General features: G+C 72.0%; 191 protein-coding genes and 1 riboswitch (1 of these 192 only partly in view). Of the genes, 90 read left to right on the top strand and 101 right to left on the bottom strand.

Features of this window, described 5'->3' with window-relative positions; translation table 11 throughout:
• Positions 1-197 precede the first annotated feature (197 nt).
• The 16 genes from atzF to HNQ01_RS03970 all read right to left on the bottom strand — a co-directional run bounded on the left by atzF (position 198) and on the right by HNQ01_RS03970 (position 19,057).
• Entirely contained in the window at positions 198-2,078 is a 1,881-nt protein-coding gene (atzF, locus tag HNQ01_RS04045) for an allophanate hydrolase (RefSeq protein ID WP_173804060.1), read from the bottom strand.
• A 20-nt stretch (positions 2,079-2,098) separates the two neighbouring features.
• Positions 2,099-5,779: an urea carboxylase gene (uca, locus tag HNQ01_RS04040; protein WP_173804059.1), complete on the bottom strand. Its 3,681-nt coding sequence runs from the start codon at positions 5,777-5,779 to the stop codon at positions 2,099-2,101.
• A gap of 5 nt (positions 5,780-5,784) precedes the next feature.
• Positions 5,785-6,462: an urea amidolyase associated protein UAAP2 gene (locus HNQ01_RS04035; protein ID WP_173804099.1), complete on the bottom strand. Its 678-nt coding sequence runs from the start codon at positions 6,460-6,462 to the stop codon at positions 5,785-5,787.
• A 28-nt stretch (positions 6,463-6,490) separates the two neighbouring features.
• Positions 6,491-7,303, bottom strand: a complete 813-nt coding sequence (locus HNQ01_RS04030) for an urea amidolyase associated protein UAAP1 (protein ID WP_173804058.1) — start codon at positions 7,301-7,303, stop codon at positions 6,491-6,493.
• An 89-nt stretch (positions 7,304-7,392) separates the two neighbouring features.
• Positions 7,393-8,253, bottom strand: coding sequence for an ABC transporter ATP-binding protein (locus HNQ01_RS04025; protein ID WP_173804057.1), 861 nt, complete (start codon positions 8,251-8,253; stop codon positions 7,393-7,395).
• Between the two features lie 4 nt (positions 8,254-8,257).
• Positions 8,258-9,058 (bottom strand): ABC transporter permease, encoded by an 801-nt coding sequence (locus tag HNQ01_RS04020; RefSeq protein ID WP_173804056.1) that lies wholly within the window; start codon positions 9,056-9,058, stop codon positions 8,258-8,260.
• A gap of 16 nt (positions 9,059-9,074) precedes the next feature.
• On the bottom strand, positions 9,075-10,067 hold the full coding sequence (locus tag HNQ01_RS04015) for an ABC transporter substrate-binding protein (protein ID WP_173804055.1): 993 nt from the start codon (positions 10,065-10,067) through the stop codon (positions 9,075-9,077).
• Between the two features lie 60 nt (positions 10,068-10,127).
• Positions 10,128-10,260, bottom strand: a riboswitch (guanidine-I (ykkC/yxkD leader).
• 211 nt (positions 10,261-10,471) lie between these two features.
• Positions 10,472-12,025 (bottom strand): diguanylate cyclase domain-containing protein, encoded by a 1,554-nt coding sequence (locus HNQ01_RS04010; protein ID WP_173804054.1) that lies wholly within the window; start codon positions 12,023-12,025, stop codon positions 10,472-10,474.
• A 43-nt stretch (positions 12,026-12,068) separates the two neighbouring features.
• The gene (locus HNQ01_RS22135; protein WP_217427391.1) at positions 12,069-13,499 is read right to left on the bottom strand and encodes a sensor histidine kinase; all 1,431 of its coding nucleotides are present in this window, start codon (positions 13,497-13,499) and stop codon (positions 12,069-12,071) included.
• A gap of 181 nt (positions 13,500-13,680) precedes the next feature.
• Positions 13,681-15,435: an arsenical pump-driving ATPase gene (arsA, locus tag HNQ01_RS04000; RefSeq protein WP_173804053.1), complete on the bottom strand. Its 1,755-nt coding sequence runs from the start codon at positions 15,433-15,435 to the stop codon at positions 13,681-13,683.
• 8 nt (positions 15,436-15,443) lie between these two features.
• The gene (arsD, locus tag HNQ01_RS03995; protein WP_173804052.1) at positions 15,444-15,821 is read right to left on the bottom strand and encodes an arsenite efflux transporter metallochaperone ArsD; all 378 of its coding nucleotides are present in this window, start codon (positions 15,819-15,821) and stop codon (positions 15,444-15,446) included.
• 89 nt (positions 15,822-15,910) lie between these two features.
• Positions 15,911-16,576, bottom strand: a complete 666-nt coding sequence (locus HNQ01_RS03990) for an aquaporin (protein WP_173804051.1) — start codon at positions 16,574-16,576, stop codon at positions 15,911-15,913.
• A 17-nt stretch (positions 16,577-16,593) separates the two neighbouring features.
• The gene (locus tag HNQ01_RS03985) at positions 16,594-17,082 is read right to left on the bottom strand and encodes an arsenate reductase ArsC (RefSeq protein ID WP_173804050.1); all 489 of its coding nucleotides are present in this window, start codon (positions 17,080-17,082) and stop codon (positions 16,594-16,596) included.
• The gene (locus tag HNQ01_RS03980; protein ID WP_173804048.1) at positions 17,079-17,450 is read right to left on the bottom strand and encodes an ArsR/SmtB family transcription factor; all 372 of its coding nucleotides are present in this window, start codon (positions 17,448-17,450) and stop codon (positions 17,079-17,081) included. Before HNQ01_RS03980 ends, HNQ01_RS03985 begins: the two co-directional genes overlap by 4 nt.
• A 146-nt stretch (positions 17,451-17,596) precedes the next feature.
• Complete coding sequence (locus HNQ01_RS03975; protein WP_173804046.1) at positions 17,597-18,058, bottom strand: hypothetical protein; 462 nt, start codon at positions 18,056-18,058, stop codon at positions 17,597-17,599.
• Between the two features lie 36 nt (positions 18,059-18,094).
• Positions 18,095-19,057 carry a DUF535 family protein gene (locus HNQ01_RS03970; protein ID WP_173804044.1) on the bottom strand — a complete coding sequence of 321 codons (963 nt, stop codon included), beginning with the start codon at positions 19,055-19,057 and terminating at the stop codon, positions 18,095-18,097.
• Positions 19,058-19,270: 213 nt separating this feature from the next.
• On the opposite strand from HNQ01_RS03970, the gene HNQ01_RS03965 reads away from it, so the two are divergent.
• The 10 genes from HNQ01_RS03965 to HNQ01_RS03920 all read left to right on the top strand — a co-directional run bounded on the left by HNQ01_RS03965 (position 19,271) and on the right by HNQ01_RS03920 (position 32,470).
• On the top strand, positions 19,271-21,274 hold the full coding sequence (locus HNQ01_RS03965; protein ID WP_286180443.1) for a bifunctional metallophosphatase/5'-nucleotidase: 2,004 nt from the start codon (positions 19,271-19,273) through the stop codon (positions 21,272-21,274).
• A gap of 40 nt (positions 21,275-21,314) precedes the next feature.
• On the top strand, positions 21,315-22,547 hold the full coding sequence (locus tag HNQ01_RS03960; RefSeq protein WP_173804042.1) for a tetratricopeptide repeat protein: 1,233 nt from the start codon (positions 21,315-21,317) through the stop codon (positions 22,545-22,547).
• A gap of 51 nt (positions 22,548-22,598) precedes the next feature.
• Positions 22,599-23,474: a formyltetrahydrofolate deformylase gene (gene purU / locus HNQ01_RS03955; RefSeq protein WP_173804040.1), complete on the top strand. Its 876-nt coding sequence runs from the start codon at positions 22,599-22,601 to the stop codon at positions 23,472-23,474.
• A gap of 13 nt (positions 23,475-23,487) precedes the next feature.
• A complete protein-coding gene (locus HNQ01_RS03950) occupies positions 23,488-24,864 on the top strand; it encodes an L-serine ammonia-lyase (protein ID WP_173804038.1) in 1,377 nt (458 codons plus the stop codon).
• On the top strand, positions 24,830-25,918 hold the full coding sequence (locus tag HNQ01_RS03945; RefSeq protein WP_217427390.1) for a GlxA family transcriptional regulator: 1,089 nt from the start codon (positions 24,830-24,832) through the stop codon (positions 25,916-25,918). The genes HNQ01_RS03950 and HNQ01_RS03945 overlap by 35 nt, the downstream gene beginning before the upstream one ends.
• Before the next feature lie 100 nt (positions 25,919-26,018).
• Positions 26,019-27,275 carry a sarcosine oxidase subunit beta family protein gene (locus tag HNQ01_RS03940; RefSeq protein WP_173804036.1) on the top strand — a complete coding sequence of 419 codons (1,257 nt, stop codon included), beginning with the start codon at positions 26,019-26,021 and terminating at the stop codon, positions 27,273-27,275.
• A 26-nt stretch (positions 27,276-27,301) separates the two neighbouring features.
• Positions 27,302-27,619 carry a sarcosine oxidase subunit delta gene (locus HNQ01_RS03935; protein ID WP_173804034.1) on the top strand — a complete coding sequence of 106 codons (318 nt, stop codon included), beginning with the start codon at positions 27,302-27,304 and terminating at the stop codon, positions 27,617-27,619.
• Positions 27,616-30,621 (top strand): sarcosine oxidase subunit alpha family protein, encoded by a 3,006-nt coding sequence (locus tag HNQ01_RS03930; protein WP_173804032.1) that lies wholly within the window; start codon positions 27,616-27,618, stop codon positions 30,619-30,621. Before HNQ01_RS03935 ends, HNQ01_RS03930 begins: the two co-directional genes overlap by 4 nt.
• Positions 30,614-31,276 (top strand): sarcosine oxidase subunit gamma, encoded by a 663-nt coding sequence (locus HNQ01_RS03925; RefSeq protein WP_173804030.1) that lies wholly within the window; start codon positions 30,614-30,616, stop codon positions 31,274-31,276. Before HNQ01_RS03930 ends, HNQ01_RS03925 begins: the two co-directional genes overlap by 8 nt.
• A gap of 48 nt (positions 31,277-31,324) precedes the next feature.
• Positions 31,325-32,470: a branched-chain amino acid ABC transporter substrate-binding protein gene (locus HNQ01_RS03920; RefSeq protein ID WP_173804028.1), complete on the top strand. Its 1,146-nt coding sequence runs from the start codon at positions 31,325-31,327 to the stop codon at positions 32,468-32,470.
• Between the two features lie 61 nt (positions 32,471-32,531).
• Here HNQ01_RS03920 and HNQ01_RS03915 read toward each other — a convergent pair whose 3' ends face one another.
• The 4 genes from HNQ01_RS03915 to HNQ01_RS03900 all read right to left on the bottom strand — a co-directional run bounded on the left by HNQ01_RS03915 (position 32,532) and on the right by HNQ01_RS03900 (position 36,998).
• Positions 32,532-33,425, bottom strand: a complete 894-nt coding sequence (locus HNQ01_RS03915) for a glycine betaine ABC transporter substrate-binding protein (RefSeq protein ID WP_286180442.1) — start codon at positions 33,423-33,425, stop codon at positions 32,532-32,534.
• A 150-nt stretch (positions 33,426-33,575) separates the two neighbouring features.
• Positions 33,576-33,818 carry a CBU_0592 family membrane protein gene (locus HNQ01_RS03910; RefSeq protein WP_173804026.1) on the bottom strand — a complete coding sequence of 81 codons (243 nt, stop codon included), beginning with the start codon at positions 33,816-33,818 and terminating at the stop codon, positions 33,576-33,578.
• The gene (gene betA / locus HNQ01_RS03905; RefSeq protein ID WP_173804025.1) at positions 33,815-35,512 is read right to left on the bottom strand and encodes a choline dehydrogenase; all 1,698 of its coding nucleotides are present in this window, start codon (positions 35,510-35,512) and stop codon (positions 33,815-33,817) included. Before betA ends, HNQ01_RS03910 begins: the two co-directional genes overlap by 4 nt.
• A gap of 13 nt (positions 35,513-35,525) precedes the next feature.
• On the bottom strand, positions 35,526-36,998 hold the full coding sequence (locus HNQ01_RS03900) for an aldehyde dehydrogenase family protein (protein WP_173804023.1): 1,473 nt from the start codon (positions 36,996-36,998) through the stop codon (positions 35,526-35,528).
• Positions 36,999-37,250: 252 nt separating this feature from the next.
• Between HNQ01_RS03900 and HNQ01_RS03895 the strand changes: the two genes are divergently transcribed.
• A complete protein-coding gene (locus HNQ01_RS03895) occupies positions 37,251-38,192 on the top strand; it encodes a choline ABC transporter substrate-binding protein (protein WP_173804094.1) in 942 nt (313 codons plus the stop codon).
• 42 nt (positions 38,193-38,234) lie between these two features.
• On the top strand, positions 38,235-38,576 hold the full coding sequence (locus HNQ01_RS03890; RefSeq protein ID WP_173804021.1) for a DMT family transporter: 342 nt from the start codon (positions 38,235-38,237) through the stop codon (positions 38,574-38,576).
• Positions 38,577-38,728: 152 nt separating this feature from the next.
• Here HNQ01_RS03890 and HNQ01_RS03885 read toward each other — a convergent pair whose 3' ends face one another.
• The 5 genes from HNQ01_RS03885 to HNQ01_RS03865 are packed head-to-tail and all read right to left on the bottom strand — an operon-like array spanning position 38,729 to position 44,700.
• Positions 38,729-40,303 carry an ATP-binding protein gene (locus HNQ01_RS03885; protein WP_173804019.1) on the bottom strand — a complete coding sequence of 525 codons (1,575 nt, stop codon included), beginning with the start codon at positions 40,301-40,303 and terminating at the stop codon, positions 38,729-38,731.
• Positions 40,304-40,342: 39 nt separating this feature from the next.
• Positions 40,343-41,212, bottom strand: a complete 870-nt coding sequence (locus HNQ01_RS03880) for an ABC transporter permease (protein WP_173804017.1) — start codon at positions 41,210-41,212, stop codon at positions 40,343-40,345.
• Positions 41,202-42,239, bottom strand: coding sequence for a quaternary amine ABC transporter ATP-binding protein (locus HNQ01_RS03875; protein WP_173804015.1), 1,038 nt, complete (start codon positions 42,237-42,239; stop codon positions 41,202-41,204). Before HNQ01_RS03875 ends, HNQ01_RS03880 begins: the two co-directional genes overlap by 11 nt.
• A 56-nt stretch (positions 42,240-42,295) precedes the next feature.
• A complete protein-coding gene (locus HNQ01_RS03870; RefSeq protein ID WP_173804013.1) occupies positions 42,296-43,417 on the bottom strand; it encodes an FAD-binding oxidoreductase in 1,122 nt (373 codons plus the stop codon).
• A gap of 44 nt (positions 43,418-43,461) precedes the next feature.
• Complete coding sequence (locus HNQ01_RS03865) at positions 43,462-44,700, bottom strand: aromatic ring-hydroxylating oxygenase subunit alpha (protein ID WP_173804093.1); 1,239 nt, start codon at positions 44,698-44,700, stop codon at positions 43,462-43,464.
• A 305-nt stretch (positions 44,701-45,005) separates the two neighbouring features.
• Between HNQ01_RS03865 and glyA the strand changes: the two genes are divergently transcribed.
• The 8 genes from glyA (at position 45,006) to HNQ01_RS03825 (ending at position 55,559) form a co-directional block, all read left to right on the top strand.
• Entirely contained in the window at positions 45,006-46,286 is a 1,281-nt protein-coding gene (gene glyA / locus HNQ01_RS03860) for a serine hydroxymethyltransferase (protein WP_173804011.1), read from the top strand.
• 38 nt (positions 46,287-46,324) lie between these two features.
• Positions 46,325-47,296, top strand: a complete 972-nt coding sequence (locus tag HNQ01_RS03855; protein WP_173804009.1) for a dipeptidase — start codon at positions 46,325-46,327, stop codon at positions 47,294-47,296.
• 26 nt (positions 47,297-47,322) lie between these two features.
• Positions 47,323-47,862 carry a DUF5943 domain-containing protein gene (locus tag HNQ01_RS03850; protein ID WP_173804007.1) on the top strand — a complete coding sequence of 180 codons (540 nt, stop codon included), beginning with the start codon at positions 47,323-47,325 and terminating at the stop codon, positions 47,860-47,862.
• A 55-nt stretch (positions 47,863-47,917) separates the two neighbouring features.
• On the top strand, positions 47,918-49,990 hold the full coding sequence (locus HNQ01_RS03845; RefSeq protein WP_173804005.1) for an NADH:flavin oxidoreductase: 2,073 nt from the start codon (positions 47,918-47,920) through the stop codon (positions 49,988-49,990).
• 2 nt (positions 49,991-49,992) lie between these two features.
• On the top strand, positions 49,993-51,990 hold the full coding sequence (locus tag HNQ01_RS03840; RefSeq protein WP_173804003.1) for a DUF3483 domain-containing protein: 1,998 nt from the start codon (positions 49,993-49,995) through the stop codon (positions 51,988-51,990).
• On the top strand, positions 51,987-53,180 hold the full coding sequence (locus HNQ01_RS03835; RefSeq protein WP_173804002.1) for an electron transfer flavoprotein subunit alpha/FixB family protein: 1,194 nt from the start codon (positions 51,987-51,989) through the stop codon (positions 53,178-53,180). Before HNQ01_RS03840 ends, HNQ01_RS03835 begins: the two co-directional genes overlap by 4 nt.
• A gap of 1 nt (position 53,181) precedes the next feature.
• Complete coding sequence (locus HNQ01_RS03830; protein WP_173804000.1) at positions 53,182-54,066, top strand: adenine nucleotide alpha hydrolase family protein; 885 nt, start codon at positions 53,182-53,184, stop codon at positions 54,064-54,066.
• A 488-nt stretch (positions 54,067-54,554) separates the two neighbouring features.
• On the top strand, positions 54,555-55,559 hold the full coding sequence (locus HNQ01_RS03825) for a GlxA family transcriptional regulator (protein WP_286180439.1): 1,005 nt from the start codon (positions 54,555-54,557) through the stop codon (positions 55,557-55,559).
• Between the two features lie 18 nt (positions 55,560-55,577).
• Here HNQ01_RS03825 and HNQ01_RS03820 read toward each other — a convergent pair whose 3' ends face one another.
• The 6 genes from HNQ01_RS03820 to HNQ01_RS03795 all read right to left on the bottom strand — a co-directional run bounded on the left by HNQ01_RS03820 (position 55,578) and on the right by HNQ01_RS03795 (position 61,514).
• Complete coding sequence (locus HNQ01_RS03820) at positions 55,578-56,003, bottom strand: GlcG/HbpS family heme-binding protein (protein ID WP_173804092.1); 426 nt, start codon at positions 56,001-56,003, stop codon at positions 55,578-55,580.
• A 113-nt stretch (positions 56,004-56,116) separates the two neighbouring features.
• Entirely contained in the window at positions 56,117-57,013 is an 897-nt protein-coding gene (locus HNQ01_RS03815; protein ID WP_173803997.1) for a LysR substrate-binding domain-containing protein, read from the bottom strand.
• A gap of 75 nt (positions 57,014-57,088) precedes the next feature.
• Complete coding sequence (locus HNQ01_RS03810) at positions 57,089-57,733, bottom strand: nucleotidyltransferase family protein (RefSeq protein ID WP_173803995.1); 645 nt, start codon at positions 57,731-57,733, stop codon at positions 57,089-57,091.
• A 2-nt stretch (positions 57,734-57,735) separates the two neighbouring features.
• Positions 57,736-58,788: an XdhC family protein gene (locus HNQ01_RS03805; protein ID WP_173803993.1), complete on the bottom strand. Its 1,053-nt coding sequence runs from the start codon at positions 58,786-58,788 to the stop codon at positions 57,736-57,738.
• A gap of 3 nt (positions 58,789-58,791) precedes the next feature.
• Positions 58,792-61,023 (bottom strand): xanthine dehydrogenase family protein molybdopterin-binding subunit, encoded by a 2,232-nt coding sequence (locus HNQ01_RS03800; protein ID WP_173803991.1) that lies wholly within the window; start codon positions 61,021-61,023, stop codon positions 58,792-58,794.
• A gap of 17 nt (positions 61,024-61,040) precedes the next feature.
• Positions 61,041-61,514 carry a (2Fe-2S)-binding protein gene (locus HNQ01_RS03795; RefSeq protein WP_173803990.1) on the bottom strand — a complete coding sequence of 158 codons (474 nt, stop codon included), beginning with the start codon at positions 61,512-61,514 and terminating at the stop codon, positions 61,041-61,043.
• 170 nt (positions 61,515-61,684) lie between these two features.
• Here HNQ01_RS03795 and HNQ01_RS03790 point away from each other — a divergent pair, with 170 nt between their 5' ends.
• From HNQ01_RS03790 to HNQ01_RS03775, 4 genes are all read left to right on the top strand, one after another.
• Complete coding sequence (locus HNQ01_RS03790; RefSeq protein ID WP_173803988.1) at positions 61,685-62,644, top strand: LysR family transcriptional regulator; 960 nt, start codon at positions 61,685-61,687, stop codon at positions 62,642-62,644.
• A 69-nt stretch (positions 62,645-62,713) separates the two neighbouring features.
• Positions 62,714-63,433 (top strand): dienelactone hydrolase family protein, encoded by a 720-nt coding sequence (locus HNQ01_RS03785; protein WP_173803986.1) that lies wholly within the window; start codon positions 62,714-62,716, stop codon positions 63,431-63,433.
• A gap of 67 nt (positions 63,434-63,500) precedes the next feature.
• Complete coding sequence (locus HNQ01_RS03780) at positions 63,501-64,361, top strand: fumarylacetoacetate hydrolase family protein (RefSeq protein WP_173803984.1); 861 nt, start codon at positions 63,501-63,503, stop codon at positions 64,359-64,361.
• A gap of 85 nt (positions 64,362-64,446) precedes the next feature.
• Positions 64,447-65,646 (top strand): cation:proton antiporter, encoded by a 1,200-nt coding sequence (locus HNQ01_RS03775; RefSeq protein ID WP_173803982.1) that lies wholly within the window; start codon positions 64,447-64,449, stop codon positions 65,644-65,646.
• A gap of 15 nt (positions 65,647-65,661) precedes the next feature.
• Here the strand turns inward: HNQ01_RS03775 and fghA are convergent, their stop codons facing one another.
• Positions 65,662-66,495, bottom strand: a complete 834-nt coding sequence (gene fghA / locus HNQ01_RS03770) for an S-formylglutathione hydrolase (protein WP_173803980.1) — start codon at positions 66,493-66,495, stop codon at positions 65,662-65,664.
• Positions 66,496-66,506: 11 nt separating this feature from the next.
• Positions 66,507-67,616, bottom strand: coding sequence for an S-(hydroxymethyl)glutathione dehydrogenase/class III alcohol dehydrogenase (locus HNQ01_RS03765; protein ID WP_173804091.1), 1,110 nt, complete (start codon positions 67,614-67,616; stop codon positions 66,507-66,509).
• Positions 67,617-68,041: 425 nt separating this feature from the next.
• Between HNQ01_RS03765 and hmuQ the strand changes: the two genes are divergently transcribed.
• The 10 genes from hmuQ (at position 68,042) to HNQ01_RS03715 (ending at position 83,814) form a co-directional block, all read left to right on the top strand.
• Positions 68,042-68,344 carry a heme-degrading protein HmuQ gene (gene hmuQ, locus HNQ01_RS03760; RefSeq protein ID WP_173803979.1) on the top strand — a complete coding sequence of 101 codons (303 nt, stop codon included), beginning with the start codon at positions 68,042-68,044 and terminating at the stop codon, positions 68,342-68,344.
• A 217-nt stretch (positions 68,345-68,561) separates the two neighbouring features.
• Positions 68,562-69,713, top strand: a complete 1,152-nt coding sequence (locus HNQ01_RS03755) for a ParA family protein (protein ID WP_217427387.1) — start codon at positions 68,562-68,564, stop codon at positions 69,711-69,713.
• On the top strand, positions 69,710-70,669 hold the full coding sequence (locus HNQ01_RS03750; RefSeq protein WP_173803978.1) for a ParB/RepB/Spo0J family partition protein: 960 nt from the start codon (positions 69,710-69,712) through the stop codon (positions 70,667-70,669). The genes HNQ01_RS03755 and HNQ01_RS03750 overlap by 4 nt, the downstream gene beginning before the upstream one ends.
• A gap of 122 nt (positions 70,670-70,791) precedes the next feature.
• Positions 70,792-72,255, top strand: a complete 1,464-nt coding sequence (locus HNQ01_RS03745; protein ID WP_173803977.1) for a transglutaminase domain-containing protein — start codon at positions 70,792-70,794, stop codon at positions 72,253-72,255.
• Between the two features lie 106 nt (positions 72,256-72,361).
• Positions 72,362-73,285, top strand: coding sequence for a class I SAM-dependent methyltransferase (locus HNQ01_RS03740; RefSeq protein ID WP_173803976.1), 924 nt, complete (start codon positions 72,362-72,364; stop codon positions 73,283-73,285).
• Positions 73,285-74,463 carry a 2-methylaconitate cis-trans isomerase PrpF gene (prpF, locus tag HNQ01_RS03735; protein WP_173803975.1) on the top strand — a complete coding sequence of 393 codons (1,179 nt, stop codon included), beginning with the start codon at positions 73,285-73,287 and terminating at the stop codon, positions 74,461-74,463. Before HNQ01_RS03740 ends, prpF begins: the two co-directional genes overlap by 1 nt.
• A gap of 131 nt (positions 74,464-74,594) precedes the next feature.
• The gene (locus tag HNQ01_RS03730; protein WP_173803974.1) at positions 74,595-76,715 is read left to right on the top strand and encodes a TonB-dependent receptor; all 2,121 of its coding nucleotides are present in this window, start codon (positions 74,595-74,597) and stop codon (positions 76,713-76,715) included.
• Between the two features lie 35 nt (positions 76,716-76,750).
• Positions 76,751-77,299, top strand: coding sequence for a YfiR family protein (locus HNQ01_RS03725; RefSeq protein ID WP_173803973.1), 549 nt, complete (start codon positions 76,751-76,753; stop codon positions 77,297-77,299).
• A 24-nt stretch (positions 77,300-77,323) separates the two neighbouring features.
• Positions 77,324-80,794 (top strand): response regulator, encoded by a 3,471-nt coding sequence (locus HNQ01_RS03720; protein ID WP_173803972.1) that lies wholly within the window; start codon positions 77,324-77,326, stop codon positions 80,792-80,794.
• Positions 80,791-83,814 carry an EAL domain-containing protein gene (locus tag HNQ01_RS03715; RefSeq protein ID WP_173803971.1) on the top strand — a complete coding sequence of 1,008 codons (3,024 nt, stop codon included), beginning with the start codon at positions 80,791-80,793 and terminating at the stop codon, positions 83,812-83,814. Before HNQ01_RS03720 ends, HNQ01_RS03715 begins: the two co-directional genes overlap by 4 nt.
• A 23-nt stretch (positions 83,815-83,837) precedes the next feature.
• Here HNQ01_RS03715 and HNQ01_RS03710 read toward each other — a convergent pair whose 3' ends face one another.
• The 4 genes from HNQ01_RS03710 to HNQ01_RS03695 form a co-directional block, all read right to left on the bottom strand.
• Entirely contained in the window at positions 83,838-85,757 is a 1,920-nt protein-coding gene (locus HNQ01_RS03710; protein ID WP_173803970.1) for a potassium transporter Kup, read from the bottom strand.
• 48 nt (positions 85,758-85,805) lie between these two features.
• Positions 85,806-86,570 (bottom strand): response regulator, encoded by a 765-nt coding sequence (locus HNQ01_RS03705; protein ID WP_173803969.1) that lies wholly within the window; start codon positions 86,568-86,570, stop codon positions 85,806-85,808.
• Positions 86,567-88,159 carry a sensor histidine kinase gene (locus HNQ01_RS03700; RefSeq protein WP_173803968.1) on the bottom strand — a complete coding sequence of 531 codons (1,593 nt, stop codon included), beginning with the start codon at positions 88,157-88,159 and terminating at the stop codon, positions 86,567-86,569. The genes HNQ01_RS03705 and HNQ01_RS03700 overlap by 4 nt, the downstream gene beginning before the upstream one ends.
• A gap of 72 nt (positions 88,160-88,231) precedes the next feature.
• Complete coding sequence (locus HNQ01_RS03695; RefSeq protein WP_286180438.1) at positions 88,232-88,885, bottom strand: TetR/AcrR family transcriptional regulator; 654 nt, start codon at positions 88,883-88,885, stop codon at positions 88,232-88,234.
• 125 nt (positions 88,886-89,010) lie between these two features.
• Between HNQ01_RS03695 and HNQ01_RS03690 the strand changes: the two genes are divergently transcribed.
• A complete protein-coding gene (locus HNQ01_RS03690) occupies positions 89,011-90,837 on the top strand; it encodes a feruloyl-CoA synthase (protein ID WP_286180437.1) in 1,827 nt (608 codons plus the stop codon).
• A gap of 55 nt (positions 90,838-90,892) precedes the next feature.
• Here HNQ01_RS03690 and HNQ01_RS03685 read toward each other — a convergent pair whose 3' ends face one another.
• From HNQ01_RS03685 to mnmH, 8 genes are all read right to left on the bottom strand, one after another.
• A complete protein-coding gene (locus tag HNQ01_RS03685; protein ID WP_173803965.1) occupies positions 90,893-92,941 on the bottom strand; it encodes an alkaline phosphatase in 2,049 nt (682 codons plus the stop codon).
• Between the two features lie 29 nt (positions 92,942-92,970).
• Entirely contained in the window at positions 92,971-93,492 is a 522-nt protein-coding gene (locus HNQ01_RS03680; RefSeq protein WP_173803964.1) for a hypothetical protein, read from the bottom strand.
• A 63-nt stretch (positions 93,493-93,555) separates the two neighbouring features.
• Positions 93,556-93,843, bottom strand: a complete 288-nt coding sequence (locus HNQ01_RS03675; protein ID WP_173803963.1) for a rhodanese-like domain-containing protein — start codon at positions 93,841-93,843, stop codon at positions 93,556-93,558.
• A 91-nt stretch (positions 93,844-93,934) separates the two neighbouring features.
• Positions 93,935-95,008: a selenide, water dikinase SelD gene (selD, locus tag HNQ01_RS03670; protein ID WP_173803962.1), complete on the bottom strand. Its 1,074-nt coding sequence runs from the start codon at positions 95,006-95,008 to the stop codon at positions 93,935-93,937.
• Positions 95,009-95,016: 8 nt separating this feature from the next.
• Positions 95,017-95,886 (bottom strand): putative selenate ABC transporter substrate-binding protein, encoded by an 870-nt coding sequence (locus HNQ01_RS03665; protein ID WP_173803961.1) that lies wholly within the window; start codon positions 95,884-95,886, stop codon positions 95,017-95,019.
• Positions 95,883-97,571: a PhnE/PtxC family ABC transporter permease gene (locus tag HNQ01_RS03660; RefSeq protein ID WP_173803960.1), complete on the bottom strand. Its 1,689-nt coding sequence runs from the start codon at positions 97,569-97,571 to the stop codon at positions 95,883-95,885. The genes HNQ01_RS03665 and HNQ01_RS03660 overlap by 4 nt, the downstream gene beginning before the upstream one ends.
• Complete coding sequence (locus HNQ01_RS03655; protein ID WP_173803959.1) at positions 97,558-98,313, bottom strand: phosphonate ABC transporter ATP-binding protein; 756 nt, start codon at positions 98,311-98,313, stop codon at positions 97,558-97,560. The genes HNQ01_RS03660 and HNQ01_RS03655 overlap by 14 nt, the downstream gene beginning before the upstream one ends.
• Before the next feature lie 13 nt (positions 98,314-98,326).
• Positions 98,327-99,376: a tRNA 2-selenouridine(34) synthase MnmH gene (gene mnmH / locus HNQ01_RS03650; protein ID WP_173803958.1), complete on the bottom strand. Its 1,050-nt coding sequence runs from the start codon at positions 99,374-99,376 to the stop codon at positions 98,327-98,329.
• Between the two features lie 243 nt (positions 99,377-99,619).
• Between mnmH and HNQ01_RS03645 the strand changes: the two genes are divergently transcribed.
• The 12 genes from HNQ01_RS03645 to HNQ01_RS03590 all read left to right on the top strand — a co-directional run bounded on the left by HNQ01_RS03645 (position 99,620) and on the right by HNQ01_RS03590 (position 112,586).
• Complete coding sequence (locus HNQ01_RS03645; protein ID WP_173803957.1) at positions 99,620-99,943, top strand: chaperone NapD; 324 nt, start codon at positions 99,620-99,622, stop codon at positions 99,941-99,943.
• 99 nt (positions 99,944-100,042) lie between these two features.
• A complete protein-coding gene (gene napA / locus HNQ01_RS03640) occupies positions 100,043-102,592 on the top strand; it encodes a nitrate reductase catalytic subunit NapA (protein WP_173803956.1) in 2,550 nt (849 codons plus the stop codon).
• A gap of 23 nt (positions 102,593-102,615) precedes the next feature.
• Positions 102,616-103,413 carry a ferredoxin-type protein NapG gene (gene napG / locus HNQ01_RS03635; protein ID WP_173803955.1) on the top strand — a complete coding sequence of 266 codons (798 nt, stop codon included), beginning with the start codon at positions 102,616-102,618 and terminating at the stop codon, positions 103,411-103,413.
• Positions 103,410-104,330: a quinol dehydrogenase ferredoxin subunit NapH gene (gene napH / locus HNQ01_RS03630; protein WP_173803954.1), complete on the top strand. Its 921-nt coding sequence runs from the start codon at positions 103,410-103,412 to the stop codon at positions 104,328-104,330. The genes napG and napH overlap by 4 nt, the downstream gene beginning before the upstream one ends.
• Positions 104,327-104,818, top strand: coding sequence for a nitrate reductase cytochrome c-type subunit (locus HNQ01_RS03625; RefSeq protein ID WP_173803953.1), 492 nt, complete (start codon positions 104,327-104,329; stop codon positions 104,816-104,818). The genes napH and HNQ01_RS03625 overlap by 4 nt, the downstream gene beginning before the upstream one ends.
• Positions 104,819-104,840: 22 nt before the next feature.
• Entirely contained in the window at positions 104,841-105,533 is a 693-nt protein-coding gene (locus HNQ01_RS03620; protein ID WP_173803952.1) for a NapC/NirT family cytochrome c, read from the top strand.
• A complete protein-coding gene (locus HNQ01_RS03615; RefSeq protein WP_173803951.1) occupies positions 105,533-106,780 on the top strand; it encodes an NnrS family protein in 1,248 nt (415 codons plus the stop codon). The genes HNQ01_RS03620 and HNQ01_RS03615 overlap by 1 nt, the downstream gene beginning before the upstream one ends.
• Before the next feature lie 176 nt (positions 106,781-106,956).
• On the top strand, positions 106,957-107,406 hold the full coding sequence (locus tag HNQ01_RS03610; protein ID WP_173803950.1) for a c-type cytochrome: 450 nt from the start codon (positions 106,957-106,959) through the stop codon (positions 107,404-107,406).
• A gap of 19 nt (positions 107,407-107,425) precedes the next feature.
• Complete coding sequence (locus HNQ01_RS03605; RefSeq protein WP_173803949.1) at positions 107,426-108,856, top strand: cbb3-type cytochrome c oxidase subunit I; 1,431 nt, start codon at positions 107,426-107,428, stop codon at positions 108,854-108,856.
• A gap of 11 nt (positions 108,857-108,867) precedes the next feature.
• Positions 108,868-109,689, top strand: coding sequence for a CbbQ/NirQ/NorQ/GpvN family protein (locus HNQ01_RS03600; protein ID WP_173803948.1), 822 nt, complete (start codon positions 108,868-108,870; stop codon positions 109,687-109,689).
• A 28-nt stretch (positions 109,690-109,717) separates the two neighbouring features.
• Entirely contained in the window at positions 109,718-110,695 is a 978-nt protein-coding gene (locus HNQ01_RS03595; protein ID WP_173803947.1) for a 4Fe-4S binding protein, read from the top strand.
• A gap of 1 nt (position 110,696) precedes the next feature.
• On the top strand, positions 110,697-112,586 hold the full coding sequence (locus HNQ01_RS03590) for a nitric oxide reductase activation protein NorD (protein WP_173803946.1): 1,890 nt from the start codon (positions 110,697-110,699) through the stop codon (positions 112,584-112,586).
• Positions 112,587-112,617: 31 nt separating this feature from the next.
• Here HNQ01_RS03590 and HNQ01_RS03585 read toward each other — a convergent pair whose 3' ends face one another.
• The 11 genes from HNQ01_RS03585 to HNQ01_RS03535 form a co-directional block, all read right to left on the bottom strand.
• Positions 112,618-114,219, bottom strand: coding sequence for a nitrite reductase (locus tag HNQ01_RS03585; protein ID WP_173803945.1), 1,602 nt, complete (start codon positions 114,217-114,219; stop codon positions 112,618-112,620).
• 69 nt (positions 114,220-114,288) lie between these two features.
• Positions 114,289-115,362, bottom strand: coding sequence for a helix-turn-helix domain-containing protein (locus tag HNQ01_RS03580; RefSeq protein WP_173803944.1), 1,074 nt, complete (start codon positions 115,360-115,362; stop codon positions 114,289-114,291).
• 20 nt (positions 115,363-115,382) lie between these two features.
• Entirely contained in the window at positions 115,383-116,024 is a 642-nt protein-coding gene (locus HNQ01_RS22130; RefSeq protein WP_217427386.1) for a hypothetical protein, read from the bottom strand.
• 173 nt (positions 116,025-116,197) lie between these two features.
• Positions 116,198-116,722 carry a GNAT family N-acetyltransferase gene (locus HNQ01_RS03570; protein WP_173803943.1) on the bottom strand — a complete coding sequence of 175 codons (525 nt, stop codon included), beginning with the start codon at positions 116,720-116,722 and terminating at the stop codon, positions 116,198-116,200.
• On the bottom strand, positions 116,722-117,018 hold the full coding sequence (locus HNQ01_RS03565; RefSeq protein ID WP_173803942.1) for a type II toxin-antitoxin system TacA family antitoxin: 297 nt from the start codon (positions 117,016-117,018) through the stop codon (positions 116,722-116,724). Before HNQ01_RS03565 ends, HNQ01_RS03570 begins: the two co-directional genes overlap by 1 nt.
• An 84-nt stretch (positions 117,019-117,102) precedes the next feature.
• A complete protein-coding gene (gene nirJ, locus HNQ01_RS03560) occupies positions 117,103-118,341 on the bottom strand; it encodes a heme d1 biosynthesis radical SAM protein NirJ (RefSeq protein WP_173803941.1) in 1,239 nt (412 codons plus the stop codon).
• Positions 118,342-118,345: 4 nt separating this feature from the next.
• Positions 118,346-118,855 (bottom strand): siroheme decarboxylase subunit beta, encoded by a 510-nt coding sequence (ahbB, locus tag HNQ01_RS03555; RefSeq protein WP_173803940.1) that lies wholly within the window; start codon positions 118,853-118,855, stop codon positions 118,346-118,348.
• A gap of 2 nt (positions 118,856-118,857) precedes the next feature.
• Positions 118,858-119,376 (bottom strand): Lrp/AsnC family transcriptional regulator, encoded by a 519-nt coding sequence (locus HNQ01_RS03550; protein ID WP_173803939.1) that lies wholly within the window; start codon positions 119,374-119,376, stop codon positions 118,858-118,860.
• Positions 119,363-120,451: a siroheme decarboxylase subunit beta gene (gene ahbB, locus HNQ01_RS03545; protein ID WP_286180436.1), complete on the bottom strand. Its 1,089-nt coding sequence runs from the start codon at positions 120,449-120,451 to the stop codon at positions 119,363-119,365. The genes HNQ01_RS03550 and ahbB (HNQ01_RS03545) overlap by 14 nt, the downstream gene beginning before the upstream one ends.
• A gap of 24 nt (positions 120,452-120,475) precedes the next feature.
• Positions 120,476-121,675 (bottom strand): cytochrome D1 domain-containing protein, encoded by a 1,200-nt coding sequence (locus HNQ01_RS03540; RefSeq protein WP_353621632.1) that lies wholly within the window; start codon positions 121,673-121,675, stop codon positions 120,476-120,478.
• Positions 121,676-121,698: 23 nt separating this feature from the next.
• Positions 121,699-122,067: a c-type cytochrome gene (locus tag HNQ01_RS03535; protein WP_173803936.1), complete on the bottom strand. Its 369-nt coding sequence runs from the start codon at positions 122,065-122,067 to the stop codon at positions 121,699-121,701.
• 150 nt (positions 122,068-122,217) lie between these two features.
• Here HNQ01_RS03535 and HNQ01_RS03530 point away from each other — a divergent pair, with 150 nt between their 5' ends.
• On the top strand, positions 122,218-122,421 hold the full coding sequence (locus HNQ01_RS03530) for a hypothetical protein (protein ID WP_173803935.1): 204 nt from the start codon (positions 122,218-122,220) through the stop codon (positions 122,419-122,421).
• 16 nt (positions 122,422-122,437) lie between these two features.
• On the opposite strand, the gene HNQ01_RS03525 is transcribed toward HNQ01_RS03530, so the two are convergent.
• Both HNQ01_RS03525 and HNQ01_RS03520 read right to left on the bottom strand, forming a co-directional pair.
• Positions 122,438-122,773, bottom strand: a complete 336-nt coding sequence (locus HNQ01_RS03525; RefSeq protein WP_173803934.1) for a c-type cytochrome — start codon at positions 122,771-122,773, stop codon at positions 122,438-122,440.
• A gap of 32 nt (positions 122,774-122,805) precedes the next feature.
• A complete protein-coding gene (locus HNQ01_RS03520) occupies positions 122,806-124,530 on the bottom strand; it encodes a cytochrome D1 domain-containing protein (RefSeq protein ID WP_173803933.1) in 1,725 nt (574 codons plus the stop codon).
• A gap of 332 nt (positions 124,531-124,862) precedes the next feature.
• Between HNQ01_RS03520 and HNQ01_RS03515 the strand changes: the two genes are divergently transcribed.
• From HNQ01_RS03515 to HNQ01_RS03460, 12 genes are read left to right on the top strand one after another with little or no spacing between them, the layout of a single operon-like run.
• A complete protein-coding gene (locus HNQ01_RS03515) occupies positions 124,863-125,645 on the top strand; it encodes a Crp/Fnr family transcriptional regulator (RefSeq protein WP_173803932.1) in 783 nt (260 codons plus the stop codon).
• Between the two features lie 10 nt (positions 125,646-125,655).
• On the top strand, positions 125,656-126,267 hold the full coding sequence (ccmA, locus tag HNQ01_RS03510) for a heme ABC exporter ATP-binding protein CcmA (protein ID WP_173803931.1): 612 nt from the start codon (positions 125,656-125,658) through the stop codon (positions 126,265-126,267).
• Positions 126,264-126,980: a heme exporter protein CcmB gene (locus HNQ01_RS03505; RefSeq protein ID WP_173803930.1), complete on the top strand. Its 717-nt coding sequence runs from the start codon at positions 126,264-126,266 to the stop codon at positions 126,978-126,980. The genes ccmA and HNQ01_RS03505 overlap by 4 nt, the downstream gene beginning before the upstream one ends.
• A 25-nt stretch (positions 126,981-127,005) precedes the next feature.
• Positions 127,006-127,812: a heme ABC transporter permease CcmC gene (gene ccmC, locus HNQ01_RS03500; protein ID WP_434801479.1), complete on the top strand. Its 807-nt coding sequence runs from the start codon at positions 127,006-127,008 to the stop codon at positions 127,810-127,812.
• Positions 127,809-128,018: a heme exporter protein CcmD gene (gene ccmD / locus HNQ01_RS03495; protein WP_173803929.1), complete on the top strand. Its 210-nt coding sequence runs from the start codon at positions 127,809-127,811 to the stop codon at positions 128,016-128,018. Before ccmC ends, ccmD begins: the two co-directional genes overlap by 4 nt.
• Positions 128,015-128,458 carry a cytochrome c maturation protein CcmE gene (locus HNQ01_RS03490; protein ID WP_173803928.1) on the top strand — a complete coding sequence of 148 codons (444 nt, stop codon included), beginning with the start codon at positions 128,015-128,017 and terminating at the stop codon, positions 128,456-128,458. The genes ccmD and HNQ01_RS03490 overlap by 4 nt, the downstream gene beginning before the upstream one ends.
• The gene (locus HNQ01_RS03485; protein ID WP_173803927.1) at positions 128,455-130,455 is read left to right on the top strand and encodes a heme lyase CcmF/NrfE family subunit; all 2,001 of its coding nucleotides are present in this window, start codon (positions 128,455-128,457) and stop codon (positions 130,453-130,455) included. The genes HNQ01_RS03490 and HNQ01_RS03485 overlap by 4 nt, the downstream gene beginning before the upstream one ends.
• Positions 130,452-131,039 (top strand): DsbE family thiol:disulfide interchange protein, encoded by a 588-nt coding sequence (locus tag HNQ01_RS03480; protein WP_286180435.1) that lies wholly within the window; start codon positions 130,452-130,454, stop codon positions 131,037-131,039. Before HNQ01_RS03485 ends, HNQ01_RS03480 begins: the two co-directional genes overlap by 4 nt.
• Positions 131,036-131,440: a cytochrome c-type biogenesis protein gene (locus HNQ01_RS03475; RefSeq protein ID WP_353621629.1), complete on the top strand. Its 405-nt coding sequence runs from the start codon at positions 131,036-131,038 to the stop codon at positions 131,438-131,440. Before HNQ01_RS03480 ends, HNQ01_RS03475 begins: the two co-directional genes overlap by 4 nt.
• Positions 131,441-131,445: 5 nt before the next feature.
• The gene (locus HNQ01_RS03470; protein ID WP_434801480.1) at positions 131,446-132,165 is read left to right on the top strand and encodes a tetratricopeptide repeat protein; all 720 of its coding nucleotides are present in this window, start codon (positions 131,446-131,448) and stop codon (positions 132,163-132,165) included.
• Positions 132,162-132,497 carry a 4Fe-4S dicluster domain-containing protein gene (locus tag HNQ01_RS03465; RefSeq protein WP_173803925.1) on the top strand — a complete coding sequence of 112 codons (336 nt, stop codon included), beginning with the start codon at positions 132,162-132,164 and terminating at the stop codon, positions 132,495-132,497. The genes HNQ01_RS03470 and HNQ01_RS03465 overlap by 4 nt, the downstream gene beginning before the upstream one ends.
• The gene (locus HNQ01_RS03460) at positions 132,497-133,087 is read left to right on the top strand and encodes a nitroreductase family protein (RefSeq protein WP_173803924.1); all 591 of its coding nucleotides are present in this window, start codon (positions 132,497-132,499) and stop codon (positions 133,085-133,087) included. Before HNQ01_RS03465 ends, HNQ01_RS03460 begins: the two co-directional genes overlap by 1 nt.
• 127 nt (positions 133,088-133,214) lie before the next feature.
• Here the strand turns inward: HNQ01_RS03460 and HNQ01_RS03455 are convergent, their stop codons facing one another.
• A complete protein-coding gene (locus HNQ01_RS03455; protein WP_173803923.1) occupies positions 133,215-134,351 on the bottom strand; it encodes a ParB/RepB/Spo0J family partition protein in 1,137 nt (378 codons plus the stop codon).
• Positions 134,352-134,355: 4 nt separating this feature from the next.
• The gene (locus HNQ01_RS03450) at positions 134,356-135,573 is read right to left on the bottom strand and encodes a ParA family protein (protein ID WP_217427385.1); all 1,218 of its coding nucleotides are present in this window, start codon (positions 135,571-135,573) and stop codon (positions 134,356-134,358) included.
• A gap of 696 nt (positions 135,574-136,269) precedes the next feature.
• On the opposite strand from HNQ01_RS03450, the gene HNQ01_RS03445 reads away from it, so the two are divergent.
• Positions 136,270-137,643: a replication initiation protein gene (locus tag HNQ01_RS03445; protein WP_173803922.1), complete on the top strand. Its 1,374-nt coding sequence runs from the start codon at positions 136,270-136,272 to the stop codon at positions 137,641-137,643.
• Between the two features lie 9 nt (positions 137,644-137,652).
• On the opposite strand, the gene HNQ01_RS03440 is transcribed toward HNQ01_RS03445, so the two are convergent.
• On the bottom strand, positions 137,653-138,603 hold the full coding sequence (locus HNQ01_RS03440) for a sugar-binding transcriptional regulator (protein WP_173804085.1): 951 nt from the start codon (positions 138,601-138,603) through the stop codon (positions 137,653-137,655).
• Positions 138,604-138,956: 353 nt separating this feature from the next.
• Between HNQ01_RS03440 and tkt the strand changes: the two genes are divergently transcribed.
• On the top strand, positions 138,957-142,052 hold the full coding sequence (gene tkt, locus HNQ01_RS22660) for a transketolase (protein ID WP_217427384.1): 3,096 nt from the start codon (positions 138,957-138,959) through the stop codon (positions 142,050-142,052).
• A gap of 12 nt (positions 142,053-142,064) precedes the next feature.
• Here the strand turns inward: tkt and HNQ01_RS03420 are convergent, their stop codons facing one another.
• Positions 142,065-142,781 (bottom strand): response regulator, encoded by a 717-nt coding sequence (locus HNQ01_RS03420; RefSeq protein WP_173803920.1) that lies wholly within the window; start codon positions 142,779-142,781, stop codon positions 142,065-142,067.
• 13 nt (positions 142,782-142,794) lie between these two features.
• A complete protein-coding gene (gene baeS, locus HNQ01_RS03415; RefSeq protein ID WP_173803919.1) occupies positions 142,795-144,207 on the bottom strand; it encodes a sensor histidine kinase efflux regulator BaeS in 1,413 nt (470 codons plus the stop codon).
• 150 nt (positions 144,208-144,357) lie between these two features.
• On the opposite strand from baeS, the gene HNQ01_RS03410 reads away from it, so the two are divergent.
• The gene (locus HNQ01_RS03410) at positions 144,358-145,707 is read left to right on the top strand and encodes a ferredoxin reductase family protein (RefSeq protein ID WP_173803918.1); all 1,350 of its coding nucleotides are present in this window, start codon (positions 144,358-144,360) and stop codon (positions 145,705-145,707) included.
• Between the two features lie 19 nt (positions 145,708-145,726).
• Here HNQ01_RS03410 and HNQ01_RS03405 read toward each other — a convergent pair whose 3' ends face one another.
• Positions 145,727-146,356 carry a LysE family translocator gene (locus HNQ01_RS03405; protein WP_173803917.1) on the bottom strand — a complete coding sequence of 210 codons (630 nt, stop codon included), beginning with the start codon at positions 146,354-146,356 and terminating at the stop codon, positions 145,727-145,729.
• Positions 146,357-146,861: 505 nt separating this feature from the next.
• On the opposite strand from HNQ01_RS03405, the gene hppD reads away from it, so the two are divergent.
• Positions 146,862-147,926: a 4-hydroxyphenylpyruvate dioxygenase gene (gene hppD, locus HNQ01_RS03400; RefSeq protein ID WP_286180453.1), complete on the top strand. Its 1,065-nt coding sequence runs from the start codon at positions 146,862-146,864 to the stop codon at positions 147,924-147,926.
• 24 nt (positions 147,927-147,950) lie between these two features.
• Here hppD and HNQ01_RS03395 read toward each other — a convergent pair whose 3' ends face one another.
• Complete coding sequence (locus tag HNQ01_RS03395; protein ID WP_286180434.1) at positions 147,951-149,849, bottom strand: bifunctional metallophosphatase/5'-nucleotidase; 1,899 nt, start codon at positions 149,847-149,849, stop codon at positions 147,951-147,953.
• Between the two features lie 35 nt (positions 149,850-149,884).
• Positions 149,885-150,694 carry a nickel/cobalt efflux transporter gene (locus HNQ01_RS03390; protein ID WP_173803915.1) on the bottom strand — a complete coding sequence of 270 codons (810 nt, stop codon included), beginning with the start codon at positions 150,692-150,694 and terminating at the stop codon, positions 149,885-149,887.
• Positions 150,695-150,798: 104 nt separating this feature from the next.
• Here HNQ01_RS03390 and HNQ01_RS03385 point away from each other — a divergent pair, with 104 nt between their 5' ends.
• Positions 150,799-151,074, top strand: coding sequence for a metal/formaldehyde-sensitive transcriptional repressor (locus HNQ01_RS03385; RefSeq protein WP_173803914.1), 276 nt, complete (start codon positions 150,799-150,801; stop codon positions 151,072-151,074).
• Between the two features lie 3 nt (positions 151,075-151,077).
• Here HNQ01_RS03385 and HNQ01_RS03380 read toward each other — a convergent pair whose 3' ends face one another.
• Positions 151,078-153,054 (bottom strand): phage integrase family protein, encoded by a 1,977-nt coding sequence (locus tag HNQ01_RS03380; RefSeq protein WP_173803913.1) that lies wholly within the window; start codon positions 153,052-153,054, stop codon positions 151,078-151,080.
• Between the two features lie 96 nt (positions 153,055-153,150).
• Between HNQ01_RS03380 and HNQ01_RS03375 the strand changes: the two genes are divergently transcribed.
• The 4 genes from HNQ01_RS03375 to HNQ01_RS03360 all read left to right on the top strand — a co-directional run bounded on the left by HNQ01_RS03375 (position 153,151) and on the right by HNQ01_RS03360 (position 156,169).
• Positions 153,151-153,372: a hypothetical protein gene (locus tag HNQ01_RS03375; RefSeq protein ID WP_217427383.1), complete on the top strand. Its 222-nt coding sequence runs from the start codon at positions 153,151-153,153 to the stop codon at positions 153,370-153,372.
• Between the two features lie 47 nt (positions 153,373-153,419).
• Positions 153,420-154,406: a DUF6976 family protein gene (locus HNQ01_RS03370; protein WP_173803912.1), complete on the top strand. Its 987-nt coding sequence runs from the start codon at positions 153,420-153,422 to the stop codon at positions 154,404-154,406.
• Positions 154,407-154,547: 141 nt separating this feature from the next.
• Positions 154,548-155,723 carry an iron-containing alcohol dehydrogenase gene (locus HNQ01_RS03365; protein WP_217427397.1) on the top strand — a complete coding sequence of 392 codons (1,176 nt, stop codon included), beginning with the start codon at positions 154,548-154,550 and terminating at the stop codon, positions 155,721-155,723.
• Positions 155,720-156,169, top strand: coding sequence for an acyl-CoA thioesterase (locus tag HNQ01_RS03360; protein ID WP_173803910.1), 450 nt, complete (start codon positions 155,720-155,722; stop codon positions 156,167-156,169). The genes HNQ01_RS03365 and HNQ01_RS03360 overlap by 4 nt, the downstream gene beginning before the upstream one ends.
• A 34-nt stretch (positions 156,170-156,203) precedes the next feature.
• Here the strand turns inward: HNQ01_RS03360 and HNQ01_RS03355 are convergent, their stop codons facing one another.
• From HNQ01_RS03355 to HNQ01_RS03325, 7 genes are all read right to left on the bottom strand, one after another.
• A complete protein-coding gene (locus HNQ01_RS03355) occupies positions 156,204-156,983 on the bottom strand; it encodes an amino acid ABC transporter ATP-binding protein (RefSeq protein WP_353621628.1) in 780 nt (259 codons plus the stop codon).
• Entirely contained in the window at positions 156,970-157,620 is a 651-nt protein-coding gene (locus tag HNQ01_RS03350; protein WP_173803909.1) for an amino acid ABC transporter permease, read from the bottom strand. Before HNQ01_RS03350 ends, HNQ01_RS03355 begins: the two co-directional genes overlap by 14 nt.
• Positions 157,621-157,626: 6 nt before the next feature.
• Entirely contained in the window at positions 157,627-158,304 is a 678-nt protein-coding gene (locus HNQ01_RS03345; protein WP_173803908.1) for an amino acid ABC transporter permease, read from the bottom strand.
• A gap of 11 nt (positions 158,305-158,315) precedes the next feature.
• Positions 158,316-159,104, bottom strand: coding sequence for a transporter substrate-binding domain-containing protein (locus HNQ01_RS03340; RefSeq protein ID WP_173803907.1), 789 nt, complete (start codon positions 159,102-159,104; stop codon positions 158,316-158,318).
• Positions 159,105-159,300: 196 nt separating this feature from the next.
• Positions 159,301-159,921, bottom strand: coding sequence for a LysE family translocator (locus HNQ01_RS03335; RefSeq protein WP_173803906.1), 621 nt, complete (start codon positions 159,919-159,921; stop codon positions 159,301-159,303).
• A gap of 34 nt (positions 159,922-159,955) precedes the next feature.
• Positions 159,956-160,297 carry an antibiotic biosynthesis monooxygenase family protein gene (locus tag HNQ01_RS03330; protein WP_217427382.1) on the bottom strand — a complete coding sequence of 114 codons (342 nt, stop codon included), beginning with the start codon at positions 160,295-160,297 and terminating at the stop codon, positions 159,956-159,958.
• 2 nt (positions 160,298-160,299) lie between these two features.
• On the bottom strand, positions 160,300-160,935 hold the full coding sequence (locus HNQ01_RS03325; RefSeq protein WP_173803904.1) for an FMN-binding negative transcriptional regulator: 636 nt from the start codon (positions 160,933-160,935) through the stop codon (positions 160,300-160,302).
• An 80-nt stretch (positions 160,936-161,015) separates the two neighbouring features.
• On the opposite strand from HNQ01_RS03325, the gene pdxR reads away from it, so the two are divergent.
• A complete protein-coding gene (gene pdxR, locus HNQ01_RS03320) occupies positions 161,016-162,485 on the top strand; it encodes a MocR-like pyridoxine biosynthesis transcription factor PdxR (RefSeq protein ID WP_173803903.1) in 1,470 nt (489 codons plus the stop codon).
• On the opposite strand, the gene HNQ01_RS03315 is transcribed toward pdxR, so the two are convergent.
• Positions 162,473-163,762, bottom strand: a complete 1,290-nt coding sequence (locus HNQ01_RS03315) for a PhnD/SsuA/transferrin family substrate-binding protein (protein WP_173803902.1) — start codon at positions 163,760-163,762, stop codon at positions 162,473-162,475. The two genes, pdxR and HNQ01_RS03315, sit on opposite strands and share 13 nt — an antisense overlap.
• Positions 163,759-166,518, bottom strand: coding sequence for a SpoIIE family protein phosphatase (locus HNQ01_RS03310; RefSeq protein ID WP_173803901.1), 2,760 nt, complete (start codon positions 166,516-166,518; stop codon positions 163,759-163,761). Before HNQ01_RS03310 ends, HNQ01_RS03315 begins: the two co-directional genes overlap by 4 nt.
• Before the next feature lie 254 nt (positions 166,519-166,772).
• Here HNQ01_RS03310 and HNQ01_RS03305 point away from each other — a divergent pair, with 254 nt between their 5' ends.
• Complete coding sequence (locus HNQ01_RS03305) at positions 166,773-167,600, top strand: pseudouridine synthase (RefSeq protein ID WP_286180433.1); 828 nt, start codon at positions 166,773-166,775, stop codon at positions 167,598-167,600.
• On the opposite strand, the gene HNQ01_RS03300 is transcribed toward HNQ01_RS03305, so the two are convergent.
• The 6 genes from HNQ01_RS03300 to HNQ01_RS03275 all read right to left on the bottom strand — a co-directional run bounded on the left by HNQ01_RS03300 (position 167,572) and on the right by HNQ01_RS03275 (position 176,187).
• On the bottom strand, positions 167,572-168,489 hold the full coding sequence (locus tag HNQ01_RS03300) for a sugar phosphate isomerase/epimerase family protein (protein ID WP_173803900.1): 918 nt from the start codon (positions 168,487-168,489) through the stop codon (positions 167,572-167,574). The two genes, HNQ01_RS03305 and HNQ01_RS03300, sit on opposite strands and share 29 nt — an antisense overlap.
• An 11-nt stretch (positions 168,490-168,500) precedes the next feature.
• The gene (locus HNQ01_RS03295) at positions 168,501-169,520 is read right to left on the bottom strand and encodes a Gfo/Idh/MocA family oxidoreductase (RefSeq protein ID WP_173803899.1); all 1,020 of its coding nucleotides are present in this window, start codon (positions 169,518-169,520) and stop codon (positions 168,501-168,503) included.
• Positions 169,521-169,699: 179 nt separating this feature from the next.
• On the bottom strand, positions 169,700-170,824 hold the full coding sequence (locus HNQ01_RS03290; RefSeq protein ID WP_173803898.1) for an ABC transporter permease: 1,125 nt from the start codon (positions 170,822-170,824) through the stop codon (positions 169,700-169,702).
• A gap of 46 nt (positions 170,825-170,870) precedes the next feature.
• Positions 170,871-173,657 carry a ribosome-associated ATPase/putative transporter RbbA gene (rbbA, locus tag HNQ01_RS03285; protein WP_353621627.1) on the bottom strand — a complete coding sequence of 929 codons (2,787 nt, stop codon included), beginning with the start codon at positions 173,655-173,657 and terminating at the stop codon, positions 170,871-170,873.
• On the bottom strand, positions 173,654-174,742 hold the full coding sequence (locus HNQ01_RS03280) for an HlyD family secretion protein (protein WP_173803897.1): 1,089 nt from the start codon (positions 174,740-174,742) through the stop codon (positions 173,654-173,656). Before HNQ01_RS03280 ends, rbbA begins: the two co-directional genes overlap by 4 nt.
• Positions 174,739-176,187 carry an efflux transporter outer membrane subunit gene (locus tag HNQ01_RS03275; protein WP_173803896.1) on the bottom strand — a complete coding sequence of 483 codons (1,449 nt, stop codon included), beginning with the start codon at positions 176,185-176,187 and terminating at the stop codon, positions 174,739-174,741. The genes HNQ01_RS03280 and HNQ01_RS03275 overlap by 4 nt, the downstream gene beginning before the upstream one ends.
• Before the next feature lie 141 nt (positions 176,188-176,328).
• Here HNQ01_RS03275 and HNQ01_RS03270 point away from each other — a divergent pair, with 141 nt between their 5' ends.
• Positions 176,329-176,976 carry a TetR/AcrR family transcriptional regulator gene (locus HNQ01_RS03270; RefSeq protein ID WP_173803895.1) on the top strand — a complete coding sequence of 216 codons (648 nt, stop codon included), beginning with the start codon at positions 176,329-176,331 and terminating at the stop codon, positions 176,974-176,976.
• A gap of 156 nt (positions 176,977-177,132) precedes the next feature.
• Complete coding sequence (locus tag HNQ01_RS03265) at positions 177,133-178,008, top strand: MurR/RpiR family transcriptional regulator (protein ID WP_173803894.1); 876 nt, start codon at positions 177,133-177,135, stop codon at positions 178,006-178,008.
• On the opposite strand, the gene HNQ01_RS03260 is transcribed toward HNQ01_RS03265, so the two are convergent.
• Together HNQ01_RS03260 and HNQ01_RS03255 are read right to left on the bottom strand one after the other, a co-directional pair.
• A complete protein-coding gene (locus HNQ01_RS03260; RefSeq protein WP_173803893.1) occupies positions 177,998-179,125 on the bottom strand; it encodes a LacI family DNA-binding transcriptional regulator in 1,128 nt (375 codons plus the stop codon). The genes HNQ01_RS03265 and HNQ01_RS03260 overlap by 11 nt on opposite strands.
• A gap of 19 nt (positions 179,126-179,144) precedes the next feature.
• Positions 179,145-179,984: a TIM barrel protein gene (locus HNQ01_RS03255; RefSeq protein ID WP_173803892.1), complete on the bottom strand. Its 840-nt coding sequence runs from the start codon at positions 179,982-179,984 to the stop codon at positions 179,145-179,147.
• A gap of 280 nt (positions 179,985-180,264) precedes the next feature.
• Between HNQ01_RS03255 and iolG the strand changes: the two genes are divergently transcribed.
• The 5 genes from iolG to HNQ01_RS03230 all read left to right on the top strand — a co-directional run bounded on the left by iolG (position 180,265) and on the right by HNQ01_RS03230 (position 185,773).
• Positions 180,265-181,260 carry an inositol 2-dehydrogenase gene (gene iolG, locus HNQ01_RS03250; protein WP_173803891.1) on the top strand — a complete coding sequence of 332 codons (996 nt, stop codon included), beginning with the start codon at positions 180,265-180,267 and terminating at the stop codon, positions 181,258-181,260.
• 31 nt (positions 181,261-181,291) lie between these two features.
• Positions 181,292-182,332: a Gfo/Idh/MocA family oxidoreductase gene (locus tag HNQ01_RS03245; RefSeq protein WP_173803890.1), complete on the top strand. Its 1,041-nt coding sequence runs from the start codon at positions 181,292-181,294 to the stop codon at positions 182,330-182,332.
• Positions 182,333-182,441: 109 nt separating this feature from the next.
• The gene (locus HNQ01_RS03240) at positions 182,442-183,470 is read left to right on the top strand and encodes a Bug family tripartite tricarboxylate transporter substrate binding protein (protein WP_173803889.1); all 1,029 of its coding nucleotides are present in this window, start codon (positions 182,442-182,444) and stop codon (positions 183,468-183,470) included.
• Positions 183,471-183,502: 32 nt separating this feature from the next.
• Positions 183,503-184,288 carry an SDR family oxidoreductase gene (locus HNQ01_RS03235; RefSeq protein ID WP_173803888.1) on the top strand — a complete coding sequence of 262 codons (786 nt, stop codon included), beginning with the start codon at positions 183,503-183,505 and terminating at the stop codon, positions 184,286-184,288.
• A gap of 30 nt (positions 184,289-184,318) precedes the next feature.
• On the top strand, positions 184,319-185,773 hold the full coding sequence (locus tag HNQ01_RS03230) for an FAD-binding oxidoreductase (protein WP_173803887.1): 1,455 nt from the start codon (positions 184,319-184,321) through the stop codon (positions 185,771-185,773).
• On the opposite strand, the gene HNQ01_RS03225 is transcribed toward HNQ01_RS03230, so the two are convergent.
• Complete coding sequence (locus tag HNQ01_RS03225; protein ID WP_173803886.1) at positions 185,746-186,609, bottom strand: SDR family oxidoreductase; 864 nt, start codon at positions 186,607-186,609, stop codon at positions 185,746-185,748. The genes HNQ01_RS03230 and HNQ01_RS03225 overlap by 28 nt on opposite strands.
• A gap of 100 nt (positions 186,610-186,709) precedes the next feature.
• On the opposite strand from HNQ01_RS03225, the gene HNQ01_RS03220 reads away from it, so the two are divergent.
• The 8 genes from HNQ01_RS03220 to HNQ01_RS03185 all read left to right on the top strand — a co-directional run bounded on the left by HNQ01_RS03220 (position 186,710) and on the right by HNQ01_RS03185 (position 196,121).
• Positions 186,710-187,102, top strand: a complete 393-nt coding sequence (locus HNQ01_RS03220; protein ID WP_076458838.1) for a winged helix-turn-helix transcriptional regulator — start codon at positions 186,710-186,712, stop codon at positions 187,100-187,102.
• Positions 187,103-187,115: 13 nt separating this feature from the next.
• Positions 187,116-187,613, top strand: a complete 498-nt coding sequence (locus tag HNQ01_RS03215) for a MarR family winged helix-turn-helix transcriptional regulator (protein ID WP_173803885.1) — start codon at positions 187,116-187,118, stop codon at positions 187,611-187,613.
• 100 nt (positions 187,614-187,713) lie between these two features.
• Positions 187,714-188,742, top strand: coding sequence for an aromatic ring-hydroxylating oxygenase subunit alpha (locus tag HNQ01_RS03210; protein WP_173804077.1), 1,029 nt, complete (start codon positions 187,714-187,716; stop codon positions 188,740-188,742).
• A complete protein-coding gene (locus HNQ01_RS03205) occupies positions 188,739-189,740 on the top strand; it encodes a PDR/VanB family oxidoreductase (RefSeq protein WP_286180432.1) in 1,002 nt (333 codons plus the stop codon). Before HNQ01_RS03210 ends, HNQ01_RS03205 begins: the two co-directional genes overlap by 4 nt.
• A gap of 110 nt (positions 189,741-189,850) precedes the next feature.
• The gene (locus HNQ01_RS03200; RefSeq protein WP_173803884.1) at positions 189,851-193,219 is read left to right on the top strand and encodes a hybrid sensor histidine kinase/response regulator; all 3,369 of its coding nucleotides are present in this window, start codon (positions 189,851-189,853) and stop codon (positions 193,217-193,219) included.
• Positions 193,216-194,331, top strand: a complete 1,116-nt coding sequence (locus HNQ01_RS03195) for a response regulator (RefSeq protein WP_353621626.1) — start codon at positions 193,216-193,218, stop codon at positions 194,329-194,331. The genes HNQ01_RS03200 and HNQ01_RS03195 overlap by 4 nt, the downstream gene beginning before the upstream one ends.
• A gap of 4 nt (positions 194,332-194,335) precedes the next feature.
• Positions 194,336-195,685 carry a porin family protein gene (locus HNQ01_RS03190; RefSeq protein WP_173803883.1) on the top strand — a complete coding sequence of 450 codons (1,350 nt, stop codon included), beginning with the start codon at positions 194,336-194,338 and terminating at the stop codon, positions 195,683-195,685.
• A 10-nt stretch (positions 195,686-195,695) separates the two neighbouring features.
• A complete protein-coding gene (locus HNQ01_RS03185) occupies positions 195,696-196,121 on the top strand; it encodes a type 2 periplasmic-binding domain-containing protein (RefSeq protein ID WP_286180431.1) in 426 nt (141 codons plus the stop codon).
• 31 nt (positions 196,122-196,152) lie between these two features.
• Here HNQ01_RS03185 and HNQ01_RS03180 read toward each other — a convergent pair whose 3' ends face one another.
• From HNQ01_RS03180 to HNQ01_RS03170, 3 genes are all read right to left on the bottom strand, one after another.
• Positions 196,153-196,689, bottom strand: a complete 537-nt coding sequence (locus HNQ01_RS03180; RefSeq protein WP_173803882.1) for an SRPBCC family protein — start codon at positions 196,687-196,689, stop codon at positions 196,153-196,155.
• A 111-nt stretch (positions 196,690-196,800) separates the two neighbouring features.
• Positions 196,801-198,660, bottom strand: coding sequence for a dihydroxy-acid dehydratase (gene ilvD / locus HNQ01_RS03175; RefSeq protein ID WP_173803881.1), 1,860 nt, complete (start codon positions 198,658-198,660; stop codon positions 196,801-196,803).
• Positions 198,661-198,775: 115 nt separating this feature from the next.
• Complete coding sequence (locus HNQ01_RS03170; protein WP_173803880.1) at positions 198,776-201,331, bottom strand: EAL domain-containing protein; 2,556 nt, start codon at positions 201,329-201,331, stop codon at positions 198,776-198,778.
• Positions 201,332-201,583: 252 nt separating this feature from the next.
• Here HNQ01_RS03170 and HNQ01_RS03165 point away from each other — a divergent pair, with 252 nt between their 5' ends.
• Positions 201,584-203,179, top strand: a complete 1,596-nt coding sequence (locus HNQ01_RS03165; RefSeq protein WP_173803879.1) for a methyl-accepting chemotaxis protein — start codon at positions 201,584-201,586, stop codon at positions 203,177-203,179.
• Between the two features lie 11 nt (positions 203,180-203,190).
• Here the strand turns inward: HNQ01_RS03165 and iolB are convergent, their stop codons facing one another.
• From iolB to HNQ01_RS03145, 4 genes are read right to left on the bottom strand one after another with little or no spacing between them, the layout of a single operon-like run.
• On the bottom strand, positions 203,191-204,006 hold the full coding sequence (gene iolB, locus HNQ01_RS03160) for a 5-deoxy-glucuronate isomerase (protein WP_173803878.1): 816 nt from the start codon (positions 204,004-204,006) through the stop codon (positions 203,191-203,193).
• Positions 204,007-204,029: 23 nt separating this feature from the next.
• Entirely contained in the window at positions 204,030-204,968 is a 939-nt protein-coding gene (gene iolE, locus HNQ01_RS03155; RefSeq protein ID WP_173803877.1) for a myo-inosose-2 dehydratase, read from the bottom strand.
• A gap of 52 nt (positions 204,969-205,020) precedes the next feature.
• Positions 205,021-206,910 carry a 3D-(3,5/4)-trihydroxycyclohexane-1,2-dione acylhydrolase (decyclizing) gene (gene iolD / locus HNQ01_RS03150; protein ID WP_173803876.1) on the bottom strand — a complete coding sequence of 630 codons (1,890 nt, stop codon included), beginning with the start codon at positions 206,908-206,910 and terminating at the stop codon, positions 205,021-205,023.
• Between the two features lie 58 nt (positions 206,911-206,968).
• Positions 206,969-208,924, bottom strand: coding sequence for a bifunctional 5-dehydro-2-deoxygluconokinase/5-dehydro-2-deoxyphosphogluconate aldolase (locus tag HNQ01_RS03145; RefSeq protein ID WP_173803875.1), 1,956 nt, complete (start codon positions 208,922-208,924; stop codon positions 206,969-206,971).
• Between the two features lie 297 nt (positions 208,925-209,221).
• On the opposite strand from HNQ01_RS03145, the gene HNQ01_RS03140 reads away from it, so the two are divergent.
• The 3 genes from HNQ01_RS03140 (at position 209,222) to HNQ01_RS03130 (ending at position 212,839) form a co-directional block, all read left to right on the top strand.
• Positions 209,222-210,151, top strand: a complete 930-nt coding sequence (locus tag HNQ01_RS03140) for a sugar ABC transporter substrate-binding protein (protein ID WP_173803874.1) — start codon at positions 209,222-209,224, stop codon at positions 210,149-210,151.
• A gap of 79 nt (positions 210,152-210,230) precedes the next feature.
• Complete coding sequence (locus HNQ01_RS03135) at positions 210,231-211,766, top strand: sugar ABC transporter ATP-binding protein (protein ID WP_173803873.1); 1,536 nt, start codon at positions 210,231-210,233, stop codon at positions 211,764-211,766.
• A gap of 47 nt (positions 211,767-211,813) precedes the next feature.
• The gene (locus tag HNQ01_RS03130; protein ID WP_173803872.1) at positions 211,814-212,839 is read left to right on the top strand and encodes an ABC transporter permease; all 1,026 of its coding nucleotides are present in this window, start codon (positions 211,814-211,816) and stop codon (positions 212,837-212,839) included.
• 12 nt (positions 212,840-212,851) lie between these two features.
• Here HNQ01_RS03130 and HNQ01_RS03125 read toward each other — a convergent pair whose 3' ends face one another.
• The 9 genes in view from HNQ01_RS03125 to cheB are tightly spaced (at most 48 nt apart) and all read right to left on the bottom strand, a layout consistent with a single transcriptional unit that may run on beyond the window.
• Complete coding sequence (locus HNQ01_RS03125; protein WP_173803871.1) at positions 212,852-213,241, bottom strand: response regulator; 390 nt, start codon at positions 213,239-213,241, stop codon at positions 212,852-212,854.
• 21 nt (positions 213,242-213,262) lie between these two features.
• Positions 213,263-214,525, bottom strand: a complete 1,263-nt coding sequence (locus tag HNQ01_RS03120) for a methyl-accepting chemotaxis protein (RefSeq protein WP_173803870.1) — start codon at positions 214,523-214,525, stop codon at positions 213,263-213,265.
• Between the two features lie 40 nt (positions 214,526-214,565).
• Entirely contained in the window at positions 214,566-214,931 is a 366-nt protein-coding gene (locus HNQ01_RS03115; protein ID WP_173803869.1) for a response regulator, read from the bottom strand.
• A gap of 46 nt (positions 214,932-214,977) precedes the next feature.
• Complete coding sequence (locus tag HNQ01_RS03110; RefSeq protein WP_173803868.1) at positions 214,978-215,220, bottom strand: hypothetical protein; 243 nt, start codon at positions 215,218-215,220, stop codon at positions 214,978-214,980.
• Positions 215,220-217,658, bottom strand: coding sequence for a chemotaxis protein CheA (locus tag HNQ01_RS03105; RefSeq protein WP_173803867.1), 2,439 nt, complete (start codon positions 217,656-217,658; stop codon positions 215,220-215,222). Before HNQ01_RS03105 ends, HNQ01_RS03110 begins: the two co-directional genes overlap by 1 nt.
• Entirely contained in the window at positions 217,655-218,083 is a 429-nt protein-coding gene (locus HNQ01_RS03100) for a response regulator (protein ID WP_173803866.1), read from the bottom strand. The genes HNQ01_RS03105 and HNQ01_RS03100 overlap by 4 nt, the downstream gene beginning before the upstream one ends.
• Entirely contained in the window at positions 218,080-218,955 is an 876-nt protein-coding gene (locus HNQ01_RS03095) for a CheR family methyltransferase (protein ID WP_173803865.1), read from the bottom strand. The genes HNQ01_RS03100 and HNQ01_RS03095 overlap by 4 nt, the downstream gene beginning before the upstream one ends.
• Before the next feature lie 29 nt (positions 218,956-218,984).
• Positions 218,985-219,611 (bottom strand): HEAT repeat domain-containing protein, encoded by a 627-nt coding sequence (locus HNQ01_RS03090; protein WP_286180430.1) that lies wholly within the window; start codon positions 219,609-219,611, stop codon positions 218,985-218,987.
• A gap of 48 nt (positions 219,612-219,659) precedes the next feature.
• Positions 219,660-219,828: the 3' end of a chemotaxis-specific protein-glutamate methyltransferase CheB gene (gene cheB / locus HNQ01_RS03085; protein ID WP_173803864.1), read on the bottom strand. The gene runs 965 nt beyond the window's last position; the window shows 169 of its 1,134 coding nt (coding positions 966-1,134); its start codon lies off the right edge, out of view; the stop codon is at positions 219,660-219,662.

Raw genomic sequence — 219,828 nt, 5'->3', positions numbered from 1 at the left:
CCGTCGTCGGCTTGGTGCGCCGGCGCACTCCCCTCAGCAGCGGCTCGATCTCCGCAAACCGCTCTCGGCTGATGTCACTCGCGTAGGCTTTTCTCTTCGGCATCCCCGCATTTTCAGGGCAGTCGGGATCGTGAACACGCTCTGAAGCGGCCACCCTTTTGCATGCCAAGCTGCAACACATCCCTTGCCGCGACGCTTCATCCAGCCGCTGGATCCTGACGCCCGATCCACGCCCGCCAGCCCCCGTACGCCGTGATGTCGGTCGCGCCCGCCAGCGCGCCTTCCTCGCAGATGAAGCCCGGCACCACGCTGCCATCCGCCAGCCGGGTCTTGCCAATCCCGAGCGGCGCGGGAATCGCAGCGACGAAGCTGCCGAACTCGCGCGCTGGCAGTTCCCACACCTCGACCTCGATCGCGCGGCCCAGCGGATCGCCCGGGGCGTGGACGAGCGCCGGCCGCAGCAGGCGCTGGCCGGCAGGCGTGACGATGGGCGGCAGCGCGTACAGGCGGTGATCCGGCGTGGTGGTGGTGCGGGTGACCAGGCGCGCGCCGCGGCTGGTGAGCTGGCCGTTGAGCGGCTGGCCTTCGAGGTGGGCGCCGCAGACGGCCACGCGCAGCTGGCCCGAGGGCACGGCCGGTGCCACCGCCTGCGCGGCCGGCAGCGGCTGGCCGGTGGCGCCCAGCGTGGCGGCGCGCCCCTGCAGCGCGGCCTGCCAGCGGCGGGCCAGATGCAGCAGCGGCACGTCCTGGTGGGCCGGCGCGCACAGCGTCACGCCGTGCGGCATCGGCGCGCTGGCTCCAGGCCGCGTGACGAAGCCGACCGGCACCGCCACCGCGGCCCAGTCCAGCAGGTTCATGAAGTTGGTGTACAGGCCCAGCTCGCTGTTGCGCGCGATGGGCTCGGCCAGCATGGCCTCGATCGTCGGGTGGGTGGGCGCGGTGGGCGTCAGCAGCGCGTCGACCTGACGCCAGATCTGCGCGGCCTGGCGCTGCAGCGCCTTCAGCCGGTACTGCGCGGCGAAGGCATCGGCGGCCAGCGGCCGGGCGCCGCCCAGCGTGATCTCGCGCGTGACGGGGAAGACGGCGTCCGGCTGCGCGTCGATGAAGCCGCGGATCGCCTGGTAGCGCTCGGCCACCCAGGGGCCGCCGTAGAGCAGGCGGGCGGTCTCCAGCAGCGGCGCGATGTCGAGCTCGACGAGCTTGGCGCCCAGGCCGCGCGCATGCACGACTGCATCAGCCCAGGCCTGGGCGTCGACCGCGCTGCCGCAGAAGTCGAGCTGGTCGGCGCGCGGCACGCCGATGCGCGGCGCGGCCAGGGCGCCGAGGTCGACGCCATGCGGCTCGGCCGGACGGGCATAGGCGTCCTCGGCGTCGAAGGCGGCGGCCACGGCGAACACGCGGTGGGCATCGTCGGCCGTCAGCGCGAAGATCGAGACCGTGTCCAGAGTGCGGCAGGCCGGCACCACGCCGCGCGCGCTCAGCAGGCCCAGGCTGGGCTTCAGGCCGACAAGGTGGTTGAAGAAGGCCGGCACGCGGCCGGAGCCGGCCGTGTCGGTGCCCAGCGAGAAGGCGACCTGGCCGAGCGCGACCGACACCGCCGAGCCCGAGCTGCTGCCGCCCGAGACGAAGGCCGGGTCATGCGCGTTGCGGCAGGCGCCGAAGGGCGAGCGGGTGCCGTTCAGGCCGGTGGCGAACTGGTCGAGGTTGGTCTTGCCGATCGGGATGGCACCAGCCTCGACCAGGCGCTGCACGACGAAGGCGGAAGTCTCGGGCGTGTACGCATAGGCCGGGCAGCCGGCGGTGGTGGGCACGCCGGCCAGGTCGATGTTGTCCTTGATGGCGAACGGGATGCCGTAGAGCGGCTTGCCGGCGGGACCGGCGGCCATCAGCGCGCGGGCCTCGGCGCGCAGCGTGTCGGCGTCGCGCACGCTGATCCAGGCGTGGTGCGGGTCGTCGCCGATGCGGCGCAGCGCCTCGACGACCACGTCCTCGGGCGTGGTGCGGCCGTCCTGCAGCGCCTGGCCCAGGCTCAGCAGGTCGAAGGACAGGGTGGAGAGACAGGGATCGGTCGGGCTCATGGCGGTGGCGGGCTCGTGGTTCATTGCAGGATGGCGACGGTCTGGCCGGCCTGCACCGCGCCGCCGACCTGGCAGCCCAGGCGCAGCACGGTGCCGGCGCGCGGCGCGGTGATCGGGAATTCCATCTTCATCGACTCGACCACCAGCAGCGTCTGGCCGGCCTCCACCGTGTCGCCCTCGGCCACCAGCCGCTGCCAGACGCTGCCCTGCACCGCGCTGGCCACCGCCTGGGCGCCGTCGGGCAGCTCGTCCTCGGGCGGCGGCGCGGCGGCGGCGCTGTCTTCGGCCAGGTATTCGGCCTGGCCGGCGGCGTGCCAGCGCTCGCGCTCGGCCTCGAAGGCGGCCTGCTGGCGGGTCTTGAAGGCGGCGATGCTGTCGGCCTCGCGGGCCAGGAAGGCGCGGTAGTCCTTCAGGCGGAAGGTGGTCTCCTCGATGCGCAGGCGGGTGCGGCCCAGCGGGAAGTCCTGGCGCAGGCGCATCAGCTCGTCCTCGCTGACCGGGTGGAACTGCAGCTGGTCGAAGAAGCGCAGCAGCCAGGGCTGGGCGAACTCGGGCGCCGCGCCCTCTCCGTGGCGCCAGCGGTTCCACATCTGCACCGTGCGGCCGACGAACTGGTAGCCGCCCGGGCCCTCCATGCCGTAGACGCAGAGGTAGGCGCCGCCGATGCCCACCGCGTTCTCCGGCGTCCAGGTGCGCGCCGGGTTGTACTTGGTGGTGACCAGGCGCTGGCGCGGGTCCAGCGGCGTGGCCACCGGCGCGCCGAGATAGACATCGCCCAGGCCCATCACCAGGTAGCGGGTGTCGAAGAACATGCGCTGCACCGCGTCCACGCTGTCGAGGTCGTTGATGCGGCGGATGAACTCGATGTTGCTCGGGCACCAGGGCGCGTCCGGCCGCACCGACTGCATGTACTTCTCGATCGCCAGCCGGGTCTGGCTGTCGTTCCAGGCCAGCGGCAGGTGAACGATCCGGCTGGGCACGGCCATGTCGTCGACGGCGGGCAGGCGCGCCTCCTCGTCCTGCAGCAGGGCCAGCAGCGCGTCGCGGCTCAGGCGCGCGGGGTCGAAGTGCAGCTGCAGCGAGCGGATGCCGGGCGTCAGGTCGATCAGGCCGGGCAGGGTGCCGGCGGCCTGGCGGGCCTGCAGCGCCTGCATCAGCACGTGCACGCGCAGGCGCAGCTCGATGTCCAGCACCAGCGGGCCGAACTCGACCAGCAGGTAGCGGTCGCCGGCCTGGCGGATGACCATGGCCGGCACGTCGTCGCGCGCCGGGTCGTTCAGCAGCACCGGGCTGGGGCAGGCCCGGGCGTCGTCCTGAGGCGCCGCCGGCAGGCAGGGCGCGTCGGGCCGCGGCCCGGTCTCGGGCTCGGCCAGCCAGGCCAGTGCGGCCTCCTGCTGCGCGCTGCGCGCCTCGGCCTGCGCCAGGCTCAGGCGGTGGAAGCGAACCGTGTCGCCCGGGCGCAGCTGGCCCAGCTTCCACAGCTCGGCGTCGACGACCACGCCCGGGCAGACGAAGCCACCCAGGCTGGGGCCGTCGGGGCCGAGAATGACCGGCATGTCGCCGGTGAAGTCGATGGCGCCGACCGCGTAGGCGTTGTCGTGGATGTTGGACGGATGCAGGCCGGCCTCGCCGCCGTCGTGGCGCGCCCACTGCGGCTTGGGGCCGATCAGGCGCACCCCCGTGCGGCTGGAGTTGTAGTGCACCTGCCAGTCGGTGCCGAAGACCATCGCCACGTCCTCGGGCGTGAAGAAGTCCGGCGCGCCGTGCGGCCCGTACAGCACGCCGATGTCCCAGTGGTGGCCGATGGCCGGACGCAGCGCGGGCGGCGCGGCGCGGCCGGCCCGGCCCTGGGCCCGCGCGGCGGCGGGCTCCAGCAGATGCACCATGTCGCCGACCCGCAGCGCGCGGCCGGCATGGCCGCCGAACTGGCCGAGCGTGAAGGTGCTGCGGCTGCCCAGATAACGCGGCACGTCGATGCCCCCGCTGACCGCGATGGCCAGCCGGCAGCCGGTGTCCGACAGCCGGCCCACCGCCAGCACGCCGCCGGCCGGAACCGCCAGCGCCTGCCACATCGGCACGGCCGCGCCGTCGAGCGTGACGGTTGCCGGCGCGCCGGTGACGGCCACCACCGCTGCGGTGTGGAAGCGCAGCGTGGGGCCGGCCATCGTGCATTCCAGCGCCGCCGCGTCGGCCGCATTGCCCACCAGCGCGTTGGCCACGCGGTGGGCCCAGGCGTCCATCGGGCCCGAGGGCGGCACGCCCACGTCCCAGTGGCCGGTGCGCGCAGGCCAGTCCTGCACGGTGGTCTGCACGCCGCCGTCCAGCACCTCGAAGGCCTGCGGCCGGTGGCTGAGCGTCGACAGCCAGCGCGTGGTCTGGCGGCCCGCGGCGAACACCGGGTCGGCGACGAGCTGGCGCAGATAGGCCAGATTGGTCTCCAGGCCGGCCAGCCGGGTGTCGGCCAGGGCCTGGCGCAGGCGCTCCAGCGCCTCGTCGCGCGTCGGCGCGGTGACGATGAGCTTGGCCAGCATCGGGTCGTAATGGGCGCTGACCTCGGTGCCGCGCTCGACCCAGCTGTCGATGCGCAGCGCGGCGCCGGGGCCGGCCTGGGCGCCCTCGGGCCAGCGCAGCTCGGTCAGCACGCCGGTGGCGGGCTGGAACTGGCGCGCCGGATCCTCCGCATACAGGCGCACCTGGATGGCCGCGCCCTGCGGCCGCGGCTGCAGCGTGGCCAGCGGCGGCAGGTCGCCGGCGGCCAGGCGCACCATCCACTCGACCAGATCGACGCCGCAGACCTGCTCGGTCACGCCGTGCTCGACCTGCAGCCGGGTGTTGACCTCCAGGAACCAGAACTCGCCGCTGTCGGTGTCCAGCACGAACTCCACCGTGCCGGCGTTGCGGTAGTTGACCTGGCGCGCCAGGCGCACGGCCGTCTCGCGCAGGGCCAGGCGCTGAGCGTCACTGAGGCCGGGGGCGGGCGTCTCCTCGACCACCTTCTGGTTGCGGCGCTGGGCCGAGCAGTCGCGCTCGCCCAGCGCGATCACGCCGCCGCGTCCGTCGCCGAAGATCTGCACCTCGACATGGCGGGCCTGCTCGACGAACTTCTCCAGGAACAGCCCCGCATCCTTGAAGTTGGCCTGGGCCAGGCGCTGCACCGCGCCGAAGGCCTCGGCCAGCTCGCCCGCGTTGCGCACCAGGCGCATGCCGATGCCGCCGCCGCCGGCCGTGCTCTTGAGCATCACCGGATAGCCGATGCGCGCGGCTTCGGCCGTGGCCTGCGCCAGATCGGCCAGCAGGCCCGAGCCCGGCAGCAGCGGCACGTCGCAGGCCTCGGCCAGCGCGCGGGCGCTGTGCTTGAGGCCGAAGGCGCGCATCTGCTCGGGCGTCGGGCCGATGAAGGCGATGCCCGCGTCCTCGCAGGCCTGGGCGAAGCCCGGGTTCTCCGACAGGAAGCCGTAGCCGGGGTGGATGGCCTGGGCGCCGCTGCGGCGGGCGATGTCCAGCAGCCGGTCCTGGCGCAGATAGCTGTCGGCGGCCAGCGCGGGGCCGATGCAGTGGGCCTCGTCGGCCTCGCGCACATGCAGCGAGGCGGCATCGACCTCGGAATGCACGGCCACGCTGGCGATGCCCAGGCGCCGCAGCGTGCGGATGATGCGGCAGGCAATGGCGCCGCGGTTGGCGATCAGGACCTTGGTGAACATGGACTTCAGGCTCCGTCCCAGACCAGGAACTCGACCGGCGTGGGGTCGTAGGCGTTGCAGGGGTTGTTCAGCTGCGGGCAGTTCGACACCAGCATCCAGACGTCGCGCTCGGCGCGCAGCTCGACGTACTTGCCGGGTGCGGAGACACCGTCGGCGAAGGTCAGCCCGCCCTCGGGCGTGACCGGCACGTTCATGAAGAAGTTGATGTTGGGCACCAGATCGCGCTTGCCCAGACCGACGTCGGCCTGCGCCAGCGCGAGCAGGTAGTTGTCGCGGCAGCTGTGCATGAACTTCTTCTGCAGCGCGTAGCGCACGGTGTTGCTCTCGGCGGCACAGGCGCCGCCCAGCGTGTCGTGGCGGCCGCAGGTGTCGGCGACGATCGTGAGCAGCGGCTGTCCGGTCTGGCTCATCAGCACCGAGCCGGTGCTCAGGTAGAGGCTGCCCTGGGCCAGCAGGGTCTCGGTGGCGCTGTAGTGCTCGGCCGGGTCGTGGCGGTCGTAGAAGATCACGTCGACGGCCTGGTTGCCCATCAGGTCGACGATGCGCAGGATCTGGCCGGCGCGGATCTCGGTCAGCCAGGGCTCGCCCGCGGCCTGGCGGTGGCGCCGGACGGCCCGGGCCGGGTCGAGGCGGCTCTCGACGAGGGCGGCAGGCGAGGGGGGAATGGCGGTCAGGTCGGTCATGGCGGTCATGTCGGTCTCCGGGCCGGGATCAGCACAGCGCGAACACGTCGCTGTTGTGGTGGGCCCGGGCGCATTCCGGGCGGAAGGTGCGGCAGAGGTCGTCGGCCGGTGCCGGCCCGCGGCGCCAGGCGGCGATGCCGACCTTGGCCGGCGCGTAGTCGGGGCGCGGGTCCAGCGGATGCGGCGCGGTGCTGATGGCGACGATGACGTCCATGTCCAGGCGCAGCTCGACCATCGCGCCGGCCGGGCCGTGGTCGGCGTGGAACCGGAAGCGGCCGGCCGCGTCGACGCTGACCTTGCTGAACAGGTTGACCGGCGTGATCAGGTCGCGCGCGCCCAGGCCGTGCTTGCCGATCTCGATCAGCAGGCCGTCCTGGCCGCTGCGGTGCATCGCGTTGCGCGCCGTCTCGTAGCGCCGCTCGCCGTACTTCGTCGCCATGCGACGGCTGTCGAGCAGCAGACCGAAGGGATCGTGCCAGCCGAGCGTGTCTTCGGTGAACGAGGCCATCGCGCGGCCCATGTCGCTCATCAGCACATGGCCGCGGCGGTAGTGCGCGGTGTGCTGGGCCTTCAGGCTGTCGGGCGCGTTGTAGCGCTCCAGCCGGTCGTGCGCGGCGTAGAGCAGCACCGAGCAGTTGGCGCCCGCATCGAGCGCGACGAAGCGCAGCGCCATGCCGCGGCTCAGTCGCCAGCTCCAGTGGCCGCCGCCGGGCACCAGCTCGCTGAAGACGACCCGGTCGGCCGGCAGCTCCGGCGCGAAGCGGCGCCAGTGCGCCGGCGCGTCCACCGGTGCGGCCGGCGGCGGGTTGTCCAGGGTGTGTTCGGGATGATGTGCGGACATGGCTTCTCCTTCGCAGGCGCCCGGCGGGCGGCCTCCGGCAAGTCGTTCGGGATCGGGGCGGATCAGGTCGGATCGGGTCGAATCGGCAATCAGGGGGCGGCCGCGGCCGACAGGCGCTCGAGCAGCTCGTGATCGGTGTCCATGCCGGTGGTGGCGCGGATGCGCTCGAGAATGAGGCGCTTGAGCGCGAGGAACTCCGGCGCGTGCTTCATGTCCGGCTGGCGCCGCGCCGGCAGCGGCACCTCGAAGACGGTGTCGATGCGCCCGGGGCGCGGCGCCATCAGCACCACCCGGCCGCCGAGGTAGATCGCCTCCTCGACATCGTGGGTGACGAAGACCACCGTGGTGCGCTCGAGCCGGTGCACATGCGCGATCAGCTCGTGCATCACCTCGCGGGTCTGCGCGTCGAGCGCGCCGAAGGGCTCGTCCATCAGCAGCACGCCCGGGCGGCTCATCAGCGCCCGCGCGATCGCCACCCGCTGCTGCATGCCGCCGGAGAGCTGCGCCGGCCAGGCCTCGGCCACCGCGCCCAGGCCCATCAGCCGCAGCAGCGCATCGGCGCGGCCGCTGGCGGCCTCGACCTCGGCGCTGGTGCGCTCGCCGGCGTGCACGCGCAGCTGGCGGCAGAAGCGGATGTTCTCGCGCACCGACAGCCACGGGTAGAGGCTGTAGTGCTGGAAGACCATGCCGCGCTCCGGGCCGGGGCCGTCGACCGCGCGGCCGTCGACCCGCAGCTCGCCGCCGTCGTGGCGCTCCAGGCCGCCGATGCAGCGCAGCAGCGTCGACTTGCCGCAGCCGGAGGCACCGACGAAGGTGACGAACTCGCCGGCCTCGATGCGCAGGTCGATGCCCTGCAGCACGTCGACCGCCGCGCCCTCGTAGCGCTTGCGCAGGCCGCGCGCCTCGATCTTCGGCGGCGTCCCTGGCTTTTCTGCCGGATTCGGATTCATGGCTTCAGCCCCTCAGATGCAGCCAGGGAAAGGCGCGCCGGTGCAGCCAGCGGAAGGCCTGGTCGCTCAGCAGCCCGATCAGTCCGATCAGCAGGATGCCGGCGAAGATCTTGTCGGTCTGCAGGAAGCGCTGCGCCTTCAGGATCGCGTGGCCCAGGCCGGACTGCGCCGCGACCAGCTCGGCCACCACCAGATAGGTCCAGGCCCAGCCCATCGTCACCCGCAGCGTGTCGAGCAGCGCCGGCCGCGCCGAGGGCAGGATCACCTTCTCCAGCAGCTCGACGCGGCTGGCGCCCATCGTCTGCGCCGCCTCGATCTGCGCCATCGGCACCCGGCGCACGTCCTCGGCCACCATCAGCACCATCTGGAAGAAGGTGCCGATGAAGATGATCGCGACCTTGGACGACTCCTCGATGCCGACCCACAGCATCACCAGCGGGATGAAGGCCACCGCCGGCATGTAGCGGATGAAGTCGGTCAGCGGCTCCAGCAGCGCCTGCACCGCGCGGAAGCTGCCGATCAGCAGCCCCAGCGGCAGCGCCACCAGCGCCGACAGCAGGAAGCCGGCCAGCACCCGCCCGACGCTGGCGCCGATGTCGCCGGCCAGGCCGCTGTCCCACCAGCCCGCCGCGCGGCTCCAGACCTGGCCCGGCGAGGGCAGGAAGACCGGGTCGGCGCCGGCCACGCTGCTCAGCAGCCACCAGGCCAGCAGCGGCAGCACCAGCCCGGCCAGGGCCAGCAGCGCATGCAGCCGCCCGGGCAGCGCCGCGCGCACGCTCCACAGCGACATCGTTCTCGTGCTCATGGCGTGGCCTGCCGGTTCAGCGCTTGAGCGCCTCGGCCAGCAGGCTGGCGTCGATGCCGCGCGCCGGGTCGGCGCGGCCCTCGATCAGCTTGTTCTCGGTCAGGAACTGCAGCACCGTCGGCGCCACGCCCAGCAGCGAGCGCGGCTGGCTGGCGTCGGCGAAGGCCTCCTGGTTGAGCCTGGCGTCGAAGAAGCGCGTGCCCGGCAGGAAGACCTTGTAGTCCTGCGGCTTCATCTCGACCACCTTGCCCATGATCGCCGCGGCCTCGTCCGGATTCGACTGGATGAAGGCCACCGTGTCGAACCACGCCCGGATCATGCCCACCAGATCCTTGCGCTTGCCGGCGATGGCCTTGTCCTGCGCGACCAGCAGGTCGGGAATCAGGCCCGGCAGGTCCTTCGAGGTGAACAGCGCGCGGCCCTTGCCGCTGGTCTCGATCTGGTGGATCCACGGATTCCAGACCACCGCCGCCTCGACCCGGCCGCCGAGGAAGGCCGCCGCCGCGTCGCCCGCCGACAGGTTGACGATCTTCACGTCGCTCGCCTTCAGGCCGTTCTTCGCCAGCGCGTTGACCAGCACGAAGTGCGAGACGCTGTACTGCTCCAGCGCGACCGACTTGCCCTTCAGGTCGGCGAAGGAGCGGATCTTCGGGCCGACGACCAGCGCGTCATTGCCGGCGGAGTTGTCGTTGACCAGGATGGCCTTGACCGGCACGCCCTTGGCCAGCGGGCCCATGGTGTCGGACCAGGTCTGGGCATTGGCATCGAGCTGGCCGGCCGACAGCGCCGAGATCGAGTCGGTGTAGTTCGGGAACCAGACCAGCTTCACGTCGGCGCCGTGCTTCCTGAAGAAGCCCTTCTTCTCGGCGACATACCAGGCGACCCAGCCCGGCCAGTCCGACACGCCGACCTTGACTTCGGCCCGGGCGGGCAGCGCCGCCAACAGGCCGCTGGCGGCCAGCACGCCGGCGACAAGGCCGGAGGTCACGCGGGAGAGAAAAGCAGGCATTCGGGGGCTCCAGGCTGAAAGAGGACACGATCCGGGGAGGCCACCTCGACGCAGAAGTGTTCCTCCCGGGCTTTTGTCCCGCCGTGGAGCCTGAGTGCCGTCGCGGCGGCTGCCGCGGGCCCTTGAGGCCGGTCGCTCTCGGACCAGACAGGCCTGCCGCATGGCAGGCCTCGGAACCCTAGCGACCCTTCGGTCTGACGAACCGCGCTGCGGTCGCCTCCTGGTCCGGTGAATTGCAAGCGGCGTGCCTGCATGTGCAAGGGTCGACGCGGGTCGATGCCGGTCCGCCCCTTCGTCCCGGACCCCGGCTCGCGCACCAGAGGCAGGCAGCGCGGGCGGACGGCGATCCGGCGCAGTGCGGCCGGCGCACCGTCGGGGTGCCCGAGGCCGGGCCGGCAGGCCGGTCAGGGCGCCAGCGTCGCGCCGTCCGGCGCCCCTCCGGACTGCTGATCGCCCGGCGCGGCCCGGCCGGCGCCCTTGACGGCGTACATCGACGCGTCGGCATGGTGCATCAGCGTGACCGCGTCCTGGCCGTCGTCGGGAAAGCAGGCCAGACCGATCGAGGCGCCGACCTGCAGCGCATGGCCGCACACTTCCATCGGCTGGCCGATCGCCCCCTTCAGCCGCTCGGCCAGCCGGCCCAGCGCGGCCGGGTCGTTCACCCGCTCGAGCAGCACCACGAACTCGTCGCCGCCCATGCGCGCGGCGGTGTCGTGCTGGCGCAGCTGCTCGCGCAGCCGCCGTGCCACCTGCACCAGCAGCGCGTCGCCCACGGCATGGCCGAGGGTGTCGTTGATCGGCTTGAAGCGGTCCAGGTCGATGAACATCAGCCCGATGCGCTCGCCCAGGCGGCGCGCGCCGGCCAGCGCCCGCTCGAGCCGCTCGAGCAGCAGCGCGCGGTTGGGCAGGCCAGTCAGCGCATCGTGGAAGGCGAGAAAGCGGATGCGCTCCTCGCTGCGGCGCATCTCGGTGATGTCGTTGAAGATGCCGACGAAGCGCTCGGGCTGGCCCGGCGCGGCCTGCACCCGGCTGATGTTCAGCCGTTCGCAGAAGAGCTCGCCGTCCTTGCGGCGGTTCCACAGCTCGCCCGCCCAGCGGCCCTCGCGCAGCAGCCGCTGCCACTGCTCGCGGTAGAAGCCGGGCTGCTCGTGCTCGGTGCGCAGCAGGCTGAGCCGGCGCCCGATCATTTCCTCGGGCGCGTAGCCGGTCAGCGCGGAAAAGGCCGGGTTGACCGACAGGATGGTCGAATGCGCATCGGTGACGACGATGCCGTCCATCGCGTTGTCGAACACGCAGGCCGCCAGCTGCAGCTCGGCGGCGACGCGCTGGCGCTCGGCCAGATCCTCGCGCAGCCGCAGGTTGGCCTGCTCGAGCTCGAGCGTGCGCGCGCGCACCTCGGCCTCCAGCGTGCGCGTGTGCTGCTCGACCTGGCGGCCGGCCTGCCACTTGGCGCACAGCGTCTGCGCGAGCTGGCTGACCTCGATGGCATCGAAGGGCTTCTTCAGGATCAGCAGCCGGTCGCGCACGTCCAGGCGTCCGAGCACCTCCTCCCAGGCGTAGTCGGAATAGGCGGTGCAGATGACGACCTGAAGCCCGGGATCCGCCTGCCAGAGGTGCTCGATGGTCTCGACGCCGTCCCAGCCCGGCGGCATGCGCATGTCGACGAAGGCCATCGCGTAGGGCCGCCCGGCCTGGCAGGCGCTCTGCACCCGGGCCAGCGCCTCGCGCCCCTGCAGCGCCGAATCGATCTCGAAGCGGGCCGCCGGCGGCGACGGCACGGCCGCCGACCCGCCGGCCGGCGCCGCACCGTCGCCGGCGAACAGCGCCATCTCCAGCGCATCGAGCTCGTCGGCGGCCTGCGGCGCCGCAGGCCGGCCCGCGGCCGGATCGAGGATCTTGCGGAAATCCTCGTGGATCGAGGGCATGTCGTCGACCAGCAGGATGCGTCGGTTGTCCATCGGAGGGGCTCGGCGTCGGTTCGGGGGCGGTCCAGGGACGGATTCAGATGATCCAGTCGGCGGCGGCCTGCACCGGAAGCACCAGCGTGAAGGTGGCGCCGGTGCCGACCCCGTCGCTGTGCGCCCGCAGGTCGCCTCCCATCTCGCGCGCGGCGACGATGCAGCTGTGCAGGCCGAAGCCGTGGCCGCGGGCGCGGGTGGTGAAGCCGTGCGCGAAGATGCGCTCCAGGTGCTCGGGCCGGATGCCGTCGCCCTCGTCGCTCACGCTCAGCCGCAGCTCGCCGCGCGCGTCATCCAGCTGCGCGCCGATGCGCAGACGATGCCCGAACGCGGCCTCGGCATCCATCGCCTGCTTGGCATTGCCGATCAGGTTGATGAGGATCTGCAGCACCCGGTGGCGGTCGATCGGCAGCCGCGGCAGCGGCGGCAGGTCGCGCTCGACCACCACCTGATGGCGCGACAGCGCGCCTGCATTCATGCGCAGCGCATCGTCCACCAGCTCGGACACCTCGGTGGCCACGACCATGCTGGTGCCGCCGGCATAGCTCTGCTGGGTGGCGATGATGTCCTTCAGATGGTCGATGCTCTTGCCCATCTGCTCCATCTCGTCGAGCACCGTGCGCTGCTCGGTCTCGAGCACCTGCGCGAGCTTGCCCAGATAGCCGGGCAGCAGCCGGCCCTTCGGATCCTCGGTCATGAAGCGGCCGAGATCGGCCTCGTTCTGACCGAGCAGCTCGGCGCTGCGCGCCAGGCCGGGCAGCTTGGACTGGCGCAGCTGCTGGCAGATCATGCCGGAGGAGACATTGACGCTGTTGAGCACGTTGCCGACGTTGTGCAGCACGTTGGTGGCGATCTCGGCCATGCCGGCGGCGCGTGCGGTGGCCACCAGCTCGGCCTGGGCCTGGCGCAGCTCGGCGGTGCGCTGCTCGACACGCTGCTCGAGCTCGCCGTGCAGCGCGCCGAGCCGGTCGTTGGCCTCCTGAAGCTCGGCGGTGCGACGCGCCACCCGCTCCTCGAGCTCGGCGTTGAGACGGCGGACCTCCTGCTCGACACGCTCGCGCTCGGCGACCTGGTCACGCAGGTCGCGGTGCACCGCCTCCCATTGCGCCGGACCAGGCAGCGCCACCGCCTTGGGCACCAGCGGCACCAGGGCCACCGCGGTACCGACCGAGGCCGCGGCCGTCACCGCCTTGACCAGGCCGGCGGCCAGATAGTCCGGAAACCAGAGCGTCCACAGCGACATCGCGTGGGTCGCGCCGCAGGCCAGGATGAAGACGCCGAACAGCACGAACATCCAGCTGAACTGCAGATCCTGGCGCCGGCGCACCAGCACCATCAGCGTCACCGGAATCGTCGCGTACGACAGCACCGTCAGCGTGTCGGAAACGATGTGCAGCCACATCAGCCCCGGTGCCCAGGACAGGCAGAAGCCGTGCGGCATCAGCTCGGCCAGCGAGCCGCCCCAGATCGACATGGCAGAACCTCCTTCCACGCTCGTGCTGCAGCATGCACCGACAGATGGGTGCGAAGATCCCGGGGCTCGCCCGGATCCGGCATTTCCGTCATGCATATCGGAGCGCCCCGAGGCACCTTGAGGTGCCTCGGCGATCTTCAGCGGGAAGAAGGAGCGACGGCGCGCCTGCAGGCCGCCGGCCTCAGCGTTCGGCCAGCTCGCGCAGCGCCTGCGCGCCCACCGGCGGCTGCGCCTGCCAGGCCAGCAGCGCGCAGCGCCGGGCGTCCGCCGTCATCACCTGCTGCACCCACGGGCGCTCGCAGCGGCCCCGCTCGGCCAGCACCGGGTCGGTGGTGCCGCTGGCCAGCAGGCTCTGCTCGATCACCCAGGCGAAGGGCTCGATGCCGGCGCGGCGCAGGTCGTCCTGCAGCCGCTCGGCCTCGTGCACCGGCGTGGCCTCGGCCAGCGTGACCACCAGCACCCGGGTGAAGGCGGGATCGCGCAGGCGAGGCAGCAGGTTCACCACCGCCTCGGGCAGGTCGCCGCGGGTGCGGCCGACCTCGCGGTGATAGGCCTCGGCCGCGTCCATCAGCAGCACGGTGTGGCCGGTCGGCGCGGTGTCGAGCACCACGAAGCCGTGCGCGGCCTGCGCCACCGTCGCGGCGAAGGCACGGAAGACGGCGATCTCCTCGGTGCAGGGCGAGCGCAGGTCTTCTTCGAGCATCGCGCGCGCCGACGGGTCGAGCCCGGCACCGGCGCGCGCGAGCACCTCGTCGCGGTGGCGCGCGACCTCGGCGGTCGGGTCGATGCGCTGCACCGTCAGGCCCGGCACCGCCTCGTCCAGCGACCAGGCCAGATGCGCGGCCGGGTCGGTGGTCGACAGCAGCACCCGGTGGCCGCGCGCGGCCAGCGCCACCGCCACCGCCGCCGCCACCGTGGTCTTGCCGACGCCGCCCTTGCCCATCGTCATCACCAGGCCGTGGCCGGCGCGCTCGATGTCGTCGACCAGCGGAGCCAGCCCGGGCGGCAGCGCGAGGGCCGGCAGGGCCGGCGCGGGCGCGGGGATGGCGGCGGTCGTCGGCGCCGGATGCAGCAGCGCGCGCAGCGCCTCCAGCCCGACCAGACCACGGGCGATGAAGCCGGTGCAGCTGCGCGGCAGCGCCGCGAGATCGGCGGGCATGGCCGCGAGCGCGTCCCGGTGGCGGCGCGCCATCGCCTGAGCGACCGGGTCCTCCGAAGGGGCATCGAACAGGCCGTTGATCGCCAGCACCTGGTTGGCCACGCCCAGCTCGGCCAGCTCGTGGCGGCTGCGCTCGGCCTCGCGCAGCGCCGCCACCTCGGGGCGCGCCACCAGCACGACGGTGGTCACCGCGGCATCGGTCAGCGCCGCGACCGCGGCCGCGTAGATCGAGCGGTTGTGCTCCAGCCCGGCCAGCGGCCCCAGGCAGGAGGTGCCGGTGGTGTTGGTCGACAGGAACTCGCTCCAGGCCGAGGGCAGCGTCAGCAGCCGCAGCGTGTGGCCGGTCGGCGCGGTGTCGAACACGACATGGTCGAAGTCGCCGGCCACGCCGGTGCCGGCCAGGAGCGCCGCGAAGGCGTCGAAGGCCGCGATCTCGACAGTGCAGCCGCCGGAGAACTGCTCCTCCATGCTGCGGATCGCCGCCTCGGGCAGCAGGCCGCGGTAGGGGCCGACCATGCGCTCGCGGTAGGCGGCCGCGGCCGCTTCCGGATCGATGTTCAGCGCCGACAGGCCCGGCACCCCGGCCACCGGGGTGGGCGTGTCCGACAGCCGCGTCTCCAGCACCTCGTCGAGGTTGGAGGCCGGGTCGGTGCTGACCAGCAGCACCCGCCGGCCGGCCTCGGCCAGCTGCACCGCGCAGGCCGAGGCCAGCGAGGTCTTGCCCACGCCGCCCTTGCCGGTGAAGAAGAGGTGGCGGGTGTGCAGACGCGGCAGCATGGCCGGCCTCAGCAGCACTGGCCCGGCGCGCAGCCGCAGTCGCCGCCGCTGCCGAGCTTGATGCGCGGCTTGGCCGCCAGCTCCGCGGCCCGGGCGATGCGCTGCTGCATCTGCGCCAGCGTCGGGTACAGGCCGGTCGAGAGGATCAGGCCGTCGAGCATCACCACCGGCAGCCGGTCCATGCCGGCCTCGATCTCGCGCAGCACCAGCGGCTGCGCGGCGAAGGCGGCCGCGTCATGGCTCAGGCTGTGGCGGCTCACCGTCACGCCGCTGGCCTCCAGCGCCTTCAGGTCGGCGTTGAACTGCACCAGCACCGGATCGACATCGATGCCGCACACGCCGGTGGGGCAGCACATCGCGGGTTCAAACACGTCCAGTCGGCTCATCGCACTTGTCCCTCTTTTCAGTCAGTGAGGAAATGCCCCCACGGGTTCTTCACGGCCATGGTGGCGCCGGAAGCCTCGTGGGGACTTGATCATTCGCAATCCGGCCGGCCCAGCGCGCGGTGCAGCAGCAGGCCCAGGCCGGCGCCCAGCACCTCGGCCAGCATGAAGGCCGGGGCGCTGGCCGGCGCGATGCCGGCGAAGCTGTCGCTGAACATGCGCCCGAAGGCCGCGGCCGGGTTGGCGAAGGAGGTCGAGGCGGTGAACCAGTAGGCCGCGCCGATGTAGGCCGCCACCATCGCCGCGACCCGGGCCTGCGGCGCGCGCAGGATCACCAGCAGCAGTCCGGCGGTGGCCACGGCCTCGGCGATCCACTGGCCGGTGCCGGTGCGCAGCCTGGACGAGACCTGCAGCAGCGGCAGGTCGAACATCGCATGCGCCAGCACCGCGCCCAGCGCCGCGCCCAGCAGCTGCGCCGGCACATAGCCGGCGAGCCGCGCCCAGGGCAGCTCGCCGCGCAGCGCCATCGCCAGCGAGACGGCCGGATTGAAGTGCGCGCCGCTGACCGGCCCGAAGACCTCGATCAGCACGTACAGGCCGCCGACGGTGGCCAGCGTGTTGGCCAGCAGCGCCACCGCGACATTGCCGCCGGACAGCCGCTCGGCCATCAGCCCGGAACCGATGACGACGGCCAGCAGCAGCGCGGTGCCCAGCAGCTCGCCGAACAGGCGCTGCGCATTCGAGACAGAAGCCTTCATCGCGTGCCCGCCCCGCTTCAGCTGCGCCAGATGGCGTCGAGCGCCGCCTGCAGCGCGGCGTTGTCCATCGTCTCCAGCGGCAGCTGAAGCAGCTGCAGCATCCGGTAGCCGATGGCCTGGCGGGTCAGCTCGAAGGCCTGCGCCTTCTGCTCCTCGGGCGCGTTGGACGGGTCGGGGTAGCCCCAGTGGATCCGGACCGGGCTGCCGGGCCAGTACGGGCAGGTCTCGGCGGCGGCGCTGTCGCAGACGGTGATGACGATGCGCATCTCGGGCGCCCCCGGCGCGACGAACTCGTCCCAGGACTTGCTGCGGGTGCCGGCGGTGTCGATGCCGGCGGCCTCGAGCACCTGCAGCGCGTAGGGATTGATGCGGCCGCTCGGACTGCTGCCGGCGCTGTGCGCGCGCACGTCGCGGCCGAGCTGGCGCGCCCAGTGGTTGAGCATGGCCTCGGACAGCACGCTGCGGGCCGAGTTGTGGGTGCAGAGGATGAGGACGTGGGTGGTCATGGGGCAGGATCGGCGCAGGCGCCGGCAGGGCAATCGCAGGGAAGGTCGCAGGAAAGATCGCCGGCCGGCGTCAGCCCGCAGGGCTGGCCGGCGCAGCAGTTGTCCGTCAGGAAGGCGAGCAGCGCATTCATCCGCGCGAAGTCGGCGCGGTAGATCAGGCGGCGACCGTCGCGGGTGCAGCCGATCAGCCCGGCGTGGAGCATTTCCTTCAGGTGGAAGGACAGCGTGGCCGCAGGCAGGCCGAGCTGCTCGGCCAGAACGCCCGGCGTCAGCCCCTCGGGTCCGGCGACGACCAGGGCCCGGAAGGCCCGCAGCCGGTGGGCCTGGGCCAGCGCGGCCAGCAGGCGAACGATGTCTTCATCTTTCATCTTTCCATTATCGTGGAAAGATTTGGCGGGTCAATGCTTTCCCAGCATGGCAGCCGCAGCTGCACAGGACACCAGGCCGAAGCCGATGCAGGCATCGAGCAGCCAGCCTGCGCCGGCGAGCGCACGCCGGCCCCATCCTGGCCGGTTCACGGCATCGCCTGCACCGCGTATTCCGCACCCCTGACGCACTTCTCGGCCTCGGCGCGGCTGGAGAAGTTGTCGACGGTCAGCACGCCGAAGCCCGCGCCGGTCATGCCGACCCAGACGATCGCGACCTCGCCGGCCTGGGTCTGCAGCTCGAGAACGCCGCTGTCGCCGCCGGGATTGCGCTTGATGAAGACCGAGTGCGCGCCCGGGTCGACGAGGGTGTGCGCGAAGTTGTTCGGCTTGAGCGTGCCGATCGCGCGGCTGTCGACGATGGCGGTGGTGCGGTTGCCCGCGCCGACGAACGCCGCCGCCTCGCGGCACACGTACAGGCTGGTCTTGCCGGCCACCGGCTTGAGCTCGCGCAGCCGGGCGGCGGTGTCCTGGTCGCCGTACTGGACGGTCGCGCAGCCGGAAAGGGTCGTGACGAGGAGGGCGGCGGCCGTGGCGTGGAGGAAGTTCATGAGGGCAGGTCCGTGTCGTTCGAGATGCGGCCCAGCTTAGCGATTGCCGGTTTTTCCGTCCATGGCCGCAAGGGCCTGCGCTTGATCCGGCGCAGACGGCCGCCCGGCCGCGAAGTGCCAGCAGGCGGCGTGCAGCGCCAGGCGCAGCGCGTGGCGGCGGCGCGCGGCCGAGCGCTTGCGCGAAGGAATCTGCTCCAGGTCGCAGTGCGGCTGCTCCGGCAGGCGCCAGTGGCCGGCGCCGGGCAGCGCGTCGTGCTCCTCCCAGAGCCGGTCGTAGTCGGCGAGGATGCGCCGCGACAGGCCGCGGTAGGCGGCGAAGGCATGGGTGTCGCGCCCGACGCCGGCGATCAGCGCCAGGCCCCAGCCGCTCGCCAGACCCTGCAGCGCCGCGATCAGCAGCGCCTGCGGGCGCAGCCGCTCGGCCCGCTGCGCGAGCAGGCGCGTGCCCTCGACGCTGTCGCGCAGGCCCTGCAGGTTGCCCACCACCATCGCGCGCGCCTGCGGTGGCCGGGTCGCATCGACCAGCACGGCCGGCACGACGCTGAAGGCCGCGCGCATCAGCGCCTCGCCCTGCAGGCGCAGCTCCAGCGTCAGCTCGCCCTCGCGCACCGTGCCGCGGCTGGGCATCAGCAGCAGCTCCAGCCCGTCGACCGGCAGCCCCGGCACCGCCAGCGCCCGACCCTGGTAGAGCGCGAGCAGGCCGCCGCTGCCGAAGGTGGCCGCCGCCCAGTCCAGATGCGCCAGCAGCGCCTGCGAGCGCCGGCGCCGGCACAGCGGCCGCCACAGGTAGCTGCGCCACGGCCGCAGCATCAGGCCCGGCTCGGCCTGCAGCAGCGGCTGCAGCCGGTGACGCTCGAGCAGACCGTGCACCGCCTCCATGTGCGGGCGATGGCGATGGAAGCGCAGCAGGAACTTCAGCCGGCGCTTGCAGGTCTGCAGCCAGCCGCCGGCACCGTCGTCGGTCAGCGCGAACAGGGAGCGGGCATCGAGGGTCGTCATGGTCGGAAGCGGTCCGTCAAGGCGGCGCATCCTCGGGCCGGCAGAAGTCAGGCGTGTGACGCCGCCGCGCGCGTTGTCCTGCCGCAACCGGGTGTCGGCAGCATCTCGGCCGCGTGAACTTTCATGTCGGCGTGACATGCTGCGGTCATCGCGCTGGGGAATCGTCTCGGCATCCAGATCCCGACCCCGACCGTCCCCTCGGAGATTGCCGCGATGTCCAAGCCGACCCCGTCCCGCCCGCCGATGCCCACCGCGCTGCGCCTGCGCGGCTCGCTGATGAACATGCACCTGGTGGCGGTGGCCTGCACCGCGCTGTTCGGTCTGGTCGCCTGCGGCGACGACGGCGACGCGGCCGCCGACACGCCGGCCGCCGCGCCCTTCTCGGTCAAGATCATCGGCTTCAACGACTACCACGGCACGCTGCAGTCGCCGGGCACCTTCGGCGCCAACACCGCGGTGCCGGCGGCGCAGCGCCCGGCCGTCGGCGGCGCCGACTACCTGGCCGGCTGGGTCGCCAAGCTCAGGGCCACCAACCCGAACAGCGTCGTCGTCGGCGCTGGCGACTTCATCGGCGCCTCGCCGCTGATCTCGTCGCTGTTCAGCGACGAGCCGGCCGTCGAGACGCTCAACCGCATCGGCGTGGAGTTCAACGCCGTCGGCAACCACGAGTTCGACCGCGGCGCCACCGAGCTGCTGCGCCTGCAGAACGGCGGCTGCCACACGGTGGCCGGCGCGGCCGACCCGAACTCCTGCAAGGGCGCGACGGTCGGCACGCCCGCGCCGTTCGAGGGCGCGAAGTTCAAGTGGCTGTCGGCCAACGTCGTCAGCACCGCGACCGGCCGGCCGCTGCTGCCGGCCTACGGCGTGAAGACCTTCAACGGCGTCAAGGTCGCCTTCATCGGCATGACGCTCAAGGCCACGCCGACCATCGTCACGCCCACCGGCGTGGCCGGACTCGAATTCCGCGACGAGGCGGCCACCGTCAACGCGCTGATCCCGGAGCTGCGCGCGCAGGGCATCGAGTCGATCGTCGTGCTGGTGCACCAGGGCGGCTTCCAGAGCGCCGGGCTGTCGGACATCAACGGCTGCGACGGCGACCTGGCGGGATCGGACCTCGCCGCCATCGTCGCGCAGCTCGACGACGCGGTCGACCTGGTCGTCAGCGGCCACACGCACGCGGCCTACAACTGCTCGGCCGGCACGGTCGACGTCAAGACCGCAGGCACCGGCACGACGCGCACGCCACGCCCGACCGGCTTGCCCAACGCGCGCGGCCGGCGGGTGCCGGTGACCAGCGCAAGCGCCTTCGGCCGGGTGCTCAGCGACATCGACGTGACGATCGACCCGAAGACCCGCGACATCACCGCGGTCAGCGCCACCAACCGCCTGGTCGACCGCAGCGACGCCAGCGTGAAGCCGGACGCCGCGGTGGCGGGCATCGTCGCGAAGTACAACGACCTGGTCTCGCCGATCGCCAGCCAGGTGATCGGCTCGATCAAGGCGGAGCTGCCGGCCAGCGCCACCGACGCGGCCTGCAACATGCCCGCCGGCGAGCTGATCGCCGACGCGCAGCTCGCCGCCACCGCCGCCAGCGGCTTCGGCGACGCGGTCATCGCCTTCATGAACCGCGGCGGCGTGCGCAGCCCCGGCTTCACCTTCGCGTCCGGCACCGCCGGCGAGGGCGACGGCAACGTCACCTACGGCGAGGCCTTCACCGTGCAGCCCTTCGGCAACAGCCTGGTGACGCTGACGCTGACCGCGCAGGACCTGAAGAACGTGCTGGAGCAGCAGTTCGCCGGCTGCCGCGGCCAGGCCAGCGCCGCCACCCGGATCATGATCCCGTCGAAGGGCTTCAAGTACAGCTGGGACGGCAGCAAGGCCTGCGACGCGCGCGTCAGCAGCGTGACGCTGACGCGCGGCGGCACGACCGAGACGATCGTCGATGCCGCCGGCACGGTGCTGCAGCCGACCAGGACCTACCGCGTCACCGTCAACAGCTTCATGGCCACCGGCGGCGACGGCTTCACGACCTTCCTGAACGGCAAGTCGGCGCTGGGCGGCGCGCAGGACGTCGACGCGCTGAGCGCCTTCCTGGCAGGCTACAAGGCCCCGGCCGCGCCCTACGCCCGCAACGCCTCGGCCGAGGACGGCGGCACGGTGCGCATCCGTCGCGCCGGGGGCACCACCTGCCCGAGCGGTGCGGATCTGTCGTCCTGAACGGGCCCGGCCGGCCCGCATGCCGGCCCTGGCCCCAGCCTTGGCGCTGACCCTGGCGCTGCTGCTGCCGGCCGCCGGGCCGGCGCACGCGCTCACGCCCGCGCAGGCTGCCGAGCGCGCGCAGCTGATGCACGACGGCGAGGCCGCGCTGCGGCAGGGCAGGGCGGACGACGCGGTGCCGCGCTTCGAGCGCGCGGTCGCGCTCGACCACCGCGCCGATGCCGAGATCGCGCTGGTGCGCGCGCTGATGCAGGCCGGCGAGTCGGCGCAGGCGATGACCTATGCCGCGCACGCCGCCGGCGCGCACCGCGAGGTGCCCGAGGGCGCGCTGCTCTACGCCCGGCTGCTGGTGCTGGGCGCACGGCCCGAGGCGGCACGGCGCCTGCTCGACGAGGCGGCGCAGCGCTTTCCGGGCGACGCCGGCATCGCGGCGATGCGGGCGCAGCCGGCCGACAGCCTGGCGCAGCCGGAGGCGGTGGCGGTGCGGCTGCGGCCCTTCGGCTCCGGAGCGGCGCTGCCGCGCGACGTGCGCTGGATCGGCAACGGCACGCTGCTCGGCGCGGCGGCCGACCGGGTGCTGGTGCCGCTGGCGGCGCTGGGCGCGTCGTCCGGTCCGGCGCAGCGGCTGTGGGTGCGCGACGGCCGCGGCCGCAGCGTCGCGGCGCGGCTGCTGCGCCGGCTGCCCGGGCTCGGCCTGGCGCTGCTCGCGCTCGACGCGCCGCTGCCGGTGCGCGCCCGGGCGCGGGCGCTGGGCGACACGCCGGCGGCGCAGGCGCTGCCCGAGCCGGTCGAGCGCGATCCCTTTCCCGGGCGGCCGGTCTACGCGGTGCTGTTCGCGCCCGAGCCGGAGCACGGCGCGGAGCACGGCGGCACCGAGCCCGCCTGGCCGCGGCTGCAGCCGGGCTTTCTCGGCACGGCGGCCACGCCCGAGGATCTGCCCGCGCTCGGCGTCGGCATCGACGCGGCGGCGCCCGGCGGGCCGCTGCTCGACGCCCGCGGGCGCTGGGTCGGCGTGAGCGTGCCCGGCCCGGCCGGCCAGGCGCCGCGGCGCGTGCCGATGTCGCGGCTGCGCGCCGCGCTGGGCCCGGCGCTGCTGCCGCTCGCCCCCGCGCCTGCCGCGCCGGACCCGGCGACGGCCCCCGCCACGCTGGCGGTCGAGGCGCTGCACGAGCTCGGACTGCGCCAGGCGGTGCAGGTCCTCGCCGGCGGGCGCGGCACGGCAACCCCGTGTCGGAATCGGACAAGTCCCGCAGGGCCGGACTGCCGACAGTGAGGGCCGACGGACCGCGTGGCCGGTCCGCTGTCCTTCCCGAGGTGGCTCCAGATGACCGACTCCCCTTCGCCGCGTCGCTACGCGCTGACGCTGGCCTGCCGCAGCGCCTCCGGCCAGGTGGCCGCCGTGGCGGCCTTCCTGGCCCGGCAAGACGCCTATGTCGAGCAGTTCACCGTCTACGACGACCCGCCGACCGCGCGCTTCTTCGTGCGCGCGGTCTTCCGCCGCGCCGAGGCCCGCGCACAGGACCTTGAGCTGCTGCGCGAGGAATTCGCCGTGCTGGCGCCGCAGTGCGGCGCGCTGCAGTGGCAGGTGCATGACCTGGCGCAGCCGCTGCGCGTGCTGCTGATGGTCTCCCGGCTCGACCACTGCCTGGTCGAGCTGCTGGCGGGCTGGAAGCACGGCGAGCTGCCGATGCAGCCGGTCGCCGTCGTCTCCAACCACGAGACGCTGCGCGGCCTGGCCAAGGCCCACGGCCTGCCCTTCCACTGCCTGCCGGTCACGCCCGAGACCAAGGCGGCGCAGGAAGCGCGCCTGCTCGAGCTGGTGCACGACACCGGCGCCGACCTGGTGGTGCTGGCGCGCTACATGCAGGTGCTGTCGGATGCGCTGTGCACCCGCCTGGCCGGGCGGGTCATCAACATCCACCACGGCTTCCTGCCGGCCTTCAAGGGCGCGCGGCCCTATCACCAGGCCTTCGAGCGCGGCGTGAAGCTCATCGGCGCCACCGCGCACTTCGCCACGCCCGACCTCGACGAGGGCCCGATCATCGAGCAGGCCACCGAGCGGGTCGACCATGCGCACGGTCCGGAGGACCTGCTCGCGGTGGGCCGCCAGGTCGAGTCGACGGTGCTGTCGCGCGCGCTGCGCCAGGTGCTGGAGCACCGGGTCTTCATCAACGGCCAGCGCACCGTGGTGCTGCGCTGAGCCCGGAGGCACCATGACCATCAGCGTCTTCGACCTGTTCAAGATCGGCATCGGGCCGTCGAGCTCGCACACGGTGGGGCCGATGAAGGCCGCGCGGATGTTCGTGCAGCGGCTCGACGCGGCCGGGCTGCTGGCGCGCGTGGCGCGCGTCGAGGTGCAGCTCTACGGCTCGCTGGGCGCCACCGGCCGCGGCCACGGCTCGGACAAGGCGGTCGTGCTCGGCCTGCAGGGCCATGCGCCCGACACGGTCGATGTCGACGCGGTTCCGGGCCTGCTCGAGCAGGTGCGCCTGAGCGGGCGGCTGCGCCTGGACGGCCGCCACGAGATCGCCTTCGACGAGCGGCGCGACCTGGTGCTGCACAAGCGCCGCGCGCTGCCCTTCCACGCCAACGGCATGGGCTGCGTCGCCTTCGATGCCGAGGGTCTGGAGCTGGACCGGCGCGAGTACTACTCGGTGGGCGGCGGCTTCGTCGTCAGCCACGAGGGCGGCGAGCCGGCGCTGGTCGCCGACCGCCCCGCGCTGCCGCGCCCGTTCCGCACCGGCGAGGAGCTGCTGGAGCAGACCCGCCGCCACCGCTGCAGCATCGCCGAGCTGATGCGCGCCAACGAGCGCTTCTGGCGCGACGACGCCGAGATCGACGCGGGGCTGGCGCGCATCTGGCAGGTGATGCAGGACTGCGTGGCGCGCGGCTGCCGCACCGAGGGCGTGCTGCCCGGCGGCTTCAAGGTCAAACGCCGCGCGCCCGACCTGCACCGCCACCTGCTCTCTCGCGCCGAGGCCGCGGTGGGTGACCCGCTGCTGGTCATGGACTGGGTCAACCTCTACGCCATGGCGGTCAACGAGGAGAACGCCGCCGGCGGCCGCGTCGTCACCGCGCCCACCAACGGCGCGGCCGGCATCGTGCCGGCGGTGCTGCACTACTACACGCGCTTCGTGCCCGGCGCCAGCCGTGCCGGCGTCGCCGACTTCCTGCTCACCGCCGCGGCGATCGGCATCCTCTACAAGGAGAACGCCAGCATCAGCGGCGCCGAGGTCGGCTGCCAGGGCGAGGTCGGCGTGGCGTGCTCCATGGCGGCCGGGGCCCTGTGCGCGGTGATGGGCGGCAGCCCCGAGCAGGTCGAGAACGCCGCCGAGATCGGCATGGAGCACCACCTGGGCCTGACCTGCGACCCCGTCGGCGGTCTGGTGCAGATCCCGTGCATCGAGCGCAACGCCATCGCCTCGGTCAAGGCGATCAACGCCGCGCGCATGGCGCTGCGGGGCGACGGCAACCACCATGTCAGCCTCGACAAGGTCATCAAGACCATGCGCGAGACCGGCGCCGACATGCTCACCAAGTACAAGGAGACGGCCCGTGGCGGACTGGCGGTCAACATCGTCGAGTGCTGAAGGGCGCGCCGACGCCCTGAGCGGCGAAGCGGCGCCGACGCCCCCGCGCGATCCACGACCGCTGAGCGTCGGCTTCGTGCTGATGCCCGGCTTCACGATGGTGGCCTTCTCCGGCTTCGTCGACGCGCTGCGCCTGGCCGCCGACGAGGGCGACCGCAGCCGCCCGCTGCACTGCCGCTGGAGCGTGCTGGCCGAGGAGCTGCGCCCGGTGGCCGCCAGCAACGGCATCGAGCTGATGCCGACCGAGCGCTTCCGCGATCCCGCCGGCTTCGACTATCTGGTGGTCGTCGGCGGGCTGCTGCCGGGCACGCGCCGGCTGAGCCCGGCGCTGCAGGACTTCCTGCGCCGGGCCGCCGCCTGCGCGGTGCCGCTGGTCGGGCTGTGCACCGGCTCCTTCGTGCTGGCGCGCGCCGGGCTGATGCAGGGGCGGCGCGTCTGCGTGAGCTGGTTCCACCATCAGGACTTCCTGCGCGAGTTCCCCGGCCTGCGCGCCGAGTCGCACGAGATGTTCGTGGTCGACCGCGACCGCCTGACCTGCGCCGGCGGCACCAGCGTCGTGCACCTGGCGGCCTGGCTGATCGAGCGCCACTGCGGACGCGCGGCCGCGTCGAAGGCGCTGCGCATCCTGCTCGAGGAGGGGGCGCTGCCGGCGCGCACGCCCCAGCCCCAGCCCAGCTTCGCCGAGCGCACCGACGACCCGCGCGTGCGCCAGGCGATCTGGCTGATGGAGCAGAACCTCGCCAGCCCGATGCCGCTGCAGGAGGTGGCGCAGAGCGTCAGCATGAGCCTGCGCCACCTCGAGCGCTGCTTCCGCCAGGCCATCGGCCTGGGGCCGCACGAGTTCTCGGTGCGGCTGCGGCTGCGCCATGCGCACTGGATGACGCAGCACACCCGGCTGCCGCTGTCGCAGATCGCGCTGGAGTGCGGCTTCGGCGACAGCGCCGGCTTCTCGCGGCGCTTCCGCGAGGTCTTCGGCTACCCGGCCAGCGCGCTGCGCCGCGGCAAGGTCGACGCGCTGGCGATGAGCGATCCGCTGGCCCTGCCCACGACTTGAGCCTGTCGTGATCCGACAAGAGGGTGTCGCGATGCGGCAATCGCGCCCGGGGTCGGACACGAAGAATGGACCCATCCCGATCAGCCAGGAGTCCAGACAAATGTCAGGCCAGACCTATTCATGGTGGAGCCTTTTCAAGAACGGCCTGAGCCACCACAGGACGTGGGAGCCGGCGTGGACGCGCCGGCCGCTGCAGTCCAGCTACGACGTGGTCATCATCGGCGGGGGCGGGCACGGCCTGGCCACCGCCTACTACCTCGCGAAGAACCACAAGGTGGGCCGCATCGCGGTGCTGGAGAAGGGCTACCTGGGCGGCGGCAACACCGCGCGCAACACCACCATCGTGCGCTCGAACTACCTGTGGGACGAGGCGGCGCTGCTGTACGAGCACGGCATGAAGCTGTGGGAGGGCCTCACCGAGGACCTCAACTTCAACGTGATGTTCAGCCAGCGCGGGGTGTTCAACCTGGGGCACACGCTGCAGGACATGCGCGACATCGAGCGCCGGGTCAACGCCAACCGGCTGCAGGGGGTGGACGCGCATGTGCTGACGCGCGACGAGGTGGCGGCGAAGATTCCGCAGCTCGACTGCAGCCGGCGCAGCCGCTACCCGGTGCTGGGCGCGAGCTGGCAGCCGCGGGCGGGCATCGCGCACCATGACGCGGTGGCGCGGGGCTTCGCGCGGGCCGCCAGCCGGCTGGGCGTGGACCTGATCGAGAACTGCGAGGTGACCGGCCTGGACATCCAGGGCGGGCGGGTGCAGGGCGTGCAGACCAGCCAGGGCTACGTGAAGGCGGGCCGGGTGGGCTGCGTGGCCGCGGGCCACTCGTCGGTGCTGGCGCGCATGGCCGGGATCCGGCTGCCGATCGAGAGCCACCCGCTGCAGGCCTTCGTGAGCGAGTCGATGCAGCGGGTGATCGACACCGTGATCATGAGCAACGCGGTGCACGGGTACTTGAGCCAGTCGGACAAGGGCGAGCTGGTGATCGGCGCGGGCATCGACGGCTACCTGGGCTACGGCCAGCGCGGCAGCCCGCATGTCATCGACCACACGGCGGCGGCCATCATCGAGCTGTTCCCGCAGTTCTCGCGGGTGCGCATGAACCGGCAGTGGGGCGGCATCGTGGACGTCTCGCCCGACGCCTGCCCGATCATCAGCAAGACGAAGGTGCAGGGGCTGTACTTCAACTGCGGCTGGGGCACCGGGGGCTTCAAGGCGACGCCGGGCTCGGGCAACGTGTTCGCGCACACCATCGCCCACGACCGGCCGCACCCGCTCAACGAGGCCTTCTCGATCGACCGCTTCCACAGCGGCCACCTGATCGACGAGCACGGCGCCGCGGCCGTGGCGCACTGACCCGCCTTTCTCAGGACTTGACTGCCATGCTTCGACTGCACTGTCCGCACTGCGACGAACTCCGTGACGAGGAGGAGTTCAGCTACGCCGGCGAGGCCTACATCGCCCGCCCCGAGAACCCCGCCGAGGTCGACGACGCGACCTGGGGCGACTACCTGTTCATGCGCACCAACACCAAGGGCTGGTTCTGGGAGCAGTGGCAGCACGCGGCCGCCTGCCGCAAGGTGTTCGCGGTACGCCGCAACACCGCGACCTACGAGATCTCGGGCAGCTGGACGCTGGCCGAGGGCAAGCCGCTGTTCGAGGCGGAAGTGAAGGCCCAGGGCCTGGGAGAACACGCATGACCGCCCGTCGCGTCGACATCGCCGGCACCCGCATCGACCGCCGCCGGCCGGTCCGCTTCCAGTTCGACGGCGAGCTGCTCTCGGGCTTCGCCGGCGACACGCTGGCCTCGGCGCTGCTGGCCTCGGGCAAGCTGCGCCTGGCGCGCAGCTTCAAGTACGGCCGCCCGCGCGGGCTGATCGGCGCCGGGCCCGAGGAGCCCAACGCGCTGGTGCAGATGGAGGAAGGCGCGCACACGGTGCCCAACATCAAGGCCACGCAGGCCGAGCTGTACGAGGGCCTGAAGGCGGGCTCGACCTCGGGCTGGCCGTCGCTGGACTTCGATCTGAAGGCCGTCATCGGCAGCGCCTCGCGCTTCATGCCGGCGGGCTTCTACAGCAAGACCTTCAAGTGGCCGCGCAGCTTCTGGCCGGCCTACGAGGCGGTGATCCGCAAGTTCGCCGGCTTCGGCAGCGCGCCGGTCGAGCCCGATCCGGAGCACTACGACCACCTCCACCACCATGTCGACGTGATGGTGGTGGGTGGCGGCGCGGCGGGCCTGCTGGCGGCGCTGCAGGCCGGTCGCGCCGGGCTGAAGACGATCCTGGTCGACGAGCAGTGCGAGCTGGGCGGCTGGCTGCTGTCGGAGCCGGGTGCGAACATCGACGGCCGTGACCGCGACGCCTTCCTGGCCGCGACGCTGGCCGAGCTGGCGGCGATGCCTCATGTCACCTGCCTGAGCCGCACCACCGCCTTCGGCCTCTACCAGGACAACCTGGTGCTGGCGGTCGAGCTGATGCAGGACCACCTGCCGATCGGTGCCCGCGAGGCGCACCTGCCGCGCCAGCGGCAGCACAAGATCCGCGCCCGCCACGTCGTGCTGGCCACCGGCGCCATCGAGCGCCCGCTGGTCTTCGGCAACAACGACCTGCCCGGCGTGATGACGGTCTCGGCCGGCCAGACCTTCCTGCGCCGCTACGGCGTGCGCGTGGGCGACACGGTGGTCGTCACCGGCACCAGCGACCTGATCTACGACGCGGCCAACGGCCTGGCCGCCGCCGGCGCCAAGGTCCATGTGGTCGATCCGCGGGCCAACGGCTTCGCCCGGCGCCTGGACGCCGGCATCACCGTGCACCAGGGCTTCGCGGTGGCCGAGGCGCGCGGACGCAGCCAGGTCAAGGCCGCCCGCCTGGTCAAGCTGCATCCCGACCGCGACGAGGTGGTCGGCTCGGGTCCGACGATCCGCTGCGACGCGCTGCTCAGCTCCGGGGGCCTGTCGCCCACCGTGCACCTGTTCTGCCACGACGGCCGCCGCCCGACCTGGGACGAGCGGGTCGCCGCCTTCGTCGCGCCGCGCCAGGGCCGCGAGGGCGTGGCCTGCGTCGGCGCCGTCACCGGGGCCTTCGAGCTGCAGGACTGCCTCGCCCAGACCACCGAGGCGATGCAGCAGGTGCTGCGCACGCTGGGGGCGCCGGCGCTGCTGGCCGAGCCGGTGTGCCGCAGCGCCCCGCGCCAGGGGGCGCGCCCGATGTTCCGCGTGCCCGACGGCCGCCCCGAGGGCACCGGCGCCAAGGCCTTCGTCGACTACCAGAACGACGTCACGGCCGCCGACATCGAGCTGTCCATCCGCGAGAACTGGCAGCACATCGAGCACGTCAAGCGCTTCACCGCCCTGGGCTTCGGCACCGACCAGGGCAAGCTGTCCAACGTCAACGGCTTCGTCATCGCCGCGCGGGCCCTCAAGCGCCCGGTGTCCGAGGTCAGCACCACCACCTACCGCCCCGCCTACACCCCGGTGAGCCTCGGCGCGCTGGCCGGCACGATGGAGGGCGAGACCTTCGACCCGGTGCGCACCACCGCCATCCACGCCAGCCACCTGGCCCGCCACGCCGAGCTGGAGCCGGTGGGCAACTGGATGCGCCCCTGGTACTTCCCGAAGAAGGGCGAGGACATGCACGCCGCGGTGGCCCGCGAGTGCCGCGCCGCCCGCTCCGGCGTGGCCGTCATGGACGCCTCCACGCTGGGCAAGATCCAGATCGACGGCCCCGACGCGCGCGAGTTCCTCAACCGCGTCTACTCCAACGCCTGGAGCCAGCTGGCGCCGGGCAAGTGCCGCTACGGCCTGATGCTCGACGAGAACGGCATGGTCATGGACGACGGCGTCACCGCCTGCATCCACGACCAGCAGTTCTACATGACCACCACCACCGGCGGTGCGGCCAAGGTGCTCAACTGGCTGGAGCGCTGGCACCAGACCGAGTGGCCCGAGCTGCGGGTCTGGATGAGCTCGGTCACCGACCACTGGTCCACCGTGGCCCTCGTCGGCCCGAAGTCCCGCCAGGTGCTCGCCCGCCTGTGCAAGGATATCGATCTCTCGCCGGAGAAGTTCAAGTTCATGGACTGGCGCGCCGGCACCGTCGCCGGCCTGCCCTGCCGGGTCTTCCGCATCAGCTTCTCGGGCGAGGTGAGCTACGAGCTCAACGTCGAGTCCGGCTACGGCCAGGCGCTCTGGGAAGCCGTGATGGAAGCCGGCGCCGACTTCGACATCACCCCCTACGGCACCGAGAGCATGCATGTGCTGCGCGCCGAGAAGGGCTTCATCATCGTCGGCCAGGACACCGACGGCTCCATGACCCCGCACGACCTGGCCATGGGCTGGGCGGTGAGCACCAAGAAGAAGTACAGCTTCCTGGGCCAGCGCTCGCTCTCGCGCAGCGACACCGTCCGCGCCGACCGCAAGCAGCTCGTCGGCCTCCTGCCCGAGGACCCCGCCCACGTGCTGGCCGAAGGCGCCCAGATCCTCGAGAGCACCGACATCAGCCAGACGCCGACCCCGATGCTCGGCCATGTCACCAGCAGCTACCTCAGCCCCGAGCTCGGCCGCGCCATCGCCATGGCCGTCGTGCGCGGCGGCGCCCAGCGCGAGGGCCAGCGCCTCTTCGCCATGGCCGGCGGCCGCATCACCCCGGTCAAGGTCGTCTCGCCCGTCTTCGTCGATCCCAAGGGAGAACGTCAACATGCCTGAGCTCCGCTCCCCCCTGGCCCACCTGCCCCTGGGCCCCGCCGGCGCCGGCCCCTTCGCCCTCACCGCCGCCGAGCTGCCCGACCTGGGCTACCTCGTGCTGCGCGGCCGGCAGGCCGATGCCGACTTCATGGCCGCCGCCGCGGCCGTCCTGGGCGCACCCCTGCCCACCCGGCCCCGATCGGTGCTGCGCTGCCCCGCCGGCGTCGTCCTCTGGCAGTCGCCCGACGAGTGGTGGCTGCTCTGCCCCCGCGACCAGCGCGACCGCCTGCTCGACGCCCTCCAGCTCGCCCTGGCCGGCCTCTTCGCCCAGGTCGTCGACAACAGCGGCGGCTTCACCAGCCTGCGCGTCTCCGGCCTGCCCCACCTGCAGCTGCTGCGCCACCTCACCCCCTACGACGTCGAGGCCCTGCCCGCCGGCGACTGCGTCTCCACCGTCGTCAGCAAGGCCTCGATGACCATCCTGCGCAGCGACCCCGCCGGCGTCGCCCTGGTCTTCCGCCGCAGCTTCGCCGACTACCTCTGGCGCCTCATCGAGCGCAGCGCACGCCCCTACGGCCTCCGGCTCGTCGAGGCCCGCCAGTGCCCAGACACCCTGCTCTCGCCCCTGCTCGCCGCCCGGCCGGCCCAGGCGCCGGGGCAGCGCCGGGCCGCCTGAGCTTCGCCGACCTTTTCTTCTCGCAGATCGAACAAGGACCCCGCACTCATGAAACGACGCACTGCTCTGTCCGGCCTGCGGCTCGCGCCGCTGGCCCTCTCGCTCGGTCTGGGCCTGACGCTGTCGGCGCAGGCCCAGGAGGTGGTGAAGATCGGCTTCACCGGCCCGCTCTCGGGCGGCCAGGCCGCCTACGGCACCGACAACCGCGACGGCCTGCTGCTGGCGGTCAAGGAGCTCAACGCCCGCGGCGTGCAGGTGGGCGGGCGCAAGGTCAGCTTCGAGGTGGTCGCGCAGGACGACGCGGCCGACCCGCGCCAGGGCGTGGCGGTCGCGCAGCTGCTGGCCGACGCGCATGTGCGCTATGTCATCGGACCGTACAACTCGGGCGTGGCCATTCCGGCCGGCCGGGTCTACCACGACGCCGGCATGCTGATGCTGACGGTGGCCTCCAACCCGAAGGTCACGCAGCTCGGCTATCCGCGTCTGTTCCGCGTCGGCGTCAACGACGCGCAGGTCGGCATGTCGATGGCGGTGCATGCGGCCACGAAGATGAAGGCCCGGACGGTGGCAGTGATCGACGACCGCACCGCCTACGGCCAGGGCCTGGTCGAGGAGTTCGTGGGCGAGGCCAGGCGCCAGGGCATGACGGTCGTGCGCCAGGAGTACACCACCGACAAGGCCACCGACTTCACCGCCATCCTCAGCTCGATCCGCGCTGCGCAGCCCGACGTGGTCTTCTACGGCGGCTACTCCTCGCAGGCCGGGCCGATGCTGCGCCAGATGGTCACGCAGGGCATCCGCGCGCCCCTGCTAGGGGGCGACGGCATCTGCACCACCGAGACCAGCCGGCTCGGCGGCGGCGGCCTGGCCGACGGCCGGGTGTTCTGCAGCCAGGCCGGCGTGGTGCTGGACCAGGCCGACGCGGGCCGCGCCTTCGCGGCCAAGTACCGCGCCGCCTACCAGCGCGATCCGCTGACCTACGCGGTGTCCTTCTACGACGCGGCGATGCTGCTGGCCGACGCGATGCAGAAGACCGGCTCGACCGATCCGGGCAAGCTCGCCGAGCAGCTCGCCGCCGGCCGCTACGTCGGCGTCGCGGGCGAATACGCATTCAACGCCGCGCACGACCTGAAGCAGTCGCCGGTGAGCGTCTACGGCTTTAAGGGCGGTCAGCCGCAGGCGCTGGGACGCTGAGCCGGCTCGCCGAGTCGAAAGCAGAAGGGCCGGGGCAGAACCCCGGCCCTTCCTGCGTCGCTTACTTGCCCGCTGCAGCCACCCAGCGGTCCACCTGCTCGCCGTGCGAGGCGATGTAGGCGGCGGCCTCCTTGGCGGCATTGCTGTCGCGGGCCTTGAGCATCACGCCCTCCAGGTCGGCCAGCGAGATCTTCAGGTTGCGGATGAAGGCGGCAGCCGCGGGGAAGTCGGCGCTGAAGCCCTTGCGCGCCAGCGCGTGGATCGACTCGGCGCCGCCCAGCGCCTGCTTCGGATCCTCGAGATAGCGCAGCTTGTACTGCGAGAACATCCAGTGCGGCGACCAGGTGGTGACGACGATCCACTGCTTGCGCTGGATCGCGCGGTCCAGCGCCGAGACCATCGCCGCATCCGACGCGGTCAGCAGCTTGTAGTCGAGGCCGTAGGTCTTGATCGCGGCTTCCGACAGCTTCATCAGGCCGGCGCCGGCGTCGATGCCCTGGATCTTGCCGCCGAGCTTCTCCATGACTTCGGGCTTCTTCAGGTCGTCGATGGTCTTCAGCGTCGACACCGGGATGTCGGCCGGCACCGCCCAGCCCAGCTTGGCGTCGGTGTAGAGCGCGCCCAGGTCCTCGACCGTGCCCTTGACCTTCTCGTAGTAGGCCTTGTGCGTGCCCGGCAGCCAGGCCATCAGCATCAGGTCGATCTGGCCGCGCTCCAGGCCTGCGTACTGCAGCGCCACGTCGGTCATCACCAGCTCGACCTTCTGCGCCAGGCGCTGCTCGAGGATGAGCTTGGCGATGTTCGTCACCGCCTCGGCGTCGGACCAGGCGGTCCAGCCGATGCGGATGGGCTTGGCCTGGGCCAGCACCGACAGCGGCGTGCCCGCCAGCGCCAGGGTCGTGGTCGTGCCGGCCAGGAAATGCCGGCGATTCATCAGGGCCTTGTCGTCAGTCATGGAAATGCTCCAGAAAGAGGGGTAGCGGAATGGTGTGTGACCGACTCCACGTTAAGGCCGCGATGATCGCCGGGATGATCCGGGAACGACACCAAGATGTCCTGCGGCGACAAGCGCTCCATCGGGCCCGGACGGGGCGGCGGCCGGCCCTCAGCGCCGGCTTTTCCACCAGCCGGTCAGCGTCAGCAGCAGCCACAGCGACTGGCTGAAGAAGGATGAGATGTTGAAGGCGCCCAGCAGCGACACCAGCACGCACAGCGGCCCGATCACGTTGAGCGCGACGATGCGCCCGCTGCGCGGCGACTCGTGGCGCACCTGCACCAGGAAATGCGCCACCACATAGGCGCCCACGCCGCACAGCCCGACCAGGTCGAGCAGCCCGAGCCGGATCATGCCGGCTGGGCCTGGCGCCGCGCGGGCTGGCCGTCGGCGCGGAACCAGGCCGCGCTTGAGCGCGGCAGCGCCGGGCGGCCGCGCACCGCGTCGGCCAGCTTCTCGGCGATCATGATCGTCGCCGCGTTGAGGTTGCCGGTGATGATGCGCGGCATGATCGAGGCGTCGATCACCCGCAAGCCCTGCAGGCCGTGCACCCGGCCCTCGGCGTCGACCACCGCCATCGGGTCGGCGGCGTCGCCCATGCGGCAGCTGCACGAGGGGTGCAGCGCCGTCTCGGCATGCTCGCGCACGAAGGCGTCGATCTCGGCATCGGTCTGGATCTGCATGCCCGGCTTGATCTCGCGGCCGCGGAAGGCGTCCATCGCCTGCTGGCCGATGATCTCGCGCGTCAGGCGCACGCCGGCGCGGAACTCGCGCCAGTCGACCTCATGGGCCATGTAGTTGAACTGCAGCCGCGGCGCCGCCCGCGGGTCGCGGCTGGCCAGGCGCACGAAGCCGGTGCTGGGCGAACGCATCGAGCCGACATGGCACTGGAAGCCGTGCGCCTTGACCGGATTGCTGCCGTCGTAGTTCATCGCCAGCGGGATGAAGTGGTACTGCAGGTTCGGCCAGGCGAACTCCTCGCTGCTGCGGATGAAGCCGCCGGCCTCGAAGTGGTTCGACGAGGCGATCCCGGTCCCTTTCAGGTACCACTCGATGCCGATGGCCGGCTTGTTGTGCCACAGCAGCGCCGGGTAGAGCGAGACCGGCTGCAGGCATTCGTACTGCAGGTACATCTCCAGGTGGTCCTGCAGGTTCTCGCCGACGCCGGGGCGGTCGATCACGACCGGAATGCCCAGCGCGCGCAGCGCGTCGGCCGGCCCCACGCCCGAGCGCAGCAGCAGCTGCGGCGAGGCGATCGCGCCGCTGCTGACCAGCACCTCGCGGCGCGCGCGCGCCTGCCGCATCTCGTCGCCCTGCAGCCAGGCCACGCCGACGGCGCGGCTGCCTTCGAACAGCACCCGGTCGCTCAAGGCGCGGGTGCGCACCGTCAGGTTCGGGCGCTGGCGCGCGGCATCCAGGTAGGCCAGCGAGGTGCTGCAGCGTCGCCCGTCGGCGGTGGTGGTGCGGTCCATCGGACCGAAGCCTTCCTGACGGTAGCCGTTCAGGTCGTCGGTACGGGCGTAGCCGGCCTGTTCTCCGGCGCGCACGAAGGCCTCGAACAGCGGGCTGATGTCGGCCTTCGGCGTGGTGACGTGCAGCGGGCCCTCGCCGCCGTGCCAGTCGTTGGCGCCCTGGTCGCGGGTCTCGGACTTGCGGAAGTAGGGCAGGCAGTCGGCGTAGCTCCAGCGCTCCAGGCCGGGCTGCTGCGCCCAGCCCTCGTAGTCCATCGGGTTGCCGCGGATGTAGACCATGCCGTTGATCAGCGACGAGCCGCCCAGGCCCTTGCCGCGGCCCTGCGTCATGCGCCGCCCGCCCATGTGCGGCTCGGGCTCGGTGACATAGGCCCAGTTGTAGGTGGTGCCCTGCAGCGGGTAGGCCAGTGCCGCGGGCATCTGCGTGCGCCAGTCGAGCCGCCAGTCGGGGCCGCCGGCCTCCAGCAGCAGCACCGAGACGTCGGCATCCTCGCTCAGCCGCGCGGCCAGCACGCAGCCGGCCGAGCCGGCGCCGACGACGATGTAGTCGAACTCGTCGGGCAGGGTGTCCTTCATGGCGAGCCCTCCTTCAGGCGCCGAACCAGCCCGAGGCGGCCGGCGCGAGGTTGATGTAGCTGTGCTTGAGCTCGGTGTATTCGTCCAGACCGACGCGCGCGAGCTCGCGGCCGATGCCGCTGGCCTTGAAGCCGCCCCAGGGCGCCTCCGGGAAATACGGGTGGTAGTCGTTGACCCAGACGGTGCCGAAGCGCATCGCGCGGGTCATGCGCGCCGCGCGCGCCAGGTCGCGGGTCCAGACCGCGCCGGCCAGGCCGTAGGGCGTGCCGTTGGCCAGGCGCAGCGCCTCGGTCTCGCCCGAGAAGCGCTCGACCGCCAGCACCGGGCCGAAGATCTCCTCGCGCGCGATCGTCATCGTCTCGGTGACGCCGGTGACGAGCGTCGGCGCCAGCCAGAAGCCGTGCCGGAAAAACTCGCCCTGCGGCGCGCAGCCACCCGTCAGCACCCGCGCGCCCTCGCTCACCGCCTGCTCGACCATCGCCATCAGCCGCGCGCGCTGCGCCGCCGACTGCACCGGGCCCATCTGCGTGCCGGCCTCCAGGCCGCTGCCGACGACGATGCGCGCCATGCGCGCGGCCAGCCGTTCGACGAAGGCGTCGTGCACCGTGTCCTCCACCAGCAGCCGCGAGCCGGCCGAGCAGACCTGGCCGGCGTGGAAGAAGGCGGCGTCCAGCGCGCGGTCGACCGCGATGTCCAGATCGGCGTCGGCGAAGACGATGTTGGGGTTCTTGCCGCCCAGCTCCAACGCGACGCGCTTGAAGTTGCTGTCGGCGGCGGCCTTCATGATGTGGCGACCGGCCGTGGCGCCGCCGGTGAAGGACACCAGATCCACGTCGAGGCTGGCGGCCAGCTCGGCGCCGACCTCGGCGCCGCCGGTGACCAGATTGAACACGCCCGGCGGCAGGTCCAGCTCGCCCAGCAGCCGCGCCAGGTGCAGCGTGGTCAGCGGCGTCAGTTCGCTGGGCTTGATGACGACGGTGTTGCCCGCGCCCAGCGCCGGCGCGATCTTCCAGGCCGCCTGCAGCAGCGGATAGTTCCACGGCGTGATCAGCGCGCACACGCCCACCGGCTCGCGCAGCGTGCGGCTGATGACATGGGCCGGCGCCTCGTTGACCGCGCCGGACTCGCCCGCCACCAGCGCGCCGAAGTAGCGGAAGGTCGCGGCGATGTCGCCCATGTCGGTGCGGCTCTCGGTGAGCGTCTTGCCGGTGTTGAGCGACTCCAGCCAGGCCAGATGCTCGGCGTCGCGGTCGACGAGGTCGGCGATGCGGTGCAGCAGCCGGGCGCGCTCGCGGATGCCGGTCTCGCGCCACGGGCCGTGGTCGAAGGCCGCGCGGGCGGCGGCGATGGCGCGGCGGGTGTCGGCGCGGTCGGCCTCGGCGGCCTGCGCGATCACGCGCTCGTCGATCGGGCAGACGATGTCGCGGGTGGCCTCGGCCGCGGCGGGCTGCCACTGGCCGGCGATGAGAAGCTGGGTAGGGGTCACGGGCAAATCCTGGGCTCGGGGCCGGTCGAAGACGGTCGGGGTCGGCTGATCGTGGTCCGGAAGCCCGCGGGGCGGCATCCATTTTCCGACGTCGACATGGTCGAAAACGTCACGGCCGGCGATGACCAGCGCAAGAAAGAACATGTCGCCTGCGGACAAGTCCGAGCGGGCCGACCTGCAAGAGTGCAGGCACGCTCTCTCTTTCGCTCTCTCCCCTCGACCTCACCCAACCGGACGACCGCCATGAAGTGGATGACCCCGACCCTTGTCGCGCTGGCCAGCGCGCTGACGACCCTGGCCGCCGTGCCGGTGCAGGCGCAGGAGGACGCCAGCTGCCAGAAGGTGCGCTTCGCCGACGTCGGCTGGAGCGACATCGCCGCCACCACCGGCCTGGCCTCGGTGGTGCTGAAGGCGATGGGCTACCAGCCCAGCGTGACCGTCGCCTCGGTGCCGATCACCTTCGCCGGCATCAAGAGCCGCCAGATCGACGCCTTCCTCGGCTACTGGAACCCGAGCATGACGCCGATGATGGAACCCTTCGTCAAGGCCGGGCAGATCCAGGTGTTCGAGCGCCCGAACCTGACCGGCGCCAAGTACACGCTGGCGGTGCCGGAGTATCTTTTCGATGCCGGGCTGAAATCCTTCAAGGACATCGCCCGCTTCGAGAAGGAGCTGGGCGGGCGCATTCTCGGCATCGAGCCGGGCAACGACGGCAACGCGCTGATCGCCGGCATGATCAAGCAGAACCAGCACGGCCTGCAGAAGTTCAAGCTGGTCGAGTCGTCCGAGGCCGGCATGCTCGCCGAGGTGCAGCGCGCCGCGCGCGCGAAGAAGCCGGTGGTCTTCCTGGGCTGGGAGCCGCACCCGATGAACGTGCAGGTGAAGATGAAATACCTCGAGGGCGGCGACGAGGTCTTCGGCCCGAACTACGGCGAGGCCAAGGTCTACACCGCGGTGCCGCCGGGCTACGAGGCGCGCTGCCCGAATGTCGCCACCTTCCTGCGCAACCTGCAGTTCACCACCACGATGGAGAACGAGGTCATGCTCGACATTCTCAACAAGGCCCGCCCCGAGAAGGCCGCGCAGACCTGGCTGGCCAAGCACCCCGAGGTGCTGGGCCCGTGGCTGAAGGGCGTGAAGACCGTCAAGGGCGAGGACGCCGCCCCGGTGGTGGCCAAGGCGCTGGGCGGCTGACACCGGCGCACGCCGGGCTGTTTTCCTTGCAGGAGCCTGGAGATGCTGTCCCTGTCCGCCGCCCATGTACACCTGCTGGTGGCCATCCTCGCCGAGGTGGTCGCCACCAGCAGCCTGAAAGCCTCCGACGGCCTGAGCCGCCCGCTGCCCACCGCGGTGGTCGTCATCGGCTACGCCACCGCCTTCTACTTCCTGTCGCTGGCCCTGCGCAGCGTGCCCGTCGGCCTGGCCTACGCGATCTGGTCAGGCGCCGGCATCGTGCTGGTGTCGCTGGCCGGCTGGGTGCTGTTCGGCCAGAAGATCGACCTGGCCGGCGGCATCGGCATCACGCTGATTCTGGCGGGGGTGCTGGTGTTGAATCTGTTTTCGCGGGCGGGGCATTGAGGGGCGGGCGGCTGGGAAGCAAACAGGCTCACATCGGCGCCGCCATCCGATCGGGTGTCGCGTCAACGATCGACTGCAGCAACCCTCCCCCGTCATCCTCGCGAAGGCGAGGATCCATGAGCAGCAACGACACGACATAGGAAATCTGCCGATCACCCCTGCAGCGTCTCGATCTCGAACCCGACGACATTGCGCGCCGTGCGGCTGAACTCGATGCCGATCAGGTGCACGGTGACGCCGCGGCCCAGGTATTTCTCGGCGTAGCCCCGGTCGCGGATCTGCTGCAGCGCGTGGCCTTCGGGGGCGCCGGCCACCACCTTGAATTCGAACAGGAAGACCTGTGCGCCCAGGCGCAGCGTCAGGTCGATGCGGCCGTGGCTGGTCGCGTCCTCGACCTGCAGGTCCAGTCCCAGCCCGGCCAGGTGGCTGTAGAACACGCTGGCGTAGTGGCCCTCGAAGCCCGCCAGCGGGTTCCTGCGATACCAGTCGCTCGGGATGCTGGCGAACAGCGCCCGCAGCGCCGTCTCCATGCCCAGCCCGTCGCGCTCGCGCAATGCCCTCATCAGCGCCTGGCGCTGCAGCGAGGCAGCCCGCATCGGCACGCCGTAGCCGGGCAGCAGCACCCGGTTCAGGCTCATCTCCACCTCCCGGTTCGGATAGCCCAGCGTGTAGATCAGCTCGCGCGTCTCGGTCTCCTCGGCCGCATGCACGCTCAGGTAGCCGGCCTGGAACAGCAGCGCCACCGCGCCGATCTGCTCCACCTCGAAGCTCATCAGCTCCATCTCGTCGGCCTGCAGCCGCGCCAGATCGGGCGTGAACCACGACTGCTCGGCCAGCAGCCTGACCAGGAAGGTGGGCGTGCCGGTGTCGAACCAGTGCGCCTTGAACTGCCGGCTGTCGAACAGCAGCAGCACGTCGAAGGGGTTGTAGACGCCCACGCCCAGCCAGTTGTAGCCGTTGTACCAGCGCCGGATCTCGTCGCGGTCCAGCCCGGGCAGCTCCGGCGCGAACACGGTGTCGAGGTCGGCGTCGGTGTAGCCGCACAGCGCGCCCCAGCGCGCGTCCAGCGTGATGTCGTGCAGGTTGTTCAGCCCCGAAAAGAGGCTCACCTTGCTGAACTTGGACACGCCGGTCAGGAACACGAACTTCAGGTGCGGATCCGCGCCCTTGAGCACCGAATACAGGTTGCGCAGCCCGTCGCGCATCTCGGCGGCCCGGGCCGGTTCGGTGAGGTTGTCCAGGATCGGCTTGTCGTACTCGTCGACCAGCACCGCGACCGGCGCGCCGTGGCGCTCGTGCACCCGCCGGATGAGTTCGGCAAAGCGGCCGTCGACCGTGCGGCGCTCGCATTGCACGCCCAGCGCGACCTCGTTGTCCTGCAGGATCTCGTGAATGCGCGCGTCCAGCTCGGCCCGGCTCTGCAGCATGCCGTCGGAAAAGCTGATGCGGATGACCGGATGGCGCTGCGACCAGTCCCAGCGCGATTCGGCCGCCAGCCCCTCGAACAGCGCCCGGTTGCCCTCGAACAGTTCCTTGAAGGTGTCCACCAGCAGGCTCTTGCCGAAGCGCCGGGGGCGGCTCAGGAAGAAGTACGAGCCCGACGCGATCAGGTCGATCGCCAGGCCCGACTTGTCGACGTAGTAGCAGCCTTCCTCGCGCAGCTTGGCCAGGGTCTGGATGCCGAGGGGCAGCTTCTTGCGGGGCAGTGCGGAGACGGCGTGGCTCATGGAACCAGTGTAGCCACGCCGGGATGACCGGACGGCCGCTCAGCTCTCCTGCTGCCGCGCCCCGAAGCTCTCGGTCAGGCGGTCGAGGATGATGGCCAGCAGCACCACCGACAGGCCGCTCTCGAAGCCCAGGCCGATGTCCAGGCGCTGGATGCTGGAGAGCACCTCGTTGCCCAGGCCGCCGGCGCCGACCATCGAGGCGATGATGACCATCGAGAGCGCCATCATGATGGTCTGGTTGACGCCCGCCATCAGCGTGGGCAGCGCGATCGGCAGCTGCACCTTCCACAGCAGCTGCATCGAGGTGCAGCCGAAGGCCTGGCCGGCCTCGACCTGCTCGCTGCTGACCTGGCGGATGCCCAGCGCGGTCAGGCGCACCACCGGCGGCATCGCGAACACGACGGTGGCCAGGATGCCCGGCACCCGGCCCAGGCCGAAGAGCATCGCCGCCGGGATCAGGTAGACGAAGGCGGGCATCGTCTGCATGAAGTCCAGCACCGGGCGCAGCAGCGCGTTGAAGCGGTCGCTGCGCGCGCTCAGGATGCCCAGCGGCACGCCCACGACGATGCTGATCAGCGTGGCCGAGAACACCAGGGCCAGCGTCACCGCCGTCTGGTCCCAGAAGCCGGTGATGCGGATCACCAGCAGGCTGGCCAGCGCGAACAGGCCGAAGCGCCAGTTCAGCCGCCACACGCCCAGCGCCATCACCGCGATCATCACCAGCCAGGACGGAATGGCCAGCAGCACGGCCTCGATGTGGCTGGAAAAGCCCTCGACCAGCGCGCCGATCACGTCGAAGAGGCCGCCGCCCTGCTCGAGCAGCAGCTTGACGGCGTCGTTGACCAGGGCGCCCAGCGGCAGCAGGTTCTTGCCCTCGCCGATCAGGTCTTGCAGGAAATCAGCTGGCATGTCGGGTGCTCGCGATCTTGAGGAGGAGGCTGCGGGGAGTGATGCAGCCGACAAGGCGTTCTGCGTCGTCGAAGACGCTGACGGGCTGGTCCAGGCCGAGCACGGTGTCGAGCGTCTCGGGCAGGGTGGTGGTCGCGCGCAGCCGGCCGGCGCCGCCCGCCGGGAACGGCACGACGGTGCGGTCGACCAGGTCGGCGGCGGTCAGGTAGCGCGAGGTGTCGACGCCCTTGAAGAAGCGGCGCACATAGTCGTTGGCGGGGCTGGTGACGATCTCGTGCGGCGAGCCTTCCTGGACCAGGTTGCCGCCTTCCATGATGGCGATGCGCGAGCCGATCTTCAGGGCCTCCTCCAGGTCGTGCGAGACGAAGACGATGGTGCGGCGGTGCTCGCGCTGCAGCTGCAGCATCAGGTCCTGCATCTCGGTGCGCTTGAGCGGGTCCAGCGCCGAGAAGGCCTCGTCCATCAGCAGGATGTCGGGGTCGACCGCCAGCGCGCGCGCCAGGCCGACGCGCTGCTGCATGCCGCCGGAGAGCTGGCGCGGGTACTTGCCCGCATAGGCCTTCAGGCCGACCTGCTCGAGCGCCTGCATCACCTTGTCGCGGTAGAGCTTCGGATTCTCGCCGGCGACCTCCAGGCCGAAGGCGACGTTGTCCTGCACCGTGCGGTGCGGCATCAGCGCGAAGCTCTGGAAGACCATCGCGATGCGCTTGCGCCGCCAGCGCATCAGGTCCGGCTGCGGCATGCGCGCGACATCGTCGCCGTCGACGACGATGGAGCCGGAGGTCGGCTCGACCAGGCGGTTGATCAGCCGGATCAGCGTCGACTTGCCCGAGCCCGACAGGCCCATCAGCACGTAGATGTCGCCGGCCTGCACGTCGAAGCCGACCTTGTTGACGCCGACCACCTGGCCGGTGCGCTGGAAGATCTCGTCCTTGGACAGGCCCTGGCTGAGCAGCTTCAGCGCGGCCTCCGGCTTCGGGCCGAAGATCTTCGTCAGGTCGCGGATCTGGATCTTGGGTCTGGACATGCGCGGCTCCCGGGCTGTCGTGGAGATCGTGGAGGGGGGGGAGGAGAGGGAAGAGGTCATCGGTCGAGCTCCAGGTCGCCGAGCGGACGGCTGCAGCACGGCAGCATCCAGCCCTGCGCGACCTCGCGCGGGCGCAGGCCGCCGCCCTGGCTCATCTGCACCTCGCCGGAGAGGCGCCGCGTGCGGCAGGTGCCGCAGACGCCGCTCGAGCAGCTGAAGGGCCAGCGCAGGCCGGCGCGGCGCGCCGCCTCCAGCAGCGTCTCGTCCGGACCGCACTCGAAGCGTTCGCCGCGCTTGAGCGTGACCGTGAAGCGCGGGGCGGGCTCGGCTCCGTCGGCCGCGCCCGGCGCCGCGTCGGCGACCTCGGGCACCGGCTCGGCGGTGGCCGGCGCCTCGAAGCTGAAGCTTTCCTCGTGGTAGCGGCTCATGTCGAAGCCGGCGTCCATCAGCATCGCGCGCACCGCCGCCATGAAGGGCGCCGGGCCGCAGCACCAGACCTCGCGCTCGAGCAGGTCGGGCACCTGCGAGCGCAGCAGCGGCAGCGACAGCCGCCCGGTCAGGCCGCTGTAGCCGGGCGTGCTGCCGGCGCTTTCGCAGATCACGCTGGCGCGCCAGCGCGGCAGCAGCCGCGCCAGCAGCGCGATCTCGTCGGCGAAGACGACGTCCTGCGGCGTGCGCGCGGCATGGACGAAGCGCACGTCCGCGTCCAGGCCGAGATCGGCCCAGGCCCGCGACATCGACATCAGCGGCGTGATGCCGCTGCCGCCCGACAGGTAGAGCTGGCCGCGCGCCGGGGCGCTCACCGGTCCGGACGGAAAGCAGAACTGCCCGGCCGGGCCGGTGACGGCGATCCGGTCGCCCGGGCGCAGGTGGTCGTGCAGCCAGTTCGACACCCGCCCGCCGGGCACGCGCTTGACGGTGATGGCCACCGTGCCGGGCCGCGTCGGGCTGGAGCTCAGGGTGTAGCAGCGCATCACGCGCTCGCCGTCGATGTCCAGCGCCAGGGTGACGAACTGGCCGGGACGGTAGCGGAAGCTGCGGTCGCCGTCGTTCAGGCGCAGCACGAAGGTGCGCACGTCCGGGGTCTCGTCGATCACCCGCAGGCAGACGAAGACCTCGTCGTCCGCCTCCCAGACGGGGGCGGGCGCATCGGCCAGATCGGGATAGATGGCATTCATGGGTCGGATCGTGGCATTAGCAATGAACGTGCCCAGGCAGCGCCTCAGCGCGGGCCCGACCCGAGGGCAGCGCGCATGCGATCGACGTACCAGACGCAGAAGGCTTCTACCAGACCTTCGGTGAACGGCGAATAGGGACCCGGCGCATAGGCGCTGCTGGCGACGCCGGCCTGGGAGAACTCGACCAGGCGGCGGTCCTGGTCGTTGGTGGCGTTCCAGACCGAGGTCAGGTTCTCGACGGTGTAGTCCACGCCCTCGACCGCGTCCTTGTGCACGCACCAGGTGGTGCGCACCAGCGTGCGGCCCGCGCTCAGCGGAATCACCGAGAAGCTCACCACATGGTCGCTCATGAAGTGGTGCCAGGAGTTGGGCTGCGTCCAGAACGACAGGCCGCCGAGCGACTTCTCGGTGAAGTCGGCCAGCAGCTTCTTGCAGGCGACTTCGGTGTTCATCGTCTGCGACTCGCCGGCGCGGTCCAGCGGCAGGCGCTGGGTGCGGAAGCCGGTGACGCGGGTGTCGAGCTCCTCGATGCGGGCGCTGGGCAGGCCCATCGCCTCCCAGCGGGCGTGGCTGTCCTTGACGATCTGCTCGAACTGCGCGATGCCCTCGGCGTTCTGCGGACCCGGCTGGGCGCCGAAGCCGTGCTCGTACAGCGAGATGGTCAGCTCCGGATGGTTGCCCACGCAGTGGTAGCACTCGCGGTTGTTCTCCATCGTCAGCTTCCAGTTGCCCTGCTCCAGGATCTCGACCTGGGCGGCGACCTTGCACTCGGACAGCTTGTGCGGCGCCAGGTAGGGGCGCATGCGCGCGGCCACTTCCTCGAAGTCGGCCGGCGGCTCGTCGGCCAGGCAGATGAAGATCAGGCCCTCCAGGTCGCGCAGGTGCACCTTGTGCAGATGGTGCTGCTCGCGCAGGAAGGTCTCGCCCATGTGGTCGGCGTGGATCAACCGGCCTTCCAGGTCGTAGGTCCACTGGTGATAGGGGCAGACGATGTTGCCCAGGCTGCCCTGGTGCTCGTCGCACAGCTTGGAGCCGCGGTGGCGGCAGACGTTGTGGAAGGCGCGCAGCTGCATGTCGTCGTCGCGCACGATCAGCACCGAGTCGGCACCGATGTCGACGGTGAGGTAGTCGCCCGGCTCGGGCACCTGCGGCGCCACGCCGACGAAGATCCAGTGGCGGCGGAAGATGTGCTCCAGGTCGGCCTGGAAGATCTCCTCGCTCAGGTAGAACGGGGCTTCGAGGCTGTGGCCGGGCCGGCGGCGCTCGAGCAGCGTGGCGAGCATCGCGTCGGCTCGGCCGGCGCGGGGGTGCAGGGTGACGGGGGCGGTCGTGGTCGTCATGGCGGAGGTCCTCGGAGCGCGGTCGGAACGCGGTCGTGATGCGGAAAGGCTGCAGGTCGTCGAGGCCATTGTTCGGTCAGCCGCCCCGGCGACCTTGCATGTGACGGACACGGATTTGTCTGCAGGCGACATCGGCGCGCGGGATGTCGCGATGTCGGTTTTGGGCAAATGCGTGTCCGCGGCGCACAAGCCGCACCGGCGTCGGGCTCGAAGAATGAGGCCATCCGAGACCGCCTCCCCACGACGCCATGAACACTGCCGACTTCTTCGCCGCCCCGCTGGCCCAGGCCGATGCGCAGATCGCCCGCTCGATCGACCGCGAGCTCCACCGCCAGCAGAGCCAGATCGAGCTGATCGCCTCCGAGAACATCGTCTCCCGCGCGGTGCTGCAGGCGCAAGGCTCGGTGTTCACCAACAAGTACGCCGAGGGCTATCCGGGCAAGCGCTACTACGGCGGCTGCGAGCAGGCCGACGTGGTCGAGGCGCTGGCGATCGAGCGGCTGTGCCAGCTCTTCGGCGCGCGCTTCGCCAACGTGCAGCCGCACTCCGGCGCGCAGGCCAACACCGCGGTGATGCTGGCCCTGGTCAAGCCGGGCGACACGGTGCTGGGCATGGCGCTCTCCGCCGGCGGCCACCTGACGCACGGCGCCCGGCCGGCGCTCTCGGGCAAGTGGTTCAACGCGGTGCAGTACGGCGTGCGCGAGAGCGACAGCCTGATCGACTACGACGAGGTCGCCCGCCTGGCGCGCGAGCACCGCCCCAAGCTCCTCATCGCCGGCTTCTCGGCCTATCCGCGCGTCATCGACTGGGCACGCTTCCGCGCCATCGCCGACGAGGTGGGCGCGCTGCTGATGGTGGACATGGCGCATGTGGCCGGCCTGGTGGCCGCGGGCGTCTACCCCAGCCCGGTGCCGCACGCCCATGTGACCACCAGCACCACGCACAAGACGCTGCGCGGCCCGCGCGGCGGCGTGATCCTCACCAACGACGAGGAGATCGCCAAGAAGATCAACTCGGCCGTGTTCCCTGGCGCCCAGGGCGGGCCGCTGATGCATGTGATCGCCGCCAAGGCGGTGGCCTTCGGCGAGGCGCTGCAGCCGGCCTTCCAGGACTACGCCCGCCAGGTGGTGGCCAATGCCCGCGCGCTGGGCGAGACGCTGCGCGAGGGTGGCCTGGACCTGGTCACCGGCGGCACCGACAACCACCTGCTGCTGGTCGACCTGCGCCCGCTGGGCCTGAAGGGCAACCAGACGGAAGTCGCGCTGGAGCGTGCCGGCATCACCTGCAACAAGAACGGCATTCCCTTCGACACCGAGAAGCCCACCGTCACCTCGGGCATCCGCGTCGGCACCGCCGCCATCACCACCCGCGGCCTGAAGGAGAGCGACTGCCGCGAGGTGGGCCGCCTGATCCTGGACGTGATGCAGGCGCTGCGCCGCAGCCCCGAGGGCGACGCGCAGGTCGAGATGCTGGTGCGCGAGCAGGTCCAGACGCTGATGAGCCGCTTCCCCATCTACCCCGAACTCTGAGCCCCGGCCTCTTGCCCGACTTCCGAAGGACGCACGCCATGAATCCCCTGCACGCCGAATCCATCGTCATCGACGGCCTGATCATCTCGAAGTGGAACCGCCCGGTCTTCGAGGACATGAAGAAGGGTGGCCTCACCGCCGCCAACTGCACCGTCTCGGTCTGGGACGACTTCAAGAGCACGGTGCACAACATCGCCGAGATGAAGGCGCACATCCGCGCCAACGCCGACCTGCTGACGCTGGTGCGCACCACCGACGACATCCGCCGTGCCAAGCGGGAGGGCAAGACCGGCATCATCCTGGGCTTCCAGAACGCGCACGCCTTCGAGGACCACCTGGGCCACGTCGAGGCCTTCGCCGACCTGGGCGTGCGCGTGGTGCAGCTCTGCTACAACACCCAGAACCTGATCGGCACCGGCTGCTACGAGCGCGACGGCGGCCTCTCCGGCTACGGTCACGAGGTCATCGCCGAGATGAACCGCGTCGGCATCATGGTCGACCTCTCGCACGTCGGCGCCCGCACCAGCGAGGAGGCCATCCTGGCCTCGAAGAAGCCGGTCACCTACAGCCACTGCCTGCCCGCGGGCCTGAAGGAGCACCCGCGCAACAAGAGCGACGAGCAGCTCAAGTTCATCGCCGACCGCGGCGGCTTCATCGGCGTGACCATGTTCCCGCCCTTCCTCAAGCGCGGCATCGAATCGACCGTCGACGACTACGTCGAGGCGCTGGACTACGTCATCAACCTGGTGGGCGAGGACTGCGTCGGCGTGGGCACCGACCACACCCAGGGCTACGGCCAGGACTTCTTCGACCACATCACGCACGACAAGGGCCGCGGCCGGCGCCTGACGAACTTCGGCACCGTGCTGAACCCCGAGGGCATCCGCACCATCGGCGAGATGCCCAACCTGACCGACGCCATGGAGCGCGCCGGCTGGAAGCCCGAGCGCATCGTCAAGGTCATCGGCGGCAACTGGCTGCGGGTGTTCGGCGAGGTCTGGGGCGCCTGAGCGCCGCACCACAGGAGCACACGACCATGCAACCGCAACTGCCCATCTCCGTCGACGAAACCACCGGCATCTGGACCACCGACGGTCTGCCGATGATCTACGTGCCCCGCCACTTCTTCGTCAACAACCATGTCGAGGCCGAAGCTGCCATCGGCCGCGAGACCTACGCCGCGAGCCTCTACAAGGCCGGCCACCGCTCGGCCTACTTCTGGTGCGAGCAGGAGAGCAAGACGCACGGCCTGCAGGGCCTGGCGGTCTACGAGCACTACCTCAAGCGCCTGTCGCAGCGCGGCTGGGGGCTGTTCTCGTTCGACGAGGTGGATGCCACCACAGGCCACGCCCGCATCCGGCTGGAGCACTCGGTCTTCGTGCTGGCCCAGGGCATCGCCGGCGTGCCGGTGAGCCAGGACAAGGTCTGCTACCTGTTCGCCGGCTGGTTCTCCGGCGCGATGGACTGGGTCGGCCAGGCCACCGGCCAGACCTGGAAGACCCACAGCGAGGAAACCCAGTGCGCCGCCGAAGGCCACGCGCACTGCGTGTTCACCGTCACGCCGATCGCGGACTGATCCGACCGCGCGCCGCCCCGCCGACCCTCACGCCGCCTGACCACGCCGCCCGACCATGCGCTACCCGCACCTCTTCGAACCCATCCAGCTCAACCAGCTGAAGATCCGCAACCGCATCGTCAGCACCGCGCACGCCGAGGTCTACGCCGACGACGGCATGCCCGGCGAGCGCTACATCCGCTACTACGAGGAAAAGGCCAAGGGCGGCGTCGGCCTGGCGATCTGCGGCGGCTCCAGCCCCGTGTCGCGCGACAGCCCGAGCAGCTGGTGGAGCTCGGTCAACCTCTCGCGCGACGAGACGATGGAAGGCCTGTCCCGGCTGGCCGACACCATGCACAGGCATGGCGCCAAGATCATGATCCAGGCCACCCACATGGGCCGGCGCAACGCCTGGCACGGCTTCGACTGGCCGCACCTGGTCAGCCCCTCGGGCGTGCGCGAACCGGTGCACCGCGGCAATGCCAAGACGATCGAGATCGAGGAGATCCGCCGCATCATCCAGGACTACGCCCGCGCCGCGCGCCGCGTGAAGGCCTCGGGGCTGGACGGCATCGAGATCTCGGCGGCGCACCAGCACCTGATCGACCAGTTCTGGAGCCCGCGCAGCAACTTCCGCACCGACGAGTGGGGCGGCAGCCTGCAGAACCGCCTGCGCTTCGGCATCGAGGTGCTGCAGGCGGTGCGCGCCGAGGTCGGCAAGGACTTCGTCGTCGGCCTGCGCATGTGCGGCGACGAGTTCCACGAGGACGGCCTGAACCACGAGATGCTCAAGGAAATCGCGCAGGCCATGAGCGAGACCGGCCTGATCGACTACCTGAGCGTGATCGGCTCCGGCGCCGACACCCACAACACCCTGGCCAACTGCATGCCGCCGATGGCGCTGCCCCCGGAGCCCTTCGTGCATCTGGCCGGCGGCATCAAGAGCGTGGTGAAGATCCCGGTGATGCACGCGCAGAGCATCCGCGACGCGCAGCAGGCCGAGCGCCTGCTGGCCAGCGGCACGGTCGACATGGTGGGCATGACGCGTGCGCAGATCGCCGACCCGCACATGGTCATCAAGATCCGCGACGGCCGCGAAGACCAGATCAAGCAGTGCGTCGGCGCCAACTACTGCATCGACCGCCAGTACAACGGCCTGGACGTGCTCTGCGTGCAGAACGCCGCCACCAGCCGCGAGCGCACCATGCCGCACACCATCGCCAAGACCACCGGCCCGAAGCGCCGCGTGGTGGTGGTCGGCGCCGGCCCGGCCGGGCTGGAGGCCGCCCGCGTGGCGCGCGAGCGCGGCCACGACGTGGTGCTGTTCGAGAAGGCGCCGCAGGTCGGCGGCCAGGTGAATCTGGCGGCCAAGGCGCCGAAGCGCGAGCAGATGGCCGGCATCATCCGCTGGTTCGATCTGGAAACCACCCGCCTGGGCGTGGACCGCCGCCTGGGCACCGAGGCCGACGTGTCGATGATCCTCGACGAGCGGCCGGACATCGTCGTGCTGGCCACCGGCGGGCTGCCGCACACCGGCCAGACGCCTGAGTGGGGCGTGGCCGAGGGCCTGGCCGTGTCGGGCTGGGACATCCTCAGCGGCAAGGTGGCGCCGAAGGGCAATGTGCTGGTCTATGACGCGATCAGCGCGCATGCCGGCTCCGGCGTGGCCGACTTCATCGCCAGCCGCGGCCACCTGGTCGAGATGGTCACGCCCGACGTGAAGATCGCCGACGACACCGGCGGCACCACCTTCCCGATCATCTACCGCCAGCTCTGCGCGCAGGGCGTGATCCTGACGCCGAACCACTGGCTCGACCGCGTCTACCGCGAGAGCACGCCCGACGGCGACAAGCTGGTCGCGGTGCTGCGCCACGAGTACACCGAGGTGCAGGAGGAGCGCGTGGTCGACCAGGTCGTGATCGAGAACGGCATCCGCCCGAACGAGGCGCTGTACTGGCAGCTCAAGGACCGCTCGGTCAACCACGGCCAGACCGACATCGACGCGCTCTACGACAACCAGCCGCAGCCGGCGCTCTCCGAGCCGCTGGGCAACGGCAAGTTCGCGCTGTTCCGCATCGGCGACGGCGTGTCGATGCACAACATCCACGGCGCGATCTACGACGCGCTGCGTCTCTGCAAGGACTTCTGAGCATGGATGCCGTCCTGTCTCCCCTGATCTGGCGCGACGCCGTCACCGCGGTGTTCTGGCTGGCGGTGGCCGCGCTGGCGATCGGCACCGCGCGCCGTGCGGTGCTCTGGCGCACCGGCCTGGCCGCGCCGGTGGCCTGGAGCGGCCTGCTGGCCATCCCCAAGCGCTACTTCGTCGACCTGCACCATGTGGTCGCCCACGAGCCGGCGGTGGCGCGCGCGCACGTCGCGGTGGCCGGCGGCGCGCTGGCCTGCCTGGCGCTGGTGGCGATCAACGACGGCCTGCGGCTGCGCATCGCCGCGCTGGACATCGCGCTGGTGGCCTTCGCGCTGGTGATGCTGGCCGGCGCGCTGATGATGGCGCTGCGCCGACGCCAGCCGGCGGTGGCCGCGCGGGTCTCGCGCGGGCCGTGGCAGCGCCTGCCGTGGACGCTGGGCGCGGGCGCCCTGGGCCTGGCGGCCCTGTCGGCCGGCGCGCTGTGGCACGAGAGCCTGGCGCCGTGGTGGGCGGCGCTGTGCGTGCTGGCCCTGGGCGCCGGCGCGGCCGAGCTTGCGCTGGGCGTCGGTCTGGCCGGGCCGATGAAGCATGCGGTGGCCGGCCTGCTGCACCTGGGCCTGCATCCGCGCCCCGAGCGCTTCGGCCCGCAGCCGGTGGGCCCGGCCGCGCAGCGCCAGGCCAGCGCGCTGAAGCCCGTCAATCTGGTGCGCGACCTACCCGGCGCCGCCCGGCCGGCCGATCTGCCGTGGAACCGCCTGCTCTCGTTCGACGCCTGCGTGCAGTGCGGCAAGTGCGAGGCGGCCTGCCCGGCCTTCGCCGCCGGCCAGCCGCTCAACCCGAAGAAGCTGGTGCAGGATCTGGTGAGCGGCATGTCCGGCACCGGCGACGCGCACTACGCCGGCAACCCCTATCCGGGCAAGGAGATCGGCCGCCATGCCGGTGCGCCCGACCAGGCGGTGGTGCCCGGCCTGATCGACGCCGAGACGCTGTGGAGCTGCACCACCTGCCGCGCCTGCGTGCAGGCCTGCCCGATGCTGATCGAGCATGTCGATCTGGTGGTCGACCTGCGCCGCAGCCTGACGCTGGTCGGCGGCACCGTGCCGAACAAGGGCGACGAGGTGCTGGCCGCGCTGCGCGAGACCGACACCCAGGGCCGCCATCCGCTCGCCGCCCGGCACCACTGGGCCAGCGACCTGGGCCTGCCGGTGCTGGCCGACGCGCCGGCCACGCAGCGCACCGAGTGGCTGCTGCTCGCCGGCGAGGCCGGCTTCGACCTGCGCGGCCAGAAGACGCTGCGCGCGCTGGTGACGACGCTGCGCTCGGCCGGCGTGGTGCCGGCGCTGCTGGGCGCGCTGGAGACCGACTGCGGCGACGTGGCGCGCCGCCTCGGCGACGAAGCCGGCTACCAGCGCCTGGCGCGCCAGCTCATCGACACGCTGCAGGCGCATCCGGCCGCCAACCTGGTCACCGCCGACCCGCACCTGCTGCATGCGCTGCGCAACGAATACCCGGTGCTCGACGCCGCCTGGGCCGAGCGGCTCGCGCAAGGGCGCACCCGCGTCTGGCACCACACCGAGCTGCTGGCCGATCTGCTCGAGCGCGGCCAGCTGCGCCCCAAGGCGAACGCCGCGGCCCGCGCGCCCAGCGTCACGCTGCACGACCCCTGCTACCTCGGCCGCTACAACGGCCAGATCGAGGCCCCGCGCCGCGCGCTCAAGGCCATCGGCATCCAGGTGGTCGAGATGGAGCGCTGCGGCCTGAACGCCCGCTGCTGCGGCGGCGGGGGCGGCGCGCCGACCACCGACATTCCCGGCCAGCGACGCATTCCCGACATGCGCATGGACGACGCCCGCGCCACCGGCGCCGAGATCGTCGCGGTGGCCTGCCCGCAGTGCACCGCGATGCTCGAAGGCGTGACCGGCAAGCGCCCCGAGGTGCTGGACGTGGCCGAGCTGGTCGCCCGCGCCGTCGAGACCCGCCCCGCCCAGGAGACCCGAGCATGATCCGACGAGTCGATCCGCGCCGACCGGCGCTCATCACCCCGCAGGGCCTGCGCCGCATCGTGCTGGGCGGCACCGAGGGCGAGCGCGGCCTGCGCCTGGCGGCGGTGTCGCACGCCGCGGTGCGCCGCCCGCGCCTGGCCCTGCCGAGCGAGCGCGCCGCCGGCTGCCTGCTGGTGCTGGTCCACCCCGACAGCGGCAGCCTGGACGAGCACGCCCGCGAGGCGATCGCCGCCGCCGCGCTGCTGGCCCGCCCCGACGAGGCGGTGGTCGTGCTGATGCCCTGGCCGCAGGCCCCGGGCGCCGCCGGTGCGCAGGACCCGCAGGCCGACGCACTGGACGCCGCCGCGCTGGGCATCGACCGGCTGGAGCTGCTGCCGGTGAGCGAGGCGCTCTCGCCCGAGGCGCTGGCCGAGGCCGTCGCCGCGCGCTGGCAGGCCCTGTCCCCGCGCCTGACGCTGGCCCCGGACCGCGGCGACGACGGCGATCTGGGCCGGCGCCTGGCGGTGCGCCAGCGCCTGGCCTGCGCAGCCGGCGTGGTCGAGATCGCCGACGGCCGGGCGCGGGTGCGCGACCTCGGGGGCGTCCAGCGCGCCGCGGCCGACGCCACCGCGGCGCTCGACGGGCTGGATCTGCTGCTGCTGGCGCGCCAGGTCGCCCGCACCGAGCTGCCCTTCACCGGCCTGGGCGAGCGCCGGGTGCTGCCGGCGCCCGCGCCCCGCGCGCAGCCGGGCCTGGTCGATCTCGGCGTGGTCGCCGGCCAGGCGCAGCAGGTCGCGCTCGAGGAGGCCGACTTCATCCTGGCCGCCGGCAACGGCGTGACCGACGTGAAGCTGTTCCTGGAGCTGGCCGAGGCGCTGGGCGCGGCGGTCGGCGCCTCGCGGGTGGCGGTCGACGACGGACGCTTCGCGCGCAGCCAGCAGATCGGCGCCACCGGCCGCACGGTGCAGGCGCGCGGCTACCTGGCGATGGGCATCTCCGGCGCGGTCCAGCACCTGCAGGGCATCCGCGAATGCCGCCATGTGCTGGCGGTCAACACCGACGTGTCCGCGCCGATGGTGCAGCGCGCCGAGCTGACGGTGGTCGAGGACGTGCAGGCGCTGATGCGCGAGCTGCTCGCGCTGCTGCAGGCCGAGCGCGCGGCGCCGCCGGCGGCCTCGTCCCTTCCGGTTCCTTCCCTCAAGGCGGCCTGACATGAGTTCCTCTTCCCCGAACGTGAATGCCTCGCCGGTGGCGGTGCTGGTCAGCGTGCGCATCGATCCGGTCAGCGGACGCGCCACCCGCAGCCGTGCCGACGCCGCCGGCGCCGCGCTGGCCCTGCAGGCGCTGCAGGCCCGGGCCACGCTGCAGGGCCGATCGCACGCGCCCCAGCCGCGGCTGCTGCACGCCGCCAGCCGCCAGACCGCGATGCCCGAGGCGGTCGCGCGCGACTACCTGGCGCTGGGCATCGACCGGCTCGAGCGGCTGGAGCTGGCCGTCGCCGATCCGGAGCACATCACCGCCGCGCTGGCCGCGGCCTGCCACGACACGCCGCTGGTGATCGCCGGCGCGCGCGGCGAGTCCGGTCAGGCCAGCGGCCTGCTGCCGCACCGGCTGGCGCAGCGGCTGCAGCGGCCGCTGATCGCCGAGGTGATCGACCTGCAGCCCGAGGCCGACGGCGGCTGGCGGGTGGTGCAGGCGCTGCCGCGCGGCGCGCGGCGCAGCTGGCGGCTCGAACGCGGCGCCGCCGCGGTGCTGGTCGGCAGCGAGCGCCTGGCACGGCGCGAGGATCTGCGCGTGCGCCACGCCTGGCTGGCCGCGCAGCAGGGCCGCATCGAGGACCGCCGCGCCGCGTCCGACCCGAGTGCAGGCCCGGTGGCAGCGGCCCCGGCCTGGACGCCCGAGCCGGCGCGGCGCCAGCGCCGGCCGCTCGCGCCCGTCTCGACCGAGAGCGGCGCGGCGCGCATGGCGCGCGCCACCGGCACTGCCGCCCCGGCGCGACAGGGCGGCGCGGTGCTGAACCAGGGTTCGGCGCAGGACAAGGCCCGGCAACTGCTCGAGCATCTGCGCAGGCTGGCCCTGGTGCCTCCGGCCGGGTGAACCGCGCGGCGCCTGCCCGCATCCGCCCGGCCCCGATTCCTGCCGGAACAGCGCTGCGAAGCGCTGTTCCGGCTTGCCTTTTGCGCGTCTCGAAAATCCACGTCCCGTTTTCGTGCAGATATTGGTGCAATCACCTGTTCTGCATCAAGTCGCATTCCTGTGGAATACGGTATGCGCGCGGCACCGCGATGGTGCCGCATGCACCGTCCGAAACATCGGTCGATTCCGGTTCGGGTGCGTCGCGGGAAAAGCCGTTCCATTTTTTCGCCATGCACCGCCGACAAAACGGCAGTAACACGGGCACGACCTTTGCTATTTGATCTGTATCCACAAGACAGCGATTTCAGGTTCCTGCGTCCCGCAGCCCGCCGCGAATCGGATGTCGCACCACAGCTCACCGAACGCGAAGGTTTCAAGCGATGGTTTCCTCCTCGAGTTCCGATCCCCGCTCACGGCATTTCGGATTCCTGCTGCTCGAGAATTACTCGATGATCGCCTTCGCCAATGCGGTGGAGGTGCTGCGCATGGCCAACCTCACCAGCCGGCAGCCGCTCTACACCTGGAGCGTCTGCGCGGTCGGGGGCGGCTCGGCGCAGGCCAGCAACGGCCTGGGCGTCAGCGGCGCCTGCGCGCCCGAGGAGCTGGACCGCTGCGACGCGGTCTTCGTCTGCGGTGGCGTCGAGGTGCAGAAGGCGATCTCCGACTGCCTGGTCAAGGACCTGCGCCGCCGCGCCGCACGCGGGCAGACGCTGGGCGCGCTGTGCACCGGCACGCACGCGCTGGCCGCGGCCGGCGTGCTCGACGGCTACCGCTGCGCGGTGCACTGGGAGAATCTGGTCGCGCTGCGCGAGTCCTGCCCGAAGGTCGACTTCGCGCTCGAGGTCTTCGTCATCGACCGCGAGCGCATCACCGCCTCGGGCGGCATCGCGCCGCTGCACCTGATGCTGCATCTGGTGCGCAGCCACCATGGCAACAAGCTGGCGATGGCGATCTCCGAGCAGTTCATCGTCGACCGGGTGCGCGACCAGAGCGACCAGCAGAAGCTGCCGCAGCCGGAATTCGTCGGCCCCGGCTACGAGCATCTGGCCGAGGCGGCCGAGCTGATGGCCGCCAACATCGAGGAGCCGCTGCCGCTGTCGGAGATCGCCGACGCCGCCGGCATCTCGCTGCGCCAGCTCGAGCGGCTGTTCCACCGCTACTACAAGGTCACGCCGGCGCAGCACTACCTGACGCTGCGCCTGCGCCGCGCGCGCGAACTGCTCTCGCACACCAGCGCGCCGATCATGCAGATCACGGTGGCCTGCGGCTTCCAGACCGCCTCGCACTTCTGCAAGGCCTACCGCGCGCTGTTCGGGCACTCGCCCAGCGAGCACCGCCGCCAGGGCGGCAGCCAGGGTCTGGTGCATGTGGTGGCGGCCGCACCGGCCGCCATGCCGGCCCACCGCCGCGGCCGGGCCGAGCGGGGCAGCGGCATGCCGGTCTACGTGTCCTGAGCGGCGCCGCAGGACGGATCAGACCGGCGGCTGCGACGGCGACAGCAGCGCCGCGATGCCGGCCCGCGCGATCTGCGCGTCCTCGGCCGACTTCACGCCGCTGACGCCGACCGCGCCGACGCACTGGCCGTCCACCATCACCGGCACGCCGCCCTCGAGCAGACCGTCCAGGCCCGGCACCGACAGGAAGGCGGTGCGGCCCTGGTTGATCATCTGCTCGACGCCGAGCGTCTCGCGGCGCATCAGCGCGGCGGTGCGGGCCTTGGCCTGGGCAATCTGGGCGGAAGCCGGCGTGGCGCCGGCGCGGCGCACGAAGGCCATCAGGTGGCCGCCGTCGTCGCAGACCGCCAGCGACACCGCCCAGTCGTGGCGGGCGGCTTCGGCCTCGGCGGCCAGCAGCAGGGTCATGGCGTCGTCGCGGGTGAGGGCAGGGCGCTGGATCATCGAGGGCATCTCGTCAGGTTCAGGAAAGAGTGGACACACTCTAGGCCCGGGCGCACCGCAGCGGTTTGACGTTTCTTGGTCGCCGACTTGAAGGATTCGATCAGCCTTGCCGTTCAGCCCTGCAATTGCTGCACCAGCCAGTCGGCGAAGGCGGCGCATTCCCATCGCTGCATCGCGCCCGGCGACCAGCACAGGTGGTAGCCATGCGCGGAGGGCACCGACTGCGGCGACAGCCGCACCAGCCGGCCCGATTCCAGCCAGGAGGCGCCGATGCGCAGCCGCAGCAGCACCACGCCGAAGCCGCTGGCCGCGGCGTCGTAGGCCAGGCCGATGTCGTTGAACTGCGAGCCCTCCTGCGGCTCGGCCAGATCGACGCCGCAGTGCCGGAACCACGGCCCCCAGGGCTCCAGCGGCGTGCGGATCAGCCGCGTCTGCGCCAGCGCCTCGCGGGTGCCGAAGCCCTGGAAGGGGCCGAACTCGTTGAGGAAGCCCGGGCTGCAGGCCGGCGCCAGGTCGTCGGCCTGCAGCAGGCGGTGCTCGCAGTCGCTGTAGCCGCCGGGGCCATAGCGCACCTCCAGGTCGGTGGCCTCGGCCTTGACGTCGAGCAGCGGGATCGAGACCTGCAGCACCAGGTCGATGTCGGGAAAGGCGGTGCGGAACAGCTCCAGCCGCGGCATCAGCAGCTGGCGGCAGAAGGTCGGCGGCGCAGCCACCCGCACCCGCAGCCGCGGGCGCTGCGTCTCGGGGCCGGTCATCTGCTGCAGCGAGGCCAGCCCGGCGCGCACATGGCCCAGGCAGGCGGCGCCGTCGGCTGTCAGCGTGAAGTCGCCGCGGGCGAAGAGCTTCATGCCCAGGTGGTCCTCGAGCTGGCGGATGCGGTGGCTCACTGCGCTCACGGTCACGCACAGCTCCTCGGCCACGCGGCTGGCACTGCGCAGCCGCGCCAGCGCCTCGAAGGTGACCAGGCACTGGATCGGCGGGATGCGGGGGGGCAGGCGGGGCGGGGTCATCGGACACAGGACGGGCAGGACCGGATTATCGGCTCCTGCGCTCAGGCCGACGTCGTGACGACCCGATCTGCACGATCACGCCGATCCCGTCGCTGGCGCGCGCCAGTCCACCCGCGCGGGCGCCAGCGCCTGGCGCAGCCGCGCCAGATCCTCCGGCGTGTCCAGATCGTCGACCGGCCCGCGCGTGGTGCCGGGCCAGGGCTGCGCTCGCATGCCCAGCGCCGCCAGACCCTCGCGCACGCCGGCGCCCGTGGCGGCCAGCCGCGCGGCCAGCGGCGCCGCCAGCAGCAGCGGGTGGCCGACCGTGCCGTCCACCACAGGGCGCATCGCCTCGACCCCGGGCACACGCTGCCGCCAGGCGGCCAGCAGACCGGACAGATCGGCGGCGCTCAGCCCCGGCAGGTCGGCCACCGTCAGCATCAGGTCGACACAGGGCGCCTGCGCCTGGTGATGCGCGAGCGCCAGGCGCTGGGAATCGATCAGGTCGGGCGCGGCCAGTCGGTGCGCGACGACACCGGCGCCGCTTCGCGCGGCCAGCGCGGTCAGCACGGCCTGGTGCGGCCCGCCGACGACGACCTCCACCCGGTCCACGCCGGCCGCGCGCAGCGCCGCCACCAGGCGCTCGAGCAGGCTCACGCCGTCGATCTCCAGCGCCGCCTTGGCCCGACCGCCCAGGCGGCGACCCAGACCGGCGGCCAGCACGGTGGCGTGGACCGGCACGCTCAGAGACCGCAGACCGGCGCGGTCAGCCCGTCAGGCGTCGACCGCCCGGCCTCGGCCTGCGCCTTGCCGCCGGCGACATCCGCGCCGCGCTGCAGCGCCACGCCGTTCTTCGCCGCGACCACCTCGGCCAGGATGGACAGCGCGATCTCGGCCGGCGTGCGGCTGCCGATGTAGAGGCCGGCCGGTCCGTGCAGGCGGTCCAGCTCGGCGTCGCCCAGGTCGAAATGCTCGCGCAGGCGCGCGCGCCGGGTCTCGCTGTTGCGCCGCGAGCCGATCGCGCCGACGTAGAAGGCCTCGGACTGCAATGCGTCGATCAGCGCCAGGTCATCGAGCTTGGGGTCGTGGCTGAGCGCCACCACGGCGGTGCGGCGGTCCGGCCGCAGGCGCAGGATCAGGTCGTCGGGCATCTCGGCGCTGACCGGCACGTCCGGCAGCACCCAGGCGGCGCGGCGCTCCTCGCGCGGATCGCACACCAGCACCTCGAAACCCAGCGCCGGCGCCATGCGGGCCAGGAAGTCGGCGATGTCGCCGGCGCCGATCAGCAGCAGCCGCGCGTGCGGGCCGTGCCAGGTGGTCAGCATCGCTTCGCCCAGCACCGGCACGCCGTCGCGCCGGCCCTCGTGCAGCGAGACCTCGCCGCGGGCGAGGTCGAGGCGGCGCTCGACGCTGCGGCGCGCGTCCAGCGCCTCCAGCAGCTCGGCCAGCCGGCTGCGCGGGCCGACCGGCTCGAGCACCAGCTCGATCGTGCCGCCGCAGGGCAGGCCGAAGCGGTGTGCCTCCTCGGCCGAGATGCCGTAGCGCTGCACCTCGGGCAGGCCGCGGGCGCAGACGGCGGCCAGGCCGCCTTCGCGCACGCGAGCCACCAGATCGTCCTCGATGCAGCCGCCCGAGACCGAGCCCCAGGTGCGCCCGCGCCGGTCGATCACCATCAGCGAACCCGGCGGGCGCGGCGCCGAGCCCCAGGTGCGCGCCACCGTCACCAGCACCGGCGCGTCGCCGGCGGCGTGCCAGGCCAGCGCGGTGCGCAGCACCTGGGTGTCGAGGTCGTCCATCGGTCAACCCAGCGCGAAGGGCAGCGCGCGCACCGGCCGGCCGGTCAGCTGCGCCACGGCGTTGGCGAAGGCCGGGGCGATCGGCGGCAGGCCCGGCTCGCCGATGCCGGTGGGCGGCTCGGCGCTGGGCACGATGTGCACCGCGAACTCAGGCGCATCGGTGAGGCGCGGCACCACGAAGTCGCCGAAGTTGCTCTGCTCGACCACGCCGTCCTTGAGCGTGATGGCCGCCCCCGGCAGGCACATCGACAGGCCCATGACGCCCGCGCCCTGGATCTGGGCCTCGATGCTGCGCGGGTTGACCGCCAGATTGCAGTGCACGCCGGCCGTGGCCTGGTGCAGCACGGCGCGGCCGTCCTTCACCGAGGCCTCGACCACCCAGGCCACCACGGTCGAGAAGGACTCGTGCACCGCCACGCCCCAGGCGTGGCCGGCCGGCAGGGCGCGCTTGCCATAGCCGCTGCGCTCGACCGCGAGCTTCAGGGCATCGCGGTGACGCGGATGCTGGTCGCCGAACAGCGCCAGGCGGTAGGCCACCGGATCCTGCTTCGTGGCGCGGGCGATCTCGTCGACCAGCGTCTCCATGACGAAGGCGGTGTGGGTCGAGCCCACGCTGCGCCACCACAGCACCGGCACGTTGACCTTGGGGTGGTGCACCGTCAGCCGCATCGGGAAGGGATAGGGCGCGCCCATGCCTTCGGTGGCGGTCGGGTCGATGCCGTTCTTCATCATGCCTTCGAAGAAGGTGCCCGACACGATGGACTGGCCGACCAGCACATGGTCCCAGGCCAGCACGCGGCCCTGGTCGTCGAAGCCGATGCGGGCGCGGTGCAGGTGCATCGGGCGGTACTGGCCGCCCTTGATGTCGTCCTCGCGGCTCCAGACGGTGCGGATCGGCGCGGCCAGGCCGGCGGCGCGCGCCGCCCGGGCGATCGCGCAGGCCTGCACCACGAAGTCGCTGGAGGGCACGCCGCGCCGGCCGAAGCCGCCGCCGGCCATCTGCACGTTCATGCGGATCTGCTCGGGCTTCAGGCCCAGCACCTGGGCGGCGGCCCTCGCGTCGCCGCCGGGGAACTGGGTGCCGGTCCAGATCTCGGCCTGCGCGTCGCCGAGCTGCACGGTGCAGTTCAGCGGCTCCATCGGCGCATGCGCCAGGTAGGGGAAGTGGAACTCGGCCTCGATGCGGCGGGGCGCGGTCGCCAGCGGCGCCAGGTCGGCGTCGACGGCGCGCGGGCCCGGCTGGTCGAGCAGCGCGCGGTACTGCGCGAGCTGGCGGGTGCTGTCGACCCGCTCGACCGCGCTCACGGCCCATTCGGCCTTGAGCGCATCACGGCCCTGCTTTGCGGCCCAGTAGCCGTCGGCCACCACCGCGACGCCCTCGCCGCCGACGGCCACCGGCACGCGCAGCACCGCGCGCACGCCGCGCACCGCCCGCGCCGCGGTGTCGTCCAGCGAGGCCAGGCGCGCGCCGAACACCGGCGGATGCGCCACCACCGCGGTCAGCTGGCCCGGGCGCTTCACGTCGATGCCGAAGTCCTGCTGGCCGCTGCTCTTGGCGCGGGCGTCCAGCCGGCCGGTGGCGCGGCCGATCAGGCGGAAGTCCTTCGGGTCCTTCAGCGTGACGGTGGCGGGCACCGGCTGCACCATCGCGGCCTCGGCCAGCTCGCCGTAGCCGGCGCGGCGGCCGTCCGGCGCGATGACCTGGCCGGCGGCGGTGCGCAGCCGCGCCGGGTCGAGCTTCCAGCGCGCGGCGGCCGTGGCCACCAGCATCGCGCGCGCCCGGGCGCCGAGCTCGCGGTACTGCGGGTAGCTGTGCTTCATCGCGGTCGAGCCGCCGGTCAGGTGCATGCCGTAGAGCGGATCGGCGTAGGCCGGATCGCTGTTGCCGTGGCGCATCTGCACCCGCGCCCAGTCGGCATCGAGCTCCTCGGCCAGCACCATGGCCAGGCCGGTGCCGATGCCCTGGCCGAATTCCAGCCGGTTGAGGGTCACGGTCACGCCGCCGTCGGGCGCGATCTGCACGAAGGAGGCGGGCTGCTGCGTGGGCTTGAGGCCGGCGGCCGGAGCGGCCTGCGCCAGGGCCTCGGCGGTGCCCAGCGGGCCCAGGCCCAGCGCGAAGCCGCCCAGGCCGGCAAGTTTCAGGAAGCCGCGCCGAGGCAGGGCGGCCGGAGGGGTGTCGCGCTCGGCCAGGTGCTGCAGCGCGCGGGGCAGTTCGGGGAGGTGCTCGATCAGCATGTGGGGCGTCCTGCGGGTCAGGCCAGGGAGCGGGCGGCGTCGGCCACCGCGGCGCGGATGCGGGCATAGGTGCCGCAGCGACAGAGGTTGCCGGCCATCGCGGCGTCGATCTCGGCGGCGGTGGGCGGCTTGCCCTTGGGCCGAGACTTCAGGAAGGCGGTGGCGCTCATGATCTGGCCGGACTGGCAGTAGCCGCACTGCGCGACGTCGTGCCTGACCCAGGCCTCGCGCACCGCGCGGCCGACCGGGTCGCTGCCGTCGGTGACCTTCTCGATCGTGGTGATGCGCCGGCCCTCGACCGCGGCGACCGGCGTCACGCAGGAGCGCGTGGCCTGGCCATCGACATGCACGGTGCAGGCGCCGCACAGCGCCGCGCCGCAGCCGAACTTGGTGCCGGTCAGGCCCAGCGCGTCGCGCAGGGTCCAGAGCACCGGCGTCGACGGATCGACATCGACCGTGCGGTCCTGTCCGTTGATGTTCAGACGTGTCATGGCGGAGAGGGGAAAGAGGAGACGGGCGGACCGCGGACGGTCCGGGCGGGCGCTGGCGACTCTAGGCGGTCACGGCAGCAGGCACTAGAACAGGGCGGCTTGCCGGATCCACAAGAGAAACTTGATACTCGACCCTGTCACCCGCCACTGCAACCCTGCCGCCGCCGTCCATGCCGATCAACGAGCTTCGCGCCATCTCCACCTTCACCCGGGCCGTCGAGCTCGGCAGCATCCGCCGCGCGGCGCAGTCGCTGGGCGTGACGCCGCAGGCCGCCAGCCAGGCCCTCGCGCAGCTTGAAGCCCATCTGGGCGTGCGGCTGCTGCACCGCACCACGCGCCGCCTGGCGCTGACCGAGGAGGGCCAGCATTTCCTCGAGCGCACCCGCCCGGCGCTGGCCACGCTGGAGCGCGCGCTGCAGAGCACCCGCGAGGCCAAGGACGAGATCGCCGGCCCCCTGCGCATCGTCGGGCCGCGCTCGTCGTTCGCGACGCTGCTGATGCCGCTGCTCGACGCCTTCTGCCGCGCCCACCCGGACATCCAGCCCGACGTGCAGCTCGACGACGGCCTGGGCGACTGGGTGCGCGACCGGGTCGACGTGGGCTTTCGCATGGGCCGCTCGGCCGAAGAGGGCGTCATCGCACGGCTGCTCTTCCCGGTGCAGCTGGTGATGGTGGCCTCGCCCGACTACCTGGCCCGCCACGGCGTTCCGCGCACGGTCGAGGATCTGCAGCAGCACCGCTGCAGCGTCTTCCGCCACCCCTCGACCGGCCGCACCATCCCGTGGTTCCTCAGCTCCGGCGGCGAGCCGGAGACACGCGAGATGGTGCCGGCGCTGGCCACCAACGACAGCGAGCTGGAAATCCAGGCGGTGCTGGCCGGCCAGGTGATCGCGCAGGTCGCCAGCTTCGCCGCCGCGCCGCTGATCCGCAGCGGCCGCATGGTGCCGGTGCTGCTCGACCAGGTCTGCGCGCCGATCGGCCTGCATGTCTACTACGGCAGCCGCACCGCGCTGCCGCGGCGGGTGCGCGCCTTCGTCGATCTGGCGGTCGAGCAGCTCACGAACAACCCGGCCCATGTGCTGGACGCGCAGGAACTGGCGGCGCTGGCGGCGCCATCTCGGCTAGCCTAGCCGTCCCGTGGCGCTGGCAGCCGCAGCCGGGCCTCCCGATCCATGCCCCTCCGAAAGGACACCTTCCCGATGAATTCCTGCACCTCCCGCTGGACGAGCCTGCCCCTCGAGGACGGCTCGCTCGACGCCTTCGTCGCGCTGCCGCCGGCCGGCCGCGGCCCCGGTCTGCTGCTGCTGCAGGAGATCTTCGGCGTCAACGCGCACATCCGCGGCGTGGCCGAGCAGTACGCGCTGGCCGGCTTCGTGGTGATCGCGCCCGACCTGTTCCGGCGCCAGGCGACGCGGGTCGAGCTGGGCTATGTCGGCGAGGACCGCGAGCGCGCACTGACGCTGATGCGCGACCTGAGCCGCGACCAGGCGGAGGCCGACATGGGTGTCGCGCTGGCGGCGCTGCGCGCCATGCCCGAGTGCACCGGCCGGGTCGGCGCCCTCGGCTACTGCATGGGCGGGCGGCTGGCCTTCGCGGCGGCGGCGCTGTGCGGAGTGGACGCGGCGGTCTGCTACTACGGCGGCGGCATCGCCGCGCAGCCCGATCTGGCCGCGCTGGCCGAGCGCATCACCGTGCCGGTGCAGTTCCACCACGCCGGCCACGACCCGAGCATCCCGCCCGAGGCGGTGGCCGCGGTGCGTGGGGCCATGACCCGCGCACCCGCCGTCGCGCAGGCCGAGTTCCACGACTACCCGCAGGCGCAGCACGGCTTCAACTGCTGGGCCCGCGCCGCGCACGACCCGGCCAGCGCGGTGCTGGCGCAGGGGCGCAGTCTGGTGTTCCTGTCGACACTGTTCTGAGCACTGAACGCTGGACACCTGCGCCCGGCCAGGGCACCCGCATCGCCCCCCAGCAGAGGAGACCCCCATGAAACTGCTCCGCCACGGCCCGAAGGGCCGGGAACGGCCCGCGCTGATGCAGGCCGACGGCACGGTCCGCGACCTCGGCGGCGTCATCGCCGACCTCGGCCCCGACCAGCTCGCGCCCGAGGCGCTGGCGGCGCTGGCCCGCCTGGATGCCGGCACGCTGCCGGTGGTCGAGCTGCAGCGCCTGGCGGTGCCCTGGCGCGGCCCGGGCAAGTTCATCGCCATCGGCCTGAACTACGCCGACCATGCCGCCGAGGCCGGCATGGCCCTGCCGGCCGAGCCGGTCGTCTTCACCAAGGCCAGCAGCTGCGCGGTGGGCTGCAACCACCCGGTGGTGCTGCCGCAGGGCTCGGTCAAGACCGACTGGGAAGTCGAGCTGGGCGTGGTGATCGGCCGCCGCGCGCGCTGCGTGTCCGAGGCCGAGGCGCTGGCGCATGTGGCCGGCTACTGCGTGGTCAACGACCTGTCCGAGCGCGAGTACCAGCTCGAGCGCGGCGGCACCTGGGACAAGGGCAAGGGCTGCGACACCTTCGGCCCGATCGGGCCGTGGCTGGTCACCGCCGACGAGGTCGGCGACCCGCAGGATCTGTCGATGTGGCTGGACGTGAACGGCGTGCGCAAGCAGACCGGCAGCACCCGCACGATGATCTTCCCGGTGGCGCATCTGGTCAGCTACCTGAGCCGCTTCATGACGCTGGAGCCGGGCGACATCATCACCACCGGCACGCCGCCGGGCGTGGGCATGGGCCGCAAGCCGCCGGAGTTCCTGCGGCCGGGCGACGTCGTCACGCTGGGCATCGAGCGGCTGGGCGAGCAGCGCCAGACGGTGCACGCCTGGGATCCGGCGCTGATCGACGGCTGAACCGCGCACCCGGGTCGCCCGGCTGTCGGGCACGTGACAGGATCCACGGTCTACCATCGGCGCCTCTCCACCCTCGACCGAATCCATGTCCCTGCCCGAACGCTTCCTGGTGGCGATGCTGCTGGTGTTCTCCGTGCCCTGGCTGGTGTGGCGCCTGGGCCGCACCGATCACTGGGCGCCGCTGGTGGTGGTGCAGATCGTCGCCGGCATCCTGCTCGGCCCCGGCGTGCTGGGCGCGCTGCAGCCGGCCGTCCATGCCGCGATCTTCACGCCGGAGGTCATCACGATGCTCGGCGGCGTGGCGCTGTGGGCGGTGACGCTGTTCGTCTTCATCGCCGGCATCGAGCTCGACCTCGGCCAGGCCTGGCAGCACCGGCGCGAGAGCAGCATCACCGCCGGGCTGGCGATGGGCGTGCCGCTGCTGGCGGGCTGCGGCGCGGCCTGGGCGATGATGGGCCTGTCCTCCGGCTGGATCGGCCCGCAGGGCCGCACCTGGCAGTTCGTCGCCGGCGTGGGCATGTCCTGCGCGGTGACGGCGCTGCCGATCCTGATCCTGTTCCTGGAAAAGCTTTCGCTGCTGCGCCAGCCGCTGGGCCAGCGCATCCTGCGCTACGCCAGCCTGGACGACCTGGCGATCTGGGGCGTGCTGGCCCTGATCCTGATGGACTGGCACCGGGTCGGCCGCCAGCTGGTCTTCCTGCTGGTCTACATGCTGCTGGCGGCCGGACTGCGCCGGCTCATGCCTCGCCTGACGGAGCGCGACCGCTGGCCGCTGGCCCTGGTCTGGCTGATCGCCTGCGCGCTGGGGGCCGACTGGTGCGGGCTGCACTTCATGGTCGGCGCCTTCCTGGCCGGCGCGTCGATCGAGGCGCGCTGGTTCGACCAGGAGCAGCTCGACCGCATGCGCCACCAGGTGCTGTTCCTGCTGATGCCGGTGTTCTTCCTCAGCACCGGGCTGAAGACGCAGTGGGGCGTGGGCGGCTCGGCGGTGTTCGCCGCCGCGGCATGGATGCTGCTGGCCAGCGTCGGCGGCAAGCTCGCCGGCGTGGCGCTCGCCGGGCGCCTGCTGGGCTGGGCGCCGGGCGAGGCGCGGCTGATCGGCTGGCTGCTGCAGACCAAGGCGCTGATCATGATCATCTTCGCCAACGTGCTGCTGGACAAGCGCATCATCACGCCCGACACCTTCACCGCGCTGCTGCTGATGGCGGTGGCCAGCACGATGCTGACCATCCCGCAGGTGTCGCGGCAGCTGCGCGGCGGCGCGGCGGGCGCTCAGCCGGTCTGAGCGGGGAGGCGGCCTTCAGCCCGCCAGCGCCCGCGCGTGCCACGCCACATGCTCGCCGATGAAGCTGGCGATGAAGTAGTAGCTGTGGTCGTGACCCGGATGGAGGCGCAGCGTCAGCGGATGGCCGGCGTCAGCGCAGGCGGCCTGCAGCAGCTCCGGGCGCAGCTGGCTGCCCAGGAAGTCGTCGGCCTCGCCCTGGTCGACCAGCAGCGGCAGCCGCTCGGCGGCCTGCGCGATCAGCGCCACCGTGTCGTGCGCGGCCCAGGCGGCGGGGTCGTCGCCCAGGTAGGCGGCGAAGGCCTTCCGCCCCCACGGCACCTGGCTGGGCGCGACGATCGGCGCGAAGGCCGAGACGCTGGCATAGCGGCCCGGATGGCGCAGCGCCAGGCTCAGCGCGCCGTGGCCGCCCATCGAGTGGCCGCTGATCGCGCGCCGGTCGCTGGCCGGGAAATGCGCCTCGATCCAGGCCGGCAGCTCGTGCACCACATGGGTCTCCATGCGAAAGTGCGTCGACCATGGCGCCTGCGTGGCGTCCAGGTAGAAGCCGGCGCCCTGGCCCAGGTCGTAGGCCGGGTCGTCGGGCACCTCGGGCCCGCGCGGGCTGGTGTCGGGCGCGACCACGATCAGGCCGTGCGCGGCCGCGTGCTGCTGTACGCCCGCCTTGGTGATGAAGTTCTGCTCGGTGCAGGTCAGGCCCGAGAGCCAGTACAGCACCGGGCAGCGCTCGCCGGCCAGCGCCGCCGGCGGCAGGTAGACGCCGAAGCGCGTCGCGCCGCCCAGCACCTCCGAGTGACGAGTCCAGACTTCCTGTCGCCCGCCGAAGCTGGCGTGCTGCTCGACGCGTTCCATGGCCGGCCTCCTCAGTAGTGCACGACGCTGCGGATCGACTGGCCCGAGTGCATCAGCTCGAAGGCCTCGTTGATCTCGGGCAGACCCATGGTGTGGGTGACGAAGGGCTCCAGGCGGATCCTGCCGGCCATCGCGTCCTCGACCATGCCCGGCAGCTCCGAGCGGCCCTTGACGCCGCCGAAGGCCGTGCCCAGCCAGCGCCGGCCGGTCACCAGCTGGAAGGGCCGGGTGGAGATCTCCTGGCCCGCGCCGGCCACGCCGATCACCACCGACTGGCCCCAGCCGCGGTGCGCGCATTCCAGCGCCGCGCGCATCACGTTGACATTGCCGATGCACTCGAAGCTGTGGTCCACGCCCCAGCCGGTCATCTCGACGATCACCTGCTGCACCGGCTTGTCGAAGTCCTTGGGGTTGACGCAGTCGGTGGCGCCGAAGGTGCGCGCCAGGTCGAACTTGTCCGGGTTGGTGTCGACCGCGATGATGCGCCCGGCCCCGGCCAGCTGCGCGCCGTGCACCACCGCCAGGCCGATGCCGCCCAGGCCGAAGACCGCCACCGTGTCGCCCGGCTGAACCTTGGCGGTGTTCTTGACCGCGCCCAGGCCGGTGGTCACGCCGCAGCCCAGCAGGCAGACCTGCTCGGGGTTGGCCTCGGGGTTGACCTTGGCCAGCGAGACCTCGGCGACCACGGTGTACTCGCTGAAGGTCGAGCAGCCCATGTAGTGGTGGATGGGCTGGCCGTTGTAGCTGAAGCGGGTGGTGCCGTCGGGCATCACGCCCTTGCCCTGCGTGGCGCGCACCGACACGCACAGATTGGTCTTGCCGCTCTTGCAGAACAGGCACTCGCCGCACTCGGCGGTGTAGAGCGGGATGACGTGGTCGCCGGGCTGGACGCTGGTGACGCCTTCGCCGACCTCGACGACGATGCCGGCGCCTTCATGGCCCAGCACCACCGGGAAGAGGCCCTCGGGATCGTCGCCGCTGAGCGTGAAGGCGTCGGTGTGGCAGACGCCGGTGTGCGTGATGCGGATCAGCACCTCGCCCTTCTTCGGCGGGGCGACATCGATCTCGACGATCTGCAGCGGCTGGCCGGCAGCAAAGGCGACGGCGGCACGGGACTTGATCATGGAACAGCTCCTGTCGGGAATGAGTTCGGTCGCACGCAAGGTGCGAAGCGGCCGTACCGACCGGGCCGCGCCGATCGGAGGATCCGGTGCGGGCCAGTATAGGCATGTGCGGATGCGCTCCGCATGGCTGGAAACGACAGGAGCTGGATCAGGAGCGACAGATCTTCCATGCTCCATCGACCATGATAAGTTTCATTATCATGGTCGACGATTTTTACGGAAATCCGGGCCTTGCGGCGTGAGGGCCCCAGGAAAAGCCTGCCCCATCAGGCCCTTGCGCGCGACGGCCGGATCGGGCTGCGGGGGTCGCTTTCCCGAGAGAAGCGCTCTCCTGTGCCGCCGGGCAGCGGCGCGCCCGGACGAAGCCGGCTATCGTCGGTCGATCGATCGACGCTTGTTCCCGCATCAGGAGATCCATGCCCATGTTCATCGCCATGAACCGCTTCCGCATCGCCCTCGGCCGCGAGGCGGAATTCGTCGAGATCTGGCGCCAGCGCGACAGCCGGCTCGCGCAGGTGCCCGGCTTCGTCGACTTCCATCTGCTGCAGGGCCGCAGCGACGAGGCCGCCACGGTCTTCGTGTCGCACTCGCGCTGGGAAAGCACGGCCGCCTTCGAGGCCTGGACCCGCTCGGAAGCCTTCCGCGCCGCACATGGCGGCGCCGGCGCGCAGCGCGACCTCTACCTGGGCCCGCCCCAGTTCGAGGGCTACGAGGTCGTGCTCTGACTCTGAAATCGTGCGCCGGCGCAGGCCGTCCGGTCTGCGCCGGACGGATCGCGGGCCGATCAACCGCGTTGCCGTTAGTATCCTTGATGCCGGAAATCATCATCGATTGGAAGGCAATATCATTGAATTCGACATTCAGCCTACCAATGGAGATTGAATAGAAAAACATCATCGCGTACATTCCGACCCATCGTTCCTTCCCGAGATCCGACGGGCCATGACTCTGCGATCCACCTTCGCCCAGGCCGACAGCCTGCTCTACCGGCTGCGTGCCGCCGGCACGCTGCTCGGCGTCACCGACAACACGCTGCGCGGCTATGCCGACCATGCCGGCATCGCGGTGCGCCGCGCCTCCGACCTGACGCCGGGCGCGCCGGCGGTGCGGGTGTTCGAGCCCGACACCCTGTTCCGGCTGGCGCAGTGGCGCCGTGCGCAGAACTACGTGAAGGCACCGGCCTCCGGCAGCGGCCCGATCGTCGTCACCGTCGACGTCATCAAGGGCGGCACCGGCAAGACCACCACCAGCGTCGAGACCGCGCTGCACCTGCAGCTGCTGGGCCTGCGGGTGCTGCTGGTCGACCTGGACGTGCAGGCCAACGCCACCCAGCTGATGGGCTACGAGCCCGACCTGACGCTCGACGAGGCCGAGACCTACGGCGTGGCGCCGGCGGCGATCGTGCAGGACACCTTCGCCTCGGTGCTGATGCCCTTCCTGGAGGGGCGCCAGCGCAACCAGCCGGTGCGCGCCGTGCCCGCGGGCGTGATCAAGAAGCCCTTCGGCGAGCACGGGCCGCACCTGATCCCGGCCGACACCTTCCTGGGCGACATCGAGCCGGCGCTGGCCAATGCCAAGGGCCAGCGCGAGCTCTACCTGCGCCAGCTGATCGCCGCCTCGCTGGCCGGCGCCACGCCGGGGCTGGACCTGTCGGTCTACGACGTGATCGTCTTCGACTGCCCGCCCAGCGTCAGCTTCACCAGCACCGCCGCGATCGCCGCGGCCGATCTGGTGATCGCGCCGATCCGGCTCGACGCCTTCAGCGTCAAGGGCCTGACCAAGCTGATGAGCGAGATCGACGGCCTGGACGCCGCCTACCATGTGCGCCCGGAGCTGATCATCCTGCCGACCCACTACGCGCCGCAGCTCGCGCGCATCGGCCGCATGCAGACCCAGCTCAACCAGTACCGCGACCTGATCGCGCCCTGCGCGATCTCGGCCTCCGAGGAGTTTCCGAAGTCGCTCGACAGCTACCTGCCGCTGACGCTGCAGAAGCCGACCTGCCATCCCTCGAAGGAATACCGCCTGTTCGCCGAGCACCTGCACGGCCGCATCCTGGCCCTGGCCGCAGCCCGCCGCCGCACCGCATCATGACCAAGCAGAGACTCATCCTCCCGAACGACGGCCGCCCGCCGATGCCGATGCCGGCCTTCTCGAACGCGCCCCGCTCGGTGGCGCCGGCCGGGCGCCGGCTGGTGCACCTGGCCGTCGAGCTGATCGATGCCCACCCGCTGGCGCCGCGCGAGATCTACACCGAGCGCATGATCCGCGAGCGCGCCGACGACCTGCGCGCGCAGGGCCAGCACGATCCGATCCATGTGATCCCGAACCCGGACACGCCGGGGCGCTACCTCATCTGCGACGGCTGGACCCGGGTGCAGGCCTGCCGGGTGCACGGCGTGCTCGACACGCTGCTGGCCGAGATCCACGAGGGCCTGACGCTGCGCGAGGCCGCCTGGTTCGGCTACGAGCAGAACGAGGGCCGCGAGCAGCAGTCCGACTACGACCGCGCGATGTTCCACGAAAAGCTGCTGGCCGACGGCGAGACCGCCGAGGAGCTGGCACGCCGCGGCGGCTTCCACAAGTCGATGATGACCTTCCTGCGGGCCTACGCGAAGCTGCCGGCCGGCGTGCTCGACCTCGTGCGCGAGCATCCGCAGAAGTTCGGCTCGCGGGTCGCCTACGAGCTGCACCGGCTGCACGAGGCCTGCGGCGAGGCTGCGGCGCTGGAGCTGGCCACCGAGTTCGCCACCAACCCGGACGACCTGCCGGTGCGCTGGCTGCTGGGCCGCGCGCGCGAGCTGCGCGCCCAGACGCGCGAAGCCGCCCCTGCGGAGTCCGCCCCGGCCGAGAAGAAGGCTGCCGCCTGGCCGGCCCACCAGGTCTACGACAGCGCCGAGGCGCGCGGCTACTACCGCCGCCGCGACGGGCGCATCCAGCTCTCGCTGCAGCTGGCGCCGCAGCATCGCGAGGCCTTCGCGCAGGGGCTGGAGCGCCTGCTGCAGACGCTGGAGCCGCCGGCGCCGAGCGGCACCCCGGACCCGGCCTGAGCCCGGCTCGCCCTCCTCCATCGTGATGACGACAGCCGGCCGGCCCGCTGTCACGATGCAGCCGACGTCCGCCGGTCGCGGAGCGCGGCCCGGGTGTCCGCCTCGAAGGAGGGGGCGTGATCATGTGCATGCAGCAAGGCGCCATCCGGCCGATGCAGCGCTGGCACTGGGCCGGCGACCAGATCGTGCATGACCCGTGCATCCCGGCCGCCCGGTACGCGGCCGGCAGCCGCAAGACCCGGTATCCGATCGACATCCGCAGCTTCCTGTCGATCGAGAGCAACGCGGTGCTGCGGCGCTGGCTGGACAGGCATGTGCGCCAGCTGCCCGAGGAAGCCGCGCAGCGCATGCGCCGGCGCGGCCCGGGCGACTTCGACTTCCGCGCCCACATGCTCGCGATGCTGATGGGCGAGCTGCGCCACCAGCCGGCACGCAGCCACCCCTTCGACCAATGGCAGTACCCCGACGAGACGCTCGCGCTGGGCGGCGGCGACTGCGAGGACCTGGCCTTCGTGCTGGCGGCGCTGATGCTCGAGTCCGGCATCAGCGCGGACTGCGTGCGCGTCGCGCTCGGCAGCATCGTGCGCCACGGCCGTGGCACGGACGAAGCGGCGGCCGACCACATCGACCACGCCTGGGTGATGTACCTGAGCGAGACCGGCGCCTGGACGCTCATCGAGCCGATGGCGCGCATCGGCCGGGCGCAGCCCTCGCCCGAGCGCGCTGCCGCCCGCCAGGACCTGCAGCACGAGGATCTCGAATACGTGCCGCACTTCGTCTTCAACAACCGCCATCTCTGGCGGGTGCGCGGTCCGCATCTGCGCGCGATGCTGCCGCTGAAGGACTACCTGGACACCCGCCGCGCGGACGACGGGCGCGGGGGCACGAAGCCGGACCAGGACTTCTGGCAAGGGTTCGATCCGTCCTTCGCCGCGGGCGTGCACGGGAGCCTGATCGACGCGGCCCTGTCGGGCATGCCGCTGCTGCTGCGCCTCCAGGTCCACGCCGAGAGCCTGGCGCTGGATGTCGACACGCTGCACTACGACCCGCGCGACCATTTCGACTTCGCCTACATCGACGAGGGCTGGCAGCGGGTGGACGCACGCCTGGCCAGCGGCACGCTGCCCGACTTCGCCCGCGCGCTGCACTCGATCGCCGACTTCTACGCGCACAGCACCTACGCGCACTTCGCCGCGGTCCGGCCGGGAGGCGACGGTCCGGGACATCTGGATCTTCACGATCCCGCGGCCGCCCTGCCCTTCAATGCCGACTATGCGTGCCTGGGCGACGCGGTGCCCGCCAGCGTCACGCGGGAGTGGAACGGTCGGCTGATCAGCGGCTGCTGGGACGCGTGGTATGCGACCTATCCGGACGAGCTGCGCGCCGACCGGGCGCGGCGCATGAGCCTGCCCCCGCATGACCGGATCGCCGTCGACGACAACCGCGACACGCACGGCGGACATCTGCTCTACCCGGACCCGGCCGCCTACAGCCGGCAGTTCCGGCTGCGCCGCGACGCCGCCAGAAGGCACATGGAGGCCGCCTGGCGGGCCTGGCCCGGCCGCGACGAGGCGCTGGGCGTTTGAACGTTCAAACCTGAACGCCCGGGGCCGGAGCGCACCGGGAGGTCCGGGGTCGGCTGCGCCTACACTGGCGCCCCCGAATCCTCCCGGCCCTCTGCCCGTCCCGCCCATGCTCGCCCTGCTCGATGCCATCGCCTCCACCGACCTGCCGCCGCAGGCCTGCCGGGTCTTCCACGGCCGCGGCGGGCGGCATCCGGGCTGCGAGCGCTGGTCGCTGGACTGGTTCGCGCCGGTCTGGCTGCTGACCAGCCACGGCCCGGCCGAGGAAGAGGAGCTCCAGGCCGTCGGCGCGGCGCTGCAGGCGCGCTGGTCGACGATCGCGCCGGGCCGGCCGCTGAACTGGGTCGTGCAGCTGCGCGACGAGGTGCGCGCGTCGAACCGGGTGATGGCCGGCAGCGTGCCCGAGCCGCATGTGGTCGAGGAGGACGGCGCGCGCTTTGTCGTTCACCTGCCGCGCGGCATGAACCACGGCCTGTTCCTCGACATGGCCGAGGGCCGGCGCTGGGTGCGCCGCTGGGCGGCCGAACGCCCCGGCGGGCGGGTGCTGAACCTGTTCGCCTACAGCTGCGCCTTCTCGGTGGCGGCGCTGCAGGGGGGCGCGGCCTCGGTCGTCAACGTCGACATGGCGCGCGGCGCGCTCGCCGACGGCCAGCGCAACCACGAGCTCAACGGCCTGCACGGCGCGAGCTTCCTGCCGCACGACATCTTCAATTCCTGGGGCAAGCTGACCCGCGGCGGCCCCTACGACCTGGTCATCATGGACCCGCCGAGCTACCAGAAGGGCAGCTTCGTCGCGACCAAGGACTACGCGAGGCTGGTGCGCCGCCTGCCCGACCTGCTCGCGCCCGGCGGCCAGGCGCTGCTGTGCCTGAACGCGCCCTCGCTCGGCCCGGACTTCCTGCTCGACCTGGTGCGCGACGAGGCGCCGGGCATCGGCTTCGTCGAGCGGCTGGCCAACCCGGCCGCCTTCGGCGACATCTCCGACGAGCGCTCGCTCAAGGTCCTGCGCTTCCGGCGCGAGCAGGCCGCGTGATGGCCGCGGACCTCCTGCTCGCCCGGCGCCAGCAGCGCATCCCGGCGGTGCTGATGCGCGGCGGCACCAGCAAGGGCGTGTTCTTTCTCGCCGAGGACCTGCCGGCCGACCCGGCCGAGCGCGACCGGCTGCTGCTGCGGGTGATCGGCAGCCCGGACCGCTACGGCCGCCAGATCGACGGCCTGGGCGGCGCGACCTCCAGCACCAGCAAGGTGGCGATCATCGCGCCGCCGAGCCGGCCGGACTGCGACGTCGACTACCTGTTCGGCGCCGTCGCGGTCGACCGGCCGGTGATCGACTGGTCGGGCAACTGCGGCAACCTGAGCGCCGCGGTCGGTCCGTTCGCAATCTCGTCCGGGCAGGTGGCGGCGCCGGCCGACGGCCTGGCCACGGTGCGCATCTGGCAGGCCAACATCGGCCGGCGCATCGTCGCGCAGGTGCCGATGCTCGGCGGCGAGGTGCTCGAGACCGGCGACTTCGAGCTCGACGGCGTGACCTTCCCGGCCGCCGAGATCCGGCTGGACTTTCTCGATCCCGGCGCCGGAGCGGACGGACGCCTGCTGCCCGACGGCCGGACGCTGACCCGGCTGGACGTGCCCGGCCTCGATCCCGTCGAGGCGACGCTGATCGACGCCGGCAACCCGACGATCTTCGTCGACGCGGCCGCGCTCGGCCTGAGCGGCACCGAGCTGCCGGCCGCGGTCGATGCCCGCCCGGACCTGCTGGCCCGCGCCGAGGCGCTGCGCGCGCACGGCGCGGTGGCGATGGGCCTGGCCGCCAGCGCCGCCGAAGCCAGCGAGACGCGCCCGCACTCGCCCAAGCTGGCCTTCGTCGCGCCGCCGCAGCCGCACCGCGTCGCCGACGGGCGCCTGCTCGGGCCGACCGAGGCGGACCTGCTGGTGCGCATCTTCTCGATGGGCCGGCTGCACCACGCGATGACCGGCACCGGCGCGGTCGCGATCGCCGCGGCGGCCGCCGTGCCCGGCACGGTCGTCAGCAGGATCGCGCCGCTGCGCGCCGACGGCCGGGTGCGCTTCGGCCACCCTTCGGGCACGCTCGAGGTCGGCGCGCGCATCGCCCGGAACGCCTGCGGCGGCTGGCACATCGAGGCGGTGTCGATGAGCCGCTCGGCGCGGCGGCTGATGGAGGGCTGGGTGCGGGTGCCGCCCCCGAGATGAGGCAGGCTCATCCCGCCAACGGTCGAAGCCGGCGGCTCATCTTAAAATATAAATTTTGATAGAATCGAAACGATCATTTCAATGAATTGAAGAACAGTCCGGCTTCCGCCCGCCCCGCCACGAGGACATGAATGAGACGCCCACGCCATGCCTCGCACACCGGTGACGGGCCGCGCAGCCCTCGGCGCGGGCGCCGCACGGCGCTGACCGGCACGCTGCTGGTGCTCGGCGGCCTCGGCGCCGCCGGGAACGCGGACGCCGAGCCGCTGGAGACCGAGGCCGCCGACGTGCCCTTCAGCGTCTTCGTCGAGTCGACCTCGCTGCAGCAGCTCGCCGAGATGATCGTGACCGACGCCAAGCGCGAACAGATGTCGAGCCGGGTCACGCAGCACTACCTGGTGCTGAAGCAAGAGGCGCTGCAGGCGGTTGCGCTCGAGAACGGCAACCTGTCCGAGCTGATGCGCTACACCTCGGGCCAGTTCGTCAACGTGCTGTCGCGCGAATACCCGAACTGGGGCTCGCACGGCGGCCTCGGCGCCCGCTACAACAGCTATCTGCTCGACGGCGTGCCGATCGACTCGATGGTGCTGGCCGCCGTGCTCTCCCCGGACGCGTTCGAGCGCATCGAGGTCCAGAAGGGACCGGCGTCGGTGCTGTACTCGAGCTACCTGTCGCAGGACTTCCTCGGCAGCCAGACCCCGCTGGCCGGCACGACCAATCTGGTGCTCAAGCGCCCTGGCGGCCCGCCGTCGGCCCGGTTCACGCTGGGCGCGGGCAGCTACGGCACCCTGCGGGCCGGCGCCTTCGGCCAGGGCCGGATCGGCAGCCTGGAGGGCATGATCGGCGTCGACCAGGAGCGCTCCGACGCCCCACGGACCGGCGACCCCGGCTCCTGGCTGGACACCGTCGGGTCCGCCGGCTACCGCAAGGGCCGCCTGTTCCTGAATCTGCGCCAGGCCTTCGGGCGCGCCGACCACGCGGTCTCGCTCTTCTGGCAGCACAGCGACGACGACGGCAACCAGGGCCGACCCTTCCGCGACCTGCAGCACCGCTACGACATGCTGAACCTGTCGTACCGCAACACCTTCGCGCCGGACTGGGACCTGCAGTTCAAGCTCGGCCGCCGCGACGCGGTGCGCACCTTCCAGAACGACGCCTATCCCGACAGCCTGGCGCTGGTCAATGTCGAGCGCACCCGCCAGCGCGTCGATCTGGCCGACCTGAGCTTCAGTCACCGCCACCTCGGCGAATCGCTGCTGACCCTGGGCCTGGACCGGCAGCAGGTCGCCTACGACACCCGGCTGAGCTCGCCGGCCGGCTTCAGCTCGCCGCAGAACGAGGCCGAATCGGCCGAGACCGCGCTCTTCGTGCAGGAGAAGCTGCAGCTCGAGCACTGGACGCTGCGCGCCGGCGTGCGCCACAACCGCATCTCCAGCCAGCACCACCTGCTCGGCGGCCAGAAGCCGCAGTACGAGCAGGCGCGCTGGCAGCGCAATCTCTGGAGCCTGGGACTGCGCCATGACGCCGGCCAGGGCCTGGGCGTCTACGCCAACGCCGGCTCGAGCTTCTCGACGCCGACGGCCAAGCAGGTCGGCGGCACGGTCGCGGCGGGCGCGGCGCTCAGCGGCCAGATCGGCAACCCGGCGCTGAAGCCGGAATCGGGCATCGGCAGCGACGTCGGACTGGACTGGGCGATCTCGCGCGATCTGACACTGGACGTGCGGCTGTTCCTGAACCGCGTCAGGAACATGATCGTCACCAACGTGGTCAGCACCCTGCCCTCGCAGGTCGGCTCGGTCAACGCCGGCCAGGCCTCGGCGCGCGGCCTCGAGCTCGACCTGCGCCAGCGGATCTCGGCCGCCACGCAGCTGTTCTCGAACATGACGCTGATCCGCACGCGGGTCAGCCAGCCGGACGATCCGGACCAGGACGGCGCACAGATTCCCTTCGTGCCGCGCCTGATCGTCAACGCCGGCGTGCGCACCCTGCTGGGCGAGCGGCTGCAGCTCTCGATGCATGCGCAGTGGATCGACCGCTATCACGACAGCAGCTCGCTGGGCACGCGCCAGACCTACGGCCGCTTCGCCACGATCGGCGCGCGCCTGCAGATGCCGCTGGCCACCGAGGGCAGCCTCGACGGCGCGCGGCTGACGCTGGACCTGAACAACCTGACCGACCGCCGCTACGCGATGCCGTTCTCGTTCCGCAACCCCGGCTTCAGCGCCTTCCTCGGCCTGGAGTCGCGGCTCTGATCCGCGGTGGCGGCCGGCAGGCGCGGGAACCCCACATGGCAGCGACGACGGCCCGGCAGCAGCGACCGCAGCGGCGCGCGCGCGCCGGTCTGCCGCTGGTGCTGGCCTGCGCGGCGCTGCTGGCCGGCGCGGTGCGGGCCGACACGCGCGAGCAGGAGGTGCGGGTCAAGGCCGCCTACGTGTTCCACGCGATGAAATACGTCGACTGGCCGGAGACGCGTCCGAGCCTGCGCCTGTGCATGCTCGGCAGCGACGACATCACCGCGCTGCTGGGCGATCTCGGCGGCAAGCAGGTGCGCGACCGGGCGCTGGAGGTCGCGACGGTCACGCTGGCCGAGGTGCGCGGCTGCCAGGTGCTCTACGTGGCCCGCTCCGAGCGCCGGCTGGCCGAGGTTCTGCAGCAGCTGCGCGGTCTGAGCGTGCTGACGGTGAGCGACCGCGACGGCTTCGCGCAGGCCGGCGGCATGATCGGCTTCGCCACCGAGGGCGAACGCATCCGCATGGAAGTCAACCTCGCGGCGGCGCAGGGCAGCAGCCTGCGCATCAGCTCCAAGCTGCTCGAGCTGGCTCGCATCGTGTCCTGACGCCGCAGCCGAAACCGCCCGCCGATGAAGCTCCTGCCTGACCTCACCCAGCTCAAGACCCGGCTGACGCTGCTGATCGCCGTCGTCTGCCTGTTCGCGCTGGTGCTGCAGGCGCTGGGCATCGCCGCCTACGCGCGCCTGCGCCTGCAGGGCGAGCTGGCCGAGGACCTGGGCTCGATCACGCGCATCGTGGCCGACCGCAGCACCGCCGCGCTGCAGTTCGGCGACAGGAAGGTCGCCGCCGAGATGCTCGGCGCGCTGAAGATCAAGGACTCGGTGCAGCAGGCGGCCATCCTCGACGCCGGCGGCCGGCTGTTCGCCACCTACCGCGCCGGCGAGAACGGCGACAGCCTGCCCGCGGTGCTGCAGCCCGGCGCGCCGGCCGAGTGGCAGGGCCCGTACCTGCAGATCACGCAGCCGGTGATGGACGACGGGCTGCCCATCGGCACGGTGCTGGTGCGGGCGCGCTTCGCCCGCGTCGACGGCATGTGGCGCAGCTTTCTCGGCTTCACGCTGCTGATCATGCTCGGAGTGCTGGGCGCGACCCTGCTGCTGTCGCGCCGGCTGCAGCGCCAGATCCTCGACCCGGTGGAGGCCCTGACCGACACCGCCCGGCGCATCACCACGGCCCAGGACTACAGCCTGCGCGCGCCGCCGGGCGGCGACGACGAGGTCGGCAACCTGGCGCGCTTCTTCAACGGCATGCTCGACGTGCTGCAGGAGCGCAACCAGGCGCTGATCGACAGCAACCGGCGCCTGTCGGACAACGAGGCGGAGCTGCGCGGCGTCAACGCCGGGCTGGAGCGGCGGGTCCACGAGCGCACCGCCGAGCTGGCGACGCAGTTCGCGCTGATGCGCGCGCTGCTCGACACCATCCCGAACCCGATCTTCTACAAGGACACGCACAGCCGCTTCATCGGCTGCAACCAGGCCTTCGAGCAGACCTTCGGCGTGCGGCGCGAGCAGCTCTCCGGACAGCTGGCCGACGATCTGGAGCCGGGCATCCGCGACCGGCTCGCGCCGCTGAGGCACGAGGAGGCCGAGGTGCTGGCCGGCGCGGCGCACCGGGTGCACCAGGCCGCGATCACGTTCGCCGACGGCCAGGTGCACGACACGCTGTGCTCGATGACCGGCTTCAGCAACGCCGACGGCACGAGCGGCGGCCTGATCGGCGTGATCGTCGACATCAGCGCGCTCAAGCAGGCCGAGCGCGACGCGCAGCAGGCGCGGCTGCAGGCCGAGGAGGCCTCGCGGATGAAGTCGGACTTCCTCGCGACGATGAGCCACGAGATCCGCACCCCGATGAACGCCATCATCGGCATGCTCTATCTGGCGCTGGGCTCGGAGCTCTCGCCCAGCCAGCATGGCTACCTGAGCAAGGCGCAGGGCGCGGCGCACTCGCTGCTGGCGATCATCAACGACATCCTCGACATCTCGCGCATCGAGGCCGGCCGGCTCGAGCTCGAGACCACCGAGTTCGGCCTCGACACCGTGCTCGAGCAGCTCAAGGACACGATCGGCCTGCAGGCCGAGCAGAAGGGCATCGAGTTCCTGATCCGCTACGACGTCGGGATCCCGCAGCTGCTCGTCGGCGACCCGCTGCGGCTCGGCCAGGTGATGCTCAACCTGTGCAGCAACGCGATCAAGTTCACCGAGCGCGGCGAGGTCGAGCTGGCCTTCCGCTGCGTGGCGGCCAGCGAGCGCGAGGTCACGCTGCAGTTCTCGGTGCGCGACACCGGCATCGGCATCGCGCCCGAGATCGTCGAGCGCCTGTTCCAGAAGTTCACGCAGGCCGACCAGAGCACCACGCGCCGCTTCGGCGGCACCGGCCTGGGGCTGGCGATCAGCCGCCAGCTGGCCGAGCTCATGGGCGGGCGGCTGTGGATCGAGGACACGCTGCCGGGCCGCGGCACGACCGTGTGCTGCACCGTCCGGCTGGGCGTGGCGCGCGACGCGCAGGTGCACGGCGCGCAGCTGACCGGGCCGGCGGTCGAGCCGCTGCGCGGCCTGCGCGTGCTGGTGGTCGACGACAACGAGGTCGCGCGCGAGATCCTCGCCGAGATGGTCCGGCACTTCCGCATCGAGGTGGCGACCGCCCCGAACGGCCCGGCCGCGCTGGAGATGCTGCGCGACGGCGCGGCCGGCCGGTTCGACATCGTCATGATGGACTGGCGCATGCCGCAGATGAACGGCGACGAGGTCACCCGGCGCATCCTGTCGAACCCGGCGATCGCCCCGAAGCCGAAGGTGGTCATGGTGACCGCCTACGGCCGCGAGGACGTGCTGCGCGCGGCGCGGCTGGCCGGGGCCGACGCGATGCTGATCAAGCCGGTGTCGCCGTCGATGCTGCTCGACACCATCCTGACGACGCTCGGGCGCGGGCGGGTGCTCGACGCGCACCGCCAGCAGCGGGTGCGGCGCGGCTACTGCGACCTGCGGCAGGCCCGGCTGCTGCTGGTCGAGGACAACGACATCAACCGCGAGTTCGCCACCGAGATCCTGCGCAGCATGAACGCCGAGGTCGACTGCGCCGTCAACGGCGCCGAAGCGGTCGTGATGGTGCGCAAGCAGGCCTATGCCGCGGTGCTGATGGACATCCAGATGCCGGTCATGGACGGCATCGAGGCGACCCGGCGCATCCGCGCGCTCGGCCAGCGGCCCGACGGCCTGCGCCGCTGCCTGGACATGCCGATCATCGCGATGACGGCGCTGGCGATGTCGCAGGACAAGGTGCGCAGCCTGCAGGCCGGCATGAACGATCACCTGACCAAGCCGATCTCGCCCGAGCAGCTGCAGTCGGTGCTGACGAAGTGGGTGCTGGGCGGGCCGGAGGCCGGCCGCGCGGCCGCGCCCGGCGACCCGTCCGACGAGACGCTGGAGGACGCGGACCTGGCGGCGCTGCGCCATCTCGACGCCGCGCAGGCCGTGCGGCGCATCGGCGGCGACGCGCAGGCCTACCGCCGCCAGCTGCAGCGCTTCCGCCAGCGCCATGCCAGCGGCGGCGCGCAGCTGCGCCAGTTCGTCGAGCGCGGCGACCTGCTGCATGCGCAGGAGCATTGCCACACGCTCAAGGGCGTGTGCGGCAACCTCGGCGCCACCTCGCTGTTCGAGCATCTGGGCGCGCTCGACCACGACCTCAGGCAGGGCGAGCGGCCGGACGTGGCCGCGCTGCAGCGGCTCGACGTGCTGATGCACGAGGTGGTCGAGGAGATCGACCGCCTCGACACGGCCGGCGGCAGCACGGCGCCGGCGCCGCTGGCGCCCTCGCCGGTGCCGCCGCGCCGGCTGCGCGACTGCATCGACCGGCTGGCCTCGCTGCTGCAGAGCGACCTGGGACTGGCGCTGCCGGTGCTCGAGGAGCTGCGCCAGCTCGGCGGCGCCAGCGGGCGGGCCGGCCAGGTCGGCGAGATCGCCGCACGGATCGACCAGTTCGAGATCGAAGAGGCGGTCGACCTGCTCGGACGGCTGCGCCAGGACCTGCAGGACCCCGCATGAACGACACGCCTCGCTCCGGCGCACCGGAGACCCGGCCGCGCATTCTCGTCGTCGACGATGTCGCGGAGAACCTGCATGTGCTGCTGGGCATCCTGCGCGGCGAGTTCGCCGTCGTCGCCGCCACCAGCGGGGCCCGCGCGCTGGACATCGCCGGCCGCGATCCGCGGCCGGACCTGATCCTGCTCGACATCCGCATGCCGGAAATGGACGGCTACGAGGTGCTGCACCGGCTGAAGGCCGGTCCGGACACGCAGGACATCCCGGTCATCTTCGTCACCGCGCTGGCCGAGAGCGCCGACGAGGCGGTCGGCCTGCGCCTGGGCGCGGCCGACTACGTCACCAAGCCGGTCAATGCCGAGCTGCTGCTGCTGCGGGTGCGCAACCAGCTGGAGCTGCAGGGCCATCGCCGGCGCCACCGCCAGCGCGAAAGGGAACGCGACGCCCGGCTGCGCGGCCACAAGCCGCTGCTGCTGCTGGTCGACGATGCGCCGGAGAACCTGCACGCGCTGATGGAGGTGCTGCAGACCGACTACCGCATCGCGGTGGCGCCGGGCGGACAGGCCGCGCTGGACCTGCTCGCCGGCGGCCCGGCCCCGGACCTGGTGCTGCTGGACGTGGTGATGCCGGGCCTGGACGGCCACGAGGTGTGCCGCCGCATGAAGGCGATGCCCGGCCTGCGCCATGTGCCGGTCATCTTCATCACCGTCAACCACGACACCGGGGCGAAGGTGCGCGGCTTCGGCGCCGGCGCGGCCGACTACATCACCAAGCCCTTCGACATCGACGAGGTGCGCGCACGCATCCGCCATCACCTGGAGCTGAGCCAGCTGCGCGGATCGCTGGAGGACCTGGTCGAGCAGCGCCTGGCCGCGCTGCAGCAGGCCAACCAGGCGCTGTCCGACAGCAAGGAGAAGTACCGGGTGCTGGCCGAGTATTCGCCGAACTGGGAATACTGGACCGCGCCGGACGGCAGCTTCCTGTACGTGTCGCCGGCCTGCCGCGAGGTGTCCGGGCATGCGCCGGTGGACTTCTTCGCCGATCCCGGCCTGTTCCGGCGCCTGCTGCATCCGGACGACCTGCCGGCCTGGGAGGAGCAGATCCGCCAGGCGCGCGCCGGCACCCCGCCGCGCGCCGCCGCGCCGCTGCGCATTCGCGGCCGCGACGGCGCGCTGCGCTGGATCGAGCATGTCTGCCAGCCGGTGCACGATCCGGACGGCCGCTTTCTCGGCCTGCGCGGCACGCACCGCGACGTGAGCTCGCGCGTGCTCGCCGAGGCGCAGCTCCGGCTCATCGGCACGGTGTTCGCCACCACCTCGGACGCGGTGGTGATCGCCGGGGCGGACAACCGCATCGTCCGGGTCAACCAGGCCTTCGTCGAGCTGACCGGGCAGACGCAGGCCGACGTGGCCGGCCGCGACCCGGCCGAGGTGCTCGACTTCGTGCTGGCCGAGCGCCTGGCCGGCCCCGAGGAAAGCTGGGCGCAGGTGCGCAGCGGCGCGCGCTGGAACGGCGAGCTGCTCTGCCGCCGCCGCGACGGCAGCCGCTTCGTCGCCTGGGCCTCCTTCAGCCGGGTCGATCCGGGCGACGGCTCCGAATCGCGCCACGTCTACCTGCTGGCCGACATCACCGAGAAGAAGAAGGCCGACGGCCTGATCTGGTACCAGGCCCATCACGACGCGCTGACCGGCCTGCCCAACCGCCAGCGCTTCAACCAGAAGCTCGAGGCCCGCCTGCGGCAGTGCCGGCCCGGCGCGACCACCGGGCTGCTGGTGATCGACCTGGACCGGTTCAAGGAAGTCAACGACTCGCAGGGCCACGAGGTCGGCGACCTGCTGCTGGGCGAGGCGGCGCGGCGCATCGCCCAGTGCATCGGCCCGGACGACACGGTCGCGCGCCTGGGCGGCGACGAGTTCCTGGTGATGCTGACCGACCCGGTCGACGCGCAGGCGGCCGGCCGGACCGCCGAGACGATCGTCGACAGCCTGAGCCGGGCCTTCCGCGTCCAGGAGGCCGAGTACCTGATCTCGGCGAGCATCGGCATCGCGCTGCACCCGCATCACGGCAGCACCGTCAGCGAGCTGACCAAGCGCGCCGACCAGGCGATGTACCTGGCCAAGCGGACCGGCCGCGGCTGCGTGCGCTTCTTCACCCGCGAGCTGCAGGACGAGGCCGACCGGCGCGTGCAGCTGATCCGGGACCTGCGCCGGGCGCTGGAGCAGGAGCAGCTCGCGGTGCACTACCAGCCGGTCGTCGACCTGCGCGGCGGCGCCATGATCAAGGCCGAGGCGCTGCTGCGCTGGCGCCATCCCGAGCTGGGCCTGATCAGCCCCTCGGTCTTCATCCCGGTGGCCGAGGACACCGGCCTGATCCGCGACATCGGCGAATGGGTGTTCCGGCAGGTCGCGCATGACACCGCAGGGCTGCGCCGGCAGCATGGCGAGGCCTTCCAGGTCAGCTTCAACATGTCGCCGGTGCAGTTCCAGCGCGGCAGCACCGGCTTCGCGGACTGGCTGCGCCTGCTGCAGGACCTCGGGCTGCCCGGCAGCGCGCTGATCGTCGAGATCACCGAGGGCCTGCTGCTCAACGGCAGCCTGGCGGTGCGCGACACGCTGCTGATGTTCCGCGACGCGGGCATCGGCGTGGCGGTCGACGACTTCGGCACAGGCTACTCGTCGCTGGCCTATCTGCAGCGCTTCGACGTCGACGTGCTGAAGATCGACCAGTCCTTCGTGCGCGACATCGCCCGCCAGCCCACCACCGAGGCACTGTGCGAGGCCGTCGTGGTGATGGCGCACAAGCTCGGCCTGCAGGTGATCGCCGAGGGCGTGGAGACCGCCGACCAGCTCGCGCTGCTGCGACGCATCGGCTGCGACCAGGCACAGGGCTTCCTCTGCGCCGAGGCCATGCCGGTCGACGCGCTGCTGGCCTGGTCGCCCGGCGCGGTGCCGGCCCTGAACACGGCGACCCTCGCCGGCGCCAGCGCGCCCCGGAGCGTCGCCGACGGCACGCCGGTCTGCTGACGGCCCCCAGGAGTTCCCGGGGATCAGATCTGCACCCGCGTGCCCAGCTCGACCACCGCGTTGTCGGGCAGGCGGAAGAAGCCCGCGACGCTGCCGGCGTTGCGCGTCATCGTCGCGAACAGGTGCTCGCGCCACAGCGCCATGCCGTGGCCGCGGGTCGGCACGATGGTCTCGCGGCTGAGGAAATAGCTGGTGGCCGCCGGCTCCAGGACGCTGCCGTCGACGCTCAGCGCCTGCAGCGCACGCGGCACGTCCGGCGTCTCCATGAAGCCGAAGCGCAGCGTCACCTGCCAGAAGCGCCGGCCCAGCGGCACGATGCGGATGCGTTCGGCCGCGTCGACCCAGGGCGTCTGCGCGAACTGCACCGTCAGCACCAGGTTGCGCTGGTGCAGCACCTGGTTGTGCCGCAGGTTGTGCAGCAGCGCCTGCGGCACCGTCGCCGGATCGGCCACCGCATAGACCGCGGTGCGCGGCACGCAGGGCACGCTGTCCACGTCGAGCGCGCCCAGGAAGGGCGGCAGCTCCAGCCCGTCGCCGCGGATGGCCTCGAGCGCGATCGTCCGGCCCCGGCGCCAGGTGCTCATCAGCAGGAACAGCGTCAGCCCGACGGCCAGCGGAAACCAGCCGCCGTCGAGCAGCTTGACCGCGCAGCCGGCGAACAGCAGCAGGTCGACCACCGCAAAGCCCGATGTGACCGCCGCCACCAGCGGCAGCGGCAGGCGCCAGCCGTGGTGCACGACGAAGAAGGTCAGCAGCGTCGTGATCAGCATCGTCAGCGTGACGGCGATGCCGTAGGCACCGGCCAGTGCCGACGAGCTGCGGAAGGTCAGCACCGCAGCGATCACGCCGGCCAGCAGCAGCATGTTGACCATCGGCAGGTAGATCTGGCCCGACTCGTGTGCCGAGGTGTGGCGCACCGTCATGCGCGGCAGGAAGCCCAGCTGCATCGCCTGGCGCGTCATCGAGAAGGCACCGGTGATGACGGCCTGCGACGCGATGATCGCCGCCAGCGTCGCCAGCAGCAGTGCCGGCCACAGCAGCGCCGGCGGGAACATCCGGTAGAAGGGATTCTCGATCGCGGCCGGCTCGCGCATCAGCAGCGCGCCCTGCCCCATGTAGTTCAGCACCAGCGCCGGCTTGACCAGCCCGAGCCAGGCCAGCCGGATCGGCCGGCGGCCGAAGTGGCCCATGTCGGCATACAGCGCCTCCGCCCCGGTCAGGGCCAGCACGATGGCCCCGAGCGCGGGCAGCACCCGGGTGCCGCGGCCGGCCAGGAAGCCCAGCGCCTCGCGCGGATCGAGCGCGGCCAGGATCGCCGGCTCGCGCAGCACATGCACCAGCCCGATCACGCCCAGGACCAGGAACCACACGCTCACCACCGGTCCGAACACCGCGCCGACCGCGGCGGTGCCGCGGCGCTGCAGCATGAACAGCAGCACCAGGATCACCAGCGTCGCCGGCACGATCGCCGGCCGCAGCGCCGGCGTGGCCACCTCGAGCCCCTCGAGCGCACCCAGCACCGACACCGCCGGCGTGATGATGCTGTCGCCGTAGAACAGCGTCGCGCCGAACACGCCCAGCAGCAGCAGGGCACGCCTGAGCGCCGGCCGGTGACCGACCGCCTGCGCGGCCAGCGCGGTCAGCGCCAGGCCGCCCCCCTCGCCGCGGTTGTCGGCGCGCAGGATCAGGATCACGTACTTCAGCGTCACCACCAGCATCAGCGCCCAGACGATGCACGAGATCGCGCCGATCACGTGCGCCGCGTCGAGCGGGATGCCGGCCTCGGGCGAGAAGATCTCGTGCACGGTGTAGAGCGGACTGGTGCCGATGTCGCCGTAGACGACGCCGATGGCGCCCAGCGTCAGCGCCGCCAGGCCGCTGGCCGGCGCCGGGACGACGCGTTCGCCGGCGGCCGGGCTGGAGGGGGAAACAGGCAGGGACATGGGGGAGCAGATGCGGATCGGGATGCCGCCAGACTGCCCGGGCGCGCATCAGGAACGCATAAGTGCGCCGCCGCAGCCGCCCTCCCCGTCATCCGCACCGTCCTGCGGCTCGGCCAGCCGGTAGCCGGTGCCCGGCTCGGTCAGCAGCAGCGCCGGCTCGGCCGGATGGACCTCGAGCTTGGCGCGCAGCTGCCCCATGTAGAGCCGCAGGTAGTGGGTGTGCTCGACGAATTCGGCCCCCCAGACATCGACGAGCAGCTGCCGGTGCGTGACCACCCGCCCGGCGCTGCGCACCAGCCGGGCCAGCAACCGGTACTCCGTCGGCGTCAGGTGCACCGGCACGGCATCGAGCCGGACCTGCTGTGCCTGCAGGTCGATGTCCAGCCTGCCGCGGCGATAGCGGGTCTGGGCCGCCTCGACCGGCGTGCCCCGGTGGCGCAGCGCCACCCGCAGCCGCGCCAGCAGCTCGCCGATGCCGAAAGGCTTGACCAGATAGTCGTCGGCGCCGGCGTCGAGCAGGCGGATCTTGTCGCGATCGGCCTGGCGCGCCGAGATCACCAGCAGCGGCGTCGCATGCCGGCGCCTCAGGCGCTGCAGCAGCTCCTCCCCGTCGCCGTCGGGCAGGCCGAGGTCGACGATCACCAGATCGAAGCCGAGCTCCTGCCCGCCGGCACGCGGGGCGTGCTGCAGCAGTGCCAGGCCCTCGGACAGGCTGGCGGCACTGCGCACCTGGTAGCCCTCGACCTCCAGCGCGGCCACCAGCGTGCGGCGCAGATCGCGGTCGTCCTCGACCAGCAGCAGGCGCAGCGTCATGACCGGACCTCCCCGGGCAGGTCACCCGGCAGCGCCGGCGCCACCGGCTGCTCGCGCACCGGCAGCCAGGCCTCGAAGCTGCTGCCGCCGTGATGGCGCGGCCGCAGCCTCAGCTCGCCGCCGTGGGCGCGGGCGATGGCGCGGCAGACCGCCAGGCCGATGCCGACGCCGGTGCGCGCGGCGGCCTGTGCATCGCCTCCTCGCTGGAAGACCTCGAACACCCGCGCGCGCCACGCCGGGGCGATGCCGGGTCCGCGGTCGCGCACCGCCAGCACCAGGCCATCGCGGCCGGCCTGGCCGGACTGGCGGCGCACCAGCACCTCGACCGGCGCCTCGTCGGGGCTGTACTTCAGCGCGTTGTCGAGCAGGTTGTCGATCAGCTGCGTGACCAGCAGCGCATCGCACCACAGCAGCGGCAGCGCCGGCTCGAGCCGCGCGCGCACCCGCCGCACCGGCGCATGGCGGCGCAGCCGGTTCAGGCTGGCGCCGATCAGCTCCTCGGCCGACTCCCAGTCGCAGCGCAGCCGCATGCCGGGCGCGTCGAGCCGCGCCAGCTGCAGCGTGTTGTCGGTCAGGCGGGCCAGCCGGCCGGTCTCGTCGACGATGGTGCGCGCCAGGCGGCGGCGCTGCGCCGCGTCAAGCCGCTCGTCCTGCTCCAGCAGCGACGAGGCGGCACCGAGAATGGTCGCCAGCGGCGTGCGGTGGTCATGCGCGATCGCGGCCAGCAGCGTGCCGCGCAGGGTCTGCGCATGGGCCTCGTCGCGAGCGCGCTGCTCGGCCCGGGCCGCCCATGCGCGCTGCAGCGACAGTCCCAGCTGGTCGCACAGCGCCTGCAGGTGCGAGCGCAGCGCAGCGCGCTCGCGCTCAGGCACCCGGACCTCGTCGAGCACCGCCGCGCCGAGCGTCACGCCGCGGCCGCGCAGCGGCAGGTACCAGTGGCGCTCGCCGACATGGCGCGCTGCGCCCGGTCCGAGCGGCTGGCCCTCGTGCAGGCAGTGCCAGAGGCCGGTGCGGCGGTCAGCATCGGGTTCGCCCAGCCACAAAGCCTGCGTCTCGTCGTTGTCGCCGACCGGGCCGTCGCGCAGCACCAGCAGCTCGGCACGGGTGCCTGCACCGTGCTGCAGCAGCACCTGCAGCCGCCCGGCCTGCGTCAGCGGCTCGGCGCTGTCGCGCAGCGTCTCGCTCCAGTCGCGCATCTCGTCGGCATGCCGGGCCAGCTCTCGAGCGCGCTCGGTCTGGCGTCGCATCGCGCGCACCAGCAGCGACACCGTCAGCGTCACCAGCAGCATCGTGCCGAGCAGCACTGCATCCTGGTGCAGGTCGACCGACAGCGTGCCGCGCGGCGGCACCAGGAAGGCGTCGAAGGCCAGCACCGCCAGCACGCTGGCCAGCACCGAGACCGGCGCCGGCTGCCACAGCGCCGCCAGCGTCGCGAACAGCACCAGCAGCAGCGCCAGATGACCGGTCTGGAGCAGGCCGTCGAGCTGCCCGAGCAGCAGCGCGCAGGCGCCCCAGGTCAGCATCGCCAGCACCGGTGCGGGCGGCATGCGCCGGGCCGTGGAACAAGGAGTCGGGGCGGAGGTGTCCATGCCGTGCACCGTAGCAGCGCGGGCATCAGGAAGACATATGGACATCCGGACCCGGCCGCGCTCGGCACGCGCTCAGGCCGTCATCAGCCGCTCGACGAAGTCGATCCACTCGCCCTGGCGTGCCATCTCGCCCAGCGGCGCGACGATCGAGCTGCCGACGTCGATGCTGTAGACCATCAGCGCGCGCCGGCGCGCCTCCTCCGCCGCGAAGCCCAGCGCGGCGAAGACCTCGGCGATGTAGCCGATGCGCGCGGCGTCGGCCTCGTCGACCGCCTGACGCGCCATCTCGTCGCGCCGTGCCCAGGCCCGGATCGCCAGCTCGATGCGCGCCGCGCGGCCGGCGCTGCGGCCGCGGAAGGGCAGCGTCAGCACGTCGCGCAGCTGCTCGCGCGCGTCGCTGCGCGCCTGGCCCAGCCGCAGCGTCAGCTCCTCGGTCGCCGCCTGGCGCCAGCGGAGCAGCACGCCGCGCAGCAGGTCCTCGCGGTCACGGAAATGCCAGTAGAAGCTGCCGCGGGTCACCTTCAGGTGGCGCGCCAGCACGTCGACCCGCACCGCATCGATGCCCTCGAGCTCGAGCACGTCGGTCGCCGCGGCGATCCAGACCTCGGGCGTCAGCGACAGGCGCGGCACGCGCGCGGCCGGCGCCGCATCCTCCTGCGCATCCTGTGCGTCCTGCTCGTCCTGCGGCCGGGTGGCCGGCCGCGCTGCTGTGCCCTGGGTCGTCATGGGCGCCGATGATGCCATGCGCACAGACCGGGAAAGCCCCGATTCCTCGACCGGCAGGTCGGCCTAGCATCGCGGCATCACAGACCATACACCTCTGTATGGTCGCCACGACAGGAGACATCGCGTTGAGACCCGTCCATGACGACCCGGGGCTGCTCGCCCCGCCCGCGACCCTGCGCACCGACCTGCCCGGTGGCGGTTTCGTGCTGCGCTCGCCCGAGCCGCTGCGGCCGTATGCACGCTGCGTCGGCGAATGGCTCGAGCACTGGGCCCGGGAGACGCCGCAGCGCTGCGCCGTCGCCGAGCGCGCGCCCTCTGGCGACTGGGTCCGGCTCGACTACCGCCGGCTGCGCGAACAGGTCGGCCGGGTCGCGCAGGCGCTGATCGACCTGGACCTGCCGGCGCAGCGGCCGGTGGCGATCCTGTCGGACAACTCGATCGAGCATCTGGTGCTGACGCTGGCGGCGATGCATGTCGGCCGTCCGAGCTGCAGCGTCTCCAGCGCCTACAGCCGCCTGGCCCAGGGCGACTACGGCCGGCTGCACCCGATCCTGCAGGCGCTCGAGCCGGCGCTGGTCTACGCCAGCGACGCGGCGGTCTACGCGCCCGGCCTGAAGGACGCCGGCATCGACGCGATCGCCTGCTTCGGCCGCGGCGCCGGCGACGTGCCCGGCGCGATCGGCTTCGAGCGGCTGCTGGCCACGCCGGAGCGCGCCGACGTGATGCGGGCCTTCGCCGCGATCACGCCCGACACGCATGCCAAGTACCTGCTGACCTCCGGCTCGACCGGCCGGCCCAAGGTCGTCATCAACACCCAGCGCATGCTGTGCGCCAACCAGCAGCAGATCGCGCAGGTCATGCGCTTCCTGACGGCCGAGCCGCCGGTGCTGCTCGACTGGCTGCCGTGGAGCCACACCTTCGGCGGCAACCACAACACCCACATGGCGCTGGCGCATGGCGGCACGCTGCACATCGACGAGGGCCGCCCGGTCGGCGCCGCGATCGAGCGCACCGTCGCCAACCTGCGCGAGGTCGCGCCGACGGTCTACTTCAACGTGCCGCGCGGCTACGACATGCTGCTGCCCTGGCTGGAGCGCGACGAGGCGCTGGCGCGGCACTTCTTCGGCCGGCTGCGCATGCTGTTCTACGCCGGCGCGGCGATGCCGCAGAGCACCTGGGAGCGGCTCGAGGCGGTGGCGCGCCAGGCGGTCGGCACGCTGCCGTGGATGACCACCTCCTGGGGCGCGACCGAGACGGCGCCGGCGATCACCGTGCCGAACTGGAAGCTCGAGCGCGCCGGCATCATCGGCCTGCCGCTGCCGGGCATCGACCTGAAGCTGCTGCCCGACGCCGGCAAGCTGGAGATGCGGGTGCGCGGCCCGAACGTCTTTCCCGGCTACCGCAACGACGAGGCGGCGACGCGCGCCAGCTTCGACGAGGAGGGCTACTACCGCATCGGCGACGCCGGCCGGCTGGCCGATCCGGCCGATCCCTGCTCGGGCCTGGTCTTCGACGGCCGGGTCGCCGAGGACTTCAAGCTCGGCACCGGCACCTGGGTGTCGGTCGGCACGCTGCGGGTGCGGCTGGTGGGCGCGCTGTCGCCGTGGGTGCAGGACGCGGTCATCACCGGCCATGACCGCGACCGCGTCGGCGCGCTGCTCTTCCTGTCGGAGGCGGGCCGGGCGCTGTCGCCGCGGGCGCTGGCCGAGCGGCTGCGCGAGGCGCTGCTGGACATGCACCGCCAGGACGGCGGCGGCTCGGCCTCGCAGGTCGCCCGGGTGCTGGTGCTGCCCGACACGCCGGACATGGCCGCCGGCGAGATCACCGACAAGGGCTACCTGAACCAGCGCGTCTGCCTGGCGCGGCGCGCGGCCTCGGTGCAGGACCTGCACGCCGGCGAGAGCGCGCTGTTCCGCTCGCCGAGCTGGGCGCACATGGTCGTGGCGGTCTGAGCCGCCCCGGGCGCGGCGTCCGGGTGCGGCGCCCGGACCGCCGCCCGGACCGGCATCAGCGCGCGCGGCGCGGCGCCGGGCGACCCTGGCCGAGGTCGGGCGTGACCACGCCGCGCACCACCGACTGGGCGATGCGGAAGAACACGTCGGTGTTGTCCATCGAGCCGGTGAAGGCGTAGGCGCCCGGACCGAAGGCCGACAGCGGGATGTCGGTGGCGGTGTGCACCGCGCTCTCGCCCGGCACCTGGCCGGTCACCACGAAGCCGCCGGGCTTGCGCGCGAAGGGCGTGGCCGGGTAGGTGGACATCGGCTCGGACCTGACCATCGGCTGCTGGCTGTCCTGCAGCGGCCGCGCGCTGGTGCGCCAGTCCTCGCGGCGATCGGGGTTGGCGCCGTAGCCCACCAGCAGGCGGTGGTCGATGTCGGTGGTCTCCGGATAGCCGTCGGCGGCGATGCGGTAGCGCGGGAAGCCCGCCTGCTCGTAGACGCCGACGACCGCGTCGCGCAGGTTCGCGGCGCTGTCGCCCTTGCCGATCTGCTCGACCAGGCGCGCATCGGTCAGCCGCGAGCCGCCGATCAGCGCCGCGCCCGAGCACTCGTGGTCGGCGGTCACGATCACCAGCGTGTCCGGATGGGTCTCGGCGAAGCGGCGCGCCAGCGCGACCGTGCGGTCGAACTCCAGCGTGTCGAGCATCCAGCGCTCGGTGTCCATGTTGTGCGCCTGCTTGTCGATCGACGCCCCCTCGACCATCAGCACGAAGCCGCGCGGCTGGCGCGCCAGCACCTCGAGCGCCTTGGCGGCCATCTCGTCGAGCATCGGCTGGTCGGGAAAGCCGTAGTCGTCGACCACGCCCGGCGTGGTGCTGCCGGCGGCGCGGCGACGCCGGCCCTCGATCTTGTCGAGCGCGACGTTCATGTTGGACAGCGCGAACAGGCCCAGCAGCCGGTCGGTGCGGGAGGTGTCCACCGCGTCCAGCTCGGTGCGGGTGGCGGCGTAGCGGAAGCCCGCGCCCCGGAAGTCGCCGATCAGGTCGCGGTTGCGGTCGAGCGCGCCGGGCGAGGCGCCCCAGCGGCTCACCAGGCCGGCGACATGCGGATCCTCCTTCGGGAAGACATAGTCCACCTTGTCGGAGCGGGCCGAGCCGGCCTCGGTCGCCGGCAGGAACCACTTGCGCCCGCCGCCCATCAGCACCGTCAGGCCGCTGAGGTGGCGGTCGTCGAGGAACTGGTCGACGATGCCGGTGCCGGCGCCGCGGTTGCTGCTGTGCACCGCGTTGCCCGCCGGCGTCGCGTCGAACACGTCGGCGGTGGTCACGATGCCCAGCGCCTTGCCCTGGGTGCGGTGCAGGTACTCGCTCAGGTACTCGATGCGCGGGTTGTCGAAGGGGTCGACCGTATCGTCCGGGAAGACGCCTTCCTCGTTGTTGTTGTTCTTGTTGCCGGAGACATAGGCGGTCATGCCCGGCGAGGAATCGGTCACCACCGAGTTCAGCGAGGCGGTGCGCACCAGGCCGGTCACCGGCAGCAGGTCCATCGCCAGCGGCTGGGCGACCTTGCCCTGGGCATAGCCGCCGGCGACGATGCGCGCGGCGGTGCGCTGCGCCGCGCCCATGCCGTCGCCCAGCAGCACGATGACGTTGCGCACCGTGCGGCCGCCGGCCTGCCAGCCGACGACCTCGAAGTTGCCGCGAGCGGTGACCGTCTGGCCGTCGTCCTGCGTCGCCACGACGCCGAACTCGTGCACGCCGGCGCGCTGCACCTCCATCGCGCGCGCGGTGGCGATGACCGCCTGGGTCGGCACGCCCTTGGCGCAGCCGCTGTCGCAGCGGCGGATCGACACCGGCGCATCGACCGGGCGGCCGTCGATCTCGAAGCGGGCCGACACGATCGAGCGCTCGGGCGCGTCCGGGCGCAGCGTCGCCTGCAGGTCGAAGCGCTGGCCGGGCAGGAAGCGCGCGATCACCGGGGCGGCGCGCCCGCTGGCGAACAGCTCGGACGGCGGCGTCAGCCGGCTGACCTGGGGCGCCGCCCACAGCGGGCCGCAGGCCAGGGCCGCCAGCACGGCGGCCCCCAGGCGGGACAGGGATCGGTTCGACAGGGTCATCTCAGGACTCCGGGGCAGGACAGGAACGGTCACGAACGACGCGGCTCGAGCTCGAGCCGCAGCCAGACGATGCGCCCGTCGTCGAGCTCGGCCCGGCCGACGCGCAGCGTGCCGGTGAGCTGCAGCCGGCCGCGCGTGGGCAGCGGCACGACCTCGGCGTCCTGCGGCGGCATCAGCACGGTCAGCACCGTCGGCGGCAGGTCGTCGGCCTCGCCGTCGGCGTGCTCGCTCATCGCCAGCGGCCGCGGCGCCAGGAAGAAGCGGCCCGGACGGCCGATCTCCTGGGTGACCATGTAGCCGGTGATGCGCACGCGCCGGCCATCGGCGGCCCGCAGCCGCTCCGACCAGACCGGTCCGCGCGCGCCGACCGGTCCGGACAGCAGCTCGCGGAAATCGAGATCGAGCACCGCCGGCTCGGCGGCGACGCCGGCCGGCGGCAGGTCGTCGGCGCGCACCGCGGCGCCAGGAGCGATCAGCAGCAGCGACGACAGCGACAGCGGCCGCAGCAGCGACAGCGCGCCGCGCCGGCGCGACAGGAACGGGGCATTCATCATTCGTGACAGCGTCGCACGCGATCGTGACAGCGCGACGACAGTCCGCCCGCCCGGCGCGCTTCAGCGCCGCAGCGGCCGCCCGCAGGCCAGCGCGAGCGAGGACAGCGCGCCGCCATCGCGCACGCCACGGTAGCCGAGCTCGCCCAGCAGCCGGCAGGCCATGGCCGAGCGGCCGCCGGCGGCGCAGTAGACGACGATGTCGGCCTGGCGGTCCGGCAACGCCTGCGCGCACAGGCTGGCGAGCCGGTCCAGCGGCAGGTTGGTCGCGCCCTCGAGGTGTCCGCTGGCGAACTCGGCCGGCGAGCGCACGTCGATGACGAGGGTGGAAGGCGACAGCAGGGAGGACATCGGGGACTTCTCCGGAAAGGAAGGATGGACCCGAAATATACCCTTGACCGTATCAGACCACCATGTCGGCCCCTGCCCGCGGATCAGCCGCTCACCGCACACGCACCCGCGCGGCGGCGTCGCCGCGCGCCTGCATCCGCCCGACGCAGGCCGCCTCGGCGAAGCCGGCGGCGCGGAAGGTGGCCAGCACCGCGTCCAGCGCCTCGGGCGCGCAGCTCACCAGCAGGCCGCCGCTGGTCTGCGGGTCGGTCAGCAGCGCGCGCCGGGCTTCCGGCAGATCGGCCGGCAGCGCGATCTCGGCGCCATAGCTGGCCCAGTTGCGGGTGGAGGCGCCGGTGAAGACGCCGTCCTGGGCGAAGCGGCGCGCGTCGTCCAGCACCGGCACCGCGGCCAGCTCGAGCGTCGCGTCCAGCCCGGAACCGCGGCAGACCTCCAGCAGGTGGCCGAGCAGCCCGAAGCCGGTCACGTCGGTCATCGCGTGCACCGCAGGCAGCGCGGCCAGCGTGGTGCCGACCGCGTTGAGCTGCGTCATCGGCGCGCGCATGCGCGCATAGCCCGCCTCGTCGAGCAGGCCGCGCTTGAGCGCTGCCGACAGCACGCCCACGCCGATCGGCTTGCCCAGCACCAGGCAGTCGCCCGCCTGCGCGTCGGCGTTGCGCCGCACCTGGTCGGGCGCGACCAGGCCGATGGCGACCAGGCCGTAGATCGGCTCGGCCGCGTCGATCGAGTGGCCGCCCGCGATCGGGATGCCCGCCTCGCGGCAGACGCTGGCGCCGCCCTCCAGGATCGCGCCGATGGTCTCGGTCGAGAGCTTCTGGATCGGCATGCCGACCAGGGCCAGCGCGAAGATCGGCCGCCCGCCCATCGCGTAGATGTCCGAGAGCGCGTTGGTCGCGGCGATGCGGCCGAAGTCGCGCGGGTCGTCGACGATCGGGGTGAAGAAGTCGGTGGTGGCGACGATGGCGTGGCGCTCGTCCAGGCGCCAGACCGCGGCGTCGTCGCTGGTCTCCAGACCCACGATCAGCTCCGGCGGGATCAGGCCCTGCGGCGTGCGCGCCAGGATCTCGGAGAGCACGCCGGGCGCGAGCTTGCAGCCGCAGCCGCCGCCGTGGGCGAGCTGCGACAGCGGCGGGTGAGCGGGTCCAGGTGCGGGTGCGGTCGTCATGGCCGCGCTCACTTCAGCAGGCCGGTGGAGCGGCCCACCTGCTCGATGATGGCGAAGTCCTCGACCTTGGCCGGCACGAACTTCTTCGCGCCCTGCAGGTCGAGCACCGCCTTCTCGGCCGGGTCGTTCATGTCCAGCGTCAGGAAGGCGTCGGCGAACTTCTTCACCGTCTCGGCCGGCAGGTCCTTGCGCGCGGCCCAGACATAGTCGACGAAGGCCGGCGTGGTCCAGATCGCCCGGACCTTGGCCGGGTCGAACTGCTGCTTGGCCTCCATGCGCTTCCAGACCTCGATGTTGACCGCGCCGGCCTGCACCTTGCCCGACTCGACCATCTTCACGGTGGCGTCATGCGCGCCGCTGTAGACAGGCGCGCCGGCGAAGTCCTTCTCCGGGTCGATGCGCCAGGTGGTCTCGAGGAAATGGCGCGGGAACAGGTGGCCCGAGGTGGACGACTTCGAGCCGAAGGCGAAGCTCTTGCCGCGCATCTCCTCGGGCTTGGTGATGCCGGAGGTGCTGCTGGCGATGAAGACGCTGTGGAACTCGCGGTCGATGTCGCGCATGACCACCGGCCGCGCACCCGACATCACCTTGGCCTGCACGAAGGTGAAGCCGCCCAGCCAGGCGAAGTCGATCTTGCCCGCGCCCAGCGCCGAGACGGCCGCACCATAGTCGATCACCGGCACGTAGACGACCTTGACGCCGAGGTGCTTCTGCAGCTGGTCGACCAGCGGCTTGTACTTGCGCGCCAGCTCGGTCGGGTTCTCGTCGGGGATGCCGGAGACGCGGATGACGGTCTCCTCGGCCTGGGCCAGCGGCGCCAGCGCGGACAGGGCCAGCAGCGAGGACAGGGCGAGCAGGGTGCGACGGGGCGTGTTCATGCGGGATAGGCTCCGGAGGAGGAAGGGGAGGAAACCGGCGGCGCGCAGCGCGCTCCGCGATCGGGAGAGGCGAGCAGGCGCGCGCGCAGGCGGTCGCCGATCAGGTCGACCAGCGCGACCAGGCTCAGCAGCACGATCAGCAGCAGCGTCAGGTCGCGCACATGGAAGAGGCTGATGGCGGTGTGCAGCGCGTCGCCGATGCCGCCGGCGCCGACGAAGCCCACCATCGTGGTGGCGCGCACATTGACCTCGAAGCGGTAGAGCGCGAAGGCCGCCAGCCGCGCGCGCACCTGCGGCCAGACGCCGGCGACGAAGACCGCCAGCCGCCCGGCGCCCTGCGCCTGCAGCACCGCCGGCGGCCCCGGCTCGGCCTCGTCGAGCACGTCGGCGAACAGGCGGCCCATCACGCCGAGGTTGTGCACCGCGATCGCCAGGATGCCGGCCAGCGGCCCGCCGCCGACCCAGACGACGAAGACCAGGGCCAGCGTCAGCTCCGGCATCACCCGGGTGAGCTGCAGCACCGCGCGCGCCGACTGGCGCCCGGCCCACAGCGCGAGCCGGCGCGGCCAGGCCGGGCGGGGCGGATCGGGCAGGAAGCTGCCGGTGCTCAGGTGCGCGGCCGCCAGCGGGGCCAGCACCGCCGCGCCCAGCGCCGAGGCCAGCGTCGCCGCCCAGGCCATCAGCACCGTCTCGCCGGTCTGGCGCGCGACGGTGCGCACGAAGTCGGCGTCCGGCGCCAGGTGCTCGAAGCTCAGCAGCGCCACCGACGAGCCGCTCCACAGGTCGGCCCACGGGATCTCCAGCCGCCACAGCGCCAAGGCCGTGCCCAGGCCGGCCAGCGCGAGCGTGCGCGGCAGGGGCCCGCGCCGCAGCCGCGCGCCCAGCGCCTCCAGCGCGACGACGAAGACCAGCACCGCCAGCAGCGTCGTGGCCAGCTTGTCGTACTGGAAATAGCGCAGGCTCAGCGCGATCTCGCTGCCCAGCCCGCCGGCGCCGACCACGCCGAGGATGGAGCCGATGCGGATGTTGCATTCCAGGCAGAACAGCGCGTAGCCGGTCCAGGCGCGGCGCACCTGCGGCAGCACCGCATGCAGCAGCACCGCGCCGCGCGAGGCGCCGGTGGCGCGCAGCGCGCGGATCGCGCCGGGCTCGAGCGCCTCGGCCAGCTCGGCGTAGAGCTTGCCGATGTTGCCGCCCACCGTCAGCGTGATGGCCAGCACCGCCGCGCCCGGCCCCAGGCCGAGCAGCTGCACGAACAGATAGGCCCAGACGATCTCCGGCACCGAGCGGAAGAAGTTCAGCAGCAGCCGTGCGAGCTGGCGCATCAGCGCGCCCAGGCCCCGCCACCACGCCGGCAGGCGCTGCGGCGGATCGTCCAGATCGGGCACGCGGATCGCCGCCAGGGCCAGCAGCGTGCCCAGCGCGGTGGCCATCACCGTGCCCAGCACGCCGATCAGCAGGCTCTCGAGCGAGAGCTCGAGCACCCGCTCCAGGAACTCGGCCGAGAAGTCCGGCCGCGCCAGGCCGGAGAGGATGTCGCCGGCGTTCTTCAGCCCCTCGGCATCGAACAGCTTCGCGGGTTCGGCGCCGGTGAGCGGCAGCGCCACCCCGCCGGAGAGCAGCACCGCCAGCACGATCAGCAGCGTCTGCAGCCGCGAGCGCAGCACCGGGTCAGAGCCGTTCATCGCTGCCGGCATAGAGCTGGGCCAGGCGGGCCTCGTCGACCTCGGCCGGCGGGGCATCGAACAGCAGGCGGCCGTCGCGCAGGCCGATGACGCGGGTGCAGTCGCTGCGCACGATGTCGAACCAGTGGGTGCAGAACACCAGCGCCATGTCGCCGCCCTTGGCCTGATCGACGATCAGCCGGGTGATCTGGCGCGCGGTGCGCGGGTCGAGCGAGGCGGTGGGCTCGTCGGCCAGCAGCAGGCGCGGGCCCGACACCAGCGCGCGCGCCAGCGCCACCCGCTGCATCTGCCCGCCGCTGAGCGTGGCCGCCGGTGCCCACTGCAGCCCGGCCAGATCGACCGCCTGCAGCAGCGCGGCCACCCGCGCGCGCTCCAGCGGCCACAGCGCCGCCAGCAGCGTGCGCCAGGCCGGCCAGTGCGACAGCAGCCCGGCGACGATGTTGTCGTGCACGCTCGACTGCGGCACCAGCAGGTTCTGCTGCTCGACGATGCGGCAGCGGGCGCGGTGCGCCTGCAGCGCGCGCCACGGCATCTGCGCCAGATCGTGGCCGTCGACCTCGATGCGGCCCTGGGTGGGGCGCAGCGCGCCGGCCATCAGCCGCAGCAGCGTCGACTTGCCCGCGCCGCTCGGGCCGATCAGCGCCACCCGCTCGCCGGCCCGCAGCGTCAGGTCGATGCCGGAGAGCACCTCGCGATCGCCCCAGCGGCGACCGACACCGTGCAGACGCAGTTCCCGTGCCATGCCTGCGCCCCCTTCAGCCCAGCGCGCGCAGCGCCTGCGCCACCCGCTCGATGCCGGCGGCGTCCAGCGCGTCGGCGGCGACCGTGCGCCGCTCGGCCCAGCGGCGGAAATGCGCCGCCTGCGAGCGGCCGTAGGCCGGGTCGTAGTGCAGCCGGCTCAGCTCGTCGAAGAGCGGGCGCAGCGCGCGGGTGCGCGCCCAGTCCTGCCAGCGCGTGATCGTCTCGCGGCTGTGCAGCTCGCGCAGCATCTCGAAGCGCGAGGCGAGCTGCTCGGGCTCGTCGCCCAGGTAGGCATAGTCCTGGAGCAGGTAGTCCAGCCGCGCCGCGGCGCCGGCATCGATCTCGAGGCAGGCGGCGGCGCGCATGCGCTCGATCAAGGCGGTGGGCAGCGCGATGCGGCCGATCTTGCGGCTCTCGGCCTCGACGTAGACCGGCCGGCCCAGGTCGAGCCTCTCGAGCTGCACCGCCAGCTGCGTCTCGAAGGCCTTCTGCGACGGCTGCTCGACGCCGGGCAGCGCACCCAGCAGCGAGCCCTTGTGCGCGGCCAGGCCCTCCAGGTCGAGCACCTGCTCTCCCTGCGCGGCCAGCGCCTGCAGCACGCGGGTCTTGGCGCTGCCGGTGGGGCCGCAGACCACCCGCAGATCGAGCTGCGGCGAGATCGCGTCGATCTGCGCGATCACATGCTGGCGCCAGCGCTTGTAGCCGCCGGCGAGCTGCTGCGCGTCCCAGCCCACCAGCCGCCACCAGTTGACCATCGAGCCGCTGCGCAGGCCGCCGCGCCAGCAGTAGACGACCGGGCGCCAGTTCGCCGGCATGTCGGCGAAGCGCTCCTTCAGGTGGCGCGCCAGGTTGGCCGCCACCATCGCGCCGCCGACCCGCCGCGCCTCGAAGGCGCCCTGCTGCTTGTAGATCGTGCCGACGATGCGGCGCTCCTCGTCGTCGAGCGAGGGGCAGTTGATCGCGCCGGGAAGGTGGTCGAGCGCATATTCCGACGGCGAGCGCGCGTCGATGATGCAGTCGAAGCGATGCAGGTCGGCGATCTGCGCCGGGCCGCGCGAGCTCATCGGCCGGCCTCCGTGATCGGCCGCCCGGGACAGGTCGAGGCTGGGGTCATGATCCGTTCTTCTTCGTGGGGTGAGGTCCGGGCGGCCTTCGGGGCGGCGCGCCGGAACCAGGGCGCAGGACAAGGGCGCGATCATAGGCCGATCGGCCGGCCGTCGCTCACGCTCCTTGACCTGCGTCAGGCTGCAGCCGCCCGCCAGCGCCGACAGTGCGCGCCTTCTCCCCCTTTGCCCCGGAGGCAGGTCATGAGCATTCTCGGCGCCATCGTGCGCACTTCCCGCGACCGCGTCGCGGACCTGTCGCGCCAGCTCGCGCAGCAGCCCGGCGTCGACGTCGCGCTCGACCCCGGCGACGGCCGGCTGATCCTGGTCATCGAGGACAGCGCCGGCACGGCCGCCTCGGCCACGCTGGCGGCGATCGCGCTGCTGCCCGGCGTCGTCGACGTCTCGCTGGTCTACGAACATGGCGGCGACGACCCGGCCGAGAGCGCCGGCATGAACGCCACCAGCTGGCGCGCCGGCCTGCACGAGATGGCCGCCGGCGTCGAGCTGCCGCACAGCCCGGGCTGAGCCGGGCACGGCGCATGCCCCGGCGCGTGCCGTCTTGAACCAGTTCAAGGACTTTCCTCCGGCCAGCGGCGAGCATCCGGCCGCACTGTTGGAGGAACCATGGAATCGAATCGTCGCGACTTTCTGAAGGCCCAGGCCCTGAGCGCCACCGCCGCGGCCGCCGGCATTCCGATCGTCGTCGAGGCCGCCGAAGGCGCGTCGGCGCCGGCGGCAGGCGGCGCAGTGCGCTGGGACAAGGCGCCGTGCCGCTTCTGCGGCACCGGCTGCGCGGTGATGGTCGGCGTGCAGGACGGCCGCGTCGTCGCCACCCAGGGCGACCCGGAAGCGCCGGTCAACCGCGGCCTGAACTGCATCAAGGGCTACTTCCTGTCCAAGATCATGTACGGCCGCGACCGGCTGACCACGCCGCTGCTGCGCAAGAAGAACGGCCAGTACGCCAAGGACGGCGACTTCGTGCCGGTCAGCTGGGACGAGGCCTTCGACCTCATGGCCGCGAAGTGGAAGGAGGCGATCCGCACCGCCGGCCCGAACTCGCTGGCGATGTTCGGCTCGGGCCAGTGGACGGTCTGGGAAGGCTACGCCGCCGTCAAGCTCTACAAGGCGGGCTTCCGCACCAACAACCTCGACCCGAACGCGCGCCACTGCATGGCCTCGGCGGTCACCGGCTTCATGCGCACCTTCGGCATCGACGAGCCGATGGGCTGCTACGACGACATCGAGCAGGCCGACGCCTTCGTGCTGTGGGGCTCGAACATGGCCGAGATGCACCCGATCCTGTGGAGCCGCATCACCGACCGGCGCCTGTCCAACCCGCATGTCAAGGTCGCGGTGCTGTCGACCTACGAGCACCGCAGCTTCGACCTGGCCGACGCCGGGCTGGTGTTCAGGCCGCAGACCGACCTGGCGATCCTCAACTACATCGCCAACTACATCATCACGAACAAGAAGGTGAACACCGAGTTCGTGAAGAAGAACGTCAACTTCAGGAAGGGTACCACCGACATCGGCTACGGCCTGCGCCCGGGACATGCGCTGGAGAAGGACGCCACCAGCAACGGCTACCCCGGCGCGGACGGCCAGCCCAAGGGCAGCCCGAACGACTCCAGCCCGATCAGCTTCGAGGAGTACGCGAAGTTCGTCTCCGAGTACACCGTGGAGAAGGCCTCGGAGATCTCCGGCGTGCCGGTGCGCCAGCTGGAAGAACTGGCGAAGCTCTACGCCGACCCGAAGGTCAAGGTGATGTCGCTGTGGACGATGGGCTTCAACCAGCACACGCGCGGCACCTGGGCCAACAACATGGTCTACAACATCCACCTGCTGACCGGCAAGATCAGCCAGCCGGGCAACAGCCCGTTCTCGCTGACCGGCCAGCCCAGCGCCTGCGGCACCGCACGCGAGGTCGGCACCTTCGCGCACCGCCTGCCCGCCGACATGGTGGTGACCAATCCCGAGCACCGCCACCACGCCGAGGAGATCTGGGGCCTGCCCGAGGGCACGGTGCCCGACAAGATCGGCCTGCACGCGGTGGCGATGGCCCGCGCGCTCAAGGACGGCAAGATCCGCTGCTACTGGAACACCACCAACAACAACATGCAGGCGGGGGCGAACATCAACGGCGAGCTGCTGCCGGGCTGGCGCAACCCGGCCGCCTTCGTCGTCGTCAGCGACGCCTACCCCAACGCCAGCGCGATGGCCGCCGACCTGATCCTGCCCAGCGCGATGTGGGTCGAGAAGGAAGGCGCCTTCGGCAACGCCGAGCGCCGCACCCAGGTCTGGCGCCAGCAGGTGCAGGCGCCGGGCGAGGCCCGCTCCGACCTGTGGCAGATGATGGAGTTCTCCAAGCGCTTCAAGGTCGAGGAGGTCTGGCCGGCCGAGCTGATCGCGAAGAAGCCCGAGTTCAAGGGCAGGACGCTGTTCGACATCCTCTACAGGAACGGCAAGGTCAACAGGTTCCCGGCCGCCGACCTGACCCGGGTGAACGGCAAGTACATCAAGGACTACGGCAACGACGAGTCGAAGGCCTTCGGCTTCTACGTGCAGAAGGGCCTGTTCGAGGAGTACGCCGAGTTCGGCCGCGGCCACGGCCATGACCTGGCGCCCTTCGACGTCTACCACGAGGTGCGCGGCCTGCGCTGGCCGGTGGTCGACGGCAAGGAGACGCTGTGGCGCTTCCGCGAAGGCTACGACCCCTACGTGAAGAAGGGCGAGGGCCTGCGCTTCTACGGCCAGAAGGACGGCCGCGCCAACATCTTCGCGCTGCCCTACCAGCCCGCGGCCGAGAGCCCGGACAAGGACTTCGACCTGTGGCTGTGCACCGGCCGGGTGCTGGAGCACTGGCACACCGGCACGATGACCCGCCGCGTGCCCGAGCTGCACCGCGCGGTGCCCGAGGCGGTCGTCTTCATGCATCCGGACGACGCCCAGTCCCGCGGCCTGCAGCGCGGCATGAAGGTCAAGGTCGCCTCGCGCCGCGGCGAGATCACGCTCTCGGTCGAGACCAAGGGCCGCAACAAGGTGCCGCGCGGCCTGGTCTTCATTCCCTTCTTCGACGAGGGCCGGCTGGTCAACAAGCTGACGCTGGACGCGACCTGCCCGATCTCGAAGGAGACCGACTACAAGAAGTGCGCCGTCAAGGTGGTGCGCGCCTGAGGCGCAGCGCACGGGAGATCCTGATGAGCACCCGACGCGAGTGGCTGCAGCAGGCGGCGGGCGCCGGCGCCGCCGCGCTGCTGGCCGGCGGCTGTGCGCTGCTGGCCCGCCCGGCGGTCGGCCGTCCGGCGCAGGCGCTGCGCCCGCCCGGCGCGCTGGCCGAGGACGACTTCCTGGGCGCGTGCATCCGCTGCGGGCTGTGCGTGCGCGACTGCCCGCCGCAGAACCTGCGCCTGGCCGGCGGCGGGCACGGCCTGGACGCGCAGGTCGTGCCCGGCACGCCCTACTTCGTCGCGCGCGACATTCCCTGCGAGATGTGCGAGGGCCTGCCCTGCGTGAAGGCCTGCCCGACCGGCGCGCTCGATCCGGCGCTGCACGAGATCACGAAGGCCCGCATGGGCCTGGCGGTGCTGATCGACCACGACAGCTGCCTGAACTTCCTGGGCCTGCGCTGCGACGTCTGCTACCGGGTCTGCCCGGTCATCGACGAGGCGATCACGCTGGAGAAGGTGAGCAACCCGCGCAGCGACCGCCACGCGATGCTGCTGCCCACCGTGCATGCCGAGGCCTGCACCGGCTGCGGCAAGTGCGAGAAGAGCTGCGTGCTCGAGCAGCCGGCGATCAAGGTGCTGCCGATCGACCTGGCCCGCGGCGAGCTCGGCCACCACTACCGCAAGGGCTGGGCGCCGGACAACCAGGCCGGCCGGCCGCATTTCGACCAGCCGGTGCAGAACCTGCCGGCCACGCCGGTGCCGGGCGACCTGGCGCCGCTGCGCTCCGGCCAGGAGGCCTATGCGCGCCCCGAAGGAGCCTCGCGATGAGCCCGACCCCGACGCCGGCGGCCCGCCCGCCCCGGCCGAAGAAGCGCATCGGCGCCGAGGCCCGCGAGGTCAAGGGCTTCTGGCGCGCCCACCGCTGGCTGCTGCTGCGCCGGCTGTCGCAGGCCGGCGTGCTCGCGCTCTTCCTTCTCGGGCCGCTGGCCGGCGTCTGGATCGTCAAGGGCAACCTGAGCGCCAGCGTCACGCTGGGCGTGCTGCCGCTGACCGATCCCTTCGTGCTGGCGCAGTCGCTGGCGGCCGGGCACGCGCCCGCGCTGTCGGCGCTGATCGGCGCGGCGATCGTCATCGTCTTCTACGCGCTGGCGGGCGGACGGGCCTTCTGCGCCTGGGTCTGCCCGGTCAACGTGATCACCGACGGCGCGGGCTGGCTGCGCCGCAGGCTGGATCTGAGCGGCGGGCGCGCGCCCAACCCGCGGCTGCGCCACTGGCTGCTGGTGGCGGTGCTGCTGGCCTCGGCGCTGACCGGGCGGCTGGTCTGGGAGAACGTCAACCCGGTGTCGCTGACGCAGCGCGCGCTGATCTTCGGCGGCAGCGCGGTCTGGGGCGCGGCGCTGGCGGTCTTCCTGTTCGACCTGCTGGTGGCGCCGCGCGGCTGGTGCGGCCATGTCTGCCCGGCCGGCGCCGCCTGGTCGCTGATCGGCCGCGTCAGCGTGGTGCGCGTCAGCGCCCGTCACCGCGACCGCTGCAACGACTGCGCCGAGTGCTACGCCGTCTGCCCGGAGCCGCAGATCATCCCGATCGCGCTCAAGGGCAAGGATGGCGCCGGCCCGCTCATCCTGGACGAGGCCTGCACCCAGTGCGGCCGCTGCATCGACGTCTGCGCCCCGGACGTCTTCACCTTTTCCCACCGTTTCGACAAGCTCGACAAGATCGACAGGCAAGAGAGGCCGACACCATGAACTCCCGCTCCTTCCGCCATCTCCTGCAGGACCTCGCCCGGGTCGCGCTGGCCGCCGGCCTGATCGCGGTCGGCGTGCAGCAGCACGGCCACGCCGCCGAGCCGTCGCCCGGCACGCCGGTGAAGATCCAGAGCCTGCGCGGCGGCACGCCGCTCGACCAGGACAACGCGCCCACGCCGATCCGCCAGGAGCGCGACCACGCACCCAGCGACCGCGACTTCGTGCAGCAGCCCCCGCTGATCCCGCACACCATCTCCAACTACCAGATCACCAAGAACTACAACAAGTGCATGGACTGCCACGCCTTCCAGAAGTCGAAGGACAGCGGCGCGCCCAAGGTCAGCGTCACCCACTTCCGCACCCGCGACGGCCAGGAGCTCGACAACATCAGCCCGCGCCGCTACTTCTGCACCCAGTGCCATGTGCCGCAGACCGATGCCAAGCCGCTGGTGGGCAACACCTTCCAGCGCGCCCGCGGCCTGCAGTGAACGCGCCCGCAAGGACATCGACATGACCCCGAACGAGCACGATCCCGCCTCGCCCGCCGCCCGGCCCGGCCTGTTCGCCCGCACCTGGGCGCTGGTGCGCAGCCGCCGCTTCATGGTGCTGGCCGCCGCCTTCGTCGCCGGCATCATCTTCTGGGGCGGCTTCAACACCGCGCTGGAGCTGACCAACCGCGAGGAGTTCTGCATCTCCTGCCACGAGATGAAGGACAACGTCTACGCCGAGTACCGCAACACCATCCACTACCAGAACCGCACCGGCGTGCGCGCCACCTGCCCGGACTGCCATGTGCCCAAGGAGTGGGGGCACAAGATGATCCGCAAGATCCAGGCGAGCAACGAGGTGCTGCACAAGATCCTGGGATCGATCGACACGCCGGAGAAGTTCAACGCCAAGCGGCATGAACTGGCGCAGCACGAGTGGGACCGCATGAAGCGCACCGACAGCCGCGAGTGCCGCAACTGCCACCACTTCAACTCGATGGACTACGCCGAGCAGAACACCCGCTCGGCCGCCGCCCACCAGGCCGCGTTCGCCGAGGGCAAGACCTGCATCGACTGCCACAAGGGCATCGCGCACACGCTGCCGCCGGTCGAGCAGCACATCGGCGCCCCCAAGGAGCACGCGGCCGACCCGAGCAGCCCCGGCGTCGTCAACCCGAACCAGAAGCCGGCCTCCGCGCCCGACGAGGCCCGCTGATGAACGCCACGCCGCCGCGCCGCCCGACCCTGCTGCTGCACATCGAGGAGCCGGCGGCGGTCCGCCCCGCCGGCGCAGCGCCCGCACCGGCGCCGGCCCCGAGCGGCGCGGCGCTGTGGGCCCTGGGCTTCCGGCCCTTCTACCTGCTGGCGGCCGTGCAGGCGGCGCTGGTGCTGCCGCTGTGGGTGCTGGTCTTCGGCGGGCAGACCGGCCTGGCCTCGCCGCTGCCGGGCAGCCTGTGGCATGCCGGCGAGATGGTCTCGGGCTTCGCGATGGCGGTGATCGTCGGCTTCCTGTTCACCGCCGGGCGCAACTGGAGCGGCCAGCCCACGCCCTCGGGCGGCGCGCTGGCGGCGCTGGCCGGGCTGTGGCTGCTGGGCCGGGGGCTGGCCTTCAGCCCGTGGCCACTGGCCGGTGCGGCTGCCGACCTGGCGTTCGCGCTGGCCGCGGCCGCCGGCCTGGGCCGGGCGCTGCACCGGGGCGGCAACCGGCGCAACTTCTTCTTCGTCGGCCTGGTGCTGCTGCTGGGCAGCGCCGGCGCCTCGATGCGGGTGCTGGCCCTGCACGACGCCGCGCTGGCGCGCCAGGCCCTGCAGCTCGCGCTCGACGTGGTGCTCTTCATCATGGCGGTGATGGCCGGCCGGGTCGTGCCGATGTTCACCCGCAACGGCGTGCCGGGCACGCAGCCGCGCCAGCTGCCGCAGCTCGAGCGCGCGGCGCTGGGCCTGCTGATCGCGCTGGCGGTGGTCGACCGGTTGCCGCTGCCTCCGGTGCTGGCCGGCGCGCTTGCGCTGGCCGCGGCGATCGCGCACGCCGCCCGGCTGCTGCTGTGGCAGCCGGCGCGCACGCTGCGCGTGCCCCTGGTGGCGGTGCTGCATGTCGCCTGCGCCTGGATCCCGCTGCACCTGCTGCTGCGCGCGCTGGCCGCCTTCGGCTGGGTCGCGCCCTCGGTGGCCACGCATGCGCTGACGGCCGGCGCCATCGGCCTGCTGACGCTGGCGATGATGACGCGCACCGCGCGCGGCCACACCGGCCGGCCGCTGAAGGCCGACCGCATCGACGTCGCGATCTACCTGCTCGCGCTGCTGGCGGCGCTGCTGCGCGTGATCCCGCCGCTGCTGGCGCCGGAGTCGCTGCTCGCGGCGGTGCGGGCCTCGGCGCTGCCCTGGTCGCTGGCCTTCGCGCTCTATGCGCTGCACTACGGCCCCTGGCTGATGCGCCCGCGCGCCGACGGCAAGCCGGGCTGAACCCGGCCGAACCCGGCCGCCTCGACCCCTGCACGCGGGCCCTTCGGGGCCCGCTGCGCTTCATGCGCACGCCTCTTCCTGCGGCCGGGCCGATTTCCTTGAACCGGTTCAAGGACGATTTCCGAGCGGAAAACCAGGATATGGGCATCGTTCAAGCCCCTTTGGAGGAGGTGCCCATGAGCCAGAAGTCCCCCCCGGGATCGCCGGGCGGATTCACCCAGCAGACCGCCCGCAACATGTTCTACGGCGGCTCGATGTTCTTCGCGCTGCTGTTCGCCGCGATCGTCTTCCACACCGAGCAGCGCATCCCCGAGCGCTCCAACGCGCAGGCGATCACGCCGCAGGTGGTGGCGGGCAAGAAGATCTGGGAGACGCGCAACTGCATCGGCTGCCACACGCTGCTGGGCGAGGGCGCCTACTTCGCGCCGGAGCTGGGCAACGTCTACAAGCGCCGCGGCGGCGAGTTCATCAAGGCCTGGATCAAGGCCCAGCCGACGCACGCCCCGGGCCGCCGCCAGATGCCGCAGTTCGACCTGAGCGAGCAGCAGCTCGACGACCTCGTGGAGTTCCTGAAGTGGACCGGCGAGATCAACACCGAGAAGTGGCCGCCGAACATCGAGGGCTGATGGCCCGGGAGACCTCAAGATGAACACCTCCGTTCTCAAGTACCGCAGCCAGGCCGTCGCGAAGCCCTACTTCATCGCGGCGCTCGGGCTGTTCACCGCGCAGATCCTCTTCGGCCTCGGACTGGGGCTGCAGTATCTGGTCGGCGACTTCCTGTTCCCGTACATCCCGTTCAACGTGGCGCGGATGGTGCACACCAACCTGCTGATCGTCTGGCTGCTGTTCGGCTTCATGGGCTCGGCCTACTACCTCGTGCCCGAGGAGGCCGAGACCGAGCTGCACAGCCCGAAGCTGGCCCTGGCGCTGTTCTGGATCTTCCTGGTCGCCGGCGCGCTGACCATCGTCGGCTACCTGACGGTGCCCTACGCGCGCCTGGCCGAGCTGACCGGCAACGACCTGCTGCAGACCATGGGCCGCGAGTTCCTCGAGCAGCCGCTGCCGACCAAGCTGGGCATCGTCGTCGTGGCGCTGGGCTTCCTGTTCAACATCAGCATGACGGTGCTCAAGGGCCGCAAGACCAGCATCAGCCTGGTGCTGCTGATGGGCCTGTGGGGCCTGGCGCTGATGTTCCTGTTCAGCTTCGTCAACCCGCACAACCTGGTGCGCGACAAGATGTACTGGTGGTTCGTCGTGCACCTGTGGGTGGAAGGCGTGTGGGAGCTGATCCTGGGCGCGCTGCTGGCCTACGTGCTGATCCGCACCACCGGCGTCGACCGCGAGGTCATCGACAAGTGGCTGTACGTGATCATCGCCTTCGCGCTGATGACCGGCATCCTGGGCACCGGCCACCACTTCTACTTCATCGGCCTGCCCGGCTACTGGCAGTGGATCGGCTCGATCTTCTCGGCCCTGGAGCCCATCCCCTTCTTCATGATGACGGTCTTCGCCTTCAACATGGTGCAGCGCCGCCGCCGTGAACACCCGAACCAGGCCGCCGTGCTGTGGGCGGTGGGCACCTCGGTGATGGGCTTCCTGGGCGCCGGCCTGTGGGGCTTCATCCACACGCTCAGCCCGGTCAACTACTACACGCACGGCACCCAGGTCACCGCCGCGCACGGCCACCTGGCCTTCTACGGCGCCTATGTGCTGGTGGTGATCACGATGATCAGCTATGCGATGCCGACGCTGCGCGGTCGCCTGGCCGCTCCGCGGGCCGCGCAGACCTGCGAGATGTGGAGCTTCTGGCTGATGACGATCAGCATGGGCGTGATGGTGCTGGCCCTGACCGGCGCGGGCATCCTGCAGGTCTGGCTGCAGCGCCTGCCCGAGAGCGGCGCGATGGGCTTCATGTCGACCCAGGACCAGCTGCGGGTCTTCTACTGGATCCGTCTGGCCGGTGGCGTGGGCTTCCTCGGCGGCCTGATCACCTACCTGGCGAGCTTCTTCATCACCGGTGACGAGTGCGAGCCGGTGAACGCCGGCGAGACCGGCGCCACCCCGGCCCGCGCCTGAAGAGCCGCAGCATGGAACACGCCAGCGCACGGCAGATTGCCGCCATCCCCCACTACGCCGAGCAGGGCCGCGAATGCACCCTGTTCGAGCAGGCCTGGCGCCAGCGCCTGCCGGTCCTGATCAAGGGGCCGACCGGCTGCGGCAAGACCCGCTTCGTCGAGCACATGGCCGCGCGCCTGGGCCGGCCGCTGGTGACGGTGAGCTGCCACGACGACCTGAGCGCGGCCGACCTGGTCGGCCGCCACCTGATCGCCGGCGGCGACACCGTCTGGTGCGACGGTCCGCTGACCCGCGCGATGCGCACCGGCGCGATCCTCTACCTCGACGAGGTGGTCGAAGCGCGCAAGGACACCACCGTGGTGCTGCATCCGCTGGCCGACGACCGCCGCCTGCTCTCGATCGAGCGCACCGGCGAGCAGCTGCAGGCGCCGCCGGAGTTCATGCTGGTCGTCTCCTACAACCCCGGCTACCAGAACCTGCTCAAGAGCCTGAAGCCCAGCACCCGCCAGCGCTTCGTGGCGATGAGCTTCGGCTATCCGGCGCCGGCGCTGGAGGAGGCGATCGTCGCGGCCGAGAGCGGCGTGTCGGCGGCCCAGGCGCGATCGCTGGTGAGCCTGGCCGGCGCGCTGCGCCGCCTCACCGATCACGACCTGGAGGAAACCGCCAGCACCCGGCTGCTGGTGATGGCCGGGCGGCTGATCGCCGCCGGGCTCGACCCGGCGGCGGCCTGCCGCGCCGCCATCGTCGAGGCGCTCAGCGATGACGCCGAGACGGTGGCCGCGCTGGCCGAGCTGGTCGATGCGGTGCTGGCCCCGGCCGGCGCAGCGCGCTGAGCGACTTGCCCCGGTGGAGGCCTCCGCCATGCAGCGCCGCCGCCGTCTCTTTCAATCCGCGTTCTTCGTGCTCTTTCTGGTCGCGCCGGCCCTGGACGTGCTGCGCTTCGACCTGCACGAGACGCAGCTGTGGCTCCTTGGCCGGCGCTGGTCGCTGGGGATCGACGACTTCCTGGCCGGGCGTATCGACGCCACCGCCGCCGCGCTGTCCATCCTGGGCCGCGCCTTCCTGCCGGCGCTCGTGCTGGTGGCGCTGTTCCTGGCGGTGGCCTGGCGACAGGGCCGGCTCTACTGCGGCTGGCTGTGCCCGCACTTCTCGCTGGTCGAGCTGATCAACGACCTGCTGCACCGCGCCTGCGCGCGCTTGAGCCTGTGGGACCGCCACCCGACGCCGCGCGCCGACCGTCCGGCGCAGCGGCGCTGGTGGCCGGTGTTCGCGCTGGCCTGCGTGATATCGGGCTTCCTGTGGGCGATCACGCTGCTGAGCTACCTGCTGCCGCCGGCCGAGCTGTGGCGCGGCCTGCTCGACGGCACGCTGACGCCCGGCCAGGCGCGCTTCATCGGCATCGGCACGCTGGTGTTCTCGGCCGAGTTCGCCTTCGCGCGCCACCTGTTCTGCCGCTTCGGCTGCGCGGTCGGGCTGTTCCAGAGCCTGGTGTGGATGGCCAATCCGAAGGGCATGGTGGTCGCGTTCGACCGCGACCGCGCGCGCGACTGCCGCGACTGCCGCACTCCGGCCTCGCCCTCGGGCAGCGCCTGCGACCGCAGCTGCCCGATGCGCCTGCATCCGCGCGACATCAAGCGGATGATGTTCTCGTGCGTGCAGTGCGGACGCTGCCTGGACGCCTGCGCGACCTCGCAGGCCGGGCAGCCGCAGGGGCCGCTGCTGGAGTGGCGCATCGGCGTCGACGCGGTGCGCGAGACGCTGCGCCAGCGCCGCGCCGAGGCCGCGGCCTCCCCGCCTGCACCGGCTGCGCCGCCCTCACCCACCGACAAGGAGAGCTGACATGGAGGAATGGGTCGGTCGCCAGTGGCACCGCTTCATCACCCGCGCCGCCGGCAGCGAGGCCGGTCGCCACGAGGCCGCCGCGGTCGAGCTGAGCGAGATGCGCCGTGCCATCGAGCTGATGTTCCGCGCCGGCGGCGGCGCGGCGGCGGTGCGGCTGGCCGAGGCCGGCGTGCGCGCCCAGGGCGGCCCGCGCGACTGGCTGCAGCGCCTGGCCGGCACCGGCACGCAGGTGCGGCGCCCCCGCCTGGAGCCCGAGGTGCTGTCGCTGCCGCCGCGGCTGGCGGTGCTGGCCGAGCGCTCGCTCAACCGCGCGCTCTACCTGTGGCTGGCCGCGCTGGCCGCCGCGCTGCAGGAGACGCCGCCCACCGGCGACTGGATCGAGGACAACCTGCGCGCGAGCCGACGGGCGCTGGTGCGGTTTCCCGGCCTGCAGCCGCGGCTGCAGCGCCTGCTGGCGGCGCAGCTGGCCGCGCGGCCGCCGGGCGAGCGCCTGCACGGCCGCGCCGCCCGGGCCGAGCGTGCGGTGGCGGCCGCGCTGCGCTCGATGCTCGACGGCGCGGCCGCTGCCACGCCGCTCGGCCCCGCCCGGGACGACGCGCCGGTGCGCCCCGACGAGGTCGCGCCGGTCTGGCTGTGGATCGAGACGCAGCCCGCGCCCGCCCAGCCCGCGCTCGCCCGCCCCGATCCGGCCGACGCGGACGACGAGGCCGAGGCGCAGGACCGGCATCCGGAGCGCTCGCAGCCGCGCCGCCACGCGCAGGCGGTGGCCGACGAGCGCAACGCGGCGCCGCTGCTGATGTTCTTCCGCGCCGAGTCCATCCTGTCCTGGGGCGAGTTCGTGCGTGTCAACCGTGCCGACGACGACGAGCCCGACGACGCGGCCGGCCGCGCCGCCGACGAGATGACCGAGCTGGCGATCGCGCCCGACGGCCGGCGCAGCGCCTCGCGGGTGCGCTTCGACCTCGACCTGCCCAGCGCGGCCGCCGACGACCGGCCGCTCGGCCCGGGGCAGCGCCTGCCCGAATGGCACTGGAAGACCGGCCGGCTGGTGCCCGACCACTGCGCGGTGCAGTGCCTGGTCGCGCGAGAGGCTGCGCCGTTCCGGCCCTCGCCGGCGCTGCGGGCCACCGCGCGGCGGGTGCGCCGGCGGCTGGAGGCGCTGCGCGCCGCGCCGGTGCTGACGCGCGCGCGGCCCGACGGCGACGAGATCGACCTCGACGCCTGGGTGCGCCACCGCATCGACGACGCGCGCCACCCGGTCAGCGAGGCGCCGGCCGTCTTCCTGCGCCGCGAGCGCCACGAGCGCAGCCTGGCGACGCTGCTGCTGGCCGACCTGTCGCTGTCGACCGACGCCCATGTCGGCGACGACACCCGCGTGATCGACGTGATCCGCGACGCGCTGCATGTCTTCGGCGAGGCGCTGTCGGGCGGCGGCGACGCCTTCGAAATGCTCGGCTTCAGCTCGGTGCGCCGCCACAACGTGCGCATCCAGCACCTGAAGGGCTTCGACGAGCCCTGGGACGAGACGGTGCGCGCGCGCGTCGGCGCGATCCGGCCGGGCTACTACACCCGCATCGGCGCGGCGATCCGCCACGCCACGCTGCGCCTGTCGGCCCGTCCCGAGCGACAGCGCCTGCTGCTGCTGCTGACCGACGGCAAGCCCAACGACATCGACCACTACGAGGGCCGCCACGGCCTGGAAGACACCCGCCACGCGGTGCAGGCCGCCCGCGACGCCGGCCTGACGCCCTTCTGCGTCACCATCGACGAGCAGGCGCAGGACTACCTGCCCATGCTCTTCGGCCAGAACGGCTACGCCCGCGTGCACCGCCCGCAGGAGCTGGTGCACCGGCTGGCGCAGATCCATGCCGCGCTGGTGAACCGCTGAAGCCGTGCGGAGGCGCCCGGAGGGCGTCGCCTCAATGCGACGTTCCCTCCGAGCGGCTGATCTTGTTCCACACGTTGTACTTGCCGACCGGCCTGCTCATCGGCAGGCGCTTGACCTCCTTCAGCGTCTGCGCGTCATAGACGATCAGCGCGCCGTCCTGCTCCCAGACGCTGGCCAGCGCAAAGCGGCCGTCCTTGGTGAACTCGATGTGCGCCAGCGTGCGGCCGGGTTCGCGCACGCGCGCGACCGGCTCCAGCGTGGTCTTGTCGATCAGGGTCAGGGTGTCCTTGGCGGTCGGGCTCATCATCGAGTCGGTCCAGGCGTAGCGGCTGGCCTCGTGGCTGCGCATGAAGAAGCCGGGGCCGGGCGTCGGGATGGTCCTGATGCGCTGCCAGGTCGTCATGTCGATGACGTCGACCGCACCGTCCTTCAGGTTCGGGCTGGCCAGCACGCGCCGGCCCTGCCAGTCGAAGGTGATGCCCGAGCCCAGGTGCGGCATGCCGTTGATCGGCAGGTCGGCGATCTTCAGCCGCACGTCGAGGTTGACGACCTGCGCGCGCGCCTGCCCGTCCGGCCCCGGGCGCGTGGCGCCGAGCGCGTGGCGGTATGACGGGTCGAAGAAGAAGTCGTCCAGCGGCTGCTCCAGCCGGGTGCGGCGCACGCCGAACGGGCCCGGCTTGGCGATCGCCTCGCCCATCTTGTGGTCGTGCACATAGCCGTCGTGGATCGGCTCGGCCTGCGGGTCGTAGCTGATCTCCCAGAGCTCCGGGATGTCCTTCAGTGCGACGACGAAGCTGCTGCGCGGCGCCGCGTCGTAGACCGCCGAGACGCGCGACGAGGTCTTGCCGTCGAGCGTGGCGGCGTCGTAGGTGCGCACCAGGTTCAGGTCGGCGTCGAACAGCGCGAGCGTGTGCGGCAGGTAGTTGGCCGCCATCACCCAGCGGCCGTCGCCGCTGACGGCGACATTGCGCATGTTCAGCCCGGCGCGCACCTCGGCCACCACCTTCAGCCGCCACAGGTCGTACTTGGTGATCCAGCCGTCGCGCGAGCCGAAGAAGACGAAGCGGCCGTCGGGCGTGAACTTCGGTCCGCCATGCAGCGCGTAGCGCGAGGCGAAGCGCTCGATGACCTCGAAGCGGTCGCCGTCGACGATCGAGACATGGTGGTCGCCGCCCTCGACGACGACGAACAGGTTCATCGGATCGGCCGACCAGACCGGCGCGGCCGGCGTGTCGGGCGGCAGCGGCGTGGCGATGCGCGAGGCGCGGATGTCGTCCTCGCGCCAGCGCGGCGCCGGCACCACCGGCGTGCGGATCCAGGCCGACAGCGCGGCGATCTCCTCGGCCGAGAGCTGCGCGCCGAAGGCCGGCATCTGCGTGGCGACCCGCCCGGCGGCGATCACCTTCTGCGCCTCGGCCGGCCGCAGCCGCTCCAGGCTCTCCGGCAGCAGCGCCGGCCCCATGCCGCCGGTGCGCTGCTCGCCGTGGCAGGTGGCGCAGTGCTGGCGGTAGAGCGCGGCGGCATCGGGCGCAGCCGCGGGCGCTGACGGAGCCTGGGCCTGTGCGGCCGGAACGCTGAGCCCGGCCAGGCAGGTCAGCAAGACGGGGAGGACGGCACGGAAGGGGGGCAGCATGTGCCGGACTCTAGGTGCGGCCTCCGCAGGCGGCCTTGAACTGGTTCAGGTTTTGGAAATTAAATTGTTTTATGAAACAATTCTCAATGCAGGTCTTTTATTATTTGGAACTGGCGGAGGCATATAACCAATCAATTCGCCAACCAATGACTCAATTTCATCGAGAGGAATATGCAGCTCAGAAGCAATACGATCTTTTGTAATGCCGTCTTTCCACAATTCATCGAAAACCATTTTCCACAGAATGGACTTCTCACGGACCAATCCTTGTGGCTCGGTCGTCCTATACCCCAACTGACTCATTTGTTTGCACAAATCACGATAATTCCATTCGGAGATCAGCCCTGCGTTCTTTGCTGTGCGTGCCAAAGCAGCCACCGATACACCCCAACGTTTCTTAGCAATCACAAGCTGCGCCAACGAATTAACCCGCCCCAGATGCCCCACCAAGTCACCCTTGTTGACAAGAAATGCTGAAGCAAATGCATCAGCCTCACCTTCTACATCGCGTCCACCGCTGGTCAAACCGTGAATATGCAAAACCAAATGACCAAGCTCATGTGCAGCATCAAAACGACTACGTTCAGCAGATTTAAAAGTATTCAGGAAAATAAATGGAACCTGATCTCGCCAACAAGAAAACGCGTCAACATGCTTGTGTTGCTCCGCTAGAGAAAATACTCGAACACCTTTCGACTCTAAAAGCTTGATCATGTGCTCGATCGGCTTTGCTCCAAGGCCCCAATGAGTGCGCAGAGCCTCCGCCGCAGCCACAGGATCCTCATCGCGCAAGTCCAACATTTGCACAGGCGGGAGTTCGAAACGATTAGCCACCCAAGCGTGCAAATCGAAAGCCAACTCTCCTGCGCCTAAAGCTGCGTCACGTTGCCGGGCAGTAAGTGACGACAGACTACGAAAACTTACTGATTCGGTACTGAGTGCCTCACTATCATTAAGATAGAAAAATTCCGAAGGGTACTTAAGTGCTTGAGCGAGTGCCCGAACAGTTTCGCTACTTGGAGATGTGCTCCCTGCTTCCAAACGCGTCAACGTTAACGCTGTCAATCCCGCTTTCTCTGCTAGTTCTTTTTTTGTTAGCTGCCTGCGCTTTCGAGCAAGCGTGAGCCTGCCAGCATTAAACATACATTACATCTTTCCCGCCATCACTTCTTCACAATGCGGACTTCATATTCCACAGGATTGCCATCATCATCAGACATTGAAATGTCACCAGGGATGCAATCCAAATCTTCATCCACGACAAAAATACGCTTCCTAAATCCTTCGAATTGATTACCCTCAAAAGCTTCCGGACATGAAACCTCCGCACGAAGCTTTTTGGCATCCGTACTCACGCAGACGAACCACACCGTCGGCACACTACCAATGGCATCAATAGCATCTGGCGCATTGGGATCGAAGAGTTCAGTCTGGCCATCGCAAATGAGTTTGCGCGAGCCACCACCTTTACCGGAAATGGCTTGAGGCGGTCGGTCCGAGCAAGCAACGTCAACGTTCTGGAAGCAGAGCTGAATGCCAAGCGTGTCGTTAACAGTCGACTCCACATTGCCCGGCCGACTCATTCGCCACCCTTGAGGGATCAGTTCCATGCGAATGGCGCGAACGCCATGGATGTAAGCAAGCATACCGGGCGCACTGGAAGGATCGATCTCCAATGCTTCAGCCTTGGCTGCACCTACCTTGCGGGCAATGGTTGTGACAATGTCGACCGTCAGTCCAAGTGAGCGAAGCTCTTGCTGGACGTGACCCTCTTCAGTGATGACAACAGACTTGGTGTGCAACATGGCTGGATGTTGATTTGTTGGAGCCACATTGTAGGACAAAAAAATCAACATGTGTGCAGCTATATCATGGATGTCTAGAGCGACTCCCTGCTCGCCGATCTCTCGCCATTCATGCGGTAGCCAGTGATCTGCTGAACGTGCTCGTGGATGTTGATGCGTGCAGGCGGCGCAGTTCAGTCGCGAGAAGTCGAGCTTTTACCCGTGAGCGCAACCTGCAAATCCGCCACAGTCACCATCAACGTCATCGGATCCAGCGGCGAGGCATCGAGACCGAGGGAGAGATAGAAGGCCTTCGCGCTGTCCGAGAGGGCGTGCACGACCAGGCCGCGCACGCCGATCGCTTCGGCGGCATACAGGGCACGCTTGGCGGCGTCCTGAAACAGTGCACGCCCGATGCCCTGACCCTGCAGCGTCTTGTCGATGGCCAGTCGGCCGAGGACGACGACGGGAATCGGGTCGGGCATGTTGCGACGAAAGCGCCCCGTCGCGGCGGCCGGGGAGACCGCGCTGGAGGCCAGGGCGTAATAGGCCAGCACACGCCCGTCGGCATCGGCGCAGACGAAGGTGCGCGACGCCCCGCTGACCTGATTGGTGCGCGCGCGGCGCTTCAGCCAGTCATCGAGCGAGGGCACGCCACAGTCGAACCCGTCCAGCCGGTGATGCGCGGCCAGCGGCGCGGGCGCGTGCAGCGTCGGCATCAGGTTGGCGTCCAGGGCGTCGGGGCCTGCAGGGTCTTGCGCAGCCGCTCATTGGGCTGGGCAGGAGCTTCGAGACGGCGCAGGAACTCCTCGTAGGCCTCCGGGCTGACGCAGAGCACGGCGCGATCGAGCAAGGTCTCTTCGGCCGCCCGCCGTGCGGCTCGCAGGATGAAGTCGGTTCGCGTCGCGCCCAGGGCGGCCGCGGCCTGGTCGATGAGGTTGCGGTCCGCGCTCGGAATGCGCAGATTGAGCGTGTCCCGGCGCGGGGCGGCCGGCTCGGTGGTGGACGACGACATGACGGATCCCTTCTCGCTGCACGAGAGCGCATCATACGCCGTAATGTCGTTGTCATTACAACACCCGGATACGCCCGGGATCGCTCAATCCGCCACGACCGCCACCACCTTGCGCCGCCCGCTGAACGGCGTCACCACCACCCGCTCCGCCCCGCCCTGCACGCCGATCTCGTCGTCGTCCAGATAGCAGCCCGGATCCTCCGCCCACGGGTCGCCGGTGATCTGCTGCGCGCGCACGCGGGTGTTGCCGCCGCAGATCGCCAGGTGCGCGCAGGCGGCGCAGCGGCCGCCGACCGGGCGCGGGCGCTGCTTCAGGCCGGCCATCAGCGGGTCGCTCGTGTCGGGCCAGATCGCCGAGAGCGGCCGCTCGCGCACGTTGCCCAGCGTGTGGTGCCACCACATCGTGTCGGGGTGGACGTTGCCGAGGTTGTCGATGTTGGCGACATGCACGCCGCTGGCGTTGCCGCCCCAGGCCTCGAGCGCGGCGCGCAGCGGCGCCTGCCACCGCGGCCAGCGCGCGGCGGCCCACTGCAGCAGGAAGGGCCCGTCGGCGTCGTTGTTGCCGGTGACGTACTCCTCGTCCCGCCCGTCGACCGCCGCCTGCCAGGCGCGCTCGAACAGGGCCTCCATCGCCTGCCGCGTGGCCTGGAACTGCGCGTCCGCCGCCCGGTGCAGGTTGCCGCGGCCGGCGTAGTTCAGGTGCGAGAAGTAGAACTTGTCGATGCCCTCGGCGCGCATCAGCGCGAGCAGCGCCGGCAGGTCCTGCGCGTTCAGCGCGGTCATCGTGTAGCGCAGGCCCACCCGCACGCCGCGCGCATGCAGCAGGCGCAGCGCCGCCAGGCTGCGGTCGAAGGCGCCCGCCATGCGGCGGAAACGGTCGTGCGTGGCGGCCAGGCCGTCCAGGCTGATGCCGACATAGGCGAAGCCGGCCGCGGCGATGAGGTCGGCCGTGGCCGCGTCGATCAGCGTGCCGTTGGTCGACAGCGCCACCGGCAGCCGCAGCCGGCGCGCCTCGTCGACCAGCGTCCACAGGTCCGGCCGCATCAGCGGCTCGCCGCCCGACAGGATCGCCATCGGCACGCGCATCGCCTTCAGGTCGGCCAGCACGGCCAGCGCCTCGGCGGTGCTTAGCTCGCCGGCGTAGTCGTGGTCGGCCGACAGCGCGTAGCAGTGCCTGCAGGTCAGGTTGCAGCGGCGGATCAGGTTCCAGATCACCACCGGGCCGGGCGGCAGCGCGCCGTGCGCGCGCCCGGGGCGGCTGGGGTAGACGCCGGTGCGCTCGGCCTCGGCGATCTGGCGCAGGTACTGGCTGATGCGGAACATGGACTCAGCTCCCGGACAGGACGGCGCCGCGCGCGCCTGCCTGCAGCCGCAGGCCGGTCTTCTTCAGCACCGCGCTCGAATACAGGATGTCGTGGCCGCGGCAGGCCGGGCCGAGCAGCTCGGCGACGGCGCGGGCCTCGCGCTCGACCTCGGCGCGGCTGCGCCCGTGCAGCATCGCGAACAGGTTGTAGGGCCACAGCGGCAGCCGGCGCGGCCGGCGGTAGCAGTGGCTGACGCCGGCCAGCGCGCCGACGCGCTCGCCCAGCGCATCGACCTGCGCATCGTCGACGTCCCAGACGCTCATGCCGTTGGCGGTCCAGCCGAGCCGGTAGTGGTGCGGCACCGCGCCGATGCGGCGGATCAGGCCCTCGGCCTGCATCTCGGCCAGGCGCTCGCGCACCCGCTCGCCCGCCACGCCCAGCAGCGCGCCGAGCGCCTCGTAGGGCCGCGCCACCAAGGGCAGGCCGGCCTGGGTGGCCTCGATGAGGGCACGATCGAATTCGGACAGGGCCATGGTCAGACGGTCTCCAGCGGCAGGCGCAGCTCGACGAAGAACTCGCGCTCCTTCGGGAAGGCGAACACTGGCAGGCCGGTGGCGGCCTCGATCGCGGCCAGCGCCGCATCGGCCGCCTGCGGCGACTCGGCGGCGACGACGAACCACATGTTCAGCGCGTGATCGCGGCGGTAGTTGTGGGCGACCGCCTCGAAGGCGTTGACCTGCGCGGCCACCGCGTCGAAGCGCGCCTCGGGCACCGCCATCGCCGCCAGCACGAAGCGCCCGCCGGCGCGCTCGATCTGGAACAGCGGCCCGAAGCGGGTCAGCCAGCCCTGCGACAGCAGGCGCTGCAGGCGCATCAGCACCGCATCCTCGTCCAGCCCCAGCGCCTCGCCGACGGCAGCGAAGGGGCGGTCGCACAGCGGGAATCCGCCGTGCAGATGGGCGATCAGGCGCAGGTCGGTGCGGTCGGGCGGCCGCGAGGCCGGCAGCGCGGACGCCGCCGTCGCGCCGGCGCCAGAGGATTCATGCCGGCACATGCGCGGCCTCCTGGGCAAGGACAGGGAGCGCCGCGACGGGAGCGTCGGCGGCGGAGACATCGGCGGCGGGAAGATCGGCGACCGGCAGCGCGCGGAAATAGCGTCCGCCGCGCTGGGTGTAGCGCCGGGTGCTGAACAGCACCTCGTGCGGCACGCGGTCGAGCCCGCTGGCGCGCATCGCCGCGGCCAGCGTCGTGCGGGTGTCGTCGCGGCTGCGGCCATGCACCATCGCGTACAGCGCGTACGGCCAGCCCGGCGCCGGCGCGCGGCGGTAGGCCAGCGTGACGCCGGGCTGGGCGGCCAGGCGCTCGCCATGCGCGTCGATGCGGTCCTCGGGCAGATGGAAGACGGTCATCGCGTTGCAGTCGTAGCCCAGCTCGTGGTGGCGCACGACGACGCCGAAGCGGCGCAGCGTGCCGCAGGCCAGCCAGCCCTCCAGCGTCGCCAGCACCTCGGCCTCGGTGCGGCCGCAGGCCTGCGCCAGCGCCGCATAGGGCGCGCTCGCCAGCGGCAGGCCGGCCTCGATCGCCGCGGCCAGCGCACGGTCGGCCGCGGCCACCGGCTCGCCGCGGCGCGAGACGGCCGAGGCGCAGCGCGCGCCCTCGCCCTCGCCGCGGCGGCCGCGCAGCCCGAAGCCGAGGTCGATGCGGTAGACGCGCCGCATCGGCAGGCGCAGCGCCGCCACGCCGGTGGCCGCCTCGATCGTGCGCAGCGCCTGCTCCAGCGCCGCGGCGTCGGGCGCGGTCAGCACGAACCAGAGGTTGAAGCGGTGCTCGCGGGCGTAGTTGTGGTTGACGCCGGCGCAGGCCGAGACCTGCGCGGCCACCGCGTCGAGCCGCGGCGGCTCGACCGCCATCGCGCACAGCAGCGAGGCCCCGCCCGCGCCCGGCGCCCAGACGCCGCCGATGCGGTCGAAGGCGCCCTGCGCGGCCAGCCGGCGGTAGCCCTCGAGCACCCGCGCCTCGCTGCAGCCCAGCGTGCCGGCCAGGGCCGCGAAGGGCCGCGGCACCCGCGGGAAGCCGTGCTGCCAGCCGTCGAGCAGCGCCAGGTCGAGATCATGCATCGTCATGCCCATGGCGAGTCCCTCCCCCTCGAACGCTCAGAAGCCCAGCCGCGCGGCGCGGCTGGTGAAGAAGATGCCGCTGGGCGCCGGCAGCGTCAGCTCGGCCTGGGTGCGCAGCGTCATCGTGTCGAGCACGGCGACGCGGTCGTCGTCGCGGGCGCTGATCCAGACCGACTCGCCGCGCGGCGTGAACTCCATGTGCAGCACCGCGCGGCCCGGCGTCAGCGTCGCGGCGACGCGGCGCGAGGGCACGTCGATGACCTGCACCCGGTCGTAGTCCGGCACGGCGAAGTTCACCCAGACCTGGCGGCCGTCGGGCCGGGCGATCGCGAACACCGGCTGGCCGGCCACCGCGATGCGGTCGACCTCCTGCCAGGTGGCGGTGTCGACCACCAGCAGCTCGTGGCGGCCGATCGCCGGCAGGAAGGCCAGCCGCCCGGCCACCGCCCAGCCGCGCAGGTGCGGCATCTTGTAGACCGGCAGCGGCGCCTGGCCGCGGCCGTAGCCGGCCAGGATGCGCCGCGCCACCGGCGTCTCGTCCCAGAGATCGACCAGCGCCAGGCCGTCCTCGCCGAACAGGCCGGCGAGGTAGTGGCGCCCGTCGGGCGTGACCAGCGCGTCGTAGGGCTGGCGGCCGATGTCGCGCAGCCGGGTGATCTGCGGGCGCGCCGGCTCGGCGAGGTCGGCGATCCAGATCTCGCCGGCATCGAAGAGCGAGAAGGCGAAGCGCCGCCCCGGCAGGTCGACCAGGCCGACCACGCGCGAGAGCCGCCCCGGGGCGAACTCGGCCGGGATGTCGGCCACCAGCTCGAGCGTGCGCGCGTCGAAGACGCGCACGCCGCCGGGCACGTAGTTCTGCGCCGCCACCAGCGTGCCGTCGGCGGAGATCGCGCCGCCGATGGCGTTGCCGGCCTGCATCACGCGCTGCTCGAGCCGGCCGCGGGTCAGGCTGACGCGGCTGAGTCCGCCGTCGCGGCCGAACACGAAGGCGCTGGCGCCGTCGCGCGAGAACACCACCGAGGCGTGCGACAGGTCGCCCAGCCCGCCGACCTCGCCCAGCACCTGCCGCCGGCTGGTGTCGACGAGGGCCAGCGTGCCGCGGGCGCGCTCGACCACCACGCCCAGGTCGCCGGTGCCGGCGATGGAGGCCTGCGGGGCGGCGCAGCCGGCCAGGCCGGTGCCCAGCAGCGGCGCGGCCGCCAGCCCGCCGAGCGCGCCCAGCAGGCGGCGTCGCACCGGAAGGAAAGGACGGGCCGGGCTCATCGCGCCGGCTCCTCGGGGAAGCCCTGCTTCAGCTGGGTGGCGATCCATGCAGCCTCGCTCTCGGTCAGCATCGGTTGCCAGCCGGGCATCGGCGTGCCCGGGCGGCCGTGGAAGATGGTCGCGGCGATCGATTCGGGCGGCAGCGCCTGCAGCGCCGCGGGCGTCAGCGCCGGCCCCAGCCCGCCGCCCAGGCGCATGCCGTGGCAGGAGCCGCAGTCCTGGCGCACCATGCGCACCAGCCGCTGCTGGCGCGCCGGCGTCGGGGTCTGCGGCGGCGCGGGCTCGGCCGCCCGTGCCGGCAGGCCGCAGGCCAGCAGCGCGAGCAGCAGCGCGGCGGCGGACATCGGGAACGGGGGCAGGCGCATGGGGATCGGCAGCAGGAGGGTCGCTCGGGTCTCGGATCGGACGCGGGACCATGGTCGGCGCTGGCCCGCGCGGTGTCCTTGAACTGGTTCAAGCGCGGGCCGGCGCCCGCGCGGCCGGCCCGCGCCGCCGGTGCGGGCGACAATGCCGCCATGCTCGAACTGATGATCCTGGCGGTGCTCGGCGTGCTGGGCGCCGGCGTGTGGTTCCTGTGGCCGGTGCGCCCCGACGCGCTGCAGGAGAGCCCGGACGACCCGGCCGCCGCGGTCGATCCGGCCACCCCAGGCGAAACGCCCGCCGGGACGGCGCGGACGTCGTCGCGGCGGGCGCAGCCGGGCGCGGACCGGGCCGCCTGAGCGGCCGGCCAGCGGGTCAGCTGGTCTTGAGAATGGACTCGACGGCGGCCTTCAGGTCGGCGTCATTGATCTTGTCCGGTCCGTTGGGCGACATCGGGATCGGGCCGAAGCTGCCCGAGCCGCCCTTGCGGACCTTGTCCATCAGCCTGGCGACCGCGTCCGGCTGGCCCTTGTACTTCGCGGCGATGTCCTTGAAGGCCGGGCCGACGACCTTCTTGTCCTTGGCATGACAGGCCATGCAGCCCGCCTTGTTCATCGCCTCGTCGGGACTGGCGGCCGCCGGCAGCGTCGCCAGCCCGAGCAGCGCGGCCACGGCCAGCGAGGACAGCGCGGGAAAGGAGGCAAGTCTCATGATCGTTCTCCAGTTCGTCCTGGTCGTCCAGGTCAGTAGATGTCGTGCTGGGTGTTGTGCACGTTGAAGTGCCCGGTCGGCGTGATCAGGCGCGGGTCCTTGATGACGGCCTTGAGCTTGAGCGTCCTGTCATCGACGACGACGATGGCGCTCTGCTTGTTCTTCGCGCTCCAGACCGAGAACCAGACCTCGTCGCCGGCGCGGTTGTATTCGGGCTGCACGACGCGCTTGGCGCCGTCGTCCGACAGCCCCGCCCATTCGGCGATCGGCAGCACGGTGAAGCCCTGGTCGAGGTGGCGCACGTCGTAGACCGCGACCGACTGCGAGATCTTCGGATCCGGGTTCAGCGGCGTGTCGACATACAGGTGGTTCGACTTCGGATGGCTCTTCTGGAACAGCGAGCCGCCGCCCTGGCCCTTGAGCGTGCGCACCACCGTCCAGGCCTGCTTCGGGTGACCCTTCGGATCGGTGCCGATCAGCGACAGCGTGTCGTCGCCGAGGTGGCCGGTCAGCCAGACCGGACCGAACTGCGGGTCGACGAAGTTGGCGCCGCGCCCCGGGTGAGGGATCTTGCCGACGTCGATCAGCCTGGCGAGCTTGCCTTCCTTCAGGTCGACCGCGGCGATCTTGTTGGACTGGTTGGCCGCGACCATGAAGTAGCGGTGCGTCGAGTCCAGGCCGCCGTCGTGCAGGAAGCGCGCGGTGCCGATCTCGGTGGTCTTGAGCGCGTCGATGTTCGAGTAGTCGACCAGCAGCGTCTTGCCGGTCTCCTTGACGTTGACGACGAACTCGGGCCGGAAGTGCGAGGCCACGATCGAGGCCACGCGCGGCTCGGGGTGGTATTCCTGCTTGTCGACCGTCATGCCGCGGGTGGCGACGATCTTCAGCGGCTCCAGCGTGTCGCCCTTCATGATCACGTACTGCGGCGGCCAGTAGCTGCCGGCGATGGCCAGCTTGTCCTCGAAGCCCTTGTACTTCGAGGTGTCGACCGAGCGCGCCTCCAGACCGACGCGGATCTCGGCGACGTTGTCGGGCTTCTCCATCCACAGGTCGATCATGTTGACCTTGGCGTCGCGACCGATCACGTACAGGAAGCGCCCCGAGGCCGACAGCCGGCTGATGTGCACCGCGTAGCCGGTCTTGACGATGTTGATGATCTTCTTGGTGTCGCCGTCGATCAGCGCGACCTCGCCGGTGTCGCGCAGCGTGGTCGAGAAGATGTTGTCGATGTTGTAGCCGTTCATCTTCCGGGTCGGACGCTGCTCCGGCGGGATCAGCACCTTCCAGGTCGCCTTCATCTGCTCCATGCCGAACTCGGGCGGTGTCGGCGGGTCCTGCTGGATGTAGCGCGCCATCAGGTCGACTTCCTTCTCGTTCATCTCGCCGGAGGTCAGCCAGTTGGGCATGCCGGCGGCCGAGCCGTAGGCGATGAAGACCTTGAGGTAGTCGGTGCCCTTGGCCAGCGTGATGTCGGGCGTCAGCGGCTTGCCGGTGGCGCCCTTGCGCAGCACGCCGTGGCAGCCGGCGCAGCGCTCGAAGTAGATCTTGCGGCCCAGGTCGAACTCGGCCTGCGTCATCGGCGGGGCCTTCGGGTTGGCGCTCTGGTACATCGGTTCGCCAGCCAGCGGCGAGCCGCCGGCCTGGTAGCCGGCCTCGGCCGGGGTGGCGTGGGCGCGCTCCTGCGCGCCGGCCAGGGGCGTGGCCGCCAGTGCGGCGAGCATCAGCCAGGCCGTGGGGGACAGGATCGGGGTGGTCATCTCGGGCTCTCCTTCCTTCGTCTCGGTGAAAGCGGTGTCCGTCGTGCGGGCGTCGGCATCGTCGATCCGCCCGTCCTGCCGCGTCATTGAACTGGTTCAAGGACGGCGGTGCGCCCGAGGCCCACCATCCCGGCCATGGATGGGGCCGGGGTCGGACCTCCGCGGCCGGCCCGGCACCACACCGGGCTGAAGTCCCGCTGAAGCCGTGCCCGGCCCGCCATATCCGACGACTCCAGTCAGGAACGGGCTTGACCTGAGTCAGAACGATCGCCGGGCGGGCTGCCGACAATCCGCGCCGTCACGCCCCTCCACCCGCCCGACCGACACCCGCCATGGACACCCACCGCCCCTTCGACCTGCCGCGCTACCTCGCCGTGCTGCCGCTGTTCCAGGAGATGACGCCGCCCGAGCTGCTGCGCCTGGCCGAAGGCTGCCGGCTGCGCCGGCTGCAGCGCGGCGACACGGTGTTCCGGGTCGGCGAGCCCTGCGAGGAGTTCCATGTCGCGGTGACCGGCCAGGTCAAGCTGTTCGCGATCTCGCCGGCCGGACAGGAGAAGGTGATCGAGCTCATCGGCCCGGGCCAGAGCTTCGCCGAGGCGCTGATGTTCACAGGCAAGCCCTACATCATCAACGCGCAGACGCTGAGCGACGCGCTGGTGCTGAGCGTCGGCAAGGACACGGTGTTCGGCGAGATCAGCCGCGATCCGCGCTTCGCGATGCGCATGCTCGCGGGCATCTCGCGCCGGCTGCACGGGCTGGTGCACGACGTGCAGGCCTATGCGCTGCACAGCGGCATGCAGCGCGTCATCGGCTACCTGCTGCGCGACCTCGGCGACGCGCCCGGCGCGATGCCGGAGACCGATTCCGGCCTGATGCCGCTCGACGGCGCAGGCAGCGGCGGCTGCGCGCCGCTGTGCCGCGAGGACGGCCGCACGCGCGAGCACCGGGTGTCGCTGCCGGTCAGCAAGGCGACGATCGCCTCGCGGCTGTCGATGACGCCGGAGTATTTCTCGCGCGTGCTGCACGAGCTCGAGGCCGAGGGCCTGATCGAGATGGACCGGCGCGAGATCCGCATTCCCGACACCGGACGGCTGGCGCGCCATCCGCTGCAGTGAGCACGTCCGCATGACCGCTGCCGACACCCCGCTGCTGCAGGCCGACGCGCTGGTGGGCGAGCGCCAGGGGCGCCGCCTCTGGGGCCCGCTGCGGCTGGCACTCTCGCGCGGCCAGGCGCTGCACCTGCGCGGCCCGAACGGCTGCGGCAAGACGACGCTGATCCGCACGCTGGCCGGGCTGCGCCGGCCGGCGGCCGGCCAGGTGCGCCGCGCCGCGCCGCTGTGGTTCGTCGGCCATGCGATGCCGCTGGCCGACGCGCTCGACGCGCGCGAGAACCTGCACGCCTGGCTGGACCTGGCCGGCGCGCCGCGGGACGGCACGCTCGTCGAGGACTGGCTGCAGCAGGAACGGCTGCCGGCGCGCCGGGTGCTGCGCGAGTGCTCGGCCGGCCAGCGCCGGCGTCTGGCGCTGGCGCCGCTGCAGCTGGCCCCCCGGCCGCTGTGGCTGCTCGACGAGCCCTTCGACGCGCTCGACCGCGCCGCCTGCGAGCGGCTGGCCGCGCGTGCGCAGGCCCATCTGGCCGCAGGCGGCGCGCTGCTGCTGAGCTCGCACGGCGCGCTGCCCGAGGGCTTTCCGGCCTGCGAGCCCTTCGATCTGGCCCCGCCCGGAGGCCGGGCATGAGGCCGGACCGTCCGGCGCATGGCGGCTGGGCGCGCCCGCTGCGCGCCACCGTGCGCCGCGAGCTGCGCCTGGCGCTGAGCCAGCCCGCCGAGCTGCTCTGGCATGCGGGCTTCTTCGTGATGGTGGCGGCGCTGTTTCCGCTGTCGCTGCGGCCGGAGGGCGCCACGCTGCGCCTGCTCGGGCCGGGCGTGCTGTGGGTGGCGGCGCTGCTGGCGGTGCTGCTGGCCTGCGGGCGGCTCTTCCACGACGACCTGCGCGGCGGCTGGATCGACCAGTGCGTGCTGGCCGGCACCGACGACGGTCCGCCCCTGGCGCTGCTGGTGGGCGCGCGCATGGCGGTGCAGTGGCTGCTCGCGGCCGGGCCGGTGCTGCTGGCCGCGCCGCTGGTGGCGCTGCAGTTCGGGCTGGACGGCACGGCGCTGCCGGTGCTGCTGGGCTCGCTGGCCCTGGGCAGCGCGGTGCTGGTGGCGGTGGCCGGCGTGGCCGCGGCGCTGACCGCCGGGCTGCGCGGCGCGGCGCTGCTGGCGATGCTGATGGTGCTGCCGCTGGCGGTGCCGGCGCTGGTGTTCGGAACGATGGCGGTGCATGCCGCCCAGGCCGGCCGCGCGTTCGCGGCCGAGCTGCAGCTGCTCGGCGCGATGCTGGCGATGGCGATGCTGGCCTGCCCGCCGCTGGGCGCGGCGGCGCTGCGCGCGGCCGCAGCCGAGGAATGAGCGCCGCACGACAAGGACAGGAACGATGGACACGCGAATCTCTGCCCCGATGGCCCTGGCCCCGGCGCGCCGGCCCGGCCTGCGCTGGGCGCCGTGGATCTTCCACTTCGCCAGCCCGATGCGGCTGCATGCGCTGGCCGGCCGGCTGGTCGGGCCGCTGCGCGCGCTGGCCGCGCTGCTGCTGCTGCCGGGGCTGTGGCTGGGCTTCGTCGCCAGCCCGGCCGACGCGGTGCAGGGCGAGGGCTACCGGCTGATCTACCTGCATGTGCCGGCGGCCTGGATGAGCATGTTCGTCTACGCGCTGATGGCGCTGTGGGGCGGCGTCGGCCTGGTCTGGAACACCCGCAGCAGCTTCATGATGGCGCATGCGCTGGCGCCCTCGGGCGCGCTGATGGCGCTGCTCAGCCTGGTGACCGGCGCCTTCTGGGGCCAGCCGATGTGGGGCACCTGGTGGGTGTGGGACGCGCGGCTGGGCTCCTCGCTGCTGCTGTTCTTTCTCTATCTGGGCTATCTGGCGCTGCTGCAGGCGCACGAGGGCCGCGAGCGCGCCGACCGCGCCTGCGCGGTGCTCGCGCTGCTGGGCGTGCTGAACCTGCCGGTCATCTACTTCTCGGTGCGCTGGTGGAACACGCTGCACCAGGGCGCGACGATCGCGCCGGGCAAGGCGGCGATGGCGCCGTCGATGCTGGCGGCGCTGCTGCTGATGTGCGCGGCCGCCTGGGCCTGGACGGCGGCCAGCGCCTTCGCGCGGGTGCGGCTGATCATCGCCGAGCGCCAGGCGCAGGCGCGCTGGCTGCAGGCCGAGCATGACGCGGCGGGAGAACACGCATGAACGACACGATCTGGGGCGGGCTGCTCGCCGCGCTGCGGCCGTGGTGGCCGGACTGGGACGCCTTCGTCGCGATGGGCCGCCACGGCGGCGTGGTCTGGCCGGCGGTGGCGATCTGCGCCGCGGCCCTGGCGCTGGAGCAGATCGCGCTGGCGCGACGCGCCGGCCGCCAGCGCCATGACATGGACGAAGCCGAGGAGCTCCGATGAAACCCCGCCACCGCCGTCTCGCGCTGGTCGCCGCCGGGCTGCTGCTGGCCTCGGCCGGTGTCACGCTGGCGCTCGGCGCCTTCCGCAGCAACCTGGTCTTCTTCGTCACGCCGGCGCAGATCGCCGCCGGCCAGGCCGAGCGCGGCGCGCTGCTGCGCGTGGGCGGCCTGGTGCAGCCCGGCTCGGTCGAGCGCGATGCCTCCGCGCAGGCCCGGGGCCTGAAGGTGCGCTTCGTGCTCGCCGACGGCCCGCACACGCTGCCGGTGGTCTTCGAGGGCGTGCTGCCCGACCTGTTCTCCGCCGGCCGCGGCGCGATCGCGCAGGGGCGCATCGACGCCTCCGGCACGCTGGTGGCCACCGAGGTGCTGGCCAAGCACGACGAGAACTACACGCCGCCGGGCGTGCACGCGCCGGACGCCGGCCAGGCAGGCGCACGATGACCGGCGAGATCGGTCACCTGCTGCTGATGCTGGCCGCGGTCGCCGCGGCGGTGCAGATGCTCGCCGGGCTGCAGCCGCGGCCGCAGCCCCGGCTGGCCGCCACCGCGCTGGGCTGGCAGTTCGCCGGCCTGTTCGGCGCGCTGGCCGCGCTGGGCCTGGCCTTTCACGACAACGACTTCTCGCTGGCCTATGTCGCCGCGCACGGCCACACGACGATGCCGCGCCTGTACGCGGTCTCGGCAGTCTGGGGCGGCCACGAGGGCTCGATGCTGCTGTGGTGCGCCATCCTGGCGCTGTGGAGCGTGCTGGCCGGCTGGCGGCTCGGCGCCTCGGGCGATGCGGCCGCGCGGACCCACGCGGTGCGCACGCTGGGCGTGCTGGGCGCGGTGTCGCTGGCGATGTGCGGCTATGTGCTGCTGACCTCCGATCCCTTCGTGCGGCTGCTGCCGGGCGCGCCGGAGGGCCGCGGCCTCAACCCGATGCTGCAGGACCCCGGCCTGGCGCTGCACCCGCCGCTGCTCTACCTGGGCTATGTCGGCACCGCGCTGCCCTTCGCGGCGACGCTGGCGGCGCTGGCCTGGGGCGAGCCCGCGGGCCTGGCGCGGCGGCTGCGCCCGTTCACCGCCGCGGCGCTGGCCTTCCTGTCGCTGGGCATCGCGCTGGGCTCCTGGTGGGCCTACTACGAGCTGGGCTGGGGCGGCTGGTGGTTCTGGGATCCGGTCGAGAACGCCTCGCTGATGCCCTGGCTGGTGCTGGCGGCGCTGCTGCACCTGCAGACCGCGCAGGACCTGCACGGCCGCTTCGCGCCGGCCGCCGCCTGGCTGTCGATCGCCGGCTTCGTTCTCGCGCTGATCGGCATCTTCCTGGTGCGCTCCGGGGTGCTGACCTCGGTGCACGCCTTCGCCTCCGATCCGCGCCGCGGCAGCACGATGCTGGGCCTGATCGCGCTGACGCTGGCGGTGTCGCTGACGCTGGGCTTCCAGGGCATGCACCGGCTCGGCGGGGCGCAGGCCGGGGGCCGGACGGGCGAAGGCGCACGCTCGCCGCTGTCGCGCGAGGGCGCGCTGGCCGCCGGCGCGCTGCTGCTGCTGGTGGCCTGCGCCAGCGTGCTGCTGGGCACGCTCTATCCGCTGGCGGTCGACGCGCTCGGCCTGGGCAAGCTGTCGGTGGGCGCGCCCTACTTCGACGCGGTGATGGCGCCGCTGCTGCTGCCGGCGCTGCTGCTGATGATTCCCGCGGCGCGGCTGCGCTGGGGCCGAGACGAGGGCGCGGCGCTGTGGCGCCGGCTGCGTCCGGTGGTGCTGGTGACGGGGCCGGCGGCGATCGCGCTGCCGCTGCTGCTCGACGCCGGCTTCGGACGGGTGAACTGGGGCACGGCGCTGACGCTGTGGCTGGCCACCGGCGTGCTGGTGGCGACGCTGCAGGCGCTGCACGCGCGCTGCGGCGGCCGCTGGCGGCGGCTCGATGCCAGCGGCGCCGGCATGGGGCTGGCGCACCTGGGCGTGGCGCTGTTCGCCTGCGGCGTGGCGATGGTCAAGACCTACGGCATCGAGCGCGACGTGCACCTGGCGCCGGGACAGACGCACGCCATCGCCGGCTGCGCGCTGCACTTCGACGCCACCGGCACCGCCACCGGCCCGAACTACCGCGCGCTGACCGCGCGCTTCACGCTGCAGTGCCCGTCGCGGGCACCGGTGGTGCTGACCGCCGAGAAGCGCGCCTACGACGGCTCGGCGATGCCGATGACCGAGTCTGCGATCGACTGGGGTCTGACCCGCGATGTCTATGTCGCGCTGGGCGAGCAGATCGGCAGCGGCGCCCAGGCGGGCTGGGGCCTGCGGGTGCAGCACCGGCCCTTCATCCGCTGGATCTGGATCGGCGTGGCGCTGATGGGCGCCGGCGCGCTGCTGGCCGGCGCCTCGCGCCGGCTGCACCGGCACCGGGCTCCCGCCCGCCGCGCCCTCCCTGCCCATGCCCTCGAGGAGAGAACCGCATGAACGCCCCCGTTTCCCCCATCGACGGCGGCCCGCCGGGCCGCCCTCGCCTGCTGCCCTGGCTGGCCGGCCTCGGCGCGCTCGCGCTGCTGGGCGTGCTGGCCATCGGCCTGACCCGCGATCCGCACGAGCTGCCCTCGACCCGCATCGGCAAGCCCTGGCCGGCGGTGACGCTGCCGGTGCTGGGCGACGCGGCGGCCGCGCCGGTCGGCCCGGCGCAGTGGCGCGGGCGCGCACGCATCGTCAACCTCTGGGCCTCGTGGTGCGGCACCTGCCGGGAGGAGCATCCGGCGCTGATGTCGCTGGCGGCGACGCTGCGCGCGCAGGGCCGCGCCGACCAGCTCGTCGGCCTGAACTACAAGGACCGCGCCGCCGATGCCGGCGACTGGCTGGCGCGGCTGGGCGATCCGTTCTCGATGTCGCTGGTCGATGCCGACGGTCGCATGGCGATCGAGCTGGGCGTCTACGGCGCGCCCGAGACCTTCGTGATCGATGCGCAGGGCGTGATCCTGCACCGCCACGTCGGCGCGCTGACGCCCGAGATCATCGCGCGCGAGCTGCTGCCGCGGCTGGGGAGCGGCTCGTGAGCGCGCGTCGCACCTGCGCCGCGCTGCTGCTGGGGCTGGCCGCGGCGCTGGGCGCCGGCCACGCCGGCGCGGCCACGCCGCCGCCCGACGTCGATGCCGACCGCATGCACGCGCTGACCGCCGAGCTGCGCTGCCTGGTCTGCCAGAACGAGTCGCTGGCCGACTCGAACGCGCCGCTGGCGCTCGACCTCAAGCGCGAGATCGCGCAGCGCGTCGCCGCCGGCGACAGCGATGCGCAGATCATCGAGTTCCTGGTCGAGCGCTACGGCGACTTCGTCACCTACCGGCCGCCGCTGCGCGCCGGCACGCTGCTGCTGTGGCTGGGCCCGCCGGCGCTGCTGCTCGGCGGCGGCCTGCTGCTGTGGCGGCGGCTGCGCGATCCTCAGGGAGCCGCCTCGTGAGCGCGATGCTGCTGCCCGACTGGCTGCTGCCCTTCCTGGGCGTGGCGACCGTGCTGGCTGCGCTGTTCGGCGCCAGCCTGGTGGCGGCCGGCGGCCACGATCACCCGCAGGCGCCGCGCCGCCGCGCCTGGCAGGCGCTGGCACCCGGCCTGGGTGCACCGCTGGCCCTGCTTGCGCTCTATGTCGCGCTCGGCCACCCGGTGGCGCTCGATCCGGCCCGGCGTGCGCCCGACAGCGCCGATGCGGTCGAGTCGATGGTCGAGCGCCTGGCCGCGCGGCTCGAGCGCGATGGCGGCGACATCGACGGCTGGCTGATGCTGGCGCGCTCGCTGAAGGTCACCGGCCGCCACCGCGAGGCCGCCGCGGCCTACGAGAAGGCCGCGACACGCGCGGTGCAGGATCCGGAGCTGCTGGCCGACTGGATCGAGGCCCGCATCCTCGCCGACGACCACCACTTCGATGCCCGCTCGCGCGAGCTGCTGGCGCAGGCGATGGCCCTGGCGCCGGAGCATCCGGCCGTGCTGATGATGCGGGTGCTGGCCGCGCTCGACCGGGGCGACGCGACCGCGGCCCGCCAGGGCCTGAAGCGGCTGTCGGCGCAGTACGCACCCGGCAGCGCCGATCGCCAGGCGCTCGACGAGGCCCTGCGCCGGCTCGATGCCGGCGAGGATCCGCGCACCGCGCCGCGCGGCACCCGCGCCCCCCAGGAGACCGAGATCCGATGAATTCCGAGCACCCCGACACCCGGCGCGGTTTCCTGCGCCGCCTGGCCGATCCGGGCCGGCGCCGGCCCGAGCCGCCCGGCCCCCCGACCACCCCGCTGCGGCTGCACATCGGTGCGGCCTGCCTGATGCGCCACCGCGTCGAATGCCGCCTGTGCGCCGAGGCCTGCGACACTCGGGCGGTGCGCGTCGTGCCGGCTGTCGGCGGCGTCGCGCAGCTGCGCCTGGACCCGTCGGCCTGCACCGGCTGCGGCGACTGCGTGGCGCCCTGCCCGGTCGGTGCCGCCCTGCTCGGCCCGGTCGATCCCGACGATTCCGCGAAGCGACTGCCGTGATGGACGACGACGCCCTGCCCCTGATCGAGATCTGCGACGAGCTGATCCGCACCCGCCAGCACATCGGCCCGAAGCATCTGGCGGAGCCCGGCCCGGACGACGCGACGCTGGATGCGCTGTTCTGCGCCGCCGCCGCCGCCCCCGACCATCACCAGCTGCGCCCCTGGCGCTTCCTGGTGCTGGGCGAGGCGGCGCGCCAGCGCCTGTCCGAGGTCTTCGTCGAGGCGCTGCGCCAGCGCGATCCGCAGGCGCTGCCCGATCAGCTCGAGGACGCGCGGGTCAAGGCCTTTCGCGGACCGGTGCTCATCCTGGCGATCGTCGACCTGCGCACCGACGACCCGGAGGTTCCCGCCTTCGAGCGGGTGTTCTCGCTGGGCTGCGCGGTGCAGAACCTGATGCTGGCGGCGCGCGCACGCGGTTTCGGCAGCGGCCTGTCGAGCGGCCGGGCGCTGCACACGGCGCTGATGCGCGAGACCTTCGGCCTGGTCGAGGGCGAGCAGGCGGTGTGCTTCATCAGCCTGGGCACGCCGCGGCGCAGCCGACCGGTGCGCCAGCGCCCGGCCGTGGCCGAGTTCGTGCAGCGCATCTGAACATGCTGCGCCGCAGCATGACTGTTCGACCCGGCCATCCCTCCCGATCGACCGTCCAGCTTCTACCCGGGTAGAAGCTGGACGGTGCACGGCCCGCGCACCACGGCAGGCAGGGGGTGGAACGGTTCTACCCCCCCCGCCCGCCCGCCCTAGTCGCCAGGAATTCGGCGATCAGCCGAGCCAGCGCATCGAGCGCATCGCTGTCCGGATCGAGCGTCTCGGGCTGCAGCGTCAGGTCGATGCGCCCCTGTGCATCGACGCCGATCGAGCCGACCTCGCGCCGTCCCAGATGGATCGCCCGACGGGCCGCGGGGGGGTGGAACGGTTCCACCCCCTGCCTGCGCCGTTCCACCGGGGCCGTGTCCACCAGGCGCTCGAAGACCTCGCGGGCGGACAGCTTCTGCGGCAGTGCCTGCAGGTCGAGCACCCGCTCGCGCATGCCGGCTGCATCGGCAGCCAGCGCGTCCGACAGCGGCTTGGCCCAGCGGAACTGCAGCGTCAGCGGCGAAGGAAAGGCCGCGACGATGAACTCCGGCAGCGCCGCCAGCGACAGGGCCTTGCCCAGCGCGCTCAGGTCGACGCCAATGGCCTCGGCCAGCTTGCGGTTCGACGGGAAGAGCCCGGAGTCCAGCGCGGAGCGGTACATCATGCCCTGCTCCCAGGCCGAGAGGTCCTTGCGCGCCCGGTTCTCGCGCTCCATCTCGACGAACAGCGCCTGGTCGTCGAGGTTGTCGATCATCGCCAGCACCGGCAGCCCCAGCTCCTGGCAGGCCCGCAGGCGCCGATGGCCGAAGACCACTTCGTAACGGACGGGCGAACTGTCCTCCTCGCCGCGCACCGGCCGCACCTTGATCGGCTGGACGTTGCCGCCGGCATCCTGGATCTCGTGGCGCAGCTTCAGGTAGTCCGCGTCCTGGAAGCTGCCCGGGTGGCGGTTCGCGAAGCGGCTCGGCCGCACCAGCGAGGCCTCGATCAGCCGTGCGGCCTTCGCGCCTTCCCACTGCTGCAGATCGTCGAGCGCCTCGTCGAGGCGGCTGCGCAGGACCTCCGCCTCCTGGGCACGCTCGCGCAGCGTCTCGTTCTCCTTCAGCAGCTCCGAGCGGGTGTCGTTCGCGAAGGCCATCAGCGCGCCCGGCGCCGTCTTCGGCCGCGGAGTGAAGACCGGCGGAGCGGGCGTGGCCGCGTCGGGGCTGGCCGGTGCGGTGCCGGGCAGGCGGCTGAAGTCCAGCCGGGAGGCCTTGTCGAGCAGCTTGCTGTTCTTCATCGCCTCACCCCTTCATCTGCTCGATCTGCGCCGCCCAGACCGCGACGATCTGCTGCTCGATGAGCTCGCACATGCGGTCGAAGGCGTCGCGTGCTCGCGCGAAGGTCTTCGCGCTGATCGCGCCGCGTGGCAGATCGTAGACGGTGCCGAACTCGGCCGAGGCCGTGGCCGCCACCGAGGTCTTGGGGATCTCGATCGGCAGCACCTTCTCGGTGTAGGCCTCCAGCACCCACTGGCGCACGACCGAGCTGGCCGCATCGGAGGACTCGACCCGCGACAGCAGCACGTCGATGAACTCGAAGGTCTTGTCCTGGCCTCGGCTGCGGATCAGCTGGTTGCACAGGTCGCTGAAGAGGTCCCAGAACTGCGCCGACGAGGCGAAGTCCAGCGCCGACGGCGGCAGCGGCATGATCACGCCGTCAGCCGCCATCAGCGCGTTGATCGTCACGTACGACAGGGCCGGCGGCGTGTCGATCAGGATGACGTCGTAGTCCATGCGCGCGCGGTCGAGTCCGCGATCCAGGCAGCGCCAGAACTCGAAGCCGGGGTCGCGGGTCTGGCGGGCCGGCAACGCGAACTCCGCGCCGAAGAGCAGCGGTGCGGCACACACCAGATCGATGCCGGGCCAGTAGCTCGGCCGGATCGCGTAGTTCAGGTCTTCCTGCTCGCCGGAGAACAGCAGCATCGCGGTGTGCTCATGATCGACTTCCGCGTCGGGCAGCACGCCGAACAGCGTCGTGGCCGAGCCCTGGGGGTCGAGGTCGACGACCAGTACCCGGTGTCCACGCATCGCCAGGCCCTGGGCCAGCGTCACGGTCGAGGTGGTCTTGGCCACGCCTCCCTTGAAGTTCGCCACCGTGATCGTGGTGCCCGCCGCATCGCTCGGGCGCATGCGCTCCTGCCGGAAGTCGCGCACCCACACCCGTGCATCCTCCATCGTCCATTCCCTGCGATTGCCGACCATCGTTCCGGAGGGCAGGTCGCCTCGCGTCAGACGGTAGGCGATGCGGTTCTTGTCGACACCGCAGAGCTCAGCCAGCTGCGCCGCGCTGACGGCAGGAGCCTGCTTGGCTGATGCAGGGGGCAGCATCGCCGCCCGGATCTGCTCCATCATCGCAGCGATGCGGGTGGCCTGGATTTCGATGTCGGCCAGCGATTGGCGCTTGATCGGTGCGCCGTGAATGCGCACCGCATCGGAAGGGGGTGAGATCTTGCTGTTCATCTGCGCTCTGCGATCGGTGTTGGCGAGTCTGCGATTGTCCGTGCAGCGATCAAAAAATCAATGACATGCTGATCGCAGCGCCTGTGCTGAGCTGCGTGCGTCACGACAGCATTCGCGGAGCGTGAAGAATCGCGCGCGCAGCAACGTTTCCTCCTTTCTTGACTCCAGGATCCTCCTTCGTGGATCTCTCCTGGACTGTTCCGGGAGATTTAGATGAATTAAATATCCTTGAATAGATTAAGCACCGGCCACATGAAAAAAATCCATTGATAATCAATGACTTGCATGATTATCCTGTCCTGGTCCGTCCAGCTTCTACCCGAAAGCGTCCGGCTTTTTCCCGACTCTGTCCGGTCTTTTCCCGCCTGATGTCCGGGTTCTTACCGCCCTGTCCGTCCAGGATGGCCTCGTTGGCTCGCGATCGCCCCGTGCCGGGTCCCACCATGATCTGCATCATGTGTCCGGGATCTACCCGGGCCCGCCTCGACGCCTGTCGAGGCGGGATGGAGAGCGAATGTCCGGGTTCTACCCGCCTTCCAGCCGGGCGGTCGCACGGTCTGGCATCGGTTCCATCGCCGATGCCTGTCCAGGAACTACCCGGCCTCTCGATCAGGAGCGCCGACACCGGGGGCTCTGTGCGGATTTGTGTCCACGGTGGCGTGGACATATCATGGCGACCCCCAGATGAGCTCCGCCATGAACTCGCTCGATCCTCGGGATCCGGTCGACGGCCCCGAACTTCGCAAGCCTCACGAGATGATCGTGATGATCCCGCGCTCGAAGCGGGTCACGCTGACCGGCCGTCGCCTGTACAACGCGATGCTGCAGGTGGCCCAGGCCCGGCTGGCGGCGATGGACGCGATGCCTCAGGCCGACTTCATGTTCGAGGCGCCGCTGCCGGCGCTGCTGCGCACCACCGGCTCCAGCGGCGAGGACCGCACCGCGGCCAAGCGCTATCTGCGCGAGATGCGTGGCCTGGAGGTCGACTGGGAGTCGACCGCGCCGGGCGACGGAGTGAAGTGGCGCGGCTTCTCGATGCTGTCGGAGGTGGCGATCGAGGTCCGGAACGGCGAGAACTGGGTGTCCTGGTCCTATCCCCCCTCGATCATGACGGTGCTGCGCGAGCCGCAGCGCTGGGCCTCGATCGATCTGGACGTGCTGGCGCGGCTGGGCACCTACACCGCTGTGGCGCTGTACGAGATCTGCGCACGCTACCGCGACAACCCGTCCGGGCTGACCAGCCGCAAGCCGGCGGCCTGGTGGTCGGATGCGCTCAATCAGGCGCCGGGCGGTGCCGACCGGCGCGAGTGGCGCAAGTTCAAGTCCGAGCGGGTGCGTCCGGCCATCGACGAGATCAACCGCGAGACCGATCTCGAGGTCGAGCTGATCGAGCACAAGCAGGGCAGGGCGGTGGTCGAGGTGCAGTTCGCGGTGCGCCGGCGACTGGCTGCAGCGCGGCCGGCGGCCGGGCTGGCCGCGCCGGTCGATGCCAACCTGGTGCTGCGCGCCGAGTCGCTGGGCATCCGCGAGATCAAGCTCGAGGGCCTGCTGACCGAGTTCGGCGACGACCGGGTGCGCGCCCAGCTCGACGTGCTCGAGCGCCGGGTGGCCAACAACCGGCTCGCGCCGCTGGACAACGCCTATTCCTATCTGCGCACGCTGCTGCGCAACGAGACCGTCGCGACGCCGACCGCACCCGCCGCGGACCCGCCGGTGGCGCGGGCGCCGGTCGAGGCGACGGTTCCGGCGGTTCACGAGCCGGCGGTGCATGCGCCGACCGCACGCGCCGAGCCCGATGCCGAGGCCCAGGCGCGCTGGCTCAACGCCCGCATCGCCGAGATCCGCCAGGAACTGATCGCGCTGGCGCCGGAGCAGCGCAAGGTCTGGGTCGACCGGGCGATCCAGGAACTGTCGGCCAAGGGCTCGCTGAGCGCGATCATCGTGCGCCGTGCCGCGCAGGGCGACGTTCTGCACGGGCTGCTGGGCTCGGTGGTGGTGCGGCTGTATGCCGCCGCCGTCCACGGCGAGCACTGGAACCAGCCGCCGCAGGCGATCGCGGCCGCGTCCTGATTCCGGGGGTCAGCGCCGGGTCGCGTCGTCCAGGTGCAGCACCGCCATCGCGTTGGTGGCGGTGGTGGCCAGCGTGTCGATGGTGCCGGTGCGCAGCGCGCCCAGGATCGCGGTGGTCTTGCTCGACTCGCCGGCGATGGCGATGACGTTGGGAATGCGCGTCAGGTCCCGGGTGCTCAGCCCGACCACCCGGCCCTGGATCGGTCCCATCGCCGAGCGGCCGTGGATGTCGATGAAGTCGTAGCCCATCACGTCGCCGACGATGCCCTGGCGCTTGGCTTCCGTGATCTCCTGGGCGCTGAACCAGCCCATGCGCACCATGTTGCTGTCCTCGCTCATGTCGCCGATGCCCACCAGCGCGATGTCGGCACGGCGCGCCTTGTCCAGCGTCTGGCGCACGGTGTCGTTCTCCAGAAGCGCGGCGCGCAGCGTGATGTCGTCGACCATCGCCGGCGCGTAGAGCGTCTCGCTCTCGCCGCCGAAGCGCGCGGCCAGCCGGCGGCAGATGTGGTCGGGGTTCATGGTCTCGCCGCCGCGGTAGCTGCCGCCGATGGCGCAGACGAAGGTCGCCGCCCGGCGCGTGGCCGGCATGGCGTGCTCGCTGACCGCGCTGACATTGCGGCCCATGCCGACCGCCACGATCGCGCCGTCGCTGAGGTTGCGGTCCAGCCAGGTGGCCACCAGCGCGGCCAGCAGCGCGCGCTGCTTCTCGGCATCGGCATGGTCGACCGACAGCAGCGCGCGGCTGATGCCGAAGCGGCGCACCAGCTCGCGCTCGAGGTCGACCGTGAGCGAAGGGTGATGCTGCACCCGGATCTCGACGATGCCGAGATCCTGCGCCTTCTTCAGCATGCGCCCGACGGTGGCGCGGCTGATGCCGAAGCGGCGCGAGAGCTCCTCCTGCGTCTGGCCGTCGACGTAGTAGAGCGTGGCGATGCGGGTCAGCTCCTCGGTGCTCATCGAGGTCGAAGAGGACGCGGCGGAGGGCGAAGGGCCGGGGGCCGGGGACGGACTGGGGACGCGGGTGCTCATGGCCGCCATTGTGCGGCTGCGTCACCATGCGCCTCGCTCACGGCATGATCTTTTGATCATCAATAAATTTTTTGATCAGTTCATGGAATGGATTTTTTGGCGATTCTTGTGCGAATTTCGAGGAATTCATGTGAGATTGGTGAGCGTTAAAGCCTGTAGCGCGGTTTGACTGAGGTGGTGTGGTGCTCATGTTTTGATCTTTTGATCATTGTGCATTACATTCGCTCGAACCTGTTCAAGGTTCAAGGTTCAAGTTCACGCCTTCTGCCGGATTCCCGACCATGACCTCTCCCTCCCGCCGAACCCTGGCCCACGCGCTGCGCGCGCTGGCGATGGACGCCGTCCAGCAGGCCGGCTCCGGCCACCCCGGCATGCCGATGGGCATGGCCGACATCGCCGAGTCGCTCTGGCGCCATCACCTGAAGCACGACCCGGCCACGCCCGACTGGGCCGACCGCGACCGCTTCGTGCTCTCGAACGGCCACGGCTCGATGCTGCTCTACGGGCTGCTGCACCTGAGCGGCTACGACCTCTCGATCGACGACCTGAAGAGCTTCCGCCAGCTGCACAGCCGCACGCCGGGCCACCCGGAGCTGGGCTACGCGCCGGGCGTCGAGACCACCACCGGCCCGCTGGGTCAGGGCATCGCCAACGCGGTCGGCATGGCGCTGGCCGAGCAGCTGCTGGCGGCCGAATTCAACCGCCCCGGCCACGCGGTCGTCGACCACCGCACCTGGGCCTTCCTGGGCGACGGCTGCCTGATGGAAGGCGTCAGCCACGAGGCCTGCGCGCTGGCCGGCACCTGGGGCCTGGGCAAGCTGACCGCCTTCTGGGACGACAACGGCATCTCGATCGACGGCCACGTCGAGGGTTGGTTCAGCGAGGACATCCCCGGCCGTTTCGAGGCCTACGGCTGGCATGTGGTGCGCGGCGTCGACGGCCATGACAGCGCCGCGCTCGATGCGGCCATCGCCGCCGCCAAGGCCGAGACCGCCCGCCCGACGCTGATCTGCTGCCGCACCACGATCGGCTTCGGCTCGCCGAACAAGGCCGGCACGCACGACAGCCACGGCGCGCCGCTGGGCGCAGCCGAGATCGCCGCCACCAAGGCGGCACTCGGCTGGGCGCACGGCCCCTTCGAGATCCCCGACGACGTGCGCGCTGGCTGGGACGCCCGCGAACAGGGCCAGGCCGCCTGCAGCGACTGGCAGCGTCGCTTCGACGCCTACGCGGCCGCCCACCCGGCGCTGGCCGTCGAGCTGGAGCGCCGTCTGGCCGGCCGGCTGCCGGAAGGCTTCGCGGCCCTGGCCGAGCGCGCCGTGCAGGAGGCCGACACGCGCGCCGCCACCGTCGCCAGCCGCAAGGCCAGCCAGGAGTCGATTGCCGCCTTCGCGCCCGCGCTGCCCGAGCTGCTCGGCGGCTCGGCCGACCTGACCGGCTCCAACCTGACCAACTGGCCCGGCTGCGTGTCGGTGACGCCGGAGCGCCTGCGCGCCGGCCAGGGCGGCAACTACCTGCACTACGGCGTGCGCGAGTTCGGCATGGCCGCGGTGATGAACGGCGTGTCGCTGCACGGGGGCTTCCGCGCCTTCGGCGGCACCTTCCTGATGTTCAGCGAGTACGCCCGCAACGCGCTGCGCATGGCCGCGCTGATGAAGCAGCCGGTCATCCAGGTCTTCACGCACGACTCGATCGGCCTGGGCGAGGACGGCCCGACCCACCAGCCGGTCGAGCAGACCGCCACGCTGCGCCTGATCCCGAACATGGACGTCTGGCGCCCCTGCGACGCCGTCGAGACGCGCGCCGCCTGGGCCGCCGCACTGCAGTCGACGGCGCACCCGACCTGCCTGATCCTGAGCCGCCAGAACCTGGCGCACCAGCCGCGCGACGCCGCGCAGCTTGCGGCTGTCCAGCGCGGCGGCTACGTGCTGCTGCCGGCCGAGGGCGAAGCCCAGGGCCTGCGCCCGCAGCTCGTGCTGGTCGCCACCGGCAGCGAGGTGCAGCTGGCCGTGCAGGCACGCGAGCAGCTCGCCGCGCGCGGCGTGCGCGCCCGCGTCGTCTCGCTGCCGTCGCTGTTCGCCTTCAAGGCGCAGGACGCCGCCTGGCGCGAAGCGGTGCTGCCGGCCGGCGTGCCGCGCGTGGCGGTCGAGGCCGGCGCCACCTCGGGCTGGCGCGAGATCGTCGGCCTGGACGGCGCGGTGATCGGCCTGGACACCTTTGGCGAATCGGCGCCGGCCCCGGCGCTCTTCAAGCACTTCGGCATCACCGCCGAGGCCGTCACGGCGGCCGGTCTGCGCGTGCTCGGCCTGGACAGCCCGCTGAAGGCGGTCGCGCGCCACGGCCAGCAGGTCTGGCTCGACCAGCTCTCGCGCACACTGGTGGCCAGCGGCGCGCTGCAGCGCTGGATCGACGAGCACGGCATCGCCGGCGTCACCAGCAACCCGGCGATCTTCGCGCAGGCCTTCGCCTCGGACGCGGCCTACGCGCCGGCGCTGGCGCAGCTGCGCGCCGAGGAGCCCGACCCGGAGCGCCGCTTCGAGCGCCTGGCCGTGGCCGACGTGCAGGCCGCCTGCGACGTGCTGCGCCCGCTGCACGAGCGCACCGAGGGCGACGCCGGCTTCGTCAGCTTCGAGGTCTCGCCGCGGCTGTCGCGCGACGGCGCCGGCACGCTGGCGGCCGCACGCCGCCTGTGGGCCGAGATCGGCCGCCCGAACGCGATGATCAAGATCCCGGCCACGCCGGAATGCCTGGATGCGATCGCCGACGCGATCGCCGACGGCATCAACATCAACGTCACGCTGATCTTCTCGCCGCGCCAGCTGCTGCAGGTCTTCGAGGCCTGCGAGCTGGGCCTGCGCCGCCGCCAGGAGCGCGGCCTGCCGGTGGACCGGGTGCGCTCGGTGGCCAGCCTCTTCGTCAGCCGGGTCGACACGCGGGTCGACAGCCTGCTGCCGGCCGGATCCGAGGCGCTGCGCGGCGAGGTCGGCATCGCCAACGCCCGCAACGCCTATGCGCTGTGGCTGGACCGCTTCGGCGGCAGCGAGTTCGCCGGGCTGCGCGCGGCCGGCGCCCGTCCGCCGTCCTGCCTGTGGGCCAGCACCGGCGTGAAGAACCCGGCCTGGCGCGACACCCGCTACGTCGAGGCGCTGATCGGCCCCGACACCGTCGACACCGTGCCCGACGCGACGATGGCCGCCTTCGCCGACCACGGCCAGGCCGCGCGCACGCTCGACGCCGCGCTGACCGAGGCTCGCGCCACCCTGGCCGCCGCCGCCCGCTGCGGCATCGACCTCGACGGGCTGGGCGAGCAGCTGCAGGCCGAAGGCCTGGTGCAGTTCGAGCAGGCCTTCGAGCGGCTGATGGCCGCGGTGGGCTGAGCGATCCGCGCCTCAGCCGCCGGCCAGCCAGCCGGGCGGCGGCTCGAAGCGGTAGCCCACGCCGTAGATCGAGCGGATCGGCTCGGCGCCGGGGCAGGCCTGCTCGAGCTTGCGGCGCAGGTTCTTGACGTGGCTGTCGACGGTGCGGTCGCTGAGCGCGCGCTGGTCGTCGTGCAGCCGGTCGAGCAGCTGGTCGCGCGAGAACACCCGCCCGGGCGCGGCGGCCAGCGCCGCCAGCAGCCGCAGCTCCACCGGCGTCAGGTCCAGCGCCTGGCCGTCGAAGCGCGCCCGGTGGCTGTCGATGTCGATCTGCAGCCGCGCGGCACCCGCCTCTGCGGCCGGCGCCTGCGGCGGCGTCGCGCGCCAGCGCCGCAGCACGGTGCGCACCCGCGCCACCACCTCGCGCGGGCTGAAGGGCTTGCAGATGTAGTCGTCGGCGCCGCTCTCCAGCCCGATCAGCCGGTCGACCTCCTCGACCCGCGCGGTCAGCATGATGACCGGCGTGTCGCCGTGCGCGCGCAGCTCGCGGCACACCGCCAGGCCGTCCTGGCCGGGCAGCATCAGGTCCAGCAGCACGAGCGCCGGTGCGCGCTCGCGCACCGCCGGCATCACGTCCAGGCCGTTGTCGACGATGCGCGTGTCGTAGCCGGCCGCCTTCAGGTAGTCGGCCACCAGCCGCGACAGCCGGGGTTCGTCCTCGACGACGAGAATGAGATCGGGGCAGGACATCCCCGCGATTGGATCACCGGGGCTGCTTCGCCGCCAGGGGCAGCGTCACGCGGATGCGCAGTCCGCCCAGCGGCGAGGCCTCGGCCTGGATCTGCCCGCCGTGGGCCTCGACGATGCTGCGGCCGATGGCCAGGCCCAGGCCGGAGCCGCCGCTGGCCCGGCCCCGCGAGGATTCGACGCGGAAGAAGCGCTCGAACAGGCGCGGCAGCAGCTCGGCCGGCACGCCCGGCGCGGTGTCCTCGACCGTGATCACGCCCGGGCCCTGGGGCGTCGTGGCGGCCAGGTTCACGCGGATGCGCCCGCCCGCGTCGGTGTAGCGCACCGCGTTGGCCAGCAGGTTGTGCAGCAGCTGGCGCAGCCGGTCGGCGTCGCCCTGCATCGTCAGCGCCCGCTCGGGCAGCGCGGTCTCCAGCGTCAGGCCCTGCTCGGCGCTGGCGCCGGCGAAGGCGGCGCACTCGCGCTGCAGCAGCGCCGTCAGGTCCAGGTCCTCGCGGCGGTAGCGCAGCGTGCCGACGTCGGCCATCGCCAGCTCGTGCAGGTCGTCGACCAGCTTGGCCAGCGTCGCGACCTCGCCGTGCAGCAGCGCCAGGCCCTCGGGGCCGAGCGGGTGGATGCCGTCCTGCATCGCCTCGATCTCGCCGCGCAGCACCGCCAGGGGCGTGCGCAGCTCGTGCGAGATGTCGGCCATGTACTCGCGGCGCATGCGCTCGTTGCGCTCGAGCGTCAGCGCCAGGTGGTTGAAGTCCTGGGCGAGCTGGCCGACCTCGTCCCGGCTGCGCACCTCGACGCGGGTGTCGTGGTGGCCGGCGGCCAGCCGGTGGGTGGCCCGTGCCACCGCGCGCACCGGCGCCAGCAGCGCGCGTGCCACCCACCAGGCCACCAGCGCGGCCAGCAGCAGGGCCAGCACGCCGGCGGCCAGCGTCGCGCGCAGCTGGTCGGACTGGAAGCGCACCGAAGCGGCGTCGGTCACCGACTGGATCGGGGCCAGCACGATCCAGCCCACCGTCGCGCCGTCGACCACCAGCTCGCGCTCGGCCGAGTCGGCCAGGATGGTGGGGAAGCCGATGACATGCTGCCGCTGCGCGTCCAGCAGCGTCATGCGTCGGCCCATGCCGAGCAGGTGGGGCGACATCGTGTCGGGGTCGAGGTCGGGCGGCGCGCCGTCGCCCCGGCCGGGATCGCCCTCGACGATGCGGAACCACGAGCCGGGGTGGCGCCGGATGAAGTCCCAGCCGCCGTGCTCGGCATGCGCCTGCTGCAGCCGCGGCACGATCGTCTCCATCCGGCTGGCCGCCTGGTGGTTCAGGAAGCCGATGAAGCCGCGGTTGAAGCTGTGCCGGGCCGCGCCGCCCATCAGCACCGCCACCAGCACCGCGGTGGCCAGGACGGCGAGGAAGAGCTGGACGGTGATGCCGGGACGTCTCATGGCGCGCATTGACGCACCGCGCCCGCCCGAAGGCAAGCGCGCCCGCTGTCCAGGCGGGCGGGCCGGGGCCTTCCAAATTTCCTGCACATTCGCGGCGCAATCTGGCGCCCTTCCTTCGGAGCGGGCCTGCCGGAACAGGCCTGGACATTCATGCAGACCGATCGCATCCGACGCTTTCTCGCCTTTCTTCTCGTGGCCCTCAGCCTGGGCTGGCTGCTGGCCGAGCCGCATCCGCTGCCGCAGCCGCTGACCTGGTTCTCCTTCCGCGCGGTGTTCGTGCAGTACAGCGGCGTGCTGGCCATCGGCGCGATGAGCGTGGCCATGCTGCTCGCGCTGCGCCCGCGCCGCGTCGAGCCGCACCTCGACGGGCTGGACAAGATGTACCGCCTGCACAAGTGGCTGGGCATCACCGCGCTGAGCACCTCGGTGCTGCACTGGTGGTTCGCCAAGGGCACGAAGTGGATGGTGGGCTGGGGCTGGCTGGAGCGCCCGGTGCGCGGTCCGCGCCCGGCCGGCGAGCAGCGCGCCTACCTCGAGGCGCTGCTGGGCAGCCAGCGCGGCCTGGCCGAGACGGTGGGCGAGTGGGTGTTCTACGCCGCCGCCATCCTGATGATCCTGGCGCTGGTCAAGCGCTTCCCCTATCACCTGTTCGCCAGGACCCACAAGTGGCTGGCCGCGGCCTACCTGGCGCTGGTCTTCCACTCGGTGGTGCTGGTGAAGTTCGCCTACTGGGGCCAGCCGGTGGGCTGGCTGCTGGCGGTGCTGATGGCCGGCGGCTCGGTCGCGGGCGTCCTGGTGCTGGCGGGCCGCGTCGGGGCCAGGCGCAAGGTGCGCGGCACCGTGGTCGAGACGCAGCGCTATCCCGGCGTCGACTCGCTGGAGACGGTGATCGAGCTGTCGCCGGGCTGGAGCGGCCACGCCGCGGGCCAGTTCGCCTTCGTCACCGTGGACCCGAAGGAAGGCGCCCACCCCTACACCATCGCCAGCGCCTGGGATCCGAAGACGCCCCGCCTGAGCTTCGTCACCAAGGCGCTGGGCGACCACACCCGCGCGCTGCCCGATCTGCTGCGCCCGGGCCTGGAGGTCACGGTCGAGGGCCCCTACGGCCGCTTCGACTTCGAGGACGGCCGCGAGCGCCAGATCTGGGTGGGCGCGGGCATCGGCATCACGCCCTTCATCGCGCGCATGCAGCAGCTGGCCCGCCAGGGTCGGGCGCCGGCACGCGTCGATCTCTTCCATGCCACCGCACAGCGTGACGAGGCGGCGCTGGCGCGGCTGCGTGCCGATGCCGACGCCGCCGGCGTCCGCCTGCATGTGCTGGTCGATGCCGAGGACGGCCTGCTCGACGGCGAGCGCATCCGCCGCCTGGTGCCCGACTGGGCGCAGGCCAGCCTGTGGTTCTGCGGCCCCGGCGGCTTCGGCCGCGCGCTGCACGCCGACTTCGTGGCGCAGGGCCTGCCCCGGCGCGCCTTCCACCAGGAACTGTTCCAGATGCGCTGAGCTTCCTGCGTCAGCCGCTTCAGCGGCCGGCGATGATGCGCAGGCCCAGCGCGACGAACACGGTGCCGGCGATGCGGTCGAGCCAGACGCCGGCGCGAGGTCGTCGGTTCAGCCAGCCGCCGATGGTGCCGGCAAACCAGGCCAGCAGGCTGAACAGCAGCGCGGCCTGCAGCGTGAACACCCCGCCCAGCAGGCCGAGCTGAAGCTGCACGCTGCCCTGTCCCGGCACGACGAACTGCGGCAGGAAGGACAGGAAGAACAGCACCACCTTCGGGTTGATCGCGTTGGCGAGCAGTCCCTTGAGGAAGAGCGTTCGGGGCGACTCTGCCGGGGCGGATGCGCCCTGCACCGGCGCGGAAGCGCCCGCATGGCGCAGCGCATTCACGCCCAGCCAGACCAGATAGGCGCCGCCCACCAGCTTCAGCGCGGTGAAGGCCACCGGCGAGGCGGCCACCAGCGCGCTGACACCCAGCACCGCCAGCACGGTGTGGCTCAGACAGCCCAGCGCGCAGCCCAGGCCGAAGGCGATGCCCTGGCGCCGTCCCCGCGACATGCCCATGCCGAGCACCATCAGGTTGTCCGGGCCCGGCGAGGCGGTGATCAGGATCGCGGCCAGCGTGAAGGCGAGGAGCTGGGGGAGGGTGAGCATGGCCGGATGATAGAGGCACTCTTCGGCGGATCGGCCCGTGATGGCGTTCACGCTCGCCGCCAACGCCGCAAGACGCGATCAACCACGGCACCGGATCCGGTTGCAGCGTGCGTGCCGTCACCCGCTGCGCGAGGCGATGGCTTCGGGTTGACCTCCCTGGTGCCGGCCCGCGCTTGCGGCTAGAGTCGCAGGCATGAGCAACACCGGCTTCCAGCTCGTCATCGGCGACCACCTCGCCCGCAGCGTGCGCGGCGTGCCGTGCTCGCCGCCCTTCAGCGCCTGACTGGCCGGCCTCGCCCGGCGGCGCGCCTTCTGCCCGCGCCCCTGTCGCACATTCCCCCGTTCCGGATCGTGTCGTGACCGACGCGGCCCGCCTTTCCTGTCCGGCGGCCGCGCGGGCGTGCACGTCCTCTGCTGCCTGAAGGAGCCTGACATGGCTGCCCCGATCACCGCTTCCGCCGTTTCCGCACCCGCATCGGCATCCGCTTCCGCCGAGGCCAACCCGATGGGCCTGATGGGCTTCGAGTTCGTCGAGTTCGCCGCGCCGCTGGCCGGCGTGCTCGAGCCGCTGTTCGAGCGGATGGGCTTCTCGCTCGTCGCCCGACATCGCTCGAAGGACGTCGTCCTCTACCGCCAGGGCGAGATCAACTTCATCGTCAACCGCGAGCCGCGCAGCCTGGCGGCCTACTTCGCCGCCGAGCACGGGCCCAGCGCCTGCGGCCTGGCCTTCCGGGTGAAGGACGCGCACCGCGCCTACGCCCGCGCGCTGGCCCTGGGCGCGCAGCCGGTGGAGATCCCGACCGGCCCGATGGAGCTGCGCCTGCCCGCCATCAAGGGCATCGGCGGCGCGCCGCTCTACCTGATCGACCGCTTCGAGGACGGCAAGTCCATCTACGACATCGACTTCGAGTTCCTGCCCGAGTTCGAGGACGCCGCGCACCGCCGCCCCGTCGGCCACGGCCTGCGCCTGATCGACCACCTGACGCACAACGTCTACCGCGGCCGCATGGCCTACTGGGCGCATTTCTACGAGCACCTGTTCGGCTTCCGCGAGCTGCGCTACTTCGACATCCAGGGCACGCACACCGGCCTGGCCTCGAAGGCGATGACCGCGCCCGACGGCCTGATCCGCATCCCGCTCAACGAGGAGGCGCGCCAGGGCGGCGGCCAGATCGAGGAGTTCCTGATGCAGTTCAACGGCGAGGGCATCCAGCACGTCGCGCTGCTGAGCGACGACCTGATGGCCACCGTCGACGCGCTGCAGATGGCTGGCGTGCCGCTGATGAGCGCGCCCAATGACGTGTACTACGAGATGCTCGACGAGCGCCTGCCCGGCCACGGCCTGCCGGCGGGCGAGCTGCAGGCGCGCGGCATCCTGCTCGACGGCTCGACCGAGGGCGGCGAGCCGCGGCTGCTGCTGCAGATCTTCAGCCAGCCGCTGCTGGGCCCGGTGTTCTTCGAGTTCATCGAGCGACGCGCCGACCAGGGCTTCGGCGAGGGCAACTTCAAGGCGCTGTTCGAGTCGCTCGAGCGCGACCAGATGCGCCGCGGCACGCTGGCGGGCGCGTGAGCGGCGCGACGGCTGCCGGGGCCGTCAGTCGAGCGTGCGGCCGTCGGCGGTGACGACCCGCTGGTGCGACACCGCCTCGGGCGCGGGCCGCTGCAGCCGGCCGAGCGCTGCCAGGTGGTCGGCGAAGGTCTGCGTGTAGAGCAGGTAGGTGTCGGTCGAGCGGCCCTGGGCGCGCAGCCGCCCCAGCGTCAGGTAGCCGTCCTTGCCGGCGGCGAGGTAGTCGCTGCTGACCAGCACCAGGCGACGCGCCGGATCGAGCGGCTGCCAGCGGCCGCTGGCGCGGTCGCGGATCTCGACCTGCGAGAAGCGCCGGCCGCGCGGGCGGCTCATGTCGAGCTGCCAGCGCAGGCCGGCGGCGTAGGGGTGGGCGCCGTCGGACTGGCGTGCGTCGAGGTGGTTGGCCACCGCGTCCTCGAGCGTCTCGATCAGCTCGGCGCCGCTCAGCTCGGTCTCGACCAGCGTGTTGGCATAGGGCAGCACGGTGAACGCGGTGTCCATCGTCACCGGGCCGGCCGCCACCGGCGTGCGCACGCCGCCGGCGTTCTGCAGCGCCACGTCGGCGCGCCGGCTCGCGGCGAGAAAGGCCTCGGCGACGACCTGGGCGATGTCGCTGCCGCGGGCCAGCCGGCCGGCCTGCTCGCAGCCGGCGATGCCGCCCGAGCGCGGCGTGGCCTCGCCGGGCACCCGCACCAGGCACAGCGGCTCGGCCGCCTGGCCGATCACCCGCGCCTTCTGCGCGACGATGCGCTCGCGGTAGCCGGCCAGCCGCCGCTCGGCCTCGGCATCGGGCGCGACGATGCGCACGCGCGGATCGTCGGCCAGCGTGCGCCGCAGCGCCGCCTGCGCGGCCGCGTCGAGCGGCACCTTCCGTCCGGCGGCGTCCGGCCGCGCGAAGGTCTCGCCGATGACCAGCGCCGCCTGGCCGGCGCAGCGGCTCACCGCGCCGCGTGCGTCGAAATGAAGCTCCATCCGCGCGAAGACCTTGCCGTATTCCCAGGCCTGGCCGATGCAGACCGGGTCGCCGTCGAGGTTGCGTGCCACCTGGGGATAGGCGCCAGCCGAGTCCAGGCCGAACTCGGCGAAGTCGCCCAGCAGCGTGTGCGAGTCGCCGCCGATGATCGCGTCGACCTCGGGCAGCGCCGCGGCCAGGCGCCGGTCGGCCTCCAGGCCCTGGTGGGTCAGCAGCACGATGTGGCGGATGCCCTGCGCGCGCAGCGCGTCGACCGCGGCGCGCGCGCTGGCGAGCTCGTCGAGAAAGCGCGTCGTCGGCAGCGGGCGCGAGGAGTCGCGCGTCTTGCCGGCGATGTCGATGCCGACCAGGCCGACGCGCAGGCCGCCGACCTCGCGCACCGTCCAGGGCTTCATCAGCGGCGCGCGGCCCTCGGGCGCCAGCGGCGTGCCGGGCGCCGGCGCGATGTTGGCGGCCAGCACCTCGGTCGGCCGTGCGCAGTCGCCCGGCGCCTGCAGCCGCGCGATGAAGCCGGCCAGCACCGCGTCGCCGTCGTCGAACTCGTGGTTGCCGGGCACGAAGGCGTCGAAGCAGACGGTGTTCATCAGCCGCGCGTCGGCCTCGCCGCGGAACAGCGTGTGGTGCAGCGTGCCGGTCATCGCGTCGCCGGCGTGCAGCTGCAGCAGCGCCGGCGTGGCGGCGCGCTGCGCGGCGAAGAGCGCCGTCAGCCGCGCGAAGCCGCCGAGCTCGACCTGCGTGGGCAGTCCGCCGAGCCGCAGCTCCGCGCCGGGCTGCGGCTCGAGGTGCGAGTGGTGGTCGTTGACATGCGCGATGGTCAGCATCGTCGTCGCGCCGCCGGCCGGCTCCGCCGGGGCGGGGGCACGCGTGGCGCAGGCGCCCAGCAGCAGGGCCAGCATCGGCAGCAGGGCGCGCGCGCAGCGGCGCCGGTCGGTCGGAAAGGGCATCGTCGTCATGCCCGCGATTGTCGTGCGCTGCGCGCTCCGGCCGCTCAGCCCGCGCTCAGGTGCGTCAGCCCCTGCACGATCATCACGCCGCCGGCCAGCGCCATCAGCGCGCTCGACAGCCAGGGCGCGCGGCGCGCCAGTGTCTCCAGGCGGCCGCCGAAATGCCGGTGCGCATGCCGCGTGCCCCAGGCCGCCAGCACGCCGACGCCCACCAGCGCGATCGCCAGCCCCAGACTGAACGAGGCGACCATCGCCGCGCCGAGCGTGAACTGGCGCAGGTTCAGGCAGATCATCAGCACCGTGACCGAGGCCGGGCAGGGCATCAGCCCGCCGGTCAGGCCGAACAGCGCGATCTGCCCGGTCGTCGCCCGACCGCTGGCGAAGCGCCGGCGGATGTCCTCGGCATGCGCGCGCTCGTGCGCGTCCTGCGCTTCATGATGGTCGTGGTCGTGGTCGTGGTCGTGGTCGTGGTCGTGGTCGTGGTCGTGGTCGTGGTCGTGGTCATGGCCATGGGCGGGCCGGGTGCGCCACGCCATCCACGCGGCGATCGCCACGACGATCGTGCCGGAGCCGAGCAGGAGCCACGGCTCGGCCTGTTCGGCGATCAGCGCGCTGCCGAAGTGCAGCCCGATCGCCGCCAGCAGCCACACCACCAGCGAGTGCGACAGCGCCGCGCACAGCCCGAGCAGCACCGCCTGCGCGACGGTGCCGCGCACCGCGACGATGAAGGCGGCCATCATCGTCTTCGAGTGCCCCGGCTCCAGGCCATGCAGTGCGCCCAGCAGCACCGCGGTCGGCAGGAAGAGCCACAGATCGGTCGATCCCTGCTGGATCAGTTCGGCAAGAGAAGGCATGGCAAGGACCGCTCGAGAGCAGGCGGGCAGAAGGATGTCGATGGAATATACTGTACCCCAGTACCCTAACGATGACCGAAAAACCGACGAGGAGCGTCGCGCCGATGTCGCACACCCAGAAGGATCAGGACAAGCTGCTGGCGCGCGTGCGTCGCATCCGCGGCCAGGCCGACGCGCTGGAGCGCGCGCTCCTGGCGAAGGACGAATGCGCGGTCGTGCTGCAGCAGATCGCGGCCATCCGCGGCGCGGTCAACGGCCTGATGGCCGAGGTGCTCGAGGGGCACCTGCGCGAGCACCTCGGCGCCGAGGCGGACGATCCGCAGCGCCGCCAGGCCGATCTCGACCCGGTGATCGCGGTGCTGCGCTCCTACCTGAAGTGATCTTCAGCCCTGGTCCCAGACCTTCTTCATCGCCCGCAGCCGCTGCCGCTGCTCGGTGGTGACATAGACGGTGGTGGTGGCCAGCGAGGCGTGGCCGAGGTTCTGCTGCGCGATCTCGATCGGCAGGCCGCGCGCGATGGTGTGGCTGGCGTGGCTGTGGCGCAGCCAGTGGGTGCTGGCACGCTCCAGGCGCAGCGCGCTGCGCTCGTCGCCCTGGGCGCGCCAGACCGCCGCGGTGCGGAGGAAATGCGCCTTGAGCTGGTCATAGAGCGTCGAGCCGGCGATGCCGCCGCGCGCGTCCGACGCCGCGTGCTCGCTGCGCTCGGCCAGATGCGCCGCCAGCCCCGGCGCCCGTTCGGCCAGATCGGTCGCGCGGCCGAGCAGGAAGACCTCGCGCTGCGCCGGATCCTGCAGGTCGCCCGGCAGCCCGCGCGAGACCAGGTAGGCGGAGAGCTGGCGCACCACGTCGTCGGGCACCGGCACCTGGCGCACCCGCCGGCCCTTGCCGACCACGCGCAGCATCCAGCCCTGCTCGGGCAGGCCGTCGTCGCCCTCGGGCGGAAACTCCACCCATTCCAGATCGCCGGCACGCGCCGCAACGATCTCCGACAGTCGCAGTCCGGTCGCATAGAGCAGCCGCAGCGCCACCCGCAGCCGGTGCGAGGCCGAGCCGGGCGGCAGCTGATCGAGCTCGGCATCCAGCCGGCGCCACTGCGCCGGCGACAGGCTGCGCGCGGTCTGGATGCGCGGCGCGATCGAGCGCGGCACGCTCACCGCGCTCCACGGGTTGCCCATCAGGTAGTTCTGGTCGACCAGGAAGCCGTAGAGGTTCTTCAGCACCGTCAGCGCATAGCGCTGCGCCGAGGGCGACAGCGGCCCCTCGAAGGGCCGCCAGGCCGGCGACCAGCGCTCGCGGCTGCGCGGCGCGCACCAGCGCGAGGCCGGCTGCGGATCGGCCAGGAAGTCGCGGTAGGCCACGCAGTCCTCCTGCGTCATCGACGACAGCGCCCGGCCGCGCTGCACGATCGCCCACAGCACGAAGCGCTCGGCCTCCTTGCGGTAGGCGCGCTGGGTGTGCGAGCCCGGCGTCTTCGAGGCGATCCAGGCCTGCACCGCGGCCAGATCGTCCCCGGCGGCCAGCAGGCACTGCGCCTGCGGCCGGCGGAAGCGCCCGTCGCGGCCGTCCAGCCCGGCGGGCACGATCAGCCGCTCGATCGGCACGACCGCGGTGGCCGCGGCCACCAGCTCGCCGCGTGTCGACGGATTCAGCGCGCGCCGGGGCAGCGCGGCGCGTTCGTCCAGGCGCAGGCCGGGGCTGTCGCCATGCTCGTGCAGCCAGTCGACCAGGCGCGCGGCCTTGACCGGTCCGACCGCGCGCACCCCGCGCCACCAGCCCGGCCCGAGCGCGTTGATGCGCTCGGCCAGCTGGCCCAGCAGCAGCAGGCCGGCGGCCTCCAGGTGCCCGGCCAGCGCCGGCGCGAACCAGGCGCGCACCGCGTCGGCCGCCTGCGGCACCTGCGCGCCCTGCAGCTCCAGCCAGCGCAGCGCATCGAGCTGGCGCCGCACCAGGCGCTGGCGGCGCTGCAGGCGCCGGCTGGCGTGCCCGTGCGCGGCCTCGAAGGCGGCGATCTGCACCGCCTCGGGCTCGTCCTCCAGCCCCTGCGCCTCGGCGAATGCCGCCAGCGAAGGCAGCGCCGGATCGGGCGTGCCCAGCGTCTGCACGTCGAGCTGCAGCAGCCGCGCGAGCTGGAAGCGGTCGGTCTGCAGCGCGATGCGCACCAGCGCCTCGCGGATCCAGCGGATGGTCGAGCGCACCACCCGCGCGTCGCCTGCCTCGCCCTCGATGGCCAGGTAGCGGCACCAGCTCTCGCCATGATCCAGCCCCTGGACCACAGCGCGCATGAAGGCGAAATGGCCCAGGTGCAGGCGCCGGGGCGACAGCGGGCGGGCAGGGGAGACAGGGGCAGGCGACAGGTTCATGCCCGGATTGTCGACAAAACCGGGAACGCTGCAGGCTCAAGTCACGACACCACCTGTCGATACCCTGCGGGCCATCCACTCCAACGAAGACGCATCATGGCCATTCCCGTTCCCCCGCCGTCCCACCCCTGCTGGCAGCGCATGGCCAGCGGCGGCATGAGCCGTCTGAAGACCACTCACCTGGGCACGCAGATGCTGGCCAAGCGTCTGGAGCGCAGCACCGATCCGCTGCCGGCCAAGGCCTCCGAGATCCATGCCTTCTTCGCCAAGTGGGAGCGGGTGCTGGCGGCCGAGCTGGCTCAGGTCACGACGATCTGACGCCCGGCCACGCTGCACCGAATCGCATCTCACCGAGGAATTTCGCGATGAACGAACTGATTTCCGTCACCGCCGCCGCCGAGCTGATCCGCCGCGGCACGGCCCTGAGCATCGCCGGCACCGCCGGCGCGCTGCGCGCGCTGCCGGCCGGCAACTGGATCGGCGGCACGATTCCCTACTTCATGGTCTCCGGCGGCGGCGTGGTCGTCGGCGACGACCGCGTCTTCGTCACCGACCTGTCCAAGGTGGGCGCCGAGGTCCGCATCGCCTGCTACGGCCCCGACGAGCTGTCCCGCATCACCGCCGAGGCCTTCGACAACGGCTTCTCGCTGACCATCATCCCGGCCGGCGGCCAGGCCCACGGCCGCTTCGCCCGCGAGGCCACCGACTCGGCCGACGCCTTCCTGAAGCCGACGGTCGGCTGGATCTCCGGCATCCACCTCGACGACATGGGCCGCGCGCGCGCGCTGGTCTTCGACGGCCGCAGCGGCCGCGAGGTCGAGGACGGCGCGGTCGTCGCCCACATCCGCCTGCCCGACGACAAGCTCGCCTCGGTCGAGATCGTCAACATCTTCGAGCAGGACGACGGCGACGTGCTGCGCTTCGACCAGGTCGGCTTCGAGGCGACCGAGTGCACCGTCAACGGCGAGCGCGTCAATCTGGCGAAGTACCTGGAAAAGCGCGGCGCCACCGACGGCCGCCTGCCGCTGGTGGGCGACTATGCGGGCGCCTGCATCAACGTCTCCTTCCAGTCGATCGACGTCGACAAGGGCCAGGTGGCGTTCTACGCCCCGGTCTTCACCGGCATCGACTACCGCCTGGCCCGCCCGGTCGGCGACTACACGGCCGAGTTCCGCCGCCGTCTGGCCGAGTACGACGCCACCGGCGCGGTGTTCTCGTGCAACTGCATCCTGAACTTCCTGTTCGGCGAGCTCGAAGGCAAGGCGATCGGCGGCGTCGAGGGCCCGGTGACCTTCGGCGAGATCGCCTACCAGCTGCTGAACCAGACCATGGTGGTGGTGCGGGTGCAGTGAGGCCCGCCCGGGTCCGGGGGCGGCTTCGCCTCCGGATCTACCCGCGGCCTGTCGCGCAGGTGACGGCCGCGCCCTGCCGGCTCCGAACAATCGGCCCTCGTCGCACATGACCAGGGAGAGATGCCGATGTCCGCCGAGCCGCTGCCCGCCTTCGTGTTCCAGACGGTGCGCCGCATCGAGAGTGCGCCCGGGCTGGCCCGTCGCCTGGGCGAACTGGTCCGCAGCCTCGATGCCCCGGGGCGCAGCGCGCTGATCGTCACCGATGCCTTTCTCGCGTCCAGCGGCCTGATCGCGCCGGCCCGCGCCTCGCTGGAGGCGGCCGGCTGGCAGGTGGCCGTCTTCGACGCGGTCACGCCCGATCCGTCCGAGGCGGTGGTCGAGGCGGCCCGCCAGGCCGCGCTGGCGCATGGCGCCGGGCTGGTCATCGGCTTCGGCGGCGGCAGCAGCATGGATGTGGCCAAGCTGGTGGCCTGCCTGGCGCGGCCCGAGGCGCCGGCGCTGGCCGAGCTCTACGGCATCGACACCCGCGGGGTCGCGCGCCTGCCGCTGGTGCAGGTGCCGACCACCGCCGGCACCGGCTCCGAAGTCACCCGCATCGCCATCGTCACCACCGGTGCCGACACCAAGGCCGGCGTGGTCAACCGTGCGCTGCTGGCCGATCTGGTGCTGCTCGACGCCGAGCTCACCGTCGGGCTGCCGCCGGCGGTCACCGCCGCGACCGGCATCGACGCGATGGTGCACGCGATCGAGGCCTTCACCAGTCGGCTGCGCGCCAATCCGCTCTCCGACCTGCTGGCCGTCGACGCGCTGCGCCGGCTCGACCGGTACCTGATGGCGGCCATCGCCGACGGCTGCGACCTGGCCGCGCGCGAGCAGATGCTGCTCGGCGCGATGCTGGCCGGCATGGCCTTCGAGAACGCGCCGGTCGCGGCGGTGCATGCGCTGGCCTATCCGCTGGGCGGGCAGTTCCATCTGCCGCACGGGCTGAGCAACGCGCTGGTGCTGACGCCGGTGCTGCGCTTCAACCGGCCGGCAGCGCAGGCGCGCTACGCCGCGCTGGCCGCGCAGCTGCTGCCCGAGGCGAGCGCCCGCCTGGACGAGGCGCAGCGCTGCGAGGCCTTCATCGCGCATGTGGCGCAGCGGGTGGCCGACTGCGCGGCCTGCGGCCTGGCGCAGCGGCTGCGCGACTGCGGCATCCCGCGCGACGCGCTGCCCGGGCTGGCCGCCGCCGCGATGCAGCAGCAGCGCCTGCTGCAGAACAACCCGCGTCCGCTGTCCGAGGCCGACGCCCTGGCGATCTACGAGGAGGCCTGGTGAGCACGCTGCCCCCGACGACCCGCGCCGACTATCCGCATGTCGGCAGCGTCAGCACCCGCTGGAACGACAACGACCGCTACGGCCATGTCAACAACGCCGTCTACTACCAGTACTTCGACAGCGTCATCAACGAGGTGCTGATCCACCAGGGCGGCCTGGACATCCACCGCGGCGAGGTGGTCGGCTTCATCGTGCGCTCGGAGTGCGACTTTCTCGCGCCGGTCGCCTATCCCGGCCTGCTGGAGGTCGGGGTGGTGGTGCGCCGGCTCGGCCGCTCCTCGGTCACCTACGAGACCGCGCTGCTGCGCCCGGGCGAGGACCGGCCGGCCGCGATCGGCCGCATGGTCCATGTCTTCGTCGACACCGCGACCGGCAGACCGACCGACATTCCTGCGTCGATCCGCGCAGTGCTGGAGCGGCTGCTGCGGCCACAGCCTGGGGGCTGAGCCGGGGCCGCCGGCACGGCTCCGGTCTGTTCCGTCAGTGCAGCGCGGCGAGGAACTGGCGCAGCTCCGGCGTCTGCGGCGCCCCGAAGATCTGCTCGGGCGGGCCGACCTCATGGATGCGGCCGGCGTGCATGAACACCACCCGGTCGCTGACCTTGCGCGCGAAGCCCATCTCGTGCGTGACCATCATCAGCGTCATGCCCTCGGCCGCCAGCGACTCCACCACCCGCAGCACCTCGCCGACCAGCTCCGGGTCGAGCGCCGAGGTGATCTCGTCGCACAGCAGCACGCCCGGGTCCATCGCCAGCGCGCGCGCGATCGCCACCCGCTGCTGCTGACCGCCGGAGAGCTGGTCCGGCCAGGCATCGAACTTCTCGGCCAGGCCGACCCGCTCGAGCAGCCGGCGCGCGACCGCCTCGCCGTCGCGGCCCGGGCGGCGGTGCACCAGCGACGGCGCCAGCATCACGTTGCGCCCGACCGACAGGTGCGGGAACAGGTTGAAGCCCTGGAAGATCATGCCGACCCGCTGGCGCAGCGCGCGCATCGCTGCCGCGTCGCCGTGGCGCAGCGGCCGGCCGTCGACCGACAGCGCGCCGTCCTCGAAGGTCTCCAGGCCGTTGACGCAGCGCAGCAGCGTGCTCTTGCCCGAGCCGCTGCGGCCGATGATGGTCACCACCTCGCCGCGGCCGACCTCCAGGTCGATGCCCTTGAGCACCTCGTTGACGCCGAAGCGCTTGCGCAGGCCCTGCACGCGCACGACCGGATCACTCACCGGATCGGCCGACGGGCCGGACAGATTCTCAGACGCGTTCACGACGCAGTCTCCTCTCGAGATGCAGGCTCCAGGCCGACACCGGCCAGCAGAGCAGGAAGTACATCAGCGCGACGCAGCCATAGACGGCCAGCGGCTGGAAGGTGGCGTTGACGATCATCGTGCCGGCGCGGGTCAGCTCGACGAAGCCGATCACCGAGGCCAGCGCGGTGCCCTTGATGACCTGCACCAGGAAGCCGACCGTCGGCGCCACCGCGATGCGCAGCGCCTGCGGGCCGATCACATGGCGCATCGTCTCGCCGAAGGACAGCGCCAGGCTGCCGGCGGCTTCCCACTGGCCTCGCGGCACCGCCTCGACGCTGCCGCGCCAGATCTCGCACAGGAAGGCCGAGGCGTAGAGCGTCAGCGCCAGGGCCGCCGCCGCCCAGGCCGGCACGTCCAGCCCCAGCAGCGCCAGGCCGAAGTAGGCGAGAAAGAGCTGCATCAGCAGCGGCGTGCCCTGGAACAGGCGCACATGCAGCGCCACCAGCGGCGCCAGGCGCGGTCGCGCCAGCCGCAGCAGCAGCAGGCCCAGGCCCAGCAGCCCGCCGCCGACGAAGGCCGCCAGCGACAGCAGCACCGTCCAGCGCGCCGCCAGCATCAGGTTGCGCAGGATGTCCCACAAGGTGAAGTCGACCATGGCGGCTCACCTCCCTGCGGCCGGACGGCGGCCGAAGATCCAGCGCGGACCGATCTCGTCGAGCAGCCGGCGCAGCAGCAGCGACAGCCCGAGGTAGATCGCCGCGCCGATCAGGAAGGCCTCGAAGGCGCGGAAGTTGCGGCTCTGGATCAGGTTGGCCTGGTAGCTCAGCTCGGCCGCGGCGATCTGGCCGCAGACCGACGAGCCCAGCATCACGATGATGATCTGCCCGACCAGCGCCGGCCAGACCCGGCCGAGCGCCGGCGGCAGCACCACCCGCAGGAAGACCTGGCGCTCGTCGAGTGCCAGGCTGCGCGCGGCCTCGATCTGGCCGCGCGGCGTCGCCTCCAGGCCGGCGCGCACGATCTCCGCGGCATAGGCGCCCAGGTTGACCGTCATCGCGATCAGCGCTGCCGTCTCTGGCGAGAGCTTCACGCCGGCCGCCGGCAGCCCGAAGAACACGAAGAAGAGCTGGACGATGAAGGGCGTGTTGCGCACCAGCTCCACATAGGCGACGACCGGCCAGCGCCAGGCCGCCGGCCCCCAGACGCGCATCCAGGCGCAGGCCACGCCCACGGCGGTGCCCAGCGCGGCCGAGAGCGCGGTCAGCGCCACCGTCAGCGCCGCGCCTCGCACCAGCAGCGGCCACTGCTCCAGCACCGCGGCGAAATCAAGCGAGATCATCGTGCTCGCCGTCACTGCGGCAGGTTGCCGGCCGGGCGTCCCAGCCAGCGCTTGGCCAGCCGGTCCAGCTCGCCCGAGCTGCGGGCCTCGGCGATGATCTCGTTGACGCGGCCGCGCAGCGCGTCCTCGCCCTTGGCCACGCCGATGAAGTTCGGCGAATCCTTCAGCACGAACTTGAACTCGGTGCCGAGCTGCGGGTTGCGTGCCATCAGGTTGCCCGCCACCGAGGCGCCGGTGGCGATCGCCACGACCTGGCCCGAGACGAAGGCCGAGACGGTGGCGTTGTTGTCCTCGAAGCGGCGGATCTCGCTGTCGGCTGGCGCGATGCGGCTGAGCTCGATGTCCTCGATGGCGCCACGGGTCACGCCCACCGTCTTGCCGGCCAGGTCGGCCGCGCTGCGGATCGTCACGCCCTTGGCGGCGAAGACCGCCTGGAAGAAGGGCGAGTAGGCCGCGGTGAAGTCGATCACCTTCTCGCGCTCCGGGTTCTTGCCCAGCGTCGAGATCACCAGGTCGACCTTGCGGGTCTGCAGATAGGGAATGCGGTTGGCGCTGGTCACCGGCATCAGCTCGACCTTGACGCCCAGCCTGGTCGCGATCAGCTGCGCCATGTCGATGTCCAGCCCCTGCGGCTTCAGGTCGGTGCCGACGAAGCCGTAGGGCGGAAAGTCGGTCGGGATGGCGATGGCGATCTGCTTGCGGCTGCCGATGTCGGCCAGCGCATCGGCCTGCGCCAGGCTGGAGAGGCCGAGACCGGCGAGCAGGACGGCGGCGACAAGGCCACGGCGGGAAGCGGACATGGAACGGATTCCTTCGTTGGGGCTGACAGAAACTGTATGCACTTTCGTATTCAGTGCAATGCGTGTGCCAGCCTTGCGGATTCGATCCGGACATGCCATCGGGCGCCAATGGCCCTCATCTGGTGCATTCGTGTCGAGCCGGGCACGACTCCGGTGCCTCGGGCACCGGTTTCCTGCAGGCACCTGATCCCTGAGCTCAGGCTTCGCGGCGAGCCAATGCCAGAAAGACACCCAGGCCCAGCATCGTCGTACCCGAGATCCGGCGCATCCATGTCTCGCGCGCGATTCGTGCCGGTCCGGAGCGCAGCAGCCTGTGCGTCATCAGGACGGCGAAGACATCCATGCTGGTGTTGAGCAGCACGCACACGCAGCCCAGCAGCACCAGCTGAGGCGCCAGCGGCTCGGCCGGCGTGGTGAATTGCGGCAGGAAAGCCAGAAAGAACAGCGCCGTCTTGACGTTGAGCGTCTCGACCGCGATGCCGTCGAGCAGCGCACGCCGTGCGCCTTGACGGGGCAAGGGCTGAAGCGGGTCCGAGGCGGTCGCATCGCGGCGAAGCATCTGCACACCCAGCCAGATCAGATAGGCCGCGCCGATCCATTTCAGGAGACCGAAGGCCAGGGCCGACTGCGCGATCAGCAGCGACAGGCCCAGTGCAGCGGCCGCCACATGGACCAGCCCGCCCAGCGCCGTGCCCAGCGATGAAGCCAGACCCTCGGCCCGCCCGCCCGAGGCGGTACGGGCAATGACATAGGCGAGACCGGGTCCGGGCGTGATGGCCAGCAGCACGGCGGCCAGCAGAAAGGGAACAAGAGACATGAGCAGGAAGCGTCGTGGATAGGATCAGATCGGATCAGTTCTGCCCCACCGGGCGAGAGCCCAGGGGATGCGCGAGGCGTCCGTCGCCCTGGCTGTGCAGCACCTGGGCGACGACGACGTGATAGCCCTTCAGCCAGCGGGCCTGGTCGCGCTTGGCCGCCAGATGCTGCGGATGCCGCATCAGGGTCTGCAGCGACTCCAGACTGTCCCAGTAGTAGACGTTGGAGAGCTGGCCGGTCGCGGGGTTCTCCCAGGTTTCCTCGCCAAGGTAGCCAGGCAGGGCCCGAGCGGCATCGGCGATGGCCTGGTCGAGTGAATGGAAGGTGTCGTCGTAGTCGCCGGGGGCGAAGGTGAACGTCGCGGTGTAGAGCGGCATGGTCATGCTGTCGGGCTGTCGGGGTTGCGCATGGCGGCGGCCAGCTCGGTCTGGCCACGGCGCTCGAGCCAGTCGGCCGCGCCGAGGCGGTCGCGCGGCTCGCGGTTCTGGCCGAGCTTTCGCTTGCCTTCGAGCGCGGTCACGATGATCTCGATGCCGACCACCGCGCTCAGCATGGCCGCGAGAAAGTCGGGGGGGGCTTCGCCCATCTTCCAGGGCACCGGCTCGGCGGCCTCGTGCCGGCGCGTCAGCCGCGCCAGCAGGCCGCGCACGAAGCGCTCGTCGTCATGCACCGTCAGCACACCGCGCGCATGGACCACCTCGTAGTTCCAGGTCGGCACCTGGCGGTGGGTCTCGGCCTTGCTCGGGTAGCTGCCGGGCGAGATGTAGCTTTCGGCGCCGCGAAAGACCACCAGCACCGGCGTGCCGTCCGGGCAGCGCTGCCACAGCGGATTGGCGCGTGCGACATGCGCCAGCAGCCGCAGCGGCCGATCCGGGTGCGCATCGAGCTCGAAGGGCAGGTGGTCGGCCTCCAGACCGTCCGGTCCGGGCGTGACCAGCATGCCCAGCGGGTGCGTGCGCATGAGGTGGTGCAGGGTTTCGGGCCGCGTCTCGGCGAAGTGGGGCGGGAGGTACATGGCCCCACTGTCGCGCATCGACCGGCACAATCACAAGAGCCAGTTTCCAGACTTTCTTCCAGACCAGTTGAGCCGTGGCCATGAATTCTTCCCTCGCACGCCGCATCGAGGCGATGCTGCGCGCGCAGATCGCCGATGGCAGCCTGCCGCCCGGAGCCCGGCTGCCCTCCACCCGTGCGCTGGCGGCGGAGCTGGGCGTGTCGCGCACCACGGTGACCACGGTCTACGAGCAGCTCGCCGCCGAAGGCTGCATCGACACCTCGCCCGGGCGGGCTGCGCGGGTGACGGCGGGACTGCAGGTCGGCCAGGCCGGGCAGACCCGTGCCGAACCTCGCCCGGCGGACCGCGCCGCCCCCCGGCTGTCCGCGCTCGGCCACCGCCTGGCCGCGATGCCGATGCCGGCACTGCCCACCGTGGCGCAGTCCGAATGCATCGACTTTCTCTACGGTGCGATCGCGGCGGCCGATCATCCCGCCCGGCTCTGGCTCCAGGCCTGCCAGGCCGAGCTGCGCCAGCCGCAGCAGCGGCTCTACTACGACCCGCCGCAGGGCGACCCGGCCCTGCGCCAGGCGCTGCAAGGCCATCTGCGCCGCGCCCGCGGGCTGGACTGCGATGCCGAGCGCATCCTGATCGTGCACGGATCGCAGCAGGCGATCGACCTGTGCGCGCGTGTTCTGCTCGACGGCGGCGACCGTTTCGTCATCGAGGATCCGGCGTATCTGATGGCGCGACGCTGCTTCGAGCTCACCGGCGCACACGCGCTGCCGGTACCGGTCGATGCCCACGGGCTGATGACCGATCGGCTGCCCGAGGGAGCTGCGCCCGTCCGGCTGGCCTATGTGACGCCCTCGCACCAGTTCCCGCTGGGCGGCGTGCTGCCGCTGGCCCGGCGCCAGGCGCTGCTGCACTGGGCCGCCCAGCAGCAGGCCTGGATCATCGAGGACGACTATGACGGCGAGTTCCGCTACGGCCAGCGCCCGATCGACGCGCTGCAGGCGATGGACACCGAGGGCCGGGTGATCCATGTGGGCACCTTCTCGAAGACGCTGTCGCCGCAGCTTCGGCTGGGCTACATGGTGCTGCCGCCGGCGCTGGTGGCGGTGTTCGTGCAGGCCAAGCGGCTGTGCGACCGGCATGCACCACGGCTCGAGCAGCGGGTGCTGGCCCGGCTGATCGACAGCGGCGCCTACGAGCGTCATGTGCGCCGCCAGCGCCGCCGCCACGAGCGTCGCCGTGCCGCGCTGCTGGAAGCAGTCGCACGCCATCTGGGTACACGCGCCCGGGTGGCGGGCGATGCGGCCGGCCTGCATGTGGTGCTGTGGCTGCCCGGCCTGCCGGCGGCGTGCGAGCCGACCCTGATCGCCGCCGCCCGGGCCCGGCGGCTGATCGTGCATCCGGTCTCGCCGCTGCATGCCACGCCGCAGGAGGGCGGCCGGCCGAGCGAGCGCCCGGCCGGGCTGGTGCTCGGCTACGCCAGTCTGGAGGCCGCGCAGATCGACGAGGGCCTGCGTCGGCTGGCCGACGCGCTTGCCGCCCTTCAGCCCGCGTAGCGCCGGTACAGCATCAGCAGCATCTCCACCTCCTCGGGCGCCGGCACGTCCCAGCCGTTCATGCCGAGGTCCTGCAGCGCCTGGCGGCCCTTGTCGTGCTGGGGCAGGCCGGTCAGGGCCTCGCGCAGCGGCTGCACCAGCGCCTGGCAGGACGGGTGCAGCAGCAGCAGGTGCGAGGCCACCCGCGTCTCGCTGCGCTCGAGCACCCGGGTGCCGGCGCGCGCCAGCGCCGACAGCCGCTCGTGGCCGCGGCTCGACATGAACAGCAGCTCGGCCTGACCCGACAGCAGCATCTTCAGCGCGGCGATCTCGCTGCCGGCGAAACGGCGCGGCAGGCCGGCGGAGTCCAGCCCGCACTCGTCGCAGAAGAAGCGTCCGAGCACGAAGACGAAGCTGCGCTCCAGCGCCGTCGCCACCTGCGCGCCGGCGAAGTCGGCCAGCGCGGCGCGGGCGTCGTCATGGCGCACGATCAGGCTGACCTCGTCGCAGTCGTCCTGCGGCCGCGCCACCGGCAGGTAGCCGTGCTGCTGCATCAGCGCGCAGGCGTCGAAGGGCCGGGCGAAGACCAGCGCCGGTGCGTGGGCACGCGTGCGGCCGGCCGCGGCGCCGTCCTCGAAGTCCTCGACCGACAGCGACACCGTGCGCCCGAGCGTGCGCTGCAGCAGCGTGTTGAGGTAGTACCAGCCGGTGAGCTGCTGGCTGTTCTGCTGGCTGACGACGAAGTCGAGCCGATCGCCCGGCGGCGGCGCCGCGGCGATGGCCGGCGCGGGCGTGCCCGCGGAAGGTGCGGGGGGAGCCGCGGGCGTGGTCTCGGGCGTCGGCGCGGCCGCGCCCGGGCGCACGATGCGGCGCATCTGCGGCGGTCCGGCCGGTCGGGCGGCGACCGGACGCACGCCCGGCGGCATCGCGCCCGCGGCCGGTGCGCTGGCCGCGGCCACCACCGCCGCCGCGCCGTCCGGCCCGGCGAAGTAGCGCATCAGCCCGGTCATCTTGAACAGCATGCTCAGCGTGCGGTTCAGGCTGCGCGCCTCCAGCAGCAGGCCCTGGCCGCGCCAGTGCTCGAGCAGTCGCAGCAGCTGCGCCAGACCCATCGAGTTGATGCGCGCCACCGCGGCGAAGTCCAGCACCACATGGCGGCTGGCGGGCGGCTGGCGGTGCAGCGGCTCGAAGGCGGCCGCCGCGCTCACGTCGATCTCGCCGCTCAGGCGCAGCAGCGTGGTGCGGGTGGCCTCGTCGCGGGTCGCGTCGATGTGCAGCGTCGTCGGGGAATCGGTCATGCGGTGCTGGAGCCCGGCAGCTCGCCGAGCTCGTGGTGGTACAGGAACTGGAAGCCGGCGTCGCGCTCGGGGTCGGGCGGCTGCTGCAGCGACCACAGCAGCGTGATCTGGGTGAGGCGCTGCGGCTGCACCCGGACCTGCATGTAGTCGCTCATGCGCCACATCAGGTAGAGGCCGGCCCCGCCGACGCCGGCCTCCAGCCCCTGCTGGCCGGCGTTCAGGGCCAGCCGGCGCAGGAAGATCGACGGCGTGAAGGTGCCCCAGCGGTCGCTCATCGACAGGCCCAGGCGGCCGCCGTCGCGGCGCAGCTGCAGCCGCAGGCCCTCCTGAGGCTGCACCTCGCGTACCTCGCCCTTGTGGTGCAGCTTGCCGCCGGTGGCATCGACCGGCGCACCGTACAGGCCGTTCTCGATCAGCTCGTCGCTCATCAGCACGACGATGTCGCGCAGGCCCTCGGGCAGGTCCGGCTGGGTGTCGAGCCAGTCGGCCAGGCCGGCCATCGCGCGGGCCTTGTCGCTGCTGTGCTCGAAGGTCCAGACCGCCTCGTCGACGGGCGCGGCGATCCAGCGCGCCAGGTCGTCGACGCCGTCGAGATGGTGCTGGTCGAGCAGCGCCTGCCAGCCCAGCTCGCGCAGGAAGGGCTGGTCGTCGGGCAGCACGCGGCGGATGCCGGCCTCGCACAGCGCCGGCAGCATCGGCAGCAGCGCACCCGAGGCATGGGTGGCGACGACGCGCTGGCGCGCCACCGGCGCCGGCAGGCCGCCGGCCTCGACCACCGCCGCCGCCTCGACCTGCAGCAGATCGCGCGCCGCGGCCAGCCGTCCGGGCAGGGCGGGCGCGCCCTCGACCCGGGCCATGTGGGTCACGCACATCGCGGTGACATCGTCGTCGAAGCCCTCGCGGCCGGCATGCGCGGCCAGCGCGCCGAACACCCGGTCGAGCAGCGTGTCGGCGGCCGCGGCGGCATGGTCGTAGAGCAGGTTCTCCAGCCCCTCGTGGCCGAAGGCGCGGCGCTGGCCGTCCTCCTGCTCGACCAGGCCGTCGGTGTAGAGGAAGAGGCGGTCGCCGGGCTGGATGTCGAAGGCGATCGAGGCATAGGCCGGCTCGCGCACCCGGCCCAGCGGCAGGCCCTCGACCTCGATCATGCCCCAGCCCTGCTCGGCGTCGAGCCAGTAGTAGGGGAAGGCGTGGCCGGCGTTGGCGATGCGCAGCCGCCCGGTGCGGGCGTCGAGGCTGCAGCACAGCAGGGTCATGAACATGCTGTCGTGGCTGGAGGCCAGCAGCGCCTCGTTCAGGTGCTCGAGCATCGCCGCCGGGTCGGTCTCGCCCTGGCTGGCGAGCTGGTGCACCGCCATCTTCGCGGCGCTGACCAGCGTGCCCGAGGCCACGCCGTGGCCGCTGACGTCGCCGATCAGGAAGATCGCATGGCGGCCGTCGACCGCGTAGTGGTCGTAGTAGTCGCCGCCGACCTCGGTCGAGGTGGTCAGCCGCGCCAGGCCCTGCAGGCCGGGCAGCTCGATCTCCGGCGGCGGCAGCATCGCGCGCTGCAGCACCGCCGCATGCGCGACCTCCTGGCGCAGCCGGCTGCCCAGCGCCTCGGTGCGCTCGAGCGCCTGCTGCAGCTCCTGCTCGGCCTGCTTGCGCTGGGTGATGTCGACGCCGGTGGCCAGGTGCAGCAGCGTGCGGCCGCTGGCCGGGTCGCGCAGCTCGGCGTTCGACCACTCGACCGTCAGCGTGCGGCCGTCGCGGGTGCGCAGCGGCGTCTCGGTGCGGCCCCGGCCGGCCCCGCCCAGGAAGAGCTTCTCCATCGCCGGATCGGCCGCCATGTCCGGCGGCAGGAAGGTCGACAGGAAGTCGCGGCCCTGCACCTCGGCCTCGGCATGGCCGGTGACCTTCTGGCTGTGCTGGTTGAACAGCGCGATGCGCCCGGCGCTGTCCAGGCCGATGATCAGCGCCTGCGAGGTGTCGACCACCCGGTCGCTGAACTGCTGCTGGCGCACCAGCCGCTCGGTGGCGCGGCGCACCCGGTCGACCAGCGGGCGGTAGATCAGCGCGGCCTCCAGCAGCAGGGCCAGCAGCGTCACGCCGTAGACGATGCGCTCATAGAGAATGGCGCGGGCCACCTCGGCCTCGCTCTCCTTCTCGTACTGCTGCACCGCCTGGTTCAGCGTGGCCAGCAGCGGGCCGGAGGCCGCGGCGGTGATCGCGCGCAGCTCGGGCGGCACCGCGCCGGGCTCCTGGTCGATGCGGCGCATCAGCGCGCGCAGCTGCTCGACATAGTCGCGCACCTGGCGGTCCAGGTGCTGCGGCTCGCCGAAATAGAGCGTGTTCATCGTCGCCGACATCGTCGCCGGCAGGCCCAGCGCGGCGCTGCCGCGGGTCAGGCCCTCGTGCGAGCTCAGCAGCAGGCCGGCCACCCGGTCGAGCTCGGTGCGCAGCGTGCGCCGCTCGGCCTCGTCGCGGCTGGCCACCAGCCGGGTGGCGAACAGCGCCGCGCGCTGCGACAGCATGCGCTGGCGGCCGCTGATGTTGACGATGGTCGCCGCGCTGCGGTTGATGCTCAGCACGTCGTGCAGGATCAGGAAGGTCGCGGTCGCCAGGATCGCGATCAGCACCAGGCCGGTGATCGAGCGCAGCCAGATGCCGCGGGTGAGCTGCGCGACATTGCGGTCGGCGATCGCGGTGGCCGCGGCATCGGGGGCGGTGGCGCCGCGGTCGGGTGGAGCGGAGGCGGCGTCGGAGGGTAGGGCGGCCATGGACAGGTCGTTGCGGCGGGAATCGGACCGGCCGCGTGGCCGGCGAAGCGTCGAGCTGCGGGTCGCGCGCTCGATCCCTGTGCAGCAACGGCCATGCCAGCGGCTTTCCTTCGTGCATGTCGGCCTGGCTTCGTGATTGATTTCACAAATCAAGAGCGCAATCCTGGTGCCATGCCTCAAAGGGCGTCACGGGCACCGCCCTGGTGCGTGGCGGGCGCCGATCGGGTACCGCTCGGGTGCGCGATGATCGGCGCATGAACGACGACGACCCGACGACCGATGCGCCGCCGATGCCGGTGTCTCTGCCGGTGCTCTGGCAGGACGAGCACCTGATCGCCATCCACAAGCCGGCGGGCTGGCTGGTGCACCGCACCGGGCTGGACGCCGGCGAGACCCGCTTCGTGGTGCAGACGCTGCGCGACCAGCTCGGCGGCGCGCATGTGCATCCGGTGCACCGCCTCGACAAGGGCACCTGCGGCGTGCTGCTGCTGGCCCGGCACCCGGAAGCCGCGCGCCGCCTCGGTCAGGCCTTCATGGCCACCGGCGAGGTGCGCAAGCGCTACCTGGCGCTGGTGCGCGGCTGGGCACCCGCCGAGGCCTGGGTCGACCACGCGCTGCGCCCGGACGATGCGCCGCCCGACGCGCCGGCCCAGCCCGCGCAGACCCGGCTGCGCCGGCTGGCCAGCTTCGAGCGCCTGGAGTCGAGCGACGGGCGATTTCCCACGACGCGGGTGTCGCTGGTCGAGGCCGAGCCGCTGACCGGTCGGCGCCACCAGATCCGCCGCCACCTCAAGCACCTGGCGCACCCGATCATCGGCGATGCCACCCACGGCAAGGGCCCGCTGAACCGCTGGTGGGCCGAGCGCCTGGGCCGGCAGCGCCTGTGGCTGCACGCGCAGGCGCTGGAGCTGGTGCATCCCTTCACGCACGAGCCGCTGCGGCTGCACAGCGGGCTGGCGTGGCAGGCGCAGGCGGGGGCCTTCGCGGTGTCTGCCGGCGCACCGGCCGACACCTTCGGCGATCTGGCCGGCTGGTGCCGGCTGCCGGAGCGGCTCAGCGTGCGCCGAAGTGCCGCTGGATGAGCTGGTCGATGCCCTGGCGCATCATCTGGCTCGACGCCTTCGCGCGCTCTTCCCACGCGAACACGCAGGCCGAGACCAGCCCGTCGAAGCCGATGTCGGCCATCGCCTTGAACAGGCCGTCGAAGTCGACCTCGCCCTGGCCGATGTCGAGGTGCTGGTGCACCCGCACCTGGCTCGAGCCCGGCGGGTTGACGATGTAGCGCAGCTGGCTGCTCCTGGTGTGGTCGAAGGTGTCGGCCACGCGCACATGGGCCAGCAGGTCGCCGGCCTCGCGCACCATCGCGCCGATGTCGCGGCCGTAGTAGAAGGTGTGCGGCGCGATGAAGCTGAGCTTCAGCGCCTTCGAGCCGATGTTGCGCACGATGTCGCAGGCCGGCTGGTACTGCTCGATCCAGTCCTCGGGGTGCGGCTCGACGCTGAGGGTCACGCCTTCGCGCTCGAGGATGGGCAGCAGCTCGTCCATCGAGCGGAACCAGGCCGCCTCGCAGGCTTCCTTGGTGTTGAGGTTGGTGGCCAGGCCGTTGCGCTCGGCCACCGTGCGCTCGGGCGAGGCGCCGCGGCCGAACTCGCTGACCATCAGCCGGCAGTCCATCTCGACCGCCACTTCAATGGCCTTCTTCCAGCAGCGCACCGCCCACTGGCGCTCGTCCTCGAAGGGGCTGGCCCAGCGGTACATCGGCTGCAGCGAGCCCAGGGACACGCCCGCCGAGCGCATCGCGGCCTTGAACTCGCTCATGCGCGGCTTCGTCGCGCGCGGCATCACCCACCAGTCGAGGAAGTCGCTGCGCGGCGACAGCTCGATCTGGTCGTAGCCGAGCTCGGCCACCGCCGCGGGCAGCTCGGCCAGCGACAGGTGGCGGATCATGTAGGGGTCGAGGGCGATCTTCATGGTGGACACCCTCAGCCCTGGCGCGCGTAGAAGGCCGGGCGCTCGGGCAGCGCGATCGGCAGGATCTGCTTCGTCCTGCGGGCCTCGATGCAGGCCTCGGCGGTGACGCTGGCGACATAGCCGTCCCAGGCGTCCGGGCCGGCGACCTCGCCACGCACGGTGGCGTCGATCCAGTCCTGCAGCTCGACGTCGTAGCTCTCGATGAAGCGCAGCTTCCAGTCCATCAGGATGCCGGTGCCCTGGCGCGCGTTCGAGCGCAGCGGCACGCTCATCGGCTCGGGCAGGCTGGCCACGCCGGTCTCGCCGACGACATGGCACTGGATGTCGTAGCCGAAGCGGCAGGCGACGAAGATCTCGGTGTCGATGCGCACGCCCTGGCGGGTCTCCAGCAGCACGGTGATCGGGTCGTGCAGGCCGGCGTGGGCGTTGCGGGTCTTGCGGCCCTCGATGACCTGCACCGAGACGTAGTCGTCGTTCAGCAGCCAGCGGAAGACGTCGATCTCGTGGATGAAGGTGTCGGTGATGCTCATGTCGCCGACGTACATCTCCGGTACGGCCGGGTTGCGGTGGGCGGCGTGCACCAGCAGCGCGTCGCCGACGGTGCCGGCGTCCAGCGTCTGTTTGAGGGCGCGGTAGCCGGCGTCATAGCGGCGCATGAAGCCGACCTGCACCAGCTTGCGTCCGGCCTGGACCTCGGCGTCGACGATGCGGCGCGCGCCCTCGGCGGTGACCGCCAGCGGCTTCTCGCAGAAGACCGGCTTGCCGGCCTTGATGCAGGCCAGCACCTGCTCCTCGTGCGCCGGGCCCCAGGAGGCCACGACCAGCGCGTCCACGTCCGGCGCGTCGATGACGGCCTGATCGCTGTCGAGCACGCGGGCCTTGATGCCCGACATCTCCGAGAACTGCGTCGCCGCGGCGACGTCGATGTCGTTGATGGCGACGACCTGGGCGCCGCCCAGCTTGAAGTGCAGACGACGGGCGTGTTCCTGGCCGATGCCGCCGCAGCCGATGATGCCGATACGCAGGGTCATGATGTCTCCTTGGGGGGTGCTTCGGTGGATGAAGCGTGGGCGCCCAGCATCGCCAGAATGGAAATGGATTTCCATTCCAGCGTGGACCAGATCTGGTCACTCCGGTCGCGGCTGCTGCTTCAGTCCTTCCGGTGCACCCCGCACCCTGCATCGGGCGGCCCTCGGGCCGCCGCGCCGGCTCAGCCCATCTGCCCCAGCGTGCGCCGGAAGCGCGACAGCGAGAAGGCGAACAGCGCGCTGCCGATCGCCAGCAGGGCCAGCGCCTGCGGCCAGATCACCTCCAGGCCGGCGCCGCGGTAGAGCACGGCCTGTGCGGCGGCGACGAAGTGCGTGGTCGGCGCGGCCAGCATCAGCTGCTGCACCGCCTGCGGCATGCTCTCGCGCGGCGTCACTCCGCCCGAGAGCAGCTGCAGCGGCAGCAGCACCAGCACCAGCAGCAGCGCGAACTGCGGCATCGAGCGCGCCAGCGTCGCCAGGAAGATGCCCATCGAGGTGGTGGCGAACAGGTGCAGCGCCACCAGCGCGAGGAACAGCGCGACCGAGCCCTGCACCGGCACCTGCAGCGCGATCTGCACCACGCCCGCCAGCGAGCCCAGCGCCGCCAGCAGCACCACCAGGCCCATCGACCAGACCTTGCCGAGCATGATCTCGGCCGGGCTGACCGGCATGACCAGCAGGTGCTCGATCGTGCCGTGCTCGCGCTCGCGGATCAGCGCCGCGCCGGTCAGGATCAGCGACAGCAGCGTGACGTTGTTGATGATCTCCATCAGCGCGCCGAACCAGGCCTGCTCCAGGTTCGGATTGAAGCGCATGCGCAGGTCCAGCCCGACCGGCAGCCGCGTCACGCCCTCGTCGCGCCGCACGAAGCCGGCGATCTCGGTGGCGAGGATGCGCTGGATCTGCACGTTGCCGGTGAAGGCCTGGCTCATGCGGGTCGCGTCGATGGAGAGCTGGATCGTCGGGCTGCGGCCGGCCAGCACGTCGCGCTGCAGGCCCGGGGGCAGGTCGAGCACGAAGGTGCTCTCGCCGCGGTCCATGCGCGCGTCCGCCTCGGCCGGGTCGATCAGCGCCGGCACCGTGAACCAGGGCGGCCGGAAGGCCGAGACGATGCGCGCCGACAGCGCCGAGCTGTCCTCGTCGACCACCGCGATCGCGGCGTGGTGCAGCGTCTCGGGCATCGCGGTGGCGGCGACGTAGATCGACACGGTGAAGGTGTAGAGGATCAGCACGATCATCATCGGATCGCGCGCCAGGCTCCACAGCTCCTTGATGCCGAGGCGGCGGATGTTCGACAGCGAGGCCATCGGGACTGTCTCCGTGAACGGGGCCGGACGCGGCGCGGGCCGCGTCTCAGCGCTCCTGCTTGGGCAGGCACCACAGGGCCAGCCCGAGAATGACCGGCACCGCCAGCGCCATCGCCTGGAAGGACGAGGCCAGCGCCGGCAGGTCCAGCGCCTTGGCGAAGACGCCGCGGCTGATCGTCAGGAAATGCGAGGCCGGATAGACCTGCCCGACCAGCGCGCCCACGCCGTCGAGCGAGGACACCGGGTCGATCAGGCCGGCGAACTTGATGCACGGGATCAGCGTGCCGATCACCGTCACGAAGACCGCCGCGACCTGGCTGCGCGTCAGCGCCGAGGCCAGCAGGCCGATGCCGGTCGAGCCCAGCACGCACACCAGCGCGCCCAGCGTCAGCGTCGCCAGGCTGCCCTTGAGCGGCACGCCGAAGGCGGTGACCGCCAGCGCGACCATCAGCGCGAAGTTCACCATCGCCAGCAGCACGTAGGGCAGCTGCTTGCCCAGCAGGAACTCGCTGCGCCGCACCGGGGTGACGTACAGGTTCAGGATCGAGCCGAGCTCCTTCTCGCGCACCACCGACAGTGCCGTCAGCATCGCCGGGAACAGCATCAGCAGCAGCGGGATCACCGCCGGCACCATCGCCGGCAGGCTGCGCACGTCCGGGTTGTAGCGGTAGCGGGTCTCGATGACGGCCGGCGCGGCCGGACTCTGCCCGGTGCGCTCGCGCACGATCTCGGCCAGCCAGCCCTGGTGCATCGCCTGAAGGTAGCCGCTGGCGGTCTCGGCGCGCAGAGGCATCGCGCCGTCGACCCAGGCGCCGATCTCGACCGCGCGGCCGCGCTCGAGGTCGCGGCCGAAGCCCGGCGGGATCTCGACCGCGACGGCGAGCTCGCCGCTGCGCAGGCGCCGGTCCATCTCCGCATGGTCCGCGATCGCCGGCTGCTCGACGAAATAGCGCGAGCCCGCCAGCCGGGTCGCGTAGTCGCGGCTCAGCACCGTCTGGTCGCGGTCGAGCACCGCGAAGCGCAGGTGGTCGACGTCCAGGCTGATGCCGTAGCCGATCACGAACAGCAGCAGCGCCGAGCCCAGCAGCGCAAGCGCGGCGCGCACTGGATCGCGCTGCAGCTCCAGCGCCTCGCGCAGCGCGTAGCTCCAGGCCCGCGCCAGGCTGAAGCGCGACGGCCGGGGCGCGGGCGGCGGGGCGGCCTGCGCAGACGGTCCCGGCGCGGCGGGCGGCGCGGGCTCGAGCACGGTCGTTTCCGCGGCGTCGCCGGCGGCCTCGCGCAGGCAGCCGATGAAGGCCTGCTCGAGCGTGTCGGCGCCGCGTGCGTGCACCAGCGCCTGCGGCGCGTCGGTCACCAGCACGCGCCCGGCGTGCATCAGCGAGATGCGGTCGCAGCGCTCGGCCTCGTTCATGAAGTGCGTCGAGATGAAGATCGTCACCCGGTCGCGCCGCGACAGCTCGATCAGCAGCTCCCAGAAGCGGTCGCGCGCGACCGGATCGACGCCGGAGGTCGGCTCGTCGAGGATCAGCAGCTCGGGCCGGTGCACCATCGCCACCGCCAGCGACATGCGCTGGCGCATGCCCAGCGGCAGCTGCTCGGGCAGCTGGTCGAGCACCTCGTCGAGCCCGAAGCGCGCGGCCATCTCGGCCACCCGCGCCGGCACCTCGGCCGCGGGCAGGTGGAAGAGCTGCGCGTGCAGCACCAGGTTCTGGCGCACCGTCAGCTCGCCGTACAGCGAGAAGGCCTGCGACATGTAGCCCACGCGCCGGCGCACCGCCAGGTCGTCCGCCTCGGTCGGGCGGCCGAACAGCCGGCACTGGCCGGCCGTCGGCGGCAGCAGCCCGGTGAGCATCTTCATCGTCGTGGACTTGCCGCAGCCGTTCGAGCCGAGAAAGCCGAAGATCTCGCCGCGGCGGATGCGCAGGTCGATGCGGTCGACCGCGACGAAGTCGCCGAAGCGCATCGTCAGGCCCTCGGCCTCGATGGCGATTGCGGCTCCGGCGTCGTCGTCCTGGAGCGGCGTGACCTGCACCTCGCGGTGGCCGCGCCGGCGCTCCTCGGGCAGCAGCGCGATGAAGGCCGCCTCCAGGCTGGTGCAGCCGGTGCGCCCGAGCAGGCCGGCGGGCGTGTCGGCGGCCAGCACCCGGCCGGCGTCCATCGCCACCAGCCAGTCGAAGCGGCCGGCCTCGTCCATGTAGGCGGTGGCCACCAGCACGCTCAGCGGCTGGCCCTGGCGGCCGCGCTCGGCGCGGATGCGGTCGATCAGGTCCCAGAACTGGCTGCGCGAGAGCGGATCGACGCCGGTGGTCGGCTCGTCGAGGATCAGCAGGTCCGGATCGTGGATCAGCGCGCAGCACAGCCCGAGCTTCTGCTTCATGCCGCCGGAGAGCTTGCCGGCCGGGCGGTCGAGGAAAGGCTTCAGGCCGGTGCTGGCGGTCAGCGCGTCGATGCGCCGGCGCCGCTCGGCGCGGTCATGGCCGAACAGGCGGCCGAAGAACTGCAGGTTCTCCTCGACCGACAGCGTCGGGTAGAGGTTGCGGCCCAGGCCCTGCGGCATGTAGGCGATGCGCGGGCAGACCGCGTCGCGGTGCCCGGCCCGGCCGATGTCGCCGCCGAGCACCTCGACCCGGCCCTGCTGCATCGCGCGTGCGCCGGCCGCCAGCGACAGCAGGCTGGACTTGCCCACGCCGTCCGGCCCGATCAGGCCGACCATGCGGCCGGCGGGCAGGTCCAGCGTCAGCGCGTCGAGCGCCCGCACCGCGCCGTGGCGCAGCGTGACCTGCTCGAGGCGCACGACCGGGGCCGGCCCGCGGGTGCGGTCGGCCGCAGTCACTGCGGCACCTTCACCGCCAGGGTCGCCGGCCAGCTCGCGCCGGGGTCGCTGCGCACCCAGGCCACGCCGGGCAGGCCGGTCTTGACCTGCGCGAGGTGGCGCTCGAGCAGCGCGCGGTCGAGCCGGGCCTTGACCCGGAACATCATCTTCTGGCGCTCGTCGGCGGTCTCGACCGTCTTCGGCGTGAACTGCGCGGTGCTGGCGACATAGGAGACGGTCGCCGGCAGCACGTACTGCGGCGCGGCGTCGAGCACCAGGCGCACCTCGCTGCCGATCGCCAGCCGCCCGGCCACCGCCTCCGGCACGAAGAAGGTCATGTGCACGTCGGACAGGTCGACCAGGCTGAGCACCCGGCCGCCGGCGCCGAGCACCTCGCCCGGCTCGGCGATGCGGTACTGCACCCGGCCGGCGCGCGGCGCCACCAGCGAGGCATCGGCGATCTCGCTGTCGATGCGCGCCAGCGTCGCGGCCGCGGCCGCGGCGGTCGCCCGCGCGCCCTCGACCTGGGTGCGCGCGGCGCCGATCGCCGCGACCGCGGCCTCGTCCTGGGCGCGTGCCGCGGCCAGCGCGGCGCGCGCGCTGCGCACCCGGGCGCGGTCGTCGTCGAGCTCCTGCTCGGCCGAGGCGCCGTCGCGCGCCAGCGCCTCCGAGCGCGCCAGCCGGCGCGCGCTGGCGTCGACGTCGCTCTCGCGCTGGCTGACCAGCGCCTGCACCGCGCGCCGGTCGCTCTCGCGCAGCGTGACCTGGGCCAGCGCGGTGTCGATCGCGCTGGCGGCCTGGCGCTGGCGCGCCAGCGCCTCGTCGCGCTGCGCCTGCAGCGACTGCACGTCCATGTGCCCCAGCACCTGGCCGGCGCCGACGCTGTCGCCCTCGTCGACCAGCAGGTCGCGCACCCGTCCGGGCAGCTTGGTCGCGACGTCGATGTCGGCGGCCTCGATGCGGCCGTTGCCGCGCATCAGGCCCGGCGGCAGCGTGTCGCGATGCATCGCCTGCCAGGTCCAGTAGCCGCCGCCGGCCAGCGCGCCGGCGGCCAGCAGCGCCGCGACGGCGCGCACGATCGTCCTGTTCGTGTTCGACACGGTCATTCTCCTCGGGAATCTCGGGGGGCGGCGGGGCCGGCGGTGTCCTGGCGGGGCACGCCGCCGCCGAGCGCGGCGTACAGCGCCACCTCGCTGGAGGCCAGCGCGCGGCGCAGCTGCACCTCCTGCTGCTCGGCGGCGAGCAGGTCGCGCTGCGCGTCGAGCAGCTCGAGCGAGGTGGTCGCGCCGACGTCGAGCCGCCGCTCCGACAGCCGGGTGCGCTCGCGCTGGATGCGCACCGCGTCGCGCGCCAGCGCGAGCTGCTCGCCCAGCCAGTGCCGCGTCGACAGCGCGTCGCTGACCTCGCGGAAGGCGTTCTGCACCGCCTTCTCGTAGGCGGCGACCGCCTCGTCGCGGCGGGCCTCGGCCAGCGTCAGGCTGTTGCGCCGGCGCTGGCCGTCGAACAGCGGCAGCGTCAGCGAGGGCATGAAGGCCCAGCCGCCGGCGCTGGCGCCGAGCAGACGCGACAGGTCGGTGCTGGCGGTGCCGGCCAGCGCCGTCAGCGAGATGCTCGGGAAGAAGGCCGCGCGCGCCGCGCCGATCTGGGCCTGCGCCGCGCGCAGGCGGTGCTCGGCCGCGAGCAGGTCCGGCCGGCGCAGAAGCAGCTCCGAGGGCAGCCCGGCACGCGGCGCGGATCCGAGCTGCAGCGGCGCCTCGGGCGTGTCGCTGGCGGCCGGCTCGGTCTCGCCGGTCAGCAGCCGCATCGCGTGCGCCTGCTGCGCGCGCGCCTGCTCGAGCTGGGCGGCGAGCACCTCGGCCTGGTTCAGCAGCGTATCGACCTGGGTCAGGCTCAGCCGCGAGGCCGCACCGACCTCGACCCGGCGCGCGACGATGCGCCGGCTCTCGGCGCGGCTGGCGACGGTGCGCCGCGCCAGCCGCAGGCGCTCGTCGAGCTCCTGCAGCAGCAGGTGCGTCTGCGCCACCTGCGCGATCAGCGACAGCGTCGCGGCCTGCCGGACCTCGACGCTGGCGAAGTACTGCTGCAGCGCCGCCTCCTCGAGGCTGGCCATGCGGCCCCAGAAGTCGAGCTCCCAGCTCGCGATGCCCAGGCCGGCCTGGTACTGCGTGCCGTAGCTGGTGTGCCGGGTCAGGCTCAGGTCGGCCGGCACGCGCTCGCGCATGCCGCCGGCCCCGAGGCCGACGGCCGGCAGTGGCTCGCCGCGGCGGATGCCGTAGGCCGCGCGGGCCTCGGCGACCTGCAGCATCGCGCCGCGCAGGTCGCGGTTGAAGGCCAGCGCCTGGCGGATGCGCGCCTGCAGCCGGGCATCGGTGAAGAAGGCCGGCCAGTCGTCGCCGACCGCGGGGCCGGCCGGCTCGGAGGGCGCCGCGTCGAAATGCGCCGGCAGGGCCGGATCCGGCGTCGCGGGCGGCGGCGCCAGCGAGGTGCAGCCGGCCAGCAGCATCGCCAGCCCGGCGGCCGGTGCGAGGCGGGGAAAAGGGATCAGGGTCATGCGTCGAGCGTCACGGGGGCCTGCGATGCGAGCATCATCGGCTCACCCGGCGGTGGACAGCCTTGATGCAGCGCAACATACCGACTGACCAGTCGGTATGTAGTGGCGCCCGACAGGCGGCACGACTCGCCGAGACACGACATGGAGACGGACTTGACGACCCTGGAGAAAGTGCGCACCCGGCAGCGGCTCAGCCCGGACGAGCGCATTCCGCAGATCCTCGACGCCGCGCTGGCGGAGTTCACCCGCTGCGGCTTCGCTGCCGCGCGCATGGACGACATCGCCGCGCGCTGCGGCCTGTCCAAGGGCGGCCTCTACGCGCATTTCGGCGCGAAGGAGGCGCTGTTCGACGCGCTGATGCAGCGCGAGCTCGTGCCGCCGGACCTGGCGCCGCTGCACGCGCTGGCGCAGCGTGGCGAGTCGGGCGAGGCCGACCGGCTCGCCGAGGCGCTGGTCGACGAGCTGCACCGGCAGCTGATGCGGCCGTCGGTCGTCGCGGTGCTGCGCCTGCTGGTGGCCGAGCGCGAGCGGGTGCCGCAGAGGGTGGCGCAGTGGCACCAGGCGCTGGTGCGGCCCTGGCTGGAGCTGCTGGGCGAGCTGCTGGCCAGCCTGGCCGGTCCGGATCACCTGCTCGGCCGCGAGCCCTGGCTGGCGATCGCGCCGGCGGTGCACCTGCTGACGGCCCAGCTGGTGCTGGGCGAGCAGGCGCCGCAGGCGCTCGCGCAGGCACGGCAGGCCCATGTGGACATGCTGCGCGGGCTGCTGAGCGCGCCGGCGCGTGCAGCCTGACGTCAGCTGCGGCGGGCATGCTCGCTCCGGGATCGGCCTGATGTCGAAAACCGTTTCCATAATGGCGATACGCGGGAAATCCTTGTTCCTGACTCGGCGAGAATCCCGCACGATGGCCAGGCCATGCCCCGTCCCACTTCCGCCCCGACACCGACGATGACCTCCACGCCCCCGATGCCGACCGACGTGGCCGCCTTCCTGCACCGCATCACCGCCGAGTACGAGAACCTCAGCCGCCAGCTCAAGCTGATCGCGCGCCATGTCGAGGCGCACCGCGACCACCTGGGGCTCGAAGGCATCCAGGATGTGGCGGCGCAGTGCGGGGTGCAGCCCTCGGCGGTGGTGCGCTTCGCCAAGCACTTCGGCTTCAGCGGCTTCACCGAGATGCAGCGGCTCTTCCGCCAGGGCCTGTCGGAGCAGATCGCGCCCAGCCGCAACTACAGCCGCCGGCTGCGCGACGTCATCGAGTCCGGCTCGGGCAGCCTGAGCGAGGCGGAGATCGCGCACGAGTTCCTGCGCGGCAGCATCGCCGGCATGCAGGAGCTGCAGCAGTCGCTCGACGAGGAGGCCTTCTCGCGTGCGGTCGACCTGATGGTGCAGGCCGACGCGATCTGGATCGCGGGCTCGCGGCGCTCCTTCCCGGCGGCGGTCTACCTCGACTACGCGCTGCAGCACACCGACAAGCGCATCGGCCTGGTCACCGCGCTGGGCAGCATGCACGAGGGCCAGATGCGCTCGGTGCGCCCGGGCGACGTGATGATCGCGATCTCCTATGCGCCCTACGCCGAGGAGACGGTGCAGGTGGCGCAGCGGGCCGTCGAGCGCGGCGCGCGGCTGATCGCCATCACCGACAGCCGCATGAGCCCGCTGGCGCGCGAGGCCGCCGCGACGCTGCTGGTGCAGGACAGCGCCACCTTCGGCTTCCGCTCGCTGACCGCGACGATGGGCCTGGCGCAGAGCCTGTTCGTCGCGCTGGCCTTCCGGCTGGAGCTGTCCTACCGGCCGACGACGGCGCCGGGCGTCAGCGCCTGAGCCGCTCGACCGGCGCCTTCAGCGGCGCGTCCAGGTAGGAGCCCTCGCCGGGCAGGTTCTCCGGGCCGAACAGGCGGAACTCGTTGGGCGCACCGGGCCCGGGCTGCTCGACATGGCCGGTGGCGTGCAGCAGGTGGTGCAGGCTGGCGGCGACCTGGCCGTCCGGGTCCTGGTCGATCACCAGATCCATCAGCCCCAGGCGCAGCAGCGGGCGGTGCTCGTCGCTGAGCTCGTGGCCGATCCAGACCGGGCGCTCAGGGGGCGTGAGCTGGCGCAGCACCCGCGCCAGCCCGTCGGAGCCGGCGCCGCTGTGGTAAAGCCCGACCAGCGGCACGCCATCGCGGCGCGCGTCCTGCAGCGCCGCCTCCAGCGCGATGCGTGCCAGCGCGGGATCGTCGCCGCACTCCACCGGCGCCAGCGCCTGCAGCTGTGGCTGGCGCTCGGCCAGCGCCTGCTGGCAGCCGCGCACCCGCTCGGCGTGGGCGCGGAAGTCCAGCCGGTGGGTCAGGATCAGCACCCGCCCGGGCAGGCGCCGCGCCAGGCGGGCCAGGAAATGCCCGGCGGTGCGCCCGGCCGCGACATTGTCGATGCCGGCATAGCGCACGCCCTCGAGGGCGCCGATGCCGCTCATCAGCGCCACCACCGGCACGCCGCGCGCGAGCTGCTGCTGCAGCGCCACGCGCACCGCCGGGCTGTCGCGCAGCGCCACGATCAGGCCGTCGCGCCGGTGCGCGCTGCCGGCCAGCAGCTCCAGCACCCGGCGCTCGTCGTCGCCGTCGACGACGTGGCGGTGGATGAGGATGCGCGGATCGAGCATCTGCTGGATGCGCTGCAGCGCCAGGTCCAGCCGGTGCGCGTAGGGCGTGGTGCTGCGCGCCATCACCACGTCGAAGCGGGTCAGGCCGTGGCGCGGGTCGGGCAGCACCCGCGGCACGCCGAGCTGGCGCGCCGCAGCGATGACGCGCGCGCGCGTCTCGGGCGAGACGCTGCCGCGCTCGTTGAGCACGCGGTTGACGGTGGTCTCGCTGACGCCGGCGGCCGCGGCGATCTCGACGAAGCGCGCGCTGCGCTTGCGCCGTGGCGCCACCGGGGCGGGAAAGGGGAGGGGCACGCTCATCCCGCCTTCATGCCACGACTCAGGCCTGCGCGGCAAGCGCGGCGACGCCCTCGCGCAGGTGCGCCATGCTGGCGGCCAGCTGGGCCTCGATGTCGGTGGCGGCGGCGACCGACTCGGCGAAGGGCTCGAAGGAGACGAAGCCGGTGTAGCCCAGGTCGAGCAGGCGGCGCAGCTGCGGCAGGTTGCCCAGGCGGTCGTCCTGGCCGACCAGCACGCGGTGGCCGTCGCGCATCTGGTTCACGCCCAGGCCCGCGTCCTCGACGCCGGAGACATGCACCAGGCCGGTGTACTCGGGATAGAAGGCGTCCTCGCCGGCCAGGTGGTGGTGGAAGGTGTCGTGCACCAGCAGGAAGGTGCCGTCATGGCCGACTTCCTCGATGGCGCGCACCGCCACCGACTTGTGGCGCAGCGAGCATTCCTCGAAGCCCAGCGGCTCGACCAGGCCGACCAGGCCGTGCGCCTGCAGGATCGGGCGCAGGCCGCGCAGCGCGGCGACCAGATCGGCGTAGCGCTCCTCGGTGCTGCGGCGGTCGTCCAGGCTGTTGAGCGGGCACATCACCAGCGCTTCGGCGCCGCAGGCCTGGGCGTAGCGGGCCAGCTCGGTGGCCTGGGCGGCGTGCTCGGCGTTGAAGACGTCGAAGGGGTAGAGCGCGTTGATCGAGCGGATCGTCAGGCCGTGCGCCCGGGCGATGGCGCCGACGTCGCTGGCGGGCATGCCGTCGCGCAGCTCGACGCCCGGCAGGTCGTTGCGGATCTCGATGGCGCTCACGCCCAGGCGGCGCGACATCGCGGCGAACTCGGCCAGGCCCAGGCGCGGCGCGCTGATGCGGTTGATGGCGAAGTGGATCGGGGTGCTCATGGACAGTCTCCTTGCGTCGTGAAGGGCGGCCGGGGCGGGCCGGGGATCGGCGTGACGGAACGGACTCTAGAAGCCGCGATCGCCGCGCGGGGCCGCTGCATTGACCGGAAATGGTCAGAGCAACGAACACGAAACACTTTTCCAGTGGAAAACACCAATGAAAATTCATTTTCATTGTCGAGGGTTCGCCGCTATAGTCACCCGCAACGCACGCGGCCCCGAGCCATCCGCCACGGCGACCCGCCTTGCCCCACCCCGTTCCGCCCCCGGAGATCCATCCATGAAGAACGTCGCCGTCTTCGGCGCCGGCCGCATCGGCCGCATTCACGCCGGCAACCTCGCCCGTCTGCCGGGCGTGAACCTCAAGTACGTCTGCGATCCGTTCGGCGACAGCGCCGCGCAGCTCGCGCAGCAGCTCGGCGCGCAGGTCGCCACGATGGACGACGCGCTGCTCGACAAGTCGATCGACGCGGTCGTCATCGGCTCGCCGACCACGACCCACTCGGACCTGATCACCCGCGCGGCCGCCGCCGGCAAGCACATCTTCTGCGAGAAGCCGGTCGACCTGTCGGTGCCGCGCGCCGTCGAGTGCGGCGAGAAGGTCCGCGCCGCCGGCGTGGCCTGCATGATCGGCTTCCAGCGCCGCTTCGATCCGACCTTCAACGAGGTGCGCAGCCGCATCGACGCCGGCCAGATCGGCAACCCCGAGATGCTGGTCATCACCAGCCGCGACCCGGGCGCGCCGCCGGTCGAGTACATCAAGGCCTCGGGCGGCATCTTCCGCGACATGCTGATCCACGACTTCGACGTGTTCCGCTGGATTCTCTGTGGCGACGGCGACGAGGCCGAGTGGCTGAGCGCCACCGGCTCGGTGCTGACCGACCCGGCCGTCGGCGAGGCCGGCGACTTCGACTCGACCGCCGTGACGATCCGCACGAAGCAGGGCCGCCTGTGCCAGATCAACACGACGCGCCGCGCCGCCTACGGCTACGACCAGCGCTTCGAGGTGCTGGGCTCCGCCGGCATGCTGCAGGCCGGCAACCACGCCCCGAGCGAAGTGCGCCAGTGGGACGCGAATGGCATCAAGGCCGACAAGCCGGAAGCCTTCTTCCTGCAGCGCTATGCCGCCGCCTACCGCCTGGAGATCGAGCACTTCTTCGAGTGCCTGCAGACCGGCGCCGCCTTCCGCACCACGGTGCATGACGGCGTGAAGGCGCAGATCCTGGCCGACGCCGCCGCCGAGAGCGCCAGGAGCGGCCAGCCGGTCAAGCTCTGATCCCCACGGACGCCCCCTGGAGCGCACACCGATGAGCACCCCCGCATCCGCAGCCAGGCTGCGCGTCGGCATCGCCGGCCTGGGCCGGCTGGGCCGCCGCCACGCCGAGGCGCTGGCCTTCTCGACCCGCCATGTCGAGCTGGTGGCCGCCTGCAGCCCGGTCGCCGCCGAGCTGGAGCTGGCCGCCGCCGAGTTCGGCATCGCGCCCGAGCACCTGCATGCCGACTTCGAGGCCTTCGTCAACGACCCCGGCATCGACGCGGTCGTGCTGGTCACGCCCACCTCGCTGCACGCCGACCAGACCATCGCCGCCCTGCGCGCCGGCAAGCATGTCTTCGTCGAGAAGCCGCTGGCCCTGAACGTCGAGGACTGCGAGCGCGTGCTGGCGGTCGCCGCCGAGCACCCGCAGCAGGTCGCGATGGTCGGCTTCGTGCGCCGCTTCGATCCGAGCTACCGCCGGGCCGCCGAGGACATCGAGGCGGGCCGCATCGGTCGTCCCTTCCTGGTGCGCTCGCAGACCTGCGACCAGAACGATCCGCAGGGCTTCTTCGTGCGCTTCGCGCCGACCTCGGGCGGCATCTTCATGGACTGCAGCGTCCATGACATCGACCTGGCGCGCTGGATGCTGGGCCGGCCGAAGGCGCTGCGGGCCTTCGCCAGCGGCACCATCGCGCTGCACCCGGGTCTGGCCGACTGCGGCGACGTCGACAACGGCCTGGCCATCGTCGAGTTCGAGGGCGGCGCCCGCGCCGTCTTCTACGCCAGCCGCACGCTGCCGCACGGCCACGAGACCACCACCGAGGTGATCGGCACCGAGGGCACGCTGCAGGTCGGCTTCGGCGCGGCGCGCGACCGCATCGAGCGCCGCAGCGCCGTCGGCGTGCACCACGACGTGCTGCCCGACTTCTTCGAGCGCTTCCGCGAGGCCTTCGCGCACGAGATGGTCGACTTCGTGGCGGCCTGCCGTGGAGACAAGGCGCTGACGCTCACGCTGTCGGACGCGCTGGAGGCCACCCGCATCGGCCTGGCGATCACCCGCTCGCTGCGCAGCGGCCTGCCCGAAGCGGTCTGACGCGCCTCCGGCCTGGATCGCCCTCCTTGCGGCGTGTCCCCCGGATGGTCGAATCGGTCCCCTCCGGTTCGCACTAGCATCGGCAGCCTGTCCTGCCGGAGCCCTGTGCGTGCGCCGTCGTCCCTGCCTGAAGCTGCTTGCGCTGTCGCTGCTGTCGCCCCTGGCGACGGGGCCGGTGCGCGCGCAGCCCCAGGGCAGCGAGGCGGCCTGGCCCGAGCGCGGGTCGCTGCGCCTGGTCGTTCCCTTTCCCGTCGGCGGGGCCAGCGACCGCATCGGCCGGCGTGCTGCCCGGATGCTGGCTCAGGAGATCGGCCAGGGCATCGACGTCGAGAACATCGGCGGGGCGGGCGGCGCGGTCGGCGTCGCGCAGGCGCTGCGCCAGCCGGCCGACGGCTACACCCTGATCCTCGGCGGGATCGGCCAGAACGCTGTGGTGCATGCGCTGCCCCCGGCGGCGCCCTACGACTCGCGCCAGGACCTGATCGCGCTGGGGCTGCTGCATGTCGGTGCCAACGTGCTGCTGGTGCGTGCGGACTCGCCGCTGCGGCGCCTGCGCGATCTGGTCGCCGAGGCCCGGCGCCGGCCCGGACAGCTGCAGTACGCCTACACGCCCGCCTCCTCGGGGCACATGGCGATGGAGCTGCTGCGGCGCGAGGCGGCGGGCTGCGGTCCGGTGCCGCCGGCCTGCCTGCCGCTGCCGATCACCGGCCTGCCCTACCGCGGCGGCGGCCGGCTGCTGCAGGACCTGGTCGACGGGCGGGTGTCGCTGCTGTTCGTCAACCTCGACACCGCGCTGGCCGATCTGCGTGCCGGCCGCGTGCGTGCGCTGGCGGTCAGCAGCGCGCGGCGCCACCCACTGCTGCCCGAGGTGCCGACGCTGGCCGAGAGCGGTCTGCCCGGCTTCGAGGTGCTGAGCTGGTCCGGCCTGATGGTGGCGCGCGGCACGCCGGCGCCGATCGTCGAGCGGCTGGAGGCGGCGCTGCGCCGGGTGATGGCCTCGACCGAGATGCAGCGCGCGATGCAGGCCGAGGGCCTGACGCTGCCACCGGCCGGCGCCGAGGCGCACGCGCAGCTGATGGCGCGCGAGATCGTGCGCTGGCAGAAGCTGGTGCGCGATGCAGGCATCATGCCGGACTGAGACACGCACGGCGCCTCGGCGCTCCACACACCATGGACTACGGCATTTCCGGGCGCACCGCGCTCGTTCTCGGCGCAGGCGGCGGCCTGGGCTCGGCGGTCTGCGAGGCGCTGGCGCGCGAGGGCGTGCGCATCGTCGCGGCCGGGCGCAGCGCCGGCCCGCTGCAGGCCACGCTCGCGCGGCTGCAGGCGATCGGCGCCACCGCCACCGCCCGCGTCTGGGATCTCGGCGATCTGGACGCGGTGCCCGGCCATCTGGCCGCGATCGAGGCCGAAGCCGGCCCGGTCGACATCCTGTTCAACAACACCGGCGGGCCGCCGCCGACGCCGGCGAGCCATTTCGATGCCGCGCAGCTCGAGGCGCAGTTCCGCGCGATGGTGGCCTCGGTGATGGCGATCAGCGCGGGCGTGCTGCCGGGCATGCGCGCACGCGGCTGGGGCCGCATCATCACCAGCACCTCGTCCGGCACGGTGGCGCCGATCCCGAATCTGGCGCTGTCGAACGCGCTGCGCATGGCGCTGGTGGGCTGGTCGAAGACGCTGGCGCGCGAGGTCGCCGCCGAGGGCGTGACGGTCAACATCGTCATTCCCGGGCGCATCGCCACGCCGCGGCTGACGGTGCTCGACGGCGCGAAGGCGCAGCGCGAGGGCCGCACGCTGGCCGAGGTCGAGGCGGCCAGCCGCGCCACGATTCCGGCCGGACGCACCGGCACGCCGGCCGAATTCGCCCACGCGGTGGCCTTCCTGGCCAGCGCCGGCGCCTCCTACATCACCGGCTCGCAGCTGCGGGTCGACGGCGGCCTGATCGCCAGCCACTGAAACCAATACAAATCCCACCCGACCGAGCCGATGAGCCACGACGACTTCCTGCAGAGCCTGCGCGCCCTCGTCGGCGCCGCCCATGTGCTGGGCGGCGAGCAGGCCGCGCCCTTTCTGGTCGACTGGCGCGGCCATTTCCGCGGCGCCGCGCGCGCGGTGGTGCGCCCGGGCAGCACGGCCGAGGTGGCGGCGGTGGTGCGCTGCTGCGCCGCCGCCGGCGTGCCGATCGTGCCGCAGGGCGGCAACACCGGCCTGTGCGGCGGCGCCACGCCCGACGCCAGCGGCCGCGCGATCGTGCTGCTGCTGACGAGGCTCGACCGCATCCGCGAGATCGACACCGACAACGACTCGATGACGGTCGAGGCCGGCTGTCTGCTGCAGACGGTGCAGCAGGCCGCGCAGGCGGCCGGGCGCCTATTTCCCTTGAGCCTGGCGGCCGAAGGCAGCTGCACCATCGGCGGCAACCTGGCGACCAACGCCGGCGGCACCCAGGTGCTGCGCTACGGCAACATGCGCGAGCTCTGCCTGGGCCTGGAGGTGGTCGACGCCGAGGGCGAGGTCTGGCACGGCCTGCGCGCGCTGCGCAAGGACAACACCGGCTACGACCTGCGCGATCTCTACATCGGCAGCGAGGGCACGCTGGGCCTCATCACCGCGGCGACGCTGAAGCTGCATCCGCTGCCGGCGGCGCGCTGCACCGCGATGCTGGCGGTGCCGGACCTCGAGTCGGCGCTGGCCCTGCTGTCGCGCGCGCGCTCGGGCTTCGGCGCGGCGCTGACCGGCTTCGAGCTGATGTCGGCCGACTGCCTGGCCCTGGTCACCGCGACCTTCCCGACGCAGCGCCTGCCCTTCGCCGGCGAGGGCGCGCAGGCGCCCTGGTTCGCGCTGCTGGAGATGTCGGATGCCGAGAGCGAGCAGCACGGCCGCGAGCGCTTCGAGGCGGTGCTGGGCGCGGCGCTGGAGGCGGGCGAGGTGCTGGACGCGGTCATCGCCGAGAGCCTGGCGCACGGGCGCGCGCTCTGGCACCTGCGCGAGAGCATCACGCTGGCGCAGGCCCAGGCCGGTCGCAGCCTGAAGCACGACGTGGCGCTGCCGATCTCGCGCATCCCGCCGTTCATGCGCGAGACCGGCGCGCGGCTGGCCGCGCGCTTTCCCGGCCTGCGCATCATGCCCTTCGGGCACCTGGGCGACGGCAACCTGCACTACAACGTGCTGAGCGGCCCCGGCTTCGATGCCGAGGCCCTGGTCGCGCGGCAGGACGAGATCTACGCCTGCGTGCATGACGCGGTGCATGCGCTGGGCGGCTCGGTCAGCGCCGAGCACGGCGTCGGCCAGCTCAAGGTCGCGGAGGTCGCGCGCTACAAGAGCGCCCACGAGCTGCGGCTGATGGCGCGCCTCAAGGCCGCGCTCGACCCGCAGGGCCTGCTCAACCCTGGCAAGGTGCTGGCCCGGCCCGATCAGGCCGACAGCGCGGCGGCGAGCTGAGCGGTCCAGGCCGTGGCCGGACGGCCGATCAGCGCCCGCAGCGCCGCGTCGCTGCCGTCGAGCGCGCCGCGCGAGGCGCAGGCGTCCGAGTCGGCCAGCAGCTCGGCCAGCGGTCCCGGCAGGCCGGCGCCGGCCAGGATGCCCTGGTATTCGGCCGGCGGCAGGTCCTGATAGGGAATGCTGCGGCCGCTCAGGCGGCCGAGTTCGGCGGCGAACTCGGCCAGCGTCCAGGCCGGCGCACCGGCCAGCTCGTGCACCCGGCCGGCCTGCTCGGCCACCGGGGCCAGCAGCACCGCGGCGGCGGCGGCCGCATAGTCGGCGCGCGCGGCCGAGGCAATGCGGCCCGTGCCCGCGCTGCCCAGCACGACGCCGTGCTGCAGCGCCGCCGGCACGCTGGCCAGGTAGTTCTCGGTGTACCAGCCGTTGCGCAGCAGCACATGCGGCAGGCCGCTGGCGGCCAGCATCGCCTCGGTCTCGCGGTGCTCGCCGGCCAGGCCGAGCTCGGACGAGTCGGCGCGCAGCACGCTGGTGTAGGCCAGCAGGCCCACGCCGGCGGCGCGGGCCGCGTCGATCACCGCGCGGTGCTGCGCGGCGCGGCGGCCCAGCTCGTTCGAGGAGATCAGCAGCACCTTCTCGGCGCCGGCGAAGGCGGTCTGCAGCGTCTCGGGCTGCTCGTAGTCGGCCTGGCGGACCTGCACGCCCAGCGCGGCCAGATCGGCAGCGCGCGCCGGCTGGCGCACCGCGGCGACCAGGGAGGCGGGCGTGGCGCCGCGCTCGAGCAGCGACTGGATGACGAGGCGGCCGAGCTGGCCGGTGGCACCGGTGATGACGATCATGAGCTTCTCCAGAAACAGGGCAGGGGCATCGGGAATCGATGGACGCCATGCTGCCTTTCAGGCTAACTTTCCGTAAGTACATACGGAAAGGTAAGTGACGATGTCGACAAGCGACGAGCCGCTGCTGCGCGGCGACCTGTTCGCCGAGGCCTGCCCCTCGCGCGAGGTGCTGCGCCATGTGACCAGCCGCTGGGGCGTGCTGGTGCTGGTGGCGCTGCGCCGGGGCACGCACCGCTTCAGCGACCTGCGCCGGGTCATCGGCGGCGTCAGCGAGAAGATGCTGGCGCAGACGCTGCAGGCGCTGGAGGCCGACGCGATCGTGCTGCGCGTGGCGCATCCGGTGGTGCCGCCGCATGTCGAGTACAGCCTGACGCCGCTGGGCCGCGAGGTGGCCGAACGTGTGCAGGATCTCGCGGACTGGATCGAGGGCAGCATGCCGGTGATCGAGCAGGCCAGGCGGAAGTCGGGGGCGCAGCCGGCGCGGCTGGGCTAGAGTGTCGGCCGCCATGACGATCCCGACCTCCGATTTCCCTGCTGCCGGTCCTGCCGACGACATCGCGCTGACCGACCAGGCCGGCCATCTGATCCGCCGCGCGCATCAGCTCGCGGTGGCGCTGTTCCACGAGAACCTCGGCCGCGATGTCACGCCGGTGCAGTACGCGGTGCTGCGCGCGCTCGAGGCCCGGCCCGGCATCGACCAGGTGACGCTGGCGGCCGAGATCGCGCTCGACACCTCGACCACCGCCGAGACCGCGGTGCGCCTGGAGCGCAAGGGCTGGATCGTGCGCGAGCTGCTGGCGCGGCGCCAGCGTGCGCTCTACCTGACGCCCGAGGGCCAGGCGCTGCTGGCCGGCCTGCGCGCGCCGATGGTGACGATGCAGGCGACGCTGATGGACGTGCTCGAGCCCGGCGAGCAGCAGGAGCTGATGCGGCTGCTGCGCAAGCTGCTGGCCGGCGCGGCGCCGGTGCAGGAGCCGATGCCGGAATTCCCGCCGTCCGACTGAATTGCCGTCGGGGTAAACCACGATCGGTCCCGGCCCGGCTCAGGATCATCATTCAGCATACTGAATCAAGATGACCGACAAGGATCAGGAGCGCAGCACGATGTTTCCGAAGAACGCCTGGTATGTGGCCGCCACGCCCGACGAGATCGAGGGCCGGCCGCTGGGACGCCGCATCTGCGGCGAGGCCCTGGTCTTCTGGCGCGAGGCCGACGGCCGGGTCGCGGCGGTCGAGGACTTCTGCCCGCACCGCGGCGCGCCGCTGTCGCTGGGCCGGGTCTGCGACGGCCGGCTGGTCTGCGGCTACCACGGCCTGGAGATGGGCGGGGACGGCCGCACGGTGGCGATGCCGGGTCAGCGGGTGCGCGGCTTCCCCTGCCTGAAGCGCTTCGCGGTGCGCGAGCACGGCGGCTACATCTGGGTCTGGCCGGGCGAGGCCGCGCAGGCCGAGGATGCGCCGCTGCCGCGCCTGCCCTGGGTCGACGAGCCCGGCTGGGCGCACGGCGGCGGCCTCTATCACATCGCCTGCGACTACCGGCTGATGATCGACAACCTGATGGACCTGACGCACGAGACCTATGTGCACGCCACCAGCATCGGCCAGCCCGAGATCGACGAGACGCCGTGCAGCACCCGCACCGAGGGCGACCAGGTCGTCACCAGCCGCTTCATGAACGGCATCCAGGCGCCGCCGTTCTGGAAGATGGCCATGCGCGCCAACGGCCTGGACGACAGCGCGACGGTGGACCGCTGGCAGATCTGCCGCTTCCTGCCGCCGAGCCAGATCCTGATCGACGTCGGCGTGGCGCTGGCGGGCCAGGGCGGCTTCGACGCGCCGGCCGAGGCCAAGGCCTCCTCGGTGGTGACCGACTTCATCACGCCCGAGACCGAGACCAGCATCTGGTACTTCTGGGGCATGGCGCGGCGCTTCCGCAGCGAGGACGCCGAGCTGACCGCCTCCATCCGCGAGGGCCAGGGCCGCATCTTCGCCGAGGACCGCGAGATGCTCGAGCGTCAGCAGCTCAACCTGCAGCAGCATCCCGAGCGGCGCCTGCTGATGCTCAACATCGACGCCGGCGGCGTGCAGGCCCGGCGCGTGATCGATCGCCTGGTCGCGGCGGAGCGCGCATGAGCGGCGCGATGAACCTGCCCGCGCGCCGCTGGGTGCGGGTCGAGCGCCGCGAGCGCGTGGCCCAGGACATCGTCGCGCTCGATCTGGTCGACGACGAGGGCGGCGAGCTGCCCGCCTTCGAGGCCGGCGCGCACATCGAGCTCTTCCTGCCCGGCGGCATGATCCGGCCGTACTCGCTCTACGGCGACCCGAGCGACCGGCGCCGCTACCGCATCGCGGTGCTGCGCGAGCCGGCGTCGCGCGGCGGCTCGGTGGCCGTGCACGAGCTGCTGCTGCCGTGGACCCGGCTGCAGATCGGCCCGCCCAAGGCGCGCTTCCCGCTGGACGCGCAGGCGCCGAAGGTGCTGCTGCTGGCCGGCGGCATCGGGCTGACGCCGCTGCTGTCGATGGCCGCGGTGCTGGCGCGGGGCGCGCGGCCGTTCGCGCTGCACCTGGCCTGCCGCACGGCGGCGCGGGTGCCCTTCGGCGCCGGCCTGCGCGATCTGCCGGGCGCGGGCGACGCGGTCGTGCACCTGGACGACGGCGACCCGGCGCAGCGCCTGGACCTGCCCGCGCTGCTGGCCGCCCAGCCGCCGGGCACCGCGCTGCAGGTCTGCGGCCCGGCCGGCCTGATCGACGCGGCGCTGGCCGAGGCGCGCCGCCAGGGCTGGGCCGAGTCGCGCCTGCACTGGGAGCGCTTCGCCGCCGATCCGGCGCTGGAAGGCGGCGACGGCGGACCGGTCGAGGAGGACGAGGCCTTCGAGGTGGAGCTGGCGCACAGCGGCCGCGTCATCAGCGTGCGCGCCGACCAGACGGTGGTCGAGGCGCTCGGCGCCGGGGGCATCGAGATCCTCTCCTCCTGCGGCGAGGGCGTCTGCGGCACCTGCCTGACCCGGGTGATCGCCGGCGAGCCCGACCACCGCGACCAGTACCTGACGCCCGAGGAGCAGGCCGCTGGCGACCAGTTCCTGCCGTGCTGCTCGCGGGCGAAGTCGTCGCGGCTGGTGCTGGATCTTTGAGGCGGGCCGCGCGGCGGGAGCGCGGTTCAGGCGTCGTCCGGGTTGGCCGATAAGGGAAGTCGACGTCCTGTCGCGGCGCGTCCGCCGCGATGACCACCGACTTTCCCGCCGTGACGACTCCCGAGCCCGATCCGATTTCCGTTCCGCCGTCCGGCCCCGGCCCCGCGGGGGCCTGCGCGATGCGCGGGCAGGGCCTGAGGCTGCGCACCGTCTCGCACGGCTTCTTCGCGCTGGTCATCGTCGCGCTGGCGATCCACTTCGGCTTCCTGTACGCGATCGGCCAGGCCTACCAGGCCGCGCAGCAGGCCGCGCAGCGGCGCGATGCCTCGCAGCGCCTGGTCGGCGAGCTCGAGCAGGAGACGCAGCGCCTGGGGCGGCTGGTGCGGGCCTACGTGGCCACCGCCGAGCCGCGCTACCTGATGCTCTACTACGACATCCTGGCGGTGCGCGCCGGCGAGAAGCCGCCGCCCGACGGCGAGCCGGGGCTGTACTGGGAGCATGTGCTGGCCGGGCGGCGCGAGCACCGGCTGTCGGCCACGCTGCCGCCGCGCTCGCTGCAGCAGCGCATGCGCGAGCTGGACTTCACCGACGCCGAGCTGCAGGGCATGCAGGCGGTGCTGCAGGCCACCGGCCGGCTGCGCGGCATCGAGCAGATCGCCTTCGCCGCGACCCAGGGCCTCTACGACGTCGCCGCGCGCGACTTCACCTCCGATCACCGTCCGGAGCCGGAGTTCGCCCGTGCGCTGGTGCATGGCCGCGACTACACCGCGCTGGGGGCCGGTCTGGCCGACGCGGTGGCGCTGCTGGCGCGGCGCACCGACGAGCGCACGCTGGCCGAGGTGCGTGCGGCCGGGCGCCGGCTCGGTCGCTTCTCGGATGCGGCGCAGAGCGTTGACCTGGTGCTGATCGCCGCGGTGCTGGGCGCGCTGGTGGTGGTGCAGCGGCGCGTGCTGCGGCCGATCGACCATCTGGCGGAGATCGCGCAGGCCTACGCCGCCGGCCAGTACCGCGAGCGCAGCCGCCGCGACGAGGGCCCGCGCATGGCCGAGATCGACGCGCTGGCCACGACGCTCGACCGCATGGCCGCCTCGATCGAGGAGGACCTGGCCCACCGCGAGCGCCATCAGCGCGACCTGGAGGCGGCGCGCCGCCAGGCCGAGGACGCCACGCAGGCCAAGTCGCGCTTTCTCGCCAACATGAGCCACGAGATCCGCACGCCGATGAACGCGATCATCGGCATGACGCATCTGGCGCTGGGCACGACGCTCGACGCCCAGCAGCGCGACTACCTGAACAAGGTCCACCGCGCCTCGACGATGCTGCTGGGCATCCTCAACGACATCCTCGACTTCTCGAAGATCGAGGCCGGCAAGCTGGCGATCGAGTCGGTGCCCTGCCGCGTCGAGGAGCTGGTCGACGCGCCGCTGATGCTGCTGCGCGACCAGGCGCAGGACAAGGGCATCGAGCTGCTGTGCGAATACGCCGACCCGGCGCTGCTGGGCGAGCAGGGCGGCTTCCGCGGCGATCCGCTGCGCATCGGACAGATCCTCAACAACCTGATGTCGAACGCGGTCAAGTTCACCCGCCAGGGGCATGTGCGGCTGCGTGTCGACCGCCGGCCGCTGCCGGGCACGGACCGCGCCGAGCTGGTCTTCTCGGTCGAGGACACCGGCATCGGCCTGACGCCGGAGCAGCGCGCGCGGCTGTTCCACGAGTTCACCCAGGCCGACGGTTCGACGACGCGCCGCTACGGCGGCACCGGCCTCGGGCTGACGATCGCGCGCCGGCTCGCCGAGCTGATGGGCGGCAGCCTGACGGTCGACAGCGAGGCCGGGCGGGGTTCGCGCTTCACGCTGACGCTGCCGGTGCAGCCGGTGCCGGCCTCGGCGGCGGCCGCGGTGCTGCCGCTGCAGCAGATCGGTGCGATGCGGGTGCTGGTCGCCGACGATCATGCCGAGAGCCGCACCGCGCTGGTCAGCCAGCTGCGCGCGCTGGGCGTGGGCGCCGGCGCGGGCGGCATGATCGAGGCGGTCGGCTGCGGCGCGCAGGTGATCGAGCGCGTCGAGGCCAGCGCCGCGGCCGGTGCGCCCTTCGACCTGGTGCTGCTCGACTGGGTGCTGCCCGACATCGACGGCGGCGGCGTGCTGCGGGCGCTGCGCGACCTGCCGGTGCGTCCGGCGCGGGTGATGGTGATCTCCGCCTATGGCTGGGACAGCCTGCGCGCCAGCGCGCTGCAGGCCGGCGCGCTGGGCTTCCTGCCCAAGCCGATCGTGCCGGAGGCGCTGCGCCGGCTGCTCGCCCCGGGGAGCGTGCCGGTGCAGGGGCCGCCGCCGGCCGATGACGACGCCGGTGCCCGGGCGCTGCAGGGCCTGCGCGTGCTGCTGGTCGAGGACAACCCGGTCAACCGCCAGCTCGCCTGCGAGCTGCTGGCGCGCTCGGGCGCGCAGGTCGAGGTGGCCGTGCATGGCGCGGAGGCGATCGAGCGCCTGGAGCAGGCCGGCGCCGGCGCCTTCGACGTGGTGCTGATGGACCTGCAGATGCCGGTGATGGACGGCTACGAGGCCACCCGCGCGATCCGCGAGCGCGCCGAGTGGCGCGAGCTGCCGATCCTGGCGATGACCGCGCACGCGATGGTGGAGGAGCGCGATCGCTGCCTGGCGCTGGGCATGCGCGGCCACATCGCCAAGCCGATCGATCCGGCCGGCCTGGTCGAGACGCTGAAGGCCTACCGGCCGGCCGGCGCGCAGGCGCTGCCCTCGCCGCAGCCGTCCGGGCCGCCGGCTGCGCCGCCCGCCGTGGCGGCGGCCGCGCCGGCCTCGCCCTGGCGCGACATCGACCTGGCCGCGGCGACGCGCCAGTGCCTGTCCGAGACGCTGGCCCGCACCTGCCTGGAGCAGTTCGCCCTGCATTACGCCCCGCTGGACGCCGAGGGCGGGTTCCGGGCGCTGCTGGCCCGCGACGCGCTGGCCGAGCTCGGCCGCGAGGCGCACACGCTCAAGGGGCTGGGCCGCCAGCTCGGCATGGAGGAGGTCTGCACCGCGTCGGTCGAGCTCGAGCGCCGCCTGCAGTCTCAGGCCGGCCGCGACGGGCTGCAGGCCGCCGCCTGGCGGCTCGATGCGGCGCTGGCGCAGGTGCTCGAACAGCTGGCGCACTGCCCGCCCGTGCGGCCTGCGGGCGCCGGCGGCCGTGACGCCGAGGGCGGCGCGGTCGACGCGGCGGTCCTGCCCGAGGACGCGGCGCAGCGTGGCGGCGCCGGCGAGATCGAGGCGCGCTGGGAGCGGCTGCGCGAGCTGCTCGGCGTCGGCGACAGCCAGGCGCTGGTGCTGTGGACCGAGCAGGGCGAGGCGCTGCGCGCCGCGCTGCCGCCGCCGTCGGCGCGCGCGCTCGACGAGGCGATCCGCCATTGCGACTTCGAGCGTGCGCTCGAGTGCCTGCCCGCGCCCCCCGCGCCCCCGCTGCCCCAGGAGACGACGCCGTGACGTCCAGCCCCGAAGCCTCTCCGTCCGCGATGCCGGTGCTGCTGGTCGTCGACGACACGCCGGCCAACCTGAGCCTGATGGCCGGCCTGCTCAACCGCGACTACCAGGTGCGCCTGGCCAACTCCGGCGCGCGTGCGCTCGAGCTGGTGCGCCGCGAGTGCCCGGACCTGATCCTGCTCGACGTGATGATGCCGGAGATGGACGGCTACGCGGTCTGCCGCCAGCTCAAGGCCGATCCGCGCACCCGCCATGTCCCGGTCGTCTTCGTCACCGCGCTGTGCCAGCCCGAGGACGAGGCGCGCGGCTTCGAGGCCGGCGCGGTCGACTTCATCCACAAGCCGATCAGCCCGCCGATCGTGCGCGCGCGGGTGCGCACCCACCTGCAGCTCAAGGCCTGGCACGACACGCTGCAGGCGCGCGGCGACGGCCTGGAGAGCGAGCTGCGCCAGCGCCTGCTCGACGTCGAGCGGCTGCGCGACACGACGCTGTTCGTGATGGTCTCGCTGGCCGAGTTCCGCGACGAGGACACCGGCAACCATGTCAAGCGCACGCAGGAATACGTGCGGGTGCTGGCCGAGCACATCGCGGCGCATCCGCAGGCCCGGCCCGGCCGCGCCGAGCCGCTCGACGCCGGCCGCATCGAGCTGCTGGCGAAGTCGGCGCCGCTGCATGACATCGGCAAGGTGGCGATTCCGGACCATATCCTGCTCAAGCGCGGGCCGCTGAGCACCGAAGAATTCGCGGTGATGAAGGGCCACACGATCCACGGCTGGGAGATCCTGCACCGCGCCGCGCAGCGGCTGGGCGGCGAGCAGACCTTCCTGGGCTACGCGATGCAGATCGCGCGCCACCACCACGAGCGCTGGGACGGCAGCGGCTATCCGGACGGCCTGGCCGGCACGGACATTCCGCTGGCGGCACGGCTGATGGCGGTGGCCGATGTCTACGACGCGCTGATCAGCCGCCGGCCGTACAAGGAGCCCTTCCCGCACGAGGACGCGATGCAGCGCATCGCTGCCGCGTCCGGCACGCACTTCGATCCGGACATCGTGCGTGCGCTGCAGGCGCTCGAGCCCCGCTTTCTCGAGATCGCCGCGACCTGGAGGGACTGAAGCGATGATCAGGACATTTCCCGTGGCCCGGCTGCTGGCGGCGCTGCTGGCCGCCTGGGCCGGGGCGGCTGCGGCCCAGGCCGAGCCGCCCGACCTGCCGCCCGAGGCCGCCGCCGTGCCCGCGCCGGCGCATCCGGTGCTGGGCTGGTCGGCCTTCGGCACGCTCGGCTGGGCGCAGTCGAACCGCGCCTGGCGCTACCAGCGCCACATCGACGACGACGGCACGGTCCGGCGCGACAGCGTGCTGGGCGCGCAGCTCGACGCGCAGTTCTCGCCGGAATGGTCGGCGACGCTGCAGGCGCGGCTGGCCCCGTCCGACGAGAACGGCTCGGCCTGGTCGCTGCGGCCGTCCTGGGCCTTCGTCGCCTGGCGGCCCGACAACAACTGGCTGGTGCGTGGCGGCAAGCTGCGCGTGCCTTTCTTCCTGCGCTCCGAGCAGCTCGACGTCGGCCAGACCTACGACGAGGCGCGGCTGCCGGCCGAGCTCTACACCATCGCGCCGACCAGCGATCTCTCCGGCGCCCATGTCTCGCACAGCATGGACCTCGGCGGCGGCGAGCTGAGCGTCGATGTCTACAGCGGCTCGACCGGAGTGAAGCGGCGAAGCTGGACCCGCGAGGGCCTGCCGCCGCTGGTGCCGGCCGGCGAGGGGATCAGCCGGGTGACCACCCGTGCCACCGGGATCGTGCTGACCTGGTCGGACGAGCGCACCAAGATCCGCGCCGGCGCGCACGCCGTGCGCACCCGCATGAACGACCAGAGCGGCATCCTGGTGCGGCCGACCTGGGCTCCGCTCGGGCCGGGGGTGGGCTACTGGCAGACCAGCAACGCGCTGCCCGGGCCGGGCGTCGAGTCGGTGGACTCGTTCCGGAACTACCTGTTCGTGCTGGGCGGCGAGTTCGGCCTGCCGCAGGGCTGGCGCGTCTCTCCCGAGCTGGTGCGCCTGGTCCAGGCCGACACGCACATGGGCATGGACGCCTGGGCCGGTGCGCTGACGGTCTCGCGCAGCATGGGCCGGCTGACGCCCTATGTCAGCCTGGCCTGGCTGCACTCGACCGGCTCGTCCTACGAGATCGGCGAGCAGCTCGAGAGCACGCAGGTGCCGGCGATGGTGCCCGGCAGCGCCATGCTGAACGCGACGATGCGCCTGGCCGCCGATCGCGTGCCGAGCTACCGGCAGAACTCGGTGGCGCTGGGCCTGGCCTGGGCGCTGACGCCGACGAGCAAGCTCAAGGCCGAGTGGTCGCACACCCGCGCGAAGCGCTCGGCGATGATCGACGTGCCGGCCGGCGAAAGCCTGCTGAAGCCGCGCAGCGTCGACGTGCTGTCGGTCAACTACAGCTTCGTGTTCTGAGGAGGCCGCGATGAAACGACGTGCATTCCTCCTCGGGACCCCGGCGGCGCTGCTGCTGGCCTCGGGCGCCGCGGTGCGGGCCGACGAAGGCCTGGTGGTGGTGGCCAACGCCTCGCTGCGCGCCCTCGACGCCGAGTCGCTGCGGCGCATCTACACCGGCCGCATGATCGAGGTCGACGGCCAGCCGGTATTTCCGGCGCAGCTCGCGCCGGGCCAGCCGCTGCGCCAGCGCTTCCTGGGCAGCGTGCTGCAGCAGCGCGACGAGGACTATGTCGCCTACTGGACGGTGCGCCGCTACATCGGCAAGGGCACGCCGCCGCGCGAGCTGGCCACGCCGGCGGACATGGTGGCGCATGTGCAGCGCACGCCCGGCGCGATCGGCTACTGCGAGGTGGCCGACCTGAAGCCGGGCATGACGGTGCTGCTCAGGCGCTGAGCCTGTGCGCGGGGGGCGTGCCGGCCGGCCTTCAGCGCGGTGCGCCCAGGGCGCCGCGCAGCCCCTCGAAGCCGCTGCGGTAGATGCCCGCGACGATCTCGCGCGCCTGCTCGTCGCTGACGCCGGCGGCGGCCGGATCGCGCTCGAAGTCGCTGCTCCAGACCACCCGCGAGCCCCCGGGCGCCGGCAGAACCCGCAGCGTCGAGCGGTAGCCGCTGACCGGCAGCGGCGACTCGACGATGCGGTAGCTCAGCAGGCGCTCGTCGGCGCGGTAGTCCTGCAGCGCCTCGACCAGCCGTGCGCCGTCGCGGGTCGTGATGGTGCGCTGGCAGCCCGGGCGGTTCGGGTCGGCGCCGTCGGTGCGGGTCTCGGCGACCACCGGGTGCCAGGCCAGCGAGCCGAACTGGCCGACAAGCGCCCAGACCTTCTCGGGCGGCGCGGCCAGCTCGGTGCTTTCCTCGACATGCAGCGCGGCGCGGGCCTGCATGGCCGTCAGCAGCGCGGCGGCGCCCAGCAGGGCGGCTGCCCAGGGTCGGGCCGAGCGGGCAAGGGAAAGAGCAGGGCTCATGGAGGTCTCCTCGTCGTGGAATGTGGACGAGGTCGATCCTAGGCGTGCGACCCGTGCGCGCGCCCGGGCAGATTGCCCGGGCACCGGCGGGAAGACTGACCGCGCTGAGCCTCAGCCTTCCAGCTTCGACAGGTCGCGCACCGCGCCCTTGTCGGCGCTGGTGGCCAGCAGCGCGTAGGCCTTCAGCGCGGCCGAGACCTGGCGCGGACGCGCCTGGGCCGGCTTCCAGCCCTTGGCGTCCTGCTCGGCGCGGCGAGCGGCCAGCTCTTCGTCGCTCACCAGCACATTGATCGAGCGGTTCGGGATGTCGATGCGGATGCGGTCGCCGTTCTTCACCAGGCCGATTGCGCCGCCGGCCGCGGCTTCCGGCGAGCAGTGGCCGATGGACAGGCCCGAGGTGCCGCCCGAGAAGCGGCCGTCGGTCAGCAGCGCGCAGGCCTTGCCCAGACCCTTGGACTTGATGTAGCTGGTGGGGTAGAGCATCTCCTGCATGCCCGGGCCGCCCTTCGGGCCTTCGTAGCGCACGATCACCACGTCGCCGGCCTTGACCTTGTCGGCCAGGATGTCGGCCACCGCCTCGTCCTGCGATTCGGTCACGTAGGCCGAGCCCTCGAACACCAGGATGGACTCGTCCACGCCCGCGGTCTTGACCACGCAGCCGTCCAGGGCGATGTTGCCGCGCAGCACCGCCAGGCCGCCTTCCTTGCTGAAGGCGTGCTCGTTCGAGCGGATGCAGCCCTCGGCGCGGTCCAGGTCCAGGCTCGGCCAGCGGGTGGCCTGGCTGAACGCGACCTGGGTCGGGATGCCGGCCGGGCCGGCCATGTAGAAGGTCTTCACCTCGTCGGACGGCGCGCGGGCGATGTCCCATTGGTCCAGCGCGTCCTTCATCGTCGGCGCGTGGATGGTTGGCACGTCGGTGTGCAGCTTGCCGGCGCGGTCCAGCTCGCCCAGGATGGCCATGATGCCGCCGGCGCGGTGCACGTCCTCGATGTGGTACTTGTTGGTGTTGGGCGCGACCTTGCACAGCTGCGGCACGACGCGCGACAGGCGGTCGATGTCGGCCATCGTGAAGTCGATGCCGGCCTCCTGGGCGATGGCCAGCAGGTGCAGGATGGTGTTGGTCGAGCCGCCCATCGCGATGTCCAGCGTCATCGCGTTCTCGAAGGCCTTGAAGCCGATCGAGCGCGGCAGAACGCTGGCATCGTCCTGCTCGTACCAGCGCTTGCACAGCTCGACGGCCAGACGACCGGCGCGCTTGAAGAGCTGTTCGCGGTCGGCGTGCGTGGCCACCACCGTGCCGTTGCCCGGCAAGGAGAGGCCCAGCGCCTCGGTCAGGCAGTTCATCGAGTTGGCGGTGAACATGCCCGAGCACGAGCCGCAGGTCGGGCAGGCCGAGCGCTCGACCTCGGCCAGATCGGCGTCCGAGACCTTGCTGTCGACGGCCATGACCATGGCATCGACCAGGTCCAGCTTCTTGATCTGCACGGTCTGGGTGCCCGGCACGGCCAGGCGCACCTTGCCGGCCTCCATCGGGCCGCCCGAGACGAAGACGACCGGGATGTTCAGGCGCATCGCGGCCATCAGCATTCCGGGGGTGATCTTGTCGCAGTTGCTGATGCACACCAGCGCGTCGGCGCAGTGGGCGTTGACCATGAACTCGACCGAGTCGGCGATCAGGTCGCGGCTGGGGAGCGAGTACAGCATGCCGTCGTGGCCCATCGCGATGCCGTCGTCCACGGCGATCGTGTTGAATTCCTTGGCGACGCCGCCGGCGGCCTCGATCTCGCGGGCGACCAGCTGGCCCAGGTCCTTCAGGTGGACGTGACCCGGCACGAACTGGGTGAAGCTGTTGGCGATGGCGATGATCGGCTTCGAGAAGTCGTCATCCTTCATGCCGGTGGCGCGCCACAGGGAACGGGCTCCGGCCATGTTGCGGCCGGCGGTGGAGGTCTTCGAACGGTAGGCGGGCATGGCAGCTTTCTCGGGCTGTCCCGCGCGGGCTGCGCGGAACGAAGGAACGGGAATCCGCGATTTTCGCCGAGCCGGCGCCGATGTGTGCAGCCCGGCCTGCAGGATTCGAGGGGATTCAGGCCTGGACGATCTCGGACCGGCCCGTCAGCCAGTGCTGCAGCGCCTCGGCCGACATCGGCCGGGCGACCGCATGGCCCTGGACGATGTCGCAGCCCAGCAGGGCCAGCCGCGCGAAGGTGGCCGGCGACTCGACGCCTTCGGCCACCGTCTCCAGCCCGAGCCGGCGCGCGATCTGCACGATGGTGGCCACCATCGCGGCGTTGCCGCTGCCGCTCGAGGCTTCCATCTGCAGCATGAAGCTGCGGTCGATCTTCAGCCGGTCGACGGCAAAGCGGTGCAGGTAGGACAGGCTGGAATAGCCGGTGCCGAAGTCGTCGATCGCCAGGCGCACGCCCATCGCGCGCAGCTCGGCCAGCCATCCCAGCGCCTCGTCCTCGTGGCCGATCAGCACCGACTCGGTCAGCTCCAGCTCGAGGCGGTGCGCGGGCAGCCGGTTGCGCTCGAGCGCCTGCGCGACGCGCCGGGCCAGGTCGCCGGCGCGGAACTGCACCGCCGAGACGTTGACCGCGACCACCAGATCCGGCCAGCGCGAGGCCTGGCGGCAGGCCTCGTCGAGCACCCAGTCGCCCAGCGGCACGATCAGGCCGCTTTCCTCGGCCACCGGGATGAAGCGCTCGGGCGAGGCCGGCACCGAGCCGTCGGGCAGGCGCCAGCGCAGCAGCGCCTCGACGCCGGTGACGCGGCCGTCGCGCAGCCGGCGCAGCGGCTGGAACTCGAGCTGGAAGTCGCCCTGGCGCAGCGACCGGTGCAGCGCCGCGCGCAGCTGCATGCGCTCGGTCAGCCAGGCCAGCATCGGCGGCGCGAACAGCATCATGCCGCGCTCGCCGTCGCGCTTGGCCGCGTAGAGCGCGGCATCGGCATGGCGCATCAGCGTCTCGGCATCGCGGCCATGGTGCGGCGCCAGCGCGATGCCGATCGACAGGCCGGCCGGCACCTGCTGGCCGCCGAGATCGAGCGGCGGATCCATCGCCGCCAGCAGGGCCTCGGCCAGCGCGCGGGCACGCTCGCCGTCCGGCCCGGCCTCAGGCACGATGGCCATGAACTCGTCGCCGGACAGGCGAAAGACGCTGCCGGCCTCGCCCAGGCTGGCGCGCATGCGCTCGGCCACCGCGCGCAGCAGCCGGTCGCCCAGCGCATGGCCGTGGGTGTCGTTGACCTGCTTGAACTTGTCGAGGTCGAGATAGAGCACGGCCAGCGTCGCGTCCTGCTCCGGCGCCTGGCGGTCGAGCGCCTGCTGCAGACGCTCGACGGCGCTGACCCGGTTGGGCAGGCCGGTCAGCGCGTCATGGAAGGCCAGGAACTCGGTGCGCCGCATTGCCGCCCGGCGCCGGTTGCGCCAGATCGAGAACTGCACCATCAGCGTGGCGCCGATGACCAGCCGGTCCAGCCGCAGCTCGTCCTGCAGCAGCTGCAGGGCCTGCGGATGCGGCGCGCCCCGCGCCAGCATCACGTAGACCAGCAGCACCGCCCAGCTCAGCGTCAGCATCCAGCGCAGCCGGTGGCGCTCCTCGTCGAGCGGCGTCGGGCTGCGCCAGGCCGCCAGCGGCCACAGCAGCAGGGTGACGAACCCGATGAGGTTGACTGCCTTCCGGGCCGGATTGGTGTCGGTGACGGCAAAGGCGCTCAGGCCGACGATCACGCCGAGCACCGCGCTGGCCAGCAGCATCATCGGCCAGCGCTGGCGCACGTCCAGCCGCAGCAGCACCAGCGAGGCCACCCCGAACAGGCCGGTGCACAGCGCGCCCAGCAGCGTGAACAGCCCGACGTTCCACGGCAGCAGCACCGGCAGCAGCATCAGCAGCAGCTGGCCGCTGAACAGCGACTCGAAGCACACGCCCGCCAGCAGCCAGCCGCCGACCACGATCATGCCGCGGTCGCGCGAGCACAGCACCAGCAGGCACAGCAGCAGCGTCAGCGTGAACATCACCGCCTCGCCGAGCAGGCTCAGCGCCTGGTGGCGGACGTAGGCGCTTTCGTCGCGGGCATGGACCTCGGTGGTGGCCACCGTCAGGTCCTCGGCGCGGATCAGCAGCCGCACCGTCTGGCCGGGCGCCAGGTCGAAGGGCAGCATCGCCTCGAGATGATCGACGGTGCGGGCCCGCTCGAGCATGCGCGGCCCCTCCAGCCGGCGCGCCAGCAGCGCGCCGGTCTGCGCATCGAGCGCGAGCATCTCGACGGTGCCGATGCGCGTGGGCCCGAGCGTGATGCGGCAGGCCAGCGGGCGGTCGCCGTGCTGGGTCACCAGGCCGGTCAGCCAGACGGCCGACCGCTTCCAGGAGGCATTGCGGTTGGCCACCGTGGCCGGGCGCCAGCCGGGCCGGGCGAGCACTTCGGCGGCCTGGGAGACCTGTCCGAGGGGCTGCTGCAGCACCTGCATCGACTCGACCAGCGCGACCGCCTGCCCGGCCGCCAGCGCGGACAGATCCGTCACCGCCTCGGGTTCGCGCGCCGGGCTGGCGGCGGCAGGCATCAGCACCAGAAGCACCAGAAGCACCGGCAGCAGCCAGGCCAGCAGGACACGCGCGATCGGAACGGGAGCAAGGGCGGGCATCGGGGTGGCAGGCCCGTGGGACGGGCAGATCTCTGATCCGGAAGTTTCGCCCGGAATCGCTCCGGAATCGCCCCCGGGTCTCCCGCAAATCGCAATATTGAACGTGCCATCTGCCACGCCGCCCGGACTGGCCGGGGAACGGGTTCCGGACACGGAATGGCGGTGTTCCCGTCCGGATATCCGCGCATGCGAACCATTTCCACTGCGGCAGAGTGCACGGACCCTTCCGTTACCTTGTCCGAATCCTCTGCCATGACCGTCGCCTCTCACCGCTCCTCTCGTGCCGGCCTGCGTCTGTCCCACCGGCTGGCCCTGGGTTTTGCCGCGATGCTGCTGCTGCTGCTGGCCCTGAGCGGCCTGGCGCTGCAGCGCATCCAGCTGCTGGACCGCACGCTGGTGCGCCTGGCCGGTGCGGAGGCCGAGCGCAGCCGCATGGTGCGCGACCTCGAGCGCTGCGCCCAGGCCTACGGCTCGACGCTGCGCAGCTTCGCCGCGGCCGATCCGACCTCGATCGAGGTGCTCTACAGGCATCTCGAAGGCCATGTGAAGAACTGCAGCGCCGGCTTCGACCTGGCCCGCACGACCGTGACCGATCCGCAAGGGCGCAGGCTGCTGGACGCGGCACGCGCCGCCCAGGACCAGGCCGTGATCATCATCGCGCAGGCGCGCAAGGAATACGCCAGCCGCGGCGAGGCGGCGGTGGCCTTCGGCATCCGGGTCGCGATGAGCTACGAGCAGGAAAAGCAGGAAGAACGGCTGGTCGCCTGGACGCAGGCGCTGCGTGCGCTCAGCGACTGGGACGATGCCACGCAGCGCCAGGTGGCGGAGGCGGCCGCGCCGGTGGCCGCGCAGGCCCGTCAGGTGCTGCTCGGCGGCGCGGTGCTGGCCTTGCTTGTGGCGGCCGGACTGGGCACCTGGCTGACGCGCGACATCGGCCGCGGCCTGCGCCAGGCGGTCGATGCCGCCGCGCAGATGGCCTCGCACGACCTGTCGCGGCCGATCCCGCCGGGCCGCGCCGACGAGATCGGCGAGGTGCTGCAGGCGCTCGAGGAGCTTCGTCAGCAGATGAACCGGATGGTCAGCGGCGTGCACGAGGCCGCGGCCTCGATCAGCCTGGCCGGCGGCGAGCTCGCCAGCGGCAGCCAGGACCTGAGCCAGCGTGCCGAGCAGGCCGCCGCCACGCTGCAGGTGACGCTGGGCACGCTCGACACGCTGAGCGGCTCGGTCACCGAGACGGGCGGCTCGGCCCGTCAGGCCGACGAGCTGGCGCGCTCGGCCAGCGAGGTCGCCACCCATGGCGGGCGCACGGTCTCGCAGGCGGTGTCGACGATGGGCGCGGTCGAGGCGGCCGCGCGCAAGATCTCCGACATCATCGGCATCATCGACGGCATCGCCTTCCAGACCAACATCCTGGCGCTGAACGCGGCGGTGGAAGCCGCCCGGGCCGGCGAGCAGGGCCGCGGCTTCGCGGTGGTCGCCGGCGAGGTGCGCAGCCTGGCGCAGCGCAGCACCCAGGCTGCGCGCGAGATCAAGTCGCTGATCGGCGACTCGCTCGACAAGGTCGCGGCCGGCTCGCAGCAGGTGCGCCTGGCCGGCGACAGCACGCAGGCGCTGATGTGCTCGATCGAGCAGGTCTTCGGCCTGATCAGCACCATCTCGCAGCAGGCCAGCGGCCAGATGGGCGGTCTGGAGCAGACCCGTGGCGCGCTGCAGCAGCTCGACGCGGTGGCGCAGCAGAATGCCGCGATGGCCGAACAGACCGCCGCCGCGGTCAGCGCGCTGACCGAACAGGCCGACCGGCTCGGCGAGCTGGTCGGCGATTTCCGTCTGCAGGCCCAGGCGGCCTGAGGCGATTCAGGTCAGGCCTTGGGCGGGGTCTGCAGCATCCACTCGTGCGCCGGGTCGTTCCTGAAATGCCAGGCGCGGCCGGGACCGGCCATCACGTTGAGGTAGTACAGGTCGTAGCCGTGCGGCGCCACGCAGGGGTGGTAGCCGCGCGGCACCATCACCACGTCGTGGTCCTCGACCACGCAGGCCTCGTCGAGGCTGCGGTCGTCGGTGTAGACGCGCTGGAAGGCGAAGCCCTGCGGCGGGTTGAGCCGGTGGTAGTAGGTTTCCTCCAGCAGCGTCTCCTCCGGCGGCACGTCGCGGTCGTGCTTGTGCGGGGGGTAGCTGCTCGAGTGGCCGCCCGGCGTGATGACCTCGGTCACCAGCAGGTGGTCGGCGGTCGGGTCGTCGGCCATCAGCACGTCGCAGACGTAGCGGGTGTTGCTGCCCTGGCCGCGCACGCTGCGGCGCATGGAGCTGCCGTCGATGCGGCGCACCGACTTGCCGCCCTCGTACGGGGCGGTGCACAGCGCCACTTCCGCCGCGCCGCGCGCGGTGATGACGACCGTCTCGCCGCCGGGCACGTAGAGCGCGTCGGGCGACTTCTCCTCGAAGACGCTCTCGCGCGAGCCCAGGCCGGCGTGCGTCGCACCGCCGACCGTCACGTCGACCGTGCCGGTCAGCACGACCAGGCAGAGTTCGCGCGAGCCGGTCTCGAACGATTCGATCGCGCCGGCCTCCAGGCGCAGCGCGCGGAAACCGACGTGCGTCCAGCCGGCGCTCTCGGGGGTGATGTCGCAGATCTGGCGGCCGGCGGCGGCCTTGACCAGCAGGGGGGACTGGGGCATGTCGGCTCCTGGCGGGTGAGGCGTCAGACCGCGGTGGCGTCGATGCGGTCGACGATGGCGCGCAGCGTGTCGTAGCCCTTCTTGGCGTACTCGTAGCTCGGGGCCACGGCCGGATCCTGCTCGGCCTCGACCACCAGCCAGCCTTCGTAGCCGGCGTCGTGCAGCGTCGAGAGCACCGCGTCGTAGTCGATCACGCCGTCGCCGGGCACGGTGAAGGTGCCGTTGATGACGCCGTGCAGGAAGCTCCAGCCGTCGTTGCGGGCCTTGGCGATGACCTGGGCGCGCACGTCCTTGCAGTGCACATGCACCACGCGGCCGACATGCTTCTTCAGCACCGCGACCGGATCGGCGGCGCCGCCGAAGTAGGCGTGGCCGGTGTCGAACAGCAGGAAGACCTTGGCCGGATCGGTCAGGGCCATCAGCTTGTCGACGTCGGCCGGGCTCTCGACATAGGCGCCCATGTGGTGGTGGTAGGCCAGCTTGATGCCGTAGGTGTCGATCAGGTGCTGGCCGAAGGCGTTCAGGCGCGCAGCGTAGGCGGCCCAGGCGGCTTCGTCCTTGAACTTCGGACGCTTGGCCACCGGCGTGTCGATCTGGCCCTGGATGGTGCCGGCGCACTCGCCGTAGACGACGACCTTGACGCCGTTGTACTGCAGCTTGCGCAGGTGGGCCTGGGCGCGCTCGATCTCGGCGGCGACCGCCTGGGCGTCGGTCTGGCCGGCCGGCACTTCGGCCAGGAAGCCGGAGTACCAGCCCGAGACGCAGACCAGGCCGAACTCGTCGAGCTTGGCCTTCAGGCCGGGGCCGTCCTTCGGGAACTTGTTGCCCAGCTCGAAGCCGGCGTAGCCGATCTCGCGGCCCTCGGAGAGCGCCGTCTCCAGCGGGGTCTCGCCGCCCAGCGAGGGCAGGTCGTCGTTCATCCAGGACAGGGGATTGATGCCGATGCGGACGTTCCAGGTCATGGTGGGGTTCCTGAGAAAGAAAAGGGGATGTTCAGGGGGTCGGGCCGGCAGCTCAGTTGAACTGCTTCTTCTTGGCCTCGAGGTAGCGGGCGTGCGCGGCCTCGACCTCGGGGCGCTGCGAGACCTGCGGGACGGCGACCTCCCACCAGGCGCCGCCGTCGCCGGTGGTGCGGTGGTGCGTGGTGTCGATCACCAGCACCTGGCTGCGGGTGGCGCGGCGCGCGCGGGCCATTTCCCGGCGCAGCTCGGCCACGTCCTTCACATGCACGGCCTCGGCGCCGAGCGAGCGGCCGTTCATCGCGAAGTCGATCGCCGAGGGCACGCCGCCCTCGGGGATGCAGTCGTCGAGCATGTTGTTGAAGCTGGCGCCCCCGGACTTGACCTGCAGCCGCTCGATGCAGCCGTAGCCGCGGTTGTCCAGCAGCACGACGATGATCTTGCGGCCGAGCATGACCGAGGTGGCCAGCTCGTTGTTGAGCATCATGTAGGAGCCGTCGCCGACCATGACGATCACCTCGCGCTCGGGGCGGGCCATCTTGGCGCCCAGGCCGCCGGCGACCTCGTAGCCCATGCACGAATAGGCATAGTCCATGTGGTAGTTGCCCGGCGTGCCCGAGCGCCAGAGCTTGTGCAGCTCGGCGGGGAGGGTGCCGGCGGCGCAGACGACGATGTCGCTGGTGCCCGAGTCCAGCCCGATGTCGGCCGCGGACTCGCGCACCGCGCCGATCACCTCGGCGTCGTAGGGCAGGGTGCCGGCGGCGGGCGTGTTCAGCGTCAGCTCGGTCACGCGGGCCACCCAGCCGGCGGCCAGATCGCGGGCCTGCGCGGTCCAGGCGGTGTCGGCCGTCCAGGCGCCCAGCGCGGCGCCGAGCTGGGCCAGGCCGTCGCGGGCGTCGGCCACCAGCATGCGGCCGCGCTTCTTGCCGGCGTCGAAGGGCTGCACGTTCAGGCTCAGCAGCTTGGCGTGGGCGAAGAGCGCGTGCGAGCCGGTGGTGAAGTCCTGCAGCCGGGTGCCGATGGCGAAGACCACGTCGCAGTCCTCGGCCAGGCGGTTGGCCGCCGGCGAGCCGGTCACGCCGATCGAGCCCAGATTGAGCGGGTGGCTCCAGCCCAGGCTGCCCTTGCCGGCCTGCGACTCGGCCACCGGGATGCCGTGCGCCTCGGCGAAGGCGGCCAGCTCGGCCCAGGCCTGGCTGTAGAGCACGCCGCCGCCGGCGACGATCAGCGGCTTCTTCGCCGACTTCAGCAGCTCGGCGGCCGCGGCCAGTTCGCGCGCTTCGGCCGGCGGGCGGCGGAAGCGGATTACCTCGGGCTGGAAGAAGTCCTCCGGCCAGTCGTGGGCGAAGGTCTGCACGTCCTGCGGCAGCGCCAGGCAGACCGGGCCGCACTGGGCCGGGTCGGTCATCACCTGGATGGCCCGCGGCAGCGCCACCAGCAGCTGCTCGGGCGTGGTGATGCGGTCGAAGTAGCGGGTGACCGGGCGGAAGCAGTCGTTGGCGCTGACATCGCCCTGCTCGAAGCTCTCGACCTGCTGCAGCACCGGGTCCGGCAGGCGCGAGTTGAAGACATCGCCCGGCAGCAGCAGCAGCGGCAGGCGCGCCACATGCGCCAGCGCGGCCGACGTCACCATGTTGGTGGCGCCGGGGCCGATGCTGGAGGTCACCGCCATGATGCGCTGGCGGAAGTTCGTCTTGGCGTAGGCGATGGCCGCGTTGGCCATGCCCTGCTCGTTGTGGGCGCGGAAGGTGGGCAGCACCTCCTTCTCGGCCTGCAGCGCCTCGCCCAGACCGGCCACGTTGCCGTGGCCGAAGATCGAGAACACGCCCCCGCAGTAGGGCAGCACCTCGGTGCGGCCGTCGGGCTGGGTGACTTCCGCCTTCAGCGCGGCCAGGTAGCGCACCAGCGCCTGGGCCACGGTCAGTCTCACGGTCTTCCTGTCCATCATGGATCTCGGTAGAAAATTCGGGGGATCAGCAGGCAACGGTGGCGTGTTGCAGCACTCAGGCGGCGGCTGCGCTGCGGCCGTCGTGGCGGCGCTTCCAGGCCTCGACCAGCGTGGCGAAGTTGCGCGCCACCTCGTCGATGAAGGCCGCGTCGTCGATCTGGCCGGCGAACCACTTCAGCGAGGCCTCGACCCACAGCGTGCGCCCGACCATGAAGCCCTTGACGATCGGGTTGGTCGCCAGCGCGAAGCTGTCGGCCAGGTACTGCAGCGGCTGGTTCAGGCCCAGGATGACGGCGCCGCGGCAGTGCGGATCGCGCTCGGCCACCAGCGCGGCCAGGCGGGTCCAGCCCTCGGGGCTCATCGGCGCGAGCTTCCACCATTCCGGCTTGACGCCCAGGTTGTAGAAGCGCTTGACCGCGCGCAGCACCGCCTCGTCCTCGGTGCCGGCGGCCGTCATCGCCTTCGGGGGAATGATCTCCAGCAGCAGCTCGTTGCCGCTCTCGCGGGTGGCTTCCCACAGCTCGAGCACGCGCTGCTCCTGCTCCAGGCGCAGGTCGACCGCGTCGTCCGGGTGGTAGTGGATCAGGCACTTGACGACCTGCTCGGTCGGCCAGTGGATCAGCGCCGAGCCGACCGAGCGGGTGCCGTCGAAGCGCAGGGGGCGAGAGCCCGGCAGCTCGACCGGTCGGCCCACCCACCAGCCGCGGCCGGTGGCGGCGGCCAGCGCGTCTTGCCCATAGTCGCCGCCGTCGATCAGCACGCCGGTGTGGCCCTGGAGCTGGTGGCTGGCTTCCACCTGCTCGGCCGCCTTCACCAGCAGACCCTTCAGCGCCGGGATCTTCGACTCGTCGGCGCCGGCCTCGCGCGCCAGGTCGTAGAACTGGCTGCGGTGGTCGAAGGCCATCACGCACAGCTCGTCCCAGACCGCGCGCGCCGGCGTGACCCGGTGCAGATGCGCCAGATCCTGGTCGGCGTCGACCTTGGGGTTGCGGCTGCCGGAGAACCAGTGCGCCAGCTCCGCCGGCGTGGGCATCGCCGCCGAGCAGGCGTGGCGCGAGACGACGATGGCGCCGCAGGCGTTGGCGGTGCGGGTGGCCTCCGCCCAGTCCTGGCCGCGCAGCAGGCTCGCCAGCAGGCCCGACAGGAAGGCGTCGCCGGCGCCCAGCACGTTGAGCACCTCGACGCGCTCGCCGCGGAAGGTCGGCGCGTGGTCGATCTCGGCTGGAATGTCGCCCTCGATGACGCAGCAGCCCAGCGCGCCGCGCTTGACCACCAGCACCGCCTGCGACACCGCACGCACCGCGCGCAGGCAGGCCATCAGGTCGTCCGGCATGCCGCCGGCGATCAGGAATTCCTCTTCCGTGCCGACCAGCAGGTCGAACTCGCCCAGCACCTGCTGGAGCTGCTGCGTGACGCGCGCGTCGGGCACGTAGCGGTTCTCGCCGGCGCCACGCGAGGTCAGGCCCCACAGCACCGGGCGGTAGTCGATGTCGAGGATGCGCACCGTGCCGTGCTTCTTCGCGTAGCCCAGCGCGGTCAGCGCCGCCTCGCGGGTGGTCGGCGTGGACAGGTGCGTGCCGGTCAGGGCCAGCGCGCGGCAGTCGGCGATGAAGTCCTCGCGGATCTCGTCGGCGCGCACCGCCATGTCGGCGCAGTTCTCGCGCACGAACAGCAGCGGGAAGGTGTCGCGGTCCTTCAGGCCCAGCAGCACCAGCGCGGTCAGGCGCTCGGGATCGGTCTGCAGCGCCGACGTGTCGCAGCCCTCGCGCTCGAGCGTCTCGCGCAGGAAGTTGCCCATCTGGTCGTTGCCGACGCGCGAGACCATGGCGGTCCTCAGGCCCAGGCGCGCCACGCCGAACGCGACGTTGCCCGAGGAGCCGCCCAGGTACATCTGGAAGCTGCGTGCGTCCTCCAGGCGGCTGCCGAATTGCTGCGCGTACAGGTCGACCGCGACGCGGCCCAGGCAGGCCAGGTCGATGCGGCGCCCGGCGGGGAAGTTCAGGATGCTCATGGAAATGTCCGGCCCGTGATGGAGGCAGCGCGGTGGCTGCGAAGGCAAGTGCGAACGCTTGTGCGGAAGTTGGCGCCCAGTCTAGGAGAGACGGAAAATCAATTCCTTAGGTGTATTCACTTAGAAATGCGTTTCCAAAATTTGAGTGCTTGAAGCTACAGTTGCCACCGTGCCGGACAGACGGCGCGATGCCCGCAGACAGCACAAGTCGGGTCCGCGCCGCGACACAGGCCGGTCACGAGCTCACCCACCCAACCGGATGGCGCCGACGGCGCCGACTTCGAAGAGGAGACAGAGATGAAGAAGATGCTGATGGCCGCCGCGATCGCGAGCACCCTGGCCACCCCGATGGCCCACGCCCAGAAGATCGGCGTGACGATGGCGGCCTTCGACGACACCTTCCTGACCATCCTGCGCAACGGCATCAACGATTCCGCCAAGAAGGCGGGCGCCTCGGCCCAGCTCGAGGACGCCGGCAACGACGTGGGCAAGCAGCTCAGCCAGATCCAGAACATGATCGCGCAGAAGTTCGACGCGATCATCGTCAACCCGGTCGACACCGACGTGACGCCGAAGATCACCAAGATGGTGACCGACGCCAAGATCCCGCTGATCTACGTCAACCGCAAGCCGGCCGACTTCGCCAAGCTGCCTGCCGGCGTGGCCTTCGTCGCCTCCGACGAGAAGGTCTCGGGCACGCTGCAGACCCAGCACATCTGCAAGATGCTGGGCGGCAAGGGCACGGTGCTGGTGCTGATGGGCGAGCTCTCCAACGAGGCGGCGCGCACCCGCACCCAGGACATCGAGGATGTGCTGAAGACCAAGGAGTGCTCGGGCATCAAGATCGCCGACAAGCGCGAGGGCAAGTGGAGTCGCACCGCCGCCCAGGACATCACCACCAACTGGCTGTCGTCGGGCACCAAGTTCGACGCGATCATCGCCAACAACGACGAGATGGCGCTGGGCGCGATCAACGCGCTGAAGGCCTCGAAGAAGTGGACGCCGCAGAGCATCGTCGGTGGCATCGACGCCACCCCTGACGCGCTGGCCTCGATGAAGGCCGGCGAGCTGAAGGTCACGGTGTTCCAGAACGCCGCCGGCCAGGGCTCGGGCTCGGTCGACGCCGCGCTCAAGCTGATCAAGAAGCAGCCGGTCGAGCGCTTCGTCAACGTGCCCTTCGAGCTGGTCACGCCGGAGAACCTGAGCAAGTACTCGGGCAAGAACTGATGCGCTGACGCGCCGATGCCCGCAGGTCCGCCCCGGGCCTGCCGGACCTTTCCAACGATCCGAATTCCGCGAGACCTCGATGTCCGACACCGCCACCGTCGAGCGGCCCGATGCGGCCGCCTCCTCCGCCGTGCCGCCGCTGCTGGCGATCCAGGGCATCCGCAAGGCCTTTCCGGGGGTGCTCGCGCTCGACAACGTGCAGTTCAGCCTGCGCGCCGGCACCGTCCACGCGCTGATGGGCGAGAACGGCGCGGGCAAGTCGACGCTGATGAAGATCATCGCCGGCGTCTACATTCCCGACGAGGGCGAGATCCGGCTCAAGGGGCAGCCGGTCACGCTGCGCGGCCCGCTCGACGCGCTGGACCACGGCATCGCGATGATCCATCAGGAACTCAACCTGATGCCCTTCATGACGATCGCGGAGAACATCTGGATCCGCCGCGAGCCGAAGAACCGCCTCGGCCTGGTGGACCACGCCGAGATGCGCCGGCGCACCCAGGCGCTGTTCGACCGCCTGGCCATCGATCTCGACCCCGAGCTCGAGGTGCAGAGCCTGTCGATCGCCAGCCGCCAGATGGTGGAGATCGCCAAGGCGGTGTCCTTCGATTCGGACGTCCTGATCATGGACGAACCGACCTCGGCGCTGACCGACAAGGAGGTCGCGCACCTGTTCCGCATCATTCGGCAGCTGCGCAGCCAGGGCAAGGGCATCGTCTACATCACCCACAAGATGAACGAGCTGTTCGAGATCGCCGACGAGTTCTCGGTGTTCCGCGACGGCAAGTACATCGGCACGCACGCCTCGAAGGACGTGACCCGCGACGACATCATCCGCATGATGGTCGGCCGCGAGATCACGCAGATGTTCCCCAAGGAAGAGGTGCCGATCGGCGACGTGGTCCTGTCGGTCAAGGACCTGAAGGTCGACGGCATCTTCGAGGGCGTGAGCTTCGACCTGCGCGCCGGCGAGATCCTGGGCCTGGCCGGCCTGGTGGGCTCGGGCCGCTCCAACGTGGCCGAGGCGCTGTTCGGCGTGGTGCCGGCCACCGGCGGCTCGATCGCGATCCGCGGCGAGACGGTGAAGATCGATTCGCCCGCCGCCGCGATGAAGCACGGCATGGCCTTCCTGACCGAAGACCGCAAGGACACCGGCTGCTTCCTGATCCTGGACATCCTCTCCAACATGGAGACGGCCGTGCTGCACGACCGCTACGTGAAGTTCGGCTTCGTGCAGGAGGCACAGCTCAGGCGCGACTGCGAGGAGATGAGCCGCACGCTGCGCGTGAAGACGCCCAGCCTGCAGGAAGTCATCCAGAACCTGTCGGGCGGCAACCAGCAGAAGGTGCTGATCGGGCGCTGGCTGCTGACCCGTCCGAAGATCCTGATCCTCGACGAGCCGACGCGCGGCATCGACGTCGGCGCCAAGGCCGAGATCCACCGGCTGGTGAGCCGGCTCGCCGGCGAGGGGGTGGCGGTGCTGATGATCTCCTCGGAAATGCCCGAGGTGCTCGGCATGAGCGACCGGGTCATGGTCATGCACGAGGGCCGCATGACCGGCATCGTCGACCGCGCGCAGGCCGACCAGGTGACCATCATGGACCTGGCCTCGCGCTGAATTCCCGGCACACGAACATCAACGAAATCACCGAAGCGGAGACCTTCATGGCAAGCACCAACGCGACTGTCGGCGCACAGTCGATGATCTTCAAGCCGGCCAAGCGCAAGTGGCCGCCCGAGCTGAGCATCTTCCTGGTGCTGGTGGGCATCTGCCTGCTGTTCGAGGCCCTGGGCTGGTGGGTCAACGGCCAGAGCTTCCTGATGAACGCCGAGCGCCTGCAGATCATCATCCTGCAGATGGCGGTGATCGGCATCATCGCCGTCGGCGTCAACCTGGTGATCATCACCAGCGGCATCGACCTGTCCTCGGGCTCGGTGGTGGCCGCCGCCGCGGTGGTCTCGGCCAGCCTGGCGCAGGTCAGCGACTTCCCCCGCGCGATCTTCCCGCAGCTCACCGACCTGCCGATCATCTGGCCGGTGCTCGCCGGTGCGGTGGTGGGCGTGCTCGTGGGCGTGCTCAACGGCTCGCTGATCGCTTTCACCGGCATCCCGCCCTTCATCGCCACGCTGGGCACGATGGTGGCGGCGCGCGGCTTCGCCAAGTGGTTCACCAACGGCATGCCGGTGTCGATGCTGACCGACGACTTCGCCTGGATCGGCGCCGGCGCCAACCCGGTGATCATCTTCCTGGTGATCGCGGCGATCTTCCACGTCGTGCTGCGCTACACCCGCTTCGGCAAGTTCACCTACGCCATCGGCGCCAACCGCCAGGCTGCGCGCGTCTCGGGCATCAACGTCAACCGCCACCTGATCTGGATCTACACGATCGCCGGCCTGCTGTCGGGCATCGCCGGCACCGTGACCGCCGCGCGCGCCGTCTCGGGCCAGTCCGGCATGGGCGTGATGTACGAGCTCGACGCGATCGCCGCGGTCGTGATCGGCGGCACCTCGCTCAACGGCGGCCTGGGCCGCGTGACCGGCACCGTGATCGGCGTGCTGATCCTGGGCGTGATGACCTCGGGCTTCACCTTCATCCGCATCGACGCCTACTACCAGGAGATGGTCAAGGGCGCGATCATCGTCGCCGCGGTGGTCGCCGACCAGTACCGCCAGCGCAACCGCCGCGGCTGAACGCGACGGGTCTCATGCGGGGGCCTGTCCTCCGCCATCCTTCGGGGGCAGGAGCGGCCGGATCAGCCGGATCAGCTCGCTGCCCCCGACCGGCTTGATGAGCCAGCCGGTGGCGCCGATGTGCTTGGCCTGCTCGCGCTTGGCCTGCTGGTCGCGGGTCGTCAGCGCCAGAATCGGCGTGAAGCGCAGCAGCTTGCGCGCTTCCGCGATGAAGGAGATGCCGTCCATGCACGGCATGTTGATGTCGGTGATGATCAGGTCGGGCTTCAGCCCTGACTGCAGCCGCGCCAGCGCCGACTGGCCTTCCGGCGCGAGCACGACCGCATAGCCGCTCATCTCGAGCGTGTTCTGGAGACTCTGGCGCATGGTCACCGAGTCCTCCACCACCAGGATGGTCTGCATCGTTCGCTCCAGGCTGCGGGGTCAGAACAGCTCGATCTTGGGGCCGGCCGGCTCGCTGACCGCGGCCAGAGCGGCCTTCGGGGCCACCTGCGCGGAACCCGGGGCACCCGTGGCCTGAGCATGGGCCTTGCGCTGGCTGTGCATCACGTAGTTCTCGGTCCAGCGGGTGATGAGCTGCTCGAGCTGGATCGGCGGGGGCGGTGCGTCGCCGTCGAGCAGTTCGTAGAGCTGGGAGAAATGTCCCGCCATGCCGACCAGTGCCATGTTGACCTGCTCGAGCATCTGGCGGTTGATGTCCTGGAACTGCATGTCGCCGAGCGTGTCGATGACGTCCTGCGTCATCGTGCGGATGGTCGAGTCCATGCTGGTCGACAGGTCGCCGAGATAGGGCACGACATCGCCGAGCGTGCTGCTCATCTCCTCGATGTGGCGTGCGATCTCGTCGAGCTGCTCGGCGGTGCTGGTCGCACCCGGCTGTCCCGTGTCCTCGCTGCTGCCGCGTGCTGCGGCCTGCAGGTCGATCTGCTCGGCCGCATGCGCGATGCCTTCGGTGATCTTCTGCGCGGCCTCGGCCGTCTGGGTCGAGAGATTGCGCACCTCGGCGGCGACCACCTTGAAGCCGGCGCCTTCCTGGCCGGCACGCGCCGCCTCGATCGAGGCATTGATCGCCAGCAGATTGGTCTGGCGCGAGATGTTGGTGATCAGCTCGGCCAGCGGCGTGAGCTGGCGGACCTGGTCGGCCACCGCGCGCACGCGCAGGCGGTTCTCGTCGCGGGCCTGTTCGAACACCTTCTGGTGCTCGGCCAGCGCGCTGACGGCCGCGGTGTGGCGTCCGGCGTTCGACAGCGTGTCGGCCGACAGCGTGTGCGAGCGGCCGACGGCCTGGTTGACCCGCTCGTGCAGCTGGATGACGGTGGCATGCACGCGCTGCATGCGCTGCATCATCGACATGACCGCATCCTCGGAGGTCTTGATCGTGGCCTTCACCTGGGCCTCGAGGATGCCGAAGGCCTGCCGCAGCGTGCCGATGTCCTGGGCGATGACGTGTGCGGCACGGTCCTTGCGCATCAGGGACGCCGTGCCCGACCAGCGTCCGATCGCATGGCCGGCCAGCAGGCCGCCGACCAGGACCATGCTGGTTCCGGTATCCAGGGCTTCGGGCCAGGCCAGGTGAATGCCCAGGGCCAGCGCGCCCAGGCCGGCCAGCGCGGCATGGCGCGCGTTGATCCTGCGCCAGGCCGCCGTCGGGGCGGCCGTCGTGTTCGGGTCCGTGCTCTCGTTCATCGGGGACTCGCGCTGCTTGCCTTGACCGCTGCCGGCCCGCTCAGGCGCCGGGCAGCACCTGCCGGATGACCTTGACCAGGTCGGAGCCGCCGACCGGCTTGACCAGCCAGCCGGTGGCGCCGTTCTTCTTGGCCTCGTCGCGCTTGCCCTGCTGGCTCTCGGTGGTCAGCGCCAGGATCGGCGTGAAGCGCAGCAGCTTGCGTGCTTCACGGATCAGCTGGATGCCGTCCATGCGGGGCATGTTGATGTCGGTGATGATCAGGTCGGGCTTCAGACCGGTCTTGATGCGGTCCAGCGCCGCCTGGCCGTCGCCGGCAGTGTCGACCTTGAAGCCGCTCATCTCCAGCGTGCCCTTCAGGCTCATCAGCATCGTGGCGGAGTCGTCGACCAGAAAGACGTGTTTCATCGGGATATCCCGTGGTTTCGTGGAAGGAGCGCCTGACGGTGGCGCCTCAGGCCGCGGCCTGCGGTCGCGGTGCCAGCGCGGCCTGCAGCCAGGGGTCGGCCGGCGTGCCCGTCACCCGGGGACGCAGGGCCAGCAGAACCTGCAGCACCGCCGCGTGCATGTGCTCGCACCTGCCCACGTTGACGGACGCCCGGGGCTGAGACTTGAGCCACTGCTGCAGCTCTTCCGCCTCTTCGGCGCTGATCCGGCCCTGCAGCGTGACGGATTTCTTCAGGTATCGGATGCCCATCAGACCAGCTCCTTCGGGTTGAGGATCATCAGCACGCTGCCGTCGCCCATCAGCGCGGTGCCGGCGAAGCCGGTGATGCCCGCCAGCACGCCCTCGAGCGGCTTGAGGATGATGTCGGAGGTGCCGTGGAAGTTGTCGACCAGCAGGCCGATGTTCTCGTTGCCGAGCCGGACCACCAGCACCGCCAGCTCGCCGTCGGCATTCGGCCGCGGCGGCACGTCCAGGCCGAGCATGTCGGCCAGCGCGCGCAGCGGCACGATGCGCCCGCGCAGCACCGTCGTCTGCGAGCGCTTGAAGTGGTGGATGTCCTCGGCCGGCACCCGCACCGTCTCGACGATCAGGTCCATCGGCACGCCGAAGTGGCGCCCGCCGGCCTCGATCATCATCACGTTGGTCACCGCCATCGACAGCGGCAGCGTCAGCCGCACCGTGGTGCCGCGGCCGCGCTCGCTCTCGAGCTCGACCTGGCCGTTGATGCGCTCGACCGCGGTGCGCACCACGTCCATGCCGACGCCGCGCCCCGACAGGTCGGAGATCGACTCGGCCGTGGAGAAGCCCGGCAGGAAGACCAGCTGCACCGCTTCCACGTCGCTGAGCGAGGAGGCGCGGTCGGCCGGGATCAGGCCGCGCTCGACCGCCTTGGCCCGCACCCGTTCGGTGTCGATGCCGGCGCCGTCGTCGCTGATCGTCAGCACGACGCGGTCGCCTTCCTGGCGCGCCGAGACGCGCAGCACGCCCTGCGGCGGCTTGCCGCTGGCCACGCGCACGTCGGGCGTCTCCAGCCCGTGGTCCAGGCTGTTGCGCAGGATGTGGATCAGCGGGTCGGCCAGCGACTCGATGACGTTCTTGTCGGCCTCGGTCTCCTCGCCCTCCACCACCAGCGAGACGTCCTTGCCGAGCTTCTTGCCGATGTCGCGCACCAGCCGGCCGAAACGCTGGAAGATGATCCCGACCGGCAGCATGCGCACCTGCATGATCGCGTGCTGCATGTCCTCGGCGATGCGGTTGATCACCGAGTACTGCGCCTTGATCTCGCGGGCCAGCTCGCGCTGCTGGAAGACGGTCTCGGCGCGGGTCGCCAGATAGGGCAGGGCGTTCTTGGCCACCACCATCTCGCCGATCAGCTCCATCAGCCGGTCGATCTTGTCCTGCGAGACCTTCAGCACCTTCTGCCCGCGCTCGGGCGAGGCCGGCTCGTCCGCGCCCGACGGGGCGGGCAGGCCGCGCGCGGAGGGCGTCGCGCCCGGGCCGCCGGCGGAACCGGTCGATTCCGGTGCGGCCGGCAGCGCCGGCAGGCTGTCGCCGTCGGGCACGCCCGGCCGGTGCTGGCGCGACCACTGCAGCAGCGGCGCCGGTCCCGGCGGCAGCTGCTGCAGCGAGGCATGCGCGGCGCGGGCGCTGTCGTCGTCCAGGCAGGACAGCAGATGCTGCAGCGTCGTGCGCGCTGCGGCGACCGTTCCCGCGGCCACGCCGGCGCGTCCGAGCAGACGCGACTGGTCGTCCCAGATCTGCTGCAGCCGGCGCAGCATCAGGGCCTCCTGCTCCTCGGCGGCGGAGCCCGGTCCGGCCGGTGCCGGCGGGGCACGGTCGGCCTCGGCTTCGTCGTGGCGGCGGCCGCTCTCGCGGGCGACCGTTTCCGCGGTGGCGGCCGGTGCCGGCAGCACCAGCAGGTCGATCTGTTCGGGCACGTAGCGGAAATGGGCCTGCACCTCGGCCTGCGGGGCCTCGCTGACGATGAGCAGGTCGAGGTTGCAGGCGTAGCAGTCGAAGTCCGCGGCGTCCGGCCAGGGCTGGCGTGCCGAGACCGAGAGGTGGCGCAGACCCGGGGTCAGCCGGGCGTGGTGCCAGGGGTCCTCGCCCTTGAAGAAGCATTCCGGCTCGGGCTGGTAGCGCAGCGCCACGCGTCCGGCCTGGCGTGCGGCCTCCGGCACCTGCATCACCCAGGCCGGCAGCGCGGGGGCCTGCGGCGGCTCGGGCGCCACGCTCGGGGCTGTCGGGATCGGCGCCTGCGCAGGCGGCGTGGCGGGCCGGGCCGCCACGGCCGACGACGGCGACAGGTGCTGGCGCAGCCGCTGCGCGATCGGGCCGGCACGCTCGTCGGCCTGCTCCGGCATGGCGCCGCGTGCCTCGATCGCGTCGATCAGCTCGGCGGTGAAGTCCATCGCCTCGAGCAGGGTGTCGGCGATGTCGGGGCCGTAGGCGAGATCGCCGTTGCGCACCCGGTCGAGCAGGTCCTCGCCGGCATGCACCACCCGCTCCAGGGCCTTGAACTCGAACAGGCCGCAGTTGCCCTTGAGCGTGTGGACCTGCCGGAACAGGTCGTTGAGCAGCTCGGCGTTGCCCGGGGCCTTCTCGACGTCGAGCAGGCGCTGGCCGATGCGCTCGAGGCATTCGCGGGCCTCGAGGATGAACTGTTCCAGGAGCTCGGTCGAGTTCATGCGCTGACCCCCTGCATGCGGCCGGCCGCGACGCGGCGTGCCGTCTCGACATCGCCCATCATCAGCGCGGCCGTCAGCACCAGCTCGCGCGGGCGTGCCGGCTTGACGAGATAGCCGTTGGCGCCGGCCTCCTCGGCCGCCGCCGCGTCATGCATCTGCGCCTCGGTCGACACCATCAGCACCGGCCGCTGCGCCGTCTGGGGCAGCCGGCGCAGCTCGCGCACCAGCGTGTAGCCGTCCATCTTGGGCATGTTGACGTCGACGACGTACAGGTCGTAGGCCTGGCCGGCCGGTCGGGCGAGCACGCGCTCGAGGGCTTCCAGGCCGTTGACGGCCTCGTCGACGCTCCAGCCGGCATCGCCGAGCATCTTGCGGTGGTACATGCGCACGGTCGCGGCATCGTCGACCACGAGGATGTGCTTCATGGGCGGTCTCCGGGGAGGGGTTTCTGGTAGACCATCGCGTCCGGGAACCGGCGCACGGCATAGAGCGAGGAGATGCGGCTCATCGATTCCGAGTGGCCCAGGCAGACGAAGCCGCCGGGGTTGAGCGCGTCGTACATCGCCTCGGCGGCGAGGCGGCGCGACAGGTCGTCGAAATAGATCAGCAGGTTGCGGCAGAAGATCACGTCGATGTCGCGGAAACGCCGGGTGTCGGCCGCGTCGCTGAGGTTGACGCGACTGAAGTCGACCGCCGCGACCAGGTCGCGCGAGATCTGGAACTCGTTGTCGGACAGCCGCCGGAAGTACTTGTCGAGATAGTGGCGGGGCAGGTTGGCCACCGAGCGGGCGGAATAGATGCCGCGCTCGGCCGCGGCCAGCACCGTGGTGTCGATGTCGGAGGACAGGATCTCGACCTCGTAGTCGTCGATGTGGCGCCAGCGCTCGAGCAGGTAGATCGCGATCGAGTAGGGCTCCTCGCCGGTCGACGACGGGATCGACCAGATCCGGATGCGCGAGCCCTTGCGCTTGTGCCGGATCACTTCCTCGAGCATGTCGCCGACCAGGCAGTCGAACTGGTAGGCCTCGCGGAAGAAGTAGGTCTCGTTGACCGTCATCGTGTTGACCAGCTGCTGCAGCTCGCGGCCGTCGGCCTCGAAGCGCAGCGCGATGAAGTAGGCGCGGAAGTTGCCGGCGCCGGTGGCCTCGATGCGCTCGATCAGGCGCTTGTCGACGAAGTAGCGCTTGTTCTCCTCGAAGTGGATGCCGGTCTTGCGATAGAAGAACTCGCGGAACTTCAGGAAGTCCGCGTCGCTGATCGTCGGCTGGACGATCGCGGGGGCGGTGGCGGCTTTCATCGGCCTGTCCTTCGCGGGGGCGGGCATCGTCATGAGGCCCGGATGCGCTCGATCGCCACATCGACCGCGAAGCCGATGAAGGGATCGTCGGCGAAGCGCCGGCGCGTCTCGCGCAGCGCATCGATGTGCTCGGGCTGGCCGGTCTCGGCCATGACCTCGATGGCGGCGGCCACGACATTGACCTCCCGGTCGGCCAGCAGCACCTGCTGCAGCCACTGCGTCACCTGCTCGTGGCGCAGCTCGCCCAGCAGGTTGACGGTGAAGATGCGCACGTCCGCGTCGGCGTCGAGCAGCAGCGCCGAGATGCGCGGGCCCACCACCTTCGGCAGCCCCGACAGCACCTCGATGGCGCCATTGCGCAGCCGGGCGTCCTCGCTGCGCAGCAGCGGCAGCAGTGCGCCGACCGCCTCGTCGCTGGCCATCGTGCCCAGCGCGAGGAAGATGGCCTCGCGCACCGCCGCATCCCGCTCGACCAGCAGCTGGGCGCCGAGCGCGGCGGCGGCCAGCGGATGCGTGCCCAGATCGCGCACCGCCCAGCGGCGCTGCTCGGCGTCGCCGCCGCGCAGCTGCGCGATCAGGCCGTCGACATGGCGCGGGAAGCCGCGGTCGACGACCTCGCGCAGCGGCTCCGGCGTGTTGCTCTTTCTCAGTCCCATGCGATGTCCCCTGCGGCCTCGGGCCGTGCATCGATGAATGAAGGCGGGTCAGCCGGCACGCTGCACCCAGTGACGCAGCTGCCGGGCGACCTCGTGGCTGGGCAGCACGAGGCTGGCTCCGCCGCGCTGGATCAGCTCGGAGGGCATGCCGAAGACGACGCAGCTCGACTCGGCCTCGGCGATCGTGCGGCCGCCGCGGGCCTTCAGCGTGGCCATC

This window comes from Sphaerotilus uruguayifluvii, assembly GCF_013294065.1.
GTDB classification, from domain to species: domain Bacteria; phylum Pseudomonadota; class Gammaproteobacteria; order Burkholderiales; family Burkholderiaceae_C; genus Sphaerotilus; species Sphaerotilus uruguayifluvii.
This window is presented reverse-complemented; position numbering and strand designations above follow the sequence as displayed.

Coding starts and splice junctions, on each gene's coding strand:
- HNQ01_RS03965 (WP_286180443.1), top strand. CDS start 19,271: ATGTCCAAGCCGACCCCGTCCCGCCCGCCGATGCCCACCGCGCTGCGC.
- napH (WP_173803954.1), top strand. CDS start 103,410: ATGAGCCCGACCCCGACGCCGGCGGCCCGCCCGCCCCGGCCGAAGAAG.
- HNQ01_RS03825 (WP_286180439.1), top strand. CDS start 54,555: ATGATCGCCTTCGCCAATGCGGTGGAGGTGCTGCGCATGGCCAACCTC.
- HNQ01_RS03675 (WP_173803963.1), bottom strand. CDS start 93,843: ATGTCCTCCCTGCTGTCGCCTTCCACCCTCGTCATCGACGTGCGCTCG.
- HNQ01_RS03270 (WP_173803895.1), top strand. CDS start 176,329: ATGGAGACGGACTTGACGACCCTGGAGAAAGTGCGCACCCGGCAGCGG.
- HNQ01_RS03980 (WP_173804048.1), bottom strand. CDS start 17,450: ATGAAAGATGAAGACATCGTTCGCCTGCTGGCCGCGCTGGCCCAGGCC.
- iolG (WP_173803891.1), top strand. CDS start 180,265: ATGAAGAACGTCGCCGTCTTCGGCGCCGGCCGCATCGGCCGCATTCAC.
- uca (WP_173804059.1), bottom strand. CDS start 5,779: ATGTTCACCAAGGTCCTGATCGCCAACCGCGGCGCCATTGCCTGCCGC.
- HNQ01_RS03440 (WP_173804085.1), bottom strand. CDS start 138,603: ATGAGCACCGAGGAGCTGACCCGCATCGCCACGCTCTACTACGTCGAC.
- HNQ01_RS03925 (WP_173804030.1), top strand. CDS start 30,614: ATGCCTGAGCTCCGCTCCCCCCTGGCCCACCTGCCCCTGGGCCCCGCC.
- HNQ01_RS04010 (WP_173804054.1), bottom strand. CDS start 12,025: ATGGACAACCGACGCATCCTGCTGGTCGACGACATGCCCTCGATCCAC.
- HNQ01_RS03830 (WP_173804000.1), top strand. CDS start 53,182: ATGAGTTCCTCTTCCCCGAACGTGAATGCCTCGCCGGTGGCGGTGCTG.
- HNQ01_RS03335 (WP_173803906.1), bottom strand. CDS start 159,921: ATGTCTCTTGTTCCCTTTCTGCTGGCCGCCGTGCTGCTGGCCATCACG.
- HNQ01_RS03535 (WP_173803936.1), bottom strand. CDS start 122,067: ATGCGCCTGCCCCCGTTCCCGATGTCCGCCGCCGCGCTGCTGCTCGCG.
- nirJ (WP_173803941.1), bottom strand. CDS start 118,341: ATGTTCCGCATCAGCCAGTACCTGCGCCAGATCGCCGAGGCCGAGCGC.
- HNQ01_RS03170 (WP_173803880.1), bottom strand. CDS start 201,331: ATGCCCGCCCTTGCTCCCGTTCCGATCGCGCGTGTCCTGCTGGCCTGG.
- HNQ01_RS03550 (WP_173803939.1), bottom strand. CDS start 119,376: ATGTGCCGGCATGAATCCTCTGGCGCCGGCGCGACGGCGGCGTCCGCG.
- HNQ01_RS03115 (WP_173803869.1), bottom strand. CDS start 214,931: ATGAAACACGTCTTTCTGGTCGACGACTCCGCCACGATGCTGATGAGC.
- HNQ01_RS03100 (WP_173803866.1), bottom strand. CDS start 218,083: ATGAAGCACATCCTCGTGGTCGACGATGCCGCGACCGTGCGCATGTAC.
- ccmD (WP_173803929.1), top strand. CDS start 127,809: ATGAACGACACGATCTGGGGCGGGCTGCTCGCCGCGCTGCGGCCGTGG.
- HNQ01_RS03845 (WP_173804005.1), top strand. CDS start 47,918: ATGCGCTACCCGCACCTCTTCGAACCCATCCAGCTCAACCAGCTGAAG.
- HNQ01_RS03385 (WP_173803914.1), top strand. CDS start 150,799: ATGTCGCACACCCAGAAGGATCAGGACAAGCTGCTGGCGCGCGTGCGT.
- HNQ01_RS03260 (WP_173803893.1), bottom strand. CDS start 179,125: ATGAGCGTGCCCCTCCCCTTTCCCGCCCCGGTGGCGCCACGGCGCAAG.
- HNQ01_RS03595 (WP_173803947.1), top strand. CDS start 109,718: ATGCAGCGCCGCCGCCGTCTCTTTCAATCCGCGTTCTTCGTGCTCTTT.
- HNQ01_RS22130 (WP_217427386.1), bottom strand. CDS start 116,024: ATGTTGCACACCAAGTCTGTTGTCATCACTGAAGAGGGTCACGTCCAG.
- HNQ01_RS03485 (WP_173803927.1), top strand. CDS start 128,455: ATGACCGGCGAGATCGGTCACCTGCTGCTGATGCTGGCCGCGGTCGCC.
- HNQ01_RS03280 (WP_173803897.1), bottom strand. CDS start 174,742: ATGACCGTGTCGAACACGAACAGGACGATCGTGCGCGCCGTCGCGGCG.
- HNQ01_RS03970 (WP_173804044.1), bottom strand. CDS start 19,057: ATGACGACCCTCGATGCCCGCTCCCTGTTCGCGCTGACCGACGACGGT.
- HNQ01_RS03865 (WP_173804093.1), bottom strand. CDS start 44,700: ATGCTCGCCACGCTGCTCGAGCGCCGCCGGCCCGGCCACAGCCTCGAA.
- purU (WP_173804040.1), top strand. CDS start 22,599: ATGACCGACTCCCCTTCGCCGCGTCGCTACGCGCTGACGCTGGCCTGC.
- HNQ01_RS03685 (WP_173803965.1), bottom strand. CDS start 92,941: ATGACCCTGTCGAACCGATCCCTGTCCCGCCTGGGGGCCGCCGTGCTG.
- tkt (WP_217427384.1), top strand. CDS start 138,957: ATGACCTCTCCCTCCCGCCGAACCCTGGCCCACGCGCTGCGCGCGCTG.
- HNQ01_RS03585 (WP_173803945.1), bottom strand. CDS start 114,219: ATGCTGCCCCCCTTCCGTGCCGTCCTCCCCGTCTTGCTGACCTGCCTG.
- HNQ01_RS03185 (WP_286180431.1), top strand. CDS start 195,696: ATGAAACGACGTGCATTCCTCCTCGGGACCCCGGCGGCGCTGCTGCTG.
- HNQ01_RS03205 (WP_286180432.1), top strand. CDS start 188,739: ATGAGCGGCGCGATGAACCTGCCCGCGCGCCGCTGGGTGCGGGTCGAG.
- HNQ01_RS03225 (WP_173803886.1), bottom strand. CDS start 186,609: ATGATCGTCATCACCGGTGCCACCGGCCAGCTCGGCCGCCTCGTCATC.
- HNQ01_RS03850 (WP_173804007.1), top strand. CDS start 47,323: ATGCAACCGCAACTGCCCATCTCCGTCGACGAAACCACCGGCATCTGG.
- HNQ01_RS03180 (WP_173803882.1), bottom strand. CDS start 196,689: ATGAGCCCTGCTCTTTCCCTTGCCCGCTCGGCCCGACCCTGGGCAGCC.
- HNQ01_RS03490 (WP_173803928.1), top strand. CDS start 128,015: ATGAAACCCCGCCACCGCCGTCTCGCGCTGGTCGCCGCCGGGCTGCTG.
- HNQ01_RS03470 (WP_434801480.1), top strand. CDS start 131,446: ATGCTGCTGCCCGACTGGCTGCTGCCCTTCCTGGGCGTGGCGACCGTG.
- ccmA (WP_173803931.1), top strand. CDS start 125,656: ATGACCGCTGCCGACACCCCGCTGCTGCAGGCCGACGCGCTGGTGGGC.
- prpF (WP_173803975.1), top strand. CDS start 73,285: ATGGCCGCGGACCTCCTGCTCGCCCGGCGCCAGCAGCGCATCCCGGCG.
- HNQ01_RS03725 (WP_173803973.1), top strand. CDS start 76,751: ATGGCAGCGACGACGGCCCGGCAGCAGCGACCGCAGCGGCGCGCGCGC.
- glyA (WP_173804011.1), top strand. CDS start 45,006: ATGAACACTGCCGACTTCTTCGCCGCCCCGCTGGCCCAGGCCGATGCG.
- HNQ01_RS03140 (WP_173803874.1), top strand. CDS start 209,222: ATGAAGAAGATGCTGATGGCCGCCGCGATCGCGAGCACCCTGGCCACC.
- HNQ01_RS03135 (WP_173803873.1), top strand. CDS start 210,231: ATGTCCGACACCGCCACCGTCGAGCGGCCCGATGCGGCCGCCTCCTCC.
- HNQ01_RS03815 (WP_173803997.1), bottom strand. CDS start 57,013: ATGACCCCGCCCCGCCTGCCCCCCCGCATCCCGCCGATCCAGTGCCTG.
- hppD (WP_286180453.1), top strand. CDS start 146,862: ATGGGCCTGATGGGCTTCGAGTTCGTCGAGTTCGCCGCGCCGCTGGCC.
- HNQ01_RS03875 (WP_173804015.1), bottom strand. CDS start 42,239: ATGTCCAGACCCAAGATCCAGATCCGCGACCTGACGAAGATCTTCGGC.
- HNQ01_RS03990 (WP_173804051.1), bottom strand. CDS start 16,576: ATGAAGGCTTCTGTCTCGAATGCGCAGCGCCTGTTCGGCGAGCTGCTG.
- HNQ01_RS03700 (WP_173803968.1), bottom strand. CDS start 88,159: ATGGACACCTCCGCCCCGACTCCTTGTTCCACGGCCCGGCGCATGCCG.
- iolB (WP_173803878.1), bottom strand. CDS start 204,006: ATGCCCCAGTCCCCCCTGCTGGTCAAGGCCGCCGCCGGCCGCCAGATC.
- HNQ01_RS04030 (WP_173804058.1), bottom strand. CDS start 7,303: ATGTCCGCACATCATCCCGAACACACCCTGGACAACCCGCCGCCGGCC.
- HNQ01_RS03790 (WP_173803988.1), top strand. CDS start 61,685: ATGCCGATCAACGAGCTTCGCGCCATCTCCACCTTCACCCGGGCCGTC.
- betA (WP_173804025.1), bottom strand. CDS start 35,512: ATGAAGGACACCCTGCCCGACGAGTTCGACTACATCGTCGTCGGCGCC.
- HNQ01_RS03295 (WP_173803899.1), bottom strand. CDS start 169,520: ATGACCCTGCGTATCGGCATCATCGGCTGCGGCGGCATCGGCCAGGAA.
- ahbB (WP_286180436.1), bottom strand. CDS start 120,451: ATGGGCATGACGATGCATGATCTCGACCTGGCGCTGCTCGACGGCTGG.
- HNQ01_RS03390 (WP_173803915.1), bottom strand. CDS start 150,694: ATGCCTTCTCTTGCCGAACTGATCCAGCAGGGATCGACCGATCTGTGG.
- HNQ01_RS03305 (WP_286180433.1), top strand. CDS start 166,773: ATGAACGACGACGACCCGACGACCGATGCGCCGCCGATGCCGGTGTCT.
- HNQ01_RS03870 (WP_173804013.1), bottom strand. CDS start 43,417: ATGAATGCCATCTATCCCGATCTGGCCGATGCGCCCGCCCCCGTCTGG.
- HNQ01_RS03235 (WP_173803888.1), top strand. CDS start 183,503: ATGGACTACGGCATTTCCGGGCGCACCGCGCTCGTTCTCGGCGCAGGC.
- HNQ01_RS03300 (WP_173803900.1), bottom strand. CDS start 168,489: ATGAAGATCGCCCTCGACCCCTACATGATCCGCCACCTGTCGCTGGCC.
- HNQ01_RS03625 (WP_173803953.1), top strand. CDS start 104,327: ATGAACTCCCGCTCCTTCCGCCATCTCCTGCAGGACCTCGCCCGGGTC.
- HNQ01_RS03210 (WP_173804077.1), top strand. CDS start 187,714: ATGTTTCCGAAGAACGCCTGGTATGTGGCCGCCACGCCCGACGAGATC.
- HNQ01_RS03455 (WP_173803923.1), bottom strand. CDS start 134,351: ATGAAGAACAGCAAGCTGCTCGACAAGGCCTCCCGGCTGGACTTCAGC.
- hmuQ (WP_173803979.1), top strand. CDS start 68,042: ATGTTCATCGCCATGAACCGCTTCCGCATCGCCCTCGGCCGCGAGGCG.
- HNQ01_RS03515 (WP_173803932.1), top strand. CDS start 124,863: ATGGACACCCACCGCCCCTTCGACCTGCCGCGCTACCTCGCCGTGCTG.
- HNQ01_RS03420 (WP_173803920.1), bottom strand. CDS start 142,781: ATGTCCTGCCCCGATCTCATTCTCGTCGTCGAGGACGAACCCCGGCTG.
- HNQ01_RS04035 (WP_173804099.1), bottom strand. CDS start 6,462: ATGACCGACCTGACCGCCATTCCCCCCTCGCCTGCCGCCCTCGTCGAG.
- mnmH (WP_173803958.1), bottom strand. CDS start 99,376: ATGAGCTCGCGCGGCCCGGCGCAGATCGCCGACCTGCATCGCTTCGAC.
- HNQ01_RS03710 (WP_173803970.1), bottom strand. CDS start 85,757: ATGTCCCTGCCTGTTTCCCCCTCCAGCCCGGCCGCCGGCGAACGCGTC.
- HNQ01_RS03445 (WP_173803922.1), top strand. CDS start 136,270: ATGAACTCGCTCGATCCTCGGGATCCGGTCGACGGCCCCGAACTTCGC.
- HNQ01_RS03600 (WP_173803948.1), top strand. CDS start 108,868: ATGGAACACGCCAGCGCACGGCAGATTGCCGCCATCCCCCACTACGCC.
- HNQ01_RS03940 (WP_173804036.1), top strand. CDS start 26,019: ATGTCAGGCCAGACCTATTCATGGTGGAGCCTTTTCAAGAACGGCCTG.
- HNQ01_RS03720 (WP_173803972.1), top strand. CDS start 77,324: ATGAAGCTCCTGCCTGACCTCACCCAGCTCAAGACCCGGCTGACGCTG.
- HNQ01_RS03350 (WP_173803909.1), bottom strand. CDS start 157,620: ATGGTCGACTTCACCTTGTGGGACATCCTGCGCAACCTGATGCTGGCG.
- HNQ01_RS03755 (WP_217427387.1), top strand. CDS start 68,562: ATGACTCTGCGATCCACCTTCGCCCAGGCCGACAGCCTGCTCTACCGG.
- arsA (WP_173804053.1), bottom strand. CDS start 15,435: ATGCTGCCGCGTCTGCACACCCGCCACCTCTTCTTCACCGGCAAGGGC.
- HNQ01_RS03215 (WP_173803885.1), top strand. CDS start 187,116: ATGACGATCCCGACCTCCGATTTCCCTGCTGCCGGTCCTGCCGACGAC.
- HNQ01_RS03290 (WP_173803898.1), bottom strand. CDS start 170,824: ATGGCCTCGCTGTCGAACATCCGCCGCCTCGGCATCAAGGAGCTGTGG.
- HNQ01_RS03915 (WP_286180442.1), bottom strand. CDS start 33,425: ATGACTGACGACAAGGCCCTGATGAATCGCCGGCATTTCCTGGCCGGC.
- HNQ01_RS03380 (WP_173803913.1), bottom strand. CDS start 153,054: ATGAACCTGTCGCCTGCCCCTGTCTCCCCTGCCCGCCCGCTGTCGCCC.
- HNQ01_RS03935 (WP_173804034.1), top strand. CDS start 27,302: ATGCTTCGACTGCACTGTCCGCACTGCGACGAACTCCGTGACGAGGAG.
- HNQ01_RS03680 (WP_173803964.1), bottom strand. CDS start 93,492: ATGAATGCCCCGTTCCTGTCGCGCCGGCGCGGCGCGCTGTCGCTGCTG.
- HNQ01_RS03950 (WP_173804038.1), top strand. CDS start 23,488: ATGACCATCAGCGTCTTCGACCTGTTCAAGATCGGCATCGGGCCGTCG.
- HNQ01_RS03330 (WP_217427382.1), bottom strand. CDS start 160,297: ATGCCGCTCTACACCGCGACGTTCACCTTCGCCCCCGGCGACTACGAC.
- HNQ01_RS03605 (WP_173803949.1), top strand. CDS start 107,426: ATGAACACCTCCGTTCTCAAGTACCGCAGCCAGGCCGTCGCGAAGCCC.
- HNQ01_RS03805 (WP_173803993.1), bottom strand. CDS start 58,788: ATGGACGACCTCGACACCCAGGTGCTGCGCACCGCGCTGGCCTGGCAC.
- napA (WP_173803956.1), top strand. CDS start 100,043: ATGGAATCGAATCGTCGCGACTTTCTGAAGGCCCAGGCCCTGAGCGCC.
- pdxR (WP_173803903.1), top strand. CDS start 161,016: ATGAATTCTTCCCTCGCACGCCGCATCGAGGCGATGCTGCGCGCGCAG.
- baeS (WP_173803919.1), bottom strand. CDS start 144,207: ATGAGACGTCCCGGCATCACCGTCCAGCTCTTCCTCGCCGTCCTGGCC.
- HNQ01_RS03795 (WP_173803990.1), bottom strand. CDS start 61,514: ATGACACGTCTGAACATCAACGGACAGGACCGCACGGTCGATGTCGAT.
- HNQ01_RS03395 (WP_286180434.1), bottom strand. CDS start 149,849: ATGACGACGATGCCCTTTCCGACCGACCGGCGCCGCTGCGCGCGCGCC.
- HNQ01_RS03580 (WP_173803944.1), bottom strand. CDS start 115,362: ATGTTTAATGCTGGCAGGCTCACGCTTGCTCGAAAGCGCAGGCAGCTA.
- iolD (WP_173803876.1), bottom strand. CDS start 206,910: ATGGACAGGAAGACCGTGAGACTGACCGTGGCCCAGGCGCTGGTGCGC.
- HNQ01_RS03345 (WP_173803908.1), bottom strand. CDS start 158,304: ATGATCTCGCTTGATTTCGCCGCGGTGCTGGAGCAGTGGCCGCTGCTG.
- HNQ01_RS03930 (WP_173804032.1), top strand. CDS start 27,616: ATGACCGCCCGTCGCGTCGACATCGCCGGCACCCGCATCGACCGCCGC.
- HNQ01_RS03655 (WP_173803959.1), bottom strand. CDS start 98,313: ATGGCACGGGAACTGCGTCTGCACGGTGTCGGTCGCCGCTGGGGCGAT.
- HNQ01_RS03375 (WP_217427383.1), top strand. CDS start 153,151: ATGGCCATTCCCGTTCCCCCGCCGTCCCACCCCTGCTGGCAGCGCATG.
- HNQ01_RS03165 (WP_173803879.1), top strand. CDS start 201,584: ATGACCGTCGCCTCTCACCGCTCCTCTCGTGCCGGCCTGCGTCTGTCC.
- selD (WP_173803962.1), bottom strand. CDS start 95,008: ATGACGACCGCACCCGCACCTGGACCCGCTCACCCGCCGCTGTCGCAG.
- HNQ01_RS03370 (WP_173803912.1), top strand. CDS start 153,420: ATGAACGAACTGATTTCCGTCACCGCCGCCGCCGAGCTGATCCGCCGC.
- HNQ01_RS22135 (WP_217427391.1), bottom strand. CDS start 13,499: ATGTCGATCTGGGGCGGCTCGCTGGCCGAGCTGATGCCGCACGGCTTC.
- HNQ01_RS04020 (WP_173804056.1), bottom strand. CDS start 9,058: ATGAGCACGAGAACGATGTCGCTGTGGAGCGTGCGCGCGGCGCTGCCC.
- HNQ01_RS03255 (WP_173803892.1), bottom strand. CDS start 179,984: ATGAGCACCCCGATCCACTTCGCCATCAACCGCATCAGCGCGCCGCGC.
- HNQ01_RS03410 (WP_173803918.1), top strand. CDS start 144,358: ATGCAGACCGATCGCATCCGACGCTTTCTCGCCTTTCTTCTCGTGGCC.
- HNQ01_RS03110 (WP_173803868.1), bottom strand. CDS start 215,220: ATGGGCATCCGATACCTGAAGAAATCCGTCACGCTGCAGGGCCGGATC.
- HNQ01_RS03405 (WP_173803917.1), bottom strand. CDS start 146,356: ATGCTCACCCTCCCCCAGCTCCTCGCCTTCACGCTGGCCGCGATCCTG.
- HNQ01_RS03800 (WP_173803991.1), bottom strand. CDS start 61,023: ATGCTGATCGAGCACCTCCCCGAACTGCCCCGCGCGCTGCAGCACCTG.
- iolE (WP_173803877.1), bottom strand. CDS start 204,968: ATGACCTGGAACGTCCGCATCGGCATCAATCCCCTGTCCTGGATGAAC.
- napG (WP_173803955.1), top strand. CDS start 102,616: ATGAGCACCCGACGCGAGTGGCTGCAGCAGGCGGCGGGCGCCGGCGCC.
- HNQ01_RS03590 (WP_173803946.1), top strand. CDS start 110,697: ATGGAGGAATGGGTCGGTCGCCAGTGGCACCGCTTCATCACCCGCGCC.
- ahbB (WP_173803940.1), bottom strand. CDS start 118,855: ATGGCCCTGTCCGAATTCGATCGTGCCCTCATCGAGGCCACCCAGGCC.
- HNQ01_RS03715 (WP_173803971.1), top strand. CDS start 80,791: ATGAACGACACGCCTCGCTCCGGCGCACCGGAGACCCGGCCGCGCATT.
- HNQ01_RS03730 (WP_173803974.1), top strand. CDS start 74,595: ATGAGACGCCCACGCCATGCCTCGCACACCGGTGACGGGCCGCGCAGC.
- HNQ01_RS03910 (WP_173804026.1), bottom strand. CDS start 33,818: ATGATCCGGCTCGGGCTGCTCGACCTGGTCGGGCTGTGCGGCGTGGGC.
- HNQ01_RS03310 (WP_173803901.1), bottom strand. CDS start 166,518: ATGGCCGCCCTACCCTCCGACGCCGCCTCCGCTCCACCCGACCGCGGC.
- HNQ01_RS04025 (WP_173804057.1), bottom strand. CDS start 8,253: ATGAATCCGAATCCGGCAGAAAAGCCAGGGACGCCGCCGAAGATCGAG.
- HNQ01_RS03615 (WP_173803951.1), top strand. CDS start 105,533: ATGAACGCCACGCCGCCGCGCCGCCCGACCCTGCTGCTGCACATCGAG.
- HNQ01_RS03835 (WP_173804002.1), top strand. CDS start 51,987: ATGATCCGACGAGTCGATCCGCGCCGACCGGCGCTCATCACCCCGCAG.
- HNQ01_RS03245 (WP_173803890.1), top strand. CDS start 181,292: ATGAGCACCCCCGCATCCGCAGCCAGGCTGCGCGTCGGCATCGCCGGC.
- HNQ01_RS03985 (WP_173804050.1), bottom strand. CDS start 17,082: ATGACCACCCACGTCCTCATCCTCTGCACCCACAACTCGGCCCGCAGC.
- HNQ01_RS03190 (WP_173803883.1), top strand. CDS start 194,336: ATGATCAGGACATTTCCCGTGGCCCGGCTGCTGGCGGCGCTGCTGGCC.
- HNQ01_RS03895 (WP_173804094.1), top strand. CDS start 37,251: ATGACCCCGACCCTTGTCGCGCTGGCCAGCGCGCTGACGACCCTGGCC.
- fghA (WP_173803980.1), bottom strand. CDS start 66,495: ATGGAACGCGTCGAGCAGCACGCCAGCTTCGGCGGGCGACAGGAAGTC.
- HNQ01_RS03740 (WP_173803976.1), top strand. CDS start 72,362: ATGCTCGCCCTGCTCGATGCCATCGCCTCCACCGACCTGCCGCCGCAG.
- HNQ01_RS03230 (WP_173803887.1), top strand. CDS start 184,319: ATGAGCCACGACGACTTCCTGCAGAGCCTGCGCGCCCTCGTCGGCGCC.
- HNQ01_RS03220 (WP_076458838.1), top strand. CDS start 186,710: ATGTCGACAAGCGACGAGCCGCTGCTGCGCGGCGACCTGTTCGCCGAG.
- HNQ01_RS03695 (WP_286180438.1), bottom strand. CDS start 88,885: ATGACGACCCAGGGCACAGCAGCGCGGCCGGCCACCCGGCCGCAGGAC.
- HNQ01_RS03465 (WP_173803925.1), top strand. CDS start 132,162: ATGAATTCCGAGCACCCCGACACCCGGCGCGGTTTCCTGCGCCGCCTG.
- HNQ01_RS03620 (WP_173803952.1), top strand. CDS start 104,841: ATGACCCCGAACGAGCACGATCCCGCCTCGCCCGCCGCCCGGCCCGGC.
- HNQ01_RS03855 (WP_173804009.1), top strand. CDS start 46,325: ATGAATCCCCTGCACGCCGAATCCATCGTCATCGACGGCCTGATCATC.
- ilvD (WP_173803881.1), bottom strand. CDS start 198,660: ATGCCCGCCTACCGTTCGAAGACCTCCACCGCCGGCCGCAACATGGCC.
- HNQ01_RS03565 (WP_173803942.1), bottom strand. CDS start 117,018: ATGTCGTCGTCCACCACCGAGCCGGCCGCCCCGCGCCGGGACACGCTC.
- HNQ01_RS03885 (WP_173804019.1), bottom strand. CDS start 40,303: ATGAGCCACGCCGTCTCCGCACTGCCCCGCAAGAAGCTGCCCCTCGGC.
- HNQ01_RS03340 (WP_173803907.1), bottom strand. CDS start 159,104: ATGTCCGCTTCCCGCCGTGGCCTTGTCGCCGCCGTCCTGCTCGCCGGT.
- HNQ01_RS03610 (WP_173803950.1), top strand. CDS start 106,957: ATGAGCCAGAAGTCCCCCCCGGGATCGCCGGGCGGATTCACCCAGCAG.
- HNQ01_RS03480 (WP_286180435.1), top strand. CDS start 130,452: ATGAACGCCCCCGTTTCCCCCATCGACGGCGGCCCGCCGGGCCGCCCT.
- HNQ01_RS03780 (WP_173803984.1), top strand. CDS start 63,501: ATGAAACTGCTCCGCCACGGCCCGAAGGGCCGGGAACGGCCCGCGCTG.
- HNQ01_RS03645 (WP_173803957.1), top strand. CDS start 99,620: ATGAGCATTCTCGGCGCCATCGTGCGCACTTCCCGCGACCGCGTCGCG.
- HNQ01_RS03840 (WP_173804003.1), top strand. CDS start 49,993: ATGGATGCCGTCCTGTCTCCCCTGATCTGGCGCGACGCCGTCACCGCG.
- HNQ01_RS03520 (WP_173803933.1), bottom strand. CDS start 124,530: ATGACCACCCCGATCCTGTCCCCCACGGCCTGGCTGATGCTCGCCGCA.
- ccmC (WP_434801479.1), top strand. CDS start 127,006: ATGGACACGCGAATCTCTGCCCCGATGGCCCTGGCCCCGGCGCGCCGG.
- HNQ01_RS03890 (WP_173804021.1), top strand. CDS start 38,235: ATGCTGTCCCTGTCCGCCGCCCATGTACACCTGCTGGTGGCCATCCTC.
- HNQ01_RS03665 (WP_173803961.1), bottom strand. CDS start 95,886: ATGAACACGCCCCGTCGCACCCTGCTCGCCCTGTCCTCGCTGCTGGCC.
- HNQ01_RS03460 (WP_173803924.1), top strand. CDS start 132,497: ATGGACGACGACGCCCTGCCCCTGATCGAGATCTGCGACGAGCTGATC.
- HNQ01_RS03775 (WP_173803982.1), top strand. CDS start 64,447: ATGTCCCTGCCCGAACGCTTCCTGGTGGCGATGCTGCTGGTGTTCTCC.
- HNQ01_RS03145 (WP_173803875.1), bottom strand. CDS start 208,924: ATGAGCATCCTGAACTTCCCCGCCGGGCGCCGCATCGACCTGGCCTGC.
- HNQ01_RS03090 (WP_286180430.1), bottom strand. CDS start 219,611: ATGGGACTGAGAAAGAGCAACACGCCGGAGCCGCTGCGCGAGGTCGTC.
- arsD (WP_173804052.1), bottom strand. CDS start 15,821: ATGAGCCGACTGGACGTGTTTGAACCCGCGATGTGCTGCCCCACCGGC.
- HNQ01_RS03130 (WP_173803872.1), top strand. CDS start 211,814: ATGGCAAGCACCAACGCGACTGTCGGCGCACAGTCGATGATCTTCAAG.
- HNQ01_RS03525 (WP_173803934.1), bottom strand. CDS start 122,773: ATGAGACTTGCCTCCTTTCCCGCGCTGTCCTCGCTGGCCGTGGCCGCG.
- HNQ01_RS03705 (WP_173803969.1), bottom strand. CDS start 86,570: ATGACGCTGCGCCTGCTGCTGGTCGAGGACGACCGCGATCTGCGCCGC.
- HNQ01_RS03880 (WP_173804017.1), bottom strand. CDS start 41,212: ATGCCAGCTGATTTCCTGCAAGACCTGATCGGCGAGGGCAAGAACCTG.
- HNQ01_RS03570 (WP_173803943.1), bottom strand. CDS start 116,722: ATGCCGACGCTGCACGCGCCCGCGCCGCTGGCCGCGCATCACCGGCTG.
- HNQ01_RS03325 (WP_173803904.1), bottom strand. CDS start 160,935: ATGTACCTCCCGCCCCACTTCGCCGAGACGCGGCCCGAAACCCTGCAC.
- HNQ01_RS03095 (WP_173803865.1), bottom strand. CDS start 218,955: ATGAAAGCCGCCACCGCCCCCGCGATCGTCCAGCCGACGATCAGCGAC.
- HNQ01_RS03275 (WP_173803896.1), bottom strand. CDS start 176,187: ATGACCCTGATCCCTTTTCCCCGCCTCGCACCGGCCGCCGGGCTGGCG.
- HNQ01_RS03120 (WP_173803870.1), bottom strand. CDS start 214,525: ATGAACGAGAGCACGGACCCGAACACGACGGCCGCCCCGACGGCGGCC.
- atzF (WP_173804060.1), bottom strand. CDS start 2,078: ATGAGCCCGACCGATCCCTGTCTCTCCACCCTGTCCTTCGACCTGCTG.
- HNQ01_RS04015 (WP_173804055.1), bottom strand. CDS start 10,067: ATGCCTGCTTTTCTCTCCCGCGTGACCTCCGGCCTTGTCGCCGGCGTG.
- HNQ01_RS03745 (WP_173803977.1), top strand. CDS start 70,792: ATGTGCATGCAGCAAGGCGCCATCCGGCCGATGCAGCGCTGGCACTGG.
- HNQ01_RS03450 (WP_217427385.1), bottom strand. CDS start 135,573: ATGAACAGCAAGATCTCACCCCCTTCCGATGCGGTGCGCATTCACGGC.
- HNQ01_RS03750 (WP_173803978.1), top strand. CDS start 69,710: ATGACCAAGCAGAGACTCATCCTCCCGAACGACGGCCGCCCGCCGATG.
- HNQ01_RS03920 (WP_173804028.1), top strand. CDS start 31,325: ATGAAACGACGCACTGCTCTGTCCGGCCTGCGGCTCGCGCCGCTGGCC.
- HNQ01_RS03265 (WP_173803894.1), top strand. CDS start 177,133: ATGACCTCCACGCCCCCGATGCCGACCGACGTGGCCGCCTTCCTGCAC.
- HNQ01_RS03975 (WP_173804046.1), bottom strand. CDS start 18,058: ATGAACTTCCTCCACGCCACGGCCGCCGCCCTCCTCGTCACGACCCTT.
- HNQ01_RS03315 (WP_173803902.1), bottom strand. CDS start 163,762: ATGACCGATTCCCCGACGACGCTGCACATCGACGCGACCCGCGACGAG.
- HNQ01_RS03660 (WP_173803960.1), bottom strand. CDS start 97,571: ATGAACGGCTCTGACCCGGTGCTGCGCTCGCGGCTGCAGACGCTGCTG.
- HNQ01_RS03105 (WP_173803867.1), bottom strand. CDS start 217,658: ATGAACTCGACCGAGCTCCTGGAACAGTTCATCCTCGAGGCCCGCGAA.
- HNQ01_RS03785 (WP_173803986.1), top strand. CDS start 62,714: ATGAATTCCTGCACCTCCCGCTGGACGAGCCTGCCCCTCGAGGACGGC.
- HNQ01_RS03820 (WP_173804092.1), bottom strand. CDS start 56,003: ATGATCCAGCGCCCTGCCCTCACCCGCGACGACGCCATGACCCTGCTG.
- HNQ01_RS03505 (WP_173803930.1), top strand. CDS start 126,264: ATGAGGCCGGACCGTCCGGCGCATGGCGGCTGGGCGCGCCCGCTGCGC.
- HNQ01_RS03530 (WP_173803935.1), top strand. CDS start 122,218: ATGCTCGAACTGATGATCCTGGCGGTGCTCGGCGTGCTGGGCGCCGGC.
- HNQ01_RS03125 (WP_173803871.1), bottom strand. CDS start 213,241: ATGCAGACCATCCTGGTGGTGGAGGACTCGGTGACCATGCGCCAGAGT.